Below are 230,686 nucleotides of genomic sequence, written 5' to 3'. Positions count from 1 at the left end.
CAGCCTCTGCGCCCGCCCCGAAGCCGCTCGCCCGCTCGGCGCTATGAGGGCGCGCTCGCGAGCGGCTTCGCTAAAGCTACGTTACAGCACGTGCAGGGACGCGACCCCAGTGAAGGCATACTCCAGCGTGGCTTCGCCAATTCCGTTCGTTGGCCCGCCTCAAGCCGGTCTTCCAACCGAAGGCCGAACGCGCCAATTCGCCAGCCAACTCCACCAACGATTGTCGAAATCCGCAACCCGGGGCGGTTCGCTCGAGCTCGCTTGCTTGAGAACGGCACAGACGGGATCGCGAGCATGATGCCGCGGAATGGGAACGCACCCATACTTGGGTACGAGGGCCCCGAGCCAACGCGCATCGCGCCAATCGGCGTCGTCACGTTCGAGATTCATCACCGGCAGCTCGGCGCTTTTCGCTCGCATATGCGCCGGCACGCCGCTGGCGATCGATGACGCATTTGCCGACGAGGCTGCTCGTTCCACGAAAAAGCAATAAGCGCGAGATCAATGGGCAACCTCGTCGGGACCGAAAAGAGCGCTAAACCGGGTTGCTAGATCAATCCAGGGTACCGCGTCGCCGCTCTCTGAAGCTATTCGAACGACCGCCGCCAGATAATCGGTAAAAGCCTTCAGTCTTATGGCGCCTTGCTCTGAGAGGTAGTCAATGGCGTCAAGCCGCTGGTGAACGGCAGCGAGCATATGTTGCACCAAAAGCAGGGAGGATGGGCAGGGGCAATCGCTCTTACTCGCGAGGCGCCTGCACTCGCTGCAAAGCGGCGGAATGTCCTCTAAGGCTAGGTCGCCGGAAAGACGTTGTATGAGATTGTCAGTGGCGTTCCACAAATTCGCTCGCATGCAGTACGGAGTGCAGCGTGACGCCATGTTGGGCTAGCAGCGCCGTAGCTCCCTCGTCACGGTCCACGAGGCAAGCAGCGTCACCCACAATGCCGCCGACGCGGCGAACCTCTTCAATCGCCTTCAATATCGACTTGCCGCTTGTGGCAACGTCGTCAACGATCAGGACCACTTTTCCCTCGAGATCTTCTTTAGGCCCAAGTCCTTCAATCACGTCCCTTGTGCCATGGGCCTTTGGAACTTTGCGAACGAAGATCGTGTTTATGGGTTTGTTCATCATCGAGCTGACAGCCGCCATCGATCCGATTACGGGGACCGCTCCCATTTCAAGACCGCCGACGTACTCTGCTTTCACTTGCTCAGCTATTTTTAGGAATTCAAGAGCGGCAAGTTGCGCGCCTCGCGCCACCATCATGGTAGGCTTCATATTGAAATAGATGTCGCTCTCTATGCCCGACGAGAGCGTGTAGCGTCCGAATCGAAAAGAGCGCTCACGGACAATCTCGCGGAGTTCGTCCTTGTCGTGTTGGCCGGAATCAACTGGTCTGAATTTCGCCAGTGCCGCCATAGATCAGACCTCGCCCGTAGGGAAAAAATTGGCTGCGGCATGCACCTAGTCACTACCGCTATGTGGCTTATGCAAGTGTTCGCGGGGTGTGTCAATTAATGTCAATACCGGTGCGACCGTTTCGCGCAGATTTTTCCATTATCGTTATTGGGTGCCTAAGCGTGATCACGGGCTTCGCTACGGCTGGGTAGCCTTGGCTCCTGGCCCTTGCCCAATCTCGGCTAGGCACGGGTTTTTTCGACGCGGGCCGTATCTTTGAGGATTTGGGCGTTTCATCCTCGTCCCCTCGAGTTCCGCCACGCTCGGCCCCGTTTGCGCCAGCTTCTTAACCAGGTTGCGCATGAGGTGAGCGTTTCGGCCGCCATGTCGGCCCCGTGTCACTCTTGTGGTACGAGTGGGCAAGGCCGCGCTTTTCGTGCAACCTCCTCGTAAAGGCGAGGTAAAGGTCGAGTCGCCGAGAATTTCGTTCATCAGCACGCGGCGCAACATTCGGCTCGCTTCGTCTGACCGACGGTAAAAGCCAGCAGCAAAGTCCAAGGTAGGCCGTAGTCCACCTCCCCTGCAGGCCGAGTCTCGACGCGATATCGGCGACAGGGCGAGCGTCTGCCTCTGAGGCAGACGCCGAACAGCAGACCGAGCCTTACACTGATTTTGGTGGCCTTGAGTTCGCCGACACCGTGACATGGAGCCTATCACGGGCGGGAAGTACCTGGTGGCAGAACTCGACAAGCGGCGCTAAGTTCTGGACGCCGGCGTTGCTGACCAGGACATCGAGGCGCCCGAAGGTTTCGATCGCCTGCATCAGCTGCTTTCCACCTGCCCCTCTCGCTGGCAACCATTTTCTGTCAACCGATCGATCCCGGACGCCGTTGTTGGACTTCGCTGTGATCAAGATCCGCGGACCACTCTTGCTCCCTCGCGGGCGAACCGCGCTATCCTTGCCGACCCCGCTCGCGGCTTCGGTGATCAGCGCCACCTTGTCGAGAAGCCGGCCACCGGCTCCCCATCGCGTTGGTTCAATGAGATATCACTGTAAAAGTTCATGGTTTCTTCCTTTCCGATGGCGAGGCTAGGCTTTCGCGAGATAGTCGTGGACGACCTTCCCGAGCGCGAGCGTGAGATCTGCGACGAAGTGGACGGCCGAGACTACTTCCAGCACCGGCAGTTCGGCGACGGGGGCAAGCGCATGCGACCAGAGGTTCAGGGCTGCCGGCCCGGTCCAGGCGCCCCTCAGATGGACGTCCTCTAGATGATATTCCACGAGCTCACAGATGCGCGGCGTGCCGTCGACATGCGGGATGATTTTGAGGAGGAAGTTCGGTTCAGCGAGCGAGGCCCTCACGCTCGCGAGGTCGGCGGCTCGGTGCTTGTAGCCCATGGTACCCGTCGCGACGCGGACCGGCCCGTAGTCCAGCGTGCCAACAAGGGTATCCGTCTCGGTTCGGAGCGTTGGGCTAGCGAGCTTCTTGGGAAAGCCCCACAACTCGCGTCCGCCCGCTATCGGCGGATGGTCGTCGAGAAACATGCAGTGGGTGTAGCTGCCCTTGCGGCCTCGGAAGGAGACCGGGATGACCTGCCCGCTTTCAGTGTAGTCGCCAAAGCCGGTCGAGTCCGGCATGCGAATGAACTCGAATTTGACCAGAGGCTCGCACACCTGAAGCGGCTCCGGCACAAGGTCGCGCAGTTTCTGCGGATCGGTGCGATATGTGATGATCAGATACTCCCGGTTGCCGAAGCGATATGGGCCGGCCGGGAAGGCCGGGCTGGTCAGGGGCATGGCGAATGCGGTCGCCCGGACGGTATCTTGGTGCATGTTTGAAATTCCTTTGTGCTGGATCAAGTGGGCTTAGATCGGTCTGCATGATGGCGGCGAGGCTCTCCGAGGTGCTGTCGCAGCCTCGTAAGGGATGCATGGCGTAATCGCGCGTAGCCATTTTGCGCTGGGCAATTGCCTTGGGGCGCGATCATTGGCGATGGTCGCGCACGCGGTTCCATGGCTCCGGTTGTGATCGAGGGAGGCAAGATTCGAGGTAAGGTGATTTTGTTCCTCATTTGAAGGCGCTGCTTCCCGTCTGCCCTCGTGGTAGGAGGAGGTGGAGTGGCGGCCAGGTCCGATTCTCCTCGACGGGGTTTGCGGATCGACGCGCATGCGCCATGCCAAATGAGAAATCGTTCGAGGCTAGCAGGACAGACGGCCTCGGCGAGCCAGTCGAGAGAGAAGGTCTTCGCCTCACGCGGATCAGATACGAATTCCCGAGCACTGCGGTGATGTAGCAGCAAGGCCCGCGACGCCACCAAACCTCTGTCGCGAAAATATGGAGGTGACGCGGTATCCGCCGTCTAGCGAAACAGCTTACGCAGCATCCGGCAGCACGCACTCGACGGCCCGGCCTCATCGCCGGCTTCAGGAGAAAAGATCAGCTATGAGCCGGCAGGCAATCGCTGCACGCGGCGGTCAGGTCGTGTAGATCTTCCGCGCACACAGCTGGCGCCGGAATGATGCTAGATGATGAGCCGACGCCAACATTACCGCAGGGGAGACAGCCAAGTCTGTCCTCAAGCGTCTGAAATGCATGTCCAAAAGCTGACAGCGACAAAAAACATGTCTGGTCCAAAACAACCGGCCGCCTTGGGCGTGAGGTTTCTCGAAGCCTACTCGTGCAGTTGCTGCGGCTAAGCGCGCTGGCACGGCCTTTGCTGGAGATGCGGCAATGTTGAGTGGGGGCTGACCGCATAAGAACGGGAGACGATTGATTTTCTGCTGCGCCATCTCGGCGGCGCGCCCGCTCAACGGTCACGGCTACACCTTGGCAATGGCTGACGCGCGACTTTGCGGTTGCGCCGCCCTGCCGCGCCGATGCGCCCAAAGTTCGTTGATAGTCCGCTCGGCCGATTGAGGAAACCGGCTGTTGACTGCTGCCAAGGCGGAGATGGCTGGGCTCATTCGGACTGTCTTGACCGTCGGTGTCATGAAGCCAAAGACACCATACTGGACGTTATGCATGACCAAGACGAGTGGGAGTCACAACGAATGATTTTACCGGAACTGCGCTCTGCTATCCCAGCCGGCAGAGTTTTGGAGATAACGACGACCACAGGGTGCATCGTGGGATGTTCATATTGTCCGCAGGACAAGTTCGCTGACCGGCAAAGAAAGGTATCTGATACGAAGCATCTTAGTCTTGGAGATTTCAAGCGCTGTCTGGCGCGCGTACCAGCCTCCGTCGACATTAGTTTTGCCGGGTATTCTGAGCCATGGCTCAATCCGGATTGCACCGAAATGGTCGAGCACGCTTCCGCCAAAGGCCACGGCATCAGGATTTTCACGACGCTTGTGGGAATGAAGGGCAGGATCTACAACGCTTGCAGGCGCTGCGGTTGGGGGTATTCGTGGTTCATGTTTTTGATGATGGCGCCCACATGAATAGCCGCCTTGTCGGAGCCAAGTATCGCGATTTGGTTGGTCAACTCGTCGACGCCGACATCCCTTCGATCCGATTCGTGGTTTTGGGTGAGCCCCATCCCGATATCGCCGACATTATCCCTGCCCAAGCCCTAGTTCGCGCGCGACCGGTGAGCAGCAGGGGTGGAAGCGTAGACCCTAAGATTGTAGAACCACGGCAGCCAGTCGTCGGAGCGCTGATATGCGTGGACGAACGGCAGTATCGGAATGTACTCCTTCCAAACGGCGAGGTCACTCTCTGCTCCATGGATTTTGAGCGGCGTCACGTATTGGGCAACCTTCTATGCGACGAATATAGCGATCTCTTTAAAAGCCCAGTTTTTTGCGAAATCGTCGATCGCATGAATGGAGCGGCTGGTTTTCTGCTTTGCAGGATGTGTGAGTTTGCCGATCCAAACGATAGAACTGACTGACGCCGGCTGACCGCGGCGGGCCTGAAATGCCGACGTCCCTGAAACGGCAAGATGCACATGCCCGCGAAGTCATCGTGTTTTCACGTCACGCTAACACGATCCCGTAGGCGCGGCAGTCAGCCTCGACCATTTCCGAGACGAACTCATCGAAAGTGGTCTTCGGCTTCCAATCGAGTTTTGTCGGCTGCCTTGGAGGCATCGCCGATCAGCAGGTCAACCTCGATTGGCCCGAAACAGCGTTTGTCGATCCGGATCAGCGCTTGATTACTCATGCGTTCACGGCCCACCTCGTCAACGCCTTCGCCCTCCCAGACGATCTCCTTTTCGACTCGCCTGAAGGCAAGCCTCGACAAAGGTGCGGACCGTGTGTGTCTCGCCGGTTGCAAGCACGAAATCGTCAGGTTGATGCTGCGAGATGCGCCACATGCCCTCGACATAGGCGCGCGCCGAGCCCCAGTCGCGCTTTGCTTCCAGGTTTCCGAGATAGAGACAGTCCTGTTTGCCGGCCATGATCGAGCCACCGCACGCGTCACCTTGCGCGTGATGAAAGTTTCGCTGCGCGTCGGCCCTTCGTGATAGAACAGGATGCCATAGAGCCCGTATACCTCGCGGTAGTTCATGGTGATCCAGTAGGCGTAGACCTTCGCCACCGCATAGATCGAGCGTGGATAAAACGGAGTGCTCTCCTGCGGGATGCCCTGGACCGAACCAAAGAGTTCGGAAGTTGACGCCTGGTAGAACCGCGTTTGTTTCTCGAGACGAAGAATGCGGATCGCTCGGCAGCAGCAGCGTGCCGAGCGTATCGGCATTGGCGGTGTATTCCCGGTCCCGAGGGAGACTGCACGTGGCTTTGCGCAGCCGGTGCAAGGTTTCGGCCTCAATGTCGGATACTCGACAGGATCGCAAACCTGCTTCCGTTGCTTTGCTCATGTTTTGCTCTGGCACGTTCGATGCAGGAGACCCTCCCGAACGCCGCAGCGGATGTCTTCTATGATCAAACCCACGGGAAAATGCTGTCGCCGCACTCATGACCGCGCCCTCGCTGGTCGCCAAGGAGGCCGAAGGTCGGCTCATCACGGTCGAGGCGGGCAACTAAGCCCAATTGCAATGAGGGATAGGCTGCGAAAGCATGTCACTGACCACGCGGGGGTCATCGAGGCGGGATTCTCGATGCCAGCCACGCGCAACATATCGCCGGCATGAGTGCCGATCTCATCACGGAGCCGGCATCCGCGGGCGTCACACCCGATACTACGAACGCGCGGACAAACTGTTGCAAGTCCTGCGGTGTCGACGATGCGTGCGGGAAGGGCAAGCCCAGCGGCCATGGCCGACATTCGCCGCATATAGCGCCTGATTGGGAGGCGTCAGCAGGAGCAGGACAACTGGATCTCTCTTGCATTGGGATCGGTGCTGGCCCGTCCAATTTGAGCCTTGCGTGTCAGATACACGAGCAAATCGGGCACGGGGCATTGTTCTTGGATCGGCAAGTTGACTTCCGCTGGCATCCAGGCAGCGCATTCGACTCTTCAGAACTCCAGGTCAGCCACATCAAGGATCTGGTAACGCTGGTGAATCCGCGATCCGCCTACACTTTCATAAACTACCTGCACGAGAACGGGCGTCTGTACCACTTCCTGAATGCACAGTTCGATGCTGTGCTCAGGGCTGAGTTCGAGCAATACCTGAACTGGGCGTTCCGCAGGAACCCACTTGTGCGCGGCGGCGAGACCGTCCGCGAAATACGCTATGATGGCGAGTTTCGGGTGCGGACGGACGACGCGGTGCTTAGTGCCAGAGACCTGGTGGTCGGCATCGGCAAGCAAGCGTGGATTCCACCTCAATTTCAGGGCTGGATCGGACGCAACCTGTTCCATTCATCCGATTTGCTGCACATCCTTCCTGAGGTGCGGCAAAAACATGTTTGCGTCGTTGGTGGAGGCCAGTCGGGAGCCGAGGTACTGTTGCATCTGGTCGGTGGGCCAAGAGAACGGCGGCCTGCCTCGATCACCTGGGTCTCGCAGCGCGAAAACTACCTGCCCCTCGACAACAGCCCGTTCACAAACGAGTTGTTCATGCCCTGTTTTTCGGATCGTTTCGCGGCAATGAGCGAGCCGCAGCGCAAGCTGTTCCTGCGGCGTTTCGTGCTCGCCTCGGATGGTATTTCGGATCGCACTTTGCGCGCCGTCTACCAGGCGCTGTATCGCCACGAATTTCTTGAGCCAGACCTATGTGACATCGCACTGCGGCCGGGTTGCAACGTTTCGCGCTGCATCAACGCCGGCGCGGGTCACAACTTGACGCTGCAGCGCGGCTTGGGCGACGTCGAAGAAGTCACGGCCGACATCGTCATCCTGGCCACCGGTTACGAGAACGCCGTGCCAAGCTTTTTGGAACCGATGGCGGATCGGCTGCAACAGACCGACAATGAGTTGGTCATCAACGCGGATTTTTCGGTGTGCTGGGACGGACCGCGTGACAGACGCATCTTCGTACAGAACGCCAATCCCGGGCAGCGCGGGCTGGCCGATCCGAACCTAAGCCTGCTGGCCTGGCGAGCTCGCCGCATTCTTGACAGCCTTCTACAGCGCGCGCCGTGCGCGAACCCTGAGCATCTTGGCTTTATCAGCCGTACCACCGTCGAGAGCTGGCCCGACCCGGTAGCCGAAGAAATGGGCAGCGGGATATGACCCAGCGACTACTGATCATCGGCGGTGGCATCCAAGGAATGATGTCCGCCTCCGCTGCGGCGCAGTCCGGAGCCCGCTCCGAACTCATCGTGACTGAACATGCCCTTGGACCTATGGGCGCATCGCTTAATTCTGCGGGCGAGAATTTGCCCCACGGTCGTCGAAACCGTACAAGGTCGCTCACTCGAAAGTGCCCAGTGGCCCTAGCGGCCATGGCTGCGTCGGCCGTTAGCGGAGGCCTCCCGCCCGTAGCGATGCGTGTGGTGGCTGGACCGGGTGAGGTAAGTGATCGGGACCAGCTTAGGGAACCCGAGGACCCGGCTTGGCCTCGGATGGGTCAGTCTAGCGCCGAACTTGTGCGGACAATACTCTTTTTTTTGGAGCATCGATGGACCCGATGCCAGCGACGTGCCTCCCTGATCGCCCGACCGGAACGGGAACTTGTCGCAAAAATTTTCGCGGCGCACGACTTGCGTTGCGTCAGGCTGCACGAAAGGTCGTCTTATCGGGCAGTCGTACCATCAACAGCATGCTCGGCCGTGACTACCATGCAGACGTACCGGATCGATAGATCTTTACGGGCCTGGGCGATCTCTCCATTGAGGAGGGACAACAAAGCCTTGCAATCCACCCGGAGCGGAAGGCACTTTGCGTCGCCGTCTGCATGCCGTGGAGTATCGTCTCCGTGGGCCCACACCCTGACGGCGCCCGACTGCCTCTAACCGGAATGTTTGACCAACCACTCTTTCCAACAGGAGGCTTTTCGCATGTTGACCGATGCACAAAGAGAAAAGTGGAAGAAAGACGGATACGTCAGGCTCGAGAGGTTCTTCGATCCCGCGACTCTGGAAGGTATTTCCAGATCTGTTGAAGACATATCACGCTGGGATGTCAGCGACGATAAATGGCTCATGTGGTTCGAGAAAACGACGGACAATCGGAAGATCATCTCCAAGGTCGAGAATTTTCTGGACTTCCATGACCCATTGCGTCTGCTCCTCCTAGAAGATCAGCGCATAAACTCTGCGGTCGAGGATTTGCTTGGCGAAGATTCGCGCAGACTCAAGGAGTTGCTGATCTTCCACTATCCCGATAGCGGCGGTTATCGCCCGCATCAGGACATTTATCACATTCCACACAGGCTGCCCGACCGGATGGTCCATGCGATCGTTGCCATAGGCATTGACGATTCCGACCCGGACAATGGTGGCCTTTTCTTCAGCCCCGGCAACCACAAGAAGGGGGTATTTCCCATGGATGCCGGCGGGGTGATTGATCCTGAGGTCGCCAAAACATTCTCCTGGGAACCCGTAGTATGGAAGGCTGGCGACATCTTCATCTTCGACGATTATGCACCGCATTACTCGAAGCCGAATAAAAGCAATCGTTCGCGGCGGACGCTCTACTTGGTGTTCCAGCGTGCTTCAACCGGTGGACCGACCCGCGCTGAATATAACGTGCCTAAGCGCGCCCTTAATCCGCCAGAGGGCAAAGTGGCTGATCTCGACAACCTCAAGCTCCCAAACGGCATTTTCTATCGCGATTGAGCTCACGGAACCAGGCGGGAATGCAAACGAAACTGATCGGCCGCCAAAAAAATGCGCGGAGAGCATGGTTTTGATTGCCGGCTACGGGAGCATCGCCTGCAGTCCGTCACGACGCTTCGGTATGTCGATGTGAAGGTGTCGCCGGGCGCTCTTCTGTGACGCCTAAAGCCCTCCTGGCGCCCGTAGTTTCGCCCGCCTGGGGCCCAGAGCCGGACTATTCTGACGGGGGGCCAACGTGTCGGGCTGCCTTCGCAACTTGCAGCAGATGCTGTTGCGTCGGCAGCCGAAGAGACCACTGTTTCGACAGCTGAGGTTCGTCATGCGGAAATCCACGTTTTCTCGAACGCAGCTGTCGCGGGTGTTCGGTATCGACATGGCTGCGCTTGGGACGGGAAGCGCGGGCACCGGGTTTTCATTTGGCAAGGTGGCACCAGGCGTCACATCCGAGCCCCATCGGCACGACGAAATCGAGGCCTTCGTGGTCCTGTCTGGAGCGGGCAAGGTCAGGACCGACCTTGGGGAAATCTCGGTCGCAGCCGGCGATGTCGTTCTGTTCCATCCTTTTGAAGCGCATGTGCTGCACAACGATGGGCTCGAAAACCTAAACTTCGTCGATGTCTACTGGTGCGACGGCAAGGCGGCCCTCGAAGCTGCTGCACAGGTCGCGATTCCCCGCGGGCCGATCTTCGTCTTCTCCACGCCGCCGACGCCGAATGGCGATCTGCATCTGGGGCATCTTTCTGGCCCTTATCTTGGCGCCGATGTCTACACGCGTTTCCTGCGCATGAAAGGGGTCGAAGCCTATCACCTGACTGGAAGCGACGATTACCAGAGCTACGTCGCCACGCGTGCCGATGCCGATCAATCGACGCCCGCAAAGGTGGCGCGCCACTACGCCGACGAGATTCGAGCCACGCTTGCGCTTCTCGACTGTGAGGTCCACAGCTTCCTCCCCACCTTGGGCGATAGCGCTTATGCAGAGTTTCAAGCCGCGTGTTTCCGTAGTCTTCTGAGCAGCACGGCGGTAGATCTGCGCCAGAGCCCTGCGCTCTTCGATGCTGTGACAGGCGACTACCTTTACGAGCCGGATGTAAGCGGCCTCTGCCCCGATTGCGGCAGCTCCGCTGGTGGCAACATCTGCGAGGAATGCGGCGCACCGAACCTATGCCACGACCTAGATGCAGTCCGGTCGCGGCACTCGGCCGAGGCGCCGGTGGTCGGCTCCGTGCGCCGTCCCGAACTTGCGCTGGAACGGTGCTACGACAATATCGACCGGCATTTAAGGGCGTCGGGCGCCCCCGTTCGGATCATGGACCTCTTCGCGCGTCTACGCCAACGCGGCGACTTTTCCGTGCCCATCATCCACCCGTCGGACTGGGGGCTACCGGCCGAGGGGTTCCCGGGGCAGGTGACCTGGGTCTGGCCAGAGATGGCGTTTGGCTTTCTTTACAACATCCAGACGCTAGCTACATCGCTCGGTCGACACTGGAATGCGGCCCTGCCCAGCAAGGACTGGCAAATTGTCCATTTCTTCGGCTTCGATAATTCCTTCTACCACGCCCTGCTTTATCCGGCGCTTTATGCTGAGGTCTTCTCCCACTGGACGCCGCGCATCCGGTATCATGTGAACGAGTTCTACCTGCTCGACGGTCAGAAGTTCTCGACCAGCCGCAGCCATGCGGTCTGGGGCAAAGAGGTTCTGGGCCAAAAGACGGTCGATGTCGTACGTCTTCATTTGGGCCTGACACGCCCGGAAGGTGAGCGGACGAACTTCACGCTGGACGCGCTACGCCGCACGGAGAACGAGGTGTTCCAAGGAATCTGGCTGAATTGGCTTGATGCGCTGCACGGGGAAATCAAGCAGAACTTTGGCGGCTGTGTGCCCGATGCTGGCGACTGGGCTCCCGCCGATCGCGCTTTCTTTGCTCGGATAGAGATCCATCGCGCGGCGATGGAACGCGTCTATTCGGACGATGGCTTCTCGGTCCGGCGCGCGGCCGCGCAGGCCTGCGATTTCGTCAGCGATTGCGTAGTCTACCGACGGGCGCAAGACTATGAGGCGGCGCGACGTCTCTATCCCGCCCGCACCCGCACGTCGCTCGCCCTTCAGACGACGGCCGCTGCAATCCTGGCACAGACACTCGCGCCGCTGATGCCCCGATTTGCCAGCACGCTGGCGCGAGGTATCGATGGCGTCTCGACCGAAACATGGCCCACGTCCGTCCGGCGCCTTGCGCCAGGAACGACCTTTGATCTCGGACCCGTGCTGGGCTTCTACGCCAGAGCAGACATTCCTGCTCTCGATGAGGAAGGGGCATAATAGCCTATCGGAATTTCGACCAGTTTTGGGCGGCAATCAAAGCCGATGATGCCGAAGCTTTACTCGCTACCACTGGCTGCCGAAGGCCACTCGCAGACCATAGACACGAACACTGGCCGGCCGTAACCAATCATATCGTCGAGACGCAGGCCCTCGCCTTGGAGGATCGCTCGATTGACAGCTTTCGGGCGCTTGCCATTCGTGCGGCAAATGCCGAGTGGGCTGCACTGCGCTGACTTTTCGGAATCGCGGAATTTCCGACCTATTGCCAGCCGGTCAAGAAGGTCATGCGGTTTGGGCGCTGGGTCAGCCTAGCGCGCCCGCGTATCGCCGGCGGCGAACGATGGCCGACGAGCGGTTCTCGCCCTCAAGCGTCTGACGCATAATGCGTGTCCAAAAGCTGACAGCGGCAGAAAACATGTCGGGTTCAAAACAACCGGCCGTCTTGGGCTTGTGAGGTTCGAGGCAGAATCATGCATTTACTGCGGACAAAGCGCTGGCATGACGTTTGCTGGTTGAGATCGGCAATACTGAATGAGGGCTGATCGCATGAGAACACGCAAGACTTTGAGGGTCTCCTAACCGGTGTGTTCCGTTCTGAGAGAAGAACCAGCTCGCGTATAAACGTCAGGAAAGGTGTGGGAATGGAGAACAACATGTTGCGTAGAGAGTCCCCGGCTCCTCTGATCAAAGTGGACGACTGGCTGCGTGGCGAACCTCTCACGAACTTTCAGCCCGGCAAGGTGTCGGGATGACAAGTGGAATGGAACCCTGGTCAATCCGCCCATTTTCTGCGGCGCGCCCGCAGTAACTATGTCCATGGAGCACAGCGTGGACCGTTTGCTGCAGGTCAGGGCTCGGACCTTAGACTTCCAACCGAATAGCCGCGGCGGCGATATTCGACGCGAATTTGGCCCGTCGTTGAAGACGTCACAGTCCAGGACCTGTTCAAGGTCGGCCACAGGGGCAGCATTTACGTGGAATCGGCCTGGCGAGGCCGGACGTCGGCTGCGTAAGCGAGCACGAAGTCAGCGTAACCGAAAGCAGAAATCCTCCGTTGAGGACGAGACCTGAAATTGAGGAAACGAAATGTCTCACGCAGCGCTTGGCCCTGCCGTCAACAAGGGTGGCGAGGCCCGTGCCCGCCCGTTCGTCAAATGCCTCCTGCGGCTGATCCGTGCTCAGGATTTCCACGGAAATCGGACACCGGGCTGCTGGCCGATTTCATTGTCCCCGAGGAACTGCGCCGGAATATCCACTCAATGGCAATCCGGATCCGTTTTAGACCGTAGCGGAGCTGGCGATCGAGGAGCGCTAAGGCGTGATGACATTGTCAACAACAGAAATCAAACGTCTGTCGAGACGTCTACCGGTTCGGCTTCGAGACTCTCCGGAAACTCGCGGAGACCGGCCGCGAAACTGGTCGGCGATGTGACTGCAGCTATTGCCTATCCCGAAGTGGCGCGGGCGTGAAGAAACCCATTTTCGAGGAAGGATCATGTCAAACCTGGATGAGATGGCGAAGAAAGTCCGAAAGCTTCAACTGCGCGCGGCAATTGCCAAGACGAACTTGCGCGACCTTGCCGAGGGTCTCCCGGTCAAATGGATTGAGATAGAGGAAGTCGCCGAGAAAACGCATGCCGTTTATGCCGAGTTGGATGGTGCCAGGAGAGAGCTTGCCAAAATGAAGACTTTGCGATGAGGAGCACATTCATCAGCCGCGACGGCTCCATATGGGTGCCGGAATATCTGATCGCTATCGATGGCAAGATCTGTATCGGCTGCGGCCGCTGCTTCAAAGTCTGCTCGCGCGAGGTCATGCATCTTTACGGCGTCGATGACGCGGGTGAGATCCTTGGCGCCTGCGACGCCGATGACGACGATTTCGATGGTGAGCTCAATCGCATGATCATGGTTGTCGACCATGCCGGCCGCTGCATTGGCTGCGGAGCCTGCGGCCGCGTCTGCCCAAAGAACTGCCAGACCCATCTTGCGGCCGACCAGGTCGCAGCATGAGCTGCATGATTTGACGAGACAAAATCAGGAGGACGGCATGCGCTTCATCATCTTTTGTCGGCTCCTCGGGCTGGTCCTGTGCGGCAACGCTGTGACGGTTTACTTCGCCTCGCATTCGTTCCGTCTAGCAGTCGTCACGACGCTGGGCTGTTCGCTACTTCTTCAGCTGGGCTATTTCGCAAGTGTGCTTTTTCTGATTTGGCGATCCAGCTGCGCTGGCAAAGCCGGGCAAGAAGCTGACCTTGTCGATAGGTCCCAGGAAGTTCGGTCGAGCGACGATGAGCATTGGAATGAAACTCAAGATGTGCCACGGCGCAATCAAACGCTCGGCATATCGCTGCTCCTCCCTTGAGCGCCGTAACAAGATCAGAGCTCAGATTCATCCCTTTGTTGAAGTTTGATTATTCAGGCCAGGTTCCCTGGTAAGGTCGAAGGCGACGGCATTCTCATCGTTCTACCGTCCAGGGGAATGCAGTTTCGGTTCTCCGGGCAATGGTAGTCGATCGCAGCGCGCGGCACGCGGGTTGCTTCATCTCGAAGGCGAACGAAGCGCCGGAAAACTTAACATGTGTGAAGGCGGCACATGTCCGGCTTCGCCACAGCCGTATGATGAGCTTCAAGAACCGCGCCTGACGCGCCCACCGCCCAAACAATCCGCACTCGCCGGGCTGCGCAACCCGACCAGCTCCGCCCGGCGAGCGCTCCTCGTCGCGCTTATGCAAGCGGAGGCAATAAGTGGACGCCGATCTGGAGTGCGGCCCTGTGGACAGATATCAGGCTGCTGATTTGCCAGTCTGCCGGATGTGTTGATCCTCGAACTGCTGTCCGCATCCTCGGCGACATCGCCGTATCGCCGCTCGAGCTCTTGGCATTGCCATGTCGTGCGACGGGCCTGCTGTCGTCCGCTGCCGCGCGGATATCTCGCACCCTATTTACCTCCGTGCCGAGGCGACCTGGCCCGCGATGTTTTCGAAGCACCGCCTGAGGGCGCTCGAGTGCCTCAATGAACTAAGTCTGGGCCAAAGCCGGAAAACGCGTCTAACCTTCGTTCTTCGTGGGCTCGACGGCTCACTTGCTGGGGCGTCACATCGCGAGGTCGCCGAAGGGCTGATTGGCCTACGGCGCGGCCATGCCGATTGTGGCGATCCTCGCGATCATCTGCCCGCCACATTCGCCGCGCCGTCTCTCGTGGCCGCGCCCTCTGCATTGAAGGTAAACATACGCCCTGTCCGTCAGCCTGCGAACAGTTCGGAGCTAAAACCCGGTCACCACCAGTTCGCCAGGTCGAAATGGCATCGAACGGCCTGGTGAGTGCGCTCTGGTTAAGGTGTAGGTCGATGCCGAGAGGCCTCGTTCGGCATTGTCCGATAGCCGACAATGTCTGGTACGCAACGTGGAGGAAGCTGACTCTCGGGTGTTTCTTAAATGCTTTTTGGCTTGGCACGGTACATGCTCGTTATTGCGCAAACGCACGGACTGAGTGGTCCCACCGCCACGAAAGTCGCTAGCTTACGCCACCTCCCAAGGCGAACCCGGCCGGCAGGGAGGTCCGTCTCTGCCGGGCATGCCTTTTCAGACGATTCGCGTACAGAACTTCAAATTGGGCGGCGCAATGTCCGACTGAAGAGGATTGCGTCGAATGGAAAATGAAGGCCGTTTCGAGGCTCTCCGACGCATGGCCGGAGCGAGAAGGGAGTGTTGGCCATGCGGGAGGGTTCACGCTCAGCGTGTTGTGTCGGCTTTGTCGGTTCGACGACACAGCCTTGGTTGGCCGGCGTCTTGGACGTTTCGTCTAAGCCACTGAAAACAAACATACTATTCCTTCCCTGGCGCCGTCATCTAGATCGGCATGAATTTTGCTCGATTCCGTTGAGAGGGCGGGAGCTGCTTGCCAGGGAAGAGCGAAGAGATGGCTCGGCAAAATTGAAGGACGGGAGATCACAGATTTGTTGCGAATGAACACGTTGGCCGCTGGCGGCCATGCGTCTGCGGCTAGGAGCCTCCGTGGGGTTTGAAGATGCGGCGAGGGACTGCAGTACGCGTGTCGATCACATGATTTGCTGGCGGCTCCAACAAGGGGCGTTGCAGATGTGCATACGGTTGGCGAGTTACGTCCTGTTCGTGATGACATTCTTCGTCAGCACTATGACTGCGAACGGACAGGAGACCAGCCTTGTCGGCATTTCCCAGGGTTCGGAGCTAACCGCGGCGGCCAACCATCTGGGACAAGGCGGATACGAGCTGTCGGGTGGTACCAACGTGTCTTTCGATTCTGCAAAAGCGACCGACGCCGTCCACGACGCTTTCTCTCACCGTCAGTTCGATTTTGGGCGGGAACCTGACGGAACGACCTTGCACGGCTGACTATGGCGCCGTCGGCGGCTTCCAGACAGTGAATTGCCGTCTGGCCGCGTCGCAACTCCGGCCTGCGGACACGTTGAAATATATGGCAAACATCAATCCAAGCCGATTGAAACTCGATCTTCGGTTCAGGGGTGAATTCTAGAGATAGTGAAAGGCATAGGCGGTACATTTCGTTGATGAAGAACAATCCAGACAGGAAGTTTATTATGCACAAAACACAATTGTTCCCGGTAGGACTCGTTGCCGGTCTTTTCATGTGCCTGCTGACGGCACCCGGTTTTGCTGGTGATCTCGATGCGCGGGTCAGCGGTAAAGGAACGACCGGAACGCCAACCACGGAAAGCAGTAGCTCGGGCTGCCCACAAAATGCCGACGGGACCTTTTGCTGGATGAGCCCGGATATTGGTGAAGCATGGGCATCGGGCTATACCGGTTCCGGCGTATCGGTGACTGTCGCAGACGACTTCACAGGTGAAATGGATGAGTTTGGGGATCTCGGCTACGGCCCCCAATGGCGGCAACATGGGCAGTGGATCGCTCAAGGAGCTGGCATGGTGGCGCCTGGCGCAAAGATAGTCGAGCTTGACTATTTGGAAGCAGTTCCGTTGACGCTGGAGGAGGGGCTCAATGTCATTAATCTGAGCTATGCCCTTGAAAACCCAGTGAGCGGGTACCGGCTCGAGCAGTCGATTGTCGATGCGGCCCGGGCGGGTGCCGCGGTCTTCACAAAGGCAGCCGGAAACAAATCCGTAGCGGTAGGTACCCCGGCCGAAGGGGATATTGATTTCCTAGCTCTTGAGCTGACTGGGACGCAATCGACAATCTTTGTGGGTGCGGTCGAGCACAATGGCACTCCCGAAAACAAGGCGAAGCTCGCCTCCTATTCGAATTACGCCGGTTCAGATTCGGAGGTGCAGAACCACTTCCTCACGGTGGGGGTCGATAGCGACAAGATTGGGCTATCCGGAACGTCTTTCGCGGCACCTGTTGTAGCTGGCTATGCCGCCATCCTTGGCAGCAAGTTCACGTCCGCAACACCGACACAAATCACCAATCAGCTGCTGGATACAGCCAGGACCGACACGCTCGTCAACTATGACGCGGCGACTTACGGCCGCGGCGAGGCCAGCCTTTCGAGGGCATTGGCACCCGTTTCGATCAGGTAGACGAGTACTTCGATCGAGCAGCTGAAACTTCTGTGAGGCGTTGAGCGCCACAAAAATCGCCTCGCAGAATTCGGCTCGGCAACTGTGCGGTTCTGCCGATCCAAGCGCAAACAAGAGCCACTGCGTTTTTATCGAAGTCTGTTGGTTTGGCGGTCTAGCTGCGCTCGCAAAGCTGGCAAAAACACAGATGCCGACCGCGTGTCGTCGTAGGTTTCCTAGGCGATGGTCGCCTCATCGCAGCATGCCGACATGTGGATCGCTTCGTTTCAGTCGCAAGGAAAGCGCTGGAAAATCCCCAAAGCTCTGATGGGTGGTCGGAGAGCGCGGCCGACCAATCCAAGCAGCGCTTATGGACGAGTTTTGCGTGGCTATTTCAGCTGAATGATCATCGCCGGAGAGAATATGCTGGAAAAATTCGAACGTTACCCGCTCACCTTTGGACCCACACCCATTGAGAAGCTCGACCGGCTCGGCAAGCATCTGGGCGGCAAGGTGGAGATCTACGCCAAACGCGAGGACTGCAACTCCGGTCTCGCGTTCGGCGGAAACAAGCTCCGCAAGCTCGAATACATCATCCCCGACGCGATCGCGTCGGATGCCGATACCCTGGTCACCGTCGGCGGCGTGCAGTCCAACCACACGCGGATGGTTGCAGCCGTTGCCGCCAAGATCGGCATGAAATGTCTCCTGGTTCACGAGAGCTGGGTCCCCCATGAGGATGCCGTCTACGACCGCGTCGGCAACATTCTCTTGAGCCGGATCATGGGAGCGGAAGTGCGTCTGGTCGACGAATGGCTTTGACATCGGCATCCGGCACAGTTGGGAAAAAGCGCTCTATGAGGTCAAGGCAAGGGGCGGCAGGCCTTATGCGATACCGGCCGGGGCGTCTGTTCATCCGAATGGAGGCCTCGGCTATGTGGGGTTCGCGGAGGAAGTGCGCGCCCAGGAGGAACAGCTAGGGTTTGGCTTCGACTACATGGTCGTTTGCACGGTCACCGGTTCAACGCATGCCGGCATGCTCGTCGGATTCGCCAAGGACGGTCGACAGCGCAAGGTGATCGGTATCGATGCCTCTGCCACGCCTGCAAAAACCAAGGCGCAGGTGCTAAGCATTGCCCGACATACAGCGACCCTCGTCGAGCTCGGAACGGAACCTGTCGAGGATGACGTGGTGCTGCTCGAAGACTACGCGTACCCGCGGTACGGCATTCCATCCGAGGAAACCAAGGCGGCGATCCGTCTGTGTGCGCGGCTCGAGGGTATGATTACCGATCCCGTCTATGAGGGCAAATCGATGCAAGGGATGATTGACCTCATCCAAAAAGGCTTTTTTCCAGAGGGCTCGAGGATACTCTACGCGCATCTCGGCGGCGCGCCGGCCATCAACGGTTATGGCTACACCTTTCGCAATGGCTGATGCTCGACAGATTTCCACGTGCTGTGCCTGCCGTAACAGCGCTGCGCCAATTTTGTCCGAAGGCCTTTGGGAAACCGCAGTGGGCAGTTAACTGCCGCCACGAGGTGGGGTCGTGGCGCTGGATGCTTGCCAGTATTCGCCTCTGCTCAATGTGTCCTGGAGCCGCATAAGAAGGCAGCAGACATGGCCGTTTAACGTTTTTTGCCATTCTGCGTGCGGCGATGATCGCCGCAAATTAAATAAATTGGAAACAACTGAAGATGTCGCGCAGGTGCGGAGGTATCTACCTGATCAGGTATGGAAGCTGTGACCAAGCGTGCTCGAGCTGGTCGTCGTCGGCGAGCACATCGCCGCACACCCCCAGCGCGGCGGTGAACTGGGCCAGCCCGGGCGAGGGAAGAGGCGTCCCCCGCGAGCGTGAGAGCGGGCAGATCGGTATCGGGTCTAACGAGGGCTTGCCCATGTATCGCGAGCGTAGACGAGACCGTCGTCTTTTCGGCAATTTTGACCGAAACGGCGCGTTCAGCCGGCGCGCTTGCTTTCAGGCGGGTTCGTCCACCTGGCTCTTTGAGCACTACGTGCGGAGGGGGGTGGGGGCTACGACGTAGCCGAGCCGCTCTATACCGAGGCGGCGCGCGCGAGGCGAGGCGACGATGAGGTCGAGTTTGTCCCCCGATCGCCTCTACGTAGCTCTAAGTGTCGACAGATCCATATCGGCCTGTTTCTCGATCCTCGAGACAGAGGGCTGCTTGATCTTGAAGGTCGAGGCAATCTCCCTGTGGCCTGCTGCCGGTTTCGTGGACACCGAGATAAGGTGTTTAACGGAACTGGAGAGTGGGAATGCGAAGAAGGAAGTTCAGCCGCGAGTTCAAGCTTGAGGCGGTGAGGCTGGTGAAGGATCGGGGCGTTGCGGTTGCTCAGGCGGCGCGCGATCTTGATCTCCACGAGAACGTGCTGCGCAAATGGGTGCGCGAGCTGTCGACCGATCCGCAGCATGCCTTTCCCGGCCATGGGCAGATGAAGCCGGAGCAGCTTGAGATCGATCGGCTGCGCAAGGAAGTGGCGAAGCTGAAGGCGGAGCGCGACATCCTAAAAAAGGCCGCAGCCTACTTCGCGAGGGAAGCGATATGAGGTTCGCTTTCATCGCGAGGCACCGTTCGATCTGGCCGGTGGCATGGCTGTGCAGTGCGCTGGATGTCTCCCGCTCGGGCTTCCATGCCTGGCTCAACCGCAGCCCCAGCGCTCGCGCTCGGCACGACGAAGTCCTGGTGACGAAGATCGATCGCAGCTTCAAAAGCAGCGACCGCACCTATGGCGCTCGCCGCGTCTGGCACGACGTTCTGGCTGAAGGCTTCTCCTGCGGCCTTCATCGTGTCGAGAGGCTCATGCGTGAGAACGGGCTGCGTGCCCGGCCGCGCCGCCGTGGGCTGCCGAAGGACATTGGCGAGCGAGCGGCAGTGTCGGACAACCTCCTCGACCGCGCCTTCGAGGCAGCGGCCCCGAACCAGAAGTGGATCGCCGACTTCACCTACATCTGGACCGCCGAAGGCTGGCTCTACGTTGCCGCCGTCGTCGATCTGTTCTCCCGCCGTGTCGTCGGCTGGGCGATGAAGGCGGAGATGACGGCCCAGCTCGTGACCGACGCCCTCATCATGGCGATCTGGCGCCGAGGCAAGCCGGACAGCCTGCTGCATCATTCGGACCAGGGATCGCAATACACCAGCGAGCAGTTCCAGCGCCTGATGGCCGACCACGGCATCACCTGTTCGATGAGCCGGTCGGGCAACGTCTGGGACAATGCCGCGATGGAGAGCTTTTTCTCGTCGCTTAAGACCGAACGGACAGCCCGCAAGGTCTACAGGACGAGGGACGACGCCAGGGCGGATGTGTTCGACTACATCGAGTGCTTCTACAACCCCCGGCGACGGCACTCGACGCTGGGCTATCTCAGCCCCGTGGAGTTCGAGGAACAAGCGATGTTAGCTTAACCTGGTGTCCGAAAAACCGGCAGCAGGCCACTGGGCTTCCCAGCCGCATGGCGCAGCTCTCCGAGGCTCTCGACCTCGTCCTTTAACTCTTCGAACGTGCGTCGACACGCTCCCGACGCTCCTCGGGGAGGGCGGCGATCACGTCATCAAGCTTGCGTTCCATCACCTCTTCTCCTTCTTAGCCGCCGCCCGGCGGTTGAGATGCCCTTGACAGTCTTTGTCCAATGGCGTGCTGATTGGCGGCCCGGAACGGGAAGTCGCATCTGGCCATTGCCATCGCCCGGGCGCTCATCCGGGACGGGCGCGGCCGCTTCTTCGACGGGACAACTACCGCACTGCTCGATCCTCTCACGCATCGTTGCGAGATCACCGAAATCGGACATGAATCCTGGCGCTTCAAGAACCGCGCCTGATCACCACATCGCCCAAGACGATCCGCGCTCGCCGGGCTTCGCAACCCGGACCAGCTCCGCCCAGCGAGCGCTAGACGCGATGCGCTGCAGCCAAGTTTTACCGGGATATTCGCTTCGGCATGTTGCATGATAGGACAAAGCAAGAGGGATACCCCCTCAAAAAAGCAAAACTGGGCTCATTATCGATGTAGAACCGCCAAAGTGCTCGATGGGTGGATTTGCAGAGCGCGATTGAAGGTAGCTGAGACGGTTTGTGCCGAGCTGGAACGGTCCGTGCAGTCCAAAATGCGTTCATCCGAAAATGTCATCACTTGGCAAAAACGGCTGTTTGACCCGAATCTTTTATTTTGTAGCTGAGCGGAGTCAGATTGGTCGATGTCTGCAGCGTAATGGGTGTTGCAATCAACGATGCACAAATGGCGAGCAGCATCTGCCGGTCAACCCCTCAAGGGATTTGGCGGCCGAAGCACCCTTGAGGTGGTCAACGACTAGACCGGGATATCTATCACGCCGTCCATACCGTCGCGTCGCTGGTGTGATCTACATCCTTGCTTCCAGAAGAAGGGCAGGGACACGCGCAAGTGCGAAGTCGATCTCGTTACAGCGATTGAAGGTGGCCGAGACGCACGATCGCGAAAACTATGGGAAAGGAACAAAGTCATGACTGAAGAATCAACGGCTAAATGACCACCGGCAACTTGTTTGCGGATTTGGGCTTTGACAATTCCGAAGAGGAATTGCGGAAAGCCAAGCTCGGCCGCGAGATCCGCGCCGTCATTAACCGTCGGCGCCTAAATCAAGCCCAAACGGCTCGGTTGCTCGCTATGATGAAACAGCTCGACATATCTGCCATAGTCACGGGGCGAACAGCAAATTCTCTATAGATCGCCCGGTGCGCTGCCTCGATCGACGCGCTTATAAGGTTGGCGCGCCACAAGCCGCGCAAATCGGCACGAACGCCGCAGAACCAGAGTAATCATTGGCGCAAGCGTGAGGTCCAGCTCTCGACAGAATCGTCTTCCTCGGGGATTTCCATCTCCTCGTCCTCCTGGCCTCTTTCGGTGGATACGAGGGTCATGAGTGCCGAACCGCCCTTGCGCCCAGTTTCCTCCCAGGAAGCGGTCGTCGCTTCGTAGCGGCACGGATGACCTTATCCGAACGACGATGGCTCTTCCGATTCTTAAGTCCAAATGCTCTCTGGCGTGAGGATCTCGAACGGAACAATCTGCTGTCCGATTAGCCGCGTGTCCGTGCGTTCGATCATGCGCAGCATCACGTCGATGAGTTCTTCAGGCATCCTGTCGACGGGATGACACAAGGAAGCCGTAATCAAGCCTTCGCTCAATCCCTTGCGTGTCTCCGGCCCGATGTCGCGGCAGACGACCCGGATTTTGCACTGCTGCTCCGCAGCGAGCTCGCGCATAGCACGCAGGACGCCGGAAATGCCGCCGCCATTGACAACGATGCCCCTGAGCTCCGGCTCCTCCGCTATCAGCCTGCGAACGACTGCATAGGCGTTATTCGGCGTCTCATGGGTCATGAGGGTTTCGCTGACGTGGAACTCGGGCGCGTAGTCGCGCATGTAGGAGCGAAAGCTCGCATCCAAGATGTCTTGGAACTGATAACGATTGCTGCCGATGAGAGGAAAGACCTTGCCGGGCCGACCGGACGTCTGGCTGATAAACCATGCGGCGGTGCGGCCGGCCTTCCAGTTGTCGGTTCCCACAAAGCCGGCCCGGCTGGCGGCGGACAGGTCGGTCACGTAGGCGATCACCGGAACGCCCTTGATGCGCAACTCATCAATCGCCTGACCGACGAGCGGGTGATCGGCCGAGATTACAGCGATTGCATCGGCGCTTTCGCCTATCTTGAGCAGATTGGCAGCGACTGCTTCTGGGGAAGGGTCGTCCTCGAAGAGCACGTCTGGCTCAATAACCGCATCTGTGCGTCGCGCACAGGCATCTAGAAGCGCCTCGGCCCAGATCTGACAGAGCGGCCGGTGCGATTGCTGCATGAGAAAGCTCAAGTGCCGATGCGGGAGATTGTCCCGCCTGCGTTCGTGCAGCGGCCCCGAACTGTGGAAGCCGATCTGCTGCGCTGCGTTCAAGATGAGGTCGGCCGTCTGCGGTCGCAGTGTGCCAGTTCCGTGCAAGAGCCTATTGACCGTGGAAACACTTACGCCCGCGGCTTTCGCCAGATCGGCGATCGTTGGCCTGTTCATCAGCCGCCTCCATATGTAGTTCGTGAATGACGCCTTCAAAGTGCAAATGCCATGTCAGCGGCAAAAGAGGCGTAGCTCTCCGGATTCTTCGAGGAGAGGCCTAACATGTTTGACGAAATCTCCGCGCCGCCTGACGCCAATCGGCAAGATTGTTCGCCCGCGGCCTCCCGCCCGATGGCACCACGCGCGCTGCGGCTGTGCGATCCGAAGCCGCGCGGCGCGCTGCAACGCAGGCGCCAATCTGGCTGACGTCAACGGACAGTGCTTTCTGGACCTCGACAACAATTTCGCCATTCTGATTCATTGGGATGGCTTTGCCCCGGCGCTTGATGCAGTCACGCGTATCGTTCGTGACGGCAGCCGCCTTTTCAATTCGACGCACATGAGATCGACCTTGCTGAACTACCTGCTCGATTGCCTTCCGGCGGTCGAGCAGATCCATTTCGTCAAACATCGGCACTGAGGCTGTGACGATCGCCATCAAGGCGGCACGCGCATTCACTGGACGCACGAGCATGCCAGATCGAAGGCGCTTATCAGGAATCCTTTGAGTGGACCGAGGCAGGCCAGGGGTGATATCCGCAACATCGCGTCGCCGCAGGCGCCTGCGCCCGTGCGGGCTTACGCAGGCGCCGGCATCGATTGCCGATGAGGTCGTCATTCGTCGCTTCAATGATGCCAGTGGTGCGGCCATGCTGGTTATGGACCTGCATGGACGATCCTCCAGGATAAGGGCAGGCTCGGGCATCAACTGCCTCTCGTCGAAACCACAACCTCCCCTTTTTCTTGGCGGTACGCTCCACGATCAATCCGACGGGATTAAGGATAACAACCGCAGCTTGCTCGCCATGGTGCTGAACTCCCCTATCAAACAGCACCCACGCGAACGGCAAAGATCATCAAGGTCGATGGTATGGAACAGCCCTTCGAAACGGCATCGAAGGCGCCCACCCTGGTCGTGCTGAACACCACAAAGAGAAGGAAACGATCTATGGAACAGATTGCCACCGTCGGCCTGGATCTGGGCGCTCACGTCATTTCATGGGCGGCCACCGGTGCCTCTTTGCGGGATCGGAATTGCTCCCATCCTGCTGCGCGAAGATCACAATCGACGCAGGTCCCGCAACCGAAACCCCAGCTATGTCTATGCTCTCGGTCTCCGCTATAGCATGTGTGGCTTCCCTCGCAGATGAGCCTCACCAGCGCCTCGCCGCCCAGCCAATCCGCCAGCGCCCAGGTCTGCGCCTTGTCGCGCCGCATGAGGGGTGTGTGAATGACGAAACGCGTCTCCATTCCAAGGTTCAGGGCAAGTTGCATCGCTTTAACTGCGTCATCTCGACAATCCGGGTAGCTGAAACAATCCGTCTCGGACACGCCGATCACGAGAAGGTTCCGGCAAGGCACGAAGGTATTTGTTAGACCGTTCGCGTTCAGTGCGACCTCGACGTCGCGCGTGAGCGCGGTATCACTGATTTGGCCGAGCACGGTCATGTCGATCATGTGGTCCTCGCCTAGCAGGCTGTTGAAAAAGGGCTCGCGACAGTCTCAGGTTCGTGATTCACTCTGACCACGAAGAGGTGGGAGTGAATCGTGCGGGGTGGTGACGGACAGACGGGCGAACTGTTCAGCTACGTGGACCTCGAGGCTCGGGTGCGGCGCGATCATCCGTTGCGCCGTATTCGGGCGATTGTGAATGAGGCGCTTTCGGCGTTGGAGCGGGAGTTTGCGGCGCTGTACTCGCCGATTGGGCGGCCGTCGATCCCACCGGAGAAGCTGCTGCGAGCGATGCTGCTGCAGGCGTTCTACTCGATCCGCTCGGAGCGGCTGTTGATGGAGCGGCTGGAATACGACCTTCTGTTCCGCTGGTTCGTCGGGATTGGCGTCGACGATGCGGCCTGGGATCATTCGGTGTTCTCCAAGAACCGTGACCGGCTGCTGGAGGGCGACATCGCTGCAAAGTTCCTGGCGGCGGTGCTGGCGCAACCCAAGGTGAAGAAGCTTCTGTCGACGGATCACTTCTCGGTCGACGGCACGCTGATCGAGGCCTGGGCGTCGATGAAGAGCGTCAAGCCGAAGGACGGCCCAAGCGGTGGTCATGGCGAGCCGCCGGCAGACGGCGGCGGACGCAATGCGGAAGCGGACTTCCACGGCGAGAGGCGATCGAACGAGACGCACGCCTCGACCACCGACCCCGACGCCAGGCTCTATCGCAAAGGGCGGGGCAAGGAGGCGAAGCTCTGCTTCATGGGGCATGGGCTGATGGAGAACCGCCATGGCCTTCTGGTCGACGCCTGCCTGACGTTTGCCGACGGGCATGCCGAGCGGGTGGCGGCCCTGCACATGATCGAACCGCGTGCGGACCGTCCGCAAACAATCACACTCGGTGCCGACAAGGCTTATGACGCGCAGGACTTCATCAATGAGCTGAAGGTGACGCCGCATGTGGCGCAGAACACCGGCGGCCGGAGTTCGGCGATCGACGGGCGCACGACGCGGCATAGCGGCTATGCTGTCAGTCAGCGTATTCGCAAGCGCATTGAAGAGGCGTTCGGATGGATCAAGACGGTCGCCGGACAGGCGAAGACGAAGTTGCGTGGCCGCGACCGCGTCGGATGGGCCTTCACTTTCAACGCCGCCGCCTACAATCTCGTGCGGTTGCCGAAGCTGCTGGCGGTGCCGACATGATCGCACCTGCCGGCTGTCAACTGATCGGCCGCTGGCGGATCATCGAAGCTGACCTGTGGGATCGCGGCTATCTCGACCTCGGCGGACCCGCCACGATCACCATTGGGGCCGACAACCACGGTGAGATCGCCTTTGGCGCCCTGCAAGCCGGCCCTCGATCTCGGGTACGGGCCCTCAATGGTCTTCTTCACATGGGCCGGCTTCGATGAGATGGACGAAGTCACTGGCGACGGCTCCGCAGAATTGCTCGACGACGGCTCGATCGGCATCACCTTCGCCTATCGCAACGGCGAAGAGGCTATCCTCAAGGCTAAACGTGATCCTTCTTCAACAGCCTGCTAGTCGCCCACGCCAGGCCGGAAAGTCTGTTCGAATGCGCCCGAGCAGGTAGGGCCGCACATCGAGCTCGATCCGGTGCCGCTGCCCATAGTCGAAGCCGATTGTCTCGACGCGCTCGAAGTTCTCGAGCGCCCAAGCCAGGCAGGTTGTCGAATCCTGGCCGCCGGAGAAAAGGACGAGTCCGGTTCCCGGATCTGGTTGCATCGGGTCAACCCTCGTATTCAGCCCAGCACAGCGGTGTCTCATAGACTGTTACCGAGCACATTTGGCCAAGAAGCGGCTTGGTTTGGACCCAGATCCAGACCGCAATGTTTTCCGCGGTCGGATTGTCGAGACCCTCAATCTCATTCAGATACTGATGGTCGAGACGTTGTAGAAGCGGTCCGAACACAGCCTCGACATCGAAGAAATCGATGACAAAGCCCGTGTCTGGATCGACGGGCCCTCCCAGACGCAGTTCCACACGGTATGAGTGGCCATGCATGCCGTGACAGCGATGGGTCTTTGGCACGCGCGGAAGACAGTGCGCTGCCTCGAAGGTGAAAGCTTGCGTAATTTTCATGGGATCCCGAGAAACTTGTGGGTTTGAAGGCTCAAACGCCAACGTGGGTTGGCAAGACAATAGGCCACTGCGGCGGCCGTATTCGCCTCGCGCTCGGGTCCGTCCATCGGCTGAAGCAAAAGGTGCTCAAACGCGAGAACTTCGAAATGTTCGGGCTCCGCGCCAATCTGAGGATATACAAGTTTTAGCTCGTCCCCTGCCATGACCACGAGGCGTGCATTGCATTTCGGACTGACGCACAGCCAGTCGATGCCGGCGGGTGTGGGGATGGTACCGTTTGTCTCCACGGCAACTTCAAACGCCAAGGAATGCAGCGCTTCAAGGAGTTCTTCATCGATCTGGAGAAGGGGTTCCCCTCCGGTGAGCACGACAAGACGCTGCCCAGTTCCCGACCCGCGCCAGGCTTGTTCGACCGCCAACGCAAGCTCCCGCGCGGTGGCAAAATGCCCGCCACTGGAGCCATCTACCCCAACGAAATCGGTGTCGCAGAATCCGCAGAATGCGGTTGCCCGGTCGCTTTCACGTCCCGACCAAAGGTTACAGCCGGCGAAACGACAAAATACGGCAGCCCGCCCGGCATTTCGTCCTTCGCCTTGAAGGGTGTAGAAAATTTCCTTGACCGCATATGGCATTGCTTACGCGGCCTTCGAGTGAGCAAGGGAGCGTCTCTGCAGGCTGACGAGACGCGGCAAAAGGTGAGGAATGCCATGTGGCATGTTGTGCAGCTTGTTCCACCGTCGAGGCCCGATGCCGAAAACCCGTTCGGCCGAACTCCACACAGAATTAGGGTTCAGTGGGGGAAGGCTGCGGGGAAGGGTCTCTGGCTCCTCGAAGCCTATCATCACGAGAAATGGTTCGATCACGTCGCTCATGGCGATGATGCCTTGACGAGGACGAGGCGTGAGAATCCTGGTGTCTCGTCGAAAGCCTGCCTCACAGCACGGAAGAACTCGCTCATCAGCCGCAAGCCGCGCTCCAGGATGAGGCGGTCGAGCGATGAGGATGTCATGTGCGGCGGCAGGGCGCCGAAAAAACCCGCTATGTCCTGATCGGTGATCTGAAGGGCTTCATCGATGGTCTTGCCGACGATGAATTCGTTAAACGCCGAGGAAGCGGTTATGGCCGAGCCGCGGCCGAAGGTCTGGAACGTTGCGGCGGTGATCGTTTGCGTCTTACGGTCGAAACCCATCGTCAATTTAAGCCCACCGCCGCAGGCGACGGCGCCGACCTCGCCGGCCGCATTGGGGGTGTCCAAAGCGCCGACATTGTTCGGGTTGATGAAATAGACCTTGTCGCTGAAGAGGTAAACGTTGTCGGTGTCATCCCGCATGGCGCCGATCCTTGTCGTTATGGCGGCTAGCCGAAGGCCTTGCCGCAGGCGCATTTGTCCCCCGCATTGGGATTGTCGAAGACAAAGCCCGAGGACTCCAGGTCCGTGACGAAGTCAACGGTCATGCCGGCGAGATGGGGCTGGGAGTTTGCGTCGACGAACACCTTGAACCCGTCCGTCTCCATGATGGCATCGCCCTCCCGCGAGACGCTTTCCAGACCCATCAGGTATTTGAAGCCGGCGCAGCCGCCCGCCTCGACCTTGATGCGAAAGCCTTCCGCCGGTTCGTCGGCGCGGGAAAGCGCGGCCTTGACGGCGGCGACGGCGTTTTCAGTGAGTGTGATCATGGGACTATTTTCTTGCTGATGCATTCGCAAGTCGCACTGCACAGAACGTGCCAGAGAGAAAAATTCAATATAAGGCACTGGTTAGCGGATTTGGGGCCCTGTCTGACATCCAACAATTGTCGGATGTCGGACAGAGTGAAACCTTGCGCACAGAAAGCGGCATCGGACAAATCGCCAGTGTCGTCGCCTGAGCCAGCGTTTTCTATCATATGAATGTAGACCGGGTGGGAACTTTTAGTTGTGCTGCGCTCCAAAAGCCGCGCCGTCGTCACCACCGGTGCGGTTGCGAACACCGGGGTTGTCGATACCGCTTCGATCGCGCCTTCTCAAAGCAGCGCCGTCTGCGTCAGCTCCTGGGTGGCGAACACCACTAGCGTGCTCGGCCCGTGGCCTGCAGTGCGGCCGTCATCTCGCGAGGGCCGACTGAGGCATTGTAAATGCCGTCAAGCCAGGTGGGCCAACGCGCCGCCCACGGAACAGCCCAATCACCGGCACGGCGGCCACGGCCTCGATTAGAGGCCGCGGTCAGTTCCAGTTCTATCGCAAATCGCGGTCTGGCTCGTCCGCGTTCCAAAACGAAACTCGAGCGAGCACCGGTCTCGCCGTCACATCGAAGGAGAGAAATCGCTATCTGTCACAGCTACTCGTCGGCAAGGATCCCGTCACGGCCGACATAGAGAAATACCCAAGCATCGTGGTTGCAGTCATGCTGGAAAAACCGGTGCGGTTATGTCAGTGGCCCCCGCCAACAACGCCGCCGATAGCGTTGCCGCAAGGCGGTACTGACTGTCACGCTATCGCTAGCCAAAGCGTTGCAACAGATTCGTCAAACAAGTTTACAGACTCTTTGCGAATGCAAGTCGCTGACCATGATACGTTCGCTTTAAGTCCGAGATAGGCCGTAGCTAATCGTCTAACTCAATGGTTTGGAATGCGTGAACATAGAACCTGCAGCGTTGATCGCAAGACGCATACAGAGAGGCCCTTTAATGGATATCGACATTTTCGCAGCTTACGAGTCTAACGTTCGTCGCTATGGGCGATCGTTTCCTACAGTCTTTACAAAGTCCCTGGGGGCGACAATCTGGAACGAGGCCGGCAAACCCTATATTGATTTCCTTGTAGGGTCTGGCGCGCTCAACTACGGTCATAACAACCCGGATATTATGGCGCCGGCAATTCAATATCTCGCCGATAATAATATTGTTTCGTCTCTTGATATGTATACAGCTGCAAAGCGTAATTTCATCGAGGTGTTTGTCGAGTCGATCCTGAAGCCTAGAGGCCTTTCTTACAAGATACAGTTTCCTGGGCCAACCGGGACAAACGCTAACGAAGCGGCGTTGGCGCTGGCGCGAAAATATACCGGCCGCTCGAGTGTCATGGCCTTCACAAATTCGTACCATGGCATGTCGCTCGGCTCCTTGGCAGTGTCGGGTTCGGCGTCAACCAGACAGCTTGGCGGCGTTGCTCGCCACGATGTGATCCGTGTCCCTTACGAGAACTATCCGAACCAAACTTTCGATTCCGCAAGTTACATTGATCACGTGTTGGGCGACCCGGGCAGCGGTATAGAAAAGCCGGCCGCAATCATCCTGGAGCCCATCCAGGCAGAAGGCGGCATGAACACCGCATCCGCACCTTGGCTCGCAGAAATTCAGCGCATTTGCCGTAAGCACGACGTTGTTTTCATCGTCGATGACATTCAGGCAGGTTCGGGACGAACGGGCGATTTCTTCTCGTTCGAGTTCGCAGAAATCGAGCCCGACATCGTGTGTCTTTCGAAATCGCTAAGCGGTTCAGGGAATCCGTTGTCTATAGTTCTGATTCGCCCCGACATGGACATATGGAATCCGGGAGAACATAGCGGGACCTTCAGAGGCAATAATCTCGCCTTCGTGACTTCCGCGGCCATGTGCAAAATGTGGTCCGATAGGAAGTTTACTAAAGCCGTCGAGGGGACGGCCGTCAAACTGCAAGAACACCTTGATCGCCTCGTTGCGAAATTCCCCAAGTGCATCGAACAAAAGCGCGGCCGTGGTCTGATGGCCGGCCTCAAGTGCAGGTCACAGGCCGTTGCTGGCCGTGTGCACGATGTCGCGTTCGAAAACGGCCTGCTGATCGAGTCCTCGGGGCCAAATCGCGACGTCATCAAAGTCCTTCCGCCGATAACCATCTCAGATGATGAACTCGATCACGGCATTGCCATCCTCGATCAGGCACTACAGGAGAAAACCAATGGCGACTAACCAAGTAGCTCAAACGCCGGCCATCTCGCCTCTTACCATCAAGGAACGAACCGGCTCGATCAGCACTGCGGAGATCATCTCAGTCTTGAAAGGTGAGGTCACGGCTCTGCACATCAGCCAAGCTTTCAGCACCGAAGTAGCCGAGGAGATTACCACGAACTTTGTTGGTAGTCCTGGTCTCAAGGAGCGTAAAGATGGCGTCCCCGGACAGCTTGTCGGCGCATCCCACTACAGGAAGGATGCAGCCACCTATTTCGCAGAATCGGAAGATGCGCGACCTCACGTCGACGCCCTTTTTGAGAATTTGGTTGATCCGGTCCGAGCAATATTCGACGCATTAAAGCGCGAGCTTCACAACCAGGGTATTGAATTGCGGCTGGCGCGTTCAGAACAGGGTCAGGCTAATATTTGTCGCGCTCTCAGTTGGTCTGGCAGGGGCACTTTTTCCTTGGACCCCCACGACGACGTCGCTCAAGTCCTGTGTGCTGGCAACGACTACGAGCTTTCTGCAGTGGCGCACAACACCGTCGCCGCACTCAACTTCTACCCAAGCATGCCTGAGGAAGGTGGAAACTTGAGGCTCTGGGGTCACAAGCCGACAGTCGCGGATCGAAAGTCGCAGGGTGTGGAGACCACGGGATATCCCTACTCCGCAGCTTATCTCGATGCGGTGCCTAGTCGCGAATTCCAACTCAAGGCCGGAGATATCGCGCTACTTGATGGCGGTTTCGTTCATGGGGTCACCGGTCAATCGGGCAACGCAAAGCGTCGGGTGCTGCTGAACAGCTTTTTCGGGTTTGCGCGGCCGGATCTTGTGCTCTGGTGGACCTAAAGTTGGACGTCGCAGCGTAGACCCGTGGATCAGCACGGTATCGACGGCACATCTCGATGAGCTGTTGCCAACTGCGACTGTTGCGGGCAAAGCGCGATACCTCCCGCGCCACAACCGCCTCAACCTCCCGAGACAGACTGCGGCGACCATACGATCGAAGCAGCTCACGCGATTCCGCCAGGGGCAGAGCGGCCGAGATCGTTATCAACCGTCTCGATGCAAAACCAGCCGAGCGCCAGGCGACGGCGCGTTGCATACTGCAGGGCGCTCCAGTTGGTTGGGCCGGAATCTTCTCATTCATCAGGGCGCGCCACCTCCCGTTGAACGGTGCGCTCGGCTGCTCACGATTGCGCAGACGCCGATGGGCCGAGGACTCCAGCACATAAAGGATCGCCTTGCGCAACGTGGTCGAAGTTCAGGCGCACCGTCAGCTTTGTCCGCATCAGGCGCGTCTCTTCGGGCAGCGCCTGCGATGGCCGCATCCGCGCGGTCTTCGCATCGTGCGGTTTGAGATCGAACTGATATGGCGTGGGCTGGCGGCATAGACCTCTGCCCGATACGCGAGGCCTTGATGCTGTGCCCGAATCCTATTCGGCCGTTCCGTCCTGCAGAAGCGTCGCCAAGACGCCAATGTACTGGGGGGCAGTTGCGCCATGCGGTTCAGACCGCGCCTGCAGCGCAAAACCTCCCGGTCAGCCGTCTCGATCACCTCATGAATGTGAACACAACCCGGCCCGAGGATGCCATGGACGAAAAACTCGCGTTCCCCACGTCCTCTGGGCGTTGTCTCGTTGTGTTGTTCAGCACTGCGAGGCCGCAGTCGTGGCTCGACTATGAGACCCCGGCAGCCATAACGGGATTATTGGCGCAACTGGCTTCGTGCAATTCGGGTTGGGGGCTCAGCGGCCTTACGGAAAGACCGAGACTCTAATCATCGCCGGAGGACAGTTCAGTGGCGGTCACCGCTTCCTCCAGTTCAATAATCCCGAGGCTTACCGCCTTGATAGCAGCGACCGTTCTGCTGCCCGTGTCCAATTTCCGCATTACGTTTTTTATATGAAAATTCACAGTGTTTTCGGACCTGTTAAGTATTCGTCCTATCTCCCAGGACGATTTCCCTCTGGCTGCCCAGAGTATGCACTCTATTTCCCTTGCGGAAAGCACGGGAACTTCTTCGATCTGGGAGCGTTCCATAGCTTCTTCTCCGCAGCCGTTTGCACCGACTATTGTGAACGGCGCACAAAGCTGCGGCTAAGACTCGGCGCGCCGTCTTGGCAGGTCGGCGTTAAGGTTCTAGCACGGAGGACGGTTATCTGAACGTGAAATTGCTATTTATTATATTACACAACTTCAAAATAGTGAAACATCTTATGTGGATAGTTGTGAATGGGATTTCCCGAAAGTCGGTCCGACTCGGTTGATAAGGGGCTTCGCTCCTGGTCCGCCTGCCAATCCGATGGGAGGACGAACATCTCGCGGGCAATCCTTTCGAATTGCGTTGGTAAAATCTAACCTCAGTTCCCGGTCCCTCGTCGCTTGAAGAGGCGGTCCCCTCGTCGCGTATATGTCGCGTCCGAGGCTTTCTTGGAATCTGCCGGATGCCAATGGCCAATGCGGTCTCGACCAGCATGCTACGCAGGACCAGCAGCGTCGCCGGAATGGCGGCAGCTCACGGATGTTAGAGGCTCTCGAATATGTAGTATTTGGAAACCTCCATTCACCGGGCCGAGGAGACCTCATACTTCATCTGATTCCGGCTCAGATCAGTCTTGCGATACTGTCCATGATCGAGAGTCGGCTGTCGCCACAGTACTCTCACCGGGCGCCCGCAGTGATGAAGCAAGAAGCGTCTTCAACAGTTCGTCTCGCGTCAACCAAATGAGCCAATCGTCGTCATCTATCCCGTGCGCAGGCAAGTGCAGGACTGATCCGTGCGGCTCGCAATGAAGATAGCCGTAGCGATCGACTACGCCTTTTTCGATGTGCCAGCCGGCAACCAGCGCGTAAATGAAGTCCGGCGCCCAGTTAGCCCAAGCCAGTCCGAATGCAATGTGACCGATAAAGGTAGAGAGTCCGCGGCCTCTGAAGTCCTCGCGCAACCAGATGTCGCCATGATACGCGACCAGCCCGGTTATGCTGCGCGCAGTCGGCGCATCGCAGCGAGACGAGGAGCCGGGCCCGACTTTGAGGTTAGGATCCGCGAACCAGGCTCTGAGCGACCCAAGGTGCTCAGCAAGGTCTGTGTTGGATAGATGATCTAAACGCAGTGCCTGGACATGCGCTACTCTCCCTTCCCGATCCCGCCCTACGATCCAAAAGGCCTTTCCAGGCGGAAGATCAGAACAGTCGGAGCGGAAGCTTGGATACGTCGGTGACTTGCCGGGAAGCCTGCTGGTGATCCCAACATACGCCTCAAAATCGTCGCCCATCGTAATGTGAAGGCCCATCTTGCGCCCGAACTCGTCTGCCGCACAGATGCACCTCGCAAGCTCTAGGGTCGTGACTTTGCTCTGCATGTCGATGCACCCTAATCAGCGCGCTGAACACACCATGGCTTCTAGAGTTTGCGGCAAAGCACCGATACTACGGCATCTGGTAGTTGATGCGTCCGCTTATAGGCGGGAGTGACTTTTAGCATGAGGAACAGCAAGCGCACGGAACATAGGGAGATCCGCTCCGGGATCGTCGCTCGTCCGAGCGTCACGCCGTGAAGGCGGGGCGCCGATGGGGGGTGAAGCAGCGCGCCGGCGCGAGCTGGAAGAAGATCGGCCAGGTCGCATCGGTGCGGTGACTGCAAGATAGTCAGGGCCTCGAATCCAGTTTAACGGCGTAGTTCGCCGAGATTACGGCGAGGTAGTCAGTGCTCTAGCCGGCCTTTTTGCGTCTGAGTTTGGTGGAGTGCCTGTCTCTGACGGCTCTGACAAGGTTGAGAGCGAAATGCCGCACCATGGCCATATTGAGTGCGCCGTGGCCTTTTCTGAGACGCGACTGGTCGTCGTTGAAGACGACGTCGAGGGTCCAGTGCAGAGCATTCTCGACCAGCCAGTGGCCGTGCACGGCATGAGCGGCCCGTTCGGCCGTCAGCTCGGCGGAGGCTGCGCCGTGACGTCTTGCCGGCAATGGCGACGAAGTCCGGCTTGTCGGGTCATGTCTGTCGCACCCATGAGGTGAAGGCGGCCGAGAACAGGCCGGGATCGATGCGGTTCATCAGCGTGGCCAGCCAGCGCCCGCCCGGCACGCCGTGATGATAGGGCAAGTAGCGGCGCAGGAAGTCGAGACGCGCCGCGCCCCAATCGGCAATCAGATCATAGTCGTCGCAGATCGTGCCGCAGACAACCAGAAGCAGGATTTCCGGCAGCAGATGCGCCATCCCCCATGGCTCTCGCGGGTCTTCGATCGCGGCGAAATGCTCCAGCAGCGCCTAAGGATTTGAGCAGCCTCACTTTAGAGGGTGGCAATCGTAATGGCAGGGGCTCCGAATCATCGAAGCCCCATGGAATCAGATCAACCGCAATCCCTAAAGTGCGCTAACCCGAGTTCGTAGCCCTGGCGAGATAGCGGCTAAACTTGACGAAATCGCTGCGTCATAGGCAATAGTTGCGGAACCGCTGGGTTCTTGATCGTGCGTCGGCGTTGAGGGCTCGCCGCGCTCTTCGGCAATTTCCCTATCTGAGTTTAACGCAATTACGATCTCTCAGAAAGGAGGCCCCTACGCGACTCGGTCATCACGCAGCCATCTCGACATTGATTCCGCTTTCCATCCTAGCTGATTCTCGGCCTCTCACCAACTACTAGGGTGTAGTCTGGATTTCCCGGGGAACCATCAGGTATTTTGCTGCCTGACGAGTGATCCTCTGCTGGGGAGCGCCAATAGCGCCTTTTATCCCTTCGTCTGAGCATCATACCGATGGTGGGAGGCTTGTGTTGGTTTTCGACTATATCGTGATCGGTGGCGGTTCCTCTGGATCTGTCATGGCGAGCAGGCTCTCCGCTGATGGACATCGCGTGCTGCTCGTCGAGGCTGGCCCCGATACGCCCCCGAATGCCGTCCCTGACGACATCCTGGACGGCAATCCAACACGTGCTTACTTCAATCCTGACTATCAATGGCCTTCACTCGACGCGACCACGGTTCGGGATGGCCGCAAGCCCATCCGTTACGAGCAGGCCCGGGTCATGGGCGGCGGCTCTAGCATCAATGCTCAGGTGGCCAACCGCGGTAGCCCCGAAGACTACGATAACTGGGCCTCAAGCGGTGCAACAGGCTGGAGTTGGGAAGAGGTCCTGCCGTACTTCCGCCGCCTCGAATGCGATCTCGATTTTGGCGGCGAATTTCACGGCAAGGCTGGTCCCCTGCCAATAAGACGTGTGCGGCAATCAGATTGGTCCGGCTTTATCCGAGCGGTGTCGAGAGCGTATGACAATGAGGGAATTCATTTCAGGCCGGACTTCAATGGTGCATTTGGTGACGGCTACTCCGTCGTTCCCTTAACCAACCGAAACGGCCACCGCGTGTCCGCTGCGATGGCCTACTTGTCCGAGAGCGTCCGCTCTCGACCCAATTTGACAATCTTGCCGGAAACGACGGTCGTGCGTCTAGCCTTCTCAGGGCGCGCCATCACGGGGGTCGAGACGGAAAACAACTTCGGCCAGCAGTTGTATCGCGCTTCGACCGTGATCCTCTGCGCTGGAGCCATCCACTCGCCCACCATATTAATGCGCTCCGGGGTCGGCCCGGCCGAGCAACTGACAAAGCTCGGTATTCCGGTTGTTGCAGATGTAAGCGGTGTGGGCCAGAACCTTCAAGAACATCCAGGGATTGCCGTTTCTGCCTATTTGAAACCGAGCGATCGCATGGCGCCCGATGTTAGCGGCCACATTCAGATGCACGCCCGTTACTCGTCGGGCCACAATGGGTGCCCGTCGACGGACATGGCAATATCGGGGGTTGCCAAGTCGGCATGGCATCCGCTAGGCGAGCGCCTCGGCTCCCTTTATTTGTGGGTCAACCGAGCTTATTCGACAGGGGCGATCGTGCTCAAGGATCGCTCTCATGCCGTAGAGCCGCAGGTAGATTTCAACTGGTTGAGTGACAAGCGGGACGCCGAGCGACTGAAGCAGGGATTCTGTTTCATGGCCCGCCTACTGAAGCAGGATTCACTGTCAGTGGTCGCGCTCGACCCGTTCCCGTCAGCTTGGAATGCACGAGCGAAGCAGGTCAGCAAGGTAAATCGGATTAATTACGGGCTCACCTCGGTGCTTGCTTTGCTCATGGACAGTTCTCCACGCTTGCGCCGCGCCCTCATTAGGCATGTCATAACCGATGGTCACAGCATTTCAGATCTGATCAACAACGAGGAGCATCTCGATCGATTTGTCCGACAGAATGTGACCGGCAACTGGCATCCGACCTCGAGCTGCAAGATAGGGCCAGCCTCCGACCCTGCTGCGGTGACTGATCCGTCGGGCCGGGTTCGTGGCGTTTCGGGCTTGAGGATTGCCGATGCTTCGGTGATGCCGTTCTGCCCCCGCGCCAATACAAACATTCCAACGATCATGGCGGCTGAGAAGATAGCTGACGCAATTTTGAAAGAAGACCGGGAATCGTCAGCGAAAAGGTGATCAAAAAAACTTGTTGTGGCCGGATTCATCTTTCGCCAAGCCGATCCAGGTTTATGAGCTGTAAAATGCCAGACAATTCCCGAAGAGGTAACTTGCCGTCGCTTCCACTCACACGCGTTTGGCAATTCCGTCTCTATCAACATGCATACTAATGCTTGCTGTTGCGCATTGCCAACGCACTGGAGCGTGGCGGTCGTGGCGTCTGTATCGACATCACAAGGCCATACGGGCTGCGTGTACGCCGTCCACACCAAGTCCAGCGTGAAATTTGGGCAGATTTCCCCCATATCACGAACAGGCTTTCGCATTTGCAGGACTTCTTGAACTCGAGGGGATCATAACCTCGCCTGCTACGAATGTGAAAGGACGTTTAAATAAATTGTACAGTAATTTCGCATATTCTTAGTATATTTTGGGTTGCGCGGCCGGGTAATCTAGAGGATATTCACTGCGACAAATAATAGATCTATGTATGCAGGACAAGCTTTGGCTTAGGTAGCCCCACAAGGGCACAGCACCGACGGAGGAGCGACTATGACTTCGCTACCGCAAATCTCATTGGCGAAACTGTCATCCGATGCAACGCGACGTGAAGAGCAACAGCGATTACGCACGGCGTGCGAGGAGTACGGGTTCTTCTACCTTATCGAGCACGGAATCCCGAAGGAGCAGATCGCGGAAGCGATCGACGCTTCCCGGCGCTTCTTCGCGTTGCCACTGGCTACGAAGGAACGCTATGGTCACGCCTTTCAAAACGTCTACCCCACCACCGCCCGTGGATACAGTCCGTTGCACGGTGAAATGCTACATCCCGAGGCCGGGCCGGACCCAAAGGAAATGTTCGACCTCGGAATCGAGAATGAAAGCGACCGACGTCCATTTGCCGGACGCACACGCCTTCCGGATGATGCCTTGGCTCCTGGTTTCGCGCGTAGCCTGCTTGCCTTGCAGGCTACCGTGCTCAATGGGGTTGTGCCGCAGCTCGGGAACGCGCTGGCCGACCTGCTCGATATGGAAAAGGGCTGGTTCGGACGCCATTTCAGCCCGCCGACGGTTCTGCAACGCGTGATTCGGTACCCGTCTACTGGCGGCGCGGCCGCTAAGCATACCGACAATGGCTTCTTCACGCTGCTGCTCCAAGAGGAACTCCCTACGCGCTCCTTGCAGGTGTGGTTCCACGGGCGTTGGATACCGGCACCGAGCCTCCCCGACAGTCTCGTGGTCAATCTGGGCGACATGCTTCAGGCCTTGAGCGATAACCGGTTCAAGAGTACGCCGCATCAGGTGGTGCACAGTGGTCCGGCCGAACGAATTTCCCTGCCCTTCTTTATCTATCCCGACATCGACGCTCGCCTGACTTCCCGGCTAGGTAATCACACCTTTGGTGTCGCGGAAATGATGCTCCGCAACTACGAGTCAATATGGGAAAAGGGGAATGGCGCCGGGCGCGCGCGAGAGTTGCAGTAGGTGTTCGGCTTTTTGAAGCGCGAGCAAACTACGGCGACGATGTAGCACACGCCGACGTGATCCCCTAGAAGAACTCTCCGAGAAGCAATTCGTGCCGCCGACGTGTCTAACGCGGCGGCCTCTACGTGTTTAGATGGGGTATTCGGCTTTGCCCCACGCCTTGAACGGGTTGTTTTGAGGTGCTGCGCTTCGAGCTGATGATAAAACGTGGTCTGTGTGAACAGCCACAAGCATCAGGAAAGGAAGCGCAGAGCCTCGTTTGCCGGTTCGGCTTCGGCGCAGTCTCTGCTTGAGAAGATCAAGAACGGAGAAACGGTCCGGATCGGCTTCTCCAACGAGGTTCCCTGGGCCTATCCCGGCGAGAACAACGAGCCACTCGGCTTCGTCAATGCGATGACGATCGACATGCTGAAGAAGCTGGGCACGACCAAGGTTGAGCCGATCGTGACCGAATGGGGCTCGCTCATTCCCGGCCTGCAGGCCGGGCGCTTCGATGTCATCACGGGCGGCATGTACATCTTGCCGGAGCGCTGCTGCAACGTGCTGTTCGCCGAACCGATCGTCAAGGCCACCGACGCGCTGATTGTGCCGAAGGGCAATCCGGAAAACCTGCACTCCTATCAGGATGTACACGACAAGGGCCCCACCTTCGTCACCGGCGCAGGCTACAGCGAAATCGAGCTCATACACAAACTCGGCGTCCCCGATGACAAGATCATGCAGGTCGCCGGCCCGGCGGAAATCCTGCAGGCTGTGAAGGCCGACCGTGTCGCCGCGGGTTCTGGCGCTTACTTCACCATGAAGGAGTTCACTGACAAAGACGACAGCGTCGAGCTGGTCCCGATAGGTAACAGCTATTATTCGGGGCTCGCCTTCCTACCCAACCAGCAGGCGGAGGTCGACGCCTTCAATGCCGTGCTGAAAGACTATATCGGTTCGGACGAGATGATGGCGTCGGTCGGCAAATACGGCTACACTAAAGCCACCCTGTCAGACGGCACCACGGCAGCCGAGCTCTGCAAGCGTTGAAGCCAGGCCGGAAATTGCCATCCATACGCCTCACCGCCTCCGCGTCTCTGGCCGGAGAGCGCCCGGCGGGTGAAAGGCGCTCGGCTTCAGCGTGGCGGCGCTCGCCAAGGGCGTCATGGTCACCCTCGTCGTGACCCTCGCGGCATCTCTGGTGGCGGTCATCCTGGGGCTGATAGTCGGCCTGATCCGGATCTCGCCCCTTTGGCCGCTGCGCTGGTTCGGCGTCGTCTATATTGAATTCTTCCGCGGAACGTCGATGCTGGTGCAGGTCTACTGGTGGTTCTTCGTGCTGCCTATCTTCGGGGTCGCGTTGTCACCCTGGACCGTCGCAATCTTCGGCGTCGGCATGAATGTGTCCGGTTACGGCGCCGAGTTGGTCCGCGCCGCCATCCAGGGCGTCGACCGCGGCCAGTATGAAGCCAGCGTCGCGCTCAACTTGCCGCGGCTCACCGCGATGCGGCGTATCTTCCTGCCGCAGGCGATCCGCGCCATGCTGCCCGCTTGGGGCAACCTGCTGATCGATCTGCTTAAGAGTACCTCGCTCGTCTTCTTCATCACCATCACCGAGCTCACCCACCGCCTCCAAGCTGGCGGCCGACGCCACCGGCAACTACCTGCTGTTCTTCGCGGTGGCGCTGTTCGGCTATTATGTCATCGCGCGCGCCCTCATCACGCCCTTCGTGCGCTGGCTTGAACGCCGCTTCTCGCGCGGCTTCGTGCGGGAAGCGCAGGCATGAACATCTGGGACTGGTCCTACGTCTGGGAGGCGTTCCCGTATCTTTATCGGGGGGCGATTGTCACGATTAAGGCCACGCTGCTCGGCTTCGCGATTGCACTGGTGCTCGGCTTGGTCTTCGCGCTGATCCGCCAGTCACCGAACCGCTACGTCTCTACAGCTATGGCAGAGATCGTGGAGTTCATCCGCTCCACGCCGCTGTTGCTGCAGGTGTTCTTTGTCTATTTCGTCGGCCCGCAGTTCGGCATCGTCATCCCTGCCTGGACAGTTGGCATCGGCGTGCTGGGGATCCATTACGCCGGGCGGCAGAGGCCAGCATGACAGCCCGGCCTCCCGCGCCCGTAGCAAATAGGTCGATACTGTCGTCTTGCTGATCTTCAGCCCTTCCGACACTTCACGCACCGAAAGACCCTGCTCATGGGTCAGGCGCAAGATCGCTTGGATGATGACCGCGCAGCCGATGCACCTCTCTTTCGCTCATCCCAAGCCTCCCGCCCAATTGCGCAACAGGCTCTTCAAGCGTGAGCCCGCTCGCACTGTCTGCCTGGCCCACGTTGACTCGGGCCCGCCGTGACAAAGCTCCGAGAGCACTCTCATCGGCGGTTTGGGGAACGTGCCGTCCTAGCAGGCTGTTGAAAAAGGGCTCGCGACAGTCTCAGGTTCGTGATTCACTCTGACCACGAAGAGGTGGGAGTGAATCGTGCGGGGTGGTGACGGACAGACGGGCGAACTGTTCAGCTACGTGGACCTCGAGGCTCGGGTGCGGCGCGATCATCCGTTGCGCCGTATTCGGGCGATTGTGAATGAGGCGCTTTCGGCGTTGGAGCGGGAGTTTGCGGCGCTGTACTCGCCGATTGGGCGGCCGTCGATCCCACCGGAGAAGCTGCTGCGAGCGATGCTGCTGCAGGCGTTCTACTCGATCCGCTCGGAGCGGCTGTTGATGGAGCGGCTGGAATACGACCTTCTGTTCCGCTGGTTCGTCGGGATTGGCGTCGACGATGCGGCCTGGGATCATTCGGTGTTCTCCAAGAACCGTGACCGGCTGCTGGAGGGCGACATCGCTGCAAAGTTCCTGGCGGCGGTGCTGGCGCAACCCAAGGTGAAGAAGCTTCTGTCGACGGATCACTTCTCGGTCGACGGCACGCTGATCGAGGCCTGGGCGTCGATGAAGAGCGTCAAGCCGAAGGACGGCCCAAGCGGTGGTCATGGCGAGCCGCCGGCAGACGGCGGCGGACGCAATGCGGAAGCGGACTTCCACGGCGAGAGGCGATCGAACGAGACGCACGCCTCGACCACCGACCCCGACGCCAGGCTCTATCGCAAAGGGCGGGGCAAGGAGGCGAAGCTCTGCTTCATGGGGCATGGGCTGATGGAGAACCGCCATGGCCTTCTGGTCGACGCCTGCCTGACGTTTGCCGACGGGCATGCCGAGCGGGTGGCGGCCCTGCACATGATCGAACCGCGTGCGGACCGTCCGCAAACAATCACACTCGGTGCCGACAAGGCTTATGACGCGCAGGACTTCATCAATGAGCTGAAGGTGACGCCGCATGTGGCGCAGAACACCGGCGGCCGGAGTTCGGCGATCGACGGGCGCACGACGCGGCATAGCGGCTATGCTGTCAGTCAGCGTATTCGCAAGCGCATTGAAGAGGCGTTCGGATGGATCAAGACGGTCGCCGGACAGGCGAAGACGAAGTTGCGTGGCCGCGACCGCGTCGGATGGGCCTTCACTTTCAACGCCGCCGCCTACAATCTCGTGCGGTTGCCGAAGCTGCTGGCGGTGCCGACATGATCGCACCTGCCGGCTGTCAACTGATCGGCCGCTGGCGGATCATCGAAGCTGACCTGTGGGATCGCGGCTATCTCGACCTCGGCGGACCCGCCACGATCACCATTGGGGCCGACAACCACGGTGAGATCGCCTTTGGCGCCCTGCAAGCCGGCCCTCGATCTCGGGTACGGGCCCTCAATGGTCTTCTTCACATGGGCCGGCTTCGATGAGATGGACGAAGTCACTGGCGACGGCTCCGCAGAATTGCTCGACGACGGCTCGATCGGCATCACCTTCGCCTATCGCAACGGCGAAGAGGCTATCCTCAAGGCTAAACGTGATCCTTCTTCAACAGCCTGCTAGATCCGTATAGCTCGGTTGGTCTACTGTGGCTACAAGCGCTGAACACCCCCGCTCGGAACGGTTCGGTGCGGATACTAGTCTTTGACGAAAAGCTTCCTAGGTACCTTCGACAGGCACTCGTTCCCGTCAGGTGTGATGAGAACGGTCTCGGTTATTTCGAATCCCCAGTCGTCGTACCAGAAGCCAGTCATGAAGTGAAAGATCATGCCGGGCTCGAGCGCGGTCCTGTCGCCTCGCCGCAAGCTCATCGTGTGTTCACCCCAATCCGGAGGGTATGACAGCCCGACTGGATAGCCGGCTCGAGTAGTTTTCTCCAGTCCATATTTTTCAAGGACATCAAAGAAAGCTACGGCCCAGTCTTCACAAGTTGCGCCTGGCTTGGCAACCGCGAGGCCCGCTTCCATACCTTCGAGAGTGGCCTTCTCCGCATCCAAGAAATGCTGCGGCACCTTGCCCAGGCAGTAGGTCCGCGCGGTCGGAACATGGTAGCGCTTGTAGACACCCGCGATCTCGAAGTATGTTCCCTCGTTGTTACGGAGAGGCTGATCGTCCCATGTGAGATGGCACGCCGCTAAATCGGCGCCCGACGGAAGCATAGGTACGATGGACGGGTAGTCACCTCCAAACTCGCGGGTCCCCCGGATCGCAGCATCGTAAATGTCTGCAACAAGGTCACACTTGCGCATGCCCGGTTCCATCTTTCCCAAGATGCGCTCATGCATGAGGGTCACGATCTGTCCCGCCTTCCGCATGTACTCGAGTTCCTGCGGACTCTTGATCGCTCGCTGCCAGTTCACGAGCACCGTCGCATCAATGAATTTGGCATTGGGTAACCGTGAAACCAAAGTTTCAAAGGCGGTCGCGGACAGATAGTAATTGTCCTTCTCAAGGCCGATGACGCCCTTGTCGAGCTTGCGGTCGACAAGCACTTTGCAAAGATCTTTCATCGGATGACAAACAGGCGTCTGGACGTACTTGTCAGCATAACTGATGACGTTATCGTCCGAAAAATAAACCGTTCGCCCGGCGCCGTTCTCGTCCGAACACCGACCCCACCAGATCGGGTCACCCTCTGGGGGCACGATGACCGCTTGGTGATTATAGAAAGACCAACCATCATACCCCGTTAGCCAAGCCATGTTCGCCGGTTCGCTAAGGATGAGGATATCAATGCCGCGCCTCTGCATCTCAGAGCGCGTTTTGCCAAGCCGCGCTCGATATTCATCCAAGCTGAAATTCAATTTTGTGGCGACCATTTTTGGCTCCCATATAGGATTGGAGGGATTTAAACACGAGCGCGAAGCCCATACCGGGAATTTGGCGCCCGCAGTGATGAAGAAGCGTCTTCAACAGTTCGTCTCGCGTCAACCAAATGAGCCAATCGTCGTCATCTATCCCGTGCGCAGGCAAGTGCAGGACTGATCCGTGCGGCTCGCAATGAAGATAGCCGTAGCGATCGACTACGCCTTTTTCGATGTGCCAGCCGGCAACCAGCACGTAAATGAAGTCCGGCGCCCAGTTAGCCCAAGCCAGTCCGAATGCAATGTGACCGATAAAGGTAGAGAGTCCGCGGCCTCTGAAGTCCTCGCGCAACCAGATGTCGCCATGATACGCGACCAGCCCGGTTATGCTGCGCGCAGTCGGCGCATCGCAGCGAGACGAGGAGCCTGGTCCGACTTTGAGGTTAGGATCCGCGAACCAGGCTCTGAGCGACCCAAGGTGCTCAGCAAGGTCTGTGTTGGATAGATGATCTAAACGCAGTGCCTGGACATGCGCTACTCTCCCTTCCCGATCCCGCCCTACGATCCAAAAGGCCTTTCCAGGCGGAAGATCAGAACAGTCGGAGCGGAAGCTTGGATACGTCGGTGACTTGCCGGGAAGCCTGCTGGTGATCCCAACATACGCCTCAAAATCGTCGCCCATCGTAATGTGAAGGCCCATCTTGCGCCCGAACTCGTCTGCCGCACAGATGCACCTCGCAACCTCTAGGGTCGTGACTTTGCTCTGCATGTCGATGCACCCTAATCAGCGCGCTGAACACACCATGGCTTCTAGAGTTTGCGGCAAAGCACCGATACTACGGCATCTGGTAGTTGACGACATCTGGCCTGCTACCGGTTTTTCGGACGCCTTAGGCTAGCTGTTTGACGGAACTAGAGAGTGGAAACGCGGACGCTGGTCGGTTGATTGAACGAAGTCCGGCAGCTGCCGGCTCTCCCCGCCGCGCTATACCGTTCCTGCGGTTAGGGAGGATCGTTCGCGCAAACAGCCCATCTGCCGCTGCCGGACTTCGTTCTATCAACGCTTCGCCTGTTTCATCGCAATAGCGCCCCGGCACCCAGGTCTGCAGGTTGCCAATTCGCAATAGATCGCCCCTATGAACAAGGTGATTGCCACTATGGACAAGAAATTTTCAACCTTCGAGTGACGCAAGCATCGCGATATTCGAGCGCCTTGAGTCTGAGGTGCGTGGCTGCCGCTGCGACATAAGTTCCATCGAGTTGATCACGTCACGGTCTCGCCGCCTGCCCAGCTACTCGCCAGCTCTCTTTTCGTTGTATTTCAGCCTTGCAATAAAACATACAAATTGAATTAACAGAAACTTTGCAGCCGCCAATCGGGTACAATGCTATGTTCACTGCAAGATCTGACAAAAGACAGGGTTGAAAAAATGGTGCCAATTGTTAGGGCCCGACCCCAGAACAGGAGGCAACGAAGACCCGTTCCATAGCCGTACAGAAATGATTCGATGACACAGCCTTGCACTTAATGCGAGTCAAAGGCGCAGATGTTTTGCCCGAGATGTTTTCGGGCTACCATGATGAAAAGAAAGTACCAGCGATGTCAACAGATCTACTTTATCTGTCGAGTGCGGATATCCAAGACTTGCAAATTACCCCTACCGAGGCACGTGAGGCAGTTATTAGTGCCTTTCGTGACAACGCGGCTGGCCGCAATGTCGGCTTGCCGAAATCCATCATTACCATCGATCCGTATTCTTGGTTCATCTCGATGAGCTCTGCATCCGAGGGCGACAGCATCGCTGCGGTAAAATGGGTGGCGATTATTCCAGTCGAAGGGACTCAAACAAGGTCGTTAATTAACGGCTTGGTCTGTTTGAGCGATTACAACACGGGAGCGCCCATTGCAGTTCTCGATGGCAATTCGATCACGCTAATAAGGACAGCGGCGATGTCTGCGGCGGCAGCGATTTATCTCGCGCCTGAGACACCTGCAACGATTGGCTTGATCGGCTGCGGCCTGCAGGCCTTTAGCCATCTTGAAGCGTTTGTCGACCTGTTTCCGTCGCTACGCAAGATTTATCTCCTAAGTCGGAGCGTCCGCTCAGCTGAGAGAATTGCGACTGCTGCTTCCGAAAAACAGCTAGATCCGATTATTGCAACCGGTCCCGAGGAGCTGTTGAGTCAAAGCGAGATCGTGGTCTCCATGGTTCCGGGTTCGCCCGGATTGAAACCGTTTCTGGACGCCCGATCTCTACCGTCTTCTGCATTCGCCTCCGCCGTCGACGGAGGCAGAAGTTGGCGGCCGGAAACGTTCGCTGCTTTCGACCGACTCGTCACAGACAGCTTGGAGCAATATACATCACCACTTGGTGCATCAGGAACACTTGTTGATTCTGTAAAATTTGAGGATGATCTTGTCCATCTTGCTTCTGGCTCGTCGCGGCCACGTGCGCCAATGAGAGCCCTGTTCGGCTTCCAAGGTTTTGGGGTCGCCGATCTGGCTTTGGCAGGATTGGCGATCAGAAAAGCCCGCGCTTTAGGAGTAGGGGCGATTCTGCCGCGATGAGCACGGCGTTCAGGTGATTCCGCCCGCCGAAGACAGAAACAGCGGTGAGTCCTCGGTGAGCGCACCATGACGCGAACCGCCAGATAACGCCGTAGCTCGGCTATGACGGTGTCGTGTATGGGCACATGCCTCGACCTGCGGAACTTCGGGTTCCGAACCGTAAGGAAGGCTCCGTCGAGATCACTGCTGCGGCCACGGCAGGAGTTCAGCCAGCCGGTTAACTAGTCTAGTTTCCGTCCATAGTGTGCTGCAGCAAGCAGAAGGAGTGAATTCGATGGATGTGAGCCGGTTGAACGTAGATGACCTATTCCAAAACAGCATCATCTGGGATGCACATTGCGGGATCGACCCGCAGGTACCACCCGACATGAACTCGTTGGAACGCATCCGGAAGGCTGGATTTACATATGTCAGCACCAATGTTGGTTACGACGTGTTACCCTGGCAACAGGCATTTCCGGTGATCGGCGCCTATCGGCGTTGGCTAGGCGAAAACAGTGACAAATATACCCTCTTGTCCAACGTTGGCGACATTATCGCCGCCAAGCGAGACGGGAAGCTCGCGGTGTCCATGGATATTGAGGGCGTGTCCGCGCTAAATGGGACGACGGATCTTGTTGAGGTTTACCATCGGTTGGGCGTGCGCCAAATCAGCTTTGTTTACAATCTGGACAACGAGGGGGGTGGCGGCTGCCACGGCGAAAACACCGGACTAACTCCCTTTGGTCGCGATGTTATCAACGAGATGAACCGTGTTGGCATGCTTGTGGACGGATCTCATTGTAGCGCCAAAATGGCGATCGACATGGCCGAAGCCTCGTCCAAGCCGATTGTCATTAGTCACGCAAATAGCCGGGTGCTGCATGAGCATCCGCGGAATATTTGGGATGAACAAGCCATTGCCTGCGCCAATACGGGCGGCGTGATTGGCGTCACAGGAATTCGAATCTACCTGGCAAAAGCAGGCGACAATACGTCGGACCTCGATCTCCTCGCGCGCCACATCGATTATCTTTGTGAGCTGGTCGGCCCGCAACATGTGGGCATCGGAACCGACTTTGCAGAAATCACGAACGCGCTGGAATCTCGGTTCGACAACGCCAAAAACTACTGGCCGCCGGAACATTATCCAAGTGGATCTGACCTTGGCTTCATCGACATTGAAGTATTCCCGAAACTCACGGCCGCCTTGTCGGCTCGGAGCTTCTCGAACAAGGACATTAGCGGAATACTCGGTGGCAATTTCATGCGGGTCGCAGCGATGAACTGGGAGTAGCACGTTGGAATTCGACTGCCGTTGCCAGAGACTCTTATCGTAGACAATATATCTTGGATGTGTTGCAACGTTTTGATTACCGGCGCTATGGGCAAGCTTCCTTCGACATTTTCGGAGGATTAGAGTCAGTCCGGGGACTTAATGATTAATTACAAAGCCTTCTGACCATGAGGCGGATGGAGGCCAGCTTAAGGAAGGCGAGCGCCCTGGTGTTGAGGCACACCCAGTCCTTGGCGAGGCGGCGGCAGCGGCCAAGCCAAGCAAAAGTGCGCTCCACGACCCAGCGCCTGGGCAGGACGACAAAGCCCTTGGCTTGATCGGACCGCTTAACGATTTCGACATTGACTTGGGCGACCGTCTTCATCAGCCCCTTTTGGAACTCCGGCCCCTGATAGCCGCCATCGGCGTAGAGTTTGAGCAGGAAGGGATAGAGTCCGAAAAGCATTGCCATCACCACCACGCCGCCATCGCGGTCCTGAATGTGGCGGCATGAACGAGGGCGTGCATCAGGAGACCTTGGGTATCGACGAGAGTATGCCGCTTCTTGCCTTTGATCTTCTTGCCCGCATCGTAGCCATGCGGGTCGATCCGGCGCGCCCCTTTTCCGCGCTTTTCACGCTCTGGCTGTCGATGATGGATGCGGTGGGAGAAGCCTCACGCCCCGCCTGTTTCCGGCAGGTTACGGAGAGCGCGTGATGAATGCGGTCGAGCGTGCGGTCCCAGGTCCACAAGTCGAGTAGTCATAGACCGTCGAGCGCGGCGGCAGGTCCTTCGGGATTGCCCGCCACTGGCAGCCGGTCGACAGCACATACATCAGCCCGTTGACCACCTCGCGCATGTTCGTCCGCCGCTTGCCGCCGCCCCGCGCGTTCGGAAAGGTGGCCGTCGCCCTCGGCGGTTTGAACGACACCGAGCGCAAACTGATTAGCCATCTGCGTGCGTGTTTCAGTAAGTTCCGGACACCTTTTCCGCTAAGTCCCGGACACCGTTGGAGTGCACCCCTCGACTGAGACAAATAAATAGGGGACAGTTTCTGGATTGCAGGAACTGGAAATGGTTGGAAGAAAGCCGAGATTTAGCGGAATCGTTGTCCGGCTTTTGCGAAATGCGCAATCTGCGCGAGAATGCGATCTACGATTTCATCGACACCGCCATCCGCAGGCGGGTTTCGATTCTCATCAGCGACGGGACTTCTTCGGGAAAAACGACGTTCATCAACGCATGCCTGAACAGCATTGATCCGAAGGATCGCATCCTCACGCTGGAGGATACGCGCGAACTCTTCCCCCCACATGCGAACTCAGTCCATCTCCTGGCGTCCCCCGGCGATCAGGGGACGGCCAGTGTGACCATCCAGCACTTGCTTGAGGTTGCGCATGCGGCCTGACCGGATCTTCGTCGGCGAGATTCGCGGCGCGGAGGCTTTCTCGTTCCTGCGTGCGATCAATACGGGTCATCCGGGCTCGATGTCGACGGCCCATGCCGACACCCCGCTCGGCGCCTATGAGCAGTTGGCAATGATGATGCAGCAGGGCCGGCTACTCCGGGCTCGACCTGATGTCCTATATCCGCATGGTCTTGCCCGTAGTCATCCAGTTGCGCCGCGATGGCGGCAAGCGTGGCGTTTCCGAGATCTAATTCGCCCGGGCGGAAGAATGAGCGGGGGCTACAACGCCTCGTACCTGGCAGCGGTTCTGTCGATCGGGAGTGTGCTGAGAGTTCTGCAAATTCGCTGAGAGAGGGCGGTCATGGCACGCTGATGATGTTCAACGTCACCGATTCCCTGGAAGGAACGCCACCATGACCAAGACTGAAAGTAAGACCGCCAGCGCCGCCGTCAAAGACATTCTGCTTTCGGACCCGCAGGGTCTGCACGAAGTGATCCGTGCGGTGATGCAGGAGGTGCTCGAGGCCGAGATGGACGAGGCTGTGGGTGCTTCGAAAGGCGAGCGCACACCGGAGCGGCTCGGCTATCGCTCGGGCTATTATGGCCGCACTCCTGTCACCGTGTTGGCAAGCTTGAGCTGCGTGTTCCGCAGGACCGGGCCGGCCGCGGAAGAGCTTTGCGGTCATGCCTTCTCGGCCTCTTCTATCTCGGCCATCAACAAGCGCCTGGACGAGAGCCTGAAGGCCTTTGCCGAGCGCCCGCTTCAAGAGCCTTTTGCCTACCTTATCCTCGATGCTCGCTACGAAAAGGTGCGCGAAGCCGGCATCGTCATGAGCCAGGCGGTGCTGATCGCGGTCGGCATCGACTGGGACGGCCGGCGCCAGATCCTGGCCGTGGCGATGGCCAATCGCGCGAGCCGCTCGGCCTGGAGGGACTTCCTCGACGCCCAGAAGGCGCGCGGCCTCAGGGGCGTCGAATTGGTCGTGTCCGACGACCATGCCGGCCTGGTCGCGGCGATCGGCAACGCAGCCACGTGCACTTCCTCAGGAGCGCACTCGATCACCTGCCGACGAAGCACGGCGACGACTGCCTGCAGGAGCTACGCTGGCTCTATGACCGGCGCGATCTTGCCGAGGCCAAGGCCGATCTCGCCGCATGGCTTGCCAAATGGTCGGGCCGCTATCCGCGGCTGACGACGTGGGTGGAGGAGACCATCGAGTACACGCTGACCTTCTTCCGCCTGCCGCCCCAACACCACAAGCATCTGAAATCCACGGATGACATCGACAAGCGTGATTTCGGCTTTTTCGACTCCTGTGCGTTTCTTTGTTCGGCTTCAGGTGAGCTGTTTCTTCGCCCCGGCCTACAGGATTTCCCGTGCGAGCGTGTCGAGACGCCGTCAAGGCTGGCCGGTGCGATTGGCGGCACGGCCGGCTGCGGGGTTTCCAGGCCACGCCTTAACGGCGTCGAGCACGGCACTAGTCTGGAGCGGACCGAGGCGTCGGTCGTGCCGCCACATTCCTTATGCTATATTTGTCCGGCACGGACGACCACGTGGAAAAGAGTGGTGTAGGGGATGAGAGTGCCGCCACGCAGCCTTATAGTCGTTCCTCGTTTGTGGCGTCCGTGCGCCGCTTCGGCCCGCGTGGCCGCCAATGCCGAGCCATCAGCTCGTAGGCACGCTCGGCATTCTCGGCCGCGGCTTTCTCGCTGTTTCACAACTCCTTCACGTTGTAGGCGTAAGCCGAACCGCGGCGACCGACACCGCGCTCGCCCGGCGCGCCAGCCTTAAGAGCGAGTTGCCTCTGCTTTGCCGCGACCAGCGCCGGGCGAGCCCAGAAGTAGTCTTGCTCCTTTGTCAGCAGATGCCAGATCAAGACCGCGAGCTTGCGGGCGACCGCCACGGCTGCGACCTGGTGGCTACGCTTGTTGCGGATGCGTAGGAAGAAGGCCCTGAGTGGTCCGGGCGCCTTCGCCGCCGCCCAGGCGGCCTCGACCAGCATGGCGGGCATGGGAACGCCCATGTTTGCTGATCCGGCCATATTGCTCCAACCCAAGACCGGATTGGCGCACACGCGGATTGGGGCCGAAGTAGCTCACCAGCCTCTGGGGCTCGCGGAACCGCCGGATGTCGCCGACGGCGGCGATGATACCGCTCGCGACGATGGCATTGACGCCGGTGATCGTCTGAAGCCGCCGGACTTGCACATCATCAACCGCTTCCCGGGCGATGTCGCGATCGAGGTCAGCCAGATCCTCGGCCAGGCGATCGATCTCGCGGATGTGGCGGGCGATAGCGGTCCGCTCGTCGTCGGGAAGCACCTGCTGCTCGAGCCACGCGCGACCCCGACGGTTGAACACATCGGCATGCGGGCACTTCGGCACGAGGTGCGCCTGCAGGATGCCATGCACCTCGTTCTTCACGCGCGTGCGATGCCGCACGACCTGGTTGCACCGCGCGACGAGGCGGCGAAGCCGCTCAGTCCGCTCATCGGGAACCCAGACCTCCGGCAGAAAGCCGCTGGCATGGAGCTGCGCCAGAACGCCGGCATCGATCTTGTCGGTCTTGATGCTGGCATGGGCGATCGCCTTCACCTGCATCGGGTTCGCGACAATCACCCGGCCGACATAGGGCGACAGAACCCGCACCACCGCCATGGCGTTGCCCGTAGCCTCGACGACAATCTCATCCGTCCGTCGCAAACTGCGGCCGAACCCTTCCAGTCCCGAGCGGGTCATGTCGACCCGTCCGTGATGGCGCAGCCGACCATCTTCCCAAACCACCACCTCTGCAAAGGTGCGGTGGATGTCCATTCCAATCACACGTGGCTCCCTCCTCAAACAGTCGGGAGCGGCGGGCGACGCGACACCTACCGATCCGCGCTCTCGGCGCAACCGGGCAGGTCGCAGGGCGGCCAGCTACTAACGCGAGCTCGCAGCTCATCGAATTGATCGGCCTGCGCGCACTTGGCGTGCTCCCGGTGCCCCTGTCCCGGATGGTCGCACCATACGCCGAAAATCGCTCATCTCCAGCGGGGATCGGATGGCACCGTCATGATCATACCGGTTACCAACATGCTCGAACGTCTCAACGAGGAAATCCGCCGGCGCACCTATGTCTTGCGTATCTCCCCAAACGCCGAAAGCTGCCTGTGCCTGGTCAGGGCGTTGGCCGTCGAGACCAACGAAAACTGGATGGAGGCCAACCGCTACATCAACATGGACGACCTGCGCGAGCACAAGATGCTCGCTCTGTGCCAAGCCGCATGACCAGCACTATGGCCGCCCCTTTTTGCAGAACTTGACGCACACAACCTGTCGATCACAAGCAAGGCGTCTAAAAAACAGGCAATCCGCGGCTGAGAGGAACGATGGTGCAGATGGCCTGGCTGTGGCTGCGACCAGACCGGCCCTCAGCCAGTGGTTCAAGCAACGGGTCAAGCGCAACAGTGGGCGGCTGCGTAAGCCGCTGATCGTCGCCGTGGCACGTAAACTGCTGGTCGCACTGTGGCATTACGCGACCGCGTGCTGAGCCGCCGTATGCGGGATAAGGGGTGCAGTCGCCCCGGCGCGGCGACCCGTATGTGAGTTTCAACCGAGCGAGCCAGAAATGCTCGTATTGGAAACAGGCTCAACCTCGGATCCGTTACAATACGAGGAGATAATCCATGAAGCCGTAGCCGTACACAATCCGGTTGACCAGTGTTCGCCATGTGAGTGCCAAGGGCAGGCCTGTCGGGACAGGCTCGTCGCCCGGCAGCGCAAAAACGCGCCGGTGCCAAATGGTCGGTTACATGCGCCATCAGTGGAAGAACGCCGATTTCCTGCGTGCATTAGGGATGATTCGCGCAAAGCGGGCCATTTGACGCTGCTACATTTACTAAGCGGGCACTGATCGGTTGCGGTGTCAAGGACTGGCTAGAGCGAAAGTCTCAAAGCTGATCCGTGGCGCGATTTTGAAACTCGCATAGCAAGGGTACCGCCGCATGATCGCATGGATTCTCAGACAGTCGGCCTCAAGCCAGCCGTCGAGTTGGCCGAGCTTATCCGCACCAAGAAGATTTCGCCGCTCGAAAACACCTTCGCTTTCCGTGCATAGATCGCGAGGCGGATGACGACGGAAGATGCTTTGATGTGCTGTGAGCGAATTGGCCAATTGCACGACTTTCCTGCCCTAATCAAGGACTTGCAGGTACTAGACAAATGCCGAAGGAACACAGCAGCAAAATCTATGCTGGCAATCAGCCGCTGCCAGAGCGACGTGGATCTTGGAATTCGAACCACGGCCGTATGCCCCGATTACATCGCCACCGATATGGCTTAGCATTACCGATCGCGCCGATGCGCTGATGACCGATCCCGATGATCTCGCACGTACCGTCGGGATGCTCATCGATCTAGCCAATCATGCAAGCGTCGCGGAATCTTCCACCAATCGCCAGCTCGAGGAGTTCTACTGAGCATGCCCGGACCGTTCGTCGTCCCCGTTCATGGGGACATTGAATTGCCAAAGGATGTGGACTGCGTCGTCATCGGCGGCGGCATCGTCGGCGCGTCCTCCGCACTTGAACTTGCTGAAAGCGGTTTGCGGGTGGCTTTGTGCGAAAAGGGCGGGATAGGCCAAGAGCAGTCAAGTCGCAATTGGGGTTGGTTACGCATCTCTCGTCGGGATCCGCGCGAGATCCCGCTGATGGCGGAAGCCCTGCGCATCTGGGCGAGTCTCTCAACTCGAACGGGCCGAGATATTGGCTACACGCGCGCAGGTATTGTCTTCACTTGTACGAACGACAAGGAATACGAACAGTACGCAAGTTGGGGACGTCATTTAGAAGGCTATCAAATCGAGTCGCGAATGATCCGACCGACGCAACTGCGTGACCTCCTCCCCGGCTCCAATCTTGATGTCAAGGGAGCGCTATATACACCCGCCGACGGCCGCGCCGAGCCGCAGAAGGCCGCCCCGGCTATTGCCGAAGCCGCGCGCGAGCGCGGCGCCACCATTCTTACGGAGTGCGCAGTGCGCGGCGTAGAGACAACGAACGGCGCCGTCTCGGGCGTCGTCACCGAACGCGGCTTCATTGCCTGCAGGGCGGTCGTTCTCGCCGGAGGGGCTTGGTCGAACCTGTTTTGCGGAAGGCTTGGTCTCGATCTGCCGCAGTTGAACGTCATGAGCACGGTCCTTCGTACGACGTCGGTCGACAACGGACCGGAAGAGGCGGTGTGGGCAAGCAATTTCGCCCTGCGCAAGCGCCAAGATGGCGGATATACCCTCGCTTCCACCACCAGTGTTGTTGACATCGTCCCGAACTCCTTTCGTTACGCGCGCGACTTTCTCCCGGCCTTGTGGATGGGGTGGCGATCGCTGAATTTCCGTCTGGGAGGCCGTTTCGTCGAAGAGGCAAGAGTGCCAACTCGTTGGACAATGGATGAGGCCAGTCCCTTCGAATACTGCCGTGTGCTCGACCCCAAGCCGTCGAAGAAAAGCTGCGAGGTTGCCCTTTTGAACGCCCGCAAGGCATTTCCGGTTCTGGACAAGGCAGAGATCGCGCAGCGCTGGGCCGGCTATATCGACGTCACGCCCGACGCCATCCCCGTCATTTCCGCGGTCGATGCCGTCCCCGGCTTTCATGTCGCGACCGGGTTCTCGGGCCATGGCTTCGGTATCGCACCAGCGGCAGGCAAGCTGATGGCAGACATCGTCACCGGGCGCTCGCCGATCGTCGATCCGACGAACTTCAGATGGTCGCGGTTTTCAGACGGATCGAAGGTCACGCTGATGGGTGCATAGCCGTTCAACAAGAGGGCGGGGCGCGGCAAGGTGAAACCCTCCAAAAGGAGTTGCTCGAAGAGTTGAGCCAGGCGTTTCACGTCACAATGCGCGGCTTCAAGCACGAAATCTGGTGGTGCTTCTTGTGCCAGTCGGCGATCGACCCTTCCGGGTAGACCTCAAAGGTCTTATCGCCCCTTGACTCTAAATCTCCGACCAGAGCAGCCGCAGCAGGGCGAGCTTCCGCCTTCGGTCGGATCTGGTCGGCGACGGCGCGCCACTGCAGGGCTGGCGGCCTCAGCGTCTCCTGGGCGAAGGCGGTGGCGATGAAGGCCGAGACGACACCGCGGCCACTCTTGCCGGCATGGGCCAGCACGTTGCGGGCAAAATGCACCCTCCAGCGTTGCCGGGTGGCACACAGGACCTTGGAAACTGCCGCCTTGATTCACTCATGGGCGCGGAGATGACCAGCTTCACACAACGCAGCTGCGCCGGGTCAGCTTGCGCAGGAACTCCGTCCAAATCGCCTCGGCCTCCGAGGTGCCGACCTCCATGCCGAGCACCTCGCGCCGGCCGTCGGTTTTGACGCCGAGGGCCAAGATGACGGGGACCGAAATGACACGGCCACCGCGGCGCACCTTCAGCGAAGTCGCATCCACCCAAACGGACGGCCAGGCGCCTTCGATCGGGCGGGCCGAGGCGGCACGGGATTCGGCCTCCTGTTCAACATGAGCATCATCCAAGAGTCTCCGATGGAGCCCTGCTGCAAGAAGCAGGCCGCAGCGGCACCTGAATTGTCATTTATACGCTATGCACCTGTCTTCGATCCCGTTCAATCTCTCGAACCCTGGACGCCGTTGAACACCGTAGAGCAACAAACCTTCCATCTCACCTGCAGTCGTCACCATGGATGCGAGAAAAAACGCTGATTTGCGGCGTGTATAGGGCGCCAATCGCAGAAAGAGGCTTCTTTCTGCTGCTATACTCGCGAAATGGATACTGAGCGCCCGGTATCCAGGATGGGCTGCTTGAAGTCCCTTCGAGGCGCGATTTTGAAACCCTCATAGCAATAGGAAAAAATTATGCTAAGGATTGGGGTCGATATCGGTGGCACTTTCACCGATTTTGCCATTTGGCGTGATGAAGCCGACGGCTATCGGCAGATCGACGCGGAGAAGATTCCAACCTCACGTCCTCAATTTGCTCGTTCGGTAATCGAGGGACTGGACCGCATTGTCGAACGCCACGGCGTGGGGGAGGACGACCCTGTGCTGGTTGTACACGGCACTACGGTCGGCACGAACGCGGTCATCGAACGGTCGGAACCGCCAATCGCATTAATCACAACGCGGGGCTATCGGGACGTCCTCAATATTGCCCGGCTGCGCTTGGACAAGCCAACAGATCTGTTCAATCGCCGGACGAAGCCGCTGGTGCCCCGGCCGATGGTGTTTGAAGTGGATGAACGGCTGCGCGCCGACGGCAGTATTGAAACGCCATTGGATGCTGACTCCGTTGTCACGGCCATAGCCCAGGCAAGGGAACAGGGCGCCACCGCAGTTGGTGTCTGCCTTTTGCATAGTTACCGCAACCCAGTCCATGAGGCGCGGGTGCTAGAGATTGCCCGCGCTAGTTTCGCCGATCTTGACATTATGGCGTCGCACGAGATCTGGCCGCAGCAGTCGGAATATGAACGCGCGATGCTGACGCTGCTGAACGTGTACGTGAAGCGGGTAATGGCCGGCTATATCGGCGAGATCGACAGTTTCTTGCGTCGCCAGTTGCCGAATGCGCGTCTGCTGGTGACCAAATCGAATGGCGGCGTGATGTCGGCGGCCGAAGCCTGCCGCCTGCCGGTGCACACGTTGCTATCAGGTCCGGCGGCCGGCGTGACCGCAGCCCGCGCGCTTTCCGAATGGACCGAGAACGCCAACGTTCTGACGATGGACATGGGGGGCACGTCAACCGACGTGGCGCTTGTACAGTTGGGCCGCCCAACGTTGACCGCGCAGGCGGAGGTGGGGGATTTCCCGTTGCTCCTTCCCGTGACCGCGATCGAGGCGATGGGCGCTGGTGGCGGATCAATCGCGTGGCTGGACGGCAAGGTGCTGAAGGTGGGGCCGCGTAGCGCCGGTTCGAAGCCCGGTCCAGCCTGTTATGGCACCGGAGGCACCGCACCGACGCTGACTGATGCATATCTGCTGTGCAATTATCTTTCGCCGCGCGGCTTGTTAGGTGGGCGCTTGCCCCTGTCGCGCGAGCTGGCAGAGCAAGTGATGGCGCCCATCGCGGAAGCGGGCGGCAGCGACGCTATTGCTGCGGCGGAAAGCTGCATCGAGATCGCCACGAGCAATATGCTGGCTAAGGTGGTGCCTTTTCTGGCGCGCGCCGGCAGTGGTCCTGCCGACCTCACGCTGATGATCTTCGGTGGTGCAGGCGGTATCCATGGTCCGCTGCTTGCCGAAGAACTGGGAATCAAGCGCATTCTTGTGCCCCGTCTTTCTTCCGTCTTCTGTGCGTTTGGCTGTTTGGCGGCGGATCTGGTGCACGACGCAGTACGCAGCGTCGCTGGGATGGCTGTGGATTCTGATGCAATGGTGCGGGTCTTCGACGAACTGGCGGGGGAGGGGAAAAATTGGGTTGAGAATCAGGCGCCGCGGGGGCAGGTCGAGCAAATCGACGCACTGTACTTGGCCGAAGCGCGTTATGCGGCGCAGTCCTTTACCATTCCGGTAGACGTGACACATACTTTGCGTAGTGGCGCAGGCCTGGCTGGGTTTGCGGCCGCGTTCCATGCCGAACATGAAAAACTGTTCGGCTATGCCGATGTTGGCGCCCCCATAGCTGTCAATGAGCTGATGGTGAGGACCTTTGGCCGGCAGGCAAAACCTCATGCGATGGCGGACGCGAAAGCGCCGGCCCGTTCCGCAAGTCCCAAATCGCGCCGCGATTTGCGATTCCAACGGAGTTGGTGGCCGGATTGCCCCATATTTGCCCGCACTGATCTCGAAGAGGGCTGGGCGCAGTCAGGGCCAACTGTTATTGAGCACGATTTGGCGACTGTTTTGGTGCCGCCGGGCTTTCGGGCCGTGATCGGTGCGCTCGGCGATATCATGCTGACCAAAGAGGACTAAGCGATGGACATTGCACGCACTGAAATCATGAAAAATCGCTTCTCTGCCATAGCAGAGGAAGCGGCCATGCTCGCCTATCGGACCGCACACACCACCTTTGTGAAGCAGACGCAAGACTTCCAGGTTGCGCTTGCAGGAACGAACGGCGAGAAATTTGCTTTCCCACTGCTCAGCGGCACCACCGACGGCGTAGGAGATTCGATCACGGGCCTGATCGGGCATTTCTCTGATCTCGTACCGGGCGACGTAATGATTTCCAATGATCCGTTCAGTACCGGCGGGCTGGTCACGCACCAGATGGACATCCATATGGCTCAACCGGTCTTTTATCGTGGCGAGCTGATCGCATTTGCATGGTCGTTTGTACATGCCACCGATATCGGCGGCGCCGTTGCGACCAGTATCGCACCCGAGCTCAATGAATGCTTCCAAGAGGGCTTTCGTATCCGGCCCACCAAACTGATGCGGGCTGGCGAATTGAATCAAGATGTTGCTAACTTCGTAAAGGACAACTCTCGGATCGGCGACGAAGTGTGGGGCGACCTGGAAGCGATGATGGCGGCGATGCGCTTGCTCGAACGGCGGGTGGGCGAGTTGTGCGATCGTGTAGGCGTTGACACGTTCCGCCAGGGCATTGATGACGTGTTAGATTATGCCGAAGCAAAGGCGCGTTTGGTGATAGCCGGGCTGCGCGACGGCGAATATGAGTTCTCCGACTACCTTGAGGGTCTCACTACGGACGATTCCATACATATTTGCTGCCGGTTGCGCATTACGGGCGATGAGGCGGAGATCGACTTTGCAGGCAGCGATCCGCAAGTGAACGCCGCCTTGAACTTCAACTCGGAAGGGCAGGCGCCTTCGATGCTGTGCACCGGACTGGTTAATTACATCATGACGATGGAGCCCTCAATACCACCGAATGGTGGGGTAGTGCGGCCAATTCGCGCTCGGGCACCGTCTGGCACAGTGATGAATGCTCAGTTTCCCGCGGCGATGGGCAATCGCTGGGTAACCGCGATGCGCTGCTATGATGCTCTGATAGGTTGCTTGAACCAGGCGATTCCCGGTGGCATCACGGCTGGCGGCGCTGGACAGGCCGGCATTATTAGCGTGGCTTGGCAGGATGCCATTAGCGGTCGCAAGCGCGTGTCGGTGGTCGAGCCTTTCTCTGGCGGCTCCGGCGGTCGTGTGAGTGGGGACGGTGTTGATGCGACTGACACCATGCTCGGCTTTTTGAAGAGTACGCCGATCGAGAATGTGGAATCAGAAACGCCGCTGCTGGTGCGGCAGCATGCGCTGGTGCCGTCTAGTTTTGGGCATGGCCAGTATCGGGGAGGCGCGTCGGTACACATCGAGCTGGAATGCCAGAGCGACCAGGCTGAGATTAACGTGCGCGGTCTGCAACGGCTGCAGTTTGAGCCTTGGTCTGTGGCAGGCGGACATCCCGGCCGATGCGGTGAGACATGGTTACTGCGGGCCGGCGAGAAAAAGGCGCTCGGTCAGGTTGGTCTGCTGAAGGTGCAGCGCGGCGATGTGCTACAGATGATATCCCCATCGGGGGGCGGGTTCGGAGATCCGGTCAAACGCACAGTAGCGATGGTCGTCGAGGATGTTACGAACGAGATGTTGGATGAAGAAGAAGCTTACACGATCTACGGCGTGGTAATCCGCGGTGGCGTTCTGGACGTTCCGGCAACAGAGCGGCGGCGTGCCGAAATGGTGACTCCGGCTGAGGTGCAAGTCTTTGCGTATGGACATGCCCGAAGCGAGTATGAAGCAGGCTGGCCGGCCGAAGCAAGCGTAGCCTTTGCGAATGCTGTGCTACAGGCGCCTCCTGGATTGCGCAACGTAGTACAGCGCGAAGCTAGAGCGAAGCTAGCCGAAACGCCGAAGCCTTTAAAGGCCGCCACAGTGACCAAAGCAGTCGACGCCCTAGTTCGACAGTTGCAGGCTGCCAATAGCTTAACCACAGCCTCTTAGATCAAAGGAACAAGTGACAACGTTGCAAGAAGTGAAAGCACGCAAGGATGAACTCTTGCATTGAACGGAAAGCTAAAAGAACAACTTGGAACGTCCTTCGAGGCTCCCGTCTTAGCCTCGCTACGTTATTAGATAAGCCGGTGTCAGCTCCAATGACTATGCTGCGTGCCTTACCACTCCAGAGAGAATACTGCGATCTATATGTGGCTGCATTAATCGTCTGACACTGGGTTGGTTAGATCACTTTACTTCGATGTTTCAGAGAAATGACTAACCGGGGACAATTTGATGAATTGGACATTAGGTGCAGTAGGCGATGTATTTGTAAATCGCAACAATCCGTCGGATGCATTTGTTGGCAGCAATCAGCTTTTGGGTGCCATCGACCTGGTCTTTGGCAACTGCGAAGGTGCATATACTGACCGACCTCAGTTTGCTCCCAGCGCGGGGTGGCGGGTCGTTTCAGCAGCGGAAAACGGTCGAGGACTTGCTCGAGCCGGCTTTAATGTGATGGCACTAGCTAACAATCACATACTTGACGCTGGGTATGACGGTTTGAGTGATACCATCAAGCTTCTAAATTCCCAGGGCGTCGTGACCGTTGGAGCCGGGGCTAATAAGAGAGAGGCAACATCACCGGTTATTATTGACCAGAATGGCATTACCGTTGGTTTCCTCAGCTTTGCCTGCGTTTATTGTCCTGGTTACGAAGCTCGCAACTCGGTGCCTGGACTTTCAGCCATTCGGGTCCACTCTCAATATTATATCCCTGAATGGGCCTACTTTGACCCTGGGACAGTCCCAGCTGTTCGAACATTTCCGTACCCGGAGGATGTCGAATTTATGAAAGCTTCGATTGAAGATCTTCGGCCAAAAGTCGATGTCGTCGTCGTCAGCCATCACTGGGGCCTTTGTGTTCCCTCATATATCACGGAGTATGAGAAAATCTTGGGGCATGCTTCGGTCGAAGCGGGCGCTGACATCGTCCTGGGACACCATCACCATTTCGTTCGCGGCATTGAAATCTATAAAGAAAAGCCGATCTTCTATGGGCTTGGGCATTTCGTGTTCGACTTGCCTAGCTTGGAAACTATGGAGCCGCACCTAGACAAGTTCAAGGAGGAAAGTGAATACGCGATTTATCCTCGTGAAGGGTACCCGCTTTCTCCATTTCACGCCGACGCTCGAATGACGATGGTTGGATCTTGCGACTTCGACGGTAAGAATCTGAAATCAGCCGGGTTTTTTCCGTGTCTGATTAATAGAGATAATCACGCCATTCCCTTTAAAAATCGTGATCCGCAAGCTCAGCAGGTCGTCGATTATGTAGCTCGAATAAGCGCCAGGGCTGGCCTGAAAACCATTTATACTGCGGTATCTCAAAAGCTAGACTTCGCGTATTCGGCGGTGACCGCTGGTTGACTGGTAGCCGTCACCTATTAGCAGCGTATGCTGCATGGAATTGGACGAGGAAGGGCATATGGCTGTGGCCTGGTGCCACCGGAATTTCGACGCCGAGGGCGAACTGCAAGAATCCCTGGCTTCCTCTATTCCGGGCTTGGTGAATGGAACCATCTATGATGCGGCCCAACCTTGGCCAGAAATTATCCTGCAGAGACGCGCAGGTCTGCCGGCAGAAGCCTGGGCGCTGCTGAGGTGCCGGGCGTTAGGAAAGGACATCCTGGTTCGCTAGCAGCCCACAGGTCTATCGACCGCGGTGACACACGTGTTTCTAAGGCATTTTGCTGGCAAACCGACGCAACTCGTATGACGACGGAGGCATGGAGGATTAAATGCAGCATGAATCTGAACACTATGTAGGCGGACGTTGGATCGAACCGCTGCAGCCAACAAGTTTACCCGTGATAAATCCGTCAACGGAGCAGATATTGACCTGGGTCGCGGGCGGCGGGCGCCGAGATGTCGACCGTGCGGTGGATGCTGCTCGCGCCACCTTCTCATCCTATTCTACCACCACGAAGAAGGAACGGCTAGAGTTGCTGTATAATATATATAGAGAATATGAAAGACGAAAAGAAGACATCGCTCAAACGCTCTGCCAAGAGATGGGCGCACCAATACAAGTAGCCCGCGAGTGGCATCTCGCCTTGGATGCGATCAGTAGTGTTATAAACGTGCTGAAGGACTATAATTTTGTCGAATTGCAAGGCACAACTAATATTGTTCGGGAGCCAATAGGTGTAGTTGGCATGATTACCCCGTGGAATTGGCCGATTGGCCAAATTATTGTTAAAGTAGCACCGGCCCTCGCCGCAGGTTGCACAATGGTCCTCAAACCTTCTGAAGTGGCGCCCTTAAGTGCGATCATTCTATCTGAAATTTTGCATGCTGCTGGCGTCCCCGCAGGCGTCTACAACATGGTTCAAGGCGATGGCGCCGTAGTAGGCGAAGCAATGTCAGCTCATCCCGGCATCGATATGATCTCGTTCACCGGATCGACACGCGCCGGGGTGCTCGTCGCTCAATCCGCCGCGCGAACTGTCAAGCGTGTCGCGCAAGAACTTGGCGGAAAATCGGCGAACATTCTTTTGGGAGATGTCAACTTGGAGAAAGCTGTCACAGCGGGTGTTCTGAAGGTTATGCTAAACAGCGGCCAGGCGTGCAGCGCGCCCACCCGTATGTTTGTGCCCGCCGAGCTCCACAATGAGGCGAAGGCGGTCGCTAAAGTAGCTGCAGAAAACTTGATTGTTGGGGATGTGCGAGACCCCAGCACGAATTTGGGACCGGTAGCCAGCAAAGCTCAGTTCGACAAGGTGCAGCGTCTGATAAAGGCTGGCATCGACGAGGGAGCCGAGCTTGTAACAGGTGGCCTTGGTAGGCCTCAGGAACACAAACAAGGTTACTTTGTGCGCCCTACTGTCTTTGCCAATGTCAACAACCAAATGAGCATCGCACGTGAAGAGATCTTTGGGCCAGTTCTGTCGATCATGCCTTATTCCAATGAGGACGAAGCGATTAATTTATCAAATGACACAATCTACGGATTAGCGGCTTATATCGAATCGTCAGATCTTGACCGTGCACGCAGGTTGGCGGGCCGTTTGCGCGCCGGCACCATACGTTTGAATTATCCACCACATGACAGCGCCGCGCCTTTTGGCGGCTACAAGCAGTCCGGCAATGGACGCGAAAACGGCAAGTGGGGCTTGGAAGAATACCTCGAAGTAAAGGCTGTACTTGGCTACAGCCCGCCATGATCGAAAGCATAAGGATGTAATTATGCCCGCGACAATCCGATCTGCTCTAGCAGGTTGTTGAAAAACCGTTTTGTTCACCAAACGTATCAGAATCAGACCGAGCACAAAATCAGATTCAAAACGGGTATCTCCGAGCCTTTTTCATGAGCCTGCTAGGTTCGCCTCGCTAGGCTCGTCTTGAGGCGTAGCAAAGCGATAGGGCGCGTCGAAGGTGCAGGACTAGATCGATGATGCTGGGACGGGTCATAACGAGGGCAATTTGGGTCGACGGGGCGCCGCTCACGCATACGCGGAACAAGGGCCAAATCAGGCAGGCGAACGACAGTCATCTGCGGTATTCGGGCTCACCAAGCAGGGCGGCTGAGGCGCGAGCGGTGGAACTACTCAAGGTTGTCTTACAAGGCTTCCACCGATTGCCCCACACGAGCGCGCTTCAGAACTGCAAGTGGGCGCAGGTTTTCGGCGCGCGATAACTCGGATTTAGCAGAGATTGATGATGGATTTGGATCGAGTTGACCGGACAATTCTCATCGCCGTGCAACGGAACAACCGCCTGACTGCGGGAGAATTGGGTGAACTTGCTGGTCTGTCAGCCACCGCTTGTCAACGACGCTTAAAGCGGCTTCGAGATGCTGGTGTTATTGAGGCTGATGTTGCCATAGTTTCGCCGGAAGCCGTCGGTCGACCCGTAATTACTCTGATGTCTATCAGCCTTGAGCGCGATCGCCCAGATATCATTGACCTGTTCAAACAGGCGATCCGTCGCACGCCTGAGGTTATGAGCGCATATTATGTAGCCGGCGATGCAGATTTCGTTCTCATAATCTCCGCACATGACATGCTGAGCTATGAAAGGTTCACTCGCCACTTTCTTTATGAAAACCCAGATGTCAAAGAAATCAAAACAATGGTTGTAATGGATAGAACTAAGATATCCTTAGCGTTGCCGATCGACGAGTAGGAAAATGCGTGTGAAAAGCCCATCGACGCTGTCAACATGCCATGGCATCGAGTTAGTAGGCTACCCTCCCAATGAACCAGTTCTGACTAAAAGCTGCGCCCCCATTTGCGCATCCGAGTAACGCTGTCTGATCCAGGCTCGCCAGGCGGTAATAGGCGGCGGGTTAATAAACGAAGTAACAAAGTCCTAGTCAGGAACTTCGCAGAAGTCGAAAATGTAAAGTCATTTTCCGAGCCAGACAACCACCAACGGTATATCAAAGTGGCTCGCAGAAACGTAGCTGTACTACAATCCGCGCATTAAGCGGAACAACTCCAACGTGAAAGGGTCCGCCACATGACGCTTACCTCGATCGCCAATCCCGACTTGGTAACCCTCTTCGACAACAAGGCGCGCTGGAACCTGCCAGACCATCGTCGTGGCGGCTTCCACAATTTTCACACTACGGTGCGCTATGCATTTTCGATCCGCGCCCCCCGAGTCTTGCCGCTCAGGAAGGAGGTAGACTGGACAATCGGCGAACGCCCGGAGGTCGCACGCTTCCTCGCCATGCCGCATTTCTCGGCCTTCATTGTGGTGCGCGACGATCGCATCCTCTACGAAGCTTATGCGCCAGACTTCGGACCCGAGAAGCCGCACACCATCATGTCTATCACCAAGACGACACTCAACCTAATGCTAGGCCGCGCCGTGGCGGCTGGCTTCATCAACCTTGATGAGCGAGTAGGAAATTATCTCCCGGAGATTGGCACGGGCTACGCGGAGGCGACGGTTAACGCGGTCGCCGACATGAACGTCGCCAACATCTACACCGATGACTACGGTGACTCCCTGTCCGGCGGCGAAGTCTTGGAGAGTGCGGTCGGTTGGCGTCTACCGCCGGAGGGTAAGAAGGAGGAGACAACCCGCTCATTTCTTTGCAGAATCACCAGCGAAGACCCGATGAACCCCACTGGAGAGGTTCTTTACAAGTCTGCCAACAGCGACGTTATCGGCTGGATCATCGAGCGCACCAGCGGTCGGCCACTACGCGATTGGTTTATCGAGCTAGTCGAGGCGGCCGGTTTGGAGGGGTGCTTACATATGACCTGCGACCGCGAGGGTGTGCCGCTGGTCGACGGAGGCGGGTGCCTCACCGCTCGCGATCTCGCGCGCTATGGGCTGCTGTTTGTGCGCAAGGGGGAGGGCATCGACGGCCGTCGCGTCGGCGATGCCACCTTCATCGAAGACACTCGCAGAAGTCCTGGTCCATCTTGGCAGAAACCGTGCGACTGGATGCGCTATAGCCGCCAGACGTTCACCGACGGCATTTGGCTTGGCCACGCCGGTTACGGCGGCCAATTCCTACTCGCAAACCCCGACACCGGTACCGTCGTCGCCTATCTCAGCGTGCTCGAGAACGCCAGCGGCTCAGACTCCGCCTTCTCCGAGCGTCTGATAAAGATGATGGCTGAAGTCGCTGCACAATGACCATGTCGTCGTTAGGCGGCCAATCAAAAAATGCTCACCAATCCAACAATCGACAACTGCTTGAACTCCGCCTTCCAGCACGCGTTCCAAGAACTGGAGAGATGAAGCGCAAATCGGAAGAAAGACGCCTGGCGCGCAAGCTGACGGCGTTGCGCCAGGAGGGTTGGCGACTCACGCACCCGCCACTGACTGCGCAGGCTTATCGCTGTATGGGCGCGCACCGTGGCGATCATCGCAGCCCGCACAATTATCGAGCGGTCAGCAGGGTCTGGCTAACCTGTCTGAGCTGGAGCAGAGAGAAAGCCGGCGTGAACTGGTCAGAGTTCGAGACGACCTGACCTGCTATCGGTTTTGTCCCCGTCTATAAGTTAGCTCTGTTCACGTTGTGGTCCGATCTGGACCGGGTTGCAATTCCTTTGGGGTGAGTCCGTCGAGGCTCGTACGCGGTCGATTCAGGTCGTAGTGTTCAGGTTGTCGTCGATCCTCCAGTCCTCAACCACGTCGCTGGCGCGGCGATAACTGCGGAACAGATGCTCGTTGAGGCACTCGTCCCTCAGGCGCCCGTTGACTGATTCCACGAGAGGGCGGGATCTTCCTTTAGCCGTTCCCTGATCCGCGCCTCAAAGGGCTCGTAGATGCTGGTCCTTTCCGCTGGGCTTCGTCCGCCGATAGAGTCGCTGTTGGGGTGTCTCGCCGTTCTTCCAGAGTGTTTTCAAGTTCGCGGCAAAGCACCGGAGATCAATGACCAACGGCGGCTTTATTTCGCACCCGCGTTTTAAGGTCTCCTGTGCGGCACGGATGCCGGCAAACAGCAGCACCAGGTCATCTGTCTCCATTATTGCCGGTAGCGGCGCCTTATCGCCTCGACCAGTTTCGGATGCGCAAGAACACGGGCTGCGGGTCGAACTGGCGAATGGTAGCGTTTGATCGCGCGGGGCGCCAATCCGTGTTTTGCAGCTTCAATGACGGTTTGAACAGATTGAGGTTAAGCCAAGCATTAGAGGCGTTCAAGGGCCGCCGTCGCACCCATGCGACTAGCTGGCCATAGCCCGCTAGGCGGCGCACGAGGGCGCCGTGATTCTGCTTCACATGCGCTTTGGTCGTTCTTTCGATAAGCGAGCGCGCGCGTCACCTCCAGATACTTGCTGCGCACCAGGAAACGACCAGCGCATTCATGAATGCGCTGTCGTTGTCAAAGTCGACACCCAGCAATGGAAAGGGAACGGCGAGCGAGCCTGCTTGATCGACGTGATCACATTGCGGCTGTCGCGCGGCGGACGGTATGCATTCGGTCGAGCCGGTGGCAATGTCGGCCAGCACCATCGTCTGCACGAAGCTCCCGATGAAGACGTGCCCGAATGCCCCACAAAAGGGGCGGCGGATAATTCCAATCGCCGAAGGTGCGAACTGGAACGAGCGGCGAACTGCCGAACTCATTCCTGCCCGGCGGCGCTGGCCGCCTCGAGTGACGATGCAGACCTCAGTCAATCGTCGCCGGGCTTACGGTCAGCAGCTTGCCGAAGAGCGTCTCATTGAGTGCCAACCGGTCATGTCACTCAAGCGCAGGCAATAAGGCAGGGATCAACGGCTTAAGGCGCTTGGAACACAGCCGATCCGAAGCCTCCCAGAGCATGATCAGCGATTCACGGACATCACTGCCGTAACCGCAGCTATGGCTCTTGGCCGCAGACGGCCTTTGCTGACGACGGACAAATCGCGTACTTGCGATAATAGCCGGTTATCGCGATGATAGCCGGTTATCGCCAGGAGCGCATCACAATGCGCCGCTTCTCGACATGCCGCTGGATAACGCTTCACGATCGCCGGTAGTTCCGTCGTGTCGCCACGCTGAGCTCCGCCATCCGTCCCCCGAACCGAATGGCACGACCTGCCCATCCCATTCGGAACAGGTACATCATCGGTAACGTCGCATTACGATACGGTTCGCCGGTTTTTCCGAGCCTGCGTCGAAAACCCAGTCGCCTTGCTCTGCAATCATTGGGTGTACGGTGAATTTTTTGCGGCGGGCGTCTGCAGAAATTCGGCGCTCATTCCACAAATATGCAGAGAGTAGGCGCAGGACCAACAATAACGCACAAAATCAGCACTCGATGCCCGATAGTCTTAGACTCTCTTGTTGCGGGATGGGGCTAGAAGGCCGATAGCGTAAGCAACCTACAGAAGCACTGGGAAGAAACACAGGGAGGACAGCAAGATGACGACCGAAAAGAGAATTGAAGGCAGACATGCAATCAGCCGCCGTGCGGCCTTGAAGACAATTCTGGCCGGATCTGCGGCGCCTTTTGTCATGCAGTCGGCGGCATTCGCCGCAGCGTGTAATAGCGTGGTGCGCATTGGAGCAATCGTCGCACCCGACAGCCTGAATCCTTTCGCCACATGGAGTTCCTTCTGGCCGACCGTCTTCACATATGACTCTTTGGTTGGTGTGGACGCCTTGCGTCACTCAGGCCGGAAAGGATTCGCCAAGGAATGGTCGGTTGCCGATGACGACCTCACTTGGACCTTTAAAATCTGGCCCGGTATGAAGTGGTCCGACGGCCAGCCAGCTACGGCCAGGGATGCTGCGTTCACATTTAACTATCTAAAGGGTTCTTTGGGCAAGCCCGACGAGCTGAACGTCGGCTATAACAATACGGACAGCTTGGACAACGCCCAGTCGATCAGCGCTCTAGATGACGAAACCTTGCAGATTGTGACCAAGACACCTTCTCGCTGGCCTATCGACAATTGGACGATGATTGTGCCCGAGCACATCTGGAAGGACATAAGCTACGCGGATGCCCGCAGCACCTTCCATAACGACCCGCCATTGGTCGCATCCGGCCCGATGATCATTGTAGAGTTCCAGCAGGGTCAGTTCGCGCGCTTTGCCCCGAACAAGTATTTCCGCACGGGTCAGCCGAAGACATCCGGCATGGTGTTCAACTTCTTCACATCAGCCGATCCCATCGCCCAAGGCCTAAAGAGCGGCAACCTCGACTTTGGCATTGGTCTGACTGTGGCACAGTGGGAAAATCTAGCAAAGGACCCCGAAATCATAGTCGGGGAGTCGCCCATCGAACAGCGGGACCTCCTCATGTTCAACACGGCCTCCGGCAAGGGGGCGGGCAGCACCAAGGCCTTGCAGGATCCGGCATTTCGCGATGCCATCGGCTATGCGATCGACCTGAAGGTCATCGTCGATCGCGCCTACAGGGGTCACGCCGCTGTTGGCGCTGGCATCGTGATGCCTGTGGCGACCGATTTCTATTCCGATCTGAGCGACATCCGGCGCCATTTTGATCCCAAGGAGGCGGCTCGTCGGCTCGACGCGGCCGGTTATCCCGAGAGCAATGGGGTCCGGAAGGACAAGGACGGAAAGGACCTCCAACTCGAATTGATAACCGGAACATTGTCAGGCAAATATGAGACGCCGCTCGCTGCCGTGCAGCTTATCTCTGGCTGGCTCGGGAAGGTTGGCATTCCGGTCTCAGTGACCCAGCTTGATGCCGGCGCGCTGTCAGCCCGCTTGTCGGCGCCAGCAAAGGGCGGCGAAGGCTGGGATCTTGCAGTTGCACAGAGTTGGCCGTCTCCTGACCCCAAAACCGTTCTGAACATAGGGCAAACCGGCGGCCACTATAACCAAGCATCCTGGAGTGATGAGAGATTCGACAAGATCTACTCGGAGGTGCAAGGTACGGTCAAGCTCGAGAGGCTAAAGGAGCTGGTCGACGAAGCGTCGCGCATCATTTACACTCAAGCTCCCTATATCGTGCTGGCCTACCCGTTCGCGCTGGATGCGCGTCGAAAGGATTGCTTTAAAGGGTGGGGGCCAAACGATGATATGATCTCGCAGTGGAGTTACTTCCCCTTCGATGGCCTGGAGCCGGTCTGACGGCTTTCGCCTGGATCACAGTAGAAGGAGCAGAAACTCAAATGGGCCGACGCGTCGGACGCATTCTCATCAGGGCATTGGTGACGCTTCTGATGGTGATGTCGCTCAACTTCATCCTGTTCAGAGTGGTCCCCGGCGACCCCGGCCAGCTTCTGCTGGCCGGGGCACGCTCCGGCGTGACCGAGCAGCAAATCGATGGACTGCGCAAGCAATGGGGCCTCGATAGGCCACTGATCCCGGACCAGGTTGTCGACTACATAGCGGCAACCCTGCATGGGGACCTGGGCTACAGCTTCAAGTTCAGAGGCGAGCGCGTTGCAGACCTGCTCCTGGTGCGGCTTCCGGCCACACTTGCCCTAGTCGGGGTGTCGCAGCTTTTTGCGATCGTCTTCGGCGTGATGCTCGGCCTCTATGCCGGCTGGCGACGAGGCGGGGCCGTCGACAACCTGACCACGGGAATATCCTTGGCGCTTTATTCCACGCCGACGTTCTGGCTCGGCATGCTCATGGTGCTGGTATTCAGCACGACACTGGGCTGGCTTCCCGGCTACGGAGCCTATTCGCCGACAGGTGGCGCAGAAGGCGCAATGGACTGGCTCGCTGACCGCCTACGGCATCTCGTGCTGCCGGCCGCAACGCTCGCCCTGGGACTGTGCGGGCAATATGTTCTGGTCGCCCGAGCTGCGATGAGCGACGTCGTGACCGAGGACTACATGGTCACAGCCCGGGCCAAGGGGCTGACCGGTCGCCAGATGCTGATGCGTCACGCCTTCCGCAATGCTATGATGCCGGTCGTGACCCTGATCACGCTCAACCTCGGCTATGTCGTCGCGGGGGCCATCACTGTCGAAGCCGTATTCAACTGGCCGGGTATCGGTGGGCTGACGGTCGAGGCGCTCAACGCGCGGGACTATCCCGTCCTACAGGGCATCTTTCTCATGCTCGGCGCATCGATTGTGATCGCTAACATCGTGGCCGATCTGACCTACGGCCTTCTTGACCCCCGTGTGAGACAATGAGCGAAGCTGCGACAAACCTCGGCACGCACGTCCGGCTGCGCGCGACCCGAGCCTTTCTCCGCAAGTTCACCGGTTACGTCGGCGCGCGGATCGGTCTCTCGATTCTTGCCTTCGTTCTCGTCTTGGCGGCGGTGCCAAGCCTCCTTGTCGGCCCGCTGCAGACGGCGGCCAATGCAACCGGGGATTTCCTCGCATCGCCGAATGGCCAGAATATCCTTGGTACCGACGAGGTCGGGCGTGATGTGCTCAATCTCGTCGTCCATGGTGCCCGGGTCTCGCTCACGATCGCGCTGGTGGCTACCGTGATCAGCCTCATCGTCGGCACTGCGGTCGGCACGATATCGGGGTACTATCGGGGCAGGGTCGACGTCTGGCTGATGCGCCTGACAGATTTCTTCTTCATCGTCCCCACCTTTGTCCTGGCATTGGTCATCACGCCGGTCCTTCTCGAGGTTGTCGGGCGTGGGGGAACGATTTTCGGGTTCCGGCCCTCGCTGTTTGTGGTCATCCTCGTCATCGGCCTGACGAGCTGGGGGTTCGTCGCGCGCATCGTGCGCAGCCAGACGCTGACGTTGCGAGAACGTCAGTATGTCGATCGGGCCCGTGTGGTAGGGAGCAGCGATCTCGGGATCATGATGCGGCATATCCTGCCGAACCTCGTGCCCCAGATAGCTGCCAATGGCGCGTTGGTCGTCGCCGGCGCGATCTATACGGAGACGGCGCTCTCATTCCTCGGTCTCGGCGATCCCTTGCAGCCTTCCTGGGGCACGATGCTCTATCTGGCGCAGCGCGCCGGAGCCGCAAGCGTGGGCGCTTGGTGGTATCTCGGCGCGCCGGGCGTCTCCGTGCTCGCGGTCTCGCTGAGCTTCGTCCTGGTCGGGAATGCGCTCGACGACAGCTTCAATCCACGTCGGCGCGTGATCCCATGACAGACAACACTCAAAAGGGCAGCGCGCCGCTTCTGTCGGTCGATGGACTGTCTGTCGAATATCGGTCGAAGGGCAGGTCACTGCCCGCGATCAGCGACGTGAGCTTTGAGCTCAAGGCCGGAGAGGCCATCGCGCTGGTTGGTGAATCCGGCAGTGGCAAGACCACGACCGCCATGGCGATCGCAGGCCTGCTGCCGCCCAATGCAGCGGTCAGCGCGGGCACGGTCCGCTATCGCGGAGAGCGGCTGCCGATAGACGACGATGCGGCGATGCGGCCGCATCGCTGGAGCGAGACCTCGGTCGTGTTCCAGGGGGCGATGAACGCGCTCAACCCGATGCATCGGGTAGTCTGGCAGATTGCCGAGCCCTGCATGCTGAAGCTCGGCTTGTCGCGCGACAAAGCGCGAGCGAAAGCAATGGAATTGCTCGAGCTCGTCGGCATCCCGGCGGACCGGGGTGCGGCCTATCCGCACCAACTCTCGGGGGGTATGCGCCAGAGGGTGATGATCGCCATGGCGCTCGCCTGCAACCCCTCGATCGTCATCGGCGACGAGCCGACCACCGCGCTCGATGTCATCACCCAGGCGCAGATCCTCAAGCTGCTGGGAGAGCTGCGGGCGCGGCTCAACCTCGGTCTCGTCCTGATCACCCATGACCTTTCGGTGGTTGCCGAGACCTGCGATCGGGTGATGATCATGTATGCCGGGCGCATCGTAGAGGAGGGCCGCGTGGTCGATATCTTCGCCGCACCCCGCCATCCCTATACCCGGCTGCTGATCGCCTCGATCGCGGATCCTGCAAGTGGCAACCGGACGATCCAGTCGATCCCGGGCGATCCCCCCAATCTTCAGACCCGCCCGTCAGGCTGTGCCTTCCACCCGCGATGTCCCTCCGCTATGGGTATCTGCTCGGCTGCAATCCCCGATTTCGAGAGGATCGAGCAGGGATGCGTGGCCTGTCACCTATACTCCCATGTGCAGCCTTTAGAGAAGGTTTCGGCCCATGCGTGACGGTACTGACGTCCTGCGTCTCGAGGACCTGCAAGTCCATTACCCGATACAGGGCGGTGTTTTCGACCGCCTGCTGGGGCGGCAAAGTGGCGGGGTGCGCGCGGTCGACGGGATCAATCTCACTGTCGGTCGTGGCGAGATCGTCGCGGTCGTCGGAGAGTCTGGCTCCGGCAAGACCACGCTCGGCCGAGTGGTCACCAAGCTGGTGCAGCCGACCGGCGGAAGGCTGCTGTTCGAGGGCGGTGACATGACCTCGGCGCAAGGCTTCAAGGCACTGCGCCCGTATCGGCGTCGGGTGCAGATGATCTTCCAGGACGCCTATCAGGCGCTCAACCCGCGGCACACCGTGTTCGACGTCGTGGCCGAGCCGCTGCGCTCGCTCAAGCTGGTGGAAAACAGCCGTCAGCTCACCGAGCGGGTGAGCGAGGCCCTGGCGGCTGCCGGGCTTAGTCCTCCGGCCGAGTTCTTTGCGCGCTTTCCGCACGAACTCTCGGGCGGACAGCGTCAGAGGGTCGTAATTGCCGGAGCGCTCGCGGTGAAGCCCGAGCTCATCGTCGCCGACGAGCCGGTGTCGATGCTTGATGTGTCGATCCGCGCGCAGATCCTTCAAGTCCTTACCGAACTCCGCGCGCGGCAGAACCTGGCGCTTCTCTTTATCACCCACGACCTGCCGATCGCCTGGCTGATCGCCGACCGAATCGCAGTCATGTATCTTGGGCGGTTGGTCGAGATCGGCACGGCCGATGAGATCACGCTGAACCCGCGCCATCCCTATACAATCGCGCTGCGCGACGCCACGCCGAAGGTCCGCCCGGATGCCCATCGCCGTGAGTTGCCCGCTCTTCAGGGCGAGGTCCCGAGTGCTGCGCGCATCCCGAAAGGCTGCCGTTTCCATCCCCGCTGCCCGCTGGCCTACGATCGCTGTCGGCAAGAGGACCCCCCCGCTGTTCAGGTGGGGCCAAAGCATATGGCCGCCTGCTGGCGAGTGGAGTGAGGGAAAGATTGTGTCGAGGCGGACATGGTCGAGCAGATCGTCAACAACTTGCCGTCTTGGGTCGGGCCTGCCGTCAGGCTAAATCGGATCGGGAGCCTTTCGCATCGACGAAGATGTGGATCTTGGCAGTGAGGCCGCCTCAGAAGCGACTCTCGATCCCCTATTTGTCGTCGCGGCCTGTTGGTGGACGCGAACGGAAGTGCTGTCGATCATCTGGATGTCGTAGGTGGCGGTGAAAGCGTCCATCAGCCGTCCCACACGCCCGCCCTCGCACGAAGCGGTTGCAGCAAGTCATGCGGAGACCATAGCGCTCCCGCAGGTCGCGCCATGGCGATCCCAGCACCCAGAAGATGCCGCTAGGATGTTTGATCCCGGGCTTTGATGGTGCACCATTATCGCACGAATCAAAGGAAGCACTATGGGCCAGGTTCTTCATGGGAGCGCCACGACGACAGAGGCAGTCCGTCGAGCGATACAGCATAGTCAAGAGAGCCTGAGGGCGCTCGCGAAGCGCTACGGGATCAATCAGAAGACGGTTGCGAAGTGGAAGAAGCGGACCTCAGTTGCCGATGTGCCGACAGGGCCAAAGAGCCCCGCCTCGACGGTTTTGACGATCGAGGAAGAGGCCGTGATCATTGCCTTTCGGCAGTACACCCTGCTGCCGCTCGATGATTGCCTCTATGCGCTGCAGCCGACGATCCCGGCGCTGACGCGTTCATCCCTGCATCGTTGCCTGCAGCGTCACGGGATCAGCCGCCTGCCAGAGGTCGAAGGCGAGGAGCCAGTCAAAACGAAATTCAAGAGCTACCCGATCGGCTTCTTCCATATCGATATCGCCGAGGTACAGACCGCGCAGGGCAAGCTCTACATGTTCGTCGCCATCGATCGGACCAGCAAGTTCGCCTTCGTCGAGCTTCACCGAGAAGCCAAGCGGCGCACCGCTGGCGATTTCCTGCGCCATCTCGTCGAAGCGGTCCCCTACAGGATCACCAAAGTCCTAACCGACAACGGCACGCACTTCACGACGCCGGGCGCCGGGGGATCGGCAGCGCCCCTGATCGTCGAGGCGCTGGCCAAGGGAGAAACTGTCTGGGCGCATGCCTTCGAATACGCCTGCGCACAGCTCGGTATCGAGCACCGCCTCACAAAGCCGAAGCATCCCTGGACCAACGGACAGGTCGAGCGGATGAACCGCACGATCAAGGACGCCACCGTCAAGCGCTACCACTACGAAACCCACGACGAGTTCCAACGCCACCTCGCAGACTTCGTCGCAGCTTACAACTTTGGGCGCCGGCTGAAGACACTGAAAGGCCTCACGCCCTACGAGTTCATCTGCAAACAATGGAACATCGAGCCCGAAAAATTCAGGCTCGATCCGATCCATCAAATGCCGGGACTTCTCTATTCGGCGTGTTGAAGTCAATCGCTTTCAAGCTTCCTCTACCACGGGCATTTGATGTCTTTTGCGAGGCCTTGCTTCTCTTCGGGATCGGCGCGTTGGCCCTCCCAGCATGGGATCAGTTGGAATGAAGGGGACAATCTAAACAGCGTTCTCACCATGTTGCCGCGGTGGAAACGAGTCCCGGCACGTCCTTTCTTCATCCTCCGTCCCGCGAAGGACATTCATCCGCCCCTGGCGGATCTCGTTATCGGATCTTCTCCCTTTCGTTTGGTGGACCCGGCTATATCACCGCCGTTGCTTCCTCTCGCGCCCAGCGGAACTCACTGCCGCCGGACCATATTCTGTGCATGATGACAGCCAATCTGCGAGCAAGGGCAACGGTCGCTCTTTGTCGGCCCCGGCGTTTGGCGACGTTCATCGCCCAAGCTTTCAGCCATGACCACTTTTTCACCACCGTCAGCAAGACTTGCGCGGCTTCATAAAGTAGCGTTCGCATCATGGCGTCACCGCACAGGGAAACACGTCCGACGCGATTGTCCTCGCCTGATTGATGCAAGCGCGGCGTCAACCCGAGAGCCGGCCCTACGGCCTTGGAATTCTTGAAGCGGGCAGGAATGTCGACCGTGGCGTTGAAAGCCAGCGCAACGACAGGGCCGACGCCCGGCACGGTCATCAACCGCCTGCAAACCGTGTCACCCTTCACGATCGACAACAGTCTTTCGTGCAGCACCGTGAACTGCTCGCGAAGTTTCTGACGAGCGGTGAGCAACGCCTCCATGATGTCTCGCAGTTCCGGAATATCACCGGAAAGGTCCCGGATGCGATCCGCGAATTTGTTGGCGCCGACAATGCCAACCTTGAGACCGAAGTTACGCAGCAGGCCACGGATGTCGTTCTCGATGGCGATGGCCTTTTCCTGAAGCAACTTACGGGCCGTCAGCAGTGCCCGGCGCTTCTGGCTCATCAGCGTCTTGACATGCACCGGCCGGAACAGGTTAACCCGCATCATCTGCGCGATGCCGCGCGCATCGTTGCGGTCGGTCTTGTTGACCTGTGCCTTGAGAAACGCCTTTGTATGACGGGTTTCGATACAGATCACAGGTAGTCCGGCTGCCGCCAGACCACTGAACAACCATTGGGATAAGGGGCCAGCTTCAAGCCCGATCCGGGCCAGATTCCATGCGGGGTTCTTCAATGTTTCAGCAAGGTCGTCCGGATGACTCGCAACTTTCATCTCTCGGCAAATTCGGCCCCCTTCATCCACGATGCAAACGGTGGTCTCTTTCACGGAGACGTCCAGTCCGGCATAATGCTTCATGCTGCGCTTCCTTTCCTGATGCTTGTGGCTGTTCACACAGACCACGTTTTATCATCAGCTCGAAGCGCAGCACCTCAAAACAGCCCGTTCAAGGCGTGGGGCAAAGCCGAATACCCCATCTAAACAGCTAGAGCGTTTCACGTTTTGACGGAAGCGTATCCGGCGTTTTCGAAGTAGTTCCTGCATTCGGCTGCCTCGATGGTTTCGACGAGGTGGCCGATGTGGCGCCAAGTGTCCTCGACGGTTCGCTTCTGAGCCTGGTGCATCCAGTGCTTGATCTTGGGGAAGGCTTGCTCGATCGGATTGAGATCCGGAGAGTAGGGCGGCAGGTACCAAAGCCTGGCGCCAGCAGCCTTGATCATCTGCCTGATAGCCGCCGACTTGTGACTTCCCAGATTGATGGGGTGGACGCCCCCTCACGGCATCGCTGTGCCAAAGTGGTGTCGTTGATCATTACTTGAACGGAGGCGTCCATGTTGGAAGTTAGCACAATCGGGTTGGATCTGGCGAAGAACGTGTTCCAGATGCACGGCGCGGATGGATCGGGAGCCGTGGCCTTCCGCAAGAAACTGCGTCGTGACCAAGTGCTCAAGTTTCTTGCCGCGCAGCCTGCTTGCACGGTGGCCATGGAGGCCTGCGCCGGCGGTCATTACTGGGCGCGGGAGATTGCGAAGCTTGGGCACGATGCCCGGCTAATCGCTCCGGGATATGTGAAGCCTTTCGTGAAGCGGCAGAAGAACGATGCCGCTGACGCTGAGGCGTGTCGTGTTGCCTCACGTAATTTTGTTACCGGCTGCCTCACCAAGGATGTTACCCGCTCGCCAGACGTGCGGAATCTGAAGCGACATACGGCGCTAGGCGGCTGACCTCGCCGATGAGCCGCTGCACGGCTTGTTGTCGCCACGCCCTTACTCGCTTCTGCAACGTGTGAAGCTGGTGCAAGCTGTATCGTCCAGGATAACGGACCTGGAACTCGACGAGAAGTTCAAGTGCGGTCTGATCCGGACGCTCTTCAAGGCATCGTGCCATCTCTTCCCAATGGTCCTTGAAGATGTCGGGACGTCGGCCGCGCGGTTTGTCGTTGAGCCGACGATAAGTCTTTGGCCCAACGACAACACCGCGGGCGCGAGCCGCTTGGCGCCAGAGATTGACCCGTCGAACGAGTGTTTTGTACTGCTTGCGGGTAAATCGACCTGGAAACTGGACACACAGCTCCTCGAAGAGCTGCGTGGCGTTGATGTTGGGGAATTCCTCCAATCGGCGACAAACGATCGGCCACACCATGCGGAGCGCCTGGACGCGGGCTTGGCCAGGCTCGGCGTAGACCGGCTTCGGCTTCTCCTGCATCTTCGCGGCTGTCACGGGAGGAGTGGGTGGGATCACCGGTTTGAGCGTGGCGGTGGGACTCGCAATAAGGGTTTGTGTCGAGACCTTTTGTAGACTTCGCAGGTAACGCGGTTTGGCCTCAATGGAGAAGGTCGGACGTATCTCGCCCGCATGCCAGGCGCTCGATAGGCTGGCTACGAACGCGGCCAGGTTGGGCGGTTCCGATGTCGTCGGCGGCGGTGCTTCGCCGTCAGCCAGGGCTGCGAGATAGGCCTGCACGGCTCGCATTTCCTCCAGAAGCTTCAGCGGATCGAGGTCGGCGGCGATCTCGCGCAGCTTGCTCTTGGCAGCCATCGGGATGCCCTCCGCCTGCAGGAGACGCTCACAGGGCGTCTGCGGCGGATGATAGCGCTTGGCGACCTTCGCTCCGTCGCGCTGCTTGGCAGCCAGTTTGAATGAGGGCTGGAAGAAGTTCACGAATAGCCTGGATGCCCCGTAGAGGCGGGTGATCGCCCTGGCGGCCGCCAAGCCTTCAAAGCGCCGATAACCCAGGAGCTTCCGTACAACGGCGCCATTTTTCTGCTCTATCCACGCTTGGTCGTTCTTACGGTAAGGCCGCGAGCGAGTGAGTTCGATGCCGTGACCAAGGCAATATTCGATCAGCCTGTTGTTGACGAACTCGCTGCCATTATCCACATCCAGCGCTCTCAGGGCAAAGGGCAAGCCCATGCGGATCCGGTCGAGTGTCTCGACCACGAGGGTGCCTTCTCGGACTACGATGGGCGCGGCCTCCGTCCATCCGCTCGCGATATCGGTCATAACCAGGCTGTGAACGTAGCTACCGCGGTTGACCTCTCCGCAATGAGCAACCAGGTCCATTTCCATGCTGCCTGGAAGCGGCTCGTTCCAGTCAGCGAAGGTGCGCATTTTGATGCGCCGCCGGGGCTCTGGCACAACCCTTGGCTTCTTTTTCGTACGCATGTTGCGCCTTGGCATCTGGAGCAAGCGGTCGATCGTCGCGGCGCTCATCGACAGAATTTTGTGGCGTATCTCCTCCTCGAGCTTCAAATGTCTATTGCGTTCCAGCGCCGGCAACAGAATGGGCAGCAGTGCCTTGAGGCGCTTGCCGCAGACTCGATCTGAAGCTTCCCACAGCACAATCAAGGCGGCCCGAGCGGCCTCATCATAGAGCGACAGGCGTTGGCGGGTCTGACGGTGCTTCGGCTCCGGGTGGCTGTTCAGGACACGGATTGCGGACTTTTCGTGATACCCCGTCGCCGCAATGAACTCCTCCAAGATCCGGCGCTTGTCCTTGGTCGTCGCGGCCGCATAGCGATCCCTGACTGCATTGGCCAGTTCCATACGCATGGCATGTGTCATCTTCGTCTTCATGTTGCCTCCCTGGTGGTGAAGGCACCATGGCGACATGCGCCTTCACGGGTAACATTTTAGGTGAGGCAACGAACCCGCGCGGTAACATTTTCCTTGAGGCAATGCGACAGAGGCGATCTGCGAAGCAACCCAGAGGCCTACCATGCGGTTCGTAGCGGCAAAGAGCGAAGAGCAGCAGGCCGCGGCAATGGTGTTCCGCGTTCGCGATCTTATGGTTCGTCAGCGGACCCAGACCATCAATGCGATACGGGGCCATCTTGCCGAATTCGGACTCGTGGCTGCACAGGGTCTCTTCCATGCCGCCAAGCTTGTCGCGGCGATTGAGGACAAAGGTACCGCCATCCCCGAAGCTGCCCGTCCGATCCTGTCTCTGCTCGTTGCACAGCTGCGGGCGCTGGATGAGAGAGTGGCCGTGCTCGACCGCGAGATCGCCCGGCGTGCCAAGGAGGATGCAGAAGCCAGGCGATTAATGACTATTCCCGGCATAGGGCCGATCACCGCGACGGCACTTGCTGCTCTGGCTCCATCGGCGACAACCTTCAAGAGGGGGCGGGACTTCGCGGCCTGGCTCGGCCTCACGCCGCTGCAACGCTCCTCAGGCGGCAAGCAGAAGCTCGGCGAGACGTCCCGGATGGGTGAACGAACTCTGCGACGGCTGCTGATCATCGGGGCGAGCGCCGCCGTGCGCTGGGCCATGCGGAAGGGATCGACGGGGGATACTTGGCTCTCGCGGCTGCTTGAGCGCAAGCCGCCCATGCTGGTGATCGTCGCCCTGGCCAACAAGACGGCGCGCATCGCGTGGGCGTTGATGGCGAAAGGGGGAACTTATAGGGCCCCGGCGGTAGCGGGATAATATCGCTGCTGGGCTTGAAGGTGTGAGAAGGTCCAAAGGAGAGTATGGCGCCACGGTCAACGAGACGGGATCGGGAAAACCAGATCATGGATACGCGCCTTGAGCGCGCCAGATTGTTTTGGACCCGCTCCGCGAACTCCCATACAGGCCCGCGGCATGTGACAGCCGCAACAGAGGCCGGACACATGTCAGCACCGACCACGCTCCGTGCTCTTCGAAAGATTGTCTTGCACCAACGGGGGCGTCCACACATATCCATGACGACGATGTCGCCGGGCTTCAGCACGGTGATGAGCTGCTGCTCGACATAGGCGCGGAAGCATTGGCCGTTGATCGGACCGTCGAAGACGCAAGGTGCGGTGAGCCGATCCCAGCGCAGCGCGCCGAGGAAGGTCAACGTGCGCCAGTGGCCGTGTGGAGCCAAGCCGCGCAGCCGCTTGCCCTTCGGCCCCCAACCGCGCAGCGGAGCCATGTTGGTCTTGATCCAGGTCTCGTCGATGAAGACCAGATGCTGCGGATCAAGGCCGGTCTGCCAAGATCGCCATCGCTGACGCCGGCGGGCAATATCAGCCCGCGCCTGCTCAAGGGCGAACAGCGTTTTTTTTGAAGCTCAGGCCCTCGCGGCGCAGGAATAGCCACACCGTATTGTGCGAGACCTTGATCCCGCGCGCATCCAACTCGTCCTTCAGCCGATGCAGCGTCAAATCAGAGGTCTGATTGATCCGCTCCACAATGAAAGCCCGATGCGGCTCAAGAACGCGCTTGCGGTGTCCGCCCATCTTGCCCGGTACCACCGAGCCGGTGGTACGGTAACGCTGCGACCACTTCACTACAGAGGAAACCGCAACGCCAAAGCGCGATGCCACCGCACGGCAGTTCCCGCCCGCTTCAACTGCCTCAACAACACGCTCACGAAGATCGTTTGAAAGCGCTCGCGTCATCAGATGCTGGCCTCCATCCAGCCAGCATCTTGAACGTATGGCCCGCCCCGTCTGCAAGGGGTATTTTGAAGATTGCTCTTATCAGTCTGCGTCAACGTATCCGGTCTCGGGGTCGTTGCTCCCCGGCCAAGATGGAGATCCGCGCAGCCTGGTCCTCATAATCACAGCGGTCTCGATCGACCGTTCAGTGGGTCCAGGTTTCCAGGCTGCCGTTCGACTGTCAGGCCATCTTCTTCTCACCACTCGCAGATAGTTGTGGCTCCAGCTCTGTGGCCGAAGCCCTTGACTTGCCTATACCGCCGCGATCGCCGGATCGAAGCCTTGTCCCTTGCGCAGCACCGCCCAGACGATGCGGGCCAGTTTGGCCGCCAGCGCCACCACGACAACATTCTTGTGCGTTCGCTCCGATAGATTGCGGACCCACCGGCCGAGCGGGGTGTCCTGAGCCGTGATGCGCGGCAGCACCGCACGCGCGCCATGGATCAGGTTCGCGCGCAAATATCGGTTGCCGCGCTTGGATATGCCGAGCAGTCTCGGCTTGCCTCCGGTGGTCGCCTGCCGCGGGGTCAGGCCCAGCCAGGCGGAAAGGTCGCGGCCGCGCCCGAAGCTGCGCGCGTCACCGACTGCGGCAACAAGCGCTGTGGCGTTGATGACGCCGATCCCTGGGATCGTCGCAAGCCGGCGTGCCATTTCGTCCTTCCGCGCCATTGCCACGAACTCCGCATCGAAGGCGGCAATCCGCCCATCAAGGTTGCGCCATTCGGCGCGCAGGTCCTCAATGAGCCGGCGCATGCGTGGCGATAGTCGGGGATCGGCCTCGTCCGCAAACACTGCCAGCTGAGATTCTAACTGCTTGCGCCCCTTCGGAGCTATGATCCCGCGCTCCAGCAACAGCGCTCGCAGATGATTGATCAGCGCCGTGCGTTCCGTCACTAGGCGCGAGCGCGCCCGATGCAAGGCCTGGATGTCCGATTGCGGCTCGCTCTTGACCGGCACGAAGCGCATCGTCGGCCGCGTCGCGGCTTCCGCGATCGCCTCGGCATCGTGGTCGTCATTCTTGTTCGCCTTCACATAAGGGCGAACATATTCCGGCGACATCAGTCGGATCGTGTGACCAGCAGCGCCGAGCACGCGGCCCAGGTAGTGCGCACCGCAGCAGGCTTCCATCGCCACAATGCAAGCCGGTAAGGTGCCAACGAAATCCGCAACGCCATCGCGACGAAGACGTCGGCGCAGAACCACCGCGCCTGTCTCGTCCAGCCCAACGAGGCTGCACACGTTCTTGCCAAGATCAATACCAAGCACGAAGATCGACATCGGTCCGTTCCTCTCTCTTTCGAAACAGAGCGATCCTAACCGATCGCTCCCGAGAGGGGCGGGCCATCCCATAATCACTGTCCGGGACTTAGTGAAATCGGCGTCCGGGACTTACCGAAACACGCAGGTCAAGCGTGGCTAGACCGATGCTGCTGATGCGGAAGCGATCTGCGAGGTCGTTACCAGGCCGCCCCAGCCCATCTTGACGGTCAAATCGGAAGTTCAATAGGCTGTCTGCTCTCATGCTCGACAAGGCGCGAGAACTCCTGGTTCGCCAGAAGACGATGTTCACCAACGCCATTCGCGCTCATCTTGCCAAGTTCGAGCTGGTTGCCGCGCAGGGGCCGGGGGGATTGCCGGCGCGTCTGCTGCTGTTCGATTGTCATCGAGAGCAACTCCCGCGTGATGCCTGGTCGCGCAAGCCGACCCTGGACGCAGGCGGTTCCCGCATCCGGTCTCGAACTTAGTCTGCCAGCTTTGTTATCCCTTGCTAATCTACCCGCGATCACATTTGAATGGCTTGACGCCCTTTGTCGCGTTGGCTTCTGGCCCACGCGGATTTGGTGCACATCAGCAGCCTAATGCCTGTCCACTTTGAGGGGCGCACTCCATGGTGGATCTATTGCGAGCGAGAAGTGACAGTAGTAGCGTTTTCATCTTGAGGCATTGGGCAAAGTCAGAGTTGACGACTCTGATCGTGGTGCCTAGTTTTCTGAACGGAGCCGGCCGGACACGTGGATAATCAGATCGAGCTTCGCGCCCTCAGGCATTTCATCCGAGCGTCCGAACTTGGCAGTATCAGCCGAGCTGCGGTCGAGTTACGCATAGCGCAACCCGCATTGTCGAGGCAAATGCGTCGCCTGGAGGAAACCCTCGGGGTGCAATTGTTCATTCGCGATGGCCGCGGAATTAGGTTGACGGAAACCGGCGCCAAGCTCCGCGATGAAGTTGCGAATGTCTTGCTGCGACTGGAAAATGCCTGCCTTCAGGCTCGTGTCGATGAAGGGAGCCCGTCCGGTGTCATTCGCGTGGGAGTTTTGCCCAACCTGGGCCCAACCTTCATGGCGGAGCTTATTTTGGGCTGCCGTGAAAAATTCCCGCGTATCAAGCTGAAATTGTTTGAGGGTTTCACCTATCAAACCGCGAACTGGATCCAGAGCAAACAGATCGATCTAGGCTTCGCCTACGACGTCGATAGCTATCGTCATCTTAGCTCCGAATTCCTCTTCAAAGAAAAGGTCTATTTGGTTGGATCTACGAAAAATTGGCCCTTCGGTGAGAGCGTCTTGTTGCCTGAATTGGAGGGCCTTCCGCTGATTATTCCAGCGCCGCCGAGTTACACACGGCGACGCCTCGAGGCAGCCGCACAGGAGCAAAAGGTGGAATTGACATTCAAGTACGAGATCGACTCTATAGCCCTAATTAAACGAATGATTGGGTTGGATGAAGGCTACGGGATTTTCACTCGCGCATGCTTGTGGGAAGATCTCGGAGGCCGCGACCTGTCGGTCGCGGCGATCGAGGGGTCTTCGCTGAGCTTTGACTTGGCGCTCACAACCGCATATGGAACGATATTGCCAGCTGCCGCACGGCACATCATATCATTCCTTGAGCAGATGGTTCGACGTTACGTCGAACTCGGGCGCTGGTCAGGCGAGTTTATCACTGGCGCTACGAGTTCATCGACAAACACTTGAAATGGCCTGATGAGTATTTGGCCGTTGTATAACTGACTATTTATCATGGTCTATCCCGGGGCTACTTGCGAAGATTCCATGTTATTGTGCCAATCATCGAGTATCTTCGGAGGTCGCAGCTGCTCGACGGGATTTTCCATTCTATTCGTCAATTGGCAGAGCCAATGATGTCTTAATTCGATCCATTACGACCATCGTTTTAAAGCCCTTGATATCGGGGTGCTCATGAAAAAAGCGACGCGTAAATGCCTCGTATTCAACCATATCTCGCACGGAAATTGCGAGAACAAAATCAGCCTCACCTGTCACGTAATATCCGTTCATAATCTCGGGCGTGCGCCGGATCGCTTGTTTAAACCGATCGATGATATCAGCGCGATCGCGCTCTAAAGTGATTGAGGCTAGCATGAGCATGGGCCTACCGATCGCTTCTGGCGAGATTACAGCAACATCTGCCTGAATCACACGCGCATCTCGAAGCCGCTTCAATCGCCGCTGACATGCGGTTGCCGAAAGGCCCGCAAGTTCGCCCAATTCCTCCGTGGTAAGGCGATTGTTGCGCTGTACGGCAATGAGGAGTTTCCGATCAATTCGGTCCAAATCCGGTGACAGTGTATGCAACACTAGGGCCTCCTCGCAGGAAAACTGCACGATCTCGCTAATATTAGCCCGACTGCTGCGACGCCGCGCTCATACCGATTTCATATATCTGTTATGCGCTCGCGATCTCCGGGTCGGGCTGTGCCTTGCGCGCGAACGCCCATACCACGGCAGCGCCCGGGAGCGCCCCAACCTTGGCCGGATTTTGGGTGAGGCTTCCCCTCGCCCAGCCGATTGAATGCTTCGATGGATTGATGTATCGGCCAAAGAGGCAAGAGTCTTCCGGATGCGAACCCGGTAGACTCCAGGAGAGGGCAACAAGGGACGCGTAGGTTGGTCGTCTCGACCGAATCGGTCGCCTGATATCGGATGATCGTGCTTCGCGTGATTATCATTCGATGTGACGACGGTAGTTTGTCAGCGGTGCCGCCCAATCAGCGGAATTGCTCGGCGCACATTCCGGCGGAGGAGCCTCATGTACTCAGATCTTGAAAGATCCGATGGCTCTTGCATCTGGATCAAAGCGCTCGCCGCGTTGAATGGTATTGCCACCGCATTTTTTGCCCGTTCCGGCCGGCGTACCTCTTTTGGACCGACTCCCGTCCCGGACATTAAGGCTCGGACGCAGACCGTTCTCGATCAAGCCGTATCTCAGGATGATAGATGTCGCTTCGCGGATAAGCACTTCGCAAAATTGTGCCGAATCGCAAATATGGCCGCCATATCGACTTCTTCGGATTGATAGCGGCGCGTCATGGGACCGATACGCGCGCCAATAGTCCTTTACGGTGCCTTGATCTTCAATGCAGTGAAGGAGGTCTCGGAGTTAGGCCGATGCCGAGATCGAGATGCGTCGGTGCCCTAGCGGCGCGGCATTCGACGCGATGCTGCGATGCTGAGGGTACCCGCAACTAGCGCTACCCCCTCAGCGAATTTGCAGAACTCTAGACACACCACCAGAACATAGCCATGCCGCCCTGCCAAACAATCGGAAAGGCGTGTCAACGCGGTGCTGACCTTCCTTTGGTCCGGCGGCGGGACAGTTCACGCAAGGGACCAAAAACGCCGTTTTCCTGCGCGACAAAGGAAAACTTTGCGCTGCAGTGTGACTTGGGGCTTGCTAGGGTCGGGCGCTGGCAAGGGTGCAGTTCCCGCATAGCACTTCAAGAGCCTCGGAGCTAGTCTTACGCCGAGGAAACGGATGATCTCTGAAACGCAGCACTTCAGTCGGTGGTGTCGGGACATCGTACTATGGAGCGGAACCGGCGAGCCTATTGCATTCCTGCACGGTACCGGCTTCGGCGCAGACGGAAAGAGCTCCTTTGTACGGCAGCTCAACGAGCTGTTGACACAGGTTGGAGGTTTGGCGATGGATTTGACGACGCAACTCATTAGGCACGTTCTCGATTCTCGTATTGAGATAATACCTAAAGAGGCCATCGAACGCGCGAAACTCTCCATTCTCGACACGCTTGCCAGTGCGATCGGAGGCTCGGACGACCAGATCGCGCACTTCGCCCGTCGCCTTGGCGTTTTGTCCGGCGGCAAGGCAGAATGCACCGTCTGGGTTTCTGGAGAAAAGCTTCCTGCCTGCTTGGCGGTGCTTGTCAACGCCACCACGGCTAGAGCTATCGACTTTGATGATACCTACGAGCTTTGTATTAACGGCTGCCACGCAAGCGCGTACAATGTGCCGCCGGCACTGGCGCTCGCGGAACGCGATCCTTCTATTACCGGAGGCGAACTGCTGGTCGCACTAGCGACGGCTATGGATCTGCACATGCGTCTTGCGCGTAGCGTGACGACCCATTCCTTAAAAACCGGCCGCGACAATATGGTCGCTGTCTGGGGCACCACCGCGGTTAGCACCAAGTTGCTGCGGCTCGACGAAGAGAAAACCCGGAATGCATTCGGCATTGCTTACGCCCACGCTGCCGGAGAAGTACAGATGTATGAAGAAGGCGCCCACACTGTGTCGCTGCAACAAGGATTGCGAGCTCGCTCGGGGTTGGAATCGGCCCTGTCAGCTATGGTGGGTTTCAACGGCCCTCGGGAGCCGTTCTTTGGCAAGTATGGCTTTTACAGAGCCTTCGAACCTGAGTACGACCTCGATTTGTTGATGGGGAAACTAGGTGACGACTTTGTGAACACTGAGATCAGCTTCAAAGCTTGGCCAGCCTGCAGGGCTATGCATCCGGGGATCGATGGACTAAGGCAATTGCGCGACAAGTACGGCTTTAGGGGGGAGGATATCGTTTCACTTGAGCTCGGGGTGAACCGTCTCGTCGCTGATAGCTATGTGGTACAGCCGCGCGACCAAAAGTGGAACCCAAAGGACCCGGTCGTCGCGCGCTTCAGCCTGCCTTACGTCATCTCAGTCGCAGCCCAACACGGCAGAGTAGCAATTAGCGATTTCAGTCCGGAAGCACTTGAGGATCCGGGCGTGCGCCGGATCATGGCTGCCACGAAGATCGAAGTTGATCCAGAGATCAATAGTACTCACGGTCTGCACCAAAATTCGCCGACAGCAGTTACTGTGAAGCTAAGGGGCGGCGCAGAACATTTCATTCGGATTGACAAGCCATTCGGACATCCGGACAATCCGGCTTCGCTCGCCGATGGCATGCGTAAACTCAAAGCTTGCGCCGAAACGTCCATGTTGCCGTTCTCCGATCCACAGCTCGAGTTGATTGGGGAGTTCGTCGAGGGCCTTGAAAAACGGCCCACGTTGGCACCGCTATTCGAGCTGCTTGTTGGCGGTAAGTAGTCGCGAACTTGCGAAAACAATGCTGGGTCTCGACCGCACTGGCTGCGCTTTCGATAATCGCTGCTCGCCGACGAAACCAAGCGCAGCCGCTCCGTAAGCGATGCGCCAAGGCACCTTGCAATAGGCCGATGAACATGGAGTTTTCGCGCCATGACATTGGAACATGCGAGGGGCGATATGGTCGCCGAGTTAAGCGGTGCCGCGGCGGCCGAAGATCTTGCAACGGTGCCCGGGCGCGTGCGGCAACGAAGGCTGTGGAGTTGCACCGAGAAGCGCGCGTTGGTTGATCTGGCGAACGCGGCGGGGTCGTCGGTGACGGAGGTCGCGGAAGCGTTCGGCGTAGCTCCGTCACAGCTCTATGCCTGGCGCAAGCAGATGGCCGGCGGCGAGCTCGATGCCGATCAGGCGATGGCGACCTTCGCGCGGATCGAGGTGAGCGATCTGCCCGGTGTCGAACGCCCCGTCGCCGATTGCCTGGACCCGGCCGGCAGGATCGTCGTGGCCTTTCCGAGCGGCGCGCGATTGCGGATTGACGGGACCGTTGATCCGACAGCGCTGCGTATCGTTCTGGCGGAGTTGACCAGGTGATCACGGTAGTGCCGACCGACCGGATTTATCTGTGCTGCGGCGCGACCGATATGCGTCGCGGGATCAACAGCCTGGCGCGGATGGTGCAGCAGGTGCTCGCGCTCAATCCGCACACCGGCGCGATCTTCTGCTTCCGTGGACGCAAGGGCCATATCATCAAGATTTTGGCGCACGACCAGGGGTTCTGCCTTTTCACAAAGCGGTTGACCGATGGTTGTTTTGCCTGGCCCGTCACCAAGGATCAGGTCGCCGTTTCGCTCACCAAGGCGGAGCTTTCGCTGCTTCTGGAGGGGATCGACTGGCGCCAGCCGAGCAAGACTTATCGGCCGCGTCTGGCCGGCTAATTTTGCTCGTTTGTTATTGATTTTGTGTCGATTTTGCTTCCTTGAAGGAGCTCTTTCGGGTATGTAATTTGGGTGTCGGAACAAGCTCCCTCAATCGCTGATTTCCTCGCCCAGATCGCGCTTCTGGAGGCGGCCGTTTCTGCCCGTGACACCACCATCGCCGAACGCGATGAGCAGCTGCGCCGCGAAGAGATGCAGCTCTCCTTGGCGGCATGAGCGCGCTCGATGCCATGGCGCTGTCGGACGAGGCGCTCGAGGCCTGGATGGCTGCCAAGACCAACCGTCGCCCGCTGGTGCGGACCATGTCGGCGCTGGATGGCTTCGTAACGGCGGCGGTCACCGGGCCGCGCTACCCGGACCCGCAAGACTGGATGTGCCCGCTCTTGGGATTGCCGCGCGACGTCCTGGCCAAAGGCTCTGCAACCGATCACGCCGTGTTTGCCAGCGTCGCCAGGATCCACAACCGGATCAACGAGACGCTCTTCGACAGACCGCAGGATTATGCGCCCCGATTCGCCACCAAGCCCAGCGGCGGCATCGACCCCCGGCCGTGGTGCCAGGGGTTTTACGCGGCCATGAATCTCAACATCAAAAAATGGAAACGACTACTCGACATCGACAACCCCAACCACGGCCTGCTGCTGCCGATCCTGATCTACTGCGTCGACAAAAAGGGGAGGCCCGTCCTCGGCAAGCCCAGGCCGGGGCCCGAGACCGCGCACTTCATCGAGCACGAGGCCTACAAAGACATCGCCCTCGTCATCCCCGCCCTGCGCGAACTCCATTACGTCACCCGTTATGACGATCCGAAGTGATCGCCGCCGGCGCGCCGACTAACGGCTGACCTACCATAGACGCATCACAAGACGATATTGGGAGGTGCCTTGGCGCACCGCTTACGCCGCTCCTCGCAGCCCAAGCACGGCGTCGTCTTCGCTGGCAACGCATATCGTATTCGGAAGCCCTCTAACCAGAGGTGGACGGCTTCAAGGTTCTGAAGCGGACCCGACGCATAACGGAGTGAGGGTAACGCGCCTGAAGCGCGCCCCGAAGCGGTCCTGCTAGTCGAGACGCCCACCACGGCATTCCAGAACCCGATGCGACGCCGACGCAAGCCGGGTCGGCATTTCAACGTCCGGCGCTTAGGGTCAATGATGACTCCGCTCCAAATTCGCAATTGTTCCAGACCGACAACGGTCTGGGTGAGCGCGAATGATGGCTAGAACGCCGAGTTCCTGTGCCGAGAGAAGGACAATTCCTGCATTGCCGCGCCCTGATGCTACCGTTGATACTCAAAATAGAGGTCGCATCGTCCGGCCCAAGGGAACAGCTTCTTAATGAGGAGCATTCCAATTTCCAATGTCGCAGGAACTCAACTGTCTCAGCCGCCGCGACACTGCCGGCCGGCTCAGCAGACGTGAACTTCTCGGCCCGCGACGGCGCTCGGCGTCTCAGCGACGTTGGCAAATTCGCTCTTTGCCAGCGCTGCGCGCTCCCAGGCTCCGTAGCGGCATCCTGAAAGCCCGTCTCCAGGGCGGTGAGGCGACCAAAGTCTCACCCGACAGCGTTCACGCGAACGCCACTTCCCGAAAGTGTGTCAGCAACGTGCTTTGCTATGGGCACGCATGACATTCGACAGCAGCAGGTGGCCTGTCGCCTCACGAACGCCTGCCGAGGAATGTTGACATCGGAACGGCGCGCCAAATCTGCAATGACGCCATGAGCGCTTGCGCATCCCCAGTTTTCCGAAGCTGACCCCAGCTTTGTCCACTTCGACCTGTTAAGACCACAAATTAGAACTTCCGCTCCGTCATTAGCTAGCAGGCTGTTGAAAAAGGGCTCGCGACAGTCTCAGGTTCGTGATTCACTCTGACCACGAAGAGGTGGGAGTGAATCGTGCGGGGTGGTGACGGACAGACGGGCGAACTGTTCAGCTACGTGGACCTCGAGGCTCGGGTGCGGCGCGATCATCCGTTGCGCCGTATTCGGGCGATTGTGAATGAGGCGCTTTCGGCGTTGGAGCGGGAGTTTGCGGCGCTGTACTCGCCGATTGGGCGGCCGTCGATCCCACCGGAGAAGCTGCTGCGAGCGATGCTGCTGCAGGCGTTCTACTCGATCCGCTCGGAGCGGCTGTTGATGGAGCGGCTGGAATACGACCTTCTGTTCCGCTGGTTCGTCGGGATTGGCGTCGACGATGCGGCCTGGGATCATTCGGTGTTCTCCAAGAACCGTGACCGGCTGCTGGAGGGCGACATCGCTGCAAAGTTCCTGGCGGCGGTGCTGGCGCAACCCAAGGTGAAGAAGCTTCTGTCGACGGATCACTTCTCGGTCGACGGCACGCTGATCGAGGCCTGGGCGTCGATGAAGTGTCGCATTGCCTCAAGGAAAATGTTACCGCGCGGGTTCGTTGCCTCACCTAAAATGTTACCCGTGAAGGCGCATGTCGCCATGGTGCCTTCACCACCAGGGAGGCAACATGAAGACGAAGATGACACATGCCATGCGTATGGAACTGGCCAATGCAGTCAGGGATCGCTATGCGGCCGCGACGACCAAGGACAAGCGCCGGATCTTGGAGGAGTTCATTGCGGCGACGGGGTATCACGAAAAGTCCGCAATCCGTGTCCTGAACAGCCACCCGGAGCCGAAGCACCGTCAGACCCGCCAACGCCTGTCGCTCTATGATGAGGCCGCTCGGGCCGCCTTGATTGTGCTGTGGGAAGCTTCAGATCGAGTCTGCGGCAAGCGCCTCAAGGCACTGCTGCCCATTCTGTTGCCGGCGCTGGAACGCAATAGACATTTGAAGCTCGAGGAGGAGATACGCCACAAAATTCTGTCGATGAGCGCCGCGACGATCGACCGCTTGCTCCAGATGCCAAGGCGCAACATGCGTACGAAAAAGAAGCCAAGGGTTGTGCCAGAGCCCCGGCGGCGCATCAAAATGCGCACCTTCGCTGACTGGAACGAGCCGCTTCCAGGCAGCATGGAAATGGACCTGGTTGCTCATTGCGGAGAGGTCAACCGCGGTAGCTACGTTCACAGCCTGGTTATGACCGATATCGCGAGCGGATGGACGGAGGCCGCGCCCATCGTAGTCCGAGAAGGCACCCTCGTGGTCGAGACACTCGACCGGATCCGCATGGGCTTGCCCTTTGCCCTGAGAGCGCTGGATGTGGATAATGGCAGCGAGTTCGTCAACAACAGGCTGATCGAATATTGCCTTGGTCACGGCATCGAACTCACTCGCTCGCGGCCTTACCGTAAGAACGACCAAGCGTGGATAGAGCAGAAAAATGGCGCCGTTGTACGGAAGCTCCTGGGTTATCGGCGCTTTGAAGGCTTGGCGGCCGCCAGGGCGATCACCCGCCTCTACGGGGCATCCAGGCTATTCGTGAACTTCTTCCAGCCCTCATTCAAACTGGCTGCCAAGCAGCGCGACGGAGCGAAGGTCGCCAAGCGCTATCATCCGCCGCAGACGCCCTGTGAGCGTCTCCTGCAGGCGGAGGGCATCCCGATGGCTGCCAAGAGCAAGCTGCGCGAGATCGCCGCCGACCTCGATCCGCTGAAGCTTCTGGAGGAAATGCGAGCCGTGCAGGCCTATCTCGCAGCCCTGGCTGACGGCGAAGCACCGCCGCCGACGACATCGGAACCGCCCAACCTGGCCGCGTTCGTAGCCAGCCTATCGAGCGCCTGGCATGCGGGCGAGATACGTCCGACCTTCTCCATTGAGGCCAAACCGCGTTACCTGCGAAGTCTACAAAAGGTCTCGACACAAACCCTTATTGCGAGTCCCACCGCCACGCTCAAACCGGTGATCCCACCCACTCCTCCCGTGACAGCCGCGAAGATGCAGGAGAAGCCGAAGCCGGTCTACGCCGAGCCTGGCCAAGCCCGCGTCCAGGCGCTCCGCATGGTGTGGCCGATCGTTTGTCGCCGATTGGAGGAATTCCCCAACATCAACGCCACGCAGCTCTTCGAGGAGCTGTGTGTCCAGTTTCCAGGTCGATTTACCCGCAAGCAGTACAAAACACTCGTTCGACGGGTCAATCTCTGGCGCCAAGCGGCTCGCGCCCGCGGTGTTGTCGTTGGGCCAAAGACTTATCGTCGGCTCAACGACAAACCGCGCGGCCGACGTCCCGACATCTTCAAGGACCATTGGGAAGAGATGGCACGATGCCTTGAAGAGCGTCCGGATCAGACCGCACTTGAACTTCTCGTCGAGTTCCAGGTCCGTTATCCTGGACGATACAGCTTGCACCAGCTTCACACGTTGCAGAAGCGAGTAAGGGCGTGGCGACAACAAGCCGTGCAGCGGCTCATCGGCGAGGTCAGCCGCCTAGCGCCGTATGTCGCTTCAGATTCCGCACGTCTGGCGAGCGGGTAACATCCTTGGTGAGGCAGCCGGTAACAAAATTACGTGAGGCAACACGACAATGAAGAGCGTCAAGCCGAAGGACGGCCCAAGCGGTGGTCATGGCGAGCCGCCGGCAGACGGCGGCGGACGCAATGCGGAAGCGGACTTCCACGGCGAGAGGCGATCGAACGAGACGCACGCCTCGACCACCGACCCCGACGCCAGGCTCTATCGCAAAGGGCGGGGCAAGGAGGCGAAGCTCTGCTTCATGGGGCATGGGCTGATGGAGAACCGCCATGGCCTTCTGGTCGACGCCTGCCTGACGTTTGCCGACGGGCATGCCGAGCGGGTGGCGGCCCTGCACATGATCGAACCGCGTGCGGACCGTCCGCAAACAATCACACTCGGTGCCGACAAGGCTTATGACGCGCAGGACTTCATCAATGAGCTGAAGGTGACGCCGCATGTGGCGCAGAACACCGGCGGCCGGAGTTCGGCGATCGACGGGCGCACGACGCGGCATAGCGGCTATGCTGTCAGTCAGCGTATTCGCAAGCGCATTGAAGAGGCGTTCGGATGGATCAAGACGGTCGCCGGACAGGCGAAGACGAAGTTGCGTGGCCGCGACCGCGTCGGATGGGCCTTCACTTTCAACGCCGCCGCCTACAATCTCGTGCGGTTGCCGAAGCTGCTGGCGGTGCCGACATGATCGCACCTGCCGGCTGTCAACTGATCGGCCGCTGGCGGATCATCGAAGCTGACCTGTGGGATCGCGGCTATCTCGACCTCGGCGGACCCGCCACGATCACCATTGGGGCCGACAACCACGGTGAGATCGCCTTTGGCGCCCTGCAAGCCGGCCCTCGATCTCGGGTACGGGCCCTCAATGGTCTTCTTCACATGGGCCGGCTTCGATGAGATGGACGAAGTCACTGGCGACGGCTCCGCAGAATTGCTCGACGACGGCTCGATCGGCATCACCTTCGCCTATCGCAACGGCGAAGAGGCTATCCTCAAGGCTAAACGTGATCCTTCTTCAACAGCCTGCTAGTCGTCTTTCGATCGTAAAGCCCGGGACCATTGCTGGCGGTCATAACCAGTATCTTCCTGCCATGATCATTCATTTCCACGACCTTTTCCGGATCCAATATGCACAAATCGCACGATGACTCTTTCAGCAACCCAAAGGTTCGGAAAGGGCCTTTCTTGCGCTATACCGCCATTTATCTATATGAAAAGCTAATATTTTAGCATAATACGTCTATATATCTCAACTGCTTTTTCAAGTTGACCTAATTCAACGTACTCGTTGTTTGTGTGAGCCCGATCAATGCTCCCGGGTCCGAGGACGATGCATGGAATGCCGGCCAACGATAGCTGACTGGCGTCGGTGCCGTACGGCACTCCAATGTATTTGCCGGTTCCGGCAATATCGGCACACGCCTGCGCTGCCACCGACGCTATTATACTCGACTCCGCACTATCCGGAGCAGGATCTTCCAGCGCGGGGAGCAAGGAGCGAACCTTGATATTTTCGCGATCCCGCAAACCTTGCAGTACGTTCTCCACTTCTGCCAAAGCCTGCTCTGGTCGCTCTCCTGGAACGAGGCGCCGATCGACCCAGATGCGGCAGGAGGGAGGGACTGTTGTCAATTCCAAGCCACCCTCGATAAGACTTACCGTCAAAGTTGGAGGACTGACCAAAGGCTGGGTGCGCGAAGCGAGATCCTGACCGTGTTCGTTGAGTGACAATATAACGTTTGCCATGCCTGTGATTGCATTGACTCCGAGGTGCGGCTTCGAAGTGTGAGCAGGGACACCCTCGACCTCGATTTGCCAGCGAACCGACCCCTTGTGAGCGACTACAAGCTCAAGCTCGGTTGGCTCACCAACAACCGCGCCATCATATGACTTGCCAGAGAGAGCGATGGCGCGAGCGCCGATCTTGCGGTACTCTTCATCAATGCTGGCGGCAACGACAATTGTGGCGTTCGGCTGACAGTCCCCTAAGGAACTCAGTGCGATCATCATTGCTGAGAGGGAACCTTTTGTATCGCAACTTCCCCTACCGTAGAGTCGATTATCCTTCAATTCAGGAGAAAATGGATCGGAAGCCCAGTTATCAGTGGGCACCGTGTCCATGTGGGCCACAAAAAGAAGGCGCCGACTAGGGTCTTTGCCTGAGATCCAGGTCAAGAAATTCGAGCGCCCGTCGACAACGTGCTGGAGTTCATAAGGCAGGTTTCGGTCCCGGCAAAACCTCTCAAGATATTCGGCGACCCGCTGTTCTCCGCTGCCGCTGGGCGAAAGCGAAGGGTTGACGCTTTCAATTTTGACAAGGTCTTGAAGAAGCGCCACGGTATCCGCGCTTTGCGACGACATAAATTCTCCTATCCGGCCGTAATCTGGCGCAGCTAATTCGACCATTTCTTGACTATATCGATAACTTGGTCGACTTCTTCTTCGCTGTTGTAAAGATGAAGCGAGAACCGAAGGAGCCCACGTCGCGTTGAAGCAACGACCTTGTTTTCCGCAAGATAGCTATGCAGCGACGGTATGTAGGCGGCGACTTCTTGCGTTCCGCCGAGTGCAGCCATGTCGCCAATCGCCACAATACTCCCAGTGTGGTCGCCAGGAGGCCCGCCACAGACAGGCAGTCCGGCTTCTAGCAGCCCTGAAGCCAGTCGAGTTGCCAAAGATGTCACGTGCTTGTCGATTGCTTCTGTTCCGATCTCCAGCAGTTGCCCCAAGGATGCGTGGGCGGCAATCATGCCTGGGAAATTGTAGTGCCCGATGTCAAAACGAGGCGCTCCAGCCCGCAGCTTGGCGGCGTTGAGAATGGGAGCCGATTCTGGTGCATTCCCGAGATCGACGCTAAAGCGAGCGAGGTAAGCTGGCTTCAGCTGATCTGCCCACCCCCGGCGGCAGTAGAGAAACCCCGATCCGTAGAGGCCCATCAATCCCTTCACAGTCGAGACGGCCAAACCATCTACTCCCAACCGGTTGACATCAGTATGCAGGATTCCGACCGACTGAGTCCCGTCCGCCAAAAGGAAGGCGCCATGACGCCTGCACGCCTCCGCGACGGGTTGCGTGACTGTCCGAAAACCAGGAACCATTGTTGCGGTCGAAAGCGCCACAACGCGGGTCCTGGAATCAAGCGCATTGACAATCGCATCTACGGGAATGGCACCATTATCCGGCTCCACTAATTTGAGATCAACATTATGTAGAGCTTTCACTTGGAGCCATGGCAGGATGTTGTTAGCATGCTCAAGTTGAGGGCATAAGACAACGCTGTCGCCGGCTCGCCAGTCAATCGCGTTGGCGATTATGTTGATACCCTCTGATGCGTTCTTTGTGATGGAAATTTCATCTTTATCTGCCCCAACAAATCGAGCAAATCTAGCGCGTGTCTTTTCGATGTCCGCCAATTGGCTAAGCTCATCGTTTATCCCGTGCAGTCTGTTATTGAGATGATCCTCGAACGACATTCTTGTGGTACGAGATATCAATCCTTGGTTGGCAACATCCATGTAAATAAAGTTTAGCGTCGCTGGGAAATCGTCCCGGATGCTTTTTAATGGAAGGATACTGCCGTTCATAATCATGGAGCTCGTCAATTGCGGTTTACCTTGGTCCAAACGCCGCGGACAGACTCCAAGCGCGAACGCGGCTGGCGGCAGCGGGGAACTAGCTTCGTCTGTGCAGGATTGATCATATCCGTCAGACGGTGGGAAATTCCCACTATTTCTCGCCCATGTTGAGGATTTTCTGCATAGATGCGAATTGCTTGCAGACTTTCGAGCCGGAAGGGAGCAGCCAATCGTGCGCAGGCACTTTGGCATCGGGAGGCCCGCGCCGTCAGCGCCTCGATACAGTGGACGCGACGCCAGCGGTGATGGCAGCCGCATTCTTACCCGATAACAAGCTTGCCATCTCAACTGGCAGAACACTCCGACGGCCCGCACCCGCGCGCCAAGGCTGCCGGACGTGAAGTGATCTAAGCCGGCGAGGGCCCAGGCTCCCCGACGCGGGCACAATCATCGCGCAGCTTTCGCCCAACCCGGCGCCGTTTTCTAGACATTTGGATTGTTGGGGGTAGTAGTCGATGTAACAGCAATGTCGACGAAGACGGAGGCTTCTGAGCAATCAAGGCCAGCTCAACGCAGGTTTCCTGCGCGAACTCGGGAACGACGGCAACGTTATGCGCAGGTCAGATGCTACGATACGCCGTCCAGCGCGTGGCGCGCCTCTTTATTTTGAAGGGCTCCTATGAAAGTTTCCGGCATAGACATCATAAAGGTAGAAAAAGACCTGGCTTTTACCATCCAGGAGTATCAAAGAAGGCTCAAGGCGGTCCGCGAAGGCATTGCAGCCCGGGATCTGGACATCCTCGTGGTGACCGTCCCCGAGAACATGCTTTACCTAAGCGGTTACAACACGCTCGGTTATGCCTCCGCCCAGTATCTGCTTATCCCGCTGCAAGGGGAGCCCCTCCATATTACGCGTGGCATTGAAGAGGTGAATGTCCGGGCCTATTCGTGGATAGATAACAGTACCAGCTACATGGACCACGAGGCCCCGCTCGATCTGCTCGCGGAAACGCTGCGTAATCTGGGTTTTGCAAAGGCGAAGGTTGGGTTCGAGAAAAAGTCTTGGTTCTTCTCGATCGCCGATTATGAAGCGCTCAAGACCCTTCTCCCCGATGTCCGTTTCGAAGATGGCTCGATGATTGTCGAGGCGGTCCGCGTCGTCAAATCGGATGCCGAAATAGACTATATCAGGCAGGCAGCGCGGATTGCCGAGGCCGGCATCGAAGCGGGCATCAACCAGATAAGGGCTGGAGTGAACGAGAATGAAATCGCCGCCGAAATCCAGCGCGTAGTCACGCTCAAGGGAAGTGAATACCCCGGCTACCCGCCGTTTGTGACTTCGGGCGTGCGCACGAGCTATGCGCACGGCACGTGGTCGGGCCGGCAGATTCAGCCGGGTGACCCTGTCTTCCTCGAACTGTCCGGCACCGTTCGACGCTATAGCGCCGCGATTATGCGGGCTTCCGTGGTCAGTCCATCCAACCGTGAACTCGAGAAAATGGAGGACGTGTCACGCAGGGCGCTGGAAAACATGCTCGACGGCATACGTCCTGATCGCCCCCTCGGTGAGGTGTGGAGTATCTGGTCTCAGACCGTCAACGATGGAGGCTATGAAGGGCGCTTCAAGCGTACGGGGTATTCCATCGGCATTAGCTACCCGCCGGATTGGGGCGAAGGGCACATCCTGTCGTTTAAGCGAGGGGAAACGCGGATCCTCAAGCCGAATATGGTCTTCCATATCCCCTCGATGGTCAAGGCTTTCGGCTTTGCGGATGTCGGCACCAGCGAGACTGTTCGCGTGACCGAAACTGGCTGCGAGATTTTGACGAACTACAAACGTCAGCTTTACGTCCGCTAAAACCAGACGCAGACTTCTGACCTTCATGATACCAGGCCGGGCCAATCGAGAACAACATCGGTGTGTTCCGATTGCGGCCCGGTTCGCTGCCAAGCTAATAGATGCGCAATGTTAACGCGCATCCAAACGTCGCTTCGTTCAACATAGCAGCAGCAGCTGGCGAACATGCGCGGAGCATTTCGATGCCTGAGGAATTCGAAGATCCCAACCGCCGCGTTGTCGGCACCTCGCAGTCCGATCCCGAGTTATGGCGGTCCGATGCGACGCTGGGTGGGCCTATGATCCCACCCGACGAGTGGTCTTTTTGGCCTTATAGCAAATAGACATACTCGCACGTAAGCGAATCGACGCGAACCGCCCGGGTTTGGCGCGGGCCAGGACCGGTCTTGCCGCTTCCAAGCCGGATCATGGCGGATATCGGTGACATCGAAGTTGCGTTGAGCGACGGCCAGCGCGCCACGGTCCGCGAATACCCGCGAGGGACTATACTGACGGGTTTCTGGTTCTTTACCAGGGCGAGATCGTGTTCGAATCGTACATGAATGGCATGGAACCGCATTCCCAACACATCGCCAGATCGGGTTCCAAGTCCATCACCGGGACGATGTTCGGGATTCTAGTGCGCCGCGGGCTGATTGATCCTGAAAGTCTGGTGACACGATATCTGCCGGAACTGCAGGCGACCGCCTATCGCGGCGCCACGGTGCAGCACTTGCTGGACATGACTGCGGGCGCCACTCTCAAGGGATTGTGGTACGTGCCAAACAACGATTACTTTAATTACGTTGTAGCAACAGGATACTTCGGCCCCCCGGAGGGACATCCTGACGCTCCCGCCGACATCTGGCAGGCCATTCTGCGGATAACCGAGCCGGAGGCGCCGCACGGCGCGCGGTTCAAGTACTTTGACCCCAAAATCGACGTGCTAGCACTACTTTGGCAGATTGTTAGCGGAGAGGGCTCTGCGGCAGTGGGGACAACGGATTGGGGGCGGCTGCGCTAGCGCGGTGAGGATGGCTTGCCTGACGGCGGGTAGGCTCGGTTGGGGCGGCGGGCCAACGATTCTTTTTTCCCCCTCCAGGCGGCGAGATTGCAGGAAGGCGTAGGCGATCATCGTCATCAGCGCGTGCCGGTGCAGGCCGGTCCATGAGCGCCCTTCGAAGTGGTCGAGGCCAAGTTCCTCCTTGAGCTGCTGATGCGCCTGTTCGCAGACCCAGCGCGCCTTGATGGCGCCTGCGATCTGCTTGAGCGGGGTGTCGGCGGGCAAGTTGGAGAGGTAGTATTTGCGCTCGCCGGTCGAGCGGTGCTCGCCGATCACCCAGACCTCCTCGCCGGGCAGATGCTGAGCGCCCATGTCGCGGATGCGCTGGGGTGGGCCATCTGCAACCCGGACACGGACAGCGGCGAAGCGCGCCGAGAGGCGGCCTTTGGTGCCACGCCGCCAACTGACCGCGCGCCATGGGGCTGTCTCCAGCATCGCCTTCGCGGTCATCGACTTCACATCGGGGATATGCCGCTGGCGCGGACGGCCGCGTCCGGCAACGGGAAAGATCATTGCCACGTCGGCGGGATAGACCTTCTGCTTGAACGGGATACCGACGGCCCAGGTAAGGCCGCGCTCGGTGAGCGCCTGCCGGAAGGGGGCGCTCAAGCCATATCCGGCATCGGCGAGCACGCAGCCAAAGCGTAGGCCGGCTGCGCGAGCCCGGTCGATCTCGGCCAGCGCGATTTCGGGCTTGGTCCTGTAGGCACGATGGTCCTCGGGCGCACCGGCACGGTCGAGCCGGGCGGGATCGGAAGTCCAGCTCTCGGGCAGAAACAGCCGCAGTCCCACCATGACCGGCACTTCGCTAGAGGCCACCGTCAGCGACACCAGCGTCTGGCAGTTGGCGTCGTTACCAAGCGCCGAGGCATATTGCGGCGCGACGCCGACCGAGTGGCGCCCCTTCTTGGGGAGCGCTGTGTCGTCCACGATCAGCCATGCATCGTTCCCGCCAACTTGTCTGTCGGCCTCCGCAAGTAGCACCTTCTCCAGCGGCCCAGCATCCCACACGCCGCTCGCGATTCGCAATGGCGTCAAGCAGGGCACGCGGCCGCGCACAGAGCCGAGCTGGGCCCATCTTGCCGTCGAGCTCAAGAAGCCGGGCGTCACGCTCCTCATCTTGTGGGAGGAGTATCGAGGAAGTCATCCCGACGGATATGGCTACAGCCGTTATGTTGCGGCCAAATTTATGTTGCGGAAGCCCTTTTCTTTCTCAGGCGTCTGTCCGTCGTTGGGTCCTTGACGCAACATAACTTAATGGCTGGCTAGCAAGCCTTTTCCAATGGAGGTTTGCTATGGATAAGACGACTTTTTCCGGCCACTCGTCGGGCCACCACAATGATGACGCGCCGTTTGCCGAAGAGCGGAATCGTTACCTTCGCCACTGCGCGGAACGCGGCGCCACTCCCTTTTCTCTCAGAACCAAGCGCAGCGAGCTGTTGTGGATTGCTACGCGTCTCGGCCCGGATGCCGCTTCGGAGGGCATCGACATCGAGGCCCTCCGACAGATCGCCATTGAGAGGCAACAAGCCCACGGAGCCGTCACCGCGGCGCGAAGAGTGATCGATATCGGACGACCTTGGCTTCGATTTCTCGGTTGGTGGCGTGAACCGAGTGCCGGGTTCGAGTATCAGAGCCAACTCGATGAGTATGTGAGATGGATGCGCGATGAGCGCGGCTTCACACCATCGACGCTCGAGCAATGGACCCGTGTGATCGGTAGGTTCCTGCGCTGGTGCGACCAGACGAACCGGCAATTCGGGGATCTTCAGGCCGGGGACATCGACGCTTATTTCGTTACCCAGGCGACGGGACGATGGTCCCGCGTGTCGGTCGCCAACACCGCTTCGGCTCTGCGCGGATTTCTGCGCTACGCAGCAAAGCGGGGAATGTGCGCCGACAGCCTAGCCGGATCGATTTGCCGCCCCCGGCTCTACCGACAGGAGTCTCTGCCGTACGCCCCGGACTGGTCAGACGTGCAACGCATGTTGGCCGATGCCGAGACCGACAAGCCGCGGGACATCCGCGATCGTGCAATCCTGCTGCTGCTTGCGGTCTATGGAATGCGCAGCGGGGAAGTAGTGGCATTGCGCCTCGATCAGATCGACTGGGCCGGTCGGACGCTACGGCTTTTCCGTTTGAAGCGCCGCCAGCCGCAGATTTATCCGCTCGTCTCGTCTGTTGCTGAGGCGCTCGCCCACTACATCGACACGATACGGCCATCGTCGTCGTGCCCGGAAGTCTTCCTCTGCATGCAAGCGCCCCGTCGGCCGTTGAAGGCGGGGAGCATCTATGATGTCGCGAACCGCAGATTTGTCGCGCTTGGAATCGAAGCGGCCCATCGCGGGGGGCACGCGCTGCGCCATGCCTGCGCCTCCCGGCTTCTTGCCGAAGGTCTGTCGATAAAAGAGATCGGAGACCACCTGGGGCACCGTAGCGCGGCGACAACCAGTATCTACGCCAAGGTGAACTTGGCAGCTCTTCGCGAGGTTGGTGCATTCGACCTGGGAGCGCTGCAATGATGCTGACCGATGTCGTCGACGTTTATCTGGCCAAGCAGCGGTCATTAGGCATGCGTTTCGAGTCCGCCGAGGTGCTGCTGCGCAGGTTCTGCCGCGTGTTGGGCAATCCCGAGATCAGCGAGATTACCCCAGAGACGGTAGCCGTGTTTCTCCAAGGCAGCGGCTCGCTCAGCGCCGCCTGGATGCTGCGCTACAACGTCCTGAGCGGCTTTTACCGGTTCGCCGTCAGCCGCGGCCATGCGACGTTCTCGCCGCTGCCGACAACAATCCCGAAGCTGCCGCCGCAACAGACCCCGTACGTCTACTCGACCGAAGAGCTACGTCGACTGGTGGACGCGACCTCGATCCTGAAGGTTGGGCACAGTCCTCAGGTGCCGGCAATTTATCGTACCCTTCTCCTGCTGCTTTACGGTAGCGGTATGCGCATCGGCGAGGCGCTTCGCTTGGTCCTGTACGACGTGGATCTGACCGAGCAGATCATCACTGTCCGCGACACGAAGTTCTTCAAAACGCGTCTTGTGCCGATCGGACCAAAGCTCAACTGCGAGCTGGCTGCGCATATCGAACGCCGGCGCCTCCTCCCTTTGTCGCGCGGGCAAGAATCACCGTTGTTCACCACGCGCGATGGCCGGCCGTGGCACTACGTGCGGGTCATTTCCTGGTTCCAGCATGTCCGCCTTGCCGCCGGAATCAGTTGTCCTGTCGGCGAGCTTCGGCCGCCACGACTGCACGATATTCGTCACACGGCCGCCGTGCACCGGGTGATTGCCTGGTATCGCTCCGGCCAAGACGTGCAGCGATTGCTCCCGCAACTCGCAACCTACCTTGGTCACATCGATATCCGTTCAACACAGCGCTATCTGCACATGACGCCGGATCTCCTCGATGCAGCCAGCCAGCGCTTTGCGCAATACGCAATGGGGGCCAACCATGAAGGATGAGAGCCTCCTTGGTCCGTGGATCCGTCGTTTCCTGTTGGAGCACCTGGTTGCCGAACGCAATCTTTCCCGCAACACCCAAGCCAGCTACCGCGACACGCTTACACTGCTGCTGCCGTTTGCAAGCAAGCAGGGAGGTCGTGCTATCGATCGTATGACGGTGGAAGATCTGACGCCGGCAATCGTCCGCAAATTCCTGGACCATCTGCAACGTGATCGCCGATGCAGCGAAGCAACCCGTAACCAACGGCTTGCGACCATTCATTCATTGGCACGCTTCATCGGCATGCGGTCGCCGGTCAACCTGGCCTGGTGTTCCGAGATAAGGGCGATACCATTCAAGAAGACGGCAAAGGCCGCGATCGGCTATCTCGAAAAAGCTGAGATGGATGCGCTCCTCGGCCAACCCGACAGGCGTGTGAGTCTTGGAGTGCGCGACCATGCCCTGCTGCTATTCCTCTACAACACTGGTGCGCGCGCCGATGAGGCAGCAAAGTTGACGGTCGGCAATCTTCAGCTGGGCGCGTCTCCGTCAGTGCGCCTTCATGGTAAGGGAAACAAGATCCGGATCTGCCCGTTGTGGGCAGCGACGGCGATATCGCTGGCTCGCCTCGTGACCGATCGGGATAGGAGCGATGCAGTCTTTCTGGGGCGGATGAAGGAACCTTTGACACGTTTCGGAATACACCGCGTCGTGACGCAATATGCCGCCATGGCGAGCAAAACCGTGCCGACCCTGGCCACGAAGCGCGTCAGCCCCCATACGATTCGTCACACGACAGCCGTCCACCTCCTGCGTGCCGGCGTCGATATCAACACGATCCGCGCCTGGCTCGGCCATGTGTCGTTGGACACCACGCACATCTACGCCGAGGTTGATCTGGAAATGAAGGCCAAGGCGTTGGCCAAGGTTGATATCAGCGGCTTGAAAGAGCCCCCACGGCAGCGATCTCTGCCGTCATTAATGGCATTCCTGAAAGCCCTGTAGCGAACTACCATTGCCGTTCTTCTTATGTGGCGGCTTGGGCCAAGGAAATCACCGAGATCCTTGGCTCATCCCCCGGAGACGCAACATAAATTTGGCCGCAACATAACGGCTGATATGTTCGGCATAACACTTCACCTGGTTCTGCGAGCTCTTTCGCAGCTTCGAACAGCGGCTTTCCCCGACGATGCGCCAAGAACACGCCGCCGGCGACAAGGTCTTCGTCGACTATTCCGGCAAGAAGATCCCGATCGTTGATCGAGACACCGGCGAGATCCGTGAGGCGGAGATCTTCGTGGCAGTGCTGGGTGCGTCCAGCTTCACCTATGCCGAAGCGACCTGGACCCAGACACTGCCTGATTGGATTGGTTCACACGTCAGGATGTTTCGTTTCTTTGACGGCGTTCCCCGCCTGATCGTCCCCGACAATCTGAAGTCGGGCGTCAGCCGCGCCAGCTTCTACGATCCCGAGATCAATCGCAGCTACGCACGATGGCATCCCATTATGGCGTCGGCGTTCTTCCGGCACGGCCGCGACGACGTTTCGCCCAGTCATGCATTCTGGGGCGGCTGCGCAACCAGACCTTCTTCTCGCTGGCCGAGGCCAATGCCGCAATTCGCCAGGCACTCGATCGCATCAATGATCACGTCATGCGTCGGCAGGGCGTCAGTCGCCGGCAACTGTTTGAGAGCGTCGAGCGTGCTGCGCTGGCAAGCCTTCCGAGCGAAGACTACGAATTCGCCGAGTGGCGTTTGGCCCGCGTCTCGACGGATTACCACGTCGAGTTCAAGACCTTCTTCTATTCCGTGCCGCACAACCTCATTCGCCAGCAAGTCGATCTGAGGGCAACGGCACGCACCATCGAGATATTCCACCGCGGCAAGCGCATTGCCGTCCATCAGCGCCGCTATGGCGGCCCTCGTCATGGGACTGATCCGGATCATATGCCCAGCTCCCACCGGCGATATGCCGAGTGGACGCCGGATCGTTTCCGTCGCTGGGCCGCATCCGTCGGGCCCGAGACGGAAGGCTTGGTTGTCGCAATCCTCGCCAGCCGCCCACATCCTGAACAAGGCTTTCGAACATGCCTGGGTGTCCTTCGCCTGTTTCGCGATGTCACACGCGATCGCGCCGAAGCCGTCTCAGCCCGCGCTGTCGAGATCGGTGGGCTGAACTGCAAGAGCATCGCCTCGCTCATCGCCAATCACAAGGCCGCAAGGCATTCCACCGAACCGACCGCCATCGTCGATCACGCCAATCTGCGTGGCCCTGATTACTTCCATTGAGGAGACACACCAATGCTCATCCATCCGACCATCGACATGCTGCGCGAACTCGGCCTTCATGGCATGGCCACCGCCTTCCAGGAGCTCGACGCACAATCCGAAGCACGCGGCCTCGAGCATGGCGAATGGCTTGCCATGCTGCTCGAGCGCGAGGCGACCATGCGCCGCCAGAAGCGTTTCGAAGCCCGCGCCAGGGCTGCAAAGCTTCGCCATGACGCACAGATCGAGAATGCCGACTTTCGTGCCGCACGCGGTCTTGATCGCAATCTGTTCATGGCGCTCGCCGGCTGCGATTGGATTCGCAAGCATCACAGTCTTCTCATCACCGGGCCGGCGGGCGTGGGCAAGAGCTGGCTGGCCTGTGCGCTTGGCCACAAAGCTTGCCGAGAGGATTTCTCCGTCGCCTATCACCGCGTGCCCCGGCTGTTTGCAACACGTGCCCTCGCGAGAGGCGACGGACGTTATGGCCGGATCCTCAAGCAACTCGCCAAAACCGACCTTCTCATTCTCGATGACTGGGGACCGGAAAAACTCAATGATGACCAGCGGCGTGATGTGCTTGAGATCATTGAAGACCGCTACGAACGCCGATCGACAATCGTCACCAGTCAGCTGCCCCCTGGATCGCTGGTACGAGATCATTGCAAACCCAACCCTGGCCGATGCCATCCTGGACCGCCTCGTTCACAACGCCTATCGCATCGATCTCACCGGTGAAAGCATGCGAAAACAGCGCTCGCCGAGAGCGTCTGAAACAGCGCAAGCTTGACCTGAAACGAAACCCAATCCAAACATCAACGAGACCCAGGATCAGTCCGAAAAATGGCCGGCTTCAAATCGGAACACCGGCCGGAATGAAATCGGAATGACTGGCCGGCCTCAAATCGGAATCGATCGCCGGCTTCGTCGGAATACGCACCTAGGGCTAATCATGCAGCGCGTATCCGGGAAGTTTCTTCCGGAGCTGTATAGCAGCGAATTATGGAGTCCAATGGGGGCGGAGGAAGACGCCTGCCAAATTGTAGACAAATCTCGTTTTTCGATGTCGTCCGGTGGATTTCAAGCCACAGTCCGTGATTTTGCGCGCTTCGCGCTGCTGCATCTGCGCGGGGGCAGGCTCAACGGCAGGCAGATCGTTCCATCTGAATGGATCGAGGCGATAAGACGCCCTAAGCCTCTTCTATTCGACTTATTCGCGCCAAACGTCCTTATGCCGATGCCAGTTCAGACCTGCCCAATGGCGCTTATCACAATGCTTTCTGGATTGAAGACCAAGAGAGAGGCGCCTACATCGCGTGGGGGTATGGTGGCCAGGTTATCTATATTGACCCTCGAGCGGACTTCGAGGCGGTGAAGCTCTCACACCAGCCTGGCCAATCACCGGTGAAGCGGACACAGTGGCCTGACCAAGTTTACCAGCCCCCCAAAGCCCTTCCGTTTGACGCGTTCGGGGCGATACGCGCCATCCGAGATGCCATGGAAAGTTAAGATTTGTGTGACCGGTGCAAGATCGTAGCGGTTCGGCGATGCAACACCGCGGGAGGGGCAGGGTCAGGTTACGCACGAAGGTGAGCGGATTTTAACGATCGAGATCTAGCACGGCCTGGACTGGATTGTGATAGCCGGTGTTGCTGCCGAACTCCAGACCAGCGCGGTCAACCGGCTGTCACGCGCGTCCCGCCGACATCAACGCGATGGACTTTATCGAGGCGGCCAAAAATGCGGGGCGAAGGCCGCGGCTGGATCATCTTCTGCGAGGTTCTGCGGTTTGTCCGTCGCCGCTAATCTCCGAGGCCTTTCCTTCATCTTCGCATGCTCTTCCTTCTGCCCCGTCCTTTCGTATCCTCACGGTGACGGCCGGCTTGCTGTGTGGGCTGAAGGCTGCAAGCCTTAGTGCAAAGCACTAGGAGTGGCCATGTGACGAAGCATCAGGTTGAGCGGATGGTTGCGGCGACGTTCGAGGCTGAGCCAGTGTTTCGGAGATCGCGCGAGTGCGAGCCTTCATCTTAGCCAGCTTTTCCTGTCGCAAGGAGCGATGCCAGATCTCCGTGTCGTCCGTGCCGCAGCTTGTTACCGTGGAGGTAGTCAAGGGACAGCCACCGCCGATCTTTCGACCGCGCAAGAAGAGCAGCATGGAAAAATCGAGCTTGGCGGCGTCCCTCGACTGCGGATCGAGAGTATCGACACCATGCGCTCGGCCGGATCCTGGATGTGCTGGGGCGGCCGATCTGTCCCGAACGGCGTGAAGGCGTGGCTGGCCACTGGTTATACGGACATGTGCAAGGCTTCTCCGGCCTCGCATTGATGGTGCAGGAGACGTCGAAGCGTGTTTCAGATGATGTGGCCATCCCGGACGAGCTCGTCCATGACTGAGCGGACAGCGTTTTCGGCGATTGCAGCGATCTCTTCGACTTCTGCCTTGGTTGCTACGAGCGGCGGGGCGAAGCCGAGAATGTCGCCATGCGGCATAGCGCGAGCGATAAGACCACGGTCACGGGCTGCCTTAGAAATTCGTGCTCCAACCTTGAGCGTCGGATCAAAGCGCTTCTTGGTTTTGCGATCGGCCACGAACTCGATCGCGCCCATAAGGCCGACCCCGCGTACTTCACCGACGATCGACAACTGAGCGAATTTTTCCTTCAGTTGCGCCTGAAAAAACGCGCCGACGTCACGAGCATTGCCAGGGAGGTCCTCTTTCTCGACAATGTCGAGAACCGCGTTGGCCGCCGCGGCTCCGATCGGGTGACCCGAGTAGGTATAGCCGTGGGAGAATGCGCCAACCCTGTCAGCGCCGTCTTCCAAAACCTTGTAGACCTTCTCGCCAACGATCGCGCCGGAGAGTGGGAAATAGGCTGATGTTAGCCCCTTCGCGATCGTAATTAGGTCTGGTTCGATGCCATAATGCTGCGAGCCGAACATGGAACCCGTTCGGCCAAAGCCGGTGATCACTTCATCGGCGATGAGCAGTATGTCGTGCTTTCTCAGAACGGTTTGGACGGCCTCCCAATACCCTTCCGGCGGAGGCGTGATGCCGCCTGTGCCGAGCACCGGCTCACCGATGAAGGCGCCGACATTGTCCGGGCCTAGACGTTCGATCAGCAGGTCCAGCTCGGCGGCGCGGCGAGCGGAGAATTCGCGCTCGGTCTCGCCCGGGTTTGCGCCCCAGTAATGATGCGGAACACCTGTGTGAACGACCTGCGGCAGCGGCAGGTCCATATGGTCATGATAAAAACTCATTCCCGTCATCGAGCCGGACACGACGCTACAGCCATGATAGCCGCGCTCGCGCGAGATGATCTTTTTCTTGTTCGGCTTGCCCCGAAGATTGTTGTAGTACCAGACCAGTTTGGCCTGCGTCTCGTTGGCGTCCGAGCCGGACATGCCGTAAAAAATCTTGCTCATCTTACCTGGCGTCATTTTCACGAGACGGTCAGACAAAATTGCAAGTTCGTCGGTCGTGTGCGCGGCGTAGGAATGGTAATAGGCGAGACGGTGAGCTTGGCGGGAGATCGCCTCCGCGACTTCGGTGCGGCCGTAGCCGACGTTGACGCAGTATAGGCCAGCGAAGCCGTCGATGAACTGGTTCCCATGCGCATCCTGGATGCGGATGCCTTTGCCCGTTTCGATGATCGTTGGATCACCAAGCTTGCCGGTAGCGAAATCCCTGAGCTGCGTGAAAGGATGCAGGACAGAGTTCCTGTCCTTCTCGCTGATTTCTTTGATGTTGATCGTCATTAACGCATCCTCTTATGCTGCAAGATCTCCGAAACACGTGTATTTTGGTTCCAGATACTCGGCAATGCCGTGTTTGGAGCCTTCCCGGCCGAGGCCGGACTGTTTCCATCCGCCGAAGGGGATGGGCGCTCCCGTAAATTTGGCGGTATTGACCGCCACCATGCCGTATTCGAGCCGGTCGGTGAGCCGCATCGCGCGGTTAAGGTCTCGGGTGTAAACATACGCCGCAAGGCCCATCTCCGAGTTGTTCGCGCGCGCGAGCACCTCCGCTTCGTCTTCGAAGGGCAGGATTGCAGCCACAGGCCCGAACGTTTCTTCTTTTGCAACCCGCATTTCGTCGGTCACATCCGCGAGCACTGTCGGCGTCACGAAGTTCCCGCCAAAAGGGTTATCCTGTGCCCCGGCTACCATTCGTGCCCCGGCTGAAAGAGCCTCGGAGATCTGCTGCCTGCATTTTTCGGCACCGGACGCCTTGGTCATTGGACCAATGTCGACGCCGGGCTCCAATCCGTGTCCGACTTTCAGTTTGCTGGTGGCCTTGCCGAATTCTTCTACGAAACGGTCATAGACTCGCTGCTGAACGTAAATCCTGTTTGCTGCCAGACAGTCCTGGCCGGATGTAGCGAACTTGGCTGCCATGCAGCCAGCGACCGCAGCTTCCATCGGCACGTCGTCGAAAAGGATGAACGGAGCATTGCCGCCAAGTTCGAGCGAAGCTTTTTTGACAGTCTTTGCGGACTGCTCCAGAAGGATTCGGCCAACTTCGGTCGAGCCCGTAAAAGAGAATGCGCGCACATCGGTATGCTCCAACAGCCGCTTGGCAAGTGGCGGAGCTTCGCCGGTTATCACTTGAAACACGCCGGCGGGGATTCCTGCGTCCTCGGCAAGGCGGGCAAGCGCGAGCGCCGACAAGGGCGTTTCCGGCGCGGGCTTTACAATCATGGTGCAGCCTGCGGCTAGCGCGGCTCCAGCTTTTCTGGTGATCATTGCCGAGGGAAAATTCCATGGAGTGATAGCAACGGTCACTCCTATCGGCTGCATCTGAACGGCCAACCGACTTGCGACGAGATGGCTGGGAATTGTCTCGCCGTAAGCTCGCTCGCCCTCCGCTGCAAACCAGTCAAGGAAGCTTGCGGCATATGAGATTTCGCCCCGAGCTTCCGTGATGGGCTTGCCTTGCTCGACTGTCATAATGACGGCCAGGTCTTCCGTATTTTTGCGCATTCCTGCCGCCCACCGTCGGAGGAATCCGCCCCGTTCTGAAGGGGGCAGGTCGCGCCACTGCAGGAATGCGCTTCTTGCAAAATAGACCGCATTATCGACATCAGACATTTCGCACGCAGCCACTCGAGCCAACTCTTCACCGGTGGCAGGATCAACAACCGCGACGGTTTGCGACTTCGAGAGCCAAAGGCCGTTCAGATACGCGCCTCTTTGCAAAAGGTCCGACCGTTTGAGGCCCTTTAATGCAGCGATTGCTGAACCGTTCATCTATGGCTCCGAGTCGGGCGTTCAATTTCACCGAAACTAGCCTTGTAAAATCGTCGAATGGCTGCGCAAATGCGGCCATTAAGCCCTTTTTCTGCGATTATTGAGGTGTCCACGAATATATCCCGCTTTGCGGGGCTGCTGAGTTGCCGTTGATCGAACAACAGATGAATTTTCCGCCGCGTTTAGATTGCGCCGCTTACACTTGCATAACATCGCAACGTCGGTTCGGGGGCGGAGCGTCGATGCAAGCGCGCCGTTACTAGCAGGCTGTTGAAAAAGGGCTCGCGACAGTCTCAGGTTCGTGATTCACTCTGACCACGAAGAGGTGGGAGTGAGTCGTGCGGGGTGGTGACGGACAGACGGGCGAACTGTTCAGCTACGTGGACCTCGAGGCTCGGGTGCGGCGCGATCATCCGTTGCGCCGTATTCGGGCGATTGTGAATGAGGCGCTTTCGGCGTTGGAGCGGGAGTTTGCGGCGCTGTACTCGCCGATTGGGCGGCCGTCGATCCCACCGGAGAAGCTGCTGCGAGCGATGCTGCTGCAGGCGTTCTACTCGATCCGCTCGGAGCGGCTGTTGATGGAGCGGCTGGAATACGACCTTCTGTTCCGCTGGTTCGTCGGGATTGGCGTCGACGATGCGGCCTGGGATCATTCGGTGTTCTCCAAGAACCGTGACCGGCTGCTGGAGGGCGACATCGCTGCAAAGTTCCTGGCGGCGGTGCTGGCGCAACCCAAGGTGAAGAAGCTTCTGTCGACGGATCACTTCTCGGTCGACGGCACGCTGATCGAGGCCTGGGCGTCGATGAAGAGCGTCAAGCCGAAGGACGGCCCAAGCGGTGGTCATGGCGAGCCGCCGGCAGACGGCGGCGGACGCAATGCGGAAGCGGACTTCCACGGCGAGAGGCGATCGAACGAGACGCACGCCTCGACCACCGACCCCGACGCCAGGCTCTATCGCAAAGGGCGGGGCAAGGAGGCGAAGCTCTGCTTCATGGGGCATGGGCTGATGGAGAACCGCCATGGCCTTCTGGTCGACGCCTGCCTGACGTTTGCCGACGGGCATGCCGAGCGGGTGGCGGCCCTGCACATGATCGAACCGCGTGCGGACCGTCCGCAAACAATCACACTCGGTGCCGACAAGGCTTATGACGCGCAGGACTTCATCAATGAGCTGAAGGTGACGCCGCATGTGGCGCAGAACACCGGCGGCCGGAGTTCGGCGATCGACGGGCGCACGACGCGGCATAGCGGCTATGCTGTCAGTCAGCGTATTCGCAAGCGCATTGAAGAGGCGTTCGGATGGATCAAGACGGTCGCCGGACAGGCGAAGACGAAGTTGCGTGGCCGCGACCGCGTCGGATGGGCCTTCACTTTCAACGCCGCCGCCTACAATCTCGTGCGGTTGCCGAAGCTGCTGGCGGTGCCGACATGATCGCACCTGCCGGCTGTCAACTGATCGGCCGCTGGCGGATCATCGAAGCTGACCTGTGGGATCGCGGCTATCTCGACCTCGGCGGACCCGCCACGATCACCATTGGGGCCGACAACCACGGTGAGATCGCCTTTGGCGCCCTGCAAGCCGGCCCTCGATCTCGGGTACGGGCCCTCAATGGTCTTCTTCACATGGGCCGGCTTCGATGAGATGGACGAAGTCACTGGCGACGGCTCCGCAGAATTGCTCGACGACGGCTCGATCGGCATCACCTTCGCCTATCGCAACGGCGAAGAGGCTATCCTCAAGGCTAAACGTGATCCTTCTTCAACAGCCTGCTAGCGCTGTAGCGAGTGACCGGCGAGCCGGTGGTCATCGGCGTTTTCCGGAAAAGTTCGGTTGTGACGCCAGCCCACGAAGGACCAGCGAATGACGGGCCCTGCGCACGCTTGTAGCGAGAATCCCGGGGTGCCGACCAGACAGGCCGAAGGTGCCGAAAATGGCGACGTGTAGTCTACATGGCCCCCCGAGGGACCATCGCGCCGAACTCCACTCGACGAATCCTATCTGGCGTCGCAAACGCGATCAAGCGGCGCAGCCATTCGTCGGAAACTTCCCGAACGACGATCGGATCGCGTGCCTGATCGCCACGCGCTCCATCATGGACGAACTTCGTTCGAAGAATGGAAGTTTTTGAAGCAGTGGACCAATGCACCAACGCCACGCTATTAGCAATTGTGCCTTAAGTGCGTAGGTAACGAGAAAACGCCGATTTCTTGCGTCGATTGAGGAATATTCGCATAAATCGCTCGATTGAGCTGGTAGATTCACTCGAGCGGTCCGCCCCGAATAAGATCAATGCCGGCCTGAATGTGGCCTGTTTGCCGGGAGAAATAATGATCACTGAACACTGCATATCGGTTGGTGGTATCACGACTTCGTATTGCGAGAACGGAGCCGGTGCGCCAATTATATTCGTACACGGTGCCGGCTTCGGCACTGAGGGAAAGAGTTCCTTTGTTCGGCAGATGAATGGGCTATCCGCGCAATTTAGGGTGATCGCGGTTGATCAGCTCCATTTCGGGAGGACAGATTATCCGGCCGATCGCAAATATGTTAACCGGCTTGGTCGCGTCGATCATGTGATAGGTTTTATCGAAGCGCTGGGCTTAAGGCAGATTACGCTGGTTGGCAATTCAGAAGGATCATTCGTCGCTGCTCGGGTAGCGATCGTGCGTCCTGATCTGGTTTCAAAGCTTGTACTTCTGACCGCCAACTCCGTATCGCCGTCGTTTGGAGACGACCGTGATGAGGCCTGGATGCGGGCCTGTCAGCAGGCTTACAACTATTCTACCCAAATGCCGAGCGAAGAGGAATACATCGCCGCGTACCAGAAAGGCTGCCGCGCCTACGGGGAAGATTTGGAAGACGCTAAGCGAGAGGCTTATCGGCGCGCGGCGGAGCGCGGACAGTGGGAGATCTTCCAGAACCGGCCCGAAGAAGAGATCGTTCTGCGTCTCTATGTGGTGCTGCAGCAAAAATACATCTTCCCTTACCTTGATCGGCTTCAGGCCAAAACGTTGATTATCTGGTCCAAGAACGACCCCACCGTCACCCCGGATCACGGGCTGAAGCTTGCAAAGCTGATCAGGAATTCGGATTTCCACCTGCTGAACAATGCAGGGCATGCCATCCATATCGACCGGAGCGAAGCCGTGAACAGGCTCATCCGTCAATGGCATGGGTAGATCAACAGCGAAGGCGAACTGCCATGTGGTCGACCCTCAGCCACGGCTCGGCGATGTCCAACTGGTCTGGCTATTGCTGCGCAACCAAGCGGCTTTAACGTTGCTAGCTGCTTCCATAAACCTGTCCCGCACAACGCGGCCGCTTCAGGAAGGCCATACGGGCGCTCCTCCGGGCAACTGGCGGTCACGCTCTGGAAGTATGTGGCCGCCAGTGTGGTTATCGAAGGAGCGGTCGTCTTGAAAGTCAGGTATCGGCGTTTCTACAGATGAGATTGCCGCCCATAGCGTTTGTGGCATGGTCGCGTCGGTCGCGCGATCGGAGCTGGAAAGGCTTATGGCAAAATTGGAGCACCCACAGCGACACAGTGAGTTATCTTCACAGCCTCTGCGGCAGCTCCTGATCTATATCCACGCGAACCGCCGTGCGATCGTCAACTTCGGAGAGCGCTACCGAGCCGGACCTGGCGTTGCGACCACTCTCGCCGATTCGGCGGTAAATTCGCCTTTGGCGGGCGGATGCTCAAGAGGCAGCAGATGCGCTGTTCCGTGGATGGTGCGCAGATGCTCTTGCCGATTTGGACTGCCGATATCAATGGCAAGCTTCGCAATATTCTTAGCGGCAGGATTTCGCGAGCCAGAGCCGAATGTGCCCACAATTTAAAGCCTAAGCCGCCCGTTTTGCGCGCCGCCAAAACCCAGCAGAATTGCCGTCTCCGCAGGAAATTTAAGGCCAGCGATACCGCTGCTGAGCCAAGTTATCCTAGGCCGCTCTTAGCCCATCTCAAATCCAGATGGCCACGATACGCAAACTGAATTTGACGTAGGTAGTCGCGCGACTGATCATAGTTGAATGAATGCTCCTGGTATGCATCTAGCAAATAAGCGCGAATCAACGGAGGAACTCGTAAAGGGGAGCTGAACGATTACAATCTCTCGACGTGAACCCACTAAGGCGGGCCCGGCAGCTGGAGCGGCTCTTTCGATCTCGTCGGTCCTGGTGGCGCAGCCTGCGCAAACCGCTGCACGCGCTGTGCGGATGGTGAAGTGCCTGCAGGTCTTCGATTCGATCTAGGCTGCGACGAACATCCCAGCCGACTATGGCATGGCGATTTACTACACGCTGTTTTCGCTTTTCGCCGCCGCCGTAGGTATTGGCCAAGTGGGCGTTGCCAGCGACAACAAGACTTATAAGTTCCAGAACGGTATAGTCTATGTGGCACGCGACATCGAACCGCGATTTTGCTAGCAAGAGACCCCCCGCGTGATAATTTGTCGCAACACGTGGATACGGGCGGCAAAAACAACAACGGAGGAGTTACTGATGAAAAAGTGGCAAGAACTCACGAGCAGAAATTTTTACCTTAGACATGCGATCCTGAGGCGAATGGCTGCGCTCGGCATAGCCGCGATGGCAATCGCCTCGTTTGTTGGTTCGGCCTCCGCGCAGTCGCTGCTAGACAAGATCAAACACGGAGAGACGATCCGGATCGGCTTTTCCAACCAGGCTCCCTGGGCCTATCCGGGCGAGAACAACGAGCCGCTCGGCTTCGTCAATGCGATGACGCTTGATATTCTGAAGAAGTTGGGCACGACCAAGGTCGAGTCGGTTGTGACCGAGTGGGGCTCGCTCGTCCCCGGCCTCCAGGCCGGTCGATTCGATATCATCACCGGCGGAATGTACATTCTGCCCGAACGCTGCCCTAATGTGCTGTTCACTGATCCGATCGGCACGGTCACAGAAGGGCTCGTCGTGCCGAAGGGCAACCCGAAGGGACTGCACTCCTACCAGGACATTCGCGACAAGGGCCTCATCTACGTAACCGGAGCCGGCTACGATTCGGTGCCAACCGCAAAAAAGATCGGCATCCCTGATGACAAGATTATGCAGGTCGCCGGTGATACTGAGATTGTCCAAGCTGTGAAGGTCGGCCGCGCCGATGCCGGCGGCGGTAACTATTTGAGCATTAAGGGCTTGATCGAAAAAGGGGAGGGTGACTTCATCGAGCTCGCCGACCCATTCACCTCACCTACCAAGCCCGGCTATCCCGCCTTCGCCTTCTCGCCAAATGAGCGGGCCGCAGCCGATGCCTTCAACGCCGTGCTGAAAGACTATCTCGGCTCTGACGAGATGATGTCGTCGGTTGGGAAATATGGATACGATAAAAAGATGTTGCCGGACGGCACCCCAACTGCTGATCTTTGCAAAGGTTGAAGCTAAGCTAAGAATCAACACTAAGGCGTCGGACCGCTTCCCGGCCTCAGCAAGGAAACGGTCCGACGAGCTCGGACATAGGGGAGAGCGAACACGTGCTCAGGTTCAGCGTGGCCGTGTTGGCGAAGGGCGTATTGATCACCTTGATCGTGACCCTCGGAGCTTCCTTGGTGGCGACCATTCTGGGGCTGATCGTCGGCATAGTCCGGGTGTCCCCCCTGCGGCCGCTTCGCTGGTTCAGCATCGCCTATATCGAGTTCTTCCGTGGCACCTCGCTGCTGGTGCAGCTCTACTGGTGGTTCTTTGTTCTGCCGGTTTTCGGAGTCACGTTGTCAGCGTGGACGGTCGCCATCTTGGGCATCGGGATTCACATCTCCGGTTACCTTGCAGAGGTGGTGCGCGGCGCCATCCAAGGGGTCAATCGCGGCCAGTATGAAGCGAGCATCGCGCTCAACTTCCAATGGCTCACGATGATGCGCCGGATCCTGCTGCCGCAGGCGATGCGCGCCATGCTGCCGACCTGGGGCAACATGCTGATAGAGCTTCTTAAGGGTACCTCGCTCGTGTTCTTCATCACGATCCCCGAGTTTACGACCGCCTCCAAGTTGGCGGCCGACGCGACCGGCAACTACCTGCTGTTCTTCGCCGTGGCGCTGTTTGGCTATTATGTCATCGCGCGAGCGCTGATCACACCGTTTGTGCGCTGGCTTGAGCGCAGGCTGTCGCGTGGCTTCGTGCAGGATGCACTGGAATGAGTATATGGGACTGGTCTTACGTTTGGAAGGCGCTGCCGTACCTCTATAGCGGCGCGATCGTCACGATTCAGGCCACGGTGATCGGTTTCACGATCGCGTTGGCGCTGGGCCTGGTCTTTGCGCTGATCCGGCAGTCTCCTAATCGGTACGTATCCACCGTTATGACGGAGATAATCGAGTTCAACCGCTCAACGCCATTGCTGCTGCAGGTTTTCTTTCTCTATTTCGTCGGACCTCAATTCGGCGTTTTCATTCCTGCCTGGATTGCCGGCGTCGGCATGCTTGGTATTCACTACGCCGCTTATTGCTCGGAGTGCTTCCGCGCGGGCATTGAGAATGTGGATGGCGGCCAGTGGGAGGCCTGCACAGCGCTCAACCTGTCGCGGCGCCGCACCTGGAGCGCGATCATCTTGCCGCAGGCCATTCCGCCGATGGTGCCGACGTTAGGCAACTACCTCATTGGTATGATCAAGGACACGCCGATACTCGCAGCGATCGCCATCCTGGAGATGCTGCAGCAGGCTAAGAATTTCGGTGCGGAGCACTACCGCTTCATAGAGGCAATCTCCATGACCGGATTCTTCTATCTGGTCTTCAGCCTTGTGGCGTCGGCGATCGTCCAGACAGTCAGCTTCTGGCTCAACCGCCGCCTCCATTTGCATTAGGAATTCGTAATGAGTATGCCAATTGTCCGCTTCGAGAATGTTATAAAACGCTACGGAGCGCTGACGGTGTTGGACGGGCTAAACCTCGAGATCGGGCGCAATGAAAAAGTGTCTATCATCGGCCCGTCCGGATCCGGCAAGACAACCGTTCTGCGAATGCTGATGACGCTCGAGCGGATCAACGGCGGGGTCATCTATGTAGACGGGGAGCCCTTAACGCATGAACTACGCAACGGGAAGATGGTGCCGGCAAGCGAAAGGCATCTGAGGCACGTGCGCGGTAAGATTGGCATGGTCTTCCAGCACTTCAACCTATTCCCGCATCTGACAGCTTTGCAGAATTGTACGGAGGCACCCGTCTCCGTGCTCGGTTTGCCGAAGAAGCAAGCCGAAGACCGCGCGGCCGAGTTGCTAGAAATGGTGGGCCTCGGCGACAAGAAGGGGCACTACCCGATTCAGCTTTCCGGCGGACAGAAACAGCGCGTCGCCATCGCCCGTGCGCTCGCCATGCGGCCGAAGGTCATGTTATTCGACGAAGTGACATCGGCGCTCGACCCAGAACTCGTTGGCGAAGTGCTCAACGTGATCCGAAAGCTCGGCACCGAACACGATCTCACAATGTTGATGGTCACCCACCAGATGGGCTTCGCTAAGGAGTTTTCGGATCGCGTCTGCTTTTTCTATGGCGGCAAGATTGTTGAACAGGGAAGCCCTGATCAGCTGTTCAACAACCCGCAGAACGAACGGACCCAGCAATTCCTCAGTGCCGTGCTAGAGGCGAGGTAAAGGTGGAGGTTCAACCGATATCCCGTGCAGCCGCGCCGTGCATTGGCGCTAGGGCGACTGCTGTCTCCTTGGGAACAGGCTCTGGCTATCTGAAAACACGATGGTTCCATCCGGGACATTCTATTGGCGCATTGAACAAAGTCTGGCGCATACTCTCGCACAGGCGTTAGATTATGAAAGCTGAACAATGAGCGAAGTGCCGCACCTTGCGTTTGATCTCAACCAGCTTGGCAGGAGGGAAGGGCATCTTGTTGCCCTAACGCCGCCGACTGCGAAGCGTTAGCACGCGAGCGACATCTCCGTCGCGTGCGGGGAAAGATCGGCATGGTCTTCCAGCATTTCAATTTGTTTCCGCACATGACGGCACTGGAGAACTTCGATCCCGCGCCTCATTTTTCGAGAGCCCGAGCACCGAAACAGGTGCCTCGACACCCCCGGGCCGACCATTTCCAGCCTGAAAAGAAGGACAGCTTTCCCTTTCAGTTGTCAGGTGGGCAGAAGCAGCGTGTTGCGATCGCTCGTGCCCTCGCAATGGGTCCCAAGGTTATGCTCTTCGACGAAGTGACCTCCGCTTTCGATCCAGAATTGGTCGTCGAGTTTCTCAACCTTATCCCTAAGCTCGCCTCCGAGCATGACCTGACCATGCTGATGATTACCCACCAGATGGGTTTTGCGAAAGAGTTTTCGGATCGCGTCTGCTTCTTCCACGGTGGAAAGATTGTCGAAGAGGGCACGCCTGAGCAGATCTTCGTCCATCCTCAAAACGATCGCACTCGCCAATTCCTTAGTGCCGTTCTCGATGCAACCTGATTAAGTTTCGGGACGCGATCTCGCTCGTCGCATTACAGGTGGTGGTCAGGCACACAACGGCAACAGGAACTTCGGGAAAAACAGCTGATAAGAATCATGGACGACGCTGAAATCAATCGAGTTGCGTCGCTTCAAATAAACTGGGGGCAATATGAGCCAAGAACCGCATCTCACTTTTGACTTTGACGCGCTAGGTAGCAGCGCGGGGCATCTGATCATTCCCGGTGGTAGTGATCATGACGAGTTGCGAATACCCGTCAGCAGTATCAACCGAGGCTCGGGTCCGTGTGTGCTTATTACAGCTGGATGCCATGGCAATGAACTTGAAGGCCCGGTTGTTGCGCAGAGAATTCTGGAATGGCTTCCAGTGCATCTTCAGCGCGGTCGCGTGATTGTTGTCCCAGTCATTAATCCGCTCGCGCTGCGGTCGTTCACGAGGAACACGCCGGTCGATGGACTTAATCTCAATCGTACTTTTCCAGGACGTAGGGACGGTTCAATCACTGAGAGAACAGCGTACGCGATTTGCCGGCTCCTGCTGCCAGCTGCAGACGTCATCTTTGATCTGCACAGTTTCGGGCCACTGTGGAACTTCCCTCCCTCGACGACGACGATACCTATCGCAGACGCGAAGCTATTGTCCGACACAGTTAGAGTCGCCGAGTCCTTCAAGCTACCTATGACGATGGTGTGGGAGCATCCTGAGGCTCCTGGAATGTTCGATGTGATCGCTCACAACGGAGGCAAGATTTTCGTATGCCCGGAGTTCGGTGGCGGCATGGTGAATCCAAAGGATCTGGACATCTACGAAGCTGGTGTGCGGAACGCTCTGATTCATCTGGAATTAATCGGCGGGGAGTCGGAATACCCACTCTACCATGAAAAGCGGTCGGGGCGACTACTCGAAACCCGACGATCGTCCGACGAACTGAGTTCGCCAGTGGCGGGCATATTTGAACCGCGCTGTTCAGTACTAGACGAGGTCGAGGCAGGTGATGTCGTCGGACGGATATACCCGCTTGGCGATGGCGCCTCTGCGATGATCGAAATTCGCGCGCCGAACAAAGCAACCGTTTACGCGGTACGATCCAGTGCGTACGTCGATGCGCAAGAGCAAGTCGTGCTCTTCGCCAGAGATATGACCGATCATTCACTCGAATCCCTCCGACTGTCTGTTATTCCGTCGGCGTAGACTTCTCTAGAACCCAGGTTAGGTATTCACTGTGGAAAAATCTCTCAACAGCACGCACCCCAAGACATTCGCCGAAGGGCCGCCTCATATTCACCTGGATCACTTGCGCGAATTCAACGCTGTGCAGACAAATACATTTCATAAGCTATTCGAAGAGATTGACGCATTGCCGATAGATGACACGCATTGTCATTTAGTGACGACTGCTGATGCCCACACAACTCCACAGAAGTTTCTCGAACGCATCGCGCTATCTGGTTTCTCATTGCCTGGCTATTTTCCAGCTGGTGTATATGAAAAATGGTCGAGCTCGGACGAGGAAACCAAAAAGGCTCTCGACAAGGAATATGGTATCCAAGAGAGACTTGATTTCGTCACTCAGCACTTCTCTACAACAATATTCGTCAAATTCCTTTTGAAGGAGATGGCACAATTTCTTAGCTGTGAACCGCGGTTGGAAGCAGTGGTTGAAGCCAGAAATCAAAAGGGGCGCAATTATTGGGGCTACGTGAATAGCTTGTTCAGGGACGCCAATATAACCAACATCATGCTGGAAACTGGAATAACTGAAGGTGGTGGCGCCGCGGCCCTAGCGGAGTTTGAAGAAGCTATTATCCCTTGCAGGTCGCATCGGATAAGCCGCATCGAGACGATTCAGGATGAATTGTTTCCGCTGGATATGTCGTTCGATGATTTCGAGGCCAAATACAAAGCGCAGTTGGATTCCATACTCGACGGTACTGGAAATTACGGGAAACGAACCTTTGGTATGAAGTCTTATCTGTTGCCGTACATTGGCCTTATCAGGCCCCTACATGAGCGCGAACCCGCCGCCAGGTCATGGCAGTTGTTGCGCGAGAATTTCGCGAACCTCACATCATTGGGCCGCGAAGCGAGGGCGAAGGTCACCAAAGATCTATGCCGTTACACATTCACGTTGGCATTGGAAGAGTGTCTGAAGCGCGACATACCAATGCAAATACACGCCGGCGACGGCGAGCCCCCTGGGGTAATCCTACGGAATCAGGATCCCTTCTATCTCGAGGAGGTGGTGAGGTTCGATCGTGACCACGTCATGCGTATGCCGAAGATAATTCCACTGCATGCGGGATATCCGTCCGTGGAGAAGGCAGCTTGGATGAGCCACATTTATCCAAACTGTTACTTCGAACTCTCCGTAATGACCCCCTTTGTTCACCAAAATTTGCATCAGCGGTATGTCCAGATACTGGAGGCTGTGCCGATATCGAAAATACTTTATGCAAGCGATTCTTACAATCTGCCAGAATTATACTGGCTTGCCGGTCGGTGGGGTAAGCGATACTTGGCTAGGGCACTAGCTGACTATGTTTCTGGTGGAGCGTTGACCGCTGAAGAGGCTGTCGAAGCCGCCAGGATGATCTTCTATAAGAATAATCAGTCAATTTACAGGATGCCTAGGGCATAACGAGGCGTAATACCATCCTATACTGCATATCTATATATACCCGCTAGGGATACTCGCTCCTGTGAGTTGTTATTTGCGGCAGCAGACGGCAGAGGCGTAACGCCTCTGCCGAAATAAATGTGTCCACATTCAAACGCGTGGTGCGAGGACAATGCGATCGACTACCTCTTCGACCTACCGTATCCATCCGGTCGGGAAGGGCCGCCGCAGAAAGCTCTTCCTCCTGCCAAGCGCTCTCGCTGCTCCTGGTCTTGTCTCGCATCTGTGACGCCTCCGTGATTCGGCGTCACGGACAGAGTCACCGCAGATTCATACGGGCAATAGGCCCGCCGACGATGTGGGTAATCAGAAGGCGGCCAAGGCCGCTGTGGTGCTGTCTGTGTAAAGCTGCAGCGATAGAGATCGATAGCGACAAGATCGATTATGCGGTCCTGGCACTGTTTTGGCTGACCTTGCACAATGAACGGTGCGCCTGGAATGGCTTTGACTGGGACGTGACGGATCGACTTCACCGGAAGGGATTGATCGCCGACCCGGTCAACGAGGCAAAGTCTTTGGTGTTGACGGACGAGGGTCTTCGGCGCTCGGAGGAACTGTTTCGCGCGCTGTTACGCGGCCCACGCCATGAACGCCCGAGCGGGCCGCCAGTTCCATTGCAGCAGGCCGCGATCGCTAGATCGGCGCGGCGTTCTTCCCACGCTTGGCATTCGTGATCCAGTGCTTCGGGACGAAAAATCGCTGATTGCTACTCCGCCGTGTTGCGCGGCGACAGAGATAGCGTAAGCCAGGCTGAAACGCGCTGCAATCGGGTCCTTTGGGTTCCACTTTTGGGCCCGTGACTGGACCACATAACTTTCAGCGACGAGATGATTAACCTCGAGCTCAAGCGAAACAATATCGCCGCCCGTGAAGCTAGGCCGACAACCAAGTCGGGCCGGTGCGCGAGCGCTCGCCTTTAGGCTGACACCGCCCGTCAGCTTATGTTAAATCTCTGCGGGTCAATGGGTTGCTACCTCCGAAATTGTCCAGGACCTTCATGGCACATCGGCCGTGAGCAACACATCGCAACAAATCCTTCAAATAACTTTACCGAATCTTTGCAGCGCAGATAGCTGACAATGGTACCTTCACCGCAGGGTCCGAGTGAGGCACGAATAAGAGCCGGCGCCTGTTTACGCTCAGACGGCCGCACAGCACGCAACGGAGATCAACGCCAATGGCAAGAAGAGCGCTCATCCTGCTTGAAGGCCACAGGAGTATTGGTCTTCTATACGTGAAAGCAGCCCGACGCATGGATCTTCATCCAATTACCTTGTCGGCCGATCCAGCTTGCCACGACTATCTCGCGGCGGAAGGAATTGAGGCAATCCGTGTCGATACGGACGATCTCGATGCAGTGATCCGCGAATGTTCGCAGCTACGTGCGACCTATGACATTGCGGGCATTACTGGCTTTTCGGGCGCGGACGAGTCGGTCTACGCGACAGTTGGCAAGCTCTCCCGGCAGTTCGATCTACCCGGACCGAACCCCACATCCGTTGAAAGATGCTGCGACAAATTCACTCAACGTCAGCTCCTCGCGGAGGCGGGCGTTCCAATCCCTGCTTTTCGCTTGGCGGCGAACGCGACGGACATAGAAAGCGCCGCCGCTGACATCGGTCTGCCGGTGATCCTTAAGCCAGCGCTTGGCAGCGGCAGCAGCGGTGTCCGGTTGTGCCGCAATATCGATGAGGTAGCCGAACATACCACCTACCTATTGGGCGGGAAGCACATATGGCAGTCTTCGCCAAAGATACTGGTCGAAGAATTCGTTCAAGGTCCCTTTTATTGGGCTAATTTAATGGGCAATGAGATCATTGCGATTGGCGCGGGTGCCTTCGGCCGCCCCCCGCATTTCGTCTTTCGTGAGGTGACCTATCCGGCCCTGCTGACCGACGAGGAGCGTGAGCGCATCGCCGATGTTTCGCTGAGCTGTTTGCGAGCTCTCGGCCTTGGCTGGGGGCCAACGAACATTGAATTCCGGTGGACGAAGCGTGGCCCAGTCGTCATTGAAGTCAATCCGCGTCTTGTTGGCGGGGCCGATCCTCAACTGGTTCAGTTGGCTTATGGTGTCGACCTCATCACCGAGCACATCAAGCTCGTGGTCGGCGACGAATGGGACTTGCGCAGAAGGCATTCGCACACTGCGGCCGCGCGGTATCTGGTTCCTGATCGCGACGGCACCCTCGATCGGATTGATGGCGACAGTCGGGCGGCTGCAGTATCAGGTGTCGCCGAGGTGAAAATTTATGTGAGGCCTAAGACGCTGATCGTCAGGAAGGGCGATTACAGAGACCGCATCGGTCATGTCATAGCCGCTTCACCCAGCCTTGCTCAGACCAAGGCGATACTTCAGCGTGCAGTCGACATGATCGATTTGAGGATCACACCATTTGCGACCGTTGGCGAATAGGAACAAGCTGACACCTTGTAGACGCCCTGACGCGACGCGATCAACGCTCCTGTTTCGCGCGCCCGAAGACACCACGCAGCGAATGCCTGCCTCGGCCGGGCCTTCGCAAGCAGGTGCGAGTCCAGTGATGCTTCCGGTGGGCTCAACCGGCGGCCAGCGCAGGTGCAAGTTCCCACGCGTCATCGAGTTAGATTAGTCGGCCGTGAACAATGAGAGGGATCAGGCTTCGAGTTCTTTCGGCTGACTTTGTAGGCTGCGATGAGAAGCCACAAAAAACCCTTCAGCCACCTGAGCAGGAGGGAGAAGTTGTAGCCGGCGGCGGCCAGGATGGCGTTGAGGGCATCGCCCTGCTGGCCGGCGAAGTAGTTGAGGCCCATCCTGTGTTCGCTCTTGATGTGGCCGATGACGGGCTCGACCGCCGACCGCCGCCGCATCTGGCGCTTGATGGCCGGGGTGACGCGGCGTTTCTGGCCGCTGGTGAAGACCCTGAGCTTATGGCTCTGCGGTGCCTTGTGGCCGCAATAGCCGGCGTCGGCGAGGATGCGGCCGATCTCGTTGCCGATGGTCTTTTCCAGGTCGGGGATGACGCTTGCCAGCGTGTGGCCGTCATAGGAATTGCCGGGCAGCGCCTTTCATGCAGGGCGAACTGGCCGCCCTTGGAGCGCTTCAGCGTGGTGGCCACCGACACCTCCACCCCGAACTCGTAGGGCGTATGCGCCTTGCCCTTGCCGATGCATTCCACCTCGTGTGCGTGGAGGCTGTAGATCTTGCGGCCGCGCTGGCGCTGGCGTTGCTCGAGAACGGCGGCCTGGTAGAGCGGCCATTTGAAGAGCGCGTCCAGCCCCGCATCACCGGCGATCTGGCGACCAATGTCGCGAATGGTCCGGCCGAGATAAGTCTTGAGCCTGCGCAGCGCCTTGTTCGCCCGCTTGAACTTGTGTGGATGCCAGCCGTTTTGCAAGGAAGATTTGAACCTTTGAACGCGTGATCGAGAGCGGACTTGTGTCAGGCCTTTCGGGTGCGGCCATTTCACATGCCGCGGGCCGGTATGGTGATGCGCGGATCAGGTCCAAATCTGCTTGGCGAGCTCATGAGGCTCTCGTTCAAACACTGGTTTTCCTGACCCCGATCTGGTCGATCATTTGCCCATGCGGTTCTTGCCTTCCTCACATCCCCGACGTACCGGCTTCAGGTGCGCTGCTGAATGATCATGCGCGCACCATCGCCGGATTCCGGTAATCCTCTTGTTTCGTCAGCATGGCCCAGATGCCACGCGCCATCTTGTTGGCCAGCGCAATTGCCACCAGCATGCGCGGCTTCTTCGCCGTCATGCGGGCAAGCCAGGAACCCTCGGGCGCACCCTTCCGGGATGCCCATTGCACCACGGCCATGGCGCCGACGATGAGCAAGCGGCGAATGTCGCGCTGGCCCATCTTCGATGTTTTCCCCAGCCGTTGCTTGCCGCCGGTCGACTTCTGCAGCGGGACAGCCCAAGCCAAGCGGCAAAGTCACGGCCGCATTTGAATGTCTCCATCGGCGGCGCGAAGGTTTCGATGGCAAGGGCGGCGATGGGGCCGATACCGGGCATGGTCTGCAAGCGTTGCGATGTTTCAGCTTTCCTGGACAGCGCGTCGATCGTCTTCTTCAGTGCGTCGAGCCGGCCAGTCAGCTGGCCGATCCGGTCCAACACATCGCCGCAGATCTCACGGACCAGATCCGGCAGTTCCGTGTTCTCGTCCTCAACGACCTCTGCCAGACGCCGCAGGTGGCCGATGCCTTGCGGAGCAACATGGCCGAACTCGTAAAGGGCGCGCAAGGCGTTGACCAACTCGGTGCGCTGATTGACCAGCTGTTCGCGGGTGCGAAACACAATCGCCCGGGACTGCTGCTCCTCGCTCTTGGTCTCGACGAAGCGCATCGTTGGCCGCTGCGCCGCCTCGACGATCGCCTCCGCATCCGCTGCGTCGTTCTTCTGCCGCTTGATGAACGGTTTGACATAGCCAGGGGCAATCAGTTTCGGCTGATGGCCAAGCCGGGCCATCTCGCGAGCCCAGTAGTGGGAACTGCCGCACGCTTCCATCGCCACGATACATGTCGGATGACCCGCCATGAACTTGCAAAACTGCAGACGCGACAGCTTCCCGATCCGTCAGCTGCCGCCCCGTGCAGCTGAAAGGCGTTCTTTGCCAGATCGACCCCGATGATGGTAACCTTTTCCATGGATGCCTGCCTCTCCTTTGCGTGGCGCTAACACCACAATCTTGGCACATTGCGATGCCGTCGGAGAAGGCTGGCATCCACCCCATCTGCTTGGCGTGCGCATAGCGCTGGTGCTTGATCAGAGCCAGCTTGCCGACCCGCACATAGGTCTGGCGCAAATTGAGACCGGTCTTCTTTGCCAGCCGCACCAGCCGTTCGCGCGCCCGGTGGATGAGCTTGGCGTCGGTCGGGAACATGACGTTCTTCGGCTGCACGGTGGTGTCGACGATCACCTGTCGCGTGTCGGCCGGCTTCATCGCCCCGGTCTTGACCGCAAGGCTGAGGCTTTCCTGCAAGAGCGCGACGATCCGCTCCTCGCCCATGCGGTCCCGCCAGCGCGTCATCGATGAACGGTCGAAGGGCAGCGCATGGCAGAAGAACTCCTCGCCGCACAGATACTGGAAGTAGGGGTTCTCCACCCAGCGGGCGCACAGCACCTCGTCCGACAGGTCGAAGGTGTGCTTGAGGATCGCCAGCCCCGCCATCAGCCGGGTCGGCAGCGGCGGCATGCCCGGTCCGTCCGAATAGACGGCGCCGAAACGCTCCTCCAGAACCGGCCAGTCGATCGCCGGCGCCAGCCGCACCAGCTCGTGTTTCATGTTGATGATCTGATCGAGCCTGGAGCGGAACAGGTCCTGCTCTCCCGTCTCGCGCTTCTCGCGTGGCCTGGACACTCGCCGTCCCCTCGATTCGCCGCCGCCGAACCGAGTGAATCACGCTCCGCAGTACAAGGGAATCGCAAAAAGGAAAACAGCACAAAAATACTGCTAATCCTGCAATTCCAAAGCCGCTATCCGCCTCACTCAACATGCCAGATCAATGACTTGTAGATAGTTCACGGTCGACGAGTTAAGCATAGTAGCGGTAGTATGTACTTTGCTGTACCGCGCTGTTCGACCGCAGCAGTGAGATATTTCAATTGCTGGTGCAATAATAGTCGGGTGTTGTGTCCGGAGTTGAGTGCATCCGATCCCACAAGAAAATCGTCGTCGTGGTCAAGGTGCTCCTGCACTTATTCTCGGACCATTCCGCGGGTCACTCGCTTCTCTTCGCGGTCGGCGCTTTGGCCGCCGCATGATGGGATCAGGAGAGCGAGGCGTCTCAATCTGTTGAACGACCTTAGGAGAGTTCGTCCCAGGATCGTGCCTGCTAACGAGATCGCCATGCCACATCGTCCCCACGGGAACGATCCGGATCACGCCCTTTCGGGCGAGATCAACTCCTCCTTCGTTAGTCGTTGTCCCTATTTCATACCGATACGGGGCCGGGTGCCTTGCCGAAGCGGAATTCTGTCCCATCGCTCCACATGCGATGCAGAATGACAGCGAGCCTGTGGGCAACAGCAACTCGGGCTCGGGTATACCGCGCCGCTTGCCGACGTTCATACCCACGCTCTGAGGCTCGACCATTTCTTGCTGAGCACAAGCAGCGAATGAGCCGCCTCATAGAGGGTCGTGTGGGCGAGCTCGTCACCGCATCGGCTGACCTTGCCCTGAATGTCCGTCTCACCAGATTGATAGCGTGCCGGGGTCAGACCCAAATGCGCTCCGACATTCCTCGATCGGCGAAAGCGGTCCGGCTGATCGACCGTGGCACGAAAGGCGAGCGCGGTGATGGGTCCCACACCGGGCACGGACATGAGTCGCCGGCAGACTTGCTCGTTGCGGGCGATATTGAGGACCTGCTTTGTCAGTCGCCCGAACTCGCGCAACATCGTGGCCACGATCGCAGAAGCGGCTTGACAAGCGCCATGATGACCGTATCTACGCCAATCAGTTCGCGCACACGATCGGCGAAGGCTGCACGGCTTGGAGTGCCGAGCTTGATGCCGGCCTCCCGCTGAGTCGTCCTGGCGACGTTCTCGATGGCCCGCATTTCAGTGAGGACCGTGCGTCGTGCGACGAGGAGGGATCGCCAGAGCCGACACCCCTGGCTCTTCACATGCACCTGCCGATATCAGCCGGTGCGCATGATCTGCGCCAAGGCGCGGGCGTCGTTGCGATCCGTTTTGTTCGGCACGTTTTCATTGCCTCGTTGGCCTGCCGGGTCTCGATGCAAATCGCCGGCAATCCTTCGGCGCGAATATCGTCATAAAGCCATGCGTCAGCGAGCAGGCTTCGAGTCCGATACGCTCCAGCGGCAGATCGATTTTCCGCAAGGCCTCATAGAGCGCGGGGAACGCCATCAAAGAAACGAAACATCCTGACGTGTGAACCAATCCAGTCGGGGGCACGCGGCGTCACGGAACCGAACTGGGCCGATCTTTCGGTCGAGCTCAAGAAGCCCGGCGTCACCTTGCTCATCCTCTGGGAGGAGTATCGTGGATCGCATCCCGACGTTACGGCTACTGTTCGCTTTTGTGAGCTCCACAGAAGCTTCGAGCAGCGACTTTCGCCGACAATGTCGCCAAGAGCATATGCCGCCGGCCTCCAACTTATGCCGAAACAACCTGGATGCAAACACTCCCTGTTTGACGCCGTTGCGACTGAAGAGCTTGTGCTCAAGCGGATCGTCGGTCAGCCCGCCGTCAAGGGCCAGGTCAATCTAGCCGCGGCTGCGCGCTGCAGATTATCCTGCACCGTACTGCGTGCTATTCCCAATACGACCGCAATCCTCGCGGGAACTGGTCCCGCTTCCGGCAAACCGAAGCATTTGTCTCGATTGTCTCATGGTCAGCCTTCCATGCCGGGTTCAGCGGCAGCCCCAGCGACCGGCGTCGACAAGGCGAGGTGTTGCTCGGTGCTATCGACCGTAGCTTCAAGAGTAGCGACCGCACCTATGGTTCTCGCCGCGTATGGCGCGACGTACTGGCCGAGGGTCTTTCTTGCCGCCTGTATCGTGTCGAGCGTCTGAGGGGTGAGAACGGGCTGAGGTCCCGGCCTTAGCGCCGCGGGCTGCCGAAGGGACACCGGGTAGCTAGCCGCCGTGTCGGACAGCCTCCGTACCTTCGAGGCGGCGGCCCCGACATCTGGACCCCCGAAGGATGGCTCTACGTCGCCGCCGTAGTTGATCTGTTCTCCAGGATCGTCGGCTGGGCGATGAAGGCCGAGAGGACGGCGCAACTCGTCACCGACGCCCTCATCATGGCGATCTGGAGGGGAGGCAAGCCCGACAGCCTGCCGCACCACTCCGACCAGGGATCGCCCAATATATGAGCGAGCAGTGCGAGCGACTGATGGCCGACCACGGCATCACCTGTTCAATGAGCCGGTAGGGCAACGTCTGGGACAACGCTGCGATGGAGAGCTTCTTCTCGTCGTCGCGGCGACGGCAGTTTCGTTAGAGCGGGCGCCAGCCATCTAAAAACGCGATGGTACCGCCCGGGACATTATATTGGCGAACTCAACGCCAAGTGGCGCATACTTAGCGGGCAGCGGATCGAACTGCCATGCGCCATCAATGCCGTCCGATAAATAGAGCGAAACGAAGTGCAGATCAAAGAAGTCCTGCTCGCGCCCGGCAATGGCGCGTTTTTCTATGACGATCAGGCCGCCATTCGGTCCGGTGCGACGCAAGATGGCTTTATTTATGTCGGCGAACCGATAACGCCCGGGTTCGATTTCATTCGGCATCCAGCATCTTCACTCAGCATTGGGCTTGTGCTGGCTGACGACAGTGTTGTCTGGGGTGACATGATGGGGGTCCAATACTCTGGTGCTGGCGGACGCGACCCGCTGTTCGACGCCGATCAAATCTCCAATTTGACGTCACGCGTCGTCGCGCCGCGGCTTCTCGATGTCGATGCGTCTCGCTACCTTGAAGCATGCGCCGACGTTTTCGAACCTCACGAACATAAGCGGCTACCCCTCGCGCTTGAGTATGGCGTCAGCCAAGCGCTCCTTCGAGCCGTGGCCCATCTTCACCGCAGGACGATGGCAGAGGTCATATGTGCTGAATTTGGTCTGCCGCTGCCGACGCGCAGGGTCCCAATTTATTGCCAAAGCGGCGATGCTCGCGAAATCAACGTCGACAAGATGATTTTGAAAGCCGTGGATGTGCTTCCCCACGGCCTTATTAACTCACGGCAGAAATTCGGCGTGGAGGGGCAGGGCTTCCTTGAGTTCGTTAAGGGGGTTGCGGCGCGCACGCGCGAAATCGGCCGCCCGGATTATCATCCGGTGCTGCATTTCGATGTGTATGGCTGGATTGGCCTGGAAATCGGCCTAGAGCCGCAACGGATCGCTGACTTCATCTGCAAGGTTGCGGATACCGTTCCGGGTTTCACGCTCAACGTCGAGTCCCCGGCGGATTTTGGTTCCACAAAAGCCCAGATCGACAACTACGCCCAGATCGTATCGATTTTGGATGAAAGAGGTTCGAGCGCACGCATCGTCGTGGATGAGAGATGCAATACGCTTGAGGATATCAGGCTGTTTGCCGAAGCGAAAGCGACGCATCTCGTCCAAATCAAGACGCCAGACGTCGGCTCAATCGCCGACACAGCACGTGCCGTCCTCCTCTGCAAGGCGAACAAGGTGGGAGCTTATGTCGGAGGAAGTTGCACCGAGACGGATCTCTCAGCCCGGGCTTCGGTCCACGTATCGGTGGCGACGCAGGCCGACATGATGCTTGCAAAGCCCGGAATGGGTGTCGACGAGGCATTTTCCATCGTTGGGAATGAACAAAACCGGTTGCTGGCGATGCTCAACCGTCGTCGGGCTCAGAACGAAAACGTTCGATGAAAAGCACGGTGTTGCATGCAGAACTCTCTCAAGGGGATCACTGTCGTAGCCGTGGAGCAGGCCGTAGCCGCGCCTTACGCATCGTCTCGACTTGCGGACGCCGGCGCACGTGTCATCAAGGTCGAAAGGCCCGAAGGGGACTTTGCCCGAAACTACGACAGGTTGGTGCGGGGACAGAGCGCTTACTTCGTCTGGCTCAACCGGGGGAAGGAGTCGGTCTGTCTGGACCTCAGGTTGGAGGCGGATCGCACCGTTCTAGACACGCTTATTGCCAGTGCTGACGTCTTTATCCAGAATCTGAAGCCGGGCAGCATCGAAAAACTGGGTTTCGCGTCTGCGGATCTCCGTCGACGTTTTCCGCGCCTGATCACCTGCGACATCTCCGGTTTCGGTGACACAGGGCCGTATTCCCATTTGAAGGCTTATGATCTCATCGTGCAGGCCGAAACCGGTCTATGCGCGATCACGGGCACCCAAGAAGGGCCTGCGCGTGTAGGGGTGTCGGTCTGCGACATCTCGGCGGGCATGACAGCGCACAGCGCCATTCTTCAGGCGCTGTATCACCGCGAGGTCACCGGCGAAGGGGCAAGCATCCAGGTGTCATTGTTCGACGCCATCGCCGACTGGATGAACGTGCCGGTTCTGCAAAACGACTACAGCGGGTATCACACGGTACGCGCCGGCGTGAAACACCCGTCGCTGGCGCCATATGGCGCCTATCGTTGTGCCGATGGCAAAGAGGTCATCTTTTCGGTTCAAAATGACCGCGAATGGGTGAATTTCTGCGAGAAATTCCTGAAGCAGCCGGAGCTCAAACGCACACCTGGTTTTGCCGATAATATGGAGCGACTCGGTCATCGCGCGCAACTTGATGAGATCATTGAACGGCGGTTTTCCGAACTATCCTGCCACGAAGCAATGCAGGAACTCGAGGCGGCCGGTTTGGCATATGGCCGACTGAACGAAGTGGCGGATATTTCAAGGCATCCACACATTCGCAGGGTGCAGGTTGGAACACCCGAAGGAACCGTAGAGACGATAGCGCCGGCCGCGATTTTCAACTCTGGGCGCCCCTCGCTGCGCCCAGTTCCGGCTCTTGGCGCTCATACGGAGACTGTCCGACAAGAGGTTCTAGGGATTTTGCGCGAAAGAGCCGCGTCAGCGTGAGCGTGCTTCTTGTCGGTAAGGCGAGTGCGCTCACGATCTTCAGAGGGCGTGTGTATCTCGGAGCATCTCAGCGAATCGGCGGCCCAGCGACCTCACCGCCACCGCCCTCGCTAAAATCGACCGCAGAGGCGACTCCATGATCAAGGACACTTTTTCGGCCGTTGAAAGCGCTATGTCTGTACCCCGCTGGAGATCCCTGCTCTTCGTTCCCGCTCACGTTCCAGGCTTTGTTGAGAAGGCCCATGAGCGGGGTGCAGATGGCGTCATTCTCGACCTGGAGGACTCTGTTCCCCAGGATCAGAAGGGCGAGGCACGTCTGCAGCTTCCAGAATCCGTGGCAAAGGTGGGCCGCAAAGGCGCTTCGGTTTTGGTCCGCGTGAATCGTGGTTTGCGTGCGCTGGCTGCCGACCTTGAAGCAGCGGTCGTCGCAGGCGTCAATGCGCTTGTCCTTCCCAAGGTGGAGTCGGCCGAGTGGGTGATGGAAGTCGCTGATGCCGTGACGGAACTTGAACACGAAAGGAATCTTGACGCTGGAAGCGTTCGGTTCGTTGTCCAGATCGAAACTCCGGGGGCATTGGCGAAACTCGCGGCAATAGCTTCGGCCCATCCACGGATGGCCGCGATGGCGCTTGGCCCGGAAGATTTCAGCGCGGCCGTTGGCGGGACACCAAGTCCGGAGCTCCTTCTAGGACCGAACCTTTCGGTCTTGTTCGCCGCCCGCGCGAGAGGTCTGCTGCCTCTGGGATTCGTTGGAAGTATCGGAGAGTTCTCGGACACGCAGAAGTTCCGCGATGTCGTCATACAGGCAAGGCGGCTCGGTTTCGTCGGAGCGTTGGCGATTCATCCGATACAAGTTGCCATCCTGAATGAAGCCTTCTCGCCTAGCGCAGAGGAGTTCGAGTGGGCCTGGCGCGTGCTCGCGGCCGAAAAGGATGCCGCGGCAGAAGGTAGAGGTGCCTTCGCCTTGGACGGAAAGATGGTCGATGCCCCGGTTTTCAGGAGGGCCCGTGAAATCATCGCCATGGGTCCGAAAGCCGAGTTGGGCGTTTGAGCGATGATTTAGACCAGACTGGGACGACACGACACCAAGGTGCTCCACTTGCCTCGGCCGTGGATTGCCGCACCGCGGCACAATTATTGCTTTCGCGCCATCGCTTTTCGAGATAGATAGGAGGAAGCTGGGGAAGTGCCTCAGTTGGGCTCTTCAAGTCATGGAAATTAGGCAGTTAAAATACTTCGTCGGCGTAGTCGAAGCAGGCAGCTTCACGAAGGCCGCTGCGTTCCTCAATATTGCTCAGAGCGCTCTGAGCCTGCATGTGCGTCAGTTGGAGGAAGGCTTCGGCACTCAGCTGCTGATACGCGATAGGACCGGCGTGAGCGTGACGGCGTCAGGAGCCAAACTGCTCGAACGAGCGCGGGCGATTCTCAAGGAAATTCGACTCACCGAGGCGGAATTGACCAATACAACCGCTTCGCCTGCCGGGGAGGTGACCATTGGCATTCCGTCCGGAGCCGCTCGCGTGCTGAGCGGCCCCTTGCTTGAATCAGTGAGAGCCGAACTGCCGAGGGTCTCACTAAAGATGATCGAAGGTATGACGGGACCGCTGGAGGAGTGGATGGCTGCCGGCCGCTTCAATCTGGCAGTTCTCTACCGCACTGCGGATAGAGTGGCACGAATGACAATCTTGGCGCGCGAAGAGCTTTGTCTAGTGGTGCCGTCAGGTGAACCGCCTTTCGAAGATTCGATATCTCTGGCGGATCTACACGCGTTCCCGCTGGCGGTTCCCATGCGCAATAACAATGTCAGACGTTCGGTGGCTGACGTCGTCGCACAACACGGTTGCGCGCTGGACGTCAAATTTGAAGTGGACTCGCTCTCAACGATCATCAACATGGTTACAGAAGGAAAAGCCCATTCTATTCTCGCCCCCTCAGCCGTTCAAAGAGAAGCCACTCAAGGACTGGTTCGAACGGTCAAAATAGTCGATCCGGTTATTACCCGTTCCGTGGTGCTTGCCGTAAATCCGAAAGATGAGCGTTCTGGGGCCGTCTCCGCGGTCCGCAAGCTCATCCCCAAGGTCGCTAGAGAATTAATTGAGAGTGGGGCCTGGGCAGCCGCGGCTCCTGACGCGGCCTGAACTCTTCGACCTATTTGGCAACCCTATGTCTTCTTGCGGCCATCAGGATCAGATCGATCTGGATTCCAGATGGATTTCGGCAATATTCGATATTTGACCTGCCGCGGCACTCGCGATGAAACTAGCTCAAGCGAGTTTAGCGGTTTCGACATCGAACGACGCTCGTATGGCAAAAATTCACATAAGTGGAGCACGCGATGTCGGACGCAAGGAGCTACGAGCTCTTCATCAACGGGATGTGGCGAGCCGGTGGTAGCAGAGCCACCTTGCCGGTGATCAATCCGGCGACGGAGAAGGTATTTGCCTCGGTGGCCTCGGCGACGGTGTCGGATCTGGATGAAGCCGTCGCTTCGGCAGAGCGCAGCCGCAAGGCGTGGTCCTCACGGCCTGCGAAAGAGCGAGGCGAGATACTTGTGGCTGCCGCCAGGACCCTTGCCACGAAGGTGGGAGACGCAGCGAAGGATTTGTCCGCCGAACAGGGAAAGACGATTGCCGAAGCGACAGGTGAGTACGCACGCGCCGTCGAAACGCTGGAATGGAACGGCAGGCATGCCGAAGAGCTGTCGGCCCCGATTCCCATGGGTCCGAACCGGATGATCGTCCCGGAGCCGCTCGGTGTCGTTGCTGCCTTTACGCCATGGAACTATCCGGCCGTTCTCATCGCCCGCAAGCTCGCCCCCGCGCTGGCGGCAGGCTGCCCGGTGATCCTCAAAGGGGCCGAAGAGACACCGAGCGTGGCGGTGCATATCGTTGAATCGTTGCACCAAGCAGGCATCCCGGAGGGCGTGGTCAATCTGGTCTTCGGCGTGCCGGTGCATATATCGCGGCATCTGCTCAGTTCGCCAATCGTGAAGGTCTTGACGTTCACGGGTTCAACCGCGGTTGGAAAACAGCTCGCCACGCTCGCCGTAAATAATTTGCAGCGTTGCATCCTTGAACTCGGTGGGCACTCCCCGGTTATTGTGTGTGAGGATGCCGACCTGGCAAAGGCGATACCGGCAATTTCGGAATACAAGTTCGAATGCGCGGGCCAGAGCTGCAATGCGCCCAGCAGGATTCTCGTCGCTCGGCCTGTCTATGGGGAATTCCTGTCCCGGATGACGGAAGCGGCCCGCAAGATTAGGATCGGCCAACCGGACGACCCTGCAACGGAGATGGGACCGATGGCAAACGCGCGGCGAATCGAGGCCATGCAGCGTCTGACCAAGGATGCGGTCGATCGCGGCGCCCGCATCGAGACTGGTGGAACCCGCCTCGACGGACCGGGCTTTTACTGGCCGCCAACCATCCTGACGGGCGTACCGAGGGAAGCGAGAGTGCTTCATGAAGAGCCGTTCGGGCCGATCCTCACGGTGGCGCCGTTCGACACGCTTGAGGAGGCCATCGAGGAAGCCAACGCCACCGAGTATGGCTTGGCCGCTTACTTCTTCACGGGCGCTGCCGATACTCAACGAAAGCTGACCAACAGTCTTTCAGCAGGCGCTGTCAGCGTGAATTACCTGAAAGGGGTTTCCGCGGACGCGCCTTATGGGGGAGTCAAGCAGAGCGGCTACGGATATGAGGGCGGCGAGCAGGGGGTACGAAGCTTCCAAATCCTGAAAATGGTGAATGGCCTCGGTTCATTTGGATGAAATCCGGTGGGAAATAGAACACGCACCATAGCCGGCAAGGACATCACAAGGAGTGTGGCCGACGCCCTTCAGTACATCTCGTACTACCATCCACCAGATTATATCCGCTCTCTTTCACAGGCATATGCGCGCGAACAGAGCCCAGCAGCAAAGAACGCAATAGGGCAGATTCTGCTGAACTCCCGCATGGCGGCCTTCGGGCGGCGGCCGATCTGCCAGGACACCGGCCTTGTGGTGGTCTTCGCAAAAGTCGGCATGGACGCCCGCATCAAATCAACGGTCAGTTTCGCAGACCTCGTGAATGAGGGCGTTCGTCAGGCCTATCTTGACCCGGACAATCCCCTTCGGGCATCGATCGTTGCCGATCCGCTGGCCGGACGGGTCAACACCCGTGACAACACGCCGGCGGTCGTCCACGTCGACCTTGTACAAGGTAACCAGATTGAGATCACCATTGCCGCAAAAGGCGGCGGGTCGGAAAACAAGGCACGCTTTACCACCTTGAACCCCAGCGGGTCCGTTTCCGATTGGGTGGTTGACACAGTCTCGACGCTTGGAAGTGGGTGGTGTCCGCCCGGCCTGATCTCCGTTGGCATCGGTGGTAGCGCTGAAAAGGCGATGCTGCTGGCCAAGGAGGCCATGAACCAGCCCATCGATATGGCGGAATTGATCGCCAAGGGGCCCTCAAGTGCGGAGGAGGCACTGCGGGTCGAGCTTTATGAACGAATTAACGCGCTGGGCATCGGCGCGCAGGGCCTAGGCGGCCTGACGACCGTCGTTGACGTCAAGGTTGCGACCTATCCTACCCATGCTGCGTCCAAGCCCGTGGCGCTCATTCCGCAATGCGCCGCCAACCGGCACTTGAAGTTTACCTTGGACGGCTCTGGACCCATCAGGCTTCAGCCGCCCGATTTGCGCGAATGGCCCGATATTGGAACCGACGAATTGAGTCCTGCCGGCGTCCGAAGGGTCAACCTCGATGCACTTACGAAGGAAGAGACGGCATCGTGGCGCTGTGGCGAAACGCTTCTTTTGTCCGGAAAGATGCTGACAGGCCGTGACGCCGTCCACAAGCGAATCGTCGAGTTGATCGACGCCGGCAAGCCGCTTCCGTTCGATCTGCAGGGACGTGTCATCTACTACGTTGGACCCGTCCGCGCCGTGAGAGATGAGGTCGTCGGACCGGCTGGGCCAACAACCTCCAGCCGCTTGGACGATTTTACGGACAAGGTGCTCGCCGAAACCGGGCTTTTCGCGATGGTCGGCAAAGCGGAGAGGGGGCGGGCGGCCATCGAGTCGATTGTAAGACACAAAACGCCGTATCTCATCGCAGTGGGTGGGGCTGCCTACCTGATATCAAAATCAATTAAGTCAGCCCGGCTCATTGCCTTCGAAGACCTGGGCATGGAAGCAGTCTATGAATTCGAGGTGCAGGATATGCCTGTCATCATGGCTGTCGATGTTGAGGGAAACTCCGTTCACAATTCCGGGCCTCTTGAGTGGCGCAAGCGCATGGCGGCAGACAGCATCGCACGCAACATCGGCGTTTGAGCCTTCCTACCAAGCTGGGTTGGTCGGCGTCAATTCCATTGTCGACAACGGCTTAAGAGTACAAAGTCATGAAGTCGAAACCCAACCCTGCGCGCCTGGACGCTTGGGACTTCCGGATTCTCTCAGAGATTCAGTCAGACGGCCGGATCTCAAAAAGCGAGCTTGCAAAACGCGTTCATCTTTCGGCGTCGGCCTGCTCGGAGCGGCTCCGTGCACTCGAGGTCGCAGGGATTATTGAGGGGTTCTACGCGCGGCTGAGTCCGGCCCTCATCGGCGGCATGGTCTTTGTCATGGTGGAGGTCGTGCTAGATCGTCATCGTCTCGATGACCAAAGACACTTCGAGACTGCGATCCAAGAACATCCGGAAATCCTGGATTGCTGGGCTATCGGCGGGCGGATCGATTATCTGATGCGCGTCGCATCTCCGTCTATGGCCGCGTATCAGGATTTCATGGAGGGGCTGCTGCAGGCAGGCTTGGGGATCGATCAATATTACAGTCTTGTCGTGACCAAACCAGTCAAATCCAATTCACCAATCCCCTTGTCCGCACTAAGGCGACGGTAAACGCCGAGGCCTTGGTTTCCACGGCTTTTGATCCAGATTCCGCGAATTCGTCGGCGAAGGACGTGCATTCCCGCGAAACTGGAGAGGCGTTTGCGGTATGCTAATTGCTAAGGAGGCGGCCGGCCGAGTGCCCTCCGCCAATCCATCGTGAGGAGAGGGACTATGCGGTTGAGCAATCTGGGAACCGAGCAACTCAGAGAGAAGGATCGAAGCTTCGTCTTTCATCCGTCTACGCATCTGGCCAAGCACAGTCGAGGCGAGACCCCAAATCGGATCATGGCCGGTGCGGAAGGCGTGTACATCTGGGATACCGAAGGCCGAAAGAGCCTCGACGGTTTCGGTGGGCTCTACTGCGTCAACATGGGGTATGGCTGCACGGAAATTGCCGAGGCCATTGCCAAGCAAGCACACGAATTGCCGTTCGCTCATGTCTATGCAAGTCAAGGAACAGAGCCAGTCGCCCTCTTGGCAGAGGCCGTCGTCGAATATTTTGGTAAGAACATGCGAAGGGTCTTTTTCGGCCTTTCCGGCTCCGACGCCAACGAAACCAATATCAAGCTGGTCTGGTACTACAACAACATTCTAGGCCGCCCTGAAAAGAAGAAGATCATCTCGCGACATCGCGGCTATCACGGGTCTGGGCTGGTCACCGGGAGCCTGACAGGCCTTGCCTTCTTCCATAATTTCTTCGACCTGCCTCTGGATTTGGTTCGCCATACCACGACACCGCATCACTATCGCCAGGCGCATGACGGCGAAAGTGAGGAGGCGTTCGCGAAACGCTGCGCGGATGAACTTGAAGCCCTTGTCCTCGCTGAAGGCCCGGAGACCGTTGCAGCTTTTATCGGAGAGCCGGTGCTTGGGACAGGCGGTATCGTTCCACCCCCAAAAGGATACTGGACCGCTATCCAGGGCGTGCTCGACAAGTACGATATCCTGCTGATCGCCGACGAAGTGGTCTGCGGGTTCGGACGAACCGGTGAGCAATTCGGTTCCCACCTCTATGGCATGCGGCCTGACTTCGTGACCATCGCCAAGGGTTTGAGTTCCGCCTACCTGCCCATCTCCGGGTCAATCATTGGCGACCGGGTCTGGTCGGTCTTGGAACAAGGAACAGAAAAGCACGGCGCTCTCGGCCACGGCTGGACATATTCAGGTCACACGCTTTGCGCTGCCGCCGCGCTCGCCAATATTCGACTCCTGAAGGAAAGAAATATCCTGGAGCATGTCCGCGATGTCGGACCGTATTGGCATGCCCGCATGAATGCCGAACTGGCGGGACACCCCATCGTCGGAGAGGTTCGTGGTGTCGGAATCCTCGCCGCCGTAGAGCTGATGCGAGATCCAAAGCAGAGAATACCGTTTGAATCCGATCTTCAGGTCGGCGTTCGCGCCGCCGCTGCTCTGTTCGAGAATGGTGTCATCGGCCGTGCCATGCCACACGGCGATATCCTCGGCTTTGCCCCGCCTTTGATCATCACCCGTAAGGAGATCGACATAATCGTCGACGCAACCGCGAAATCAGTCGAGACGACCTATCGCGCGCTGAAGGCCGAGGGTGCGATATGAACATGCGAGTGCAGACGGAAGCGAGCCCCGGGTTCGACGCCGTCCCGCGTAACCAGTGTGGTGGTACCTGGGAGGAACTTTCCCACGGACCAGACGCTTTGACGTCAGCCTGTCGTTAGGACTGGTCGCCCATTGGTGTCCCATTGGTGAAGACGGGTTGACCGCGCTTTCCACGCCGAGCCGACCGAAACTGCTAAACTTCAAGCCGTCAGATTCTATGCATGCTTCGGACTACTTTGATCGCAAGCGGTAACCAAATCAGTTCTGCCGCCGCTGTCCTGTTGCCCAACGACCAGGGCATTTGTGCGGCGCGCCCTGCTGGTGTACCTCCCCGCCGGCAGGGCGCCTTTTTTGACCCGCTGGATCTGGTGCCCCGCTGGATCTGGGTGATTGTAGCGCGTCCGCAATCGAAAGTTCGAGAAGGAGGTCGTCTGTATTTCCGGATGGCACATCGAGCTACGATATTTCTACTACACCATGGCAACCGCCCACAATCGCAGCTTCGGACCCGCGGCTTACGGCAGCCGGCGTCGAGGTCGCATGCACCTCCTTTCCTATGATCGAAGGTCCGGGGAGTAGTCACCGCGGTGAATATTCTCCAGCATCTCGGGGGCGAGTCTTTTCGCCGTAGCTGCCAAGGAGCCAGAAAGTCCCAAGTTTAATTGAAAACAGCCGCAGGAGAAAATGCAGGTCGTCTTCGAAACTTTGTTGGAACAGTTGTCTTTGAGCGTTGATGAAGTCGACTTCCATAACGCACTGGCGAGCGCCGCAGGCGCCTTCGACATTCCCGCATTCGCCTATCTGTCTCTGGTGTCTGATCGCGTCACAAAACCCAGGCTGATATCGAACTATCATTCCGGCTGGACGTCGCACTACTTGCGCCACCAATATGAAAGGATTGACCCGGTCATAGAATGGGCAAGATGCAGCGAATGTCCCTTTCAGTGGGGACCGGGTTTCGGCCATGCCGGCATTTCAACGCGACAGCAACAGCTTTTCGATGAGGCTGCCGAATTCGGCATCTGCTGCGGACTGACGATTCCACTTGTCGACCGCCGCGGCGGTGTCGCTGCGATGACCTTCGCGGCAGACAGGCTCGATCCGACCTTTATGCGCATCGCCGAGCAATATGAACAGGCGCTCGAGATTATGGCGACGTGCTTTCACATTAGCGTTCGCCGCAAGCTTTCGGGTGGTCTGGCGGTGGATGGTGTTTCGCTGACGCCCCGTGAGTACGAATGCCTGGAATGGACGGCGAAGGGCAAGTCCGCCTGGGAGATCGGCTGTATTTTGGGGATCAAGGAGCGCACGGCCGCTTTCCATTTGGACAATGCCAAGAAGAAGCTCGGCGTGCGCACCAAAAATCAGGCGGTGACGCTGCTGGCCTCCTCACGATCATCAATCCTCTGAGGAACAGAATCCCTCTTTGATCTACCTGTGCAAATGCACAGGCAGTCGCGGCATGAAGGTTCGCCTCCAATGGCAGGGTCATACCTGCGAGGAGACCATCATGATTGAGCTTATTGCGCCCGGCTGGTACGGCGCCTTTGCCGACGAACTTCATGAAATGCACCGCCTGCGCTACCGCGTCTTCAAGGAGCGGCTCGACTGGAACGTGCGAACGACCGGCGGCTTTGAGATCGATTCATTCGATTCCCTGAAACCGCACTATCTTGTGTTGCGCGATGCCGGCGGTTGTGTCGGGGGCGGCGTACGCCTTCTGCCCCCGACGGGGCCGACGATGTTGCGAGATGTCTTTTCGAGGCTGTTGGAGGGAAGAACGGCACCCGAGGAACCGAGTGTCTGGGAAAGCAGCCGTTTCGCCCTTGATCTTCCACCGTCTGCACCGAAGGGCAGTGGGAGTATTGCTGTTGCGACCTATCAACTCCTCGCTGGCATGATCGAGTTCGGTTTGTCGCGGCAGCTCACCCATATCCTCACGGTTACGGATTTGCCCATGGGGCGAATCCTGCGTCGCGCCGGATGGCCGCTGGCCCGCATCGGGCCGCCCCAGACAGTCGGCACCACGCGCGCCGTTGCCGGCTTTTTGGATGTCTCAGAGGAGAGCCTTGCTGCGGTCCGCCACAATGGCGGTCTTGGCGGTCCCGTACTGTGGGCCCCGGTGCTCTGCACGGGCGCCTGACATGGTTATGATAGGTAATGACGCCGACTGGCCGGACTGGCAGGATGAGAAATCCTATCGCTACACGCGGCACCTGACGCGACGCGGCTGGGCCTGGGAATTCCTACGGCGCAATCCGGCCTTCCAGCGTGACTGCAGGCTCTCGCTTGAGCAGGCAGAATTTGCAGAAAGGTGGTTCGAGGTAGAAGTGGTGAGATCGTCGCTCGATCTCACGCAGTGGGGGCTCCTTTTTCGCAGGCTCGTTGAGGCGCGATGCGGCTGTTTTCTGGTGCTTCCGCCAATGCCCGCATGTTCTGCCGCTCATTGCGGAAAAGGCATTGTCGGCCGAAACGCTTTCGTTTGATCTCGCTGCATTGCCATGTCGGGCGGCACTCGTGATCACGGCGGACGGTTCCCAGCATGTCATGCTGCGAAATGCTCACCGGGACGTCCAGCTTGTCGTGGAGGGAGCGGAGGTTTTGCGCCCCGTTCGGCTTTCCGTCGACGCGATCTGGCCCGCCGATCGGATGAGGCAGCACCTGAATGCGCTCGAATGCCTCAATGCTTTTCACGCGACTGGACAATTTCCCGACAGGCTGTTTCCCCCCGAAGCGCGCGCTAGCCGTCTGCGCTTTGTTCTTCAGGCGCTCGACGGCTCGCTAGGCGGGGCATCGCATCGCCAAATCGCAATGGCCCTGTTGGCTCGACAACGCGTCCAGGCCGACTGGACGGATCCGCGCAACCACCTTCGCGATCGAATCCGCCGTGCCGTCCGGCGCGGTCACATGCTCATGGATCGTGGTTATCGGGATTTCCTCGTCTAAGATGATTGGAATAGCTCACCTGGAGCCGGTCAGCGCGCGAACAGTTCTTTGTATCCAGTCGTAACCATCCAGTTTGCCCGATCGAGATGGCTGCGAACCGCCATTCGGGCGCGCTCAGGTTCTCTCATCGGATCGATGCCGAGGACGAGCTGCGCCATCTCGTCTTCGCTGGCATCGTCGGCGGACGCGTCCAGGAGCCTCATATAGATGGTGAAGTGCTCATTGTCGTAAGCGGTCAGGTTGTCCGACCAGGGGACTTCGTCTTGGACTTTGCGTTTCATCGCGACCCTCTTGCCTGTTTGGGGTTTGTTGTGATCGGGCACGGCTGCTCCTCGGTTGGCTCACCATAGCGAATAGGAACAATCGTTCCTAGAACGATAGTGCCGGTTCTGGTCCCTTCTTGCCATGGACCTCAAGGAGGTCATGGCGATCAACATGCGTCGTTTGCGCCATGATCAGGACCTGACGCAGGAAGAATTGGCTGCCCGCGCAGAGCTGAGCATGCGCTATGTGGGCTCGATCGAGCGTGCTCGGGTTTCCGCAAGCGTCAGTGTGCTTGGCCAGCTGGCAAAAGCGCTTGACGTTGATCCTTGTGAGCTGATTAGGCCGCCGCAGTAACAAAGGCGATCTGGCCCATCCCGGATTGCCGAAATCGATTTTGATGGCGCGCAACCGGCCGCCAGTGAACTGAGCCCGCTTTCTTCGACATGGGTCTAGACCAGTCGGCTTCGCTCCCTGGCGCAGCTTGCCTGGCCTACAGCGCTGACCTTGAGCGATAACCATCGTCAGATCGCATCCGGGAAGTCGCGATCCCTAACAGCAGGGAGTTCGGGCAAAGTCGATGCTCGTGCGAGTTGCTCCTTAAGTTTGTAGGGTATACTCCGTGGTGAAATCCTCAACAAGAGGGTGGCCTCTCGCCTATGGGAATCCGAGAGGTCTTTGCCCGCAATCTGCGTAGGCTTCGCGAGAAAAAGAAGCTGTCGCAGGAGGCGCTGGCGCATGAAGCTGGTGTTGATCGAACCTACATCAGCGCTCTTGAGCGCAGTGTATATGCTGCTACCATCGACATGGTCGAGAAGCTCGCTACGGTGCTGGAGGTTGAGCCGGCAACGCTGCTCGATCCGCGATCTGAATAGGCTTAAGCACCGTCTCATGCCGAACTCCCTTCGATCGCCCCGCCAACGCCGGCTGCTTGAACAGCTGATAGCGGCGCGCAAGAACAAGGGCTTAACCCAGGCCAAGGTTACCGACGCGCTTCGCCGCCCGCAGTCTTTCGTGGCCAGGTATGAGGGCGGTGAACGTCGCATGGACGTCATTGAATTCCTCGACGCAGCGGAAGCGCTCGAAATCGACCCTTGCGAGGTTCTCGCACAGTGCGTCGCTTGCGTGACCGATAGCTCGTGCTGTGCTTGGCTTGAGCGACCAACGTCATCAAAATCGCATCCCTGGATTTACTGCCCCCCGCGGCAGATGGTTCGGGCAAATCGATGACAATGTGGATTACATATTATAGTTGACAAACTCAAGGCCCGTGATCCGCTGACCTCCGCGCATGGATATGCGCAAGTTGGTCGGACGAAATGCACGCAGGATCAGGGAGAAGGCCGGCTTGACGCAGGAGCAGCTTGCCGAGATCTCCGGCTTCAGCCAGCAGTACATCAGCGGGTTGGAGAAGGGCAAAAGGAACCCCACAATCGTCACGCTTTATGAACTGGCACAAGCCCTCCGTGTCAGCCACATCGATTTGGTGCGACCTGACTGACCAGGATTAAGCGCTATTTGGAAATGGCGCCGACGCGCTGCGGACATTTCGACCGCATCCGTCGCACAGTTGATGCTGTGCACACACGGAAAGGCGAAGAACGGCACGACGTACTGCCAGTCGCGCCGCCAGCTCTGAGTGATCGCCGGGTATCGGCGGCCCAGTCGCCGGCCTCGAAGTCCTCCAGAGCCTTCATGCCGGCTTGGCGTCCGCGCCCCGGCAGATGGTAGCTGAGCGTCGGCACGACGGCTTTGCGATCTTTCTGTGATACGAAATCAAGTAAATGGCCGATCAGGTACACCATGCAGGTCAGCACTGCCGCCTGGGGAAAGGTGGCGCCGATCGCCTCCCTCTTGGCCAAGTTCGCCAGCTTGCCGTCTTAACCAGCACCTCACCAATCGCATTGCGTTCTTGTTTAGGCCTTGCAACAGATCCTTCAAGGAAATTTATGGAATCTTTGCGACCACAAATCGCTGTCAATGGTACGCTCACCACAACTTCCAAGTTCAGTGGCGGCAGAAATCTGGTGTGTTTATGTTCCGCTGCCGAACAGCATTTGCGAAGAGCCCGACATGACAAAGCCAGCAGAACGAGGGGTTTGGCTCTTCTATTTGGCGTCGTGCTGACCAATGATGATACTTGTCGATCGCCTAATGACAGCAGCGCATCTTGATCATCCTGGGCCTTTGCGCGCATGCCGACCTGACTGTCCGCGAACTAGCGGAGATTCTCGATCTTCGTCGGGAGCGCGTTGCGCGACACGTCCGGATGCTCGCCAAAGCCAACTTTCTTTGCGGCAACGGACAACGTCCTTGGTCCTCATATCATCTCAATGCAAGGGGCCGGGACGGAGGGTTGATTCAATTCTTGGTCGATCTCCTACCCCACGACGATGAGTATCATAAGCGGGACCTGGAGCGGCTCGAGGCGGTACAAGACGCGTGGTCGAAGGGGACTGCTGCTTGTCGTGAAAAGATCTGCCTAAGTGGGAGTGCGAAACTACCATGAACAAATCCGCTGACGTAGCCATGGCAGAGCCCGGCACATTGGCCTGCTGCCGGTTTCGTGGACACCGAGATAAGGTGTTTAACGGAACTGGAGAGTGGGAATGCGAAGAAGGAAGTTCAGCCGCGAGTTCAAGCTTGAGGCGGTGAGGCTGGTGAAGGATCGGGGCGTTGCGGTTGCTCAGGCGGCGCGCGATCTTGATCTCCACGAGAACGTGCTGCGCAAATGGGTGCGCGAGCTGTCGACCGATCCGCAGCATGCCTTTCCCGGCCATGGGCAGATGAAGCCGGAGCAGCTTGAGATCGATCGGCTGCGCAAGGAAGTGGCGAAGCTGAAGGCGGAGCGCGACATCCTAAAAAAGGCCGCAGCCTACTTCGCGAGGGAAGCGATATGAGGTTCGCTTTCATCGCGAGGCACCGTTCGATCTGGCCGGTGGCATGGCTGTGCAGTGCGCTGGATGTCTCCCGCTCGGGCTTCCATGCCTGGCTCAACCGCAGCCCCAGCGCTCGCGCTCGGCACGACGAAGTCCTGGTGACGAAGATCGATCGCAGCTTCAAAAGCAGCGACCGCACCTATGGCGCTCGCCGCGTCTGGCACGACGTTCTGGCTGAAGGCTTCTCCTGCGGCCTTCATCGTGTCGAGAGGCTCATGCGTGAGAACGGGCTGCGTGCCCGGCCGCGCCGCCGTGGGCTGCCGAAGGACATTGGCGAGCGAGCGGCAGTGTCGGACAACCTCCTCGACCGCGCCTTCGAGGCAGCGGCCCCGAACCAGAAGTGGATCGCCGACTTCACCTACATCTGGACCGCCGAAGGCTGGCTCTACGTTGCCGCCGTCGTCGATCTGTTCTCCCGCCGTGTCGTCGGCTGGGCGATGAAGGCGGAGATGACGGCCCAGCTCGTGACCGACGCCCTCATCATGGCGATCTGGCGCCGAGGCAAGCCGGACAGCCTGCTGCATCATTCGGACCAGGGATCGCAATACACCAGCGAGCAGTTCCAGCGCCTGATGGCCGACCACGGCATCACCTGTTCGATGAGCCGGTCGGGCAACGTCTGGGACAATGCCGCGATGGAGAGCTTTTTCTCGTCGCTTAAGACCGAACGGACAGCCCGCAAGGTCTACAGGACGAGGGACGACGCCAGGGCGGATGTGTTCGACTACATCGAGTGCTTCTACAACCCCCGGCGACGGCACTCGACGCTGGGCTATCTCAGCCCCGTGGAGTTCGAGGAACAAGCGATGTTAGCTTAACCTGGTGTCCGAAAAACCGGCAGCAGGCCACATACGGACGGTCTTCCTTGGTCCACGTCGATTGCCGCGTTCATGAACTGCTTCTACGACAGAGGCGGCAAGAGCGGACGATGCTCAAACTTATCGCATCTGAGAACTTTGCCTCCTCAGCCGTACTGGAAGCGACCGGCTCTATCTTCGCGAACAAGTATGCCGAGGGCTACCCGGGTGCGCGCTACTACGCGGGAAACGAGATCGTCGATGAGCTTGAGACCCTCGCGATCGAGCGCCTGAAAGCGCTATTTGGCAGTGAGCACGCCAACGTCCAGCCTTATTCGGGCTCGCCAGCCAACCAGGCTGTCTATCGTGCGCTTTTGAGCCCCGGTGACAAAGTCATGGGCTTGCCTTTACCTGAAGGCGGCCATCTGACTCATGGTTGGTCCGTGAACTTTTCCGGCACTGACTATCAACGCGTCCCCTATGGGCTGCACGAAAAGACGCAGCAAATCGACTATGACCGCTTGCGCGAGACAGCCAGGCGGGAACGGCCGAAACTGATTTGGGTCGGCGGAACGGCCTATCCGCGTGCCTTTGACTACGCGGCAATGGCAGAAATCGCTCTGGAGGCCAACTCCTATCTCGTGGCCGACATTGCGCACATCAGCGGCCTGATTGTCGCTGGAGCGCATCCGAATCCCGTGGTTCATTGCGACGTCGTCACCAGCACATCTCACAAGTCGATCCGCGGCCCCCGTGGAGGCTTTATTTTGTCGAAGAATGAAGATCGTTATCAGGCGCTCTATCATCCCACGAGCAAACACCATCTCGCCAAACGGATTGATCGCGCGGTGTTTCCTCAACTGCAAGGTGGGCCGCACATGAATATCATCGCCGCGCTCGCTGTTGCTTTGCAGGAAGCCGCGACCCCCTCTTTCCGCACCTACGGTCACCAGATCGTCAAGAATGCCAAGGCGCTGGCCGAGGCGCTTCTGGGTCGTGGTTATGATCTGGTCACCGGCGGGACTGACAATCACATGCTGATCCTTGATCTTCGGGACCGGCCGCTATCAGGCAAAGCCTATGCCGAGCGCCTGGCAAGGGCAGGCATCATTACGAACTTTAATATGGTGCCGGGCGACCCGCGCGACCCGACGGTCACAAGCGGAATCCGCTTGGGGTCGCCGGCAGTGACGTCCATGGGCATGCGTGAAGGGGAAATGGTGCAGATCGCCGCTTTTATTGATTTGGTCTGCCGCCAGCCCGACGACCCAGAAGTTCATGCGAGCGTACGAAGAGACGTTGCTAACTTCTGCACTGTGTTCGACGTCCCCGGCATCCCCGACCGGTGAGCCAAAGAAACTCCCCACCTTCCAACACTTGCAGCGAGGACATTCCATGACCAGGCAGTTCGTGTTCTCTTCCGAATCCGTCGGCGCGGGACACCCCGATAAGATGGCAGACAACATCTCCGATGCCATCCTCGATGCGATCCTCCGCACCGACCCGAAGGCGCGCGTCGCCTGTGAAACATTGGTGAAGACAGGGATGGTCGTTCTGGCTGGCGAGATCACCAGCCACGCGGAGATCGATTACAGCCAAGTTGCCCGCGATACGATCCTCGATATTGGCTACGACGACGATGCCATCGGCTTTGATGGTCGACGTTGCGCCGTCGTTCTGGCCCTTACCGAGCAGTCGCCCGACATAAGCCAGGGCGTTGACGAAGGACGAGGGCAGGATCTCGAGCAGGGGGCGGGGGATCAGGGCCTCATGTTTGGATTCGCATGCAACGAGACGGACACATTGATGCCCTTGCCGATCCAACTCGCTCACCAGTTGACGAAAAGACAGGCAGAGATCCGGAAAACGGGACAGCTTGGCTGGCTGCGTCCGGACGTGAAATCTCAAGTGTCCGTACGCTACGAGGGTCTCCGCCCGGTGGCGCTGGACACCATAGTCCTGTCAACGCAGCATGACGAGGCGGTCTCCCAAGATACAGTCCGCGAAGGCGTCATTGAGGAGATCATAAAACCGGTCCTGCCAACCCATCTGGATACTTCGGAGATCAGATTTCTGGTCAACCCAACAGGGCGGTTCGTGGTCGGTGGGCCTGCCGGCGACTGCGGCCTCACTGGACGCAAGATCATCGTCGATTCTTACGGTGGAACGGGGCGTCACGGCGGCGGCGCCTTTTCGGGCAAGGACCCATCCAAGGTTGACCGCTCGGCGGCCTATGCGGCGCGGTACGTCGCGAAGAATATCGTTGCCAGCGGACTTGCGGAGGTCTGCGAGGTTCAGCTTGCCTACGCGATCGGCGTGGCCAGTCCGGTTTCTGTGATGGTCAACACCTTCGGAACCGCAAGAATCGAGGAAAAAAGGATCGAGTGCCTTGTTCTTGAGCTATTCGATCTCCGACCGAAAGGCATCATCAAGATGCTTGATCTCTTACGCCCGATATACCGCAAGACGGCGACATACGGACACTTCGGCCGTGAAGAGCCTGAGTTCACCTGGGAGAAGACGGACAGAGCCGACGACTTGCTGCGTGAAGCAGGACCGGCAGCTGCGTGAGGGCCGCTGGGTCAAGCGCATGCGGCAACCCATTTCAACTCGCTAGGCCCGCGCCCGGCCGGCATAGCACAAAGCCGGTGGGTAGTAGGCGGAGACATTGATGCCGGATTATGACGTGCTTTGCATCGGCAATGCCATTGTCGACATCATCGCCCAGTGCGAGGAGGAATTCCTGGAGACGAACGGCATCATCAAGGGCGCGATGAACCTGATCGACACGAGGCGCGCCGAGCTGCTCTACAGCCGCATGGGACCGGCAATCGAGGCCTCCGGTGGCAGCGCCGGCAACACGGCGGCCGGTGTCGCCTCCCTCGGCGGCCGCGCCGCCTTCTTCGGCAAGGTCTCCAACGATGCGCTGGGCGAAATCTACGCGCACGACATCCGCGCGCAGGGCGTCGCCTTCGACACCAAGCCGCTCACGGGCGAGCCGCCGACAGCGCGCTCGATGATCTTCGTCACACCCGACGGCGAACGCTCTATGAACACCTATCTCGGCGCCTGCGTCGAACTCGGACCGGAGGATGTCGAGGCCGACAAGGCCTCTGGGGCCAAGGTCACCTATTTCGAGGGCTACCTGTGGGACCCGCCGCGCGCCAAGGAGGCGATCCGGCAGACGGCCAGGCTGGCGCACGCGGCAGGCCGCGAAGTCTCCATGACGCTGTCGGATTCGTTTTGCGTCGACCGCTACCGCGACGAATTCCTCGAGCTGATGCGGTCGGGCACGGTCGACATCGTCTTTGCCAACAGTCACGAGATCAAGTCGCTCTACCAGACATCGTCCTTCGACGAGGCGCTGGCCAAGATCCGCAAGGACTGCAGAATAGCCGCCGTCACGCGCTCGGAAAAAGGCTCGGTCATCGTGCGCGGCGACGAGACCGTGGTGATCCAGGCGACGGCGATCCGGGAACTGGTCGACACGACGGGCGCCGGCGATCTCTACGCCGCCGGTTTCCTGCATGGTTACACGCAAGGCCGCGACCTCAAGACCTGTGGCGACCTTGGCTCACTGGCGGCCGGATTGGTCATCCAGCAGATCGGTCCGAGGCCACGGCAGAATTTGCGCCGCGAGGCCGAGCAGGCGGGGTTGATCTAGCCGGACGATCCAACGACGAGCTGCCGTCTCCTCTCCTGCAAGCTGTGCGCGGGAAAGTGCGTGTAAATCGAAATGTCGGATGCGGATCCGCGTGAGGGGCAGCCCGGGGCGTGTCACGATCGAAACGGTTGATCGCGGGTGCCGCCCTACAGCGCGACCCTTTTGCCGTGCGATATAGGGATCCCGTTCGGATCAGCTGCCTCGAGCTGTGGCATATATTGCTCACCCGCCATCATCGCGCGTGTGGCAACAGGTCGGGATCGTGATGCGATAGAGCGGGTGAAGCGGCCAACTGGTGAATTGACATCAACGCATCGCCCGATTGAGATTATCCTGCCGGGAGCGCAGTGCGTTGTTCAAGCCAGTCGGACGATCATGGGCAAATATAAGGACCATCGTGAGCCACGCCGGCATCGTCATGACGATGACGCGGTTTCCTTTGCGGAACGGCCATCCGAGCCAAGCTACTTTCAGCGTTCGTCGATCATAACCGCGGACCCTGTCGACGCCGAAGTGATCTGGTTCAACACCAGCAAGGGTTTCGGCTTTGTCAAATTGCCGGAGGGCATAGAGGCCTATCTACATATCCGGGTGCTGGAGGCGGCCGGGAGCCGCGGTGTTTCCGAGGGAACGCGTCTCAAGGTCACAACGGAAGAAAGTCCAAGAGGTCATCAGGTCGCGCAAGTGCTGGAGGTAGGCGGTCAGACCGCCAGAACTCAGGTACATACGCGTTGCGCTGGAGAGTCCACCGCCGGGACGAGCGCCCAGCTGGAGAGCGAGGCCACGGTCAAGTGGTACAATCCCCAAAAGGGCTTCGGCTTCATTGCACCTGAAAACGGTGAGAAGGACATCTTCGTTCATGCCACCGCGCTGACCCGCTCAGGACTCAGCATGCTGATGGAGGGCCAGAAGGTGTTTGTCCAATGCGGGCAGGGCAAGAAAGGCCTGGAAGTTCGGAGCATTCGCCTCGCTTAGAGCCAAGTGCGTTGGCCCGGACCGAAATCGCGCCTCAGACAAAGAAAAAGCCCGCTACCGGGAGGAGGTGGCAGCGGGCTCGATCTAGAATGAGACGCGGGAGGAGGTGCGCCCCATCCAGCGTCGGCACCACATCTGGGAGGAGTAGATGGCCGACACCATGATCATACCGATCGCCGCAGATATTGCAACGCACAAATTTTATCTCGCGAGTGCGAAATCATGCCGGGCCCGCTTCGTCGATCCTGAAAAGTGGGGTCAGGCTGCGGCTTTCTTGCGGGGCCGCTTGGCAGGTGCCGTCGCTTCCGGTTCCTTCGGCTTGCGGCCCAGACCCATGGTCTTGGCCAATGCCGAGCGCGCCGCAGCGTAGTTCGGCGCCACCATAGGATAGTCCACCGGCAGCCCCCATTTCGCGCGATATTCGTCGGGCGTGAGGCCATAGTGGGTGGCCAGGTGACGCTTGAGCGACTTGAACTTCTTACCGTCCTCAAGGCTGATAATGTAGTCGGGTGTAACCGATTTTCTGATCGGTACGGCAGGCTTGAGAGCTTCCGATTTTTCTGGTGCGGCACCACCAGCAGTGCCTTTCAATGCGATGTGGATCTGGCCGATAAGCCCAGGCAGTTCACCGACGGGAACCGGATTGTTCGAAACATAGGCTGAGACGACATGGGCGGTGAGTTCGATGAGGTTGTCGGCTTTGCTCTCGGTTTCTTCGGTCATGAAAACGCTCCTGCGGAATTAGAGTAGCCGGGTAAGAATCATCTCGTAGCTTAATAGTGACGACCGCGTTTGATGGCAACCAAAGCCATTGCATGATGTGTTGGCGGATCGCTGCACGCCCGGTCGCCGTCGCGGATCTTCCTCTTGAACCGTCATCGCCCTGACAACACATTGTGTCAGGGTCGCCTCGCGTCGATGCGGCGCCTCTTCACACAAATCGGCTATTTGGAAGGTTGGAGGAACGAATGAACGCTGAGGCTTTCAGCAGCCCGCTTTTCGTGAGGCGCGCAACGCACATCATCCAAGAGATCGCCGGCCTTGCGGATGCAATCGATTTTCTCAATGAATGGCCGGAAGATCGCAGAGACATGATCCACGAAGCCGCCCTGAGGGCATGCTACGATGCGTACGATGGGCGCAAGCCGGTAAGCACGGCGCGCAATGCCTTTTTTGGCTTTGCGAAGCGGGTCGCCATCTTGGAAGATTCAACCTCCGCGATGCAGTGGATCGCCGCCTGCAGATCGGGCAGTGGAAAAGTGCAGGTGTAGATTTCGACGAAGTGTTTGAGACTGGCGCGAGCCGCGTCGAATAGTGCAGTATGCACAGGTTTAACAGCTAGACCACGCGAATGAGAAGCAGTTCCTCACCACCAACTGCAAAACCGCAGATCGCACGCAAGCTGACCATGCCAGACGCAGCTCATGGCGATCGCTTGCCCGCCAATGGCCAGGCTCATTGGCGCGATGCAGCGGTCGCGTTCGGCTGAATAAAGAAATGCGGCCCGCGCTGTTTGCCGAGTAGTGGCTGTGGAGGAGGGGATGACCGGGTTGATCAGATTTGAGAGGCCAGTCGTAGTTCAGCTTAGCCGCCGCGGCTCGGAGCGTGTCGTGTTCGACGTCAACGACGCGGCCGCTATCTTGCTCCGGGATCTGCATCATGAGACCGATAAACGCAGGATAGCGATGGACACCTGTCTGCAGGTGTTACGCGGTAAGACCCATCCACCAGCTGCTCGACGAGCTTTCGTCGCGGCCGCGCTCGAAGCACGCATTCTGCGCAGCGATTGATATTCAGGATCATGGCGCTGATGAATTTCGGCCATCTGCACATCGCTATTGGGCGCGGTCCGAACACCCCTGCCGGCTCCGCCAGGAGCAAGCCAACACCGCACTTTCCGCGGCGGCTTTCCTGGTCCGGCGCCTGATCTTCCACCATCAAAACACAAGGGTCCGCCAGCCAGCTGCGGCCGCTCGGCTTCGCCGTCGCGGTGATCGTGATTGCAGCCAGAGGCAGACAGAGCCGTCGAGCGGGAATTGGCCCGGTGCAGATGGCGGAGCGTCGATGCCGCTTCAACAGTCTCCGGAAGTACCGTATGAACCTTCCCCCAGCTTGGCCCTGCATCCGATCTTCCGGAACACGCTCCGCGGACCGGCGCCGCGTGATCGCTGATGCTTCTCCCGATGGTCGGGACGGGGGGGTTCGGCGACCAAGGTCGGGGAGACGATAGTGACACTGGATGATCCCAACACGGAATAATCCGAAACGGGCTGGCGGAGAGCCTTCTCGTTTCTGGCCGGCTCATTTGAGGCCCAAGCCTCCTTCGATCGCCCTCCAACGGAGGCCTCTGGAACAGCTGACTTCGACGCGCCATGAAAAGGGCCTCGGCCAAGCCAAGGCTGCTGAGGCGCTTCGTCACTGGCAGCTCGATTGCCTTGGGTGCGCCGGATGGACTCACCCCAAGATTGCCCGGTGTGTGGCGTTGCCGCTCACCGCCGGCGAGTGGCACCGAGCCCTACGCCGTCTGCGCTTTTTCCCGGATTGCGCGTGCCGCAGCCACCATGTTCATCAGGGCAGGGCGGACCTCCTCCCATCTGCGTGTTTTGAGACCGCAGTCGGGGTTCACCCACAATTGGCCATCCAACAATCGATCGCGAGCAAGCATGATGAGGTTGGAAATCTCGCCCACCTCCGGGACCCGCGGCGAGTGAATGTCATAGACGCCAGGACCGATCTCGTTCGGATACTTGAAGGTTCGAAGCGCATCAAGCAGTTCCATCTGCGAGCGCGAGGTTTCAATGGAGATCACATCGGCATCCATTGCAGCAATCGCGTCCACGATGTCGCCGAACTCGGAGTAGCACATATGGGTGTGAATCTGGGTCGCATCGCCAACCGCCGTTGAAGCCAGCCGGAAGCATTCGACGGCCCAGTCGAGATAGGTTTCCCAGTCGTCCTCACGAAGCGGCAAGCCCTCGCGCAGTGCGGCTTCGTCGATCTGGATCATCTTGGCGCCGGCCTTTTCGAGGTCGCTCACTTCATCGCGAATGGCGAGCGCGACTTGGCGGCAGACGGCTGAGCGCGGAAGGTCGTCTCGGACGAAGGACCAGTTGAGGATCGTCACCGGGCCGGTAAGCATGCCCTTCACCGGCTTTGGCGTCAGCGACTGGGCGTATCGCCACCAGTGTAGTGTCATCGGATTTTGTCGCGACACATCGCCAATGATGATCGGGGGTCGCACAAAGCGCGAGCCATAGCTCTGCACCCACCCATGCTGCGTGAAGGCAAAGCCGCGGAGCTGCTCGGCGAAATACTGCACCATATCGTTGCGCTCGAATTCGCCGTGGACCAGCACGTCGAGTCCGATCTCTTCTTGCCAGCGAACGGCGGCTTCTATCTCTTTTTTCAGGAAGGCCTCATAGTCGACGTAACTCAGCTCGCCCTTGGCATGGGCTGCCCGCGCCTTGCGAACCTCGGCTGTTTGCGGGAAGGAGCCGATCGTCGTGGTGGGGAAGGATGGCAGGCCAAACGTGTCGCCCTGAAGCTTGGAGCGCACGTCGAATGCGCTCTTCCGGCGCGTCATGCCGACCTTGATGCTGGCGACCCGTCCTTCGACGAGCGGATCATGCACCTTAGCGGATGTCGCGCGAACGGCGGCAGCCTCAGCCGACGCCTCTAGTTCGGCGGCGACCGCGTCCCGGCCTTCGGCCAGGGCACGGGCGAGCACGACCAGCTCGCCGGTCTTTTGCGCCGCGAAGGCGAGCCACGATTTCACGTCCGCATCGAGTGCCGTCTCCATGTCCAGGTCGATCGGCACATGCAGCATCGAGCAGGACGGGGCGATCTCCACGCGGTCCAACGGCCAGCCGGCGACGATCGGCTTGATGCGGTCAAGTATGGCAGGCAGGTTCGCGCGCCAGACGTTGCGGCCGTCGATCAGCCCGAGCGAGAGCACAAGTTCCTTCCGCGCGAGCCGGCCGACGGTCTCCAACTGCTCTGGAGCGCGCACGAGATCGATGTGCAGTCCCGCCACGGGCAGAGAAATTGCGGTCTCGAGATTGTCTCCCAGCGATCCGAAATAGGTAGCGACCATGATCTTCAACTCGGGTGCTGCTTTCGCCAGCCGGCAGTAGGCGAATTGGAGCGCATCCCGTTCGTTGGGAATCAGATCCAGCACGAGCGCCGGCTCATCGATCTGTACCCAATCGGCTCCCGCGAGCTTCAGCCTCCGCAGGAGCTCCTCGTAGACGGCCAGCAGCCGTGGCAGGAGCGCGACAGGGTTGAAACCTTCCTCAGGTGACTTCGCCAACTTGAGAAACGTAACCGGTCCAAGCAGGACCGGGCGCGTGTGGATGCCGAGCGCCTTGGCCTCGAGGAAATGATCGACCGGTTTTGCCGACGAGAGGGCAAAGCTCTGATCGTCGGTAAGTTCCGGCACAATGTAGTGATAGTTGGTGTCGAACCATTTGGTCATTTCCATCGCGGCAAGGCCATGCCCGTTGGCCGCATGCTCGTCACCGGCATGTCCGCAATCAGCGGCCTGATCTTGGTTGCCGCGCGCCATTGCGAAATAGGTATCGAGTGGGACCTCGCCGTCAGTCCAGGTGTATCGTGCCGGCACGGCGCCGACCATGGCGACGGTGTCGAGCACATGGTCATAAAGCGAGAAATCGTTGGACGGGATTTTCGACACGCCGCGATCGTGCTGCTCCCTCCAGCTGGCGGCGCGTAGCGCCTTCGCCGTCGCGAGCAGGTCGGCAGCGGGAGATTTTCCGGACCAGTAGCTTTCAAGCGCGAATTTCAGTTCCCGCCGTCGACCGATACGCGGCACGCCGAGCGTTGCCACAGGAATTTGTTGAGAGACAGTCATGCCATACCCCGATGGTTGGGGCGTGGGGACAAGGAACGCGCGAGCAGGCGGCACGAAGCCAGGCTACCGCGGCCACCGAGACACCCCGCCCGTGGACGTTGTTCGTCGTGGCAGGTCTCCTGGCTCGCGGGTCAAAGCCTCTGCCCGTCTTCCCGAGGCCGTTCGCCTCAGTGACACCAATGGGCTTGGCTCGCCGCTAACAGTTGCGGGGGCAGCGCCGGCATCGCACCGGCTTCCCTCTTAGCTCCGCTACGGCAGTGCCGCGCGGAGAACCATGACATGCGCACAATCACAGCCGCTTCGCTCCTTGTCAATACACATAACGAGATGTTTATGTGATGATGCGAATAATGCCCTTGCGCTGATCGGTCTCTTTCGCCCAAAGCCGCTTACGATGCCGCCTCTTATCAGTGCAGGCTCGGAGAGATCCTTGTCCTCATCGGCGACGCCGGATCAGATCGAGGTCGCCGGGCTCAAAGGGCGTAAAGTCGGGCCAGGTCGTCACGGTCAGCCGGGAATCCCGGTATTTGTTCCCGCTCGGCTTCGCTCAGCGTGCTTGCGCACTCGCCCATCAGCGCGCTGATGACCATGGCCGGCAGCGGAAAGGAGAGGTGGCGCCTCAGGTCGGCGGGCTGGGGCTGGGCCGCCAGCGTCTCGAACAACTGCGCGGCGATCGCCTCGACCTGCTGCGCGAGCACCTTCACCCTGCGGTTGCTGAAGGCCGGCGCCACGATCGTGCGTAACCGGGCATGCTCGCCCCCCTCGTGCGAGACAAGCCACCCCGGCGAACCGAGAATCACCGAATCCGGGGTGAATGCCGCACTCTCTAAGCGACGGAAGGGCGGAAGCTGACCAGCAGGCGCTGCGGGCAGCGAATCACGTAAGACGGCATGTAGACGACGTCCTCCGCAGCGATGGTCAGCGCCAGATCCTCCAGCCGCCCGAACAGCGCGGGGAAGGCGCAGCGCAATTCCAGGCGCGCCAGCGCAGCGCCCAGGCAGGAATGCGGCCCCTCGCCGAATGACAAATGCGGGTTGTGCCGCCGGGTGACATCGAACCTGTTGGCGCCGGGACCGAAGGCCTTTTCGTCCCGGTTCGCCGCATGGAACGCCATCAGGACGGCATCGCCGCGGCGGACCAGGCATCCGTCGATCTCCACGTCCTGGGTGGCATAGCGGAACGGCAGATTGGCCGCTGAGCTGCCCCAGCGCAGGATCTCCTCGATCGCCTGTGACCACGGAACTTGGCCGCTGCGCACCAAGTGCAGTTGCTGCGGATGCGTCAGCAATGCCAGCACGCCATTGCCGATGACGCCGGCGGTGGTCACGAAGCCCGCAGAGAGCACCATGAACAGCATGTCGATGAGCTCGGTGTCGGAAACGAGCTCGCCTTTGTCACGAGCGACGATCAGGGCCGAAGCCAGATCATCGCCGAGCTGGCCCCGCTTGAGCGCGATCAGGCGACGGAAGAACTCCGGGATGCGCTGCCGCGTCTGTCGCACCTCTTCGCCTGTGGCGGAGGTGTTGGCCAGGCTGTAGGTGAGCGCGACGATCTCTTCGCGCTGTTCGTCCGGCAAACCGAACAGTTCGGCGATCACGTTGGTGGGCAGCGGAGCGGCGAACTCGCTCATCAGATCGGCACTGCCGCCGCGCTGCGCCATCTCGGCCAGGAGTCGATCGACGCATTGTTCGACCCGTGGCGCCAGCAAGGCGATACGACTGGGCGCGAAGCTGCTGGACAGCAGGCCGCGCAAGCGCCGGTGATCGGCGCCGTGCGCCGTGGTCATGTTGTCCACTTTGCATATCCCGATCAGCGGATGATCCTCGGGAATCTCGCCGTCCTGCAGCGCCCGCCACTGTCGCCAGTCCTTGTTGAAACGCTGGTCGGAAAGCATCTGCCTGAGCGTCTGGTGACGGGCTGCCGCCCAGGTCACCACATCGCCTGGCAGCGACACTCGCGCCATCCCCCCCTGCCGCAGAATCGCAGAAGAAAGACGATCAAGTTGCGTGGGAGCGGCCGGCACACCGATCACGTCGCAATGATCGTTTTCTACGCGCATGCCAACAACTCCTTTAAGAACCATCGCGGGTCCACTTCTCGGCACGGAAGATCCGCGCGCGGACTTCGAAAAGTGCCCCGTGCTTCGTCCTCAGAAGCGGTAGGTGAGACCTGCGCCTATCACCCAGGGATCGAGCTTGGCCTTGCCCGTGAGCTTGGCGCCGGCGACAGTGACGTCGAAGTCGGGCTTGAGGAAAAGCTTCTTCACGTCGAAGTTGACGCCCCAGTGCTGGTCCACCATGTAGTCGAATCCGACCTGCAGCGCGGCGCCGAATGTGTTCTTGACCTTGAGATCATCGGCGCTGCCGACTTGCTGATGATAGAAGATCGTATAGTTCACGCCGGCGCCGATATAGGGCTCGAAGGCGCCGAAATCGGTAAAATGATACTGCAATGTGAGCGTGGGCGGCAGCAGCCAAACCTTGCCGACCTCGCCCAGCCCGCCGATCGCACCTTGGCCATCGATGTTGGCATAGGTGGTGCCGAGTATGAGTTCGGCGGCGATGTTGTCCGTGAAGAAATATGAGATATCGAGTTCCGGCGTCACGGTGTCCGAATATGAAAGACCGGAGCCGGGCACCGCATTGACATAGCCCGAATCCTCGGTGATCACCCCCAACGCACGCAGACGGATCTGCCAGGGGCTTGGCGCTTCCGCGACGCAGGCTTCTGCCTGCGGGACGCTCGCGGCTTGCCCAACATCTGCCGCGCCGGCCTGTCCCGCAACGATGAGGACGACAGCCGCTGTCATTGCCCGCGCCACGCCAATTCGCGCTCTCGCCATACTTTTCTCTCCTTGATCTTCAGAAGCGACGCACTGCGCCTTGATTGAATCCTGCTCGCATCAATCGAGATTGACGGAGCGCTCATGCGGGATAGCCCCCGCATGTGTCGTGCCAAATGAGAAAATCGTTGCAGAACAATGCGGTCACTCCGATAGCGCTGTGTCTGATGTCCGACTTCGTCGAAGATCCGACAATGAGTGCAGCCGTAGCCGCCCCTGGTAGCCGTTCGTCAACATCGGCCGGCAGTTCGTTGGCATGCTCGTACTCGGCTTCGAGTTTTGGCGTATTCTGCGTTCAGCGCTTTGATCGGCGCCTGCTGCTTCGCCGTCAGGCCGGGGAACGTTCCAGCCAGTTGGCGTAGTTCGTGGGCATGTCCGTAAGGCGTCTCGACCGCGACCGATATGGGCGGGAAATCCTTTGGCAGCATGCGCCAGCCGCCATCTGATCGGGCCATGTAGCGGATCGCGTTCAAGACCTCGCGCAGGTCCGTCACCACGCGCCGCCCGGTCTTGGCCGCGCCCGGCAGGAACGGTTTATCCGCGACCATTCCTCATGCGTCAGATCGGAGGGGATAGCGCTTGGTCTTCTCCTTGATATCGGCCACGCGTCGCTCGGGTCCACATCCCAAGCTTGAAACACGATTAATCCCGCCAATCCGCTGCCCGCCCTGCAGCAGGCCCCTCTTCGGGCGGCAATTAATCCTGCTTCGGTTTGAAATTCGCGACGTGTGCACGATATCGTTGTGATGACCGACCTGGATTGATCATCAAGTGGCCGATACCGCCGTAGAATGCGACGAAAAGGCGCGCGGCCGTTCTGAACCTCCGGGCCGACCGCCGCGCAATCGTGCGGTGATGAAGCACTCCGATGTCCTTGGCGGGCTCGATTACCTGGCGGCGGATTATCACCGGCAGGATTTCTCCAAGCATATCCACAACGAGTATCTGATCGGGCTGATCGAGCGAGGCATCCATGATGTCTGGTGCCGAGGTGAGGTTTGGCACGCCGGTAGCGGCACGGTCGCGACCTTCGCGCCCGGCGAACCGCATTTCGGGGGTGCTGGTGACGATCTTGGCTGGAGCCAGAAGATCTTCTACATGCCCGAAGGCCTTATCCGGCAAGTCCTTGAGGACAGCGGCCAAAACGAACCCGGAACGATCGACTTCAAAAGCCCGTTCCAGGAGAATGCCCCAGTTGCACACGGGCTCAGCGCGTTTTGGCGCCTGCTTGAACATGGGCATAGCTCGGCACTGGAGATCGAGGAGTATCTGATCCGTTTCCTGCCCCACGTCTTCGCACAGGCCGGCGGGTCGCGCGTTGCTGAGCGAAAATTGGTACCGCCGAGGTTCCGCGACGTCCGTGACTTCATCCATGCCCACTCCGACGAAGTCCTGCAGCTCGCCGCCCTGGCCGCCCTCGCCGGATGCTCCAAGGCGACCTTGATCGATGGCTTCAAGGCGCATTTCGGGTTGCCCCCCACCCGCTACCTGATCCAGGTCCGCATCGACGAGGCGCGACGGCTGCTGAGGCGAGGTCAGCACGTCGCCGAGGTCGCCGTCGCGGTAGGGTTCGCGGACCAGAGCCACCTGACCCGGCACTTCAAGGCGGTGCTGGGGGTGACGCCGGCGCGTTACCTCTCGGTTTGAATATCGTTCAATAAAGCGCGCGGCGAACCGTCTAGCTTGGACGCTCAATAAATGAAACGAGCGTCAGACCATGAACGAAAGCAAGCAGACCCGCCCCCGCGACTTCACCAGCGACAACATCGCCGGCGTCTCCCCCGAGGTGATCGCAGCCATCACCGCGTGCACGTCGGGTCAGGCGCTTCCCTACGGCAACGATGAGCTGACGCATACCGTCGAGCGCCAGCTCGCCGAGGTGTTCGAGCATGCGGTCGACGTGTTCCTCGTTTCGACGGGGTCGGCGGCAAACGCGCTGGCGCTCGCGGCGATTACGCCGCCATGGGGCAGCATCCTCTCGCACGCCGACGCACACATCAACCGGGACGAGTGCGGCGCGCCGGAGTTCTACACCGCCGGTGCGAAGTTGGTGCAGCTTCCAGGCGAGGCTGGCAAAATCGACATCGACGCCTTAGCGGCCAATGCAACGCGCATGGTGGGCGATATCCACTCGGTCCAGCCCTCCAGCGTCAGCATCACGCAGGCGACCGAGATGGGATCGGTCTACGCGCTCGACGAGATCAAGGCGATCGGACATATCTGCCGGTCAGCGAACCTGGCGCTCCACATGGACGGTGCTCGCTTCGCCAACGCCCTCGTCACTCTGCGCTGCTCGCCAGCCGAGATGACGTGGAAGGCCGGCGTCGACCTTGTGTCATTTGGCGCCACCAAGAATGGAACGTTTGGGGTCGATGCAGTCGTCTCGTTCCGCGGAGATCTCGCGAGCACGATAGCCTTTCGCCGAAAGCGTGCCGGCCAGTTGAGTTCCAAGATGCGCTTCATGGCGGCGCAAATGGACGGTTATCTGAGGGAAGGTGTCTGGCTTCGCAACGCGACCCATGCCAATTCGATGGCATCGGCGCTCGCGCGGGGGTTGGCCCTGGTGCCAGGCGTGAAGATCCAGCAGCGTCCCGAGGCCAACATCCTGTTCTGCAGACTTCCCATGTCCCTGATCCGGGGGCTGCTCGACATGGGATTCCGCTTCTACCATGATCGCTGGCAGACCGGGATCGTGAGGTTCGTCACCTCTTTCGCGACGACCGAGGCCGACGTGTCCGACTTGATCGGCGCGGCGACCAGCCTCTGCGCACCGGTCGGCTCGGCTGTTCCGGCTGGCGCCGAATGAGTTGTGGCGACCGTCGAGCGCTCTCGCCGCCCGTCACGGATGTCCTCTTTGCTCGACTGCAATGTCCGAGCGTTATGGCCGCACGAGCATCTCAGGCTGTATCTTTTGTCTCAGGCTCAGACCTGCAAATTCATCTTACCTCGGCAAGGGGCTTCACCGTGCAGTTGCGATGTGACCGGTTGATTTTCTGTAAGAAGCTCCTCTATCTGCGCAATTGAGCTAAAGTCATCCGGAACACTGCATGCCTGTAATATATATTTCGCATTCTTTTATCATATTTTTGATGAAAAATGCTGTCCATTGGTCAGAGTTACCTAAAAGAGTGAGTCGGATCTGCGCGGATAGCAGCATGAATCGGGATTTTGACCACTAGCAGGAGAAAATATGCCTTCCATATCTACTCGCCGCGCCAACGCAACGGACGCAGGGATGGTCGTCCGTTTTATTCACGCGCTACTCGATGAACTCACTGGCGGGAAAGCGCCCGCGCCCGACGACGTGAGACAAAGCGCGCAGATAATGCTTGCCGACGCTGGCGTGGTCGCAGTGATCGCAAGTGCAGATGACGAGCCGGTCGGCATCATGGTGCTGAATGAATGCACGGCGATTTATGCAGGAGGTAAGTTCGGCTATATTTCGGAGCTGTATGTTCGACCCGAAAAGCGCTCCAAAGGGATTGCCCCTCAACTGCTTGAGGTCGCCTCGCGGGAAGGCCATGCGCGTGGTTGGAAGCGACTTGAGCTTGCAGCGCCCAGGCAACCAAAATGGAAGCGCACGCTCGATTTCTACCTGCGCAACGGGTTCGAGGAACTCGGCCCTCGGCTCTTTCGGATTATCTAGACTAGAGAGTTTGCTATGGGCTGCTCAAAGCAACCTGCACGATCTCAGCGGATTGAGGTCCGGCGTGGTCGCTGCCTGCCGCTGCAATCGAACCAGCATCGTCATCGTAAATGTGTGTCTCGGATAATGCAGGGTTCCCGTCACGCCGGCCGCCCGGAACGCATCGGCAAAAACCGCCGTTAATCGGGTCACGCTAACGGCGTTTCCTTGAGTGTTGAGGAACAGAGCCGAGGGCGGCAATTTTGCCAACCTACAGGGGCGCTGCATAGACGACCGCACGTGACGTGCACCCGGCACGCTGCGTATAGCCGAATGGCGGATGATTCCCATGAGGGTAGTCCTATGAAATTGTACGCGAAAGTCTTTGGTGGAGCGGCAGCGTTGCTCGCTGCCTGGCCGGCGATGGCCAGCGACGCGGTGGCGAGCGAACCGGCGCCCTACAATCCCAATTTCTCTTTCGTTGGCGGCGTCGGCGTCATCGACATCGAGGCCAACGAGCTGGTCTATCAGGCTCCCGGCAGCGGCTCGAAGCTGAGCCACCTTATCTGGGAAGGCACCTCTGCGGTCATTTCAGCCGAGATGACGGCGCGCAGCGAGGCCGGCTGGACCGCCAAGCTTTCCAGCCAGATCGCCTTCAGCGGCGACAGCTACATGGAAGACTATGACTGGATCCCGTCATTCTCGACCAATGATGGCTGGAACGACTGGAGCAACCGTTCGCGCCATTCCGACACCGATCTTGATTACTTCTATTCGGCAACCGTCGCGCTCGGCCACGATTTCCAGTTCAGCGACCAGCTGCTGATCAACGTCAACGGTGGTTTCAAGTACACCTCGGTCAAGTGGACTGCCTATGGCGGCTCCTATGTCTACAGCGTTGCCGGCTTCCGGGATTCGGTTGGCGACTTCCCAGGAGACGCAAAGGCCATCAGCTACCAGCAGAAATTGCCGGTCGCCATCGCCGGCATCGATGCGACCTATGTCCAGGATCGCTGGAACTTCGGCTTTGCGCTGAAGGGCGGCACGACCTTCTCGGCCGGCGCTACCGATCATCACTGGATGCGTGACCTGCGCTTCGAGGATGATTTCGAATCGGCGCCGGTTCTGATGGTCGGCGGCAGCGTCGGCTACCAGTACAACGAGCGGACCAGCTTCTTCGTCTCCGGTTCCTACGTAAAGGTGTTCACCGCTCGCGGCGACTACAACACCTATGACATTGCGACCGGCGCAGAGACTGGCGGCGAAGACGACTGGATCGGCGGCGATTTTGCCGCGGCGACGGTGATGGTCGGCATCAAGACCTCGTTCTGATTGAACGAGTTCGACCGGAACACCAAACCGATGTCCGCACGGCGCAGAAATCTGATGCGCCCGCGCGCCTGACGGCGCGTGCCGGGTGCTCGTGAACCGAGCCCGCTTTTTCTTCGCCAGGCTCAGGCGGTCTCGGCCATCCGGCTTCGCCCCCTGGCGCGGGCAGCCTGTCGGCTGCTGACGGTCGCCGCCCTGTCGGCCGGCGCGTTTGTTCGTTGGCCGTTCCCGGCGGCGCGGGGTGGGCGGCACTCCCTTCTAGGCCCGCCGCGGCATCCCGCAACCCTTCGCTTGCGCTTCGGGTCCTCCTCTTCGTTCCGGTCCTTCGGATGCGGTCCGCCTCCGACGGCGGGCCTTTCCGGTCGCGTCTCGCCGCCCACCCCACTTGCAGGGAAAGGCGCGGAATTGAAGAGCGGAGGACCAGACGATGCGTGCAAAACACCAGCGTTCCGACAGCCGAGAGGCTGGCGCGGGCAGGGGCGGGCGCTCGGGCGCCAGCCTTTATCAGGAGATCACGGACCGCATCATTGCCGAATTGGAGCGCGGCACCGTGCCATGGGTCAAGCCATGGGGCAGCGCAAAGGCCGACCTCGGCCTGCCCAGCAACGCGGCCACCGGGCGCCGCTATTCCGGCATCAACATCCTCATCCTGTGGGGCGCCGTCATCGAGCGCAGCTATCCCGGCCAGAACTGGCTGACCTTCCGGCAGGCGCTTGCCCTTGGCGGCAATGTCAGGAAGGGCGAGCGCGGCACAACAATCGTGCATGCCGACCGCTTTGTCCCAAAGGGCGAGCAGGAGCGCGCCAAGACAGACGGCGACGAGCCGCAGGCGGTGCCGTACTTGAAGCGCTTCACCGTCTTCAACGTCGCGCAGTGCGACGGCCTGCCCGAGCACCTTTACCGCAACGCAGAACCGCTGCCCGAACGCGAGATCGTCCCGCAGGCCGAGGCGCTTATTCGAGGAAGCGGCGCGGATTTCCGCATCGGCGGCGATCGCGCTTTCTACATGCCGGGCAGTGACTCCATTCAGGTGCCGCCGCAGCCGGCATTCTTTCAGCAGATCGACTATTACCGCACCTGCTTCCACGAACTTGGCCACTGGACCGGCCACCCGGCACGGCTGGCGCGCGACCTCTTCGGCGCCTTCGGTTCCAAGACCTATGCGCGCGAGGAATTGGTCGCCGAAATCACCGCAGCCTTTGTCTGCTCGACCCTCGGCATCGAGCCGACCGTGCGCCATGCCGACTATATCGGCACATGGCTGAAGGTGCTGCGCGAGGACAATCGCGCCATCTTCCGCGCTGCCTCTCACGCATCGAAAGCCGCCGATTTTCTTCTGGGCTTCAACGCCGAGGCCGAAGGCGCGCAACAAGACGAGATCGCGGCATGAGCGCGCGCGATCGCCACACCCTGCAGACCGAGCCAACGCCGCAAGGCGAGCAGACGCTCATTCCCGGTGTCCAGCCACCACGCGCGACCGCCTCGCCCTTTTGGCCGATGCGCCCACGCGCTGCGCAAAAGCCGCTCGATATCGGGCTGTTCGATGACGCCAGAAATCAACTCGACCTGTTTTGAGAGGAGTTTTCCCATGATCCTGATCACCGACGAGCTTTGCGCCCTGCTGCTCGCCAATGGCGCAACCGACACCGAAACCGACCATGTCCCGGTGGTCAAACTGTTCGATCCTACCGGCCCAGCAACCTGGCTTCTCACCGAACTCGACGCCGACGGCGACACCCTTTTCGGCCTTTGCGACCTCGGCTTCGGCTTCCCCGAACTCGGCAGCGTCAGTCTTGCCGAGCTTGCAAGCGTCAAGGGGCGGCTTGGCCTCGGCATCGAGCGCGACCTTGGATTCAAGGCGCGCTTTCCGCTCTCCGTCTACGCCCAGGCAGCGTACAGCGCCGGCCACATCACCGAAGCCGACCGGCTGCTGCGACAGGCGGCAGAAGCCCTTGGCAACGCCGATTCCAAGCTTCCGCCCGACACGGCGGAACAGACGCGCCGCTAGGCGCGAAAACCGTCCCGCCGCGCCGGCCTGCAGCCTCTGCGGCGGGGCAATCCCACCCCGCAACGAAGGAGACAAACCATGCAACTTGCCCACATTCCGCTTGATAAGCTCAACATTTCCGCGCTCAACATGCGCCATTCCAAACGCGCGCCCGACGTGTCGGACATCCTGCCGTCGGTTCGCGCGCGCGGCGTCCTGGTGCCGCTGTTGGTGCGGCCCAACGGCACGCCGGAAAGCTTCGAGATCGTCGCCGGCCGGCGCCGCTATTTCGCCGCGAAGTCGCTCGCCGACGAGCGCGGCCAGGGCAATGCCTTGCCCTGCGCCATCATGGAAGACGGCGACGACGCCGACGCGCTCGAGGCCTCGCTGATCGAAAACTTCGCCCGGCTCGATCCCGACGAGGTGTCGCAGTGGGAGACGTTTTCGCGGCTGATCAAGGAGGGCCGCAGCGTTGGTGACATCGCCGCCACTTTCGGCATCACCGAGCTTCTGGTCAAACGCATTCTGGCGCTCGGCGATCTTCTGCCCAAGATCCGCGAGGCCTATCGGCGCGAGGACATCGACGCCGAGACGGCGCGCCATCTGACCATGGCCTCCAAGGCGCAGCAGAAGGATTGGCTGGCGCTTTATGCCGATCCCGAGCAATACGCGCCGCGCGGCTACCAATTGAAACAATGGCTGTTCGGCGGCCAGTCGATTTCTACCAAGGTGGCGCTGTTCCCCATCGAGGACTATCCGGGCCTGATCGTCTGCGACCTGTTCGGCGAGGACAGCTATTTCGCCGATGCCGACCTGTTCTGGCAAAAGCAGAACGAGGCGATTGCCGCCAAACGCGATGCCTATCTGGAAGCCGGCTGGCCCGAGGTCGCCGTGCTGGAACCGGGGCAGCATTTCCAGTCATGGGACCATGAAAAGACGCCGAGGAAGAAGGGCGGCAAGGTCTTCATATCGGTCTCGCATCGCGGCGCGGTCGAATGCCACGAGGGCTGGCTGTCGCGCAAGGAAGCCCGCCGCGCCCGCGCGCAAGGCGAGGGCGGCGCGCACGACGAAACGCCCGCCAAGCCGTCGCGACCGGAACTCACCGGGCCGATGCAGAACTATGTCGATCTGCACCGCCACGGTGCCGTGCGTACTGCCATGCTCGACCATCCTTGTGTCGCGCTGCGCCTGATGGTGGCGCATGCCATCGCAGGCTCGGGCCTGTGGCAGGTTCGCCGCGAGCCGCAGCGCACCGCCAATGAAGCGGTGGCGGCAAGCATTGCTGCGTCCAGGGCCGAAGCCGCATTCGCCGAAAAACGGCGCGCGGTGCTGGCGCTGCTTGGGCAGGCCGACGAGGAGGGCGCGATAGCCGGCGGCAATGGCGACGCCTTTGCGCTTGCCGCAGTCTTTGCCCGTTTGCTGGCACTTTGCGACAACGATGTCATGCGCGTTCTCAGCCTTGTCATGGCCGAGACGCTCGAAGCCGGCAGCGCCGTCGTCGAGGCCCTCGGCAACCATCTGGGCATCGACATGGGTGCGTGGTGGCAACCGGACGACGCCTTCTTCGACCTGCTGCGCGACAGGGAGATCGCCAATGCGATGCTGGCCGACCTCGCCGGCAAGCCTGTCGCCGACGGCAATGTCGCCGAGAAGGTCAAGACGCAAAAGAAGATCATCCGCGATTGCCTCGCGGGCAAGAACGGCCGCGAGAAAACCGACAACTGGATGCCCAACTGGATGAAATTCCCGGTCGAAAGCTACACGAAACGCGGCGGCTTCCGCACCGCCGATCAATGGGCGAGCGTGCAGCCGCTGTTCGTCCGCCAATAGGTGCCAAGCCGGGCGGCGGCTCTTTTTAAGTGCCGCCGCCCCGTTTGCCTGCCGCTGGAATATTGGCTGATGCGCACGGCGATCCGAACAGCATGTGCCACGCGCAAGGCTATTGTGCGTTGCACAAAAACCGACGCGCGCCTACACGTCCTTCCGTTGCGGGAATCGGGCTTGGACCAGCGGCGAGGCAGTGAGAACCGATGCTTCGTCGATATCATATTGCATTCATAGCTGAGGACCCTTCATGACCCTTTCGAGCCCTGACAAATCCGGCGCCGCCAGTCTCGAGGCCATCGCGCGAAACGGCGGCGTGCTGCGCCGCATCGCCGTGCGCATTCCGACCTATCTGTCGGACATTCGCGAGAACCCGGCATGGCTGCCGATGTTCGTGCTCGCCCGCACCATGCCGGCGCGCCGGATGCACTGGCGTGGGGCTAAGCCGGTTCGCGTGTCGCAAAAGGCCCACGACACCATGTTTGCCGGCGTCGATCGCCAGGAAATTGTCGAGGCGCTGCGGTCGGACGGGCTGTTTTGCGGGCTCGTCCTGCCGACTTCCATCCATGAGGAGATCGCCGCCTTCGCCCGCTACACGCCTTGTTTCGGCAATTTCGATCGCCGTCTCGAATTCATGGCTGAGGACCATGCCGAGGCCGAGAAGCGTTTCGGCCGCTCGCTGCTCAGCGGACACTTTTTCGAACACATCCTCGACTGCAAGGCAGCGGTCGCCATCCAGAACGACCCGCTGCTGCTCGACATCGCCGCGCATTATCTGGGCGCTCAGGCGAAATTGATCACCACACGCGTGTGGTGGAGCTTCCCGACCAGCGAGGCTTCCGACGCCGACAAGAACCGTGCCTCGCTCGGCAAGTATCATTTCGACCTCGATGACTGGCGGATGCTGAAATTCTTCTTCTATCTGACGCCGGTCGACGAGGGCACCGGCCCGCATGTTTATGTCCGTGGCAGTCATAACCGCCGCGCCATCAAGCATCAGCTGACGCTGCTTGTCGGCCATCCGGCGCAGGAGGTTCTCAAGGTCTATGGCGATGACAGCCCCGTCACGCTGACCGGCGAAGCCGGTCTCGGTTTCGTCGAGGATCCGTTCGGCTTCCATATGGGCACCGTACCGTCGCGCACGCCACGGCTGATGATGGAAGTCGGCTTCGGCGTCTCGCCGCCCTCGCGCCGGCGCTTCCATGGCGAGCCGGTTATTCGCTGATCTCGCAAAAAGTCCTTAAAACAGCCTTCCCCAGATCAGACGCCTGGTTCTCCCTTGGGCTGGCTGGTGCCATGGCGTCGTCATGGGATCAGCTGGCACATGACTGGATTGGATCGATGTCATCTGACGCCGGTTGGGCCTCGACTGACCCAGATCAAGGCCACGCCCTTGTCGGCGTGGTTTGATCGCCCAGTCCTTCACGGGAAAACGCATGGGCTGACCGACAGCCTGGTCGTCGCTCCCATCATCTTGACAATCCAGATCATACAGCAGGCAAATGACGCTTCACCAGCCAGGAACCGACGTGAGAAACGCGCTTGAGGCGATGCGGGCAATAGATCACAGCGCAATCGATGCACGACATGCGGCTCGACTCCCCCAACATCTCACGAAGAGAACCGACGCGCTGGCGCCACGCTGATGGCCGGCTGTGACGACAGCTTCGACATTATTGTCGTGGGCGCCGGGCCGGTCGGACTTTCCTTCGCCGCATCGCTTGCCTATAGCCAGCTCAAACTGGCGGTTGTCGAAGGGCAGGCCCTGGAAAGACTGGCAAGTCCGGCTTTCGACGGCCGCGAGATCGCGCTCACCCACGCCTCGATTGGAATCCTTCGCGAGCTCGGCGCCTGGGATGTTATCTCCGCTTCGGACAAGTCACCGCTTCAAGGCGCACGCGTCCTCAACGGATCGAGCCCGTTTGCGTTGTGTTTCGATGCCCCCGGCGGATCCGCGGAACCACTGGGCGTTCTGGTCCCGAATTGCCAGATCCGCGATGCCCTGTTCAAGATCATCCGCTTGCGGGGCCATGCCCGGCTGCTGTGCGGCCACTCGGTCGTGCGTGCAACAAACAGCCGTCAAGGAGCAGTGATAACGCTCTCCAATGGCAGGCAGCTGAGCGCTCGGCTTCTCGTTGCAGCCGATTCGCGTTTTTCCGCCACCCGCAATCTGCTCGGGATCGGCGCCGATATCAATCGGCTTGGCAACTCGATGCTGATTTGCCGGGTGAGGCACGAGCGCCCCCACCGCCAGATCGCGATCGAATGGTTCGATCACCATCAGACGGTGGCGATGTTGCCCCTCGCGCCAGGCGTGTCGTCGCTGCTTTTGACTTTGCCCTCAAACGAGGCCGACGGACTGCTTGCCCTCGACGACGAGTTGTTCCTGAGGGAGTTGACAAAGCGCTGTCGAGGGCGCCTCGGCACCATGAGCCTGGCAAGCCAACGCTATATCTATCCGTTGGTCACGACCTGGGCGCACAGGTTCCGGGCGCCGAGCGCCGCATTGATCGGCGACGCCGCCATTGGCATGCACCCGGTGACCGCGCATGGCTTCAACATCGGCCTTGGCGGCCAGAAGCAGCTCGCCCGCGGTATAGAGACCGCATGGCGCGACCGTCGCGACATTGCCGACCCCGACATGCTCCACAGATATGAAAGCCGACTGCGCCTGTCGGCGGCGCCGCTCTACCATGCTACGAATATCCTCGTCGGACTCTACTCAAGCGAGCATCCGGCGGCACGGCTTGCAAGGCATGTCGGGCTGCGCCTCGGCCAACATCTTCCCTTTGTCCGTCATGGCATTGCGGCCATGCTGAGGCGGTAAACCCCAGTCACCATAGTGTCAGCATCAGCCTGCGGCGTCGTAGCAGGCGGGCGCGTGTGGTTCGATGGGAGCGGTCGCGGCTGCGCGGGATCAGCTTGATGAAGACGGGGCTGCTGAATGCCGCGAGCCTCTTCCATCGCGGATCGTCAACGTGTCAATCGCCGTGTGTGTGCGAATCCACGCCCAATTCCGCCTTCGATGTGTTCACTGCGTGGATGGTTGTCATCCAAACAATCAATTTTGCCAATCCTGCTGACCCAATTAGGAGCGTGACCGAAATCAACTGCCTCGGCCCGCAGTACGGTCCCGACCCTACCGACATCTGACGGCATTTGCAGCGCCGGTGATTGCTGCCTTAGCTAGGTGCGAATTTGACCCAAATCGATCATGAACTGCTGAATCGAGAAATGGCCGCAGACGATCCATGGCGGCTCGATGGCAACCCGTTCGAGCGGGAGCGCCACACCCAAATTCTCCGGTTGTCACTTGCGCAAGGTCGAGTCGCGAATGCGCTCGAAGTCGGGTGCGCTGCCGGCGCTTTTACGGAGCGGCTAGCCCCCATTTGCCAGCGGCTCACTGTGATCGATGTCGTGGAGCCAGCGATTACCCGAGCACGTTTACGCATGAAGGAGACGCCGCACATCAGCTGGATAATTTCCGATGTTCAACAGTTTTCGAGTGATGAGCTGTTCGACCTGATCGTCGTTGCGGAGGTTCTTTACTACGTCGGAGACCTCGTTCAGATCCGCGCGGCAGTCCGCAACCTGGTAGGTCTGCTTGCGCCAGGCGGGCAGCTGGTTTTCGGGTCGGCACGTGACGCCAATTGCCAACGCTGGGGGCACGCTGCTGGTGCAGAGACCACCATCGCCATGCTGAACGAATCGTTGACCGAGATCGAGTGCATCGAGTGCCGGGGCGCGTCGATCAATGAAGACTGCCTGCTGGCTCTCTTCCGAAAGCCGATTTCCGCTGCCTGATAAAACACTGGGAGACACTGTGCGCTTCTGCGGTGTCAAGCTGACCCAATATGCGGACGTATAAGAGCGCCCGATGCAACAAGTAGCTGGATCCGGTTGATGGTAACAACCGCTGACTACATCCGGCTTCTTCATGCGGCTCGATGTTCAGCGCCGCGAGCCTCGAGGGGTTTTCGCCCGCTTCCACCTCAACGGCCCCAGACGTCGGCCGAAGCCTTTCCGGTCCAGACATCAGGTTCGGAAGCGGCGGGGTGACCGTTCCCCACCTCTGCCATTTTGCGTAACGGCTTTACCCAATAAATGACCCATAGATGCCCACATGAAGCGAAGTCCTTATTTTGCATGGCTCCCTATGCGGGACGGGCTCTACGGCTGCCGCCACCGAACCTCAAAGGTGTTTCGGCCCAGGTAGGTGACGATCCCTAGCCGGGAAAGCGGCACTCCTCGTCGGGGGCCGTCGGTCCCGTGTCCCGCCTTATGCGGCGCTATGCTGACACTCCTACGGCTGCCCTTTTAACCGATCTCGTCGTTGCAGTCAGTCCCGCGTCCCGGCCCTTCGGCCGGCGCAAGTGCTGACGCTCCTTAGGCTGCCTTTCTGTGTGCGATGATTTTTGATCCCTCGCACGGAATGAAGACTTAGGGGCCAGCTCCTTCGCGCACTTCAGGCCTCAGGTGCTCAAGCTGTGTGTTCCAGTCGGCCAAAACCTCAAACAATTCGTTCGAAGTAGCGCCATCCGGGCGCGCCCTCCTTCCCGCTCTCCAGGTGCTTTCACCGACAGTCCGGTTGACCGGCAACACTCGAAAGCATTGACCAGACGATTCCTGTTGGCGAGCGCGATAGAGCTTCACGGAACCTGTTTGCCGCCGGCGATCCAGAGCTGCGCGATCGCCATGCATCATCGCGTGCGCCAACGGTCGCCGCGTTTGCTGACGCCTAACAGTCGGGCCGTCCTCCACTTGATCGCTGCTTCGGCACGGGCGCAGCCACGCGCTGGCGGCCGCTCTTGAATCAGGTTGTGTCACCGACAGCTGCCATCGGTGCCGCCGCTTATCGGGCCAATCGAGCACGACCAGAAGGTTCAGATCAGGCTTTGAAAGGCATGGTTTTAACATCCATAGCGTGGATGCTCGCGATCTAAACAATCAATTTTACCAATCCGGGAGGGCCGTTCATAGACCCATGACATGCACCGCCATTGCTCTACCGCGTGAGGTGCACAAAAGAACCCGAAAAAGAGGAAGTCTTCGCATGCGCCCTGACGTGCAGTGGAGGTTATGCTGGGAAAATGAGTTGCAGCTTCCCGATCACCTCGAACTCTCTGAGTTCTTCCGGAAGACCTATGAGCCGACCGGAGCCTTTAATGGGAAGCAATTCGCAGGCGGTCGAAGTTGGGCCGGTGCAAGGCCGGAGCTCCGCGTAATCGGCCGTGATGTGCACGGGGTAGCGGCTCACTTGGGCCTGCTGCGCCGATACATCAAAGTTGGCGACGATGATCTGCTTGTCGCTGAACTCGGTCTATACGGGGTGCGTCCGGATCTTGAGGGGCTGGGAATCGCCCATTCGATCAGCGTGATGTATCCGGTGCTGCAGCAGCTTGGCGTTCCATTCGCGTTCGGCTCGGTGCGGCCCGCGCTCCGGAACCATGTTTCGAGGTTCTGCCGCAAAGGCTTGGCGAACATTTTGTCGGGCGTTCGCGTGCGTTCAACCCACCCGGACGTGTACCTCGATCTGCCTCCCACGCGAGTCGACGACAACGTACTCGTCCTGGTGCTCCCAATTGGACGCTCAATGAGCGAGTGGCCGGCCGGCACTTTGATCGATCGGAACGGTCCAGAGCTATGAAGGACACCCGCTACGACGTCAGTCAGCGCGACCCGCCCCCATGGCGTTGATCGAGCTGATTCCAGCAGTGGCCGCGGTTTTACTATCCGCCCGCTTCCCTCAAATTCACTGAAAAATCTGACATCTCATGAACCTATTTGCCTCAGCCAGTACTGTTGCCATCTGCTCTTACGCGCTGCTGTCGACCGTCTATAAAACCGCGCAGGTCTTTTATACCCTGCCTACAAACGTACCGCCGACCTCGGGCGACCCGCCCAGCGGTGAGCCTTGGCCGAGCGTCGATGTCATTATCCCGTGCTACAACGAGGCGCCTCGCACCCTCTCGGACTGCCTGGCTTCCATTGCAAGTCAGGACTACGCCGGCAAACTGCAGGTCTATGTTGTTGATGACGGTTCTGCAAACCGCGATGCCCTCGTGGGTGTACACGAGGAATACGCGGGCGACCCGAGGTTCAACTTCGTTGCGCTCCCAAAGAATGTCGGAAAGCGCAAGGCGCAGATTGCCGCGATTCGCCGCTCGTGCGGAGATTTGGTGCTGAATGTAGATTCGGACACGATACTCGCCCCGGACGTCATCACCAGGCTTGCGCTAAAGATGCAAGATCAAGCGGTCGGCGCCGCCATGGGCCAGTTGGCGGCTAGCAATCGCAGTGAAACTTGGCTGACGCGGTTGATCGACATGGAATACTGGCTCGCCTGCAACGAAGAGCGCGCAGCGCAGGCTCGGTTCGGTGCCGTCATGTGTTGCTGCGGTCCGTGTGCCATGTACCGGCGATCCGCGCTTGTTTCGCTGCTGGATCAGTACGAGACGCAGCGCTTTCGAGGGAAGCCGAGCGACTTCGGCGAGGACCGCCACCTTACGATCCTGATGCTGAAAGCAGGCTTTCGAACAGAGTATGTCTCGGAGGCCGTCGCGGCAACAGTCGTTCCCAACAGCATGGGTCCCTATCTGCGCCAACAGCTTCGCTGGGCCCGGAGCACTTTCCGTGACACGTTGCTGGCGTTCCAACTGCTGCGCGGCCTTAATATTTATCTCACATTGGACGTGATTGGCCAGAATATTGGCCCATTATTGCTCTCTTTGTCGATTCTGGCGGGGCTCGCGCAATTCGTAACGACAGGTACTGTGCCTTGGACGGCATGCCTGATGATTGCAGCCATGACTATAGTTCGCTGCAGCGTGGCAGCGTTTCGTGCGCGCCAACTTCGATTTCTCGGGTTCTCGCTCCACACACTCATCAACATCTTTCTCTTGCTCCCCTTGAAAGCATACGCGCTGTGTACATTGAGCAACAGCGATTGGTTGTCGCGAAGCTCTGCGGCCAATGTGCAAGACACCGGCGACGCCCTTCCAAAGCCAAACCTGGTGGGATCTGACGCCGCTTACAGCGAACAGCAATAGTTACTTGATCGCAGGTAGAAGAGTTTTGAGCCAGGACCAGAAACATCAAGTGTTGAAGCGTAAGTTGGGCCCAGAGGATTTGCGGCGGCTCGAGACTCCTGCGATCGAACGGGAGTCTCACGGGCAAACAAGCGCGAAAAGCTCCGTGCCTGACTCTGCGTCAACCGTGGCAGTCGATTTTGCCGGCGTAACCAAGTCATATGGGAACAAGATCGTTGTCGACGAACTGTCGTTCTCCGTTGCGTCGGGAGAGTGTTTCGGCCTCCTCGGACCAAACGGGGCGGGCAAAAGCACGATTGCGCGTATGCTCCTCGGCATGACATGCCCTGACGCGGGCACGATCACGGTGCTTGGCGTCCCGGTGCCGGCGCGCGCTCGGCTGGCACGCAGGGGCATTGGCGTGGTCCCGCAATTCGACAATCTTGACCAGGAATTCACCGTACGCGAGAACCTGCTGGTGTTCGGACGCTACTTCGGCATGAGCACACGTCAGAGCGAAGCGGTCATCCCGTCGCTTCTCGAGTTCGCTCGCCTCGAGCGCAAGGCGGATGCGCGCGTCTCGGAACTGTCCGGCGGCATGAAGCGATGCCTGACAATGGCGCGGGCGTTGATCAACGACCCCCAGCTCATTGTGATGGACGAGCCGACCACCGGCCTCGATCCGCACGCGCGCCACCTGATCTGGGAGCGGCTGCGCGCCCTGTTGGCACGCGGCAAGACGATTATCCTGACGACGCATTTCATGGAAGAGGCTGAGCGATTATGCGATCGGCTGTGCGTGCTCGAAAAGGGCCGCAACATCGCCGAAGGCGGCCCGCAGGCGCTGATCGACGAGCATATCGGATGCCAGGTCATGGAGATTTATGGCGGCGATCCGCACGAGTTGCTTTCGCTGGTCAAGCCACATTCCCAGCGCATCGAGGTCAGCGGCGAAACCCTTTATTGCTATGCGCCAGACCCTGACCAGGTGCGCACGCAACTGCAGGGGCGAGCAGGTCTGCGTCTTCTTCTGCGTCCAGCCAATCTCGAGGATGTTTTCTTGCGGCTGACCGGGCGCGAGATGGAGGAGTGAGCGATGATTGAAGGTTTTGCGGCGGCGCTGCCGGCCAATGCGTGGAACTGGGTTGCGGTATGGCGACGCAACTATCTGGCATGGAAGAAAGTCGCACTCGTGTCGCTTCTCGGTAACCTCGCCGATCCTATGATCTACCTTTTCGGCCTAGGCACCGGCCTCGGCATAATGGTCGGCCGCGTCGACGGTGCGTCGTATATCGCCTTTTTGGCGGCCGGCATGGTCGCGGTAAGTGCGATGACCGCATCTACCCTGGAAACATTGTACGCGGCTTTCGCTCGCATGCATTCTCAACGCACATGGGAAGCCATGCTGTATACGCACGTTACCCTCGGCGACATCGTTCTGGGTGAACTGGCGTGGGCAGCCACCAAGGCCTTCATGGCCGGTACGGCTATTACCATCGTCACCGCAACCTTGGGCTATGCCGCCTGGCCGTCCGTACTCTATGCGCTGCCAATCATTGCTCTGACAGGGTGCGTATTTGCGAGCCTCGCGATGATCGTCACCGCACTTTCGCCCAGCTACGATTACTTCGTGTTTTACCAGACGCTTGTCCTCACACCTATGCTGTTCCTGTCGGGCGCCGTTTTCCCATTGAACCAGCTGCCTGGCGCCTTTCAGCAGATAGCGCGATGCATGCCGCTGTCACATGCGATCGACCTCATTCGTCCGGTTATGCTTGATCGCCCGATCAGCGGCATCGCCCTGCACGTCGGTGTGCTCGGCCTGTACGCGCTGTTGCCATTCTTCCTCTCGATGGCGCTGTTGCGCCGCCGACTAATGCGCTGACGAAAGAGAGTGAGATAAACAATGCGCTACGGACTTCGTGCTGCAAATAAAAACGACATCGCCAACGCAAATCGGCATCCAACCCAGGGTCTTCGTGGCATCCACTCAATCTCTCAACGTTATGGAACGCCCGGGACCTCGATCACAGGATCTCATGTTGATCCAGGCGTAAGAGAATTTCTTTGAGGTTGGTGATGTCTGACTGGCGTTCGCGGCGGCGAACGACAACGCAGCCTGTGTTTTTGATCAAACGGCCTTGAGACAGGCCAATTCAGTCTTCCTGTACGATAAACGGAGAGCGAGATGCTGTGTCTAGGATTGAGCGGCGGATTAGACAAAGTCTATGAAAACCGATTCCAGATTGCGAATACATTCATGCACGATGGCGCTGCGGTGCTCGTCCGAGACGGACAGGTCATCGCGGCCGTAGAAGAGGAGCGCCTCAATCGGATCAAGCACTCCAACAAGCTCCCAATCAGTTCGGTTCAATACTGTCTTTCAGCCGCTGGGGTTCAGCTCAGCGAAATCGATCATGTGGCGTACTACGCTACCGAAGCCTATTGCAACGCCATGCTCGAAAACATGCTTGCTTCCGAGCCCGACGCCTCCATTCCGTTGGATGCCAAATTTTTGGTGCAGCAGCTGTTGGCGCAGGAGTTCGGTAGCGAGCTCGACCCTTCGCGTATCTCATTCGTAAGTCATCATCAGGCGCACGCCGTGAGTGCTTTTGCAATGTCGGGCTTCGAGCAAAGTCTGATTTTCGCGATTGATGGCTCTGGTGATTTCCAGTCGGGTCTTGTGGCGGTAGGATCTGGTGCTGAAATTTCGCAACTCGCGACTTTCCCAGAGAACAATTCCCTTGGGCTATTTTATCTCGAGGTGATCCGGTATCTCGGCTACGGCTTGTTCGATGAATATAAGGTAATGGGGCTTGCCCCCTACGGCGATCCCGTTCCCTATCGCGAGCTTTTCGAGCAGTTCTATGAACTGTCTGCAAACGGCGAGTATCGCGTCCACCTGGACCGCATCGGTCCGACTTTGCTTCGCACCATTCAGGTCCGGCAAAAGGGAATGCCATTCACTCAGCAGCACAAAGATGTGAGTGCGTCGCTACAGGAAGCACTCGAACGCATCGTGTTTCACATTCTTCGGCATCATCGTGAGGCCACGGGGATGACGCGGCTGTGCCTGGCCGGTGGCGTTGCGCACAATTGCTCCATGAACGGCAAGCTGCTCTATTCAGGCCTTTTCGAAGACATCTTCGTGCAGCCCGCGTCGCATGACGCTGGCTGCGCATTGGGCGCTGCATTAATCGTGTCTGGTGAGTTGGGCCGCCCCGCGCCGCGTGCGCGATTGCAGGAGGTTTATTGGGGGCCGGATCTCGCGAGCGATCATGCTGTGGAAGAGGAACTAAAGGCATGGGCGGGGCACCTGGAGTTTGAACGCACTGAGGAGGTGGCGGATAGGGCAGCCGAGTGGATGGCCGGTGGCGCCGTGATCGGCTGGGTGCAAGGTCGTTCGGAGTTCGGGCCGCGCGCGCTCGGAAATCGCAGCATTCTTGCCGACCCCAGGCCCGCCACAAACAAGGACCGGATCAACGCCATGGTCAAGAAGCGGGAAGGGTATCGCCCGTTCGCCCCATCAGTGCTGGAGGAGGATGCGCGCGAATTTTTCGACCTCCCAGGCAGTGCGTGCGAATTTCCCTTCATGAATTTCGTGGTCCGTGTGCGCGACTCCAAGCGTGGTTTGCTCGGCGCCATCACGCACGTCGACGGTACGGCTCGGCTGCAAACAGTATCGCGCAAGGCCAGTCCGGCCTACTGGGACGTCATCAATGCCTTCAAGCAGCGCACTGGCATCCCAATTCTGCTCAACACGTCCTTTAACAACAATGCCGAGCCGATCGTGGATTCAGTTGCAGACTCGATTGCCACGTTCCTGACGACAGGGTTGGATGGACTTGTGGTCGGGCCGTTCCTCGTCAAAAAACGGGCCGCAACGCTGGAGGATTGGACTGCGCTAGCGGTTTCATTGCCGCCTTATGTATCCCTGTATAAGGTCCGCGCTCACACGGCGCTGGATCGCCAGGAGACCATCTGCGAAATCCGAACGGATCACTCCAGCCGTGACGGTGTGCGTATTTCACCTGAATTGTTCGATCTGCTGACGCGAATCGAGGGCGAAGCCGTGCTCGCGGATCTCCTCGATACAATTACGCTGGATCAGGCCCAGCGCGAGGCTCTCACAGGAGAACTGCGACGGTTGTGGGAGCAGCGCCGCGTTCGGATGCGTCCCTCGCAAGCTGCTCGCGTCCATCAAAACTGATGCCAAAAGCTGGACGACAGATAACAGTTGCCGAAACACCGTTCTGTCCAAGCATCTTCATATGACTGTGCCCAGGCTGCGAGCATGCATAACGCCTATGGCAGTCGAGGATCAGTAATGGATTTGCTTGCCGGTGGCTCAAGACAGCACCAATTCGTCGTTTCTCGACGGCGGACCCGGTTCGGTGACTGCCTATGTCTCCGGCATCAGCCTGGTGTTACGCATAGCGGACGGGACGTGCGAGCGGGCTGCGCCGCTCGCGGGATAAGGCGGCGGCCCTACGGCGCGCCAAGCCGGCATATTCGTCGTTGAGATGCTTTTGGCAAAATGCGTTGGTGAGGCGACGATCATGTCTTAGCGCGCCTTGACCCTTCGGCCCCCTCGTTGGCGATGCCCGACATCTCCTTTCGGGCAATCGCCTGATCGGGATGCGAGTCGAGGAAGGGGAGCTCACCTAACCCACGGCCGAATGCCCGTCGCGCACCTGCGCGATCGCAAGCGCCGTGGTGCTGTGCCATTCCATGCGAAGCGTGAGAGTCCTTTTCAGCCCGCGCACAACCAGGAAGGAGGACATGGTCGAGAGCGCCGCGCCGGTGATGTAGCGCAAGCCCGTTTCGTACAGCGTGTGGAGGCTTCCGCGTCGCCGAGGATTGCGCCGCCAAGGCGGCGGCCTCATTCGCCGCAACACTTTCGATCGTAGGTCGAGCTCAGGAAGACGCGTGGTTGACCGGCATTGGGAAAACCAGCCGGATCGTAGCCGTGATGGATCGCGAGGGTAGCGAAGCCGAATTTGGCATCGTTCGCAGATGTGCCACTTTCCGGTCTTGGATTGCGGTCTCGGGCATCGGCTTCAGACGTGCCTTGGCTTTCGGAAGGAGTGGCTGCAAACTGGTTGATATGGAATGTCCAGTTGGCAGGAAAAGAAATGGTCCAGTCTCCAGGTCCCGGTGCTTCAACCCGCTCGCATGGCATGGGCGCGCGCCAGATCTACGAAGCGCTTCGCGAGCAGATCCTCAGAGGCGTTTACGGCACCGGAAGCCAGCTGCCGTCCTCCCGTGGTCTCGCCGAGGAACTTGGCGTCTCGCGAACGACCGTCACCGTCGCCTACGAGCAGCTGGCCGCGGAAGGTTTCATCGACATCCGTCAAGGCGCGCGCCCTCGTGTCGCATCCTCACTGCTGGGACATGAGCTGACCGCCAATCCCCCAAAACGGTTCGGCCCGGTTCACTTGTCAAGCTATGGCGAACGGCTGCGTGGTACTCCGCGCTGGCCGGATTACCTGCCGAACACGCTGAAGGTTGATTTCCGATATGGCGTCCTGGCGCCCTCAGATTTCCCCGCATCGGTTTGGAAGCGCGCGATGAACGCGGCGATGGCGCAGCGGCCGGCACGGCTCGCCTATGACGATCCGTGCGGTTCGAGCCGGCTCCGCCAAGCGCTTCAGGGCTATCTCTGGCGCGCCCGTACTGTGCGCTGCGACCCCGAGCAGATCGTCATCGTCAATGGTTCGCAGCAGGGCCTCGATCTCTGCGCGCGCCTGCTGCTCGACCCCGGGGACAGCTTCGTCATCGAGGACCCCTGCTACAGGATGGCGCGCCAGGTCTTTGCCAGTACAGGTGCCACGCCCGTTCCCGTCGAGGTTGACGATCACGGCATGCAAACGGAGCAACTGGCGGGGGTCGCGGCCCGGCTGGCCTATGTGACGCCCTCGCATCAGTTTCCGCTCGGCGGCGTCATGCCGATCCCGCGGCGGCATCAGCTTCTGGAATGGGCGCGGGAGCAGGGCGCCTATGTCATCGAGGACGACTACGACAGCGAATATCGCTACGATATCAGCCCCGTTCCCCCGCTGCATAGCCTCGAGGATCATGGGGCCGTCATCTACCTCGGCACCATCTCCAAGACGCTCTCGCCGATGCTGCGGATCGGTTATCTCGTCGTCCCGGCGGAATTCCTGCAGGTTTTCGAAACCGCCAAGCAGCTTGCCGACCGGCATTCTCCGATGGCGGGGCAGGAGTCATTGGCCTCTCTGATCGAGAGCGGTGGCTATGAAAGCCATGTGCGCCGCGTGCGCCGCATCAACGGCGAGCGCCGGGAGGCATTGCTGACCGCCCTGAAGCGCAGTTTTCAAGGTCGGATCGCCGTCCAGGGGGCAGAGGCTGGACTGCACGTCGTCATATGGTTCAACGACCTGCCGCGATCGCGTGAAACGGCGTTGGTCGAAGCTGCCCAATACGCGGGTCTGGGTCTGCACCCGATTTCGCCGCTTTATCATCGGCAGTCGGGAGCAGGCGAAGCCGACCGCGTCGGGCTTGTCATGGGCTATTCCGCCCTGAGCATCCGGCAGATCGAAAAAGGCGTCGAGATGCTGCGCGACGTCGTCGCTCGACTCTGAGACGCTGACGGTTCCGCACGCGGGTTAGAACGCATTCGCGGCCGCTCATCGTAAACAGTTCATCGTTGAAATAGTCGCGCGGCCGGGCGACGGCCGCGCTCATGGCCGGCTGACTAAGGTTGATGCTGCTGCCGCCGCCGTGAGGTTGCACGCGATCCAAGCCTTTGTCTCATCTATCCGCAACGTGGATGCTTGTCATCGAAACAATCGATTTTGCCGATTGTACAGAACGTCCCATAGGAAGAATTCAAGGATGCAGCCCTAAGGAAATTGTCGATGCATGCGTTGGCTCCGAGGAGCATTTTCTGGTGTGTCCCTCCTGGTCTGCGCCGAACATCAAGCGAGCCGATCCCCTTTTCGACCAGGTACATCGGTGATCGGCGCAAGCTGCATCGCGTCGGCTCTTCGCGACAAGCTCCCCCCGATAGCGTAGGCCCCTACCTCAAGGATCGGGGTTATGCCGATTGCGAATGGCCGACCGGTACAACAATTGACCGCAAGGGTTCGCAGCTATGAGACGTCTCGATGACAGATGGAAGGTGCAGAGTGAATGCGCTGACGGCACCGGGCGTCGAAGCGTTTATCTGACGTTTGACGACGGTCCCAATCCATGTTTCACACCACAGATACTCGATGTGCTGGCGCAAAATCGGGTGCCAGCGACATTCTTCGTCATTGGTGCTTACGCCGCAGAGCATCCGGAACTCATCCAGCGAATGATCGCAGAAGGGCATGAGGTAGGCAACCACACGATGTCTCATCCGGACCTGTCCAAATGCGGTTTGGGCGAAGTGCAACGTGAAGTATTTGAGGCGAACCAGGCCATCATGCTGGCATGCCCGCAGGCCTCGATCCGCTACATTCGCGCGCCATACGGCGCCTGGAGCGAAGAAGTGTTCACTGCCTCAGAGATCGCGGGGCTGGCGGCCCTTCATTGGTCGATCGACCCAAGAGACTGGTCGCGCCCCGGCACCGACGCGATCGTCGATGCAGTGCTCGCCTCGGTACGCCCCGGCGCAATCGTGCTCTTGCACGACGGATGCCCTCCCGACGAGTCGACACGGAGCACTCAAGCCAGTCTGCGCAACCAGACCGTTATGGCGCTGTCCAATCTGATTCCTGCATTAGATGCCTGCGGATATGAAATTCGCTCGCTTCCAGAACATCACTGAAATGCGAGATCCCACGGACCTGCTTTCCCAGCCAGTACCTGTGTGGTCTCGCTTATGAAGGCTTACAGGCCGTTTGCGCCCTGCGAACAAGCACTTCGTCGACATCGGACAAACTGGTCGGCTCCGACCGGTTGGCTAAGGGTAGTGTTGTCACCTGCTACAGTGAAAACCCGCGCAGGCTCTCGGCATGCCTAGCATCGCCGGTAGGTTCACTTTTCGACGATTGTTTGCATGTATGGTTCACTTTGCGTTGGATCAATTTCATTGGGCTTGCCGCAGGCTCACATAGCGACCAAGCGGGATCGCTGGCTGCGTCCAAAAGGTTTGGCAAGCAATTCGCATACCGTGACCGGCACCGGGGATTCCGGTGCCCTGATCCGGCGCGCGATGCCATCTTTCACCAACTGGACTACCTCAATAGCTTCTGACTGGCTGTTTCCAATAGGCCAGCTTGCCGATACCTGACTTGGTAACGCAAGGAGTTTCGCGATGTACATCCCTCCCGCTTTCCGCGACGACGACAAGGAATGCCTGCGCGCGACCATTCGCGCGGCGCTGCTGGCGAACTTCGTTACCGTCACGGCGGAAGGGCCGCTCGCAACGCCACTGCCCCTCTTCCTTGACGAGAGCGAGGGCGAGCACGGCGTGATCTACGGGCACCTGGCGAAGGCCAATCCCCAGTGCCGTGTTCCGCCGCTGGGCGACGGCTTGGCCATCTTCATGGGGCCGGACGCTTACGTGACGCCGGCATGGTATGCGACCAAGCGGGAAACCGGGAAGGTCGTCCCGACCTGGAATTACGTCGCCGTCCACGCCTATGGCCCGGTCGAGTTCTTCGAGGATGCGGGAAGATTGCTGGACGTCGTGAATCGGCTGACCGACCACCACGAGGGCGAGCGCGCCTCGCCTTGGGCGGTGTCGGACGCGCCGCCGGATTTTATACAGGCGCAACTCCGCGGAATCGTCGGCCTGCGCATGCCAATCACGAGGCTGGAGGGCAAGCGCAAAATGAGCCAGAACCGGAACGCGGCCGACCGCGCTGGCGTGGCGGCGGGCCTTGCGGCGAGCGAGCGGGCATCTGACCGCGACGTCGCCGCTCTCATCCCAAAATAATCATGAACTTCCTCGGAATCGACCATCATGCCAGAACTGACCCCACTCGCCCTGTACCTCGCCGCGGCCTCCGTGCTCGCCATCACCCCCGGTCCGGGCATCTTCTACGTTGCCGCGCGCACGCTCGCCGGTGGTCGTCGGGAAGGTATCGCTTCCAGCTTCGGCACGGGGTTGGGGGGCATGATCCACGTCCTCGCCGCAAGCTTAGGTGTTTCCGCGATCGTGCTCGAGAGCTCGGAACTGTTCTCCGCATTAAAGCTGTTCGGCGCGGTCTACCTCGTCTGGCTCGGCTTTCGCACCTTTCAAGCCGCCCGCCTCAAGGGAGCGACTGGCGGCGATGACGGCGCCGCAGTGGGTCCAGTCGGACCCCGGCGGGCGTTTCGTGAAGGGGTACTGGTCGAGGCGCTCAACCCGAAGACGGCAGTCTTTTTCCTCGCCTTCATTCCGCAGTTCGTGAATCCGAGCGCAGGGCTCGTAGCTCTGCAATTCGTGGTGCTTGGCTCCGTGTCCATTGCGCTCAACACGCTCGCCGACATCGTGGTTGCCGTCGTGGCCAGCGGCATTCAAGACGGCGCGGCAGCGCGTCCCGGGTTGATCCGCCGCCTGAGGGAGGCGTCAGGTGGCGCGATGATCGCGCTGGGCGTCGGCCTCGCTCTGGCGAAACACCCTGCTGCCTGACTTTGGCGGGTACCTTGCGGAAGCAGTTGGATGGCTGCGAGCGAGTTCGGTCATTGCACCTATTTAACCATGTCTCAGGAGGCGCGGCACCGCCGTTTGGGTGAACGTCGGCTCATAAATGAGAGAAAAACATAGCGTGAGAGAAACGTGAGTACGACTGCCTCGCCTCGCTCATGCCCATCATTTCGGACCTCGCGAATCAACGCACGGTAGAAGCCAGTCAGCCGAGAATGACGCCCGTTTCATGGAAGGAAAGCCAAGCCATGCGCGAAGCATCGCCCCGCTTTGCACTCGATTATTTGGCGACGCCCGGACTTGACGTCAGGGCACTTTTCGCTTTTGCCCGCGACCAGGGCCTAACCGATGTCCAGATCCGCAGCCAACCGGGCAGCAATGCTATTGCACGCGGCATGCCGGCGGCGGACGTCCGGTCTGCGGCCGCCGACACAGGCGTTGGGATTATTTCCGTCAATGCCCTCCAGCGCTTCAATGAGTGGACCCCCGCCCGCAGGGCCGAGGCGAGCAAGCTCGCCGATTATGCAGCGGCCTGCGGAGCCAAGACGCTCATGCTGGTGCCGGTCAACGATGGCTCCTGGCCCGCCAATGTCGAGCGCCGGGGCGATCTCCGCGTCGCCTTGAAGGCGCTCAAGCCGATCCTCCAGTCGCGCGGTCTGATCGGTCTCATCGAGCCGCTGGGCTTCCGGACCTGCTCGCTTCGATCGAAGAACGAAGCGGCTAAGGCCATTGCCGCCATTGATGGCCAATCCGTCTTCCGCCTCGTGCACGACACGTTCCACCACACGCTTGCCGGGGAGACGTTCTTCTCCTCCGAGCTGACCGGTCTCGTCCACATTTCAAGCGTGAACGATCCGATCCACTGGATTTACCCGGATCGCGTCCTGGTCGGTTCCGACAATGGCAGCCAGATCCGGGCGCTGCTTGATGGCGGCTATGGGGGGCCCTTCTCATTCGCACCGTTTGTCGATGCAGCCCACCCGCTGGACGACCTCGCAGGCGCACTTGCCGCGAGCGTCGCTCTCTTCCGACACGGGCTATTGACGCGAGTGCCGGCGTGAGACGCGGGAGTAAATTAGGGCTGCCTGGGGCGCCTTTTGGCGTCCCCCGGAGAAGTCATTCGAGACGCCTCCTGTAGCAATATCTCTCGCAGCCAGATGCTTGCCGGATCACTGTTGTGAAGGGCGGGCCATTGAACGGCCTCGGTGAACGTGGGTAGTGGCAGCGGAAGTTCGATGATCCGCAGGGGGAAGGTTTTTTTGAAATGCTGAACCAGCCGGAAGGGCATGGTCGCTATACGAGCTGTGCCTGAGACCATCGGCGGGATCATGCTAAAGGCCTGCACAACGATCTCGACACGTCTCTTGAGACCATGCTCAAGAAAAAACTGTTCCTCGATGGAGGGCTTCAGCGTCCGCCCGAACTTGACCGCAACGTGCCTCATCGACATGTATCTCTCGAATGTAAGCTGCCGTGGCAGCTGCTTGTTCGTGGAGCAGCCCACGCACACGAGCGTCTCGTCGAACAGCGCCGCTCTTGGATGGGCACTTGACATGAACAATTCTGGAAAAATCAGAAAATCGACGTCACCGCGCCGGAGAAGCTCATCGGGGTCGTCGTCGATAGGCAACAATTCGAAGCTGACGGCGGGTGCTTCGCGTGCAACCCGCTCCACGACCTTTTCAAAAAACACGAGTGTGGCGAAATCGGAAAGAATGATCCTGAAACGGCGATCGGATTGAGCCGGATTAAACGGATCCCAAGAGATAATCGAGCACTGGATTTGCAAGAGTGCGCTGCGAACTGCGGGGGCGAGTGTTTCCGCACGCGGGGTTAGAACACGTTCGCGGCCGCTCGTCGTAAACAGTTCATCGTTGAAATAGTCGCGCAGCCGGGCGACGGCCGCGCTCATGGCCGGCTGACTAAGGTTGATGCTGCTTGCCGCCGCCGTGAGGGTCCGCTCGGTCAGCAGTGCGTCGAGCACGACGAGAAGGTTCAGATCAAGGCCCTTGAAGCGCATGGCTTTCACTTATCCATAGCGTGGATGCTCGCGATCTAAACAATCGATTTTACCAAACTTCCAGGGCGCTGCATAGATGACCGCACTTGACATGCGCCCGATCACGCCACTGCTTCTGCAGCGTGTGCTGGGAAATGACTTGTAAGTAGCCGATCATGTCGAACTCTCCGCCTTCTTCCAAAAGGCCTATGGGCGACAGGGGCTTTCAGGCGGTTGTAGCTGGGCCGGTGCAGGGCCGAGGGTTCGCGCAATCGGCTCTGATGTGCACGGCGTAGCAGCTCACTAGGACCTGCTGCGCCATTTCTTCACGGTTGGCGAGGTTGATTGCTTGGTAGGCGAACTCGGATCGTACAGGATGCATCCGGATCTTGAGAGACTCGGAATGAGTCGTTCTATCCGCGTCATGCGTCCGGTGCTGCAGCAGCGTGGCATTCCATTCGCTTTTGGCATGGTTCGGCACCCGCTGCGAAACCATCTTGAGAGGTTTTGCAGAGACGGCCAGACGACCATAGTGCCGGGCGTTCGCATCGCCACACATGATCGCGACCGCCAATGCGCTCGAGGTTTGCGATCAGGCACTGGGATGTTGTCCGCTCGGTTGCAGCCAATCGGCCCTCCATACCACGCCGCGATCGGCGTGATTTTCGATCCTTTGCACCGCGCTCGCCGTGCCCAGAAACGGCAAGTAGCAACTGCAACAGATAGGCTGGAGTCTGATGCTTGATAACATAAGAGCCGGAGCGAAGGGACGCGGCTCGTGCCCAGCAGGGACAAACAACCGAGACCTAAGCTTCGATTTCGCCAAAGGCATACTCATTACTTTGGTGATAATTGGGCACTTGTTACAATATTTAATCTACCAGGGCACCGACGCTTTCTGGCTGTCGCCGTATTTCAAGTCGATCTACATGTTTCATATGCCTCTCTTTATGGCGATAAGCGGATATCTTTCTTCTGGGGCAATTTTGCGAAAATCGTTCACCCAAGGTGTCGGTGAGCGGGCAATGCAGCTACTACTGCCAATGCTTTTTTGGTGTACGTTGATTTGGACGTTAAAGTCCGCAGTTATTTTTCCCATGAAGAGTTTAATTGATACATTGTTTGATTTGTCGACGGAAGTTATTGGAACCTATTGGTTCATATGGGCGGCATTTATTTCGTTCATTCTGATTAGAGTTCTTACAACTTTCAACCGTCTATCGATATGGATCATAAGCGCATCTGCAATTGCGGTCGCATTCGCACCCATCACGTTATCAATAACCCCGTTGTTAAAGTACACTTACCCATTTTATTGTTTAGGGTTCCTGTTTGCCCAGCCGATCGGATGGCAGAATGGCGTCATCTGGCGTCACAAATCCATTTTTGTTGTCTTATTTTCGATAGCGGCTTTCATATGCTTCCTCGGGTGGGGCAAGGAGACTTATGCCTACAACAATCTCGTTTTAATTCATGATGAACAGTCAGCTAAACAAGTTTTTCTGATGTTCTCTGGCTCTTTGGCGGCTTCTGCGGTAGCAATGCAGTCTATGTTCCAATGCTGGAGACTTGTCTATTCGACTAGAGTAGCTCGCTTTGTCGCGGTGCAGCTTGGTCAGAGCACGCTGCTGCTTTACCTGGTCCAGGGTGCCGTGTTTCGCCTCATGGATTTGATACAGTTTGGAGAAGTCTGGAATCTCACGACCAGAATCACCTTCGCAACTGTGCTTGGAGTGGCGATTGTCGTCATAGCGATGGCAATTCGCAGTATTGCGCACAACCTCGGATATGTGTCGCGGATCGTTGTCGGAGCGCCGCCACGCCCAAGTCTGCTCAAATCTCAATCTGTAATCAATTAGCCACGTGAAAAATTCGCATCTGTAATCGACATGTTTCATAGCTCCGGACCTATCCGATCGACTGTTGTACCGGTCGGCCATTCGCTCGTCGGCCGCGCTATCCCCATAACTACGACGAGCACGTCCTCCACGCGCGCGGGCGGCAGGTCGGGACACAACACCTCTGAGTGGGACCGTAAACGAGCGCCCATAATGGTCACGATGACAAACAACCACGTTACGGACAGATGAGGCATGCGTTTCAAAGGCCTTGATCTGAACCTTCTCGTCGTGCTCGACGCACTGCTGACCGCGCGCAACCTCACGGCCGCGGCAAGCAGCATCAACCTTAGTCAGCCGGCCATGAGCGCGGCCGTCGCCCGGCTGCGCAACTATTTCAACGATGAACTGTTTACGATGAGCGGCCGCGAACGCGTTCTAACCCCGCGTGCGGAAACACTCGCCCCCGCTGTTCGTGGCGCACTCTTGCACATCCAATGCTCGATTATTTCTTGGGATCCGTTTAATCCGGCTCAATCCGATCGCCGCTTCAGGATCATTCTTTCCGATTTCGCCACACTCGTGTTTTTTGAAAAGGTCGTGGAGCGGGTTGCACGCGAAGCACCCGCCGTCAGCTTCGAATTGCGGCCGCTCGACAACGACCCCGATGAGCTTCTCCGGCGCGGTGACGTCGATTTTGTGATTCTTCCGGAATTTTTCATGTCGAGCGCCCATCCAAGAGCGGCGCTGTTCGACGAGACATTCGTGTGCGTGGGCTGCCCCACGAACAAGCAGTTGCCACGTCAGCTTACATTCGAGAGATACGTGTCGATGAAACACATTGCGTTCAGGGTCGGCGGTGCCCAGATGCCATCCATCGAGGAACAGTTTTTGCTTGAGCATGGTCTCAAGAGACGTGTTGAAATCGTCGTACAGGCCTTTAGCATGATCCCGCCGATGGTCTCAGGCACAGCTCGGATAGCGACCATGCCCTTCCGGCTGGTTCAGCATTTCAAAAAAACCTTCCCCTTGCGGATCATCGAACTTCCGCGGCCACTACCCACGTTCACCGAGGCCGTCCAATGGCCCACCCTCCACAACAGTGATCCGGCAAGCATCTGGATGCGGCAGATAATGTTGCAGGAGGCATCCCGCATGTGAAGTCGCGGGCACTCCTGGTCTCAGTCTAGATTTACTCAGCGCCTCATACGGGTGCGAACCGGCGTGCAAAATTGGGTCTGACGCACATTCGATGATTTTGCATGACGGCGTGCCACGTGTTTCCCCACGCTGGCAGCCGGCAACACCAAAAACATGAAGTGGAAGAAGTACTTTTACCGCAAGCTATGCGAGGCTGAAGGTTTTCGCCATGCGCCGCACCGAATTGCGGGGATACTGAGCGTGAGATAACTCGTCTCGTCCTCCTGCCGAATTCCGGTAAGCCGCCTTACCAAGGGCAGGCGGCGCTTGAGATTCCGCCGCTGGAAATCCGTCGCGCGGGGCTGTCGACGTTCAATCGCGGCTGGATCACAGTTGGTGAATACAACTACGATATCGCCGAACGATCCTCTATTTCGGGCCGAATCAGAAGCTGCGGGGCATGTTCGGCCCCGAGCTTCATGTAAGAGATCAGGCGCGCGATCCGCCCGATGCTCGCCGCAAGACAGAGCCGCATAGACCGCGTCGCCATGCCAGAGCGGTCGACGGACGAGGCGGTCCGGTTCGGTCCCGCACTCTTAGGTTCTCTCGTCGGCACCATCATTCGAAACGGCCCCGCCGGTCGAAATCGACCGGACAACAGCGTCCGATCACCCGGAGACGAGGCCTGCAACCGCCAAAAATCGTGCGTAGGATCGCACCGCGCGGCTGATGATTGCATCTTTCCCGCGCTGCACTGATGGCCTCTCTGTCAGGTGGTCTGAGGTTCGCGCTTCGGGCCGAGCAAGAACACTGTCAGGGCGCCGAGGAACGAGGCAACGGCGCTGTAGGCAAGGGAACTGGCGACGCCGGCATTGTCCATCAGTAGTCCGCCGAAAATCGCGCCCGCTGCGATGGCTACCTGGAACGTTGCGGCCATCAGCCCACCGGCGCTTTCGGCCTGCTCGGGAGCGGCGTGCAGCACCATCCATGTCTGCAGTCCCACCGGCACCGCGCCGAAGGCAAAGCCCCATACTGTAACCGCAATCGCCGTGGCCCAAGCCGATGCTCCCAGCGTCAGCAGCGAGACAGTGGCCATCGCTATGAACAGGGGAGGCAGGGCCGCGGCTGCCTTGAGGCTGTGCTCGGCCAGGAATCCGCCGGCCAAATTGCCGAAGAAGCCGCCGATGCCAAAGACGAGCAACACCAGCGAGATCGTCTCGATATCAAGCGCGGGAAACTTCTCAAGGAAGGCGCGGATATAGGTGAAGCCGGCGAAGTGCCCGGAAGCGACCAGCAGGACGACCAACATCGCGACTTTGATCATCGGATTCTTGGCCACATCCAGCAGACTGCGGAAGCTGGCCACTCCAATCGGAGGCAGCCTCGGAATGGTTATGAGTTGCACTACCAGCGTAACGGCGCCGACGACCGCAGCGATCATGAAGGCGGTTCGCCATCCCCAGATATCGCCGACATAGGCGCCGATTGGAGCCGCGCAAACGGTAGCGCAGGTAACGCCGGTGAGGATGATCGACATGGCGCGCCGCAGGAGGTGACTTGGAACGAGCCGCATCGCCAGCGCTGCCGAAATCGACCAGAACCCTCCGAGTGCTATGCCGAGCACGACGCGGGCGGCCAGGAGAACCGGCAGCGACCCCGCGACGGCCGATAGAACGTTCGACAGGATCAGCAGCAGCGTCATTGCCCATATGACGATCCTGCGGTCCAGGGGCCTTGTGATGACGGCCATCGTCGGCGCCGAGATCGCCCCCACGATGGCGGTCGTTGTCAGCGCCTGTCCGACTGCACCCTCGGTGATAGAGAGATCATGCGCGAGCGGCGTCAGCACGCTGGCAGGCAGAAACTCTGCCGTCACAAGCCCAAAGGTGCCTAAGGCAAGCGAAATGACTGCACCCCATGCGGGACCAGACCGTTGATCTGGCTGTTTTGGGTCATGCAGAACTCCGTCCATGAAGCCCGTAGCGGATTCGGTCATCAACAGGGTCTCCAGTTTGGATGTGCTGCAAACTCGGGTTGCTGCGTTGACCCGGATTAACGCCAGAAGCGCCATTCCCTGCGGCATTGCACGGACGAGGGGATGTTCATCGCTTCGCGATATTTTGTGACGGTGCGGCGCGCAAATCGATGGCCCTTTCCTTGGGCCGGACGACGATGTCGTCGTCGGAAAGCGCGTCATCTTGCGATTCGTCGGCGATTGTCGCCTTGATCCGATGGCGGACAGCTTCGGGGGGGACCGCGCGTCGCCACCTTGGGAGGACGCGCTCGCGACGGTGAAAAAATACTTCAGTTCGAACACTTCGCGCGGGGTCTGCATGTATGTGTTCGACGTCACCCGGCTTACCGTCGCCTGATGCACTTTGATCGCGTCGGCGACAGTCCTGGGCCCGAGCGGCCGCACTTGGTCGATGCCGTGTTCCAAAAAAGGCATCCTCCTGGCGGAGGCGGGTAAGCGACAATTGGGCGAGCGCCACGGCTCCGTCAGTCTCGAACCAGCCATAGCAAATCAGATACCGGAGGAGGGACGTCTGGAGGGGACGTTCGGCGCAAACGTGCACGGTCTCCTTGGGCGCTTGTATGGAACTTCGCGTTTTTGCCATGGTTCTGTTCATAGCTTTCTACGTGCTTTGGTGGGCTCTAACGGATAACAGCAAGCGCTATGCCATTTCACTTCGGGGCACCGAATCGGACTATCTTTTGCCGAAGCCCTGTCGGCTTGAGCAGGGGCGCCGTGCATTGACCGAGACCGAGCGCGCCGCACAATCGCTTGGTCACCCGGACCGAGCAAAGGTGCTGTACTGTCGGAGTAGTCAGAACTTCCGCGCCGGCAAGGGAAGGCGAAAGCCGTTCCGGACGGGCCGAGCCGATGCATTGCCGCACGCCGGCATCGACCGCGTAAGGCTTTGTCTCTGGCGTGTAATTGCGTGCGCAGGCTGCGATCTGCGAAGACGCGGCCGTCGCGCCTACGATCGCGCTGTTGCTGCTCCCCCTGTCGAGGAAGGCCTTTGACACCTCCGAGCTCTTCAGCACGGCGCGCCGGTCTCCACGCCCTGAGGATCGAGTCCGGCTGGGCGTCACGGCGTTTGCGAGATTGAGATTCCTTGATTTGCTCCCTCGTGCGCGCCTATCCGAAAACATTGTTGTGTCCCGAAGGCTGACAAGAATGTCGCAAGCGCGACCAAAAGATCGCCACGGCCCACAGGGGCAATTGCGACCAGTGGCCTTCTTCGGAAATCGGGGGAGCAATACCCTTTCCTCGTCGACTTCGGACGCGGGCTCAGCCGTGCCCGCCGCGCCGCTAGGAACGACCTAACCTTGGCGGATGGCGGCTGGCCGATCACCCGGGTATGTCCGCGTCGATAAAAGAAAAGCGTCTGGTCTCAGCCAGGCGGACCTCGCGAAGGCCATCGGTATCAATTTGGTCGAATTCCTCGATCACGCCGAGACGATCGGTTTCGCTCCAATGGAACCAGCTGGCGCGGATTCGACCAAGTTCCCAACCGAAAACACACGAAACGCGGCGGCTTCCGACCGCCGATCAATGGGCCGAGGCCCGGTCGCTGTTACCCTCGAATGAGTCCGCCATGCCGAGGCGGCTCGTCGATAGCCGCGGGTTGGCGCCTCTCCGGGGCGCGTTGGCTGCACGTTCCGCCCCTTGGACCCCGCTTCCGGCAACAACATCCGGCCGCCAAAGCTCGCCCTTGTCAGTGCTCGATTACCACGCCGAGATGCCTGCTGGGGCTCCCGGTGCACGGGCACATTTATCGATCCGGCACGGTGTTGAGCGTGCGGAACCCGCCGCACGGGTTCCGATCGCTTGTTGTGCTCACCCGATCACGCGACCTGTCCCCACACGTCTTGAGGACATTCCCCTGCGGCTGGCTCATTGACCTATGGGCGGTTCCAGCCCGCCCGAAACCCTCGCCACCAGCTTTTTTCCCCGCCGCATGACGCGGCTTCCTCGCGCCGCTTCGCTTCAAAAAAGCTGCCCGCTCGGGTCCTTCGCTGCCGCTGCGGCCCTGCCGGGTTCGGGCGGTCCGGACGCGCCCATCACGGTCCGCCATCGCAGGGGAATGGTCCCCGGCGACAGCAGAAGGAGACAGGAAAATGACCGCGATCGGTTACGTCAACAAGCAGGAAAACGGCAGCTACAAAGGCCAGCTCAGGACGCTCAGCGTCCGCGCCGACATCGACATCGTGCCCAATCGGAGCAAGTCCGCCGACAACCATCCCGACTTCCGGGTGCTGACGCAGGGCGTGGAGGTCGGCGCCGGCTGGATCCGAACCGGGGAGACTTCCGGCAACGACTATGTGAGCTTGTCCATCGCCGCACCGGAGTTCGGTCCCCGCAAGCTCTACGCCAATCTCGGCCGCGCCGCCGGCCAAGACGATCAAGACACCTACGCCGTCATCTGGAACCCGGCCGACTGACCGGCCGGCTCAAGCCCTCGCGCCGCAACTCGGCGCGGGGGTTCCCGCCGACGCTCGCCCGAAGGGGCGGCGAAAACTCCCACCCGACTCTTCGCCCGTCCCCAGGACGACCTCGCTCGCCGATCCTCGCGGTCGCTTGTCCGAAGCGAAACGAGGACCATCATGGACGACGAAAACGACCGCGCGGCCCGCGCCAAGAAGGGCAGTCCGTTTCTGAACACCGCGCAGGCTGCCTTCTATATCGGCCTGTCCCAGCGCACCCTGGAAAAGATGCGGCTGACCGGCGGCGGCCCGAAATACCGCAAGCACGGCCGCTATGTCCGCTACCACATCGACGAACTCGACGACTGGTCGAAAGGCCGCCCGCCAGAACCCGGCTCCGACGATGACAAGGGCGGGTCCGGCTCAGCCGACGAGGGAGCCCGCTCATGAGCCAGCGGCCTTCCATCCATCTGATCGGCAGCCGTTTGCGGCGCGTTCGGGCGCGCAACGCAATCGCTATCGCCGCGATTGGCCTGAGCCTGACAGGCTTCACGGCGCTCCCAAAGCCGTCTCCCTTGCTGGTCTGGAACGCCTCGGCTAGCGCGCCGGTCGGTCTCTATCGCGTTGGGTCTGGCACGCCTGCGCGCGGCGATCTTGTGCTCGCCCGCCCGCCTGGCTTCGTTGCCTATCTCGCCGACCAACGCGGCTATCTGCCTCGCAATATACCGCTGGTGAAGCGTCTCGCCGCGCTGCCGGACGAGCATGTCTGCGCCTTTAGTAATGCCATCATCATCGGCGGCGAGATCGTCGCCCGTCGGCTCAAAATCGACACGCAAGGCCGTCCGCTGCCCTGGTGGAACGGCTGCCGAGCGCTCGCCCATGACGAGGTTTTCCTGCTCGGCAACGAGAAAAATCACTCCTTCGACAGTCGCTATTTCGGGCCGGTGCCGGCCGAAAACATCATCGGGAGGCTGGTGCCGCTATGGACCGAATGACCCTCCTGATGCTCGGCATGATCGCCGTCGCGCCATGCGCCTGTTCCGCCTCGACCGGCGCTGAGCCGGCCGTCATCTCCCAAAGTCCGCAGCTGCAACGATGGCAGCACTTCGTATCGGAAGCAAGCGCACGCTTCCACATTCCCCAGGCCTGGATTTGCGCCGTCATCGATGCCGAAAGCCGCGGCAAGACCGTCCTCGATGGCCGTCCCATCACCTCCCGCGCCGGCGCCATGGGCCTCATGCAGGTGATGCCCGGCACCTATCAGGAGATGCGCGTCGAGCACGGGCTGGGAGCCGACCCGCAAGATCCGCGCGACAACATCTTGGCCGGAACCGCCTATCTCAGCGCCATGTATAAGCGTTTCGGATTCCCCGGCCTGTTTGCCGCCTACAACGCTGGACCCGAGCGCTATGAAGGCCATTTGAAGCTTCGAAGGCCGCTGCCGAAAGAGACCGTTGCCTATCTGAAACAGCTTGAGGCGACGGGGATTTCGGCGGCCGACATGAACGAATTCAAAGGCCAATCCACAACTTCAAAGGGGCGGAACGCTCCCTCCGGACGCTCTTTGTTCTTCCTTCGCGACGGTGTTCGCGCCGGTGAAACGAATGGCGGCCTTTTCGTGCCGCTCGGCAGGGATCGCGCGCGGAAAAAGAAGCACAATGGCTAGCGATGTTGAGGGCATCCGGGAGGGGCCAGGGACGCTTAAGGCGAGGGGCGCGTAAGGCAAGATAAAGGCACCGCCTCCATGAGGCGGCGAAGCCTTTGTCTGCACATCCTTTTTGCCGGAGGCTGGTATGCAGGACGATGAGTTCAGGCCGAAGCTCGGCAAGATCGGCTCGCGCGGCTCGAAAGCAGGCAAGCGCTATGCCGGCCAGGTCAAGGCAGCGATCAACCGAGCCGGCGGCCGCCTCCAGCGCGGCGGTCGCTTCACGGGGAGCCGGACAGGCCGCGGCGGGGCGGCGGCCGCGCTGCTCAAGTCACGCGACCGGTATGCCGCCTTCCGGCAGCGGCGGGTGATGGTCAAGGCGCGGATAGTGAAGCTGGCCGGCAAGGGTGCGGACGGAGCGCGTGCGCATCTGCGCTACATCCAGCGCGATGGCGTCACCAGGGAAGGCGAACCCGGCAAACTCTATGGCCCCGGCAGGGATCGCATCGACAGTAAGGCCTTCGTCGATCGCGCGGATAGCGACCGGCATCAATTCCGCTTTATCGTCGCACCGGAAGACAGCATTGAGTATGACGACCTCAAGCCGCTGACGCGGCGGCTCATGGCGCAGATGGAGGAGGATCTCGGCACCAGGCTCGACTGGGTTGCCGTCGACCATTTCAACACCGGCCATCCGCACACCCATATCATTGTCCGCGGCAAGGATGATCGCGGCGAAAACCTCGTCATCGCGCGGGAGTATATTTCGAGCGGCATCCGCGAGCGGGCGGCCGAACTGGTGAGCCTCGACCTCGGTCCCCGTACCGACCGCGAGATTGAACAGCGCTTGCGCCAGGAAATGGAGCAGGAACGCTTCACCAGCATCGACCGGCAGCTGCTGCGCATGCGCGATGAGGACCGACTTGTTTCTACGGACGGCCGCGACGCCTTTCGCCAGGCGCTGCATCAAGGCCGTCTGCGCAAGCTCGAGCGGATGGGCTTAGCCGAGGAGGTCGACCCGGTCCGCTGGCGCCTGGATGATGAGCTGGAAGCCACGCTGCGCCGCACCGGCGAACGCGGCGACATCATCAAGACCATGCACCGCGAGCTGACTGGCAAGGGGCTCGCTCGCAGTGCCGCCGATTACCTTGTCCACGATCGACGTGAAGAGCCCTCCACACCGGTCGTCGGCCGCCTCGTCGCGCGCGGGCTCGCCGACGAAATCAACGATCGGCATTACCTCATCGTCGACGGCGTTGACGGCAAAAGCCATTGGATAGACATCGGCAAAGGCGAGTTGACAGAACCGACGCCCGACGGCTGCATCGTGCGTGTTACGTCTAGGGATACCAAGCCCAGGCAAGTCGACCGTACAATCGCCGACATCGCTACCGCACACGGCGGCCGTTACAGCGTCGATATGCACCTCAAGCATGATGCGTTCGCCACCGAAAGCTTTGCCGAGACGCATATCCGCCGGCTGGACGCGATCCGGCGCTCCACCGGCGGCGTGGAGCGAGAGCCGAATGGCACCTGGATCATCGCGCCGGATCATCTCGATCGTGTCGCGGAATACGAGCGCCTGCGGGCCAGGGTCGAGCCTGTAATAGTCGAGAAGCTCTCATCAATGCCGCTGGAACGCCAAGTCAGCTTCGAAGGCGCCACCTGGCTCGACCGGAACCTGGTTGCCGAGAGACCGGAGCCGTTGCGCAACTCAGGCTTCGGGCATGAGGTGCGGGAGGCGCATGCCCGTCGGCGGCAGTGGCTGATCGCGCAAGGCCTCGCGCACGAAGAACAGGACCGGGTCGTCTATCGTGCCAACATGATTTCGATCCTGCGCCAGCGCGAGCTGAACCGTGTCGCCGGCCAGCTGTCGGATCAGCTCGGTCTCTCGTATGCCGAAGCGCAGCCTGGAGAACGAATAGAAGGCACGCTGCGCCGATCGGTCGAGCTTGCCAGCGGCAAATATGCCGTGATCGAGAAGTCGCGCGAGTTCACGCTCGTGCCATGGAGGCCGGTGCTTGATCGGTACATCGGAAAGGAGGTTTCCGGTGTGGCGCGTGGGGAGGCTATCTCATGGACCCTCGGACGGCAGAGGAGCGGACATGGGGTTTCGTAGTGGCGCGCACATCGCCGCCCGGCGGCAACGGAGACATTCGCGCGTCTGCTTTAGGCGGCGGAGACATCGCTTAGCTGTACGATGCTCTTGCCGTATTTGCGCCTGTAAGCGGCAATGAAATCGTCATCGCTACAGATGCAGCGGCCGCTGGAATCCTTGGCCTTCGGATCGTGCAAGCGGGAGCCAAGTGGGCGCAGAAGATTCACCCGAGTGCTCGTCGTCGGGCCCACGGGAAAACCCGCGCTGTGTTTGACGAGCTCGGCGGCAAGCATAATCCCGGCAAGCGCTGACTGGAAGGCCATCGGAACCACGGTTCGAACGCGGCGACTTCCATCACTGAGCTGGAACACCAGACCGCCGCAGATAGCCTGCTGATAAAAGGAACGCAGGGGCTGGCCAACAAACGGGGCTAGCGGTTCAAACGGCACAGCCATCGCTGTAGCCACCCGAACTACAAAGTCGTTGGGAACTCCGGCATTGGTCTGCAGGAGCGTTTTCACCTGCTCGTGTGCTTCCGGTATTCCGAGTTCCTCGGCAATCAGCTGGTGCTCGTCCTTGGATTTCCCGGACGGCAGGTACATGCAACAAAGGCAAGCTTGGCCGTCATCGAACCCGTGCCGCGAGATGCCGAGGTCGTGCTCCTGCGTCCAGGCATTCGCGATCCATCGGGGCAGAGCACCTTGGACCGCCAGACGGTCGGCGGCGGTGTCAAGCGCCACACCCACTCGGTCGAAGACCCAGTCGCCGTGGCGCGCAACATATTCTGCCCACGTCAGCGGGTGCGCCTCGACCCCAATGGCCGTCGATCTAAGGGCGGTGGCTGCAAGAACCGCCTTGGACATGCCAATCTCCGCCTGGCCGGCCAATACGTAGCGCTGCAGGTTTGAGAGTTCGATTGCTTCGTGATCGATTACATGCAGACGACCCGTGAGACCGGGTTGTCTCGCTAGCGCCCAAAGCGAGCCATGGCCTATCGCACCGAGCCCAACGAGGTGCGTTTCGCCAAGGTCGACAGGTATGTCGATCGGGCCTGCCTCGCCGGCTTTGGTCTTGTCGTAGCTGTATAACGAGAGGTCGATGGTTTCGTCTAACTCGGCGCCGGTCAGCTGGGCGGCGAAGATGGTTCGAAAGACGTTGGCGGCGCCGAAGCAACTGGCGGCGCCAGCTCCATAGGGCAGCAAACTCGAGCCGGAGCCCACCGGGTCCGTACGCGACAGCTTTGCCGCCCAACCGTCCGATCCCATGAAAAAGGTCGGGCACCGTAGTGGTGGGCGCGTCACCCCTGCAACTACGCAGATGGTGGCAGACTTGCCGGAACGCCGGATGCCAACTTTTGGATTTATCGACTTTGCCAAGCGCTCCAGCGCTTGGGCTTGAAAGCTTGCCGCGCTGCCCAGCGGGAGTATCGCCAGAACTGGATAGAGCCTGGCGAGCAACCTCACCGCAAGATCTAGTGTCGCCTGGCCTTCGGCGCAGGAAGCGGCTTGATCGTCAAAGGCGACGGCCACGACCTGCTTTTCAAGAGCTGCTTTAAAGTCCTCCAGATGAAAATCGGCTAGGACCTGAGATGCCGCCGTGGCGGCGCGGTCGATGAAGTTAGCGAGTGCCATTGTTCAACTCGTTATTGTGATCATTCGCGACAGTGCCGCGGAAGGGAGCGCATTCCAGTTGGCTTTTCCGTCGAGCCGATAGGCGGCGACTCGAGCAAAATCGAAAGGCTCGCGGGCGAAATTCGGCACTACCAGCGACAGACACCCAACCGTGGTAGCAACCGCATAAGCATCGTCGGTCGTCGAATGGTAGGCTCGGCCCGGATGGCTATGGATCTGGGCCAAGAGTTTCAGGCCGCTATTGTAGAGCCAGACATTAAGCCGGTGCAGTTCCTCGGCCGGAACCATCACGCAAACACCATCGCCCGTCCGAATGTGACGCTGCGCCGGGAGCACGGTCTCTGTTACGGCAAAATGCTGGTCTTGCTGAACGCCGACCCAGAGCGCCATCCCCTCATTGCCTTCGCGACCAACCGAGCGCAGATGCGCATGCACAGTCGAGATGCAGTGGCGCGGGAGCGTCACGGTCGTTACATCCATCAAAACGCTCATTCCGGGATGGCGGATGGGGGTACTACCATCGCTCCCACTGAGATTTGGAACTGATACTGTATCTGCTCCACGGGGCCGGTCCCGTACTTGATGATCTTGTCCAGGATAAAGGCCAAACAGCCTTCGCCAGAACCCCGGTGGAGAAGCCATGAGTCACCTGAATGGGCTGGATTGTCGTGGTATTCCCGGACGCCTGCCATGCACAGGAATGGCGTATGTTCCGCACTGTTGGCCTGGAGGAAGTCCGCTAGCGACAGAGCTTTCTGCTGCATGAGGACCGAAATCATATCCGGTGGGGTTCCGGGTAGATGCGGTCGTCTGAGCATACTTAGCAGTAAATCCTTGCGGGCAACCGGCCGGCGGGTAAAGGGGTCGACGAAGACTACCGACGGAGGTCGGAGGTCGTAATTGGAGAAGTCGATCTCGACAGCTGCACCGATTATCTGTGGCCTTATCTTGGGCGGTGCGAAGATGAAGAAGGCAGTAGGGAATCTCGCCTCGATCAGGAAACAACCCTGAGCCCGGTAAGCGCCCGCTTGTGTTTGGAACCAGCCGATCTGCCGATCGAATTTCGCTCGCGAGACCGCAGGGTCCACAGTCTGGATTTCAGGCACCTGCTACACCCGCCTTCAGGCTGAGGAACAGGGTCACAATGTTCGCGAAACCGAAATCGCCAACTTTTTTGTCAACGTCGAGCAGGTTGCCGGCCTCATCCTTGAATTCCCAATTCTCGACCGGCTGGGCGACGTTCTGCGTGTTCTCAAGGGCTTTGGCACGAACGACGTGAAGCGGCTGGTTGGGATTGGCTTCGACCTGCGTGGGCTGGCCGTTCACCACCACCGTGATCTCGATCTTGCCGCCGTGATCGCCCTTACCCGAATCCTTCGACATTTGTCCTACTCCTGTGGCTTGCCAACCGGCCCCAGGCGCTTGTGCCCACCTGCTAGTGAGACCGGCGATCTTCAATCGTCCACTCGGCGCCACGGGCCGCGAGTACGCAAAAGACAGGGGATAAGCTACCGAATCGGTGCTACCTTCTTTTATGCGTGACTTGAGCGGCAAGTAAACGGGCTGAAATTGCGCTTCACAACTATAATCGATTAGAGCAATACGAAAATATTGGCGATACACCTATTTCATGTGCTCTTTCACGCGCCTGCTCCACTGACAGCCCCCGTGCAAGTCCGCCTGCCGGTATGATTTCAGGTTCGATTGGGCGGGCGCTGTGACCGTTTGGCTGCGGCGGCTTCTAGCCGCTGCAATCTTGACGGAGGGTTTATCGAATAGGCAATCACGTGGAGCTTTAGAGCTGGTGATCCGAGCTCGGCCTATTCGAAAGGTGGCTCGGAAGCAGGTCGCCGTGACCAACTCCGGGTACCGGGATAGTCGCGACGAGAAGACGGGACTGTCCGGATTGACGTGAGTGGCTGCACCGAACCGTCGTCCGGGTGTGCCCGAAGAGTGATGTTATCCAGCTAACTTGTTGCGAGTGGAAGAGTAGAGTTAAGCAACTGATAATGCAACATTATCATTCGTTTTGTGCCTTCGACAGCCTGTGCGTTTCAGCGTGCAAATCATGGCGCAAAGCGCACGGCCGCTTTACCCTCCAAAACCATGATTCGCCTCGATCCCGCGATCGCCAACTCCACCGCGCCGCCGACCGTGCCGGCCTGGGCGCTCGCCGGCGGCGGCGGGCCAAGCGGCGCCGCCGCCGCCTTCCAGGCCGGCGCCGCCTTGTGCACGCTCGACGGCCTCGCCGCGCGCGCAGCCTGCCTGGGCCGGGGCTTGGCGCCAGCGGCTGGCGCTCAACTGCGCCGCCGCCAGCATGCGGCTCGCCGGCCGCGCGGAGGACGCGGCCGCCCTTCGCGATACCTGGCACCTGCGCCCGGCCGGCGCCGACCCCGGTCCAGCCGGCGCTATTTTTGGCGCCTGGCGGCAGCTGGCGCTGCGGCCTCCTGTCGCCACCGCCGATCGTTTGGCCAAGATCGTAGAGCTGCTCGGACTCCGTTGGGACGGTGCCGCGCTCGCAGCGCTTTGCGTGGAGGTCAATACCCTAGCGGAGTCGCAGCGGCCGGCGCCATTCGCCGCCGCGGCGATCGCCGCTCATGTCGTCGCTATGAGGCCGGATGCCGAGCTCTTTGCCTGGTGGCTGGCCGACCTGGTGCTGGCGCAAAGCCTGCGCTGGCCGCTGCCGCTCCCGCTGCTGATCGCCCAGGCTTTTGGCCCGCCCTTCCGCGCCCAGGCCGGCGGCGGCAAGCGCATCCGACCGGGCGAAAAAAATTTCGACCGCGCGGTCTGCGTCGCGCTGGTCCAAGCGGCGGCGGAGGCCTGCCGGCTGGCCACCGATTTGTCGCGTCGTGCCGAAAAACTCCTGGCGGTGGCGCCGAAACTGCGCGCCAAAGGCGCCGGCGACGTAATCTTTCTGCTGCTCAGTGAAGACGCCGTCTCCGGATCGCTGACGACGAAAAATCTGTCTCGCTTTGCATCGCGGCGGCTGTTCGAACGGCTGCAGCAACTGGAGGCCGTGCGCGAGCTCTCCGGCCGCACCACCTTTCGGCTGTTTGGGTTGTAGGGATGACCGAAGCGTCTGCCCGCCGGAAGCCAAACGTTCAGCCGGCGTTGCTGGACACCGAGCTGGAACATCTGCCGCCGGAACTGCGCTGGCGCGAATGGATGGGCCGCGTCGAAGCGGTGATCTTTGCCGCCAGCGAGCCTGTGCCGCGCGAGGTGCTGGCGCGGGTGGTGGGAAAAAACTGCAATCTCGACCTGGTCATCGACGACATCCGCGCCGAGCTCGCCGGCCGCCCCTACGAGTTGGTTTCCGTCGCCAGCGGTTGGCAGCACCGGACCAAGAAACTCTTTGGCGACGCCATCCAGCCGCCTTCGGCACCCCTGCGGGGCAGGGGACAAAAGAACTGTCGCAGTCGGAGGCGCTCGTCCTCATGTGCATTGCCTATTTCCAGCCGATCACCCGCGGCGAGCTGTCTTCCTTCTTCGGCAAGGAGGTGTCGCGCGATCTGATTGGCGTGCTGCGCGCGCAGGACCTGATCGCCTCGGGACCGCGCAGTCCGCAGCCGGGCGCTCCCTACACCTATGTGACGACGAAGAACTTCCTGTCGCAGTTCGGGCTCGACACGTTGCGCCAGCTGCCGGATTTCGATGCGCTTGAAGACGCCGGGCTGCTGTCGAAGGAGAAGCTGCTGGCAGGCGATATTCCAGTCGCGGTGGTGGGTGCTCAACTGGACGAGGACCTCCCAATCTGAGTGGCCTTTGGGGCGAACGGCCAAAAGCAACTATGAATGAAACGTGGAGCTCACAAAGCTGCCTCGCTATACGGCCAAGCCGGTCGGATCTCAGCCAGCGGATCGGCGCCGCGATAGTGAGTTCGCACACTGCGGTCGCAAATCGCGTATCCCCAGTTGATGAGTTGCTTCGAGACGGTTTCGCCGAGATCGGCGAGGCGTGTTGAGGTTCTTGCCAGACGATCGGTGAGCGGGCCGTCACAGGGCAACGCATCAAGTAGCGTGAACTTGGCGGCGTCGGTATCAATTCCCCAATAGGCGCCAAGTCTTTCGTGCGCGCGCGTCTCATTGGCACTCAGCGTGCCCTTGTCGAAGGCCGCTTTGCCAGCCGACAACCTGTCGATGAGATTGCGCCGCCGCAACGCCCGGACCTGGTTGTCTGTTACATCGAGGATACGCCGGAGCTGCCGCACCCAATCAAAGCCGATCTCGGCACCTCGCCCGAACGGCGCGCCGCCGTCGCTGACCAGCGCGGTCATGTAGCGTTTGACCACCGGTTCCAAGCCATGATTGTCGTATACGCCACCGTCGGTCAGCACGATCCTTTTGCGCAACGCCGCAAGTTCGCCTTGCGACATCGACTGGATGCCGGATCGTGTCGGCCAGTCGGTGAAGCTGCCTTCCGGCAGTCTCAGTTCCATCGGCGAAAGGACCGGCGGAAAAGCCGAGGAAGCCGCGACCGCTTGCGAGAGTCTGATTTTCGGCTTGTCCAGCCGACCAATCACGTAGTCGCCCGCATAGGGCTTGGAGAAGCGAAACAGAACGCCGGTCTGCAGATTGGTCGCACAGAATACGAAGTGCGGATTGTCCGGAATGTCCTGCAGCGTCCGTGTGCCGAGCAGGTTCCTCTCATAGCTTTTCGCCCCTGGGACGCTGCCGAGAAGCCGGGCAGCAGGCCGACAAGGGCATTCTTCACGTCGAGATCATTTCGCGAGAAAGCAAGGATCGGTGCAACATACTTTACCTTGAATTCTGCGAAGACCCCATTGGCATCGGGACGGCCGAGCCCGCGCCAAACCGCGGCTAGATGTCCGGCAGAGATCGAGCCACCGGATACGCTTGAGACCCGTCTGACTTTCGACAGCACGCCAAGCTCGTTGAGCCGCATCAGCGCGCCGGCGTGAAACAGCATTGCGCGGAAACCGCCGCCCGACATTGCCAGCGCAATGCCTGGTTCGAGCATGTTGCCGTCCCAGCCAAATCCGGCAACCGAATCAGCAAGTTGCGTCTCCGATGGTCCGGTGTCTGTCGTGGACTGCACAATTGTTTCTCCTAGGCAGTATTCCTGCCGCCCCGCAAGAAAAAGAATACCATTGTCATCATAGCGTCTTTCATATTGACTTTGCCATAAGCAGACCTTGGAGGAACTAATGGCGCAGTCTTTCTTAGTCCACGACCTCGCGGTGGCTGGACCGGCGACGCATGCGCTGGTGATCGGCGTCGGCGACTATCCGCATCTCAATGGTGGCTCGAAGGCGCGCACTGAACACCATGACGGAATGGAGCAGCTGACATCGCCGCCGATCTCGGCGCGGTTGTTCGCATCCTGGCTGATGTCCGAGAATTTCCACAATCCGACGAAACCGCTGGCCAGTGTCGCGCTGCTGCTTTCAGAAACCATACCGGCCCCGTTCCTGGACCCGAGAAACCCGGCCATCAAATTCGACGTCGCGTTGGCGGACTCCATCAATGTGCGCCTGGCCATCACCGAGTTTTTCAAGCGAGGCGATGAGAACGCCGACAACCTTCTGATCTTCTATTTCTGCGGGCACGGCATCGCGGCTGGAACCGATACGGCCCTGCTACTCTCGGACTATGGCGCGAATCCTCTCAACGCGCTGGAAGGCGCAATCGATTTTCGGCGCCTGCGGATAGGGATGGGGCGCAGTAAGGCGAGCGAACAGTGCTTCTTCATCGATGCCTGCCGCGCCTCCACCGACACGCTGATCGAGGCAATCGGCCACGCCGGTCAGGTTGTCATCGGGGGAGGACAACGCCCCTTCGGTTTGCCGCCACGCCGGGCTCCCGTCTTCTATGCCACGCTCAACGGGTTCAAGGCTTTCGCACTCCCAGGCAAGCCTACAATCTTCACCGATGCGTTGGTGAAAGCGCTGAGCGATCTCGCCGCCGATGACGAAATGGGAGACTGGCGCATCAGCACCAATAGGATCCAGACTGCGGTGGAGCATGTAGCGGCGCGCCAGGCGCTGGCGATCAAAAAGCAACAGGTCCCGACCGCCGATGACGTTTCGAACATCCATCTGAATTTCCTGCAAAACCCGCCGCATGCACTTGTCTATGTGAAGAGCGACCCGCCCGAAGCGCTCGCCTCGGCATCACTTACCTACCAGACCGCCGGCGGGGCACCAGAGGCCGCACCGCCCGAGGGACTCAATGAAACCGAGTGGGCGTTGCAACTGCCCTCGGGTAGCTATGATTTCAGCGTTACCTTTGGGGCGAAACCGCCCTGCATTGTTCCCAACACGGTACGTCCAGCTTTCCGGATTGTGAACGTCAAGGTGCCGACATGAGCAGCCTCGCGCTCCGCCTGCACAAGCAATCGGTACAGACCTCGATGGGAGCGGTCGCCACCCTCCAGCAAGTCGCGAACGAAAGCGGCGACGCGGTGACACGAGGGCGGAGGATCGATGTCACTATCCCCGCCAACGCTGGCAGCCGAGCCTATTCGGTTGGAGTCGAACCTGGACGCTGGTTGGTCGAAGCTACACTCCCGTCTGGAGAGGTGATCAGCAAGGAAGTTGCTGTGGCAAGCGGAGAGCACTTGCCAGTCACGCTTCAGTCCGTCGAGCATTCACCCCACGAATGGCTCGGGTTGCAGTATCTGGTCGGCAATGTCGAGGGCGCGGAAACGCTGCGGCGGCTCTCGGCGAAGGATGTAGTCGTCTCGACCGGCCTGGAAAGCACCGGTCGCCATGCCCGAGCACGCACCGATCAGCCGACGGTACGCATTTGGCAGAGTGCGCTGCGCGCCGCCGAGGCCTGGAGGAACATCCTCTCGCCGGATACCGCACCGTTAGCTTCGCTTGCGCCTGCCTGGCAAGACAGCAGCGAGGCGACTTGGCTCTATCAGGTCGATGCCGCACATCAACGGCAATTCGGTCTCGTCGAGTGGCTTGGGGAGCGCTTCGCGGTATCGTTGCCGTTGCCTTGGCAGGGCGTTGGCACAGACGAGCGGGTCCCCGTTCAGATGATGGTACGTATGGAGCCACGGCAGAACGACATCCGGATCGGCGTCGTTGTGGAGGATCCCGATTTCGCCCCAATGGCCGGACTGATGTCCGCCTCCGCGTTGCCCAAGGCAGCGATCGCGGTACGGCAGGCCCGCCACATGCTGTACGAAAAAGTACGGAACCCTCTTGGCGCAGCGGCAGGCGGATATGTCTTGCTCGCGGCTGGAGATCTTGAAGAAGCCAGTTGGCATGACTGGGTGGACAATCTGGCCAACTGGTTCCCGCATATTCCGGACGGCGCCATTCTGAAAGCCTCGCTACGTCTTCGTTTTCCAAGGGACAAGAATTCCGGTGAAGAGGCACGCGCCAGTTTGCTGGATGCCTTCGACCGGGGTGTTCCGTTTTATTCTGCTGGTGTGTCCTGGCTGCTCGACGGCCTAACGCAGTTCGCCGACGACCCTGGCGTGGAGGAGAAGATGAAGATCGTGCATCGGATCGCGCTGCGGCTCGATCTCTCCCAGGCATTTACTGTTGTCAGGATTAGCGACAGGACACAGCGATGAGCATCTTTCGCATCGACATGCTCCCGGGTCGCGAGGGCGACTGCCTGTGGATCGAATATGGCGATGAGGTCCGCCCGCGCCGTATCCTGATCGATGGCGGCCGCAAACTCGCGTGGAATACACTAAAGGAGCGTTTCGCTTCGCTGCCCGCCGACCAGCGGAAGTTCGAGTTGTTGATACTGTCCCATGTCGATGCTGATCACATCGAGGGTCTGCTTGCTATGCTCAAGGCGCCCGACCTGCCGGTCAGCTTCAAGGATGTCTGGTTCAACGGCCACCGTCACCTCGAACGTGTTGAATCGCTCGGCGCCAAGCAGGGAGAGGAATTCACGAAGGGCATCGAGGCCAAGGGCTGGGATTGGAACGCGGCGTTCGATGGTAAGTCCGTGGTGATCCCCGACAGCGGCGAACTGCCGGTGAAGACCTTGAATGACGGGATGCAACTGACGCTGCTGTCACCGACCTGGCCCAAGTTGGAGACGCTTGAGCCGGTTTGGAAGGAGGAGTTGAGGAAGGCCGGACTGCTTGGTGCGGAAGAGGACGACACTGATTCCGTTATCGTAGAAAGCCTTGGCGCTTTGACTGCTGAAGAAGTGGAGGAAGCGGCGCAATCGGACTTCGAGCCTGACACCTCGGCTGCAAATGGTTCCAGCATTTGTGTGCTGGCCGAGTTCGACGGACGCCGCGCGGTGCTGACAGGCGACGGCCACGCCCCGCTGCTGGCCGCCTCGCTTGCCAGGATACGGAGCAACGGCGGACCTGTCGCCCTCGACGCCTTCAAGCTCTCCCATCACGGCAGCCACGGCACACATTCGGTCGAACTGATGAAGGAGATCAGCGCGAGACGTTTCCTCGTTTCAACAGACGGCTCGCGCCACAAACACCCACACATCGAATCGATTGCCCGCACCGTGAAGCACGGTGGCGGGGGCATCGAGCTCATCTTCAACTATGAGAGCATGCATACGTCGAAATGGGACGTTGGCGGACTTAAGAACCGCTACGGCTATTCGACGATTTATCCGGATGCCAATACAGCCGGAATGATCAGAACCGAGTTATAGTCTGGGTTGCCAAGAACAGCGGCCAGGCAGCAACAAACAAGGCCGCGGTCAGAGGCCAAATGACGAATCCGTCCATACCGATCAGTGAAAACCTGCCATCCGTCAAAAGAGGCTCAGGACTAGAAAACTCGATCTTAGGGCGCAGGTAGCGCACCAACTCGACTGATGGTCATTTCCCTCAGGTCTGCGAGCAAGTCCAATGCGTCCTGTCCCCAACGGTCGAAATCGGATCTCGTTCGAGCGCCCTTCTCGTAGGTTTCATTGGCCCGAGCAAGCCTGAGCAGTACTCGGACGAACTTTGCAAGGCTTTCCTCACCATCCTCATGGATCACCTCGAGGTACGAGCCCAAGTGTTTCAGACCCTCGATGGCTATCGGAAGCCCATCGGGATTATACTCCTTGGCAGCTGCTTCAAGGTCGGCCAACGTTCGGAACCATCCTCGAACCGCGTCGCGCTGTCGACCTACGCGGACGGTACACTGGGCGAGAGCGTTCCCAAGCAAATACAATCGCTCGGGTGCCTGATCGAGCCATCGGTCGATGATTGGCATCGCAACTTGTGTGGGTGATCGCGAATGCGTGCGAGCGTCGCCCGCTATCGTTGTAATTCGTCCTGGCAGGAAGCTAAGTGCCCCACAAATTTCGTGCTGAAGCAGCCGCAACTCAGCAACATTGATTGGCCACCAGCGCGCAAATTCCTGCGCTCTATAAAAGGCGATGGCATCGACGAAGTGCTGTGACCCACTCACATCACGACGCTTGAATTCGACGAGGCAGAACGACGCGAATTCTTCGTTTTGACCGTCCTCGGTAAAATCCCGAAAAGGATCTACGAGGACAGCGAGCGCGCGCGTGCTCGGCTTTTCTCTCAAGAGTTTGATGATCCGTTCGATCTGATTGATTTTGCCACCGAAGCGTCGAAGGCGACTGCCATGGACGAAAGGCATTCGATGTTCGAGCCCTGAACGCTCCAACTGCCACCACGCCACGAGCTCGCTAAGCCACCTTCGCCGGTCCGCGTCTTCCATCGGTTCTGGCAACGGATAGGTGGTTGGCAGAGGAAGTTCCGCCCCGGCTGAGGCCGGCAAGTCGAGATGAACGACAAGCATTCCATTTGCAGCCTCAGCTCCAGCTGCTTCGCATGCTCTCTCGTACACCTCGTCAAGATCTGTCCCCTGAATAAGGGTCGGGCTGCCAGGCATTGTCGATGCGGACCAGAGACGTCGAATGATGGGCGGATGTTCCTTGGCATCCACCCCACCCCTGGGAAGAGAAATTGGCTCGATCGTAACTGAAGGGCTGTTTGGCAAGCCGGTGATCGTAATCAGGCGAAGAGAATCCGCTTCATTTCCCGGCTCGAACGTTGAACCCGAGATCACCAGCGTGCGGTGCTGGCTCTCACCGTCCTGGTCGTAGACGTGGTCAAACTGAACGGCCTGTTCGTGCTTGTGTCCATGGAGTGCGATTGCGATCCGGCGATCGCGCAGAAACGAGCGCAACTGCTCAAGGTTGGATACATCTGCGAACGGTTTTACCTCCTCGCGCAAGCTCGGTGCTCTGAGGTGATGATGCAGAACCGCAATCCGGAGCGGTACCCCCCCAACTGGCCGCGGCGATGTTTCGATCAAGCCGCGCACGACCTCCAGCTGCTGGCTTGAGATTCTTGCCATGTCATAGCGGGCCAGTTCATTCAGTTGGTGGCGAAGCCGAGCTTCTTTTTCCGCATCTCCGCCCGCCATTGTTTCGGATATCTTTTCCCATACGCTCCTAAGAGGCTCCGGCAACGTGGCGTTGACCTGTGACCAATTGCTGGTGTTGATTGGAAAGACCGCCCAGCTCCCGTCTTGTGCCACGAGGCGATGCTCGCCCCCATCCAAGAAACTGTCGTCTACTCCGTCGAGCCATGGCGTCACGCAGCCTGCTTTTCGCCATGCGTCGACGAAATCGGCATATCGTTCGAGTGAACCTGGCTGGCTCCCACGTACGACGTCATGATTGCCGGGCACGGCAACAATGTTGGCCGCTGTCGCTCCGACAGCGGCCAGGTTCTCAAGCAACATATCCAAAAGCAGCTGGTGCCCGCCTGGCCGGCCCTGGTGCTGCGCATCACCCGAAAACAGAACACCGCTCAGTCGACGACCCTCCTTTGCTAGCCTTTCGGACAGCCGCTGCAGCATCAGCCGCAGGGCAGCTTCGCGAGTGTCCTGATAAATGCCGGGGACGCGAACCTTATGGTCGTCACGTGGAAACTCGGTGCCAGCTGACGTCAGGTGCGCGTCCGTTATGTGGAGAAACAAAGCTGTGTTTGGCATGCGACTTCCCCGCAAAATTGACCCATCCGAGAAATCGTAGCCAATTGCATGGTTTCATTTAATCATGATACTGTGTTTTCATGAAACATCCAGTCGCCAACGACGATGTTGATGAACATCTGCAGGTCCAGGTGCCCGCTGTGACCAAGCGGCATCTCGATGTCCGTTCTGCGGAGACCCGGGAGCCAATTAGGGTAATCGTTCTGAGGGCTCTTGAGGCCTATGGAATTCCTGTTCCTAAAGGAGCGATATCCGATCGCCGCAGGAATCGCGTACGATGACCGGCTTGTTTTCCCCTCTTTCGGTAGATGGCTACGCGGCGGAGGCGTTAAAGTCGGACCGCCGTGCAGGCGATGGCACGATGACGTTCCCTCTGTTGGGGTTGTTCGGTGAAGCCGGAAGTCTCCTGAGTGAGGTCAAGAAGAAGCAGCGAGACCGTATCTCCTTTGTCGGATATGCAGCGGCGGTCGTCGAGGAACTGGGCGACGTCCTCTGGTATCTGACGGCCGTTGCCTCCCGGGGTGGAATCGCCTTGGATGACATCGTCCGTCACTCCGCCCCAACTGGCGGGCCGGCCGAAGCCGCCGCGCCCACTCTGTTGTCGTCCCTTCAGCCTGAAATCATGCCGCACCGGGGAGAGCCGACGGCAGCGTTCGAGCGTACGCTGTTAAAGCTCGCCGGCGCCATCGGGGTTTTGGTCGCTGAGTTTGAAGAGGGACGCTTCGATCAAGACAAGCAGTCTTTGAAGCAACGCTTGGCAACTGTTATGGAGGGCCTCGTTCAAGCGGCGAATGAGGCCGGGGTCACGTTGGAGGCTGCGGCGGTAAAAAACCTCGCAAAAATTCGCGACCGATGGCCTGGAGACCCAGTTTATCCTGATCTGCTTGATGCTGGGGCTTTGCTAGAAGAGCAGCTTCATCGGGATCTTCGTGTCGAAATCTTTGAGCGTGAGGTACGAGACCGCACCTACGTCTTCCAACGATGCAATGGAATCAACATTGGCGACCGGCTCACCGACAATGCCATGACCGCTGACGACTATCGCTTCCACGACGTCTTTCACTATGCGTATGTGGCTGTCCTGGGATGGTCGCCGGTGATCCGCGCATTGTTCCGCCTAAAGCGTAAGAGCGCGGCCAAAGTCGACGAAGCGCAGGACGGCGCCCGAGCGATCCTGATCGAAGAGGGGATAACAACCTGGATATTCGGCCAGGCTGTGAACCTTGATCTCTTTGCCGGGATGAATCGGGGCGATTTGCCGTTCGACCTAATGAAGCACATACGTCAATTCGTCGCAGGCTATGAGCCAGAACAAACGCCGTTGTGGCTCTGGGAAGAGGCTATCCTTCAAGGGTATGAGGCGTTCCGCTACCTCCGCCAGCATCGCCGGGGGGTTCTTCACATTGACGCCGGCCAGCGGCGGCTCAGCATCGAGGCTCTCCCTTGAAAACACCGCGCGATTTCGTTGCTGCTTTGGCAGAACTGGACTTGCCGGATGTGTTCAATCCGTATCGCGACTGTTGCCCGGTTCATGATCGTTCAGATGCATCGCGTCTGCGAACAGCGAATTTCGTCCAATGCCTCGAAGCCGCGTTGGATGCGCGAGTCGATACGATCTGGATCGCACGTGATCTTGGGTATCGGGGAGGTCGCCGGACAGGTGTGCCACTAACCGACGAGGTCCATCTGAGCGATGCAGGGCAGCTGCTCGGAGGCGTTTCGCTCCGACGGGCAACACGCGGCCCTGTTGTTGCGGAACGAACTGCAGCCATCGTTTGGCGGATGTTGACGCGGATTTCCGAGCCAGTTGTTCTGTGGAATGTTTTCCCGCTTCATCCCCACGAGTCTGGGGACCCGTTCTCAAACCGTTGTCACACTCGCAAGGAGCGGGACACTGCTTGGCCGTTTCTCATCGCGCTCATTGAAATGATCCGGCCGAGACGGATGGTGGCTATCGGGCGCGACGCTGGCGCTGCCTTGGTTGACTTTGAGATACCCGTTATTACGGTCCGTCATCCAAGCTACGGCGGCCAGTCCGACTTTATCGCGGGCCTACAAACGATCTATGGTCTCAACGAAGGCCCTATCGAAAATCGCACTCTCGAGCTTCCGTTCTGATAGACTCTATGTCACGCTTGGTCGAAGTTGGTGAGCAGAAGTTCAATATCGGACCGTTTACTCTGGCCTGGCTGATCGATTTCCGCGTGCGTGGAGATCACCGTGAGATTTCCGACCGCGACCCCGCTCTCCCGTCCAACAAAATTCATGAGTCGGCCGAGGCCAACGAGGTTTCCAAGAAGCTTCTCAATATAAAAGTGGTTTCTGTACATTACAGTAAGCGATAGTACTTTCGGCGTCGCAGGAACGAGCTTGAAACTTAAGAAGCTCAAGCACTGGCCTCCGTATGGCGATCCATCAATATCACGCAGCGGGTCGAAGATCACGAGTTCGAATTTGTTGAGCGCCTTGACGTTTGGATCGCGAATCCTCTGTACCACGTCCCACAGAGGATTCGGAAGATTGTTGCTTGCTCCGGGCAACTGCATCATTCGCTCGAAGTAGTAGCCTGACCAGCGCTCGTTTCGTCGAACTTTCCCAAGAACCTTCTCTTTGAAGACGTCAAAGAATGCAGGCGCGCCGTATCGAAAATAGAGGCTTTGCGGAAAAATCGTGTTAGCGACGGTCTCGACGGACTTTCCGGAGTTGGACAGAAAGCTTTCTACGACAGCTACCTTTGGATTTTGGCGATCGGCCCTAACCACTGGATCAGCGATGTCGATCACAACGTTGTAGGCAGTGTGGCCTGGCCGCCCGTCTACAGCTCTGACGGCCTCGCGCCAGGCAGTGGCGCAATCAGGTTGTTGTGGGATGGGCAGGTACATGCACTTCCTCCAGCAGTTCCGCTGAGCCAAACAGACGGGCCGCCAGATACGGCTCCGTGAGCCACGCGTAGCCATCCAGTCCCCATCGGGGGCCCCAGCTGTTGCGGATAAGGATCGAGCGATGGTTGTCAATTGTGCCGTGGCCAACTGCGATCACGGCGTGGCGCCTATCTCGCTCGGGCTGCTCCCCAGATGCAGGCTGCACAAAGCCCTCTTGAGAAGGTCGATAAAACGCGGCTGACAACATCATCATTATAAGGACGGGGCGCCCGTCATCGAGCAGCCGGATGATGTCGTCGACTGTCGGGTGAGAGGACCTTCCATTACGGGCAAATAATGACCCTATGCCCGCAGGAGGGGACCACTCTGATCCAGGCGTTTCGCTGAGATAGGGCCATCCAGCTTCCTCTGGTTGGCCCGCTTCACGAAGCGCGTCCAACATGGACGACAATCGTGCGCCGCTGTCGGGCGGTAGGTTGGCCCGCTTCTGTGCCTGATAAAAAAGATATTCGCAGGACAGAGGGCTCCAACCTTCACGAATTGCAGCATGGGTGTCACTCGCCGCAAAGGCCAAACAAGTTGGTCTGGGTCCTTGGTTGCGAGATGGGCCAAATATGGCGCGTAGGTCTTTCAGAGCAATAACGCCAGTCATGCCGCCTCTAGCAGAATTCGGCGTTCCGCTCGTGAGAGGCCTTCTTCCTCCGGTCCCGTGAGATCGAACTCGACCTCCAACTTGCTTAGAGGAGTTTCGTCCGGCTCCCAGGGCCGCCGCTCGTTAATCGCCATCTGGCCGCGGTAAGAGTTGTATGGCTGCGCAGTGACACGGCGGACAACCGGGCCGCCGATGGCGGTAGCGTCCAACGCCACGACTTCATCGCGCACGACCGCAAAGCCGCTGGCTTTGAGCTCGTCGATGTCCCAAAGATAGCCGCCGCCGCTGTGTTCTTTCAGCCGAAGGACGAACAGATCGTTCCGGCTTCCGTCGATGCGAGTACCGGCATCGCGCTCTGTGAGAAGCCACACATCACCGCGATAGTTTTCCGGTCGATAGGTGGACAGAAGGGCGGCTTTCAACTCGCGAGGCTGAGTTTGAAGAAGCTCGCGCGCTTGCTTCGCCTCTAGCAAATTATTGCGAGCGAGCGTCCAACAGGTTGCCTCGTAACTTGCCCCAATCCGTAGAGCGAGTTGATAGACGGCGCTCGGTTTTCGAAAAGTGTCGATAGTCCAACCTTGCCTGGAAGCGTGCCAACCAATAAGCCAACGCGGGAGCATGAATGCGCTCCCAAAGGCGTCCGCCTCTACTTCCTGGAGGTCACCGGCGGGCGCCGATGATGCCGGCATCCGCCGAAGAATGCTCTCGTCATCGAGACTTGGCTCGTGCCGCATAATGAAATGACCCAATTCGTGAGCAGCTGTAAATCGTTGAATGCTCATCGGCCGCTGGGTTGTTACGAGCACGCCGTGGCTGGGCCGGTTCAGATATGCACCGAGGAGCCCCTGCAGGGGTCGGAGCAGCAGCGGCAGGTCTACGGCCTGGATCGCTGCGAAAACGTCTACATTGCCCCCACGCGCCTCGATCGCGTCACGCAGATCGAGATCGAGATGCACGCGTGCCGCAGCCATAGTGCCCGCTCGCACGGCATTGGCGTAGGGAGTCGCCATCGATCAGCCTCGAGCGGATTGGGAACGAGCCCGCAGGTATTCCGCAAATCGCCCGAGTTCCAGACGATCCTGCTGAGACAGGTCCGCCGCCCGTCTCGCTAAATGAGCAACGTCCACCGGAAGGTCAGCCACTGCCTCGTCCTCACCAGTGAAATACCCGATCGGCTGACGGTACAGTTTAGCCAGCCGTGTCAGCTCGATTGCTTCCACTCTGCGTTGCCCATTCTCGATGTCTGTAAGAGCTGTTCGTGGAATCCCCAAGTATTGTGCAACCTCCTCTTGCTTCAATCCGAGGTATTTGCGGGATTCACGGAGCCGCTCACCCAGCCGTCGACGATCCTCGTCGTCAGAATCATGCTTGATAGCCGCGTTGGTCATGATTTTACTCCGTTTTTCTTCTTCCATTTGGCCTCGATTTGGGGAATTAGCTCCGCTATGGCTTTGTCCACAGAATCATAACCACCGGTTCGCACCACACTGTCGGGCAACTCAAAACCAACTATACCTTCAACGACGGTAAGCGTGGCTACCGCCACAAGCGAGTCCACCGGAACTGGCGCTTGACAAATTCCGGCGGCATCAGACGGAAGCGTCATACCCTTCATCGCAGCCTCGGTCTTGACCACTTCAACTAGTTCTTGGCGAAGGGCGGCTTCTACCTGGGCAGTCGGAAAGACCGCCACGGCCGGAGGTGATACGAAGACAGTTGCACTCATGCGTAAAGCCTCCGTGTCGTTCGGGGACATGGCCACATTATAATGTCGGAAAATCAGACTTTCAAGCTGTTAATTGGCTTAACGCGTCGTCCATTCGCCAAGCCGCTTAAGTCAGGTCGCGATAGTCATCGTGTTGCGGGTCGAACGGCAGGAAAGAAATGTTCGGCGCAGGCAGGGGAGCACCGATAGCTGCTGCGTAATCTTGATCAGGGAGATGCACAAGGAAGGGCGCTGCGTTGGCGACGCTAATTGGGAACGTAGGCTTCATATTGGGAATCGCAAACGCCGGCGTTCCCAGGTAGCCGTCTCGCAAAACAACAGCACCAAGCCCAGTAACATACGTAGCGTTGACGTGCGCGGCGCCGTAGTGTTCGAACAGCGCGTAAGACAGAACAGCTGCTCTTCGGCGCACATGCGGAAGCATTAAGTCGGCGGCTTCGATCCCATGCTCTTGGATGGCAATGAAAGCTGGTCGTTGCGCCGAGAATTGGTCCGCAGCCTTGCGCATCGCTCCCAACATTGGTTTGGAGGTGTCGTCTTCACGCTCGCTTCGCATCACGACCAGGCATCCACTGTCCTCGTTAACCCCACCCGACACATGAATGTTGGGCCCAAATTCTGCACAACACGCCTTGAAGAGAGCTTTCTGGTCGCTGAATGGAGCGCGCGCGAGGAATTCAGCGCAAGGCCTACGCTCCAACCTAAAATCCGGGCCTTCGACAATTGAAGGAGAGCCGTCCTGCAGCAGAATGGACGCGGTAGCTTGGAAAAGACGCGTTTGGTGGGCTGTGTTCGAAGCTAATCGAGACGCCAGAGAAACAATCACCACTTCCTGCCGCTTCAAATCCGCATATTTGGTCAAAACCGGCGCGATCGTCTCCATAAAGCGGTAGAAATCTTTGCGATGGATCTGCCTGCCGGCATCCGCTGAGAGACTCTTGCACTCCACCTCGGCGGCAAAAGTCCCACGGCTGAAGAGCAGGTCGAACCGAGCCGTACCTTCCATGTCGGGAAACTGGACATCATAACCGTGGTCCATAAGGCGCTGAGCGAGGTCAAGTTCAAGATACAGGGATGCGAAGCCTGTCTCTGCCTTGATAGCGTCTCGCAAACGGCCCTCCAAAACCAGTTTACCGGCAGGGGATAGCTGCGAGTAAACTTCCACTGTGGTGGCTGCGAAATTGAGGGCGGCCAAAATCAATCGATCGATAAGCTCCGGCAGCAGACGGCCTTCCTTCTCGAGGACGTCAGCCTGGAACCCGATCGCCATCTCCAACCAATGGTAGTCAGCTACGATCTTCCAACTAAAGAATGACTTTCGTTGATCGATTTCCAACTGATCAAGGCGTTTGAACCAACGGTCACGGCCGACCACCTCAATGAAGCGATTGATGTATCCGCCGAGTTCATTCAGCGCAGACGGCAGTTTCGCGAGCATGTTGAAGCATCCGAGAGAGTTCCTGGCGAAGAGGTCGGCGCGCCGACCTCACAGTCGCCTCGGTCAGATTACGATCGGCGCCGCATACGCTCGTTATTCTATTCTATGACTTTGTCCATGCGTTGCGAGTAGCGCGAGCTGCTCTTCATAAACTGATAAGGATCACTAATAACCGTGTTCTGTTGCCCCTTGTATTGTTCTTGTATCCAGTCCAGCAATGGCGTGGCTTCGACCTGGGTAAATTTCCGATGTCCTCGTCCATTACTATACTGAAGCTGATCGAGAATCTCTTGCGGAATGGGGGGTGCCGCATCGCCGAAATAGAAGAAGTTGCGAGAAATCAATACCCGGTCCGCCTGGGTATCGTTCTTGATATTCGACGGTTCTGGGCTACCGTCGATCTGGCTGTGATGAGAATCCTCCTGGACCCAAGCGATCGTCCCGGCCGGCCGATGATAAATATTGTCACCCATAATCGTTACCCGACTGCCGTTGCGAACCGGTCGTTTGCAGCGATACTCGGGATGATCCCAGTATGCATTAAAGGTGAGCGTCTCGGTCACCTGCATGAGGTAGATGCATCGTCCGACCGCATTTAGTTTTGCTCCGCCCATGCCAATAATCCAATCACCGATCTTGGCTTTGCGACGAATCGTCGGTTTACATGTGGCCAGAGTGCATACGCCGTGAAAAGGGTTCGGTGCAAAGCCGAAGTCTCTTGCGACCACGTACATATAGAGGTCGGGCATTGGTCGTTTAGCACCGCGACGGTGGCGCGGTGTGAACAGGTTCGCGCGGAGTTCTGCTTCCTGGATCCTCGAACGGGTTGTCTTTGCCCTCGATGGCATCGATGATGCTGTCCGAATTCCAGTTCACGAGCGTGCTCCCATACTGCTCGAATGCCGGCGGGATGTCGGCTTTCGTCCCTCCGTGCGCATAAACACCCACGATCCGCTTTCCCAATTCCTTTGCCTTGCGGATTTCCCAATCTACCCAGGGGCGTTTATGCGTCTGCTTGCCGATCAGGACAACCACAGCACCGGCCCACGACATCTTCATCCGTAGCAGCCGTTTCAGCGTGCGCTCTGGAATTTTTCCAGCGTCGAGGCGGGCCTGGTTGGTGGGCTTAGCTCGGATCGAACTGTTACGGATCTCGAAACCGTTGCGACCGAGCAATTTGGTCAGCTTAGTAACGTGGTCATCGTCAGCATGATGATGGCTGATAAATACGTGCCGGCGCTTCGACATTTTCAACTTTCCTGGAGAGCTCAGCGAGCCCCTTCAAATTGTGTCACATTGTGTAATGAGTCGGGTACAAACGCTAGCAATCCGTCAGGCAAGGAAGACGTTCTGACGCCTATAAATAGATGGGATCGACAACTTTGGCAGGCAAGAGCACGGAGACCTGGGAAAAGAAAATACGCCCGGCGCTTTCGACGAGCGCGGTGTTTGATGAGGCGTTCTTCAAGGACCATGGCGAACGTCTTTGGACGCCGAACGAACAGGACCGCTCTGCTGCCCTGTCGCTGCACATCGAACTTGTCTCGCGGGTCGCCACACACCGTCTCGACTACAGCCAAGGAGTCGAGGAGAGCGCGCTGAAGAGCATTTTTGGGCTGTTCGGAAAGACCAGGACCTTCTGCTCGGAAAACCTCGGCTGCAGCACCTTCGAAATTTTCGCTTGGCATATACTGAACGCAAACGTTCGCCCCTTTACCGCCCGCTGGCACCCCATCAGCCAGTCGGGCGGGCTCCGCGCACTCGACACCAGCGACGAGTTCCGTGCGGAACTGGAACTTGTGCAGAAGGCTCTGCTCGAGCTGGATACGGCGTTGCAGTTGATCGCCGCCTATAGCGGCTATTCGACCCCGCGAGAGTCGAATCCCTCCCACGCAGCTATTGATGAGGAGATGCTATCAATTCCTGGGTGGCGTCCGATGGGATTTCTCGATGGCAGCGACAAGCTGGCATCGCGAGAGCGGGATCTAATCCTTGTCCGGCGACGGCACTATAGTTTCGACCCGGAGCGCGGTTGGGCGGCAGGCGTGGCACTGTCCGGCGGCGGCATCAGGAGCGCAACATTTGCAATCGGCGTGCTGGCTGCCTTGGCCCGCAGAAATCTTCTGCCGCAGTTCGATTATATCTCCAGCGTCTCCGGCGGCGGATACGCCGCCGGGTTCCTGACGCAGCTGCTAGCAGGAAAGGACGAAGACCCCAACTTTGGATTGGAGGCCCACAAGCAGCCCTTCGTGCGCGATGAGGGCGAATCCCGTATCCTCAGAAAGGTGCGTAACGGGGCCAGTTACCTGTCGGGCTCGTTTGTCGAGCGCGCGGCGCTCGCAGCGATCCAGGCGCATGGCATGTTCATGAACCTGCTAGTCGTCACCCTGTTGACGGCGGTTTTTGCCTACGCTGAATTTGCCGTCCGTTACGCCACGCCGTGGACTACGACGGACGCCTTCTCGCTATTCCTGCCGGTCGTCGCGATCGGCGGTCTTGTGATTACGCGATTGGCGCGCAAGACATTTTATCACGAGGACAAACCGTCCTATCTGATGACGTTTTTTGGTGGTCTTTTTCTTTTGCTCCCCACGATGTTCGTCCTTCATTTTTTTCACGCCGGCGTGCGGTTTCTCGCGAACTTCGTGCTTGGCGTGCAGACCAGCCCTGCCGCTCCGATTACCCTGATTGCCATTCTGGCCTGGCTCGCATTGACCATTTCTGGTTTCGTCGCCGTCGGAGCGATCGTGTCGCAATTCAATCGCCTGCGCCCGGCCTTGCTGACGACGATATCGGCGATCTTTCTGCTCGTGGCACAGTCGCTGTTCTATAACTTCTTTGCCGACATCGGCCCAGCGGCCGCCACGGTGTGGGCAGCGGCGGCGATTGTCACACTTCTTATTCTGTGGCTCGTTATCGATATCAACGTCGCCTCCTTGCATCATTACTATCGTTTCAAGCTGTCGAAGGCATTCCTGCTTAAGCCATCCTGCGATCCGGCAGAACCGATGAACTTGAGCACGTTCGACGCCCGTCGGGCCTTGTTTCCCATCATCAACTGCGCGCTGAATGTCCCGAGCTCCAGCGATCCGGTGATGCGCGGGCGGCTCTCGGACGTTTTCGCGATCACGCCTGTGGCGGCCGGGGCGCGCGTTCTTGGCTATTTTGAAACCGATAGCTGGGAGCGGTCCAACACCAATCTTGATCTGGGATCCACCATCGCTTTGTCAGGCGCCGCCGTCTCGCCGCAAATGGGTTTGCGCACAAAGCGTTACGCAAGCTTCTGGTTGACCGTCCTCAACCTTCGGCTGGGCATCTGGCTGAGAAGGCCCGGCAAATCTCCGGCAGCGCCAGGTTTGTGGTACCTGCTGAAGGAAATGACTGCCACGGCTGACGAACGCGGAGCATTCCTCAACATTTCCGACGGCGGTCACATAGAGAACCTCGGAGTCTATGAGCTTATGAAGCGTCGCTGTCGTTTTATCGTGGCTATCGACGGTGAGAACGACCCGACGATGACATTCCACGCGCTGACGAACCTGCAGCGGCTTGCCTACATCGATTTCGGGATTACCCTAGATGTGAACCTGGATGATCTCCGGCTCGGAGAAGCTGGCTACAGCCGGTCGCACTTTCAGCTCTGCCGAATTCTCTATCCCCAAGGCCCAGACGATTCACCACTTGAGGTCGGCTACCTGTTGTATATGAAGCTTTCGCTGACCGGAAACGAGGGCGAATATCTCAAGCGTTTTAAGCTCGATGAGCCGACGTTTCCCCATCATTCGACCGCGGACCAATTCTTTTCCGAAACTCAGTTCGAAGCATACCGATCCCTTGGCGAGCACATTGGGGAAAAGATGTTTCTGCCCGCCATCACGGGTCCGTTAGACCAAACCAATGTCCAATTAGAGGAGTGGTTTCGCTGTCTAGGCCACAGCATGTTGCGGCCAGTCTTTACTGACGAACGTGCCCCGCAGACGGCGCGGTAATATGGTGATTGTGCACCGGAATTCACGCTTCGTTGCTGGAAGCGGAGATTGCGATCAAATTGCAAATTGCGGAGCGAACTCGTAGGTGTGTTTCACGAGCCACGTAGCCATTTCCCAAGTTGGGTCGCGGTGTTCGTAGTCTGATTCCATACCATCCATACCGGCTCGTTGTAGCCCGTAAGTTTTCCCCATACGATTCGCCGGTAGAGGCCGAGATATTCCCACGAGGCCCATTCCATGTCTTTTGCGTCATCGGCCGATGGAAAGATCGCGATCTCGTTTAGTCCTTTATAGCCATCCGCGACGCCAAGTTCCCATGGCACCCAGCGGCTGTCTTTGCTGTTCTTACTGGTCAGCAGCACGAATCGGTAAGTTTGGCGAATGCGCGACTTCAGCAATTTGGCGGTCTCGTCCGATGTGTACGGCGGCATCTCTGGATCGACCTTATCGGTGTAAATTTTACCACCGTGGTTTTCGAGTACGATCGTGGCACCGACGACCAGATCATCATCCTTGCTTGAGTGAGACAGGAACGTCGATCCTTCCAGCGGGCGGGTCGACGCGGTCTTGCGGACTGCTGCCTGCTCGGTCAGCGTCTTCTTTGCAGCGAAGCCGCGGAGTTCGGCACGAGTTACAAATTCCGGCATGCTAGCCTGTCCTAAGCGAAACGCTGCCCTTTTCAGCACGTCTGTGCGCCAAACAAAATCGCCCCCGAGGCATATCACTTGTAGAGAGTATTGAAGCGATGGTCCGTAAAGCGGTCGCTTTATGAATCCTCTTTGGAAGCGCCCGTCCTATTAAACGAGTAATGTTCGCTATTTGTGCTGAAAAAGTCGCATAAAAGGCAGTGTGGAACTTCAGTGCTGCCTCGGCTGCCCTGCGCGCTCGACGATTTGGTCGATCTGTCATCGCCGAACTACAGCGGGGGCGGCCCCGTCCATAGCGTGCTGTCTTGCGATTGGTCGAGCTCGCCAAGAACATGCGAAGGGAGTACAAGACCGGGATGCGCGAGGGGAGCGTTGCTTCACGAGCCATGCTCGCCTGGCTGACGCGCGATCGCTTGCCGGAGAAAGCGTCGCAGGAGCGACGCGTCAGGGAGCATTCCCGGCGCTGACCATGCCGCGGATCGCCTTCACGCTAGAAACCGCGTTTCAGGGGCACATTGGCACCATAGGGTCAGACCCCAAGCCTGGTTACGCGTCAGGACCTCGTATCTATTTCACCCACTTGCGTACGCGGTGCACGATCTCTGATGTTGAGATCCCGTAGCGGTCGTGAAGTGTCGGTAGCGCGCCGGCGTCGAGAAGTTCGTCGGGCAGTGCGATCTGGCGGAAGACAGGGGTCACGCCCTCGCGCATCAGCAGGCCAGCGACACCTTCGCCCAACCCGCCGATCATCGTGTGGTTCTCCGCAACGACCACCATCCGTCCAGCCCGGCGCGCGGCGGCAAGGATTGCGTCCGTATCGAGCGGCTTGATGGTCGGCACGTGCAGCACCGCGCAGTCGATGCGGTTCGCTTCAAGCGCCTTCGCGGCCTCCAGCACGCGCATGGTCATCAGCCCGCTGGAAATGAACAGCACATCCGCACCGTCGCGCAGCAGCCGCGCCTTGCCGATCTGGAATGTGTAATCATATTCGTCGAGCACGACGGGGACCTTGCCCCGCAACAGCCGCATGTAGACCGGCCCCTTGTAGTCCGCGATCGCCTCCGTGGCCTGTTCGATGTCGAGCGCGTCGCATGGATCGATGATCGTCAGGTTCGGCATGCCGCGGAAAATCGCGATGTCTTCCGTCGCCTGGTGGCTGGGGCCGTAGCCGGTGGTCAATCCCGGTAGCTGCGCGATCGGGCCTGCGGCCCCAGCCTTGACCGTCACTGCGCGCGGCAGCCAGAGCGAAATAGGTCGGGACGAGGAGATGGTCGCCAATCGGCCGAACTAGGAGATGGTCGAAATGAAGTAGGAGCTGGCTTGACAATCATCGCCCCATACAAGTGTAGCTCGGCCTTTGATCCGAAACAGCAATTCCTGTAATTCCCAAGCGCGGTCCGGATCATCGAGGACCGCAAGGGACCGGGTGTCGCCGATTTCCGTGATGAATTCCAATGCTGTGGCGAGATCCTCATGGAGGTCAGGCCCGAGCGCCTCGTCCCTCTGCCACATCCAGGCTTCCGGTCCACCACAATCCTCAGGCGGACAGTTGCCGTCGCCGCCCGTACACGCCGGATAGTGAGCTCCGGGTTTGACAGGCCGGCGCTGCTCTAGCCGGACCTCGTGCTCCCAAGGGAAGTTGAGGTCGTACTCGTACAGGAACCGGCTGCCGTTACGCAGTTGCAAATTGCCAAGTGGGATAGCCGGAAAGCGGGCACCCGCCTCCCACGAGCCGTACCGCACCGTGTGAATGACGAACTGGTAAAGGTGTATGCCTTCCCATCCCATCGCGACCTGAAGGACGCCATGAAACTCGCGTAGCGTCATCGTCGAACCTGAACCCTACGCCACACCATGGGGCTCACGTCCTTCAGCCAGATGCGGAATTGCAGGATGGAAATCTCATCCTCCGAGGCTGCCGCCTCTCCGGCAGTTTTCGTCGCTGCCCGTTTTGCCCTTTTCATATCCGCCGGCCCCGTCAAAATTCAACGGTGACGACATACTTCGTTCCAGCCCGCCCCACAAATCCTCATGCTCCCTTCGAGACTGTCGAGCAGCGCAAGAAGCTCCTCGTCATATTGCCATCGCGGTACTACATGCAGATCGAAACGGGTCGCCATTTCCGCGGTCTGGTTGATGAAATCGTAGACGGCGACCTCCCCGATCAGAACCGGCGAAATGTCGAACTGGCGGCCGATTCTCCTCAGCAACGAAAGAACCGCCTCGACGTCGCGGGCCCTGCCACGCAGCGCATTGTGGAATTCGTCGAAGATCAGAATCCTCGGTTTCAGGCTGTCGAGCAGGTGATCGATTTGCGCGGCCTTGCGACCGACATCCCGGCTGCTGCCGGTTGGAGCGCGCAGCGCCTGCAGGATGCTTTCGTAGAAATGGGCCAGGCCGGCGCCCTCGTGCGTCTGCACCACCCACACCCGCTGTTGCTCCGTCGCTCTCAGGTGCCCGACGGCAAACCGTTCGGCGATGATCGTCTTGCCATTGGCGTAGGGCCCGACCAGCATCAGCCCTTTGGTCCGCAGCGCTGGCGGCCGGGCCAGCAACGCGGTAAGACGTTCATGCGCCTGGATAGCAATCTGATGACCGATCCATCGCGGCGCCTGGATATAGGCGATCCGCTCTTCCACGCTGCGGTCGAGATACGGACGGACATGATCGAGCAGATGGTCAGCCACGTCACCAATCCTCGACCGGCAGTCGGCGTTTCCGGCGTGCGGGATGCTCGGCAGGCTCCGATGTCGCCGGACGCATCGCATCATAGGGCTTGGGCGCCTGGGTAGCGTGAGTCTTGCGCACGGCATTGCGCAGCTCGATTCTCGACGGCTTTTGTCGAGCGCCGATCTCCGCGATCTGCCGGCGCAGCGTCACCTTCTCAACATCCGTTCGCGCATTCGCGGCCCGCCGCCGCCAGCGGTCAGCGTCGTGTTCCCACAACGTCGTGGGAGCGACCGTTCCGTCGCGCCGCCCTACGGGTCGGAACTCACGGGTCTCCGGATCCAGGATGTAGATGTGACTGATGTCGCGAGGATCATATCGCAGATCGAGCTTGCCGAGCCGGTCGCGTTGCGGCACCAGTGCTCCCAGCCAGGGCGAGTAGTAGTCGAGCGCGAACATGCTGACACCTTGTGGCGACAGGCGCCTTTCAGATCCAGGCATGAATGCCAGCAGGATCCGCAGGGGCTCATCGTCGAAGCAGGCAAGACCGCGCCTGCCGTTCCCATTCTGTCGCGGGTACCGTCAATGTCCGCGCGTTTTCCTGCAGGTTGTGGTCAATCACGGCGAGTGTGATGCATCGCTCGAGATCGGCGAAGCTGAGACGGGCTCGTCGCTCAGCAGGATATTGGTCGCGGTCCGCCACTGAGCGCCCGGTCGAACCGGGCTGCGTTGCAAGAACGGCGTTGAGTTTCCCGAGCAGCCTTTCGACCACGCCGCCCTGGTGGACGCGGCCGCGGTCCCGGTATCGGATGCGAATCCCATAGTCCTCGCACCCACGCCGGAAGGCGCTTCCTTTGAACTCCTTGGCGGAGTCGGTGACAAGCGATCGCGGTCGACCGAATATCGGCCATCCATGTTCGATGTCGCGCGCAGCCAACCACGGTTCCTTCGGACACATGGCCTGCGCCAGGCAGAGCGCGACCGACAGCGCCGACGGTTTTTCCAGGGTTAGGCAGAAGCCGAGAATGCAGCGCGTTGCCACGTCGGTGACGATCGTGAGATATGCCCGGCCGACAAAGGTTCCGTCGTCAACGACCTCCACGAAATTTATGTCGGTCGGCGTGTGATCGATCTGGCAGACATCGAGCGGGCGCGCCGCGTGGATGTATCCCGGCCGCGGCTTGAGCCGATGGAGGTGCTTTGGGTTCGCGGATCGCTTCTTGGCGATCTCCTCAGGACTGAACAGCATGGCTATGCGGCGGGCCATAGTGAGGTAGGACGGAGGAGCCAGGCCTGCCTCCTCGCAGCGGGCGCGGATCTCGGCCACGACAGGGGCGAGCGGCGGAGCCTCCAGCACCAGCCATTGCTTTCGCAGTGTTGCCGCGATGATCTTCTCGATGTCCTGCTCAAGACGCTTCTTCCGCGCTCCGTCGCGCCGGGGCAGAAGCGACGTCACCGTCCGATCGATATGGTAGCGCGCCAGCAGATTGTAGACCTGTCGAGTCGAGAGACGCAGCTCGGCGGCCGCGCGTACGATTGCCGCACGGCGGAGACCCGAACCGTCGAGAATCCTGTCCAGTTCGCGCGCGATACGACGTGCGGCCAACCATGCTTCATCGGAGTATGACGCGGCGGTAGCCGGTTTTCGGTTGTGCAATAGGTTTGGCAAAATTGAGCAGCAGTGAAATCGTTAGCGAAGAATCGTGCCCTTCGTAGCGTCTAAACCTAAACAACACATGACATTTCGACGTTTGAAATCGGGAAGTAAAAGCGACAATCGTGGCGGGGAACGTTAAACAGGTTGGCGATCGGGTCGTGTACGGAAACGAAAGGCTGAAGATGTCGCGCTGACTTGAAGCGCTTCATGATCCTCTCCCGCCGCGGGCCGGGTTGATGAGAGTTCTCCGCCCGATTGTTCGGGCCCTGTGCGAGCGATGCTCGACGCTTGGCATGATCTCCCGCTTCGCCGCACCGTAGGATCGAAGCTTGTCGGTGATCATCACACGCGGCGAACGGCCTTGGCCTTCAGAAGCTTTCGCATCAAGCGCTTTGCCGCCTTGACATTGCGACGGCTTTGCACCGACACGTCGAGAACAAACCCGTCCTGATCAACGGCGCGCCAAAGCCAGTGTTTCTTTCCACCGATGGTGATGGCAACTTCATCGAGATGCCATGTGTCGCCGAGCTTGCCGGCCGATCACTTCCGGATATCATTTGGCAAAGTGTCTGCCAAATTTTTCAGCCCAAAGTCGCACGGTCTGGCGAGAGACGATGACGCCACGAGCTGCCGGCATATCCTCGACCATCCGCAGGCTGAGCGGAAACCGGAAATAGAGCCAAACGGCACGGGCAATCACCTGCGCCGGAAATCGGTGGCGACGATAATCACGGGAAAATCTGGTCATGCCGCCAGATCCCACATTTTGATCGATGCCCGGTTAACGTTACGGTGCCCGTCAGCTTGTCGTAAGCCAACCCGCCTAGCATGGGTCATCCAGATGACACTGAAGGTTAAGCGCCCGTCTCGCGTATCCCGTCCCTTGGCGATCAGAAACTCCACTACAGGTGAACGGCTATGGGAATTTGCATCTCCAAATCCTCCGGATCGACTCGACATGCCACATATGACACGGAAGAGTCGCAAGGCAGACAGGCGCCCTCCCGGAGCCGGCACCCTTGACGGAAGCAGAGGAGGGATTCTCCGCAGAATCTCGACTCGATGAGCCGCTGCGCGGATTGGCGCAGGACTTTGACGATACAGTTTGATGCGAGGCTAGTGTGGACCAGCGAAAAATTACATCCCGTGTAACAGCTTTGCCGCAGGTGCAGGACGCCGGCTTGGAAGAGGGGCAAGCGGTCCAGGCCCGGCAAGTGGGCTTTGAGCAGCACCTTGCCGAGGCCCGGAGGCTGTTCGATCAAGCTGACGAGTCGCCAACCAATCCAGAGGAGCTTCTGCGACTGGAACAGGGGTTCCGCGAAGTGCTTCAGCGACGGCAGGATGATCAAGTGGCCGAGGCGCTCCGGCCGCTGTTCGATGATCGAGCTGACGAGCCGCCAGCCAATCCAGAGGAGCTTCTGCGACTGGAACAGGGGTTCCGCGAAGTGCTTCAGCGACGGCAGGATGATCAAGCCGTCTCGTCTTTTTTCAGCGACCCAGGGATGCCCGCTGGACCGGGTGACCACAACAGCATCGTGACGGACGCTTTCGCAGCGGCCGGCTCTGGGCACGCCGGAGTTGAGGCCGCCGCCCCGCCAGTCTTGGCTGCCAGCCAACAGCAGATCCGGCCCTCGCCGGATGCGCTTGACCAGGGCAACCACCTGCCACCCCAGGGGGGCATCATCAACAATGAACATTCGACGGCGCCGTTGCGGCCAGCGAAGAGGCAGAGGGCCGTGGATAGGCCGCAAGCCGTCGCCATTCAGCAGCAGCTGAGCGAAATCGGCAATTCAGGCGGCCGCGTGCCGATACAGCCCCCCACGCAGCAGTTGGGTGAATTGCCATTGCAAGGGGTACCGGTTCAAGGGACAGGGTCCGAACACATCGGAAGGCTGCATGCGGGGGCCGCGCCCTCAGCAAGGTCCGAGGCGCCCCCGGCTGCGATCGAGGACTCCATAAACGTTTCGTTCGCCGTCCCCAAAGACTTTTCCCATGGGACTCAACGCGTCCCAGACGCGATGCTCCCTTTCTTGGACCGCCCTGGCCCCTTGCCGGATGCTGGCCAAGCGCGGCAAGCGGGCTTTGAGCAGCACGTGGCCGAGCCGCGCCGAGCCGACCCGGTTGCGAGTGGCGCCCGTGCTTCCCGCTATCACCATCTGTCCGACGAACACCGCGACCTTATTGATAGAGCGATCGCCCACTCCCAGGAAAAATATAGCGAGACCACGGCCCGAAAATACACGTTTGCACTTAGCCGGTTGGCGAATGATCTCAGCGCTCGTGGCCAAGCAATCGATCTAAGAAATCACAAATCCCTGGTCGATCACGTCGGTGCTTTCTTTCCGAAAGACGTTGATATGAAGAGCGCTTTGAAGGCCCTGCGTGCGTATCATGAGCCGGGCTATTCAGCGACTGCTGGCGGCCCTGCTGCCAGCTATCCCCATCTGTCCGCCGAACACCGGGACGTTATTGACAAGGCGATCGACCGCGCTGCGGCTCAGCAAAACCAGAGCGCGGACACGCTGCGAATATACTCGAATGCGCTTCGCCGATTGGCGAATGATCTCGGCGCTCGTGGCCAAGCGACTGATCTAAAAAATCACCAATCCCTGGTCGATCACCTCGATACTTTCTTTCCGAATGACCAGAACATTAAAACGGCGTTGAACGTCCTACGTGCGTATCATGATCCGGGCAATGCCGCGACTGGCTGGTGGCCAGCGGCGGTGCCGTCAAAGGCAGATGCGCGTATCCTGGAAAAATTAAGCAGTGACAGCGGGTTGGCCTTAAGCACCCGTGTCGTCTATGGTCGTCTTCTTCGCAGATTTTCTGAGGAGCTCGAGAGTCGGGGCCAGACGATCTCTGGGCTGGATCACAATTCGCGGACCGAACTCGCCGAGGCGTTGTTTCCAGGCAACAAGAAACTCCGCTTCGCGCTGCAGCGGGTTCACAATGCGGAGGTTCCCGAGGCCTTGCGGCCGCTGTTCGATAATCGAGCTGACAAGCCGCCAACCAATCCAGAGGAGCTTCTGCGACTGGAACAGGGGTTCCGCGAAGTGCTTCAGCAGCGGCAGGGTGATCAAGCCGCCTCGTCTTTGTTCGGCAACCCAGGGATGCCCGCTGGACCGGAGGATCCTAACAGAAGCGTGTCGGACGCTTTCGCAAGCTCTGGGCACGCCGGAGTTGAGGCCGCCGCCCCGCCAGTCTTGGCTGCCAGCCAACAGCAGATCCGGCCCTGGCCGGATGCGTTTGACCAAGGCAACCACCTGCCACCCGAGCGGGTGATCATCAACAATGAACATGACACAGCGCTGTTGCGGCCAGCGGAGAGGCAGAGGGCCCTGAATACGCCGCAAGCCGCCGCCATTCAGCAGCCGCTGAGCGAAATCGGCAATTCAGGCGGCCGCGTGCCGATGCAGCCCCCCACGCAGCAGTTGGGTGAATTGCCATTGGAAGGGGTACCGGTTCAACGGACAGGGTCCGAACACATCGGAAGGCTGCATGCGGAGGCCGCGCCCTCCGCAAGGGCTGAGGCACCCCCCGCTGCCATCGAGAACTCCATAAACGTCTCATTCGCCGTCCCCAAAGGCTTCTCCCATGGGACTCAACGCGTCCCAGACGCGATGCTCTCTTTCTTGGACCGCCCTGGCCCCTTGCCGGATGCTGGCCAAGCGCGGCAAGCGGGTTTTGAGCAGCACGTGGCCGAGCCGCGCCGAGCCGAACCTGTCGCGAGTGGCGCCCGTGCCACCGGCTATCGCCATTTGTCCGACGAACACCGCGACCTTATCGATAAGGCGATCGCCCACGCTGCGGCTCAGCAAAAATATAGCGAGAGCACGGTCCTAAAATACAGGTATGCACTTCGCCGATTGGCAAATGATCTCGGCGCTCGTGGCCAAGCGACTGATCTAAAAAATCACCAATCCCTGGTCGATCACCTCGATGCTTTCTTTCCGAAAAACGATGATATGAAGAGGGCGTTGAACGTCCTGCGTGCCTATCATGAGCCGGGCTATTCAGCGGCTGTTGGTGCCCCGGCTAACCGCTATCCCCACTTGTCCGACGAACACCGGGACGTGATTGATAAGGCGATCGCCCATGCTGAGGCTCAGCAACACCATAGCGCGCCGACGCTCCGAATATACTCGAATGCGCTTCGCCGATTGGCGAATGATCTCGGTGCTCGTGGCCAAGCGACTGATCTAAAAAATCACCAATCCCTGGTCGATCACCTCAATACCTTCTTTCCGAAAGACACTGACATAAGGGATATAAGGCCGGCGTTGAACGTCCTGCGTGCGTATCATGAGCCGGGCTATTCAGCGACTGGCCGGTGGCCAGTGACGGTGCCTTCAAAGGCAGATGCGCATGTCTTGGAACAAGTGACCAGTGACAGCAGCTTGGCCCCAAGCACCCGTGTTGTCTATGGTCATAGTCTTCGCAGATTTTCTGAGGCGCTTGACAGGCGGGGCCGGACGATCTCTGGGCTGGATCATGATTCGCGGATCGAATTCGCCGAGGTGTTGTTTCCAGGCAACGATTATCTCCGCTGGGCGCTTGAACGGGTTCGCGATGCGAAGCCTGCGTCAGACAGGATCGTGGCGGACGCTTTGGCAGCGGCCGGCTCTGGGCACGCCGGAGTTGAGGCCGCCGCCCCGCCAGTCTTGGCTGCCAGCCAACAGCAGATCCGGCCCTGGCCGGATGCGCTTGACCAGGGCAACCTCCTGCCACCCGAGCGGTTCATCATCAACAATGAACATTCGACGGCGCCGTTGCGGCCGGCGGAGAGGCAGAGGGCCCTGAATACGCCGCAAGCCGCCGCCATTCAGCAGCAGCCGAGCGAAATCGGCAATTCAGGCGGCCGCATGCCGATGCAGCCCCCCATGCGGCAATTGGGTGAATTGCCATTGCAAGGGGTACCGGTTCAAGGGACAGGGTCCGAACACATCGGAAGGCTGCATGCGGGGGCCGCGCCCTCAGCAAGGTCCGAGGCGCCCCCGGCTGCGATCGAGGACTCCATAAATGTTTCGTTCGCCGTGCCCAAAGGCTTCTCCCATGGGACTCAACGCGTCCCAGAGGCGATGCTCTCTTCCTTGTACCATTATGGCCTCTTGCCGGACGCGGACAAGCCGGAATGGAACTACGAGATTAAAGGCCACGGCTACACCGCCCGGAGGCCAGAGGAGGGCAACGACGTTTGGCTCCTCCATCGCGGAGCGATAAGGGAAGCTGGAGCGGCAGCAGTACCGGCAAGGGCTCCGGGACCCGCCTTGCCAGCGACCGCCAGGCTCTCAGACACCCATCTCGGGGTTCCGTTGGTCGATCTGACCACCTCCTCCGATGCACACATCGAAGCCCTTCCGTCAGGCTCGTCCAATCTCCCCCGGGGGGCGGTGCTCGGGGCCACCCAACTGCTGGGCGACGAACATATCCAGAGGGATTACGAATTCCTCGAGCAGCAGCTGCAGCAGGCCGATCCAGCGCTCGCCGCCCGGACGCGGCTGGTCGATCCGTCGGTCTCCCATCTGCTGCGCCACATGGAGCAGCAAGACGCGCGAGGCACATTGCAGTCGATTTATAATCGAAACGCCGGCCCATCCGACTTCC

At 59.3% G+C, this 230,686-nt stretch carries 174 protein-coding genes, 42 pseudogenes and 1 riboswitch (1 of these 217 running past the window's edge); of the genes and pseudogenes, 142 read left to right on the top strand and 74 right to left on the bottom strand.

Features of this window, described 5'->3' with window-relative positions; translation table 11 throughout:
* Nucleotides 1-823 precede the first annotated feature (823 nt).
* Nucleotides 824-1,420: an orotate phosphoribosyltransferase gene (gene pyrE, locus JN280_RS34645; RefSeq protein ID WP_096453656.1), complete on the bottom strand. Its 597-nt coding sequence runs from the start codon at nt 1,418-1,420 to the stop codon at nt 824-826.
* Between the two features lie 1,069 nt (nt 1,421-2,489).
* Entirely contained in the window at nt 2,490-3,233 is a 744-nt protein-coding gene (locus tag JN280_RS34640; RefSeq protein WP_199201512.1) for an acetoacetate decarboxylase, read from the bottom strand.
* Between the two features lie 1,442 nt (nt 3,234-4,675).
* Between JN280_RS34640 and JN280_RS39795 the strand changes: the two genes are divergently transcribed.
* Nucleotides 4,676-5,296, top strand: coding sequence for an SPASM domain-containing protein (locus JN280_RS39795; protein ID WP_244742531.1), 621 nt, complete (start codon nt 4,676-4,678; stop codon nt 5,294-5,296).
* A gap of 85 nt (nt 5,297-5,381) precedes the next feature.
* Here the strand turns inward: JN280_RS39795 and JN280_RS34630 are convergent.
* A pseudogene (locus tag JN280_RS34630) lies at nt 5,382-6,152 on the bottom strand (GDP-mannose 4,6-dehydratase); the annotation flags it as partial.
* Nucleotides 6,153-6,681: 529 nt separating this feature from the next.
* Between JN280_RS34630 and JN280_RS34625 the strand changes: the two are divergent.
* The 12 genes and pseudogenes from JN280_RS34625 to JN280_RS39780 all read left to right on the top strand — a co-directional run bounded on the left by JN280_RS34625 (nt 6,682) and on the right by JN280_RS39780 (nt 22,101).
* The gene (locus JN280_RS34625) at nt 6,682-7,986 is read left to right on the top strand and encodes a SidA/IucD/PvdA family monooxygenase (RefSeq protein ID WP_202315232.1); all 1,305 of its coding nucleotides are present in this window, start codon (nt 6,682-6,684) and stop codon (nt 7,984-7,986) included.
* Between the two features lie 767 nt (nt 7,987-8,753).
* Nucleotides 8,754-9,533, top strand: a complete 780-nt coding sequence (locus tag JN280_RS34620) for a phytanoyl-CoA dioxygenase family protein (protein ID WP_202308766.1) — start codon at nt 8,754-8,756, stop codon at nt 9,531-9,533.
* Between the two features lie 319 nt (nt 9,534-9,852).
* Entirely contained in the window at nt 9,853-11,853 is a 2,001-nt protein-coding gene (locus JN280_RS34615) for a class I tRNA ligase family protein (protein ID WP_202308765.1), read from the top strand.
* Nucleotides 11,854-13,351: 1,498 nt separating this feature from the next.
* Nucleotides 13,352-13,555, top strand: coding sequence for a CCE_0567 family metalloprotein (locus JN280_RS34610; protein ID WP_027033222.1), 204 nt, complete (start codon nt 13,352-13,354; stop codon nt 13,553-13,555).
* Nucleotides 13,552-13,869 carry a ferredoxin III, nif-specific gene (gene fdxB / locus JN280_RS34605; protein ID WP_096453666.1) on the top strand — a complete coding sequence of 106 codons (318 nt, stop codon included), beginning with the start codon at nt 13,552-13,554 and terminating at the stop codon, nt 13,867-13,869. Before JN280_RS34610 ends, fdxB begins: the two co-directional genes overlap by 4 nt.
* Before the next feature lie 37 nt (nt 13,870-13,906).
* A complete protein-coding gene (locus JN280_RS34600) occupies nt 13,907-14,221 on the top strand; it encodes an exopolysaccharide production repressor protein (RefSeq protein ID WP_202308764.1) in 315 nt (104 codons plus the stop codon).
* 1,748 nt (nt 14,222-15,969) lie between these two features.
* Nucleotides 15,970-16,233 carry a hypothetical protein gene (locus tag JN280_RS39785; RefSeq protein WP_244742522.1) on the top strand — a complete coding sequence of 88 codons (264 nt, stop codon included), beginning with the start codon at nt 15,970-15,972 and terminating at the stop codon, nt 16,231-16,233.
* 176 nt (nt 16,234-16,409) lie between these two features.
* A complete protein-coding gene (locus JN280_RS34585; protein ID WP_244742519.1) occupies nt 16,410-17,399 on the top strand; it encodes a S8/S53 family peptidase in 990 nt (329 codons plus the stop codon).
* A 402-nt stretch (nt 17,400-17,801) separates the two neighbouring features.
* A pseudogene (locus tag JN280_RS34580) lies at nt 17,802-18,816 on the top strand (1-aminocyclopropane-1-carboxylate deaminase).
* 840 nt (nt 18,817-19,656) lie between these two features.
* A protein-coding gene (locus JN280_RS34575) for an IS3 family transposase (protein WP_202308555.1) occupies nt 19,657-20,804 on the top strand; the annotation gives its coding sequence in 2 pieces (ribosomal slippage) (nt 19,657-19,906 and nt 19,906-20,804; 1,149 coding nt in all).
* A gap of 223 nt (nt 20,805-21,027) precedes the next feature.
* Nucleotides 21,028-21,217: pseudogene (locus JN280_RS34570) on the top strand (hypothetical protein); the annotation flags it as partial.
* A 683-nt stretch (nt 21,218-21,900) separates the two neighbouring features.
* Nucleotides 21,901-22,101, top strand: coding sequence for an XRE family transcriptional regulator (locus JN280_RS39780; RefSeq protein ID WP_244742515.1), 201 nt, complete (start codon nt 21,901-21,903; stop codon nt 22,099-22,101).
* A 296-nt stretch (nt 22,102-22,397) separates the two neighbouring features.
* Here the strand turns inward: JN280_RS39780 and JN280_RS34560 are convergent, their stop codons facing one another.
* Nucleotides 22,398-23,438: a LacI family DNA-binding transcriptional regulator gene (locus JN280_RS34560; protein ID WP_202308763.1), complete on the bottom strand. Its 1,041-nt coding sequence runs from the start codon at nt 23,436-23,438 to the stop codon at nt 22,398-22,400.
* Nucleotides 23,439-23,547: 109 nt separating this feature from the next.
* On the opposite strand from JN280_RS34560, the gene JN280_RS34555 reads away from it, so the two are divergent.
* Nucleotides 23,548-23,901, top strand: coding sequence for a hypothetical protein (locus JN280_RS34555; RefSeq protein WP_202308762.1), 354 nt, complete (start codon nt 23,548-23,550; stop codon nt 23,899-23,901).
* A 566-nt stretch (nt 23,902-24,467) separates the two neighbouring features.
* On the opposite strand, the pseudogene JN280_RS34550 reads toward JN280_RS34555, so the two are convergent.
* A pseudogene (locus JN280_RS34550) lies at nt 24,468-24,956 on the bottom strand (7-cyano-7-deazaguanine synthase); the annotation flags it as partial.
* Nucleotides 24,957-25,028: 72 nt separating this feature from the next.
* Here JN280_RS34550 and JN280_RS34545 point away from each other — a divergent pair.
* Genes JN280_RS34545 through JN280_RS40070 form a run of 3 tightly spaced genes read left to right on the top strand, consistent with a single transcriptional unit; the run spans nt 25,029 to nt 26,465 of the window.
* Nucleotides 25,029-26,123: an IS5 family transposase gene (locus tag JN280_RS34545; protein ID WP_202308717.1), complete on the top strand. Its 1,095-nt coding sequence runs from the start codon at nt 25,029-25,031 to the stop codon at nt 26,121-26,123.
* Nucleotides 26,120-26,332, top strand: coding sequence for a hypothetical protein (locus tag JN280_RS39775; protein WP_244742480.1), 213 nt, complete (start codon nt 26,120-26,122; stop codon nt 26,330-26,332). The genes JN280_RS34545 and JN280_RS39775 overlap by 4 nt, the downstream gene beginning before the upstream one ends.
* 1 nt (nt 26,333) lies before the next feature.
* Nucleotides 26,334-26,465, top strand: a complete 132-nt coding sequence (locus tag JN280_RS40070) for a hypothetical protein (protein WP_274609048.1) — start codon at nt 26,334-26,336, stop codon at nt 26,463-26,465.
* On the opposite strand, the gene JN280_RS34535 is transcribed toward JN280_RS40070, so the two are convergent.
* From JN280_RS34535 to JN280_RS34515, 5 genes are all read right to left on the bottom strand, one after another.
* Nucleotides 26,451-26,666, bottom strand: coding sequence for a 7-cyano-7-deazaguanine synthase (locus JN280_RS34535; RefSeq protein WP_446720800.1), 216 nt, complete (start codon nt 26,664-26,666; stop codon nt 26,451-26,453). The genes JN280_RS40070 and JN280_RS34535 overlap by 15 nt on opposite strands.
* A 4-nt stretch (nt 26,667-26,670) precedes the next feature.
* Nucleotides 26,671-27,024: a 6-carboxytetrahydropterin synthase QueD gene (queD, locus tag JN280_RS34530; RefSeq protein WP_202308761.1), complete on the bottom strand. Its 354-nt coding sequence runs from the start codon at nt 27,022-27,024 to the stop codon at nt 26,671-26,673.
* Nucleotides 27,021-27,656 (bottom strand): 7-carboxy-7-deazaguanine synthase, encoded by a 636-nt coding sequence (queE, locus tag JN280_RS34525; protein WP_202308760.1) that lies wholly within the window; start codon nt 27,654-27,656, stop codon nt 27,021-27,023. Before queE ends, queD begins: the two co-directional genes overlap by 4 nt.
* Nucleotides 27,657-27,892: 236 nt before the next feature.
* The gene (locus JN280_RS34520) at nt 27,893-28,354 is read right to left on the bottom strand and encodes an iron-sulfur cluster assembly scaffold protein (RefSeq protein ID WP_202308759.1); all 462 of its coding nucleotides are present in this window, start codon (nt 28,352-28,354) and stop codon (nt 27,893-27,895) included.
* A gap of 26 nt (nt 28,355-28,380) precedes the next feature.
* On the bottom strand, nt 28,381-28,701 hold the full coding sequence (locus JN280_RS34515) for a HesB/IscA family protein (RefSeq protein ID WP_202308758.1): 321 nt from the start codon (nt 28,699-28,701) through the stop codon (nt 28,381-28,383).
* A gap of 989 nt (nt 28,702-29,690) precedes the next feature.
* Between JN280_RS34515 and ectB the strand changes: the two genes are divergently transcribed.
* Nucleotides 29,691-30,950 carry a diaminobutyrate--2-oxoglutarate transaminase gene (gene ectB, locus JN280_RS34510; RefSeq protein WP_202308757.1) on the top strand — a complete coding sequence of 420 codons (1,260 nt, stop codon included), beginning with the start codon at nt 29,691-29,693 and terminating at the stop codon, nt 30,948-30,950.
* Nucleotides 30,940-31,782: a 2OG-Fe(II)-dependent halogenase WelO5 family protein gene (locus JN280_RS34505; protein WP_202308756.1), complete on the top strand. Its 843-nt coding sequence runs from the start codon at nt 30,940-30,942 to the stop codon at nt 31,780-31,782. Before ectB ends, JN280_RS34505 begins: the two co-directional genes overlap by 11 nt.
* A 927-nt stretch (nt 31,783-32,709) precedes the next feature.
* On the opposite strand, the pseudogene JN280_RS34500 reads toward JN280_RS34505, so the two are convergent.
* The 3 genes and pseudogenes from JN280_RS34500 to JN280_RS34490 form a co-directional block, all read right to left on the bottom strand.
* A pseudogene (locus tag JN280_RS34500) lies at nt 32,710-32,952 on the bottom strand (helix-turn-helix domain-containing protein); the annotation flags it as partial.
* A gap of 593 nt (nt 32,953-33,545) precedes the next feature.
* Nucleotides 33,546-34,298: a hypothetical protein gene (locus JN280_RS34495; RefSeq protein WP_244742512.1), complete on the bottom strand. Its 753-nt coding sequence runs from the start codon at nt 34,296-34,298 to the stop codon at nt 33,546-33,548.
* Between the two features lie 349 nt (nt 34,299-34,647).
* Nucleotides 34,648-35,200, bottom strand: a pseudogene (locus JN280_RS34490) (ISAs1 family transposase).
* Between the two features lie 506 nt (nt 35,201-35,706).
* On the opposite strand from JN280_RS34490, the gene JN280_RS34485 reads away from it, so the two are divergent.
* The 5 genes from JN280_RS34485 to JN280_RS34465 all read left to right on the top strand — a co-directional run bounded on the left by JN280_RS34485 (nt 35,707) and on the right by JN280_RS34465 (nt 40,957).
* Entirely contained in the window at nt 35,707-37,404 is a 1,698-nt protein-coding gene (locus tag JN280_RS34485) for a GMC family oxidoreductase (protein ID WP_202308754.1), read from the top strand.
* Nucleotides 37,405-37,938: 534 nt separating this feature from the next.
* A complete protein-coding gene (locus tag JN280_RS34480; RefSeq protein WP_202308753.1) occupies nt 37,939-38,871 on the top strand; it encodes an isopenicillin N synthase family dioxygenase in 933 nt (310 codons plus the stop codon).
* Nucleotides 38,872-39,078: 207 nt separating this feature from the next.
* Nucleotides 39,079-39,900 carry an ectoine/hydroxyectoine ABC transporter substrate-binding protein EhuB gene (gene ehuB / locus JN280_RS34475; protein WP_342216140.1) on the top strand — a complete coding sequence of 274 codons (822 nt, stop codon included), beginning with the start codon at nt 39,079-39,081 and terminating at the stop codon, nt 39,898-39,900.
* A gap of 91 nt (nt 39,901-39,991) precedes the next feature.
* Nucleotides 39,992-40,594, top strand: coding sequence for an ectoine/hydroxyectoine ABC transporter permease subunit EhuC (gene ehuC, locus JN280_RS34470; RefSeq protein ID WP_244742505.1), 603 nt, complete (start codon nt 39,992-39,994; stop codon nt 40,592-40,594).
* 39 nt (nt 40,595-40,633) lie between these two features.
* Nucleotides 40,634-40,957, top strand: a complete 324-nt coding sequence (locus JN280_RS34465) for an ABC transporter permease subunit (protein WP_244742502.1) — start codon at nt 40,634-40,636, stop codon at nt 40,955-40,957.
* Here JN280_RS34465 and JN280_RS34460 read toward each other — a convergent pair.
* Nucleotides 40,892-41,098 (bottom strand): annotated as a pseudogene (locus tag JN280_RS34460) (sigma factor-like helix-turn-helix DNA-binding protein); the annotation flags it as partial. The gene JN280_RS34465 and the pseudogene JN280_RS34460 sit on opposite strands and share 66 nt — an antisense overlap.
* Before the next feature lie 238 nt (nt 41,099-41,336).
* On the opposite strand from JN280_RS34460, the gene JN280_RS34455 reads away from it, so the two are divergent.
* Genes JN280_RS34455 through JN280_RS40065 form a run of 3 tightly spaced genes read left to right on the top strand, consistent with a single transcriptional unit; the run spans nt 41,337 to nt 42,773 of the window.
* Nucleotides 41,337-42,431, top strand: coding sequence for an IS5 family transposase (locus JN280_RS34455; protein WP_202308717.1), 1,095 nt, complete (start codon nt 41,337-41,339; stop codon nt 42,429-42,431).
* Entirely contained in the window at nt 42,428-42,640 is a 213-nt protein-coding gene (locus tag JN280_RS39770; RefSeq protein ID WP_244742480.1) for a hypothetical protein, read from the top strand. Before JN280_RS34455 ends, JN280_RS39770 begins: the two co-directional genes overlap by 4 nt.
* Nucleotide 42,641: 1 nt before the next feature.
* Nucleotides 42,642-42,773, top strand: a complete 132-nt coding sequence (locus JN280_RS40065) for a hypothetical protein (protein ID WP_274609048.1) — start codon at nt 42,642-42,644, stop codon at nt 42,771-42,773.
* 74 nt (nt 42,774-42,847) lie between these two features.
* Here JN280_RS40065 and doeA read toward each other — a convergent pair whose 3' ends face one another.
* The gene (gene doeA / locus JN280_RS34445; protein WP_202308752.1) at nt 42,848-44,029 is read right to left on the bottom strand and encodes an ectoine hydrolase DoeA; all 1,182 of its coding nucleotides are present in this window, start codon (nt 44,027-44,029) and stop codon (nt 42,848-42,850) included.
* A complete protein-coding gene (locus JN280_RS34440; RefSeq protein ID WP_244742499.1) occupies nt 43,995-44,783 on the bottom strand; it encodes a hypothetical protein in 789 nt (262 codons plus the stop codon). Before JN280_RS34440 ends, doeA begins: the two co-directional genes overlap by 35 nt.
* A gap of 792 nt (nt 44,784-45,575) precedes the next feature.
* Here JN280_RS34440 and JN280_RS34435 point away from each other — a divergent pair.
* Together JN280_RS34435 and JN280_RS34430 are read left to right on the top strand one after the other, a co-directional pair.
* The gene (locus tag JN280_RS34435) at nt 45,576-46,583 is read left to right on the top strand and encodes an ornithine cyclodeaminase family protein (protein WP_202308751.1); all 1,008 of its coding nucleotides are present in this window, start codon (nt 45,576-45,578) and stop codon (nt 46,581-46,583) included.
* 274 nt (nt 46,584-46,857) lie between these two features.
* Nucleotides 46,858-47,859, top strand: coding sequence for a dipeptidase (locus tag JN280_RS34430; protein ID WP_202308750.1), 1,002 nt, complete (start codon nt 46,858-46,860; stop codon nt 47,857-47,859).
* A 145-nt stretch (nt 47,860-48,004) separates the two neighbouring features.
* Here JN280_RS34430 and JN280_RS34425 read toward each other — a convergent pair.
* Nucleotides 48,005-48,733 (bottom strand): annotated as a pseudogene (locus tag JN280_RS34425) (IS5 family transposase); the annotation flags it as partial.
* A gap of 237 nt (nt 48,734-48,970) precedes the next feature.
* Here JN280_RS34425 and JN280_RS34420 point away from each other — a divergent pair.
* Both JN280_RS34420 and JN280_RS40425 read left to right on the top strand, forming a co-directional pair.
* Nucleotides 48,971-49,497: pseudogene (locus JN280_RS34420) on the top strand (ATPase, T2SS/T4P/T4SS family); the annotation flags it as partial.
* 162 nt (nt 49,498-49,659) lie between these two features.
* A pseudogene (locus tag JN280_RS40425) lies at nt 49,660-50,819 on the top strand (IS256 family transposase).
* Nucleotides 50,820-50,844: 25 nt separating this feature from the next.
* On the opposite strand, the pseudogene JN280_RS34410 reads toward JN280_RS40425, so the two are convergent.
* Nucleotides 50,845-52,060 (bottom strand): annotated as a pseudogene (locus tag JN280_RS34410) (IS110 family transposase).
* Between the two features lie 255 nt (nt 52,061-52,315).
* On the opposite strand from JN280_RS34410, the pseudogene JN280_RS34405 reads away from it, so the two are divergent.
* From JN280_RS34405 to JN280_RS34400, 3 genes and pseudogenes are all read left to right on the top strand, one after another.
* Nucleotides 52,316-52,516: pseudogene (locus JN280_RS34405) on the top strand (transposase); the annotation flags it as partial.
* Between the two features lie 47 nt (nt 52,517-52,563).
* Nucleotides 52,564-52,778 (top strand): annotated as a pseudogene (locus JN280_RS39760) (IS110 family transposase); the annotation flags it as partial.
* A 930-nt stretch (nt 52,779-53,708) separates the two neighbouring features.
* Entirely contained in the window at nt 53,709-55,034 is a 1,326-nt protein-coding gene (locus tag JN280_RS34400) for an NAD(P)/FAD-dependent oxidoreductase (protein ID WP_202308749.1), read from the top strand.
* Between the two features lie 181 nt (nt 55,035-55,215).
* Here JN280_RS34400 and JN280_RS34395 read toward each other — a convergent pair.
* Nucleotides 55,216-55,705: pseudogene (locus tag JN280_RS34395) on the bottom strand (transposase); the annotation flags it as partial.
* A 390-nt stretch (nt 55,706-56,095) separates the two neighbouring features.
* Here JN280_RS34395 and JN280_RS34390 point away from each other — a divergent pair.
* The 6 genes from JN280_RS34390 (at nt 56,096) to JN280_RS34360 (ending at nt 65,779) form a co-directional block, all read left to right on the top strand.
* Nucleotides 56,096-58,147 carry a hydantoinase/oxoprolinase family protein gene (locus JN280_RS34390; RefSeq protein ID WP_202308748.1) on the top strand — a complete coding sequence of 684 codons (2,052 nt, stop codon included), beginning with the start codon at nt 56,096-56,098 and terminating at the stop codon, nt 58,145-58,147.
* Between the two features lie 3 nt (nt 58,148-58,150).
* Nucleotides 58,151-60,130: a hydantoinase B/oxoprolinase family protein gene (locus JN280_RS34385; RefSeq protein ID WP_202308747.1), complete on the top strand. Its 1,980-nt coding sequence runs from the start codon at nt 58,151-58,153 to the stop codon at nt 60,128-60,130.
* A gap of 288 nt (nt 60,131-60,418) precedes the next feature.
* Nucleotides 60,419-61,552: a CapA family protein gene (locus JN280_RS34380; protein ID WP_202308746.1), complete on the top strand. Its 1,134-nt coding sequence runs from the start codon at nt 60,419-60,421 to the stop codon at nt 61,550-61,552.
* 371 nt (nt 61,553-61,923) lie between these two features.
* Nucleotides 61,924-63,348 carry an aldehyde dehydrogenase family protein gene (locus JN280_RS34370; RefSeq protein WP_202308744.1) on the top strand — a complete coding sequence of 475 codons (1,425 nt, stop codon included), beginning with the start codon at nt 61,924-61,926 and terminating at the stop codon, nt 63,346-63,348.
* 496 nt (nt 63,349-63,844) lie between these two features.
* Nucleotides 63,845-64,309 (top strand): Lrp/AsnC family transcriptional regulator, encoded by a 465-nt coding sequence (locus JN280_RS34365; protein ID WP_202315226.1) that lies wholly within the window; start codon nt 63,845-63,847, stop codon nt 64,307-64,309.
* Nucleotides 64,310-64,645: 336 nt separating this feature from the next.
* Entirely contained in the window at nt 64,646-65,779 is a 1,134-nt protein-coding gene (locus tag JN280_RS34360) for a serine hydrolase domain-containing protein (protein ID WP_202308743.1), read from the top strand.
* 361 nt (nt 65,780-66,140) lie between these two features.
* Here JN280_RS34360 and JN280_RS39755 read toward each other — a convergent pair.
* A pseudogene (locus tag JN280_RS39755) lies at nt 66,141-66,360 on the bottom strand (integrase core domain-containing protein); the annotation flags it as partial.
* 547 nt (nt 66,361-66,907) lie between these two features.
* Nucleotides 66,908-67,216, bottom strand: coding sequence for a hypothetical protein (locus tag JN280_RS34350; RefSeq protein ID WP_202308741.1), 309 nt, complete (start codon nt 67,214-67,216; stop codon nt 66,908-66,910).
* A 778-nt stretch (nt 67,217-67,994) separates the two neighbouring features.
* On the opposite strand from JN280_RS34350, the gene JN280_RS34345 reads away from it, so the two are divergent.
* From JN280_RS34345 to JN280_RS34325, 5 genes are read left to right on the top strand one after another with little or no spacing between them, the layout of a single operon-like run.
* Entirely contained in the window at nt 67,995-69,674 is a 1,680-nt protein-coding gene (locus tag JN280_RS34345) for an ABC transporter substrate-binding protein (RefSeq protein WP_202308740.1), read from the top strand.
* 41 nt (nt 69,675-69,715) lie between these two features.
* Complete coding sequence (locus JN280_RS34340) at nt 69,716-70,693, top strand: ABC transporter permease (protein WP_202308739.1); 978 nt, start codon at nt 69,716-69,718, stop codon at nt 70,691-70,693.
* Nucleotides 70,690-71,622, top strand: a complete 933-nt coding sequence (locus JN280_RS34335; protein WP_202308738.1) for an ABC transporter permease — start codon at nt 70,690-70,692, stop codon at nt 71,620-71,622. The genes JN280_RS34340 and JN280_RS34335 overlap by 4 nt, the downstream gene beginning before the upstream one ends.
* Nucleotides 71,619-72,632: an ABC transporter ATP-binding protein gene (locus JN280_RS34330; RefSeq protein ID WP_202308737.1), complete on the top strand. Its 1,014-nt coding sequence runs from the start codon at nt 71,619-71,621 to the stop codon at nt 72,630-72,632. The genes JN280_RS34335 and JN280_RS34330 overlap by 4 nt, the downstream gene beginning before the upstream one ends.
* The gene (locus tag JN280_RS34325) at nt 72,625-73,626 is read left to right on the top strand and encodes an ABC transporter ATP-binding protein (protein ID WP_202308736.1); all 1,002 of its coding nucleotides are present in this window, start codon (nt 72,625-72,627) and stop codon (nt 73,624-73,626) included. Before JN280_RS34330 ends, JN280_RS34325 begins: the two co-directional genes overlap by 8 nt.
* Nucleotides 73,627-73,632: 6 nt before the next feature.
* Here the strand turns inward: JN280_RS34325 and JN280_RS40420 are convergent.
* A pseudogene (locus JN280_RS40420) lies at nt 73,633-74,017 on the bottom strand (transposase); the annotation flags it as partial.
* A gap of 27 nt (nt 74,018-74,044) precedes the next feature.
* On the opposite strand from JN280_RS40420, the gene JN280_RS34320 reads away from it, so the two are divergent.
* The gene (locus JN280_RS34320) at nt 74,045-75,046 is read left to right on the top strand and encodes an IS481 family transposase (RefSeq protein WP_202308735.1); all 1,002 of its coding nucleotides are present in this window, start codon (nt 74,045-74,047) and stop codon (nt 75,044-75,046) included.
* Between the two features lie 265 nt (nt 75,047-75,311).
* On the opposite strand, the gene JN280_RS34315 is transcribed toward JN280_RS34320, so the two are convergent.
* Both JN280_RS34315 and JN280_RS34310 read right to left on the bottom strand, forming a co-directional pair.
* On the bottom strand, nt 75,312-76,349 hold the full coding sequence (locus JN280_RS34315; protein ID WP_202308734.1) for an IS110 family transposase: 1,038 nt from the start codon (nt 76,347-76,349) through the stop codon (nt 75,312-75,314).
* A gap of 137 nt (nt 76,350-76,486) precedes the next feature.
* Nucleotides 76,487-76,747: pseudogene (locus tag JN280_RS34310) on the bottom strand (transposase); the annotation flags it as partial.
* 75 nt (nt 76,748-76,822) lie between these two features.
* Between JN280_RS34310 and JN280_RS34305 the strand changes: the two are divergent.
* Nucleotides 76,823-77,128, top strand: a pseudogene (locus JN280_RS34305) (IS110 family transposase); the annotation flags it as partial.
* Between the two features lie 31 nt (nt 77,129-77,159).
* Here JN280_RS34305 and JN280_RS34300 read toward each other — a convergent pair.
* On the bottom strand, nt 77,160-79,067 hold the full coding sequence (locus JN280_RS34300; protein ID WP_202308727.1) for a DDE-type integrase/transposase/recombinase: 1,908 nt from the start codon (nt 79,065-79,067) through the stop codon (nt 77,160-77,162).
* 109 nt (nt 79,068-79,176) lie between these two features.
* Here JN280_RS34300 and JN280_RS34295 point away from each other — a divergent pair.
* A pseudogene (locus JN280_RS34295) lies at nt 79,177-79,920 on the top strand (IS110 family transposase); the annotation flags it as partial.
* Nucleotides 79,921-80,110: 190 nt separating this feature from the next.
* Here the strand turns inward: JN280_RS34295 and JN280_RS34290 are convergent.
* The 3 genes and pseudogenes from JN280_RS34290 to JN280_RS40415 form a co-directional block, all read right to left on the bottom strand.
* Nucleotides 80,111-80,861: pseudogene (locus JN280_RS34290) on the bottom strand (IS630 family transposase); the annotation flags it as partial.
* A 291-nt stretch (nt 80,862-81,152) separates the two neighbouring features.
* Complete coding sequence (locus JN280_RS34285; RefSeq protein ID WP_202308733.1) at nt 81,153-82,178, bottom strand: IS110 family transposase; 1,026 nt, start codon at nt 82,176-82,178, stop codon at nt 81,153-81,155.
* Between the two features lie 209 nt (nt 82,179-82,387).
* The gene (locus JN280_RS40415) at nt 82,388-82,564 is read right to left on the bottom strand and encodes a hypothetical protein (protein WP_202308732.1); all 177 of its coding nucleotides are present in this window, start codon (nt 82,562-82,564) and stop codon (nt 82,388-82,390) included.
* Between the two features lie 348 nt (nt 82,565-82,912).
* On the opposite strand from JN280_RS40415, the gene JN280_RS34275 reads away from it, so the two are divergent.
* A complete protein-coding gene (locus tag JN280_RS34275) occupies nt 82,913-83,875 on the top strand; it encodes a LysR family transcriptional regulator (RefSeq protein ID WP_202308731.1) in 963 nt (320 codons plus the stop codon).
* A gap of 141 nt (nt 83,876-84,016) precedes the next feature.
* On the opposite strand, the gene JN280_RS34270 is transcribed toward JN280_RS34275, so the two are convergent.
* A complete protein-coding gene (locus JN280_RS34270) occupies nt 84,017-84,499 on the bottom strand; it encodes an Lrp/AsnC family transcriptional regulator (RefSeq protein ID WP_244742492.1) in 483 nt (160 codons plus the stop codon).
* Nucleotides 84,500-85,676: 1,177 nt separating this feature from the next.
* Here JN280_RS34270 and JN280_RS34265 point away from each other — a divergent pair.
* The 10 genes and pseudogenes from JN280_RS34265 (at nt 85,677) to JN280_RS40060 (ending at nt 93,579) form a co-directional block, all read left to right on the top strand.
* A complete protein-coding gene (locus JN280_RS34265; RefSeq protein ID WP_244742489.1) occupies nt 85,677-87,242 on the top strand; it encodes an MmgE/PrpD family protein in 1,566 nt (521 codons plus the stop codon).
* Between the two features lie 150 nt (nt 87,243-87,392).
* Nucleotides 87,393-87,830, top strand: a complete 438-nt coding sequence (gene tnpA / locus JN280_RS34260) for an IS66-like element accessory protein TnpA (protein ID WP_202308730.1) — start codon at nt 87,393-87,395, stop codon at nt 87,828-87,830.
* A gap of 8 nt (nt 87,831-87,838) precedes the next feature.
* On the top strand, nt 87,839-88,174 hold the full coding sequence (gene tnpB, locus JN280_RS34255) for an IS66 family insertion sequence element accessory protein TnpB (RefSeq protein ID WP_446720799.1): 336 nt from the start codon (nt 87,839-87,841) through the stop codon (nt 88,172-88,174).
* A 72-nt stretch (nt 88,175-88,246) separates the two neighbouring features.
* Entirely contained in the window at nt 88,247-88,390 is a 144-nt protein-coding gene (locus JN280_RS34250; protein WP_202308729.1) for a hypothetical protein, read from the top strand.
* On the top strand, nt 88,387-88,989 hold the full coding sequence (locus tag JN280_RS34245) for a UPF0149 family protein (RefSeq protein WP_202308728.1): 603 nt from the start codon (nt 88,387-88,389) through the stop codon (nt 88,987-88,989). The genes JN280_RS34250 and JN280_RS34245 overlap by 4 nt, the downstream gene beginning before the upstream one ends.
* 1,081 nt (nt 88,990-90,070) lie before the next feature.
* Nucleotides 90,071-90,541, top strand: a pseudogene (locus JN280_RS34240) (transposase); the annotation flags it as partial.
* 109 nt (nt 90,542-90,650) lie between these two features.
* Nucleotides 90,651-92,558, top strand: a complete 1,908-nt coding sequence (locus JN280_RS34235) for a DDE-type integrase/transposase/recombinase (RefSeq protein ID WP_202308727.1) — start codon at nt 90,651-90,653, stop codon at nt 92,556-92,558.
* A gap of 46 nt (nt 92,559-92,604) precedes the next feature.
* Nucleotides 92,605-93,237 (top strand): annotated as a pseudogene (locus JN280_RS34230) (transposase); the annotation flags it as partial.
* Nucleotides 93,234-93,446: a hypothetical protein gene (locus JN280_RS39740; RefSeq protein WP_244742480.1), complete on the top strand. Its 213-nt coding sequence runs from the start codon at nt 93,234-93,236 to the stop codon at nt 93,444-93,446. The pseudogene JN280_RS34230 and the gene JN280_RS39740, both read left to right, overlap by 4 nt.
* 1 nt (nt 93,447) lies before the next feature.
* Nucleotides 93,448-93,579, top strand: a complete 132-nt coding sequence (locus JN280_RS40060) for a hypothetical protein (protein ID WP_274609048.1) — start codon at nt 93,448-93,450, stop codon at nt 93,577-93,579.
* 188 nt (nt 93,580-93,767) lie between these two features.
* Here the strand turns inward: JN280_RS40060 and JN280_RS34220 are convergent, their stop codons facing one another.
* Nucleotides 93,768-94,910: a M20 family metallopeptidase gene (locus JN280_RS34220; protein ID WP_202308726.1), complete on the bottom strand. Its 1,143-nt coding sequence runs from the start codon at nt 94,908-94,910 to the stop codon at nt 93,768-93,770.
* Nucleotides 94,911-94,942: 32 nt separating this feature from the next.
* Complete coding sequence (locus JN280_RS34215) at nt 94,943-96,133, bottom strand: aminotransferase class V-fold PLP-dependent enzyme (RefSeq protein ID WP_202308725.1); 1,191 nt, start codon at nt 96,131-96,133, stop codon at nt 94,943-94,945.
* A gap of 670 nt (nt 96,134-96,803) precedes the next feature.
* Between JN280_RS34215 and JN280_RS34210 the strand changes: the two genes are divergently transcribed.
* Together JN280_RS34210 and JN280_RS34205 are read left to right on the top strand one after the other, a co-directional pair.
* Nucleotides 96,804-97,982, top strand: coding sequence for a M24 family metallopeptidase (locus JN280_RS34210; RefSeq protein ID WP_202308724.1), 1,179 nt, complete (start codon nt 96,804-96,806; stop codon nt 97,980-97,982).
* 523 nt (nt 97,983-98,505) lie between these two features.
* The gene (locus JN280_RS34205; RefSeq protein WP_202308723.1) at nt 98,506-98,985 is read left to right on the top strand and encodes a serine hydrolase; all 480 of its coding nucleotides are present in this window, start codon (nt 98,506-98,508) and stop codon (nt 98,983-98,985) included.
* Here JN280_RS34205 and JN280_RS34200 read toward each other — a convergent pair.
* A pseudogene (locus tag JN280_RS34200) lies at nt 98,930-100,047 on the bottom strand (IS701 family transposase); the annotation flags it as partial. The gene JN280_RS34205 and the pseudogene JN280_RS34200 sit on opposite strands and share 56 nt — an antisense overlap.
* A gap of 272 nt (nt 100,048-100,319) precedes the next feature.
* On the opposite strand from JN280_RS34200, the gene JN280_RS34195 reads away from it, so the two are divergent.
* From JN280_RS34195 to istB, 5 genes and pseudogenes are all read left to right on the top strand, one after another.
* A complete protein-coding gene (locus tag JN280_RS34195; RefSeq protein WP_202308722.1) occupies nt 100,320-101,546 on the top strand; it encodes a tyrosine-type recombinase/integrase in 1,227 nt (408 codons plus the stop codon).
* Nucleotides 101,543-102,487 carry a tyrosine-type recombinase/integrase gene (locus JN280_RS34190; RefSeq protein WP_202308721.1) on the top strand — a complete coding sequence of 315 codons (945 nt, stop codon included), beginning with the start codon at nt 101,543-101,545 and terminating at the stop codon, nt 102,485-102,487. The genes JN280_RS34195 and JN280_RS34190 overlap by 4 nt, the downstream gene beginning before the upstream one ends.
* Nucleotides 102,477-103,472 (top strand): tyrosine-type recombinase/integrase, encoded by a 996-nt coding sequence (locus JN280_RS34185; RefSeq protein ID WP_202308720.1) that lies wholly within the window; start codon nt 102,477-102,479, stop codon nt 103,470-103,472. Before JN280_RS34190 ends, JN280_RS34185 begins: the two co-directional genes overlap by 11 nt.
* 489 nt (nt 103,473-103,961) lie before the next feature.
* The gene (locus tag JN280_RS34180; protein WP_244742484.1) at nt 103,962-104,756 is read left to right on the top strand and encodes a Mu transposase domain-containing protein; all 795 of its coding nucleotides are present in this window, start codon (nt 103,962-103,964) and stop codon (nt 104,754-104,756) included.
* 12 nt (nt 104,757-104,768) lie between these two features.
* A pseudogene (istB, locus tag JN280_RS34175) lies at nt 104,769-105,525 on the top strand (IS21-like element helper ATPase IstB).
* Nucleotides 105,526-107,087: 1,562 nt separating this feature from the next.
* On the opposite strand, the gene JN280_RS34170 reads toward istB, so the two are convergent.
* Nucleotides 107,088-108,491, bottom strand: coding sequence for an aspartate aminotransferase family protein (locus tag JN280_RS34170; RefSeq protein WP_202308719.1), 1,404 nt, complete (start codon nt 108,489-108,491; stop codon nt 107,088-107,090).
* 12 nt (nt 108,492-108,503) lie between these two features.
* Nucleotides 108,504-109,982 carry an NAD-dependent succinate-semialdehyde dehydrogenase gene (locus tag JN280_RS34165; protein WP_202308718.1) on the bottom strand — a complete coding sequence of 493 codons (1,479 nt, stop codon included), beginning with the start codon at nt 109,980-109,982 and terminating at the stop codon, nt 108,504-108,506.
* A gap of 338 nt (nt 109,983-110,320) precedes the next feature.
* On the opposite strand from JN280_RS34165, the gene JN280_RS34160 reads away from it, so the two are divergent.
* The 14 genes and pseudogenes from JN280_RS34160 to JN280_RS34105 all read left to right on the top strand — a co-directional run bounded on the left by JN280_RS34160 (nt 110,321) and on the right by JN280_RS34105 (nt 123,482).
* Nucleotides 110,321-111,415 (top strand): IS5 family transposase, encoded by a 1,095-nt coding sequence (locus JN280_RS34160; protein WP_202308717.1) that lies wholly within the window; start codon nt 110,321-110,323, stop codon nt 111,413-111,415.
* Nucleotides 111,412-111,624 carry a hypothetical protein gene (locus JN280_RS39735; protein WP_244742480.1) on the top strand — a complete coding sequence of 71 codons (213 nt, stop codon included), beginning with the start codon at nt 111,412-111,414 and terminating at the stop codon, nt 111,622-111,624. Before JN280_RS34160 ends, JN280_RS39735 begins: the two co-directional genes overlap by 4 nt.
* A 1-nt stretch (nt 111,625) precedes the next feature.
* Nucleotides 111,626-111,757 carry a hypothetical protein gene (locus JN280_RS40055; RefSeq protein WP_274609048.1) on the top strand — a complete coding sequence of 44 codons (132 nt, stop codon included), beginning with the start codon at nt 111,626-111,628 and terminating at the stop codon, nt 111,755-111,757.
* Nucleotides 111,758-112,311: 554 nt separating this feature from the next.
* The gene (locus tag JN280_RS34150) at nt 112,312-113,163 is read left to right on the top strand and encodes an alpha/beta fold hydrolase (protein ID WP_202308716.1); all 852 of its coding nucleotides are present in this window, start codon (nt 112,312-112,314) and stop codon (nt 113,161-113,163) included.
* 1,102 nt (nt 113,164-114,265) lie between these two features.
* Nucleotides 114,266-114,409 carry a hypothetical protein gene (locus JN280_RS34145; RefSeq protein WP_202308715.1) on the top strand — a complete coding sequence of 48 codons (144 nt, stop codon included), beginning with the start codon at nt 114,266-114,268 and terminating at the stop codon, nt 114,407-114,409.
* Between the two features lie 75 nt (nt 114,410-114,484).
* Nucleotides 114,485-115,375 (top strand): ectoine/hydroxyectoine ABC transporter substrate-binding protein EhuB, encoded by an 891-nt coding sequence (gene ehuB / locus JN280_RS34140; RefSeq protein ID WP_244742477.1) that lies wholly within the window; start codon nt 114,485-114,487, stop codon nt 115,373-115,375.
* A gap of 95 nt (nt 115,376-115,470) precedes the next feature.
* Nucleotides 115,471-116,130 carry an ectoine/hydroxyectoine ABC transporter permease subunit EhuC gene (ehuC, locus tag JN280_RS34135; protein WP_202308714.1) on the top strand — a complete coding sequence of 220 codons (660 nt, stop codon included), beginning with the start codon at nt 115,471-115,473 and terminating at the stop codon, nt 116,128-116,130.
* The gene (ehuD, locus tag JN280_RS34130) at nt 116,127-116,795 is read left to right on the top strand and encodes an ectoine/hydroxyectoine ABC transporter permease subunit EhuD (RefSeq protein WP_202308713.1); all 669 of its coding nucleotides are present in this window, start codon (nt 116,127-116,129) and stop codon (nt 116,793-116,795) included. The genes ehuC (JN280_RS34135) and ehuD overlap by 4 nt, the downstream gene beginning before the upstream one ends.
* A 9-nt stretch (nt 116,796-116,804) precedes the next feature.
* Nucleotides 116,805-117,581, top strand: coding sequence for an ectoine/hydroxyectoine ABC transporter ATP-binding protein EhuA (ehuA, locus tag JN280_RS34125; RefSeq protein ID WP_202308712.1), 777 nt, complete (start codon nt 116,805-116,807; stop codon nt 117,579-117,581).
* 282 nt (nt 117,582-117,863) lie between these two features.
* A pseudogene (locus JN280_RS34120) lies at nt 117,864-118,391 on the top strand (amino acid ABC transporter ATP-binding protein); the annotation flags it as partial.
* A gap of 151 nt (nt 118,392-118,542) precedes the next feature.
* Entirely contained in the window at nt 118,543-119,583 is a 1,041-nt protein-coding gene (locus JN280_RS34115; protein WP_202308710.1) for a succinylglutamate desuccinylase/aspartoacylase domain-containing protein, read from the top strand.
* 31 nt (nt 119,584-119,614) lie between these two features.
* Nucleotides 119,615-121,030 (top strand): amidohydrolase family protein, encoded by a 1,416-nt coding sequence (locus JN280_RS34110; RefSeq protein ID WP_244742475.1) that lies wholly within the window; start codon nt 119,615-119,617, stop codon nt 121,028-121,030.
* 395 nt (nt 121,031-121,425) lie between these two features.
* Nucleotides 121,426-121,638, top strand: a pseudogene (locus JN280_RS39730) (DUF6429 family protein); the annotation flags it as partial.
* A 608-nt stretch (nt 121,639-122,246) separates the two neighbouring features.
* Nucleotides 122,247-123,482, top strand: a complete 1,236-nt coding sequence (locus JN280_RS34105) for an ATP-grasp domain-containing protein (RefSeq protein ID WP_202308709.1) — start codon at nt 122,247-122,249, stop codon at nt 123,480-123,482.
* 179 nt (nt 123,483-123,661) lie between these two features.
* On the opposite strand, the pseudogene JN280_RS34100 reads toward JN280_RS34105, so the two are convergent.
* The 4 pseudogenes from JN280_RS34100 to JN280_RS34085 form a co-directional block, all read right to left on the bottom strand.
* Nucleotides 123,662-124,422 (bottom strand): annotated as a pseudogene (locus tag JN280_RS34100) (transposase); the annotation flags it as partial.
* A 268-nt stretch (nt 124,423-124,690) separates the two neighbouring features.
* A pseudogene (locus JN280_RS34095) lies at nt 124,691-125,702 on the bottom strand (IS110 family transposase).
* Nucleotides 125,703-125,788: 86 nt separating this feature from the next.
* Nucleotides 125,789-126,415: pseudogene (locus JN280_RS34090) on the bottom strand (transposase); the annotation flags it as partial.
* Nucleotides 126,416-126,989: 574 nt separating this feature from the next.
* Nucleotides 126,990-127,914: pseudogene (locus tag JN280_RS34085) on the bottom strand (IS110 family transposase); the annotation flags it as partial.
* Nucleotides 127,915-128,494: 580 nt separating this feature from the next.
* Here JN280_RS34085 and JN280_RS34080 point away from each other — a divergent pair.
* From JN280_RS34080 to JN280_RS34025, 13 genes and pseudogenes are all read left to right on the top strand, one after another.
* Nucleotides 128,495-129,021 (top strand): annotated as a pseudogene (locus tag JN280_RS34080) (DDE-type integrase/transposase/recombinase); the annotation flags it as partial.
* 148 nt (nt 129,022-129,169) lie between these two features.
* Nucleotides 129,170-130,423, top strand: coding sequence for a methylaspartate ammonia-lyase (locus JN280_RS34075; protein WP_202308708.1), 1,254 nt, complete (start codon nt 129,170-129,172; stop codon nt 130,421-130,423).
* A gap of 15 nt (nt 130,424-130,438) precedes the next feature.
* On the top strand, nt 130,439-131,590 hold the full coding sequence (locus JN280_RS34070) for a CaiB/BaiF CoA transferase family protein (protein ID WP_202308707.1): 1,152 nt from the start codon (nt 130,439-130,441) through the stop codon (nt 131,588-131,590).
* A gap of 136 nt (nt 131,591-131,726) precedes the next feature.
* A complete protein-coding gene (locus JN280_RS34065; protein WP_244742473.1) occupies nt 131,727-132,641 on the top strand; it encodes an HpcH/HpaI aldolase/citrate lyase family protein in 915 nt (304 codons plus the stop codon).
* A gap of 160 nt (nt 132,642-132,801) precedes the next feature.
* Nucleotides 132,802-133,728, top strand: a complete 927-nt coding sequence (locus tag JN280_RS34060; protein ID WP_202308706.1) for a LysR family transcriptional regulator — start codon at nt 132,802-132,804, stop codon at nt 133,726-133,728.
* A gap of 197 nt (nt 133,729-133,925) precedes the next feature.
* A complete protein-coding gene (locus JN280_RS34055) occupies nt 133,926-135,359 on the top strand; it encodes an NAD-dependent succinate-semialdehyde dehydrogenase (protein WP_202308705.1) in 1,434 nt (477 codons plus the stop codon).
* A gap of 6 nt (nt 135,360-135,365) precedes the next feature.
* Nucleotides 135,366-136,910, top strand: coding sequence for a fumarate hydratase (locus tag JN280_RS34050; protein WP_202308704.1), 1,545 nt, complete (start codon nt 135,366-135,368; stop codon nt 136,908-136,910).
* A 68-nt stretch (nt 136,911-136,978) separates the two neighbouring features.
* Nucleotides 136,979-137,476, top strand: a complete 498-nt coding sequence (locus JN280_RS34045; protein WP_202308703.1) for an Lrp/AsnC family transcriptional regulator — start codon at nt 136,979-136,981, stop codon at nt 137,474-137,476.
* 162 nt (nt 137,477-137,638) lie between these two features.
* Entirely contained in the window at nt 137,639-139,045 is a 1,407-nt protein-coding gene (locus JN280_RS34040; protein ID WP_202308702.1) for an aminotransferase, read from the top strand.
* A 684-nt stretch (nt 139,046-139,729) separates the two neighbouring features.
* Complete coding sequence (locus JN280_RS34035) at nt 139,730-140,455, top strand: LuxR family transcriptional regulator (RefSeq protein WP_202308701.1); 726 nt, start codon at nt 139,730-139,732, stop codon at nt 140,453-140,455.
* Nucleotides 140,456-140,555: 100 nt separating this feature from the next.
* A complete protein-coding gene (locus tag JN280_RS34030; protein ID WP_202308700.1) occupies nt 140,556-141,188 on the top strand; it encodes an acyl-homoserine-lactone synthase in 633 nt (210 codons plus the stop codon).
* Nucleotides 141,097-141,531, top strand: a complete 435-nt coding sequence (locus JN280_RS40410; RefSeq protein WP_446720798.1) for a transcriptional regulator domain-containing protein — start codon at nt 141,097-141,099, stop codon at nt 141,529-141,531. Before JN280_RS34030 ends, JN280_RS40410 begins: the two co-directional genes overlap by 92 nt.
* Nucleotides 141,506-141,991: a DUF2285 domain-containing protein gene (locus JN280_RS34025; protein WP_244742471.1), complete on the top strand. Its 486-nt coding sequence runs from the start codon at nt 141,506-141,508 to the stop codon at nt 141,989-141,991. The genes JN280_RS40410 and JN280_RS34025 overlap by 26 nt, the downstream gene beginning before the upstream one ends.
* Before the next feature lie 29 nt (nt 141,992-142,020).
* On the opposite strand, the gene JN280_RS34020 is transcribed toward JN280_RS34025, so the two are convergent.
* A complete protein-coding gene (locus tag JN280_RS34020) occupies nt 142,021-142,272 on the bottom strand; it encodes a DNA -binding domain-containing protein (protein ID WP_202308698.1) in 252 nt (83 codons plus the stop codon).
* 124 nt (nt 142,273-142,396) lie between these two features.
* On the opposite strand from JN280_RS34020, the gene JN280_RS34015 reads away from it, so the two are divergent.
* From JN280_RS34015 to JN280_RS34000, 3 genes are all read left to right on the top strand, one after another.
* Nucleotides 142,397-142,609, top strand: coding sequence for a helix-turn-helix domain-containing protein (locus JN280_RS34015; RefSeq protein WP_202308697.1), 213 nt, complete (start codon nt 142,397-142,399; stop codon nt 142,607-142,609).
* Nucleotides 142,610-142,911: 302 nt separating this feature from the next.
* Nucleotides 142,912-143,127: a helix-turn-helix domain-containing protein gene (locus JN280_RS34010; protein ID WP_006328748.1), complete on the top strand. Its 216-nt coding sequence runs from the start codon at nt 142,912-142,914 to the stop codon at nt 143,125-143,127.
* Nucleotides 143,128-143,543: 416 nt separating this feature from the next.
* On the top strand, nt 143,544-143,753 hold the full coding sequence (locus tag JN280_RS34000; RefSeq protein WP_019863475.1) for a helix-turn-helix transcriptional regulator: 210 nt from the start codon (nt 143,544-143,546) through the stop codon (nt 143,751-143,753).
* Between the two features lie 13 nt (nt 143,754-143,766).
* Here the strand turns inward: JN280_RS34000 and JN280_RS33995 are convergent, their stop codons facing one another.
* Complete coding sequence (locus JN280_RS33995; protein ID WP_202308695.1) at nt 143,767-144,114, bottom strand: transposase; 348 nt, start codon at nt 144,112-144,114, stop codon at nt 143,767-143,769.
* A 747-nt stretch (nt 144,115-144,861) separates the two neighbouring features.
* Between JN280_RS33995 and JN280_RS33990 the strand changes: the two genes are divergently transcribed.
* The 5 genes from JN280_RS33990 to JN280_RS40050 all read left to right on the top strand — a co-directional run bounded on the left by JN280_RS33990 (nt 144,862) and on the right by JN280_RS40050 (nt 150,627).
* Nucleotides 144,862-146,009 (top strand): IS3 family transposase gene (locus JN280_RS33990; protein WP_202308555.1). Its coding sequence is split into 2 segments (ribosomal slippage): nt 144,862-145,111 and nt 145,111-146,009, totalling 1,149 coding nucleotides; the frame shifts between segments, so codons are not numbered across the junction.
* Between the two features lie 47 nt (nt 146,010-146,056).
* Nucleotides 146,057-147,337 carry a serine hydroxymethyltransferase gene (locus JN280_RS33985; RefSeq protein ID WP_202308694.1) on the top strand — a complete coding sequence of 427 codons (1,281 nt, stop codon included), beginning with the start codon at nt 146,057-146,059 and terminating at the stop codon, nt 147,335-147,337.
* A 46-nt stretch (nt 147,338-147,383) separates the two neighbouring features.
* Complete coding sequence (gene metK / locus JN280_RS33980) at nt 147,384-148,559, top strand: methionine adenosyltransferase (RefSeq protein ID WP_202308693.1); 1,176 nt, start codon at nt 147,384-147,386, stop codon at nt 148,557-148,559.
* A gap of 100 nt (nt 148,560-148,659) precedes the next feature.
* Nucleotides 148,660-149,652, top strand: a complete 993-nt coding sequence (locus JN280_RS33975; protein WP_202308692.1) for an adenosine kinase — start codon at nt 148,660-148,662, stop codon at nt 149,650-149,652.
* Between the two features lie 279 nt (nt 149,653-149,931).
* Nucleotides 149,932-150,627 carry a cold-shock protein gene (locus tag JN280_RS40050; RefSeq protein ID WP_274609047.1) on the top strand — a complete coding sequence of 232 codons (696 nt, stop codon included), beginning with the start codon at nt 149,932-149,934 and terminating at the stop codon, nt 150,625-150,627.
* Nucleotides 150,628-150,885: 258 nt separating this feature from the next.
* On the opposite strand, the gene JN280_RS33965 is transcribed toward JN280_RS40050, so the two are convergent.
* A complete protein-coding gene (locus JN280_RS33965) occupies nt 150,886-151,350 on the bottom strand; it encodes a MucR family transcriptional regulator (RefSeq protein WP_202308691.1) in 465 nt (154 codons plus the stop codon).
* A 245-nt stretch (nt 151,351-151,595) separates the two neighbouring features.
* Here JN280_RS33965 and JN280_RS33960 point away from each other — a divergent pair, with 245 nt between their 5' ends.
* Nucleotides 151,596-151,898: a DUF982 domain-containing protein gene (locus JN280_RS33960; protein WP_202308690.1), complete on the top strand. Its 303-nt coding sequence runs from the start codon at nt 151,596-151,598 to the stop codon at nt 151,896-151,898.
* Nucleotides 151,899-152,168: 270 nt separating this feature from the next.
* Nucleotides 152,169-152,417 carry a DUF982 domain-containing protein gene (locus JN280_RS33955; protein ID WP_202308689.1) on the top strand — a complete coding sequence of 83 codons (249 nt, stop codon included), beginning with the start codon at nt 152,169-152,171 and terminating at the stop codon, nt 152,415-152,417.
* Between the two features lie 725 nt (nt 152,418-153,142).
* Here the strand turns inward: JN280_RS33955 and metE are convergent.
* The 5 genes and pseudogenes from metE to JN280_RS40405 all read right to left on the bottom strand — a co-directional run bounded on the left by metE (nt 153,143) and on the right by JN280_RS40405 (nt 158,887).
* Entirely contained in the window at nt 153,143-155,473 is a 2,331-nt protein-coding gene (metE, locus tag JN280_RS33950; RefSeq protein ID WP_202315214.1) for a 5-methyltetrahydropteroyltriglutamate--homocysteine S-methyltransferase, read from the bottom strand.
* Between the two features lie 116 nt (nt 155,474-155,589).
* Nucleotides 155,590-155,789: riboswitch (cobalamin riboswitch) on the bottom strand.
* Between the two features lie 274 nt (nt 155,790-156,063).
* A pseudogene (locus JN280_RS33945) lies at nt 156,064-156,387 on the bottom strand (cytochrome P450); the annotation flags it as partial.
* Complete coding sequence (locus JN280_RS33940) at nt 156,324-157,556, bottom strand: cytochrome P450 family protein (protein WP_202308688.1); 1,233 nt, start codon at nt 157,554-157,556, stop codon at nt 156,324-156,326. The gene JN280_RS33940 and the pseudogene JN280_RS33945, both read right to left, overlap by 64 nt.
* Before the next feature lie 90 nt (nt 157,557-157,646).
* Nucleotides 157,647-158,339 (bottom strand): OmpW/AlkL family protein, encoded by a 693-nt coding sequence (locus JN280_RS33935; RefSeq protein ID WP_202308687.1) that lies wholly within the window; start codon nt 158,337-158,339, stop codon nt 157,647-157,649.
* Between the two features lie 230 nt (nt 158,340-158,569).
* Nucleotides 158,570-158,887: a transposase gene (locus JN280_RS40405; protein WP_069091149.1), complete on the bottom strand. Its 318-nt coding sequence runs from the start codon at nt 158,885-158,887 to the stop codon at nt 158,570-158,572.
* Between the two features lie 223 nt (nt 158,888-159,110).
* Between JN280_RS40405 and JN280_RS33925 the strand changes: the two genes are divergently transcribed.
* From JN280_RS33925 to JN280_RS33850, 16 genes are all read left to right on the top strand, one after another.
* Nucleotides 159,111-159,986, top strand: coding sequence for an AraC family transcriptional regulator (locus JN280_RS33925; protein ID WP_202308686.1), 876 nt, complete (start codon nt 159,111-159,113; stop codon nt 159,984-159,986).
* A 70-nt stretch (nt 159,987-160,056) separates the two neighbouring features.
* Nucleotides 160,057-161,145 (top strand): threonine aldolase family protein, encoded by a 1,089-nt coding sequence (locus tag JN280_RS33920; protein ID WP_202308684.1) that lies wholly within the window; start codon nt 160,057-160,059, stop codon nt 161,143-161,145.
* Nucleotides 161,146-161,574: 429 nt separating this feature from the next.
* A complete protein-coding gene (locus JN280_RS33915; RefSeq protein ID WP_244742467.1) occupies nt 161,575-161,985 on the top strand; it encodes a GNAT family N-acetyltransferase in 411 nt (136 codons plus the stop codon).
* A gap of 342 nt (nt 161,986-162,327) precedes the next feature.
* Nucleotides 162,328-163,296: an omptin family outer membrane protease gene (locus JN280_RS33910; protein ID WP_202308682.1), complete on the top strand. Its 969-nt coding sequence runs from the start codon at nt 162,328-162,330 to the stop codon at nt 163,294-163,296.
* Between the two features lie 424 nt (nt 163,297-163,720).
* A complete protein-coding gene (locus tag JN280_RS33905; protein ID WP_202308680.1) occupies nt 163,721-164,683 on the top strand; it encodes an ArdC family protein in 963 nt (320 codons plus the stop codon).
* Nucleotides 164,680-164,868, top strand: a complete 189-nt coding sequence (locus JN280_RS33900) for a hypothetical protein (RefSeq protein WP_202308678.1) — start codon at nt 164,680-164,682, stop codon at nt 164,866-164,868. Before JN280_RS33905 ends, JN280_RS33900 begins: the two co-directional genes overlap by 4 nt.
* A 13-nt stretch (nt 164,869-164,881) precedes the next feature.
* On the top strand, nt 164,882-165,301 hold the full coding sequence (locus JN280_RS33895) for a DUF2958 domain-containing protein (protein WP_202296093.1): 420 nt from the start codon (nt 164,882-164,884) through the stop codon (nt 165,299-165,301).
* Between the two features lie 78 nt (nt 165,302-165,379).
* Nucleotides 165,380-167,110, top strand: coding sequence for a ParB/RepB/Spo0J family partition protein (locus JN280_RS33890; protein WP_202308676.1), 1,731 nt, complete (start codon nt 165,380-165,382; stop codon nt 167,108-167,110).
* A 244-nt stretch (nt 167,111-167,354) separates the two neighbouring features.
* Nucleotides 167,355-168,329: a hypothetical protein gene (locus JN280_RS33885; RefSeq protein ID WP_202296089.1), complete on the top strand. Its 975-nt coding sequence runs from the start codon at nt 167,355-167,357 to the stop codon at nt 168,327-168,329.
* 420 nt (nt 168,330-168,749) lie between these two features.
* Nucleotides 168,750-169,931, top strand: a complete 1,182-nt coding sequence (gene ubiM, locus JN280_RS33880) for a 5-demethoxyubiquinol-8 5-hydroxylase UbiM (protein ID WP_202308674.1) — start codon at nt 168,750-168,752, stop codon at nt 169,929-169,931.
* 371 nt (nt 169,932-170,302) lie between these two features.
* On the top strand, nt 170,303-170,908 hold the full coding sequence (nodS, locus tag JN280_RS33875) for a nodulation methyltransferase NodS (protein WP_010913819.1): 606 nt from the start codon (nt 170,303-170,305) through the stop codon (nt 170,906-170,908).
* 1,249 nt (nt 170,909-172,157) lie between these two features.
* Complete coding sequence (locus tag JN280_RS33870; protein WP_044549143.1) at nt 172,158-172,751, top strand: NodA family N-acyltransferase; 594 nt, start codon at nt 172,158-172,160, stop codon at nt 172,749-172,751.
* A 127-nt stretch (nt 172,752-172,878) separates the two neighbouring features.
* On the top strand, nt 172,879-174,153 hold the full coding sequence (gene nodC / locus JN280_RS33865) for a chitooligosaccharide synthase NodC (RefSeq protein WP_202308672.1): 1,275 nt from the start codon (nt 172,879-172,881) through the stop codon (nt 174,151-174,153).
* A 49-nt stretch (nt 174,154-174,202) separates the two neighbouring features.
* Nucleotides 174,203-175,225, top strand: coding sequence for a nodulation factor ABC transporter ATP-binding protein NodI (gene nodI / locus JN280_RS33860; RefSeq protein ID WP_010913822.1), 1,023 nt, complete (start codon nt 174,203-174,205; stop codon nt 175,223-175,225).
* A gap of 3 nt (nt 175,226-175,228) precedes the next feature.
* Nucleotides 175,229-176,017 (top strand): ABC transporter permease, encoded by a 789-nt coding sequence (locus tag JN280_RS33855; protein ID WP_010913823.1) that lies wholly within the window; start codon nt 175,229-175,231, stop codon nt 176,015-176,017.
* 303 nt (nt 176,018-176,320) lie between these two features.
* Nucleotides 176,321-178,342, top strand: coding sequence for a carbamoyltransferase family protein (locus JN280_RS33850; RefSeq protein WP_199201271.1), 2,022 nt, complete (start codon nt 176,321-176,323; stop codon nt 178,340-178,342).
* A 217-nt stretch (nt 178,343-178,559) separates the two neighbouring features.
* On the opposite strand, the gene JN280_RS40400 is transcribed toward JN280_RS33850, so the two are convergent.
* Nucleotides 178,560-178,796 carry a DUF6398 domain-containing protein gene (locus JN280_RS40400; RefSeq protein ID WP_244748460.1) on the bottom strand — a complete coding sequence of 79 codons (237 nt, stop codon included), beginning with the start codon at nt 178,794-178,796 and terminating at the stop codon, nt 178,560-178,562.
* Nucleotides 178,797-178,949 (bottom strand): PLP-dependent transferase, encoded by a 153-nt coding sequence (locus JN280_RS33845; protein WP_342216138.1) that lies wholly within the window; start codon nt 178,947-178,949, stop codon nt 178,797-178,799.
* Nucleotides 178,950-179,267: 318 nt separating this feature from the next.
* Here JN280_RS33845 and pdxR point away from each other — a divergent pair, with 318 nt between their 5' ends.
* A complete protein-coding gene (gene pdxR / locus JN280_RS33840; RefSeq protein WP_010913827.1) occupies nt 179,268-180,737 on the top strand; it encodes a MocR-like pyridoxine biosynthesis transcription factor PdxR in 1,470 nt (489 codons plus the stop codon).
* A gap of 22 nt (nt 180,738-180,759) precedes the next feature.
* On the opposite strand, the pseudogene JN280_RS33835 reads toward pdxR, so the two are convergent.
* Nucleotides 180,760-180,920, bottom strand: a pseudogene (locus JN280_RS33835) (LysR family transcriptional regulator); the annotation flags it as partial.
* Between the two features lie 329 nt (nt 180,921-181,249).
* On the opposite strand from JN280_RS33835, the gene nodB reads away from it, so the two are divergent.
* The 4 genes from nodB to JN280_RS33815 all read left to right on the top strand — a co-directional run bounded on the left by nodB (nt 181,250) and on the right by JN280_RS33815 (nt 184,776).
* Nucleotides 181,250-181,909 carry a chitooligosaccharide deacetylase NodB gene (nodB, locus tag JN280_RS33830; RefSeq protein WP_010913829.1) on the top strand — a complete coding sequence of 220 codons (660 nt, stop codon included), beginning with the start codon at nt 181,250-181,252 and terminating at the stop codon, nt 181,907-181,909.
* Nucleotides 181,910-182,398: 489 nt separating this feature from the next.
* A complete protein-coding gene (locus JN280_RS33825; RefSeq protein WP_010913831.1) occupies nt 182,399-183,022 on the top strand; it encodes an FMN-binding negative transcriptional regulator in 624 nt (207 codons plus the stop codon).
* Between the two features lie 27 nt (nt 183,023-183,049).
* Nucleotides 183,050-183,700, top strand: coding sequence for a LysE family translocator (locus JN280_RS33820; RefSeq protein WP_010913832.1), 651 nt, complete (start codon nt 183,050-183,052; stop codon nt 183,698-183,700).
* Between the two features lie 230 nt (nt 183,701-183,930).
* On the top strand, nt 183,931-184,776 hold the full coding sequence (locus tag JN280_RS33815) for a TIM barrel protein (protein ID WP_044549150.1): 846 nt from the start codon (nt 183,931-183,933) through the stop codon (nt 184,774-184,776).
* A 14-nt stretch (nt 184,777-184,790) separates the two neighbouring features.
* On the opposite strand, the gene JN280_RS33810 is transcribed toward JN280_RS33815, so the two are convergent.
* Nucleotides 184,791-185,735 carry a LysR family transcriptional regulator gene (locus tag JN280_RS33810; RefSeq protein WP_010913834.1) on the bottom strand — a complete coding sequence of 315 codons (945 nt, stop codon included), beginning with the start codon at nt 185,733-185,735 and terminating at the stop codon, nt 184,791-184,793.
* Between the two features lie 160 nt (nt 185,736-185,895).
* Between JN280_RS33810 and JN280_RS33805 the strand changes: the two are divergent.
* Both JN280_RS33805 and nolL read left to right on the top strand, forming a co-directional pair.
* Nucleotides 185,896-186,459 (top strand): annotated as a pseudogene (locus tag JN280_RS33805) (hypothetical protein); the annotation flags it as partial.
* Nucleotides 186,452-187,573, top strand: coding sequence for a nodulation factor fucose acetyltransferase NolL (gene nolL / locus JN280_RS33800; protein ID WP_202308671.1), 1,122 nt, complete (start codon nt 186,452-186,454; stop codon nt 187,571-187,573). The pseudogene JN280_RS33805 and the gene nolL, both read left to right, overlap by 8 nt.
* 35 nt (nt 187,574-187,608) lie before the next feature.
* Here nolL and JN280_RS39705 read toward each other — a convergent pair whose 3' ends face one another.
* Entirely contained in the window at nt 187,609-187,764 is a 156-nt protein-coding gene (locus JN280_RS39705; protein ID WP_274609110.1) for a hypothetical protein, read from the bottom strand.
* 43 nt (nt 187,765-187,807) lie between these two features.
* Here JN280_RS39705 and JN280_RS33790 point away from each other — a divergent pair, with 43 nt between their 5' ends.
* Nucleotides 187,808-188,713: a LysR family transcriptional regulator gene (locus JN280_RS33790; protein ID WP_010913836.1), complete on the top strand. Its 906-nt coding sequence runs from the start codon at nt 187,808-187,810 to the stop codon at nt 188,711-188,713.
* 111 nt (nt 188,714-188,824) lie between these two features.
* Nucleotides 188,825-188,940, top strand: a pseudogene (locus tag JN280_RS33785) (nitrogen fixation protein NifQ); the annotation flags it as partial.
* A 521-nt stretch (nt 188,941-189,461) separates the two neighbouring features.
* On the opposite strand, the gene JN280_RS33780 reads toward JN280_RS33785, so the two are convergent.
* Both JN280_RS33780 and JN280_RS33775 read right to left on the bottom strand, forming a co-directional pair.
* A complete protein-coding gene (locus JN280_RS33780; protein WP_044549158.1) occupies nt 189,462-190,688 on the bottom strand; it encodes an MFS transporter in 1,227 nt (408 codons plus the stop codon).
* Nucleotides 190,689-190,744: 56 nt separating this feature from the next.
* A pseudogene (locus JN280_RS33775) lies at nt 190,745-191,135 on the bottom strand (RNA polymerase factor sigma-54); the annotation flags it as partial.
* A 1,682-nt stretch (nt 191,136-192,817) separates the two neighbouring features.
* Here JN280_RS33775 and JN280_RS33770 point away from each other — a divergent pair.
* The 5 genes from JN280_RS33770 (at nt 192,818) to rlxS (ending at nt 196,887) form a co-directional block, all read left to right on the top strand.
* Nucleotides 192,818-193,141, top strand: a complete 324-nt coding sequence (locus JN280_RS33770) for a DUF736 domain-containing protein (RefSeq protein ID WP_006328923.1) — start codon at nt 192,818-192,820, stop codon at nt 193,139-193,141.
* A 162-nt stretch (nt 193,142-193,303) separates the two neighbouring features.
* Nucleotides 193,304-193,573, top strand: coding sequence for a helix-turn-helix transcriptional regulator (locus tag JN280_RS33765; RefSeq protein WP_006328932.1), 270 nt, complete (start codon nt 193,304-193,306; stop codon nt 193,571-193,573).
* Nucleotides 193,570-194,118, top strand: coding sequence for a S26 family signal peptidase (locus JN280_RS33760; protein ID WP_010913839.1), 549 nt, complete (start codon nt 193,570-193,572; stop codon nt 194,116-194,118). The genes JN280_RS33765 and JN280_RS33760 overlap by 4 nt, the downstream gene beginning before the upstream one ends.
* Entirely contained in the window at nt 194,106-194,789 is a 684-nt protein-coding gene (locus tag JN280_RS33755) for a lytic transglycosylase domain-containing protein (protein WP_202308669.1), read from the top strand. The genes JN280_RS33760 and JN280_RS33755 overlap by 13 nt, the downstream gene beginning before the upstream one ends.
* Nucleotides 194,790-194,916: 127 nt before the next feature.
* On the top strand, nt 194,917-196,887 hold the full coding sequence (gene rlxS, locus JN280_RS33750; protein WP_202308667.1) for a relaxase/mobilization nuclease RlxS: 1,971 nt from the start codon (nt 194,917-194,919) through the stop codon (nt 196,885-196,887).
* A 50-nt stretch (nt 196,888-196,937) separates the two neighbouring features.
* On the opposite strand, the gene JN280_RS33745 is transcribed toward rlxS, so the two are convergent.
* Genes JN280_RS33745 through JN280_RS33730 form a run of 4 tightly spaced genes read right to left on the bottom strand, consistent with a single transcriptional unit; the run spans nt 196,938 to nt 199,880 of the window.
* Nucleotides 196,938-198,497: an E2 ligase fold family C protein gene (locus tag JN280_RS33745; RefSeq protein ID WP_096453868.1), complete on the bottom strand. Its 1,560-nt coding sequence runs from the start codon at nt 198,495-198,497 to the stop codon at nt 196,938-196,940.
* A 3-nt stretch (nt 198,498-198,500) separates the two neighbouring features.
* Nucleotides 198,501-198,977, bottom strand: a complete 477-nt coding sequence (locus JN280_RS33740) for a Mov34/MPN/PAD-1 family protein (RefSeq protein ID WP_244420607.1) — start codon at nt 198,975-198,977, stop codon at nt 198,501-198,503.
* An 8-nt stretch (nt 198,978-198,985) separates the two neighbouring features.
* Nucleotides 198,986-199,603 (bottom strand): putative metal-binding protein, encoded by a 618-nt coding sequence (locus JN280_RS33735; protein ID WP_010913845.1) that lies wholly within the window; start codon nt 199,601-199,603, stop codon nt 198,986-198,988.
* The gene (locus JN280_RS33730) at nt 199,596-199,880 is read right to left on the bottom strand and encodes a DUF2604 domain-containing protein (RefSeq protein ID WP_202308665.1); all 285 of its coding nucleotides are present in this window, start codon (nt 199,878-199,880) and stop codon (nt 199,596-199,598) included. The genes JN280_RS33735 and JN280_RS33730 overlap by 8 nt, the downstream gene beginning before the upstream one ends.
* Nucleotides 199,881-200,603: 723 nt before the next feature.
* Between JN280_RS33730 and JN280_RS33725 the strand changes: the two are divergent.
* Together JN280_RS33725 and scpB are read left to right on the top strand one after the other, a co-directional pair.
* A pseudogene (locus JN280_RS33725) lies at nt 200,604-201,561 on the top strand (DUF1403 family protein).
* 2 nt (nt 201,562-201,563) lie between these two features.
* A pseudogene (gene scpB / locus JN280_RS33720) lies at nt 201,564-202,252 on the top strand (SMC-Scp complex subunit ScpB).
* A gap of 50 nt (nt 202,253-202,302) precedes the next feature.
* Here the strand turns inward: scpB and JN280_RS33715 are convergent.
* Both JN280_RS33715 and JN280_RS33710 read right to left on the bottom strand, forming a co-directional pair.
* A complete protein-coding gene (locus JN280_RS33715) occupies nt 202,303-203,067 on the bottom strand; it encodes a patatin-like phospholipase family protein (RefSeq protein WP_342216203.1) in 765 nt (254 codons plus the stop codon).
* Nucleotides 203,013-203,552: a patatin-like phospholipase family protein gene (locus JN280_RS33710; RefSeq protein WP_244742465.1), complete on the bottom strand. Its 540-nt coding sequence runs from the start codon at nt 203,550-203,552 to the stop codon at nt 203,013-203,015. Before JN280_RS33710 ends, JN280_RS33715 begins: the two co-directional genes overlap by 55 nt.
* Nucleotides 203,553-203,661: 109 nt before the next feature.
* Here JN280_RS33710 and JN280_RS33705 point away from each other — a divergent pair, with 109 nt between their 5' ends.
* Genes JN280_RS33705 through JN280_RS33695 form a run of 3 tightly spaced genes read left to right on the top strand, consistent with a single transcriptional unit; the run spans nt 203,662 to nt 207,109 of the window.
* Nucleotides 203,662-204,822: a caspase family protein gene (locus tag JN280_RS33705; RefSeq protein ID WP_202308661.1), complete on the top strand. Its 1,161-nt coding sequence runs from the start codon at nt 203,662-203,664 to the stop codon at nt 204,820-204,822.
* A complete protein-coding gene (locus JN280_RS33700; RefSeq protein WP_202308659.1) occupies nt 204,819-206,045 on the top strand; it encodes a hypothetical protein in 1,227 nt (408 codons plus the stop codon). Before JN280_RS33705 ends, JN280_RS33700 begins: the two co-directional genes overlap by 4 nt.
* Nucleotides 206,042-207,109: a hypothetical protein gene (locus JN280_RS33695; protein WP_202308657.1), complete on the top strand. Its 1,068-nt coding sequence runs from the start codon at nt 206,042-206,044 to the stop codon at nt 207,107-207,109. The genes JN280_RS33700 and JN280_RS33695 overlap by 4 nt, the downstream gene beginning before the upstream one ends.
* A 134-nt stretch (nt 207,110-207,243) precedes the next feature.
* Here the strand turns inward: JN280_RS33695 and JN280_RS33690 are convergent, their stop codons facing one another.
* Nucleotides 207,244-209,421, bottom strand: a complete 2,178-nt coding sequence (locus JN280_RS33690) for a metallophosphoesterase (RefSeq protein WP_202308655.1) — start codon at nt 209,419-209,421, stop codon at nt 207,244-207,246.
* A gap of 277 nt (nt 209,422-209,698) precedes the next feature.
* Between JN280_RS33690 and JN280_RS33685 the strand changes: the two genes are divergently transcribed.
* Both JN280_RS33685 and JN280_RS33680 read left to right on the top strand, forming a co-directional pair.
* Nucleotides 209,699-210,868 (top strand): nucleoside triphosphate pyrophosphohydrolase family protein, encoded by a 1,170-nt coding sequence (locus JN280_RS33685; protein WP_202308653.1) that lies wholly within the window; start codon nt 209,699-209,701, stop codon nt 210,866-210,868.
* Entirely contained in the window at nt 210,865-211,539 is a 675-nt protein-coding gene (locus JN280_RS33680; protein WP_202308650.1) for a uracil-DNA glycosylase, read from the top strand. Before JN280_RS33685 ends, JN280_RS33680 begins: the two co-directional genes overlap by 4 nt.
* Nucleotides 211,540-211,550: 11 nt before the next feature.
* Here the strand turns inward: JN280_RS33680 and JN280_RS33675 are convergent, their stop codons facing one another.
* The 8 genes from JN280_RS33675 to JN280_RS33640 form a co-directional block, all read right to left on the bottom strand.
* The gene (locus JN280_RS33675; RefSeq protein ID WP_202308648.1) at nt 211,551-212,303 is read right to left on the bottom strand and encodes a hypothetical protein; all 753 of its coding nucleotides are present in this window, start codon (nt 212,301-212,303) and stop codon (nt 211,551-211,553) included.
* Complete coding sequence (locus tag JN280_RS40180; protein WP_342216202.1) at nt 212,275-212,745, bottom strand: C1 family peptidase; 471 nt, start codon at nt 212,743-212,745, stop codon at nt 212,275-212,277. The genes JN280_RS33675 and JN280_RS40180 overlap by 29 nt, the downstream gene beginning before the upstream one ends.
* Before the next feature lie 206 nt (nt 212,746-212,951).
* Nucleotides 212,952-213,965 (bottom strand): ImmA/IrrE family metallo-endopeptidase, encoded by a 1,014-nt coding sequence (locus tag JN280_RS33665; protein WP_202308644.1) that lies wholly within the window; start codon nt 213,963-213,965, stop codon nt 212,952-212,954.
* A 3-nt stretch (nt 213,966-213,968) separates the two neighbouring features.
* Nucleotides 213,969-214,370, bottom strand: coding sequence for a helix-turn-helix domain-containing protein (locus JN280_RS33660; protein WP_244742462.1), 402 nt, complete (start codon nt 214,368-214,370; stop codon nt 213,969-213,971).
* Nucleotides 214,340-214,681: a hypothetical protein gene (locus JN280_RS33655; RefSeq protein WP_202308642.1), complete on the bottom strand. Its 342-nt coding sequence runs from the start codon at nt 214,679-214,681 to the stop codon at nt 214,340-214,342. Before JN280_RS33655 ends, JN280_RS33660 begins: the two co-directional genes overlap by 31 nt.
* 106 nt (nt 214,682-214,787) lie before the next feature.
* Nucleotides 214,788-216,119, bottom strand: coding sequence for a hypothetical protein (locus tag JN280_RS33650; protein ID WP_202308640.1), 1,332 nt, complete (start codon nt 216,117-216,119; stop codon nt 214,788-214,790).
* Nucleotides 216,120-216,217: 98 nt separating this feature from the next.
* Entirely contained in the window at nt 216,218-216,868 is a 651-nt protein-coding gene (locus tag JN280_RS33645; RefSeq protein ID WP_202308638.1) for an Nmad2 family putative nucleotide modification protein, read from the bottom strand.
* Between the two features lie 7 nt (nt 216,869-216,875).
* Nucleotides 216,876-217,367, bottom strand: coding sequence for a TIR domain-containing protein (locus JN280_RS33640; RefSeq protein ID WP_202308636.1), 492 nt, complete (start codon nt 217,365-217,367; stop codon nt 216,876-216,878).
* 134 nt (nt 217,368-217,501) lie between these two features.
* Here JN280_RS33640 and JN280_RS33635 point away from each other — a divergent pair, with 134 nt between their 5' ends.
* Nucleotides 217,502-220,108: a patatin-like phospholipase family protein gene (locus tag JN280_RS33635; protein WP_244742459.1), complete on the top strand. Its 2,607-nt coding sequence runs from the start codon at nt 217,502-217,504 to the stop codon at nt 220,106-220,108.
* Nucleotides 220,109-220,200: 92 nt separating this feature from the next.
* On the opposite strand, the gene JN280_RS33630 is transcribed toward JN280_RS33635, so the two are convergent.
* From JN280_RS33630 to JN280_RS33605, 6 genes and pseudogenes are all read right to left on the bottom strand, one after another.
* Nucleotides 220,201-220,755 (bottom strand): toll/interleukin-1 receptor domain-containing protein, encoded by a 555-nt coding sequence (locus JN280_RS33630; RefSeq protein WP_202308634.1) that lies wholly within the window; start codon nt 220,753-220,755, stop codon nt 220,201-220,203.
* A 567-nt stretch (nt 220,756-221,322) separates the two neighbouring features.
* Nucleotides 221,323-221,952, bottom strand: a pseudogene (locus JN280_RS33625) (transketolase family protein); the annotation flags it as partial.
* A 90-nt stretch (nt 221,953-222,042) separates the two neighbouring features.
* Nucleotides 222,043-222,582, bottom strand: coding sequence for a plasmid pRiA4b ORF-3 family protein (locus JN280_RS33620; protein WP_202308632.1), 540 nt, complete (start codon nt 222,580-222,582; stop codon nt 222,043-222,045).
* Between the two features lie 203 nt (nt 222,583-222,785).
* Nucleotides 222,786-223,442, bottom strand: a pseudogene (locus tag JN280_RS33615) (TniB family NTP-binding protein); the annotation flags it as partial.
* A gap of 1 nt (nt 223,443) precedes the next feature.
* Nucleotides 223,444-225,091, bottom strand: a pseudogene (locus JN280_RS33610) (transposase).
* Nucleotides 225,092-225,204: 113 nt separating this feature from the next.
* Nucleotides 225,205-225,827 (bottom strand): annotated as a pseudogene (locus JN280_RS33605) (IS6 family transposase); the annotation flags it as partial.
* 409 nt (nt 225,828-226,236) lie between these two features.
* Here JN280_RS33605 and JN280_RS33600 point away from each other — a divergent pair.
* Nucleotides 226,237-230,686, top strand: the 5' portion of a protein-coding gene (locus JN280_RS33600; protein WP_446720858.1) for a Ulp1 family isopeptidase. The gene runs 761 nt beyond the window's last position; 4,450 of the gene's 5,211 nt are visible here — the first part of the coding sequence; the start codon lies at nt 226,237-226,239; its stop codon lies beyond the right edge, outside the window.

This window comes from Mesorhizobium sp. L-8-10, assembly GCF_016756635.1.
Lineage (GTDB): Bacteria > Pseudomonadota > Alphaproteobacteria > Rhizobiales > Rhizobiaceae.
This window is presented reverse-complemented; position numbering and strand designations above follow the sequence as displayed.

Excerpts from the sequence above, each read along its gene's own strand:
- JN280_RS34480 (WP_202308753.1), top strand. The coding sequence starts at position 37,939 with ATGACTTCGCTACCGCAAATCTCATTGGCGAAACTGTCATCCGATGCA.
- JN280_RS34220 (WP_202308726.1), bottom strand. The coding sequence starts at position 94,910 with ATGTCGTCGCAAAGCGCGGATACCGTGGCGCTTCTTCAAGACCTTGTC.
- JN280_RS34060 (WP_202308706.1), top strand. The coding sequence starts at position 132,802 with ATGGAAATTAGGCAGTTAAAATACTTCGTCGGCGTAGTCGAAGCAGGC.
- JN280_RS33700 (WP_202308659.1), top strand. The coding sequence starts at position 204,819 with ATGAGCAGCCTCGCGCTCCGCCTGCACAAGCAATCGGTACAGACCTCG.
- JN280_RS34330 (WP_202308737.1), top strand. The coding sequence starts at position 71,619 with ATGACAGACAACACTCAAAAGGGCAGCGCGCCGCTTCTGTCGGTCGAT.
- JN280_RS34535 (WP_446720800.1), bottom strand. The coding sequence starts at position 26,666 with ATGCAACCAGATCCGGGAACCGGACTCGTCCTTTTCTCCGGCGGCCAG.
- JN280_RS34385 (WP_202308747.1), top strand. The coding sequence starts at position 58,151 with ATGGACATTGCACGCACTGAAATCATGAAAAATCGCTTCTCTGCCATA.
- JN280_RS34505 (WP_202308756.1), top strand. The coding sequence starts at position 30,940 with ATGGCGACTAACCAAGTAGCTCAAACGCCGGCCATCTCGCCTCTTACC.
- JN280_RS34065 (WP_244742473.1), top strand. The coding sequence starts at position 131,727 with ATGATCAAGGACACTTTTTCGGCCGTTGAAAGCGCTATGTCTGTACCC.
- JN280_RS33695 (WP_202308657.1), top strand. The coding sequence starts at position 206,042 with ATGAGCATCTTTCGCATCGACATGCTCCCGGGTCGCGAGGGCGACTGC.
- JN280_RS34640 (WP_199201512.1), bottom strand. The coding sequence starts at position 3,233 with ATGCACCAAGATACCGTCCGGGCGACCGCATTCGCCATGCCCCTGACC.
- pyrE (WP_096453656.1), bottom strand. The coding sequence starts at position 1,420 with ATGGCGGCACTGGCGAAATTCAGACCAGTTGATTCCGGCCAACACGAC.
- JN280_RS33745 (WP_096453868.1), bottom strand. The coding sequence starts at position 198,497 with ATGGCACTCGCTAACTTCATCGACCGCGCCGCCACGGCGGCATCTCAG.
- JN280_RS34245 (WP_202308728.1), top strand. The coding sequence starts at position 88,387 with ATGAGCGCGCTCGATGCCATGGCGCTGTCGGACGAGGCGCTCGAGGCC.
- JN280_RS34040 (WP_202308702.1), top strand. The coding sequence starts at position 137,639 with ATGCGGTTGAGCAATCTGGGAACCGAGCAACTCAGAGAGAAGGATCGA.
- JN280_RS34210 (WP_202308724.1), top strand. The coding sequence starts at position 96,804 with ATGAAAGTTTCCGGCATAGACATCATAAAGGTAGAAAAAGACCTGGCT.
- JN280_RS33885 (WP_202296089.1), top strand. The coding sequence starts at position 167,355 with ATGACCCTTTCGAGCCCTGACAAATCCGGCGCCGCCAGTCTCGAGGCC.
- JN280_RS40070 (WP_274609048.1), top strand. The coding sequence starts at position 26,334 with ATGGACGAAGTCACTGGCGACGGCTCCGCAGAATTGCTCGACGACGGC.
- nodC (WP_202308672.1), top strand. The coding sequence starts at position 172,879 with ATGAACCTATTTGCCTCAGCCAGTACTGTTGCCATCTGCTCTTACGCG.
- JN280_RS33755 (WP_202308669.1), top strand. The coding sequence starts at position 194,106 with ATGGACCGAATGACCCTCCTGATGCTCGGCATGATCGCCGTCGCGCCA.
- JN280_RS34390 (WP_202308748.1), top strand. The coding sequence starts at position 56,096 with ATGCTAAGGATTGGGGTCGATATCGGTGGCACTTTCACCGATTTTGCC.
- pdxR (WP_010913827.1), top strand. The coding sequence starts at position 179,268 with ATGGTCCAGTCTCCAGGTCCCGGTGCTTCAACCCGCTCGCATGGCATG.
- JN280_RS33855 (WP_010913823.1), top strand. The coding sequence starts at position 175,229 with ATGATTGAAGGTTTTGCGGCGGCGCTGCCGGCCAATGCGTGGAACTGG.
- JN280_RS34345 (WP_202308740.1), top strand. The coding sequence starts at position 67,995 with ATGACGACCGAAAAGAGAATTGAAGGCAGACATGCAATCAGCCGCCGT.
- JN280_RS34610 (WP_027033222.1), top strand. The coding sequence starts at position 13,352 with ATGTCAAACCTGGATGAGATGGCGAAGAAAGTCCGAAAGCTTCAACTG.
- JN280_RS34320 (WP_202308735.1), top strand. The coding sequence starts at position 74,045 with ATGGGCCAGGTTCTTCATGGGAGCGCCACGACGACAGAGGCAGTCCGT.
- JN280_RS34165 (WP_202308718.1), bottom strand. The coding sequence starts at position 109,982 with ATGAACGGTTCAGCAATCGCTGCATTAAAGGGCCTCAAACGGTCGGAC.
- JN280_RS33675 (WP_202308648.1), bottom strand. The coding sequence starts at position 212,303 with ATGTACCTGCCCATCCCACAACAACCTGATTGCGCCACTGCCTGGCGC.
- doeA (WP_202308752.1), bottom strand. The coding sequence starts at position 44,029 with ATGGTCGCCACAAAATTGAATTTCAGCTTGGATGAATATCGAGCGCGG.
- JN280_RS34440 (WP_244742499.1), bottom strand. The coding sequence starts at position 44,783 with ATGCAGAGCAAAGTCACGACCCTAGAGGTTGCGAGGTGCATCTGTGCG.
- JN280_RS33965 (WP_202308691.1), bottom strand. The coding sequence starts at position 151,350 with ATGACCGAAGAAACCGAGAGCAAAGCCGACAACCTCATCGAACTCACC.
- tnpA (WP_202308730.1), top strand. The coding sequence starts at position 87,393 with ATGACATTGGAACATGCGAGGGGCGATATGGTCGCCGAGTTAAGCGGT.
- JN280_RS34190 (WP_202308721.1), top strand. The coding sequence starts at position 101,543 with ATGATGCTGACCGATGTCGTCGACGTTTATCTGGCCAAGCAGCGGTCA.
- JN280_RS34020 (WP_202308698.1), bottom strand. The coding sequence starts at position 142,272 with ATGAAACGCAAAGTCCAAGACGAAGTCCCCTGGTCGGACAACCTGACC.
- ehuB (WP_244742477.1), top strand. The coding sequence starts at position 114,485 with ATGAAAAAGTGGCAAGAACTCACGAGCAGAAATTTTTACCTTAGACAT.
- JN280_RS33690 (WP_202308655.1), bottom strand. The coding sequence starts at position 209,421 with ATGCCAAACACAGCTTTGTTTCTCCACATAACGGACGCGCACCTGACG.
- JN280_RS34585 (WP_244742519.1), top strand. The coding sequence starts at position 16,410 with ATGAAGAACAATCCAGACAGGAAGTTTATTATGCACAAAACACAATTG.
- JN280_RS34465 (WP_244742502.1), top strand. The coding sequence starts at position 40,634 with ATGAACATCTGGGACTGGTCCTACGTCTGGGAGGCGTTCCCGTATCTT.
- JN280_RS40415 (WP_202308732.1), bottom strand. The coding sequence starts at position 82,564 with ATGACAATCGAACAGCAGCAGACGCGCCGGCAATCCCCCCGGCCCCTG.
- JN280_RS34285 (WP_202308733.1), bottom strand. The coding sequence starts at position 82,178 with ATGTCGATCTTCGTGCTTGGTATTGATCTTGGCAAGAACGTGTGCAGC.
- JN280_RS33660 (WP_244742462.1), bottom strand. The coding sequence starts at position 214,370 with ATGGAAGAAGAAAAACGGAGTAAAATCATGACCAACGCGGCTATCAAG.
- JN280_RS33825 (WP_010913831.1), top strand. The coding sequence starts at position 182,399 with ATGTACATCCCTCCCGCTTTCCGCGACGACGACAAGGAATGCCTGCGC.
- JN280_RS34235 (WP_202308727.1), top strand. The coding sequence starts at position 90,651 with ATGAAGACGAAGATGACACATGCCATGCGTATGGAACTGGCCAATGCA.
- JN280_RS34185 (WP_202308720.1), top strand. The coding sequence starts at position 102,477 with ATGAAGGATGAGAGCCTCCTTGGTCCGTGGATCCGTCGTTTCCTGTTG.
- JN280_RS33900 (WP_202308678.1), top strand. The coding sequence starts at position 164,680 with ATGAGCGCGCGCGATCGCCACACCCTGCAGACCGAGCCAACGCCGCAA.
- JN280_RS33815 (WP_044549150.1), top strand. The coding sequence starts at position 183,931 with ATGACGCCCGTTTCATGGAAGGAAAGCCAAGCCATGCGCGAAGCATCG.
- JN280_RS34560 (WP_202308763.1), bottom strand. The coding sequence starts at position 23,438 with ATGAACAGGCCAACGATCGCCGATCTGGCGAAAGCCGCGGGCGTAAGT.
- JN280_RS33940 (WP_202308688.1), bottom strand. The coding sequence starts at position 157,556 with ATGCGCGTAGAAAACGATCATTGCGACGTGATCGGTGTGCCGGCCGCT.
- JN280_RS33640 (WP_202308636.1), bottom strand. The coding sequence starts at position 217,367 with ATGTCGAAGCGCCGGCACGTATTTATCAGCCATCATCATGCTGACGAT.
- JN280_RS33705 (WP_202308661.1), top strand. The coding sequence starts at position 203,662 with ATGGCGCAGTCTTTCTTAGTCCACGACCTCGCGGTGGCTGGACCGGCG.
- JN280_RS34070 (WP_202308707.1), top strand. The coding sequence starts at position 130,439 with ATGCAGAACTCTCTCAAGGGGATCACTGTCGTAGCCGTGGAGCAGGCC.
- JN280_RS33975 (WP_202308692.1), top strand. The coding sequence starts at position 148,660 with ATGCCGGATTATGACGTGCTTTGCATCGGCAATGCCATTGTCGACATC.
- ehuA (WP_202308712.1), top strand. The coding sequence starts at position 116,805 with ATGAGTATGCCAATTGTCCGCTTCGAGAATGTTATAAAACGCTACGGA.
- JN280_RS39780 (WP_244742515.1), top strand. The coding sequence starts at position 21,901 with ATGACCACCGGCAACTTGTTTGCGGATTTGGGCTTTGACAATTCCGAA.
- nolL (WP_202308671.1), top strand. The coding sequence starts at position 186,452 with ATGCTTGATAACATAAGAGCCGGAGCGAAGGGACGCGGCTCGTGCCCA.
- JN280_RS34215 (WP_202308725.1), bottom strand. The coding sequence starts at position 96,133 with ATGAACGGCAGTATCCTTCCATTAAAAAGCATCCGGGACGATTTCCCA.
- JN280_RS34300 (WP_202308727.1), bottom strand. The coding sequence starts at position 79,067 with ATGAAGACGAAGATGACACATGCCATGCGTATGGAACTGGCCAATGCA.
- JN280_RS33820 (WP_010913832.1), top strand. The coding sequence starts at position 183,050 with ATGCCAGAACTGACCCCACTCGCCCTGTACCTCGCCGCGGCCTCCGTG.
- JN280_RS34035 (WP_202308701.1), top strand. The coding sequence starts at position 139,730 with ATGCAGGTCGTCTTCGAAACTTTGTTGGAACAGTTGTCTTTGAGCGTT.
- JN280_RS40410 (WP_446720798.1), top strand. The coding sequence starts at position 141,097 with ATGTCTCAGAGGAGAGCCTTGCTGCGGTCCGCCACAATGGCGGTCTTG.
- JN280_RS33765 (WP_006328932.1), top strand. The coding sequence starts at position 193,304 with ATGGACGACGAAAACGACCGCGCGGCCCGCGCCAAGAAGGGCAGTCCG.
- JN280_RS33915 (WP_244742467.1), top strand. The coding sequence starts at position 161,575 with ATGGTCGTCCGTTTTATTCACGCGCTACTCGATGAACTCACTGGCGGG.
- JN280_RS33760 (WP_010913839.1), top strand. The coding sequence starts at position 193,570 with ATGAGCCAGCGGCCTTCCATCCATCTGATCGGCAGCCGTTTGCGGCGC.
- JN280_RS39770 (WP_244742480.1), top strand. The coding sequence starts at position 42,428 with ATGATCGCACCTGCCGGCTGTCAACTGATCGGCCGCTGGCGGATCATC.
- JN280_RS34360 (WP_202308743.1), top strand. The coding sequence starts at position 64,646 with ATGACGCTTACCTCGATCGCCAATCCCGACTTGGTAACCCTCTTCGAC.
- JN280_RS34315 (WP_202308734.1), bottom strand. The coding sequence starts at position 76,349 with ATGAAGCATTATGCCGGACTGGACGTCTCCGTGAAAGAGACCACCGTT.
- ehuD (WP_202308713.1), top strand. The coding sequence starts at position 116,127 with ATGAGTATATGGGACTGGTCTTACGTTTGGAAGGCGCTGCCGTACCTC.
- metK (WP_202308693.1), top strand. The coding sequence starts at position 147,384 with ATGACCAGGCAGTTCGTGTTCTCTTCCGAATCCGTCGGCGCGGGACAC.
- JN280_RS33850 (WP_199201271.1), top strand. The coding sequence starts at position 176,321 with ATGCTGTGTCTAGGATTGAGCGGCGGATTAGACAAAGTCTATGAAAAC.
- JN280_RS34615 (WP_202308765.1), top strand. The coding sequence starts at position 9,853 with ATGCGGAAATCCACGTTTTCTCGAACGCAGCTGTCGCGGGTGTTCGGT.
- JN280_RS34115 (WP_202308710.1), top strand. The coding sequence starts at position 118,543 with ATGAGCCAAGAACCGCATCTCACTTTTGACTTTGACGCGCTAGGTAGC.
- JN280_RS33620 (WP_202308632.1), bottom strand. The coding sequence starts at position 222,582 with ATGACGCTACGCGAGTTTCATGGCGTCCTTCAGGTCGCGATGGGATGG.
- JN280_RS34325 (WP_202308736.1), top strand. The coding sequence starts at position 72,625 with ATGCGTGACGGTACTGACGTCCTGCGTCTCGAGGACCTGCAAGTCCAT.
- JN280_RS34195 (WP_202308722.1), top strand. The coding sequence starts at position 100,320 with ATGGATAAGACGACTTTTTCCGGCCACTCGTCGGGCCACCACAATGAT.
- JN280_RS33790 (WP_010913836.1), top strand. The coding sequence starts at position 187,808 with ATGCGTTTCAAAGGCCTTGATCTGAACCTTCTCGTCGTGCTCGACGCA.
- JN280_RS33780 (WP_044549158.1), bottom strand. The coding sequence starts at position 190,688 with ATGACCGAATCCGCTACGGGCTTCATGGACGGAGTTCTGCATGACCCA.
- JN280_RS34335 (WP_202308738.1), top strand. The coding sequence starts at position 70,690 with ATGAGCGAAGCTGCGACAAACCTCGGCACGCACGTCCGGCTGCGCGCG.
- JN280_RS34105 (WP_202308709.1), top strand. The coding sequence starts at position 122,247 with ATGGCAAGAAGAGCGCTCATCCTGCTTGAAGGCCACAGGAGTATTGGT.
- JN280_RS40060 (WP_274609048.1), top strand. The coding sequence starts at position 93,448 with ATGGACGAAGTCACTGGCGACGGCTCCGCAGAATTGCTCGACGACGGC.
- JN280_RS34340 (WP_202308739.1), top strand. The coding sequence starts at position 69,716 with ATGGGCCGACGCGTCGGACGCATTCTCATCAGGGCATTGGTGACGCTT.
- JN280_RS33630 (WP_202308634.1), bottom strand. The coding sequence starts at position 220,755 with ATGCCGGAATTTGTAACTCGTGCCGAACTCCGCGGCTTCGCTGCAAAG.
- JN280_RS33730 (WP_202308665.1), bottom strand. The coding sequence starts at position 199,880 with ATGTCGAAGGATTCGGGTAAGGGCGATCACGGCGGCAAGATCGAGATC.
- JN280_RS33810 (WP_010913834.1), bottom strand. The coding sequence starts at position 185,735 with ATGCGCTTCAAGGGCCTTGATCTGAACCTTCTCGTCGTGCTCGACGCA.
- JN280_RS33685 (WP_202308653.1), top strand. The coding sequence starts at position 209,699 with ATGACCGGCTTGTTTTCCCCTCTTTCGGTAGATGGCTACGCGGCGGAG.
- JN280_RS34265 (WP_244742489.1), top strand. The coding sequence starts at position 85,677 with ATGATCTCTGAAACGCAGCACTTCAGTCGGTGGTGTCGGGACATCGTA.
- JN280_RS33650 (WP_202308640.1), bottom strand. The coding sequence starts at position 216,119 with ATGCTCGCGAAACTGCCGTCTGCGCTGAATGAACTCGGCGGATACATC.
- JN280_RS40055 (WP_274609048.1), top strand. The coding sequence starts at position 111,626 with ATGGACGAAGTCACTGGCGACGGCTCCGCAGAATTGCTCGACGACGGC.
- JN280_RS34350 (WP_202308741.1), bottom strand. The coding sequence starts at position 67,216 with ATGAGTTCGGCAGTTCGCCGCTCGTTCCAGTTCGCACCTTCGGCGATT.
- JN280_RS34015 (WP_202308697.1), top strand. The coding sequence starts at position 142,397 with ATGGACCTCAAGGAGGTCATGGCGATCAACATGCGTCGTTTGCGCCAT.
- JN280_RS33905 (WP_202308680.1), top strand. The coding sequence starts at position 163,721 with ATGCGTGCAAAACACCAGCGTTCCGACAGCCGAGAGGCTGGCGCGGGC.
- JN280_RS34365 (WP_202315226.1), top strand. The coding sequence starts at position 63,845 with ATGGATTTGGATCGAGTTGACCGGACAATTCTCATCGCCGTGCAACGG.
- JN280_RS33770 (WP_006328923.1), top strand. The coding sequence starts at position 192,818 with ATGACCGCGATCGGTTACGTCAACAAGCAGGAAAACGGCAGCTACAAA.
- JN280_RS33935 (WP_202308687.1), bottom strand. The coding sequence starts at position 158,339 with ATGGCGAGAGCGCGAATTGGCGTGGCGCGGGCAATGACAGCGGCTGTC.
- JN280_RS34380 (WP_202308746.1), top strand. The coding sequence starts at position 60,419 with ATGAATTGGACATTAGGTGCAGTAGGCGATGTATTTGTAAATCGCAAC.
- JN280_RS33920 (WP_202308684.1), top strand. The coding sequence starts at position 160,057 with ATGAACGAAAGCAAGCAGACCCGCCCCCGCGACTTCACCAGCGACAAC.
- JN280_RS34045 (WP_202308703.1), top strand. The coding sequence starts at position 136,979 with ATGAAGTCGAAACCCAACCCTGCGCGCCTGGACGCTTGGGACTTCCGG.
- queE (WP_202308760.1), bottom strand. The coding sequence starts at position 27,656 with ATGCCATATGCGGTCAAGGAAATTTTCTACACCCTTCAAGGCGAAGGA.
- JN280_RS34620 (WP_202308766.1), top strand. The coding sequence starts at position 8,754 with ATGTTGACCGATGCACAAAGAGAAAAGTGGAAGAAAGACGGATACGTC.
- JN280_RS39740 (WP_244742480.1), top strand. The coding sequence starts at position 93,234 with ATGATCGCACCTGCCGGCTGTCAACTGATCGGCCGCTGGCGGATCATC.
- ubiM (WP_202308674.1), top strand. The coding sequence starts at position 168,750 with ATGGCCGGCTGTGACGACAGCTTCGACATTATTGTCGTGGGCGCCGGG.
- JN280_RS34435 (WP_202308751.1), top strand. The coding sequence starts at position 45,576 with ATGTTTTCGGGCTACCATGATGAAAAGAAAGTACCAGCGATGTCAACA.
- JN280_RS33890 (WP_202308676.1), top strand. The coding sequence starts at position 165,380 with ATGCAACTTGCCCACATTCCGCTTGATAAGCTCAACATTTCCGCGCTC.
- JN280_RS39735 (WP_244742480.1), top strand. The coding sequence starts at position 111,412 with ATGATCGCACCTGCCGGCTGTCAACTGATCGGCCGCTGGCGGATCATC.
- JN280_RS34000 (WP_019863475.1), top strand. The coding sequence starts at position 143,544 with ATGGATATGCGCAAGTTGGTCGGACGAAATGCACGCAGGATCAGGGAG.
- JN280_RS33895 (WP_202296093.1), top strand. The coding sequence starts at position 164,882 with ATGATCCTGATCACCGACGAGCTTTGCGCCCTGCTGCTCGCCAATGGC.
- JN280_RS34495 (WP_244742512.1), bottom strand. The coding sequence starts at position 34,298 with ATGCAGAGCAAAGTCACGACCCTAGAGCTTGCGAGGTGCATCTGTGCG.
- JN280_RS34400 (WP_202308749.1), top strand. The coding sequence starts at position 53,709 with ATGCCCGGACCGTTCGTCGTCCCCGTTCATGGGGACATTGAATTGCCA.
- JN280_RS33910 (WP_202308682.1), top strand. The coding sequence starts at position 162,328 with ATGAAATTGTACGCGAAAGTCTTTGGTGGAGCGGCAGCGTTGCTCGCT.
- JN280_RS33740 (WP_244420607.1), bottom strand. The coding sequence starts at position 198,977 with ATGGATGTAACGACCGTGACGCTCCCGCGCCACTGCATCTCGACTGTG.
- JN280_RS33955 (WP_202308689.1), top strand. The coding sequence starts at position 152,169 with ATGACCGGGTTGATCAGATTTGAGAGGCCAGTCGTAGTTCAGCTTAGC.
- JN280_RS33960 (WP_202308690.1), top strand. The coding sequence starts at position 151,596 with ATGAACGCTGAGGCTTTCAGCAGCCCGCTTTTCGTGAGGCGCGCAACG.
- JN280_RS40405 (WP_069091149.1), bottom strand. The coding sequence starts at position 158,887 with ATGGTCGCGGATAAACCGTTCCTGCCGGGCGCGGCCAAGACCGGGCGG.
- fdxB (WP_096453666.1), top strand. The coding sequence starts at position 13,552 with ATGAGGAGCACATTCATCAGCCGCGACGGCTCCATATGGGTGCCGGAA.
- rlxS (WP_202308667.1), top strand. The coding sequence starts at position 194,917 with ATGCAGGACGATGAGTTCAGGCCGAAGCTCGGCAAGATCGGCTCGCGC.
- JN280_RS33870 (WP_044549143.1), top strand. The coding sequence starts at position 172,158 with ATGCGCCCTGACGTGCAGTGGAGGTTATGCTGGGAAAATGAGTTGCAG.
- JN280_RS40180 (WP_342216202.1), bottom strand. The coding sequence starts at position 212,745 with ATGTTGGACGCGCTTCGTGAAGCGGGCCAACCAGAGGAAGCTGGATGG.
- nodB (WP_010913829.1), top strand. The coding sequence starts at position 181,250 with ATGAGACGTCTCGATGACAGATGGAAGGTGCAGAGTGAATGCGCTGAC.
- JN280_RS34180 (WP_244742484.1), top strand. The coding sequence starts at position 103,962 with ATGGCATCCCATTATGGCGTCGGCGTTCTTCCGGCACGGCCGCGACGA.
- queD (WP_202308761.1), bottom strand. The coding sequence starts at position 27,024 with ATGAAAATTACGCAAGCTTTCACCTTCGAGGCAGCGCACTGTCTTCCG.
- JN280_RS34600 (WP_202308764.1), top strand. The coding sequence starts at position 13,907 with ATGCGCTTCATCATCTTTTGTCGGCTCCTCGGGCTGGTCCTGTGCGGC.
- JN280_RS34145 (WP_202308715.1), top strand. The coding sequence starts at position 114,266 with ATGGCGATTTACTACACGCTGTTTTCGCTTTTCGCCGCCGCCGTAGGT.
- JN280_RS34430 (WP_202308750.1), top strand. The coding sequence starts at position 46,858 with ATGGATGTGAGCCGGTTGAACGTAGATGACCTATTCCAAAACAGCATC.
- JN280_RS33645 (WP_202308638.1), bottom strand. The coding sequence starts at position 216,868 with ATGCCCGACCTCTATATGTACGTGGTCGCAAGAGACTTCGGCTTTGCA.
- JN280_RS34170 (WP_202308719.1), bottom strand. The coding sequence starts at position 108,491 with ATGACGATCAACATCAAAGAAATCAGCGAGAAGGACAGGAACTCTGTC.
- JN280_RS39795 (WP_244742531.1), top strand. The coding sequence starts at position 4,676 with ATGGCTCAATCCGGATTGCACCGAAATGGTCGAGCACGCTTCCGCCAA.
- JN280_RS34520 (WP_202308759.1), bottom strand. The coding sequence starts at position 28,354 with ATGCGGGATGACACCGACAACGTTTACCTCTTCAGCGACAAGGTCTAT.
- ectB (WP_202308757.1), top strand. The coding sequence starts at position 29,691 with ATGGATATCGACATTTTCGCAGCTTACGAGTCTAACGTTCGTCGCTAT.
- JN280_RS34030 (WP_202308700.1), top strand. The coding sequence starts at position 140,556 with ATGATTGAGCTTATTGCGCCCGGCTGGTACGGCGCCTTTGCCGACGAA.
- JN280_RS34055 (WP_202308705.1), top strand. The coding sequence starts at position 133,926 with ATGTCGGACGCAAGGAGCTACGAGCTCTTCATCAACGGGATGTGGCGA.
- JN280_RS33655 (WP_202308642.1), bottom strand. The coding sequence starts at position 214,681 with ATGAGTGCAACTGTCTTCGTATCACCTCCGGCCGTGGCGGTCTTTCCG.
- JN280_RS34370 (WP_202308744.1), top strand. The coding sequence starts at position 61,924 with ATGCAGCATGAATCTGAACACTATGTAGGCGGACGTTGGATCGAACCG.
- JN280_RS34150 (WP_202308716.1), top strand. The coding sequence starts at position 112,312 with ATGATCACTGAACACTGCATATCGGTTGGTGGTATCACGACTTCGTAT.
- JN280_RS34515 (WP_202308758.1), bottom strand. The coding sequence starts at position 28,701 with ATGATCACACTCACTGAAAACGCCGTCGCCGCCGTCAAGGCCGCGCTT.
- JN280_RS40065 (WP_274609048.1), top strand. The coding sequence starts at position 42,642 with ATGGACGAAGTCACTGGCGACGGCTCCGCAGAATTGCTCGACGACGGC.
- JN280_RS39705 (WP_274609110.1), bottom strand. The coding sequence starts at position 187,764 with ATGGGCGCTCGTTTACGGTCCCACTCAGAGGTGTTGTGTCCCGACCTG.
- JN280_RS39775 (WP_244742480.1), top strand. The coding sequence starts at position 26,120 with ATGATCGCACCTGCCGGCTGTCAACTGATCGGCCGCTGGCGGATCATC.
- JN280_RS33665 (WP_202308644.1), bottom strand. The coding sequence starts at position 213,965 with ATGGCGACTCCCTACGCCAATGCCGTGCGAGCGGGCACTATGGCTGCG.
- JN280_RS34010 (WP_006328748.1), top strand. The coding sequence starts at position 142,912 with ATGGGAATCCGAGAGGTCTTTGCCCGCAATCTGCGTAGGCTTCGCGAG.